The organism is Methylomonas sp. BW4-1 (genome assembly GCF_052474385.1).
Map to the genome: position 1 here is coordinate 806186 of NZ_CP184125.1, position 230686 is coordinate 1036871.

198 protein-coding genes, 4 tRNA genes and 4 pseudogenes (2 of these 206 cut by a window edge) are annotated in these 230686 nt (G+C 51.2%); 138 read left to right on the forward strand and 68 right to left on the reverse strand.

Annotated features, from left to right (window positions below; genetic code table 11):
• Positions 1-766, forward strand: partial view of an AmmeMemoRadiSam system radical SAM enzyme gene (amrS, locus tag ACH5Y9_RS03605; RefSeq protein WP_445368550.1) — the 3' portion only. 317 nt of this gene lie to the left of the window's left edge; only the last 766 of its 1083 coding nucleotides appear in the window; its start codon lies off the left edge, out of view; the stop codon is at positions 764-766.
• 16 nt (positions 767-782) lie between these two features.
• Here the strand turns inward: amrS and ACH5Y9_RS03610 are convergent, their stop codons facing one another.
• Positions 783-1577, reverse strand: a complete 795-nt coding sequence (locus ACH5Y9_RS03610; protein WP_101055199.1) for an EAL domain-containing protein — start codon at positions 1575-1577, stop codon at positions 783-785.
• Positions 1578-1907: 330 nt separating this feature from the next.
• Here ACH5Y9_RS03610 and ACH5Y9_RS03615 point away from each other — a divergent pair, with 330 nt between their 5' ends.
• The 9 genes from ACH5Y9_RS03615 to ACH5Y9_RS03655 all read left to right on the forward strand — a co-directional run bounded on the left by ACH5Y9_RS03615 (position 1908) and on the right by ACH5Y9_RS03655 (position 14617).
• Positions 1908-2738: an OmpA family protein gene (locus ACH5Y9_RS03615; protein WP_445368551.1), complete on the forward strand. Its 831-nt coding sequence runs from the start codon at positions 1908-1910 to the stop codon at positions 2736-2738.
• A gap of 23 nt (positions 2739-2761) precedes the next feature.
• The gene (locus ACH5Y9_RS03620; RefSeq protein WP_051669630.1) at positions 2762-3310 is read left to right on the forward strand and encodes a V4R domain-containing protein; all 549 of its coding nucleotides are present in this window, start codon (positions 2762-2764) and stop codon (positions 3308-3310) included.
• Between the two features lie 33 nt (positions 3311-3343).
• Positions 3344-3757, forward strand: coding sequence for a roadblock/LC7 domain-containing protein (locus ACH5Y9_RS03625; protein WP_033155353.1), 414 nt, complete (start codon positions 3344-3346; stop codon positions 3755-3757).
• Positions 3758-3777: 20 nt separating this feature from the next.
• On the forward strand, positions 3778-4221 hold the full coding sequence (locus tag ACH5Y9_RS03630; protein WP_445368552.1) for a roadblock/LC7 domain-containing protein: 444 nt from the start codon (positions 3778-3780) through the stop codon (positions 4219-4221).
• 285 nt (positions 4222-4506) lie between these two features.
• A complete protein-coding gene (locus tag ACH5Y9_RS03635) occupies positions 4507-6969 on the forward strand; it encodes a TonB-dependent siderophore receptor (RefSeq protein ID WP_445368553.1) in 2463 nt (820 codons plus the stop codon).
• Positions 6970-7092: 123 nt separating this feature from the next.
• Entirely contained in the window at positions 7093-7713 is a 621-nt protein-coding gene (locus ACH5Y9_RS03640) for a YfiR family protein (protein WP_445368554.1), read from the forward strand.
• 3 nt (positions 7714-7716) lie between these two features.
• A complete protein-coding gene (locus tag ACH5Y9_RS03645; RefSeq protein WP_445368555.1) occupies positions 7717-11016 on the forward strand; it encodes a PAS domain S-box protein in 3300 nt (1099 codons plus the stop codon).
• Between the two features lie 6 nt (positions 11017-11022).
• Positions 11023-13725: an EAL domain-containing protein gene (locus ACH5Y9_RS03650; RefSeq protein WP_445368556.1), complete on the forward strand. Its 2703-nt coding sequence runs from the start codon at positions 11023-11025 to the stop codon at positions 13723-13725.
• A gap of 52 nt (positions 13726-13777) precedes the next feature.
• Positions 13778-14617, forward strand: coding sequence for a class I SAM-dependent methyltransferase (locus tag ACH5Y9_RS03655; protein ID WP_445368557.1), 840 nt, complete (start codon positions 13778-13780; stop codon positions 14615-14617).
• Positions 14618-14640: 23 nt separating this feature from the next.
• Here ACH5Y9_RS03655 and ACH5Y9_RS03660 read toward each other — a convergent pair whose 3' ends face one another.
• The 4 genes from ACH5Y9_RS03660 to ACH5Y9_RS03675 all read right to left on the reverse strand — a co-directional run bounded on the left by ACH5Y9_RS03660 (position 14641) and on the right by ACH5Y9_RS03675 (position 20884).
• Positions 14641-16650, reverse strand: coding sequence for a TonB-dependent receptor plug domain-containing protein (locus ACH5Y9_RS03660; protein ID WP_445368558.1), 2010 nt, complete (start codon positions 16648-16650; stop codon positions 14641-14643).
• Between the two features lie 524 nt (positions 16651-17174).
• Entirely contained in the window at positions 17175-17858 is a 684-nt protein-coding gene (locus ACH5Y9_RS03665; RefSeq protein ID WP_101055217.1) for a Fe2+-dependent dioxygenase, read from the reverse strand.
• Between the two features lie 3 nt (positions 17859-17861).
• On the reverse strand, positions 17862-18572 hold the full coding sequence (locus ACH5Y9_RS03670) for a PepSY-associated TM helix domain-containing protein (protein WP_445368559.1): 711 nt from the start codon (positions 18570-18572) through the stop codon (positions 17862-17864).
• A 119-nt stretch (positions 18573-18691) separates the two neighbouring features.
• A complete protein-coding gene (locus ACH5Y9_RS03675) occupies positions 18692-20884 on the reverse strand; it encodes a TonB-dependent receptor (RefSeq protein WP_445368560.1) in 2193 nt (730 codons plus the stop codon).
• Between the two features lie 435 nt (positions 20885-21319).
• Between ACH5Y9_RS03675 and ACH5Y9_RS03680 the strand changes: the two genes are divergently transcribed.
• Both ACH5Y9_RS03680 and ACH5Y9_RS03685 read left to right on the forward strand, forming a co-directional pair.
• Positions 21320-21529: a hypothetical protein gene (locus tag ACH5Y9_RS03680; protein ID WP_445368561.1), complete on the forward strand. Its 210-nt coding sequence runs from the start codon at positions 21320-21322 to the stop codon at positions 21527-21529.
• A 42-nt stretch (positions 21530-21571) separates the two neighbouring features.
• Positions 21572-21817 (forward strand): hypothetical protein, encoded by a 246-nt coding sequence (locus ACH5Y9_RS03685; RefSeq protein WP_033155341.1) that lies wholly within the window; start codon positions 21572-21574, stop codon positions 21815-21817.
• Between the two features lie 66 nt (positions 21818-21883).
• Here the strand turns inward: ACH5Y9_RS03685 and ACH5Y9_RS03690 are convergent, their stop codons facing one another.
• The 23 genes from ACH5Y9_RS03690 to ACH5Y9_RS03800 form a co-directional block, all read right to left on the reverse strand.
• Positions 21884-23992 (reverse strand): peptidase domain-containing ABC transporter, encoded by a 2109-nt coding sequence (locus ACH5Y9_RS03690; protein ID WP_445368562.1) that lies wholly within the window; start codon positions 23990-23992, stop codon positions 21884-21886.
• A complete protein-coding gene (locus ACH5Y9_RS03695) occupies positions 23979-26744 on the reverse strand; it encodes a M16 family metallopeptidase (protein WP_445368563.1) in 2766 nt (921 codons plus the stop codon). Before ACH5Y9_RS03695 ends, ACH5Y9_RS03690 begins: the two co-directional genes overlap by 14 nt.
• A gap of 970 nt (positions 26745-27714) precedes the next feature.
• A complete protein-coding gene (locus ACH5Y9_RS03700) occupies positions 27715-28008 on the reverse strand; it encodes a hypothetical protein (RefSeq protein ID WP_033155337.1) in 294 nt (97 codons plus the stop codon).
• A 449-nt stretch (positions 28009-28457) separates the two neighbouring features.
• Positions 28458-28739, reverse strand: a complete 282-nt coding sequence (locus ACH5Y9_RS03705) for a hypothetical protein (protein WP_445368564.1) — start codon at positions 28737-28739, stop codon at positions 28458-28460.
• A gap of 366 nt (positions 28740-29105) precedes the next feature.
• Complete coding sequence (locus ACH5Y9_RS03710) at positions 29106-30254, reverse strand: cupin domain-containing protein (protein ID WP_445368565.1); 1149 nt, start codon at positions 30252-30254, stop codon at positions 29106-29108.
• Positions 30255-30262: 8 nt separating this feature from the next.
• The gene (locus ACH5Y9_RS03715; RefSeq protein ID WP_445368566.1) at positions 30263-31540 is read right to left on the reverse strand and encodes an HlyD family secretion protein; all 1278 of its coding nucleotides are present in this window, start codon (positions 31538-31540) and stop codon (positions 30263-30265) included.
• 864 nt (positions 31541-32404) lie between these two features.
• Entirely contained in the window at positions 32405-32689 is a 285-nt protein-coding gene (locus tag ACH5Y9_RS03720) for a hypothetical protein (RefSeq protein WP_445368567.1), read from the reverse strand.
• A gap of 149 nt (positions 32690-32838) precedes the next feature.
• Positions 32839-33330, reverse strand: coding sequence for a hypothetical protein (locus tag ACH5Y9_RS03725; protein WP_445368568.1), 492 nt, complete (start codon positions 33328-33330; stop codon positions 32839-32841).
• A gap of 73 nt (positions 33331-33403) precedes the next feature.
• A complete protein-coding gene (locus ACH5Y9_RS03730) occupies positions 33404-34321 on the reverse strand; it encodes a DUF5677 domain-containing protein (protein WP_445368569.1) in 918 nt (305 codons plus the stop codon).
• A 480-nt stretch (positions 34322-34801) separates the two neighbouring features.
• The gene (locus ACH5Y9_RS03735) at positions 34802-35617 is read right to left on the reverse strand and encodes a heme ABC transporter ATP-binding protein (protein ID WP_445368570.1); all 816 of its coding nucleotides are present in this window, start codon (positions 35615-35617) and stop codon (positions 34802-34804) included.
• 1 nt (position 35618) lies between these two features.
• On the reverse strand, positions 35619-36713 hold the full coding sequence (locus tag ACH5Y9_RS03740) for a FecCD family ABC transporter permease (protein WP_445368571.1): 1095 nt from the start codon (positions 36711-36713) through the stop codon (positions 35619-35621).
• Entirely contained in the window at positions 36710-37612 is a 903-nt protein-coding gene (locus ACH5Y9_RS03745; protein WP_445368572.1) for a heme/hemin ABC transporter substrate-binding protein, read from the reverse strand. The genes ACH5Y9_RS03740 and ACH5Y9_RS03745 overlap by 4 nt, the downstream gene beginning before the upstream one ends.
• A gap of 102 nt (positions 37613-37714) precedes the next feature.
• Positions 37715-38260: a HugZ family pyridoxamine 5'-phosphate oxidase gene (locus tag ACH5Y9_RS03750; protein WP_445368573.1), complete on the reverse strand. Its 546-nt coding sequence runs from the start codon at positions 38258-38260 to the stop codon at positions 37715-37717.
• A gap of 69 nt (positions 38261-38329) precedes the next feature.
• A complete protein-coding gene (locus ACH5Y9_RS03755; protein WP_445368574.1) occupies positions 38330-39331 on the reverse strand; it encodes a ChuX/HutX family heme-like substrate-binding protein in 1002 nt (333 codons plus the stop codon).
• Between the two features lie 122 nt (positions 39332-39453).
• Positions 39454-40185 carry a VPLPA-CTERM sorting domain-containing protein gene (locus tag ACH5Y9_RS03760; RefSeq protein WP_445368575.1) on the reverse strand — a complete coding sequence of 244 codons (732 nt, stop codon included), beginning with the start codon at positions 40183-40185 and terminating at the stop codon, positions 39454-39456.
• A gap of 149 nt (positions 40186-40334) precedes the next feature.
• Complete coding sequence (locus tag ACH5Y9_RS03765) at positions 40335-40577, reverse strand: hypothetical protein (RefSeq protein WP_445368576.1); 243 nt, start codon at positions 40575-40577, stop codon at positions 40335-40337.
• 14 nt (positions 40578-40591) lie between these two features.
• Positions 40592-42919, reverse strand: a complete 2328-nt coding sequence (locus tag ACH5Y9_RS03770) for a TonB-dependent hemoglobin/transferrin/lactoferrin family receptor (RefSeq protein WP_445368577.1) — start codon at positions 42917-42919, stop codon at positions 40592-40594.
• 474 nt (positions 42920-43393) lie between these two features.
• Positions 43394-43816 carry an ExbD/TolR family protein gene (locus ACH5Y9_RS03775; RefSeq protein ID WP_445368578.1) on the reverse strand — a complete coding sequence of 141 codons (423 nt, stop codon included), beginning with the start codon at positions 43814-43816 and terminating at the stop codon, positions 43394-43396.
• Positions 43816-44556, reverse strand: a complete 741-nt coding sequence (locus ACH5Y9_RS03780; RefSeq protein ID WP_445368579.1) for a MotA/TolQ/ExbB proton channel family protein — start codon at positions 44554-44556, stop codon at positions 43816-43818. Before ACH5Y9_RS03780 ends, ACH5Y9_RS03775 begins: the two co-directional genes overlap by 1 nt.
• A gap of 3 nt (positions 44557-44559) precedes the next feature.
• Entirely contained in the window at positions 44560-45345 is a 786-nt protein-coding gene (locus tag ACH5Y9_RS03785; RefSeq protein ID WP_445368580.1) for an energy transducer TonB, read from the reverse strand.
• Positions 45346-45427: 82 nt separating this feature from the next.
• Entirely contained in the window at positions 45428-45619 is a 192-nt protein-coding gene (gene hemP / locus ACH5Y9_RS03790) for a hemin uptake protein HemP (protein WP_101055259.1), read from the reverse strand.
• A gap of 37 nt (positions 45620-45656) precedes the next feature.
• Positions 45657-45938, reverse strand: coding sequence for a hypothetical protein (locus tag ACH5Y9_RS03795; protein WP_240618122.1), 282 nt, complete (start codon positions 45936-45938; stop codon positions 45657-45659).
• 320 nt (positions 45939-46258) lie between these two features.
• Positions 46259-47134: a LysR substrate-binding domain-containing protein gene (locus ACH5Y9_RS03800; protein ID WP_445368581.1), complete on the reverse strand. Its 876-nt coding sequence runs from the start codon at positions 47132-47134 to the stop codon at positions 46259-46261.
• A gap of 283 nt (positions 47135-47417) precedes the next feature.
• Between ACH5Y9_RS03800 and katG the strand changes: the two genes are divergently transcribed.
• Positions 47418-49640: a catalase/peroxidase HPI gene (gene katG, locus ACH5Y9_RS03805; protein ID WP_445368582.1), complete on the forward strand. Its 2223-nt coding sequence runs from the start codon at positions 47418-47420 to the stop codon at positions 49638-49640.
• Positions 49641-49953: 313 nt separating this feature from the next.
• Here the strand turns inward: katG and ACH5Y9_RS03810 are convergent, their stop codons facing one another.
• A complete protein-coding gene (locus ACH5Y9_RS03810; RefSeq protein ID WP_445368583.1) occupies positions 49954-50604 on the reverse strand; it encodes a DUF2076 domain-containing protein in 651 nt (216 codons plus the stop codon).
• Between the two features lie 548 nt (positions 50605-51152).
• On the opposite strand from ACH5Y9_RS03810, the gene ACH5Y9_RS03815 reads away from it, so the two are divergent.
• From ACH5Y9_RS03815 to ACH5Y9_RS03835, 5 genes are all read left to right on the forward strand, one after another.
• Positions 51153-53738 (forward strand): EAL domain-containing protein, encoded by a 2586-nt coding sequence (locus ACH5Y9_RS03815; RefSeq protein ID WP_445368584.1) that lies wholly within the window; start codon positions 51153-51155, stop codon positions 53736-53738.
• A 118-nt stretch (positions 53739-53856) separates the two neighbouring features.
• The gene (locus ACH5Y9_RS03820) at positions 53857-54486 is read left to right on the forward strand and encodes a biliverdin-producing heme oxygenase (RefSeq protein WP_445368585.1); all 630 of its coding nucleotides are present in this window, start codon (positions 53857-53859) and stop codon (positions 54484-54486) included.
• A 24-nt stretch (positions 54487-54510) separates the two neighbouring features.
• Positions 54511-57768 (forward strand): EAL domain-containing protein, encoded by a 3258-nt coding sequence (locus tag ACH5Y9_RS03825; protein ID WP_445368586.1) that lies wholly within the window; start codon positions 54511-54513, stop codon positions 57766-57768.
• Positions 57769-57960: 192 nt separating this feature from the next.
• The gene (locus tag ACH5Y9_RS03830; protein WP_205450703.1) at positions 57961-58677 is read left to right on the forward strand and encodes a YebC/PmpR family DNA-binding transcriptional regulator; all 717 of its coding nucleotides are present in this window, start codon (positions 57961-57963) and stop codon (positions 58675-58677) included.
• A 204-nt stretch (positions 58678-58881) separates the two neighbouring features.
• Positions 58882-59037 (forward strand): hypothetical protein, encoded by a 156-nt coding sequence (locus ACH5Y9_RS03835; protein ID WP_165385973.1) that lies wholly within the window; start codon positions 58882-58884, stop codon positions 59035-59037.
• 151 nt (positions 59038-59188) lie between these two features.
• Here ACH5Y9_RS03835 and ACH5Y9_RS03840 read toward each other — a convergent pair whose 3' ends face one another.
• The gene (locus tag ACH5Y9_RS03840) at positions 59189-60970 is read right to left on the reverse strand and encodes a GspE/PulE family protein (RefSeq protein WP_415880442.1); all 1782 of its coding nucleotides are present in this window, start codon (positions 60968-60970) and stop codon (positions 59189-59191) included.
• A 413-nt stretch (positions 60971-61383) separates the two neighbouring features.
• Here ACH5Y9_RS03840 and ACH5Y9_RS03845 point away from each other — a divergent pair.
• Positions 61384-62170: pseudogene (locus ACH5Y9_RS03845) on the forward strand (MlaA family lipoprotein).
• 151 nt (positions 62171-62321) lie between these two features.
• On the opposite strand, the gene ACH5Y9_RS03850 reads toward ACH5Y9_RS03845, so the two are convergent.
• Positions 62322-62612 carry a hypothetical protein gene (locus ACH5Y9_RS03850; RefSeq protein WP_445368587.1) on the reverse strand — a complete coding sequence of 97 codons (291 nt, stop codon included), beginning with the start codon at positions 62610-62612 and terminating at the stop codon, positions 62322-62324.
• Between the two features lie 316 nt (positions 62613-62928).
• Between ACH5Y9_RS03850 and ACH5Y9_RS03855 the strand changes: the two genes are divergently transcribed.
• Positions 62929-63318 (forward strand): hypothetical protein, encoded by a 390-nt coding sequence (locus ACH5Y9_RS03855; RefSeq protein WP_033155315.1) that lies wholly within the window; start codon positions 62929-62931, stop codon positions 63316-63318.
• Between the two features lie 62 nt (positions 63319-63380).
• Positions 63381-64178, forward strand: a complete 798-nt coding sequence (locus ACH5Y9_RS03860) for a flagellin (RefSeq protein WP_445368588.1) — start codon at positions 63381-63383, stop codon at positions 64176-64178.
• Between the two features lie 128 nt (positions 64179-64306).
• On the opposite strand, the gene ACH5Y9_RS03865 is transcribed toward ACH5Y9_RS03860, so the two are convergent.
• Positions 64307-67018, reverse strand: a complete 2712-nt coding sequence (locus tag ACH5Y9_RS03865) for a cation-translocating P-type ATPase (RefSeq protein ID WP_445368589.1) — start codon at positions 67016-67018, stop codon at positions 64307-64309.
• 147 nt (positions 67019-67165) lie between these two features.
• On the opposite strand from ACH5Y9_RS03865, the gene ACH5Y9_RS03870 reads away from it, so the two are divergent.
• Positions 67166-68371: a hypothetical protein gene (locus tag ACH5Y9_RS03870; protein WP_445368590.1), complete on the forward strand. Its 1206-nt coding sequence runs from the start codon at positions 67166-67168 to the stop codon at positions 68369-68371.
• A 36-nt stretch (positions 68372-68407) separates the two neighbouring features.
• A complete protein-coding gene (gene corA, locus ACH5Y9_RS03875; protein WP_171697772.1) occupies positions 68408-69373 on the forward strand; it encodes a magnesium/cobalt transporter CorA in 966 nt (321 codons plus the stop codon).
• A gap of 58 nt (positions 69374-69431) precedes the next feature.
• On the opposite strand, the gene ACH5Y9_RS03880 is transcribed toward corA, so the two are convergent.
• A complete protein-coding gene (locus ACH5Y9_RS03880; protein ID WP_445368591.1) occupies positions 69432-69977 on the reverse strand; it encodes a peroxiredoxin in 546 nt (181 codons plus the stop codon).
• A 314-nt stretch (positions 69978-70291) separates the two neighbouring features.
• On the opposite strand from ACH5Y9_RS03880, the gene ACH5Y9_RS03885 reads away from it, so the two are divergent.
• The 4 genes from ACH5Y9_RS03885 (at position 70292) to ACH5Y9_RS03900 (ending at position 76076) form a co-directional block, all read left to right on the forward strand.
• Positions 70292-73555 carry a bifunctional diguanylate cyclase/phosphodiesterase gene (locus ACH5Y9_RS03885; protein ID WP_445368592.1) on the forward strand — a complete coding sequence of 1088 codons (3264 nt, stop codon included), beginning with the start codon at positions 70292-70294 and terminating at the stop codon, positions 73553-73555.
• Between the two features lie 119 nt (positions 73556-73674).
• Positions 73675-74652 (forward strand): FtsH protease activity modulator HflK, encoded by a 978-nt coding sequence (hflK, locus tag ACH5Y9_RS03890; protein WP_445368593.1) that lies wholly within the window; start codon positions 73675-73677, stop codon positions 74650-74652.
• On the forward strand, positions 74649-75614 hold the full coding sequence (gene hflC, locus ACH5Y9_RS03895) for a protease modulator HflC (RefSeq protein WP_445368594.1): 966 nt from the start codon (positions 74649-74651) through the stop codon (positions 75612-75614). The genes hflK and hflC overlap by 4 nt, the downstream gene beginning before the upstream one ends.
• A 105-nt stretch (positions 75615-75719) precedes the next feature.
• Positions 75720-76076, forward strand: coding sequence for a hypothetical protein (locus ACH5Y9_RS03900; RefSeq protein ID WP_445368595.1), 357 nt, complete (start codon positions 75720-75722; stop codon positions 76074-76076).
• A 19-nt stretch (positions 76077-76095) separates the two neighbouring features.
• Here ACH5Y9_RS03900 and ACH5Y9_RS03905 read toward each other — a convergent pair whose 3' ends face one another.
• The 4 genes from ACH5Y9_RS03905 to ACH5Y9_RS03920 are packed head-to-tail and all read right to left on the reverse strand — an operon-like array spanning position 76096 to position 78335.
• Positions 76096-76269 carry a rubredoxin gene (locus ACH5Y9_RS03905; RefSeq protein WP_445368596.1) on the reverse strand — a complete coding sequence of 58 codons (174 nt, stop codon included), beginning with the start codon at positions 76267-76269 and terminating at the stop codon, positions 76096-76098.
• 17 nt (positions 76270-76286) lie between these two features.
• The gene (locus ACH5Y9_RS03910) at positions 76287-76790 is read right to left on the reverse strand and encodes a YqiA/YcfP family alpha/beta fold hydrolase (RefSeq protein ID WP_445368597.1); all 504 of its coding nucleotides are present in this window, start codon (positions 76788-76790) and stop codon (positions 76287-76289) included.
• A 24-nt stretch (positions 76791-76814) separates the two neighbouring features.
• The gene (locus ACH5Y9_RS03915; RefSeq protein WP_445368598.1) at positions 76815-77030 is read right to left on the reverse strand and encodes a DUF2905 domain-containing protein; all 216 of its coding nucleotides are present in this window, start codon (positions 77028-77030) and stop codon (positions 76815-76817) included.
• Positions 77031-77045: 15 nt separating this feature from the next.
• The gene (locus tag ACH5Y9_RS03920) at positions 77046-78335 is read right to left on the reverse strand and encodes a hypothetical protein (RefSeq protein ID WP_445368599.1); all 1290 of its coding nucleotides are present in this window, start codon (positions 78333-78335) and stop codon (positions 77046-77048) included.
• Positions 78336-78718: 383 nt separating this feature from the next.
• Between ACH5Y9_RS03920 and ACH5Y9_RS03925 the strand changes: the two genes are divergently transcribed.
• From ACH5Y9_RS03925 to ACH5Y9_RS03960, 8 genes are all read left to right on the forward strand, one after another.
• On the forward strand, positions 78719-80476 hold the full coding sequence (locus tag ACH5Y9_RS03925; protein WP_445368600.1) for a L,D-transpeptidase family protein: 1758 nt from the start codon (positions 78719-78721) through the stop codon (positions 80474-80476).
• Positions 80477-80544: 68 nt separating this feature from the next.
• Positions 80545-80916, forward strand: coding sequence for a hypothetical protein (locus ACH5Y9_RS03930; protein ID WP_445368601.1), 372 nt, complete (start codon positions 80545-80547; stop codon positions 80914-80916).
• A 168-nt stretch (positions 80917-81084) separates the two neighbouring features.
• Positions 81085-81549 (forward strand): SRPBCC family protein, encoded by a 465-nt coding sequence (locus ACH5Y9_RS03935; protein ID WP_445368602.1) that lies wholly within the window; start codon positions 81085-81087, stop codon positions 81547-81549.
• Between the two features lie 92 nt (positions 81550-81641).
• The gene (locus ACH5Y9_RS03940; protein WP_445368603.1) at positions 81642-82184 is read left to right on the forward strand and encodes a hypothetical protein; all 543 of its coding nucleotides are present in this window, start codon (positions 81642-81644) and stop codon (positions 82182-82184) included.
• 306 nt (positions 82185-82490) lie between these two features.
• Complete coding sequence (nifJ, locus tag ACH5Y9_RS03945) at positions 82491-86123, forward strand: pyruvate:ferredoxin (flavodoxin) oxidoreductase (RefSeq protein WP_445368604.1); 3633 nt, start codon at positions 82491-82493, stop codon at positions 86121-86123.
• Positions 86116-87129: a dihydroorotate dehydrogenase-like protein gene (locus tag ACH5Y9_RS03950; RefSeq protein ID WP_445368605.1), complete on the forward strand. Its 1014-nt coding sequence runs from the start codon at positions 86116-86118 to the stop codon at positions 87127-87129. The genes nifJ and ACH5Y9_RS03950 overlap by 8 nt, the downstream gene beginning before the upstream one ends.
• Positions 87130-87138: 9 nt before the next feature.
• On the forward strand, positions 87139-87498 hold the full coding sequence (locus tag ACH5Y9_RS03955; RefSeq protein ID WP_445368606.1) for a DUF4186 domain-containing protein: 360 nt from the start codon (positions 87139-87141) through the stop codon (positions 87496-87498).
• Between the two features lie 111 nt (positions 87499-87609).
• Entirely contained in the window at positions 87610-89040 is a 1431-nt protein-coding gene (locus ACH5Y9_RS03960; protein ID WP_445368607.1) for a glutamate-cysteine ligase family protein, read from the forward strand.
• A 120-nt stretch (positions 89041-89160) separates the two neighbouring features.
• Here the strand turns inward: ACH5Y9_RS03960 and ACH5Y9_RS03965 are convergent, their stop codons facing one another.
• Complete coding sequence (locus tag ACH5Y9_RS03965; RefSeq protein WP_445368608.1) at positions 89161-89517, reverse strand: Imm51 family immunity protein; 357 nt, start codon at positions 89515-89517, stop codon at positions 89161-89163.
• Positions 89518-89781: 264 nt separating this feature from the next.
• Between ACH5Y9_RS03965 and ACH5Y9_RS03970 the strand changes: the two genes are divergently transcribed.
• The 8 genes from ACH5Y9_RS03970 (at position 89782) to ACH5Y9_RS04005 (ending at position 102710) form a co-directional block, all read left to right on the forward strand.
• On the forward strand, positions 89782-90822 hold the full coding sequence (locus ACH5Y9_RS03970) for a M14 family metallopeptidase (protein ID WP_445368609.1): 1041 nt from the start codon (positions 89782-89784) through the stop codon (positions 90820-90822).
• 102 nt (positions 90823-90924) lie between these two features.
• Positions 90925-92295: a hypothetical protein gene (locus tag ACH5Y9_RS03975; protein ID WP_445368610.1), complete on the forward strand. Its 1371-nt coding sequence runs from the start codon at positions 90925-90927 to the stop codon at positions 92293-92295.
• A gap of 9 nt (positions 92296-92304) precedes the next feature.
• Positions 92305-93786: an N-acetylmuramoyl-L-alanine amidase gene (locus ACH5Y9_RS03980; RefSeq protein ID WP_445368611.1), complete on the forward strand. Its 1482-nt coding sequence runs from the start codon at positions 92305-92307 to the stop codon at positions 93784-93786.
• A 234-nt stretch (positions 93787-94020) separates the two neighbouring features.
• Complete coding sequence (locus tag ACH5Y9_RS03985) at positions 94021-95163, forward strand: response regulator (RefSeq protein WP_445368612.1); 1143 nt, start codon at positions 94021-94023, stop codon at positions 95161-95163.
• Positions 95164-95212: 49 nt separating this feature from the next.
• Positions 95213-99139 (forward strand): PAS domain S-box protein, encoded by a 3927-nt coding sequence (locus ACH5Y9_RS03990; protein ID WP_445368613.1) that lies wholly within the window; start codon positions 95213-95215, stop codon positions 99137-99139.
• Between the two features lie 557 nt (positions 99140-99696).
• Positions 99697-100623, forward strand: coding sequence for a LysR substrate-binding domain-containing protein (locus tag ACH5Y9_RS03995; protein WP_171695860.1), 927 nt, complete (start codon positions 99697-99699; stop codon positions 100621-100623).
• 231 nt (positions 100624-100854) lie between these two features.
• A complete protein-coding gene (locus ACH5Y9_RS04000; protein ID WP_445368614.1) occupies positions 100855-101370 on the forward strand; it encodes an RNA polymerase sigma factor in 516 nt (171 codons plus the stop codon).
• Between the two features lie 68 nt (positions 101371-101438).
• Positions 101439-102710 (forward strand): FecR family protein, encoded by a 1272-nt coding sequence (locus ACH5Y9_RS04005; RefSeq protein ID WP_445368615.1) that lies wholly within the window; start codon positions 101439-101441, stop codon positions 102708-102710.
• A 386-nt stretch (positions 102711-103096) separates the two neighbouring features.
• On the opposite strand, the gene ACH5Y9_RS04010 is transcribed toward ACH5Y9_RS04005, so the two are convergent.
• Positions 103097-103309 carry a hypothetical protein gene (locus tag ACH5Y9_RS04010; RefSeq protein ID WP_445368616.1) on the reverse strand — a complete coding sequence of 71 codons (213 nt, stop codon included), beginning with the start codon at positions 103307-103309 and terminating at the stop codon, positions 103097-103099.
• On the opposite strand from ACH5Y9_RS04010, the gene ACH5Y9_RS04015 reads away from it, so the two are divergent.
• Both ACH5Y9_RS04015 and ACH5Y9_RS04020 read left to right on the forward strand, forming a co-directional pair.
• On the forward strand, positions 103304-104335 hold the full coding sequence (locus ACH5Y9_RS04015) for a TonB-dependent siderophore receptor (protein ID WP_445368617.1): 1032 nt from the start codon (positions 103304-103306) through the stop codon (positions 104333-104335). The two genes, ACH5Y9_RS04010 and ACH5Y9_RS04015, sit on opposite strands and share 6 nt — an antisense overlap.
• The gene (locus tag ACH5Y9_RS04020; protein WP_445368618.1) at positions 104265-105494 is read left to right on the forward strand and encodes a TonB-dependent siderophore receptor; all 1230 of its coding nucleotides are present in this window, start codon (positions 104265-104267) and stop codon (positions 105492-105494) included. Before ACH5Y9_RS04015 ends, ACH5Y9_RS04020 begins: the two co-directional genes overlap by 71 nt.
• 1016 nt (positions 105495-106510) lie before the next feature.
• Here the strand turns inward: ACH5Y9_RS04020 and ACH5Y9_RS04025 are convergent.
• The 6 genes and pseudogenes from ACH5Y9_RS04025 to ACH5Y9_RS04050 all read right to left on the reverse strand — a co-directional run bounded on the left by ACH5Y9_RS04025 (position 106511) and on the right by ACH5Y9_RS04050 (position 110131).
• Entirely contained in the window at positions 106511-106915 is a 405-nt protein-coding gene (locus tag ACH5Y9_RS04025) for a PIN domain-containing protein (RefSeq protein WP_445368619.1), read from the reverse strand.
• Positions 106905-107117: a hypothetical protein gene (locus ACH5Y9_RS04030; RefSeq protein WP_445368620.1), complete on the reverse strand. Its 213-nt coding sequence runs from the start codon at positions 107115-107117 to the stop codon at positions 106905-106907. Before ACH5Y9_RS04030 ends, ACH5Y9_RS04025 begins: the two co-directional genes overlap by 11 nt.
• A 154-nt stretch (positions 107118-107271) precedes the next feature.
• Positions 107272-107493: pseudogene (locus ACH5Y9_RS04035) on the reverse strand (DUF433 domain-containing protein).
• Positions 107494-107624: 131 nt separating this feature from the next.
• Positions 107625-108185 carry a hypothetical protein gene (locus tag ACH5Y9_RS04040; RefSeq protein WP_445369871.1) on the reverse strand — a complete coding sequence of 187 codons (561 nt, stop codon included), beginning with the start codon at positions 108183-108185 and terminating at the stop codon, positions 107625-107627.
• A 55-nt stretch (positions 108186-108240) separates the two neighbouring features.
• Positions 108241-109047 (reverse strand): Nramp family divalent metal transporter, encoded by an 807-nt coding sequence (locus tag ACH5Y9_RS04045; RefSeq protein ID WP_445368621.1) that lies wholly within the window; start codon positions 109045-109047, stop codon positions 108241-108243.
• A 121-nt stretch (positions 109048-109168) separates the two neighbouring features.
• Complete coding sequence (locus ACH5Y9_RS04050) at positions 109169-110131, reverse strand: helix-turn-helix transcriptional regulator (RefSeq protein ID WP_445368622.1); 963 nt, start codon at positions 110129-110131, stop codon at positions 109169-109171.
• Between the two features lie 318 nt (positions 110132-110449).
• On the opposite strand from ACH5Y9_RS04050, the gene ACH5Y9_RS04055 reads away from it, so the two are divergent.
• The gene (locus ACH5Y9_RS04055; RefSeq protein ID WP_101055302.1) at positions 110450-110908 is read left to right on the forward strand and encodes a hypothetical protein; all 459 of its coding nucleotides are present in this window, start codon (positions 110450-110452) and stop codon (positions 110906-110908) included.
• 12 nt (positions 110909-110920) lie between these two features.
• Positions 110921-111481 carry a hypothetical protein gene (locus ACH5Y9_RS04060; RefSeq protein ID WP_101055304.1) on the forward strand — a complete coding sequence of 187 codons (561 nt, stop codon included), beginning with the start codon at positions 110921-110923 and terminating at the stop codon, positions 111479-111481.
• 98 nt (positions 111482-111579) lie between these two features.
• Here ACH5Y9_RS04060 and ACH5Y9_RS04065 read toward each other — a convergent pair whose 3' ends face one another.
• On the reverse strand, positions 111580-111786 hold the full coding sequence (locus tag ACH5Y9_RS04065; RefSeq protein ID WP_101055306.1) for a DUF1289 domain-containing protein: 207 nt from the start codon (positions 111784-111786) through the stop codon (positions 111580-111582).
• A gap of 420 nt (positions 111787-112206) precedes the next feature.
• Here ACH5Y9_RS04065 and ACH5Y9_RS04070 point away from each other — a divergent pair, with 420 nt between their 5' ends.
• Both ACH5Y9_RS04070 and ACH5Y9_RS04075 read left to right on the forward strand, forming a co-directional pair.
• Positions 112207-114606: a TonB-dependent receptor domain-containing protein gene (locus ACH5Y9_RS04070; protein ID WP_445368623.1), complete on the forward strand. Its 2400-nt coding sequence runs from the start codon at positions 112207-112209 to the stop codon at positions 114604-114606.
• Positions 114607-115206: 600 nt separating this feature from the next.
• Positions 115207-116247 carry an IS481 family transposase gene (locus ACH5Y9_RS04075; protein ID WP_445366359.1) on the forward strand — a complete coding sequence of 347 codons (1041 nt, stop codon included), beginning with the start codon at positions 115207-115209 and terminating at the stop codon, positions 116245-116247.
• A gap of 36 nt (positions 116248-116283) precedes the next feature.
• Here the strand turns inward: ACH5Y9_RS04075 and ACH5Y9_RS04080 are convergent, their stop codons facing one another.
• From ACH5Y9_RS04080 to mtnA, 3 genes are all read right to left on the reverse strand, one after another.
• Complete coding sequence (locus tag ACH5Y9_RS04080) at positions 116284-116523, reverse strand: hypothetical protein (RefSeq protein ID WP_445368624.1); 240 nt, start codon at positions 116521-116523, stop codon at positions 116284-116286.
• A 329-nt stretch (positions 116524-116852) separates the two neighbouring features.
• The gene (gene cysZ / locus ACH5Y9_RS04085) at positions 116853-117602 is read right to left on the reverse strand and encodes a sulfate transporter CysZ (RefSeq protein WP_445368625.1); all 750 of its coding nucleotides are present in this window, start codon (positions 117600-117602) and stop codon (positions 116853-116855) included.
• Entirely contained in the window at positions 117596-118633 is a 1038-nt protein-coding gene (gene mtnA / locus ACH5Y9_RS04090) for an S-methyl-5-thioribose-1-phosphate isomerase (protein WP_445368626.1), read from the reverse strand. The genes cysZ and mtnA overlap by 7 nt, the downstream gene beginning before the upstream one ends.
• A gap of 395 nt (positions 118634-119028) precedes the next feature.
• Between mtnA and ACH5Y9_RS04095 the strand changes: the two genes are divergently transcribed.
• From ACH5Y9_RS04095 to ACH5Y9_RS04120, 6 genes are all read left to right on the forward strand, one after another.
• Positions 119029-120351, forward strand: coding sequence for a TRZ/ATZ family hydrolase (locus ACH5Y9_RS04095; RefSeq protein WP_445368627.1), 1323 nt, complete (start codon positions 119029-119031; stop codon positions 120349-120351).
• A gap of 142 nt (positions 120352-120493) precedes the next feature.
• The gene (gene ubiG / locus ACH5Y9_RS04100) at positions 120494-121201 is read left to right on the forward strand and encodes a bifunctional 2-polyprenyl-6-hydroxyphenol methylase/3-demethylubiquinol 3-O-methyltransferase UbiG (RefSeq protein ID WP_171695846.1); all 708 of its coding nucleotides are present in this window, start codon (positions 120494-120496) and stop codon (positions 121199-121201) included.
• A gap of 6 nt (positions 121202-121207) precedes the next feature.
• A complete protein-coding gene (locus ACH5Y9_RS04105; RefSeq protein ID WP_445368628.1) occupies positions 121208-121879 on the forward strand; it encodes an HAD family hydrolase in 672 nt (223 codons plus the stop codon).
• Positions 121870-122598, forward strand: coding sequence for an SDR family NAD(P)-dependent oxidoreductase (locus ACH5Y9_RS04110; protein ID WP_445368629.1), 729 nt, complete (start codon positions 121870-121872; stop codon positions 122596-122598). The genes ACH5Y9_RS04105 and ACH5Y9_RS04110 overlap by 10 nt, the downstream gene beginning before the upstream one ends.
• A 7-nt stretch (positions 122599-122605) precedes the next feature.
• Positions 122606-123154, forward strand: coding sequence for a putative Fe-S cluster assembly protein SufT (gene sufT / locus ACH5Y9_RS04115; RefSeq protein WP_033155276.1), 549 nt, complete (start codon positions 122606-122608; stop codon positions 123152-123154).
• 167 nt (positions 123155-123321) lie between these two features.
• On the forward strand, positions 123322-124209 hold the full coding sequence (locus ACH5Y9_RS04120) for a GGDEF domain-containing protein (protein WP_171695842.1): 888 nt from the start codon (positions 123322-123324) through the stop codon (positions 124207-124209).
• 40 nt (positions 124210-124249) lie between these two features.
• Here the strand turns inward: ACH5Y9_RS04120 and ACH5Y9_RS04125 are convergent, their stop codons facing one another.
• From ACH5Y9_RS04125 to ACH5Y9_RS04165, 9 genes and pseudogenes are all read right to left on the reverse strand, one after another.
• Entirely contained in the window at positions 124250-124585 is a 336-nt protein-coding gene (locus tag ACH5Y9_RS04125) for a winged helix-turn-helix domain-containing protein (RefSeq protein WP_445368630.1), read from the reverse strand.
• 73 nt (positions 124586-124658) lie between these two features.
• A pseudogene (locus ACH5Y9_RS04130) lies at positions 124659-124949 on the reverse strand (response regulator); the annotation flags it as partial.
• 24 nt (positions 124950-124973) lie between these two features.
• Positions 124974-127712: a DUF4118 domain-containing protein gene (locus ACH5Y9_RS04135; RefSeq protein ID WP_445368631.1), complete on the reverse strand. Its 2739-nt coding sequence runs from the start codon at positions 127710-127712 to the stop codon at positions 124974-124976.
• The gene (gene kdpC / locus ACH5Y9_RS04140) at positions 127709-128299 is read right to left on the reverse strand and encodes a potassium-transporting ATPase subunit KdpC (protein WP_445368632.1); all 591 of its coding nucleotides are present in this window, start codon (positions 128297-128299) and stop codon (positions 127709-127711) included. The genes ACH5Y9_RS04135 and kdpC overlap by 4 nt, the downstream gene beginning before the upstream one ends.
• 9 nt (positions 128300-128308) lie before the next feature.
• The gene (gene kdpB / locus ACH5Y9_RS04145; RefSeq protein ID WP_445368633.1) at positions 128309-130420 is read right to left on the reverse strand and encodes a potassium-transporting ATPase subunit KdpB; all 2112 of its coding nucleotides are present in this window, start codon (positions 130418-130420) and stop codon (positions 128309-128311) included.
• Positions 130417-132249 (reverse strand): potassium-transporting ATPase subunit KdpA, encoded by a 1833-nt coding sequence (gene kdpA, locus ACH5Y9_RS04150; RefSeq protein ID WP_445368634.1) that lies wholly within the window; start codon positions 132247-132249, stop codon positions 130417-130419. Before kdpA ends, kdpB begins: the two co-directional genes overlap by 4 nt.
• A complete protein-coding gene (locus ACH5Y9_RS04155) occupies positions 132249-132338 on the reverse strand; it encodes a potassium-transporting ATPase subunit F (protein WP_033155269.1) in 90 nt (29 codons plus the stop codon). The genes kdpA and ACH5Y9_RS04155 overlap by 1 nt, the downstream gene beginning before the upstream one ends.
• A 518-nt stretch (positions 132339-132856) precedes the next feature.
• Entirely contained in the window at positions 132857-133513 is a 657-nt protein-coding gene (locus ACH5Y9_RS04160) for a hypothetical protein (RefSeq protein WP_171695836.1), read from the reverse strand.
• A 610-nt stretch (positions 133514-134123) separates the two neighbouring features.
• Positions 134124-135251 carry an aminotransferase class V-fold PLP-dependent enzyme gene (locus ACH5Y9_RS04165; protein ID WP_445368635.1) on the reverse strand — a complete coding sequence of 376 codons (1128 nt, stop codon included), beginning with the start codon at positions 135249-135251 and terminating at the stop codon, positions 134124-134126.
• A 257-nt stretch (positions 135252-135508) separates the two neighbouring features.
• On the opposite strand from ACH5Y9_RS04165, the gene ACH5Y9_RS04170 reads away from it, so the two are divergent.
• Positions 135509-137056, forward strand: a complete 1548-nt coding sequence (locus ACH5Y9_RS04170) for a cation:proton antiporter domain-containing protein (RefSeq protein ID WP_033155266.1) — start codon at positions 135509-135511, stop codon at positions 137054-137056.
• Between the two features lie 108 nt (positions 137057-137164).
• Here the strand turns inward: ACH5Y9_RS04170 and ACH5Y9_RS04175 are convergent, their stop codons facing one another.
• Positions 137165-137350 (reverse strand): hypothetical protein, encoded by a 186-nt coding sequence (locus tag ACH5Y9_RS04175; RefSeq protein ID WP_033155258.1) that lies wholly within the window; start codon positions 137348-137350, stop codon positions 137165-137167.
• Between the two features lie 180 nt (positions 137351-137530).
• Between ACH5Y9_RS04175 and ACH5Y9_RS04180 the strand changes: the two genes are divergently transcribed.
• The 4 genes from ACH5Y9_RS04180 (at position 137531) to ACH5Y9_RS04195 (ending at position 141683) form a co-directional block, all read left to right on the forward strand.
• Positions 137531-137980, forward strand: coding sequence for a tellurite resistance TerB family protein (locus tag ACH5Y9_RS04180; RefSeq protein WP_445368636.1), 450 nt, complete (start codon positions 137531-137533; stop codon positions 137978-137980).
• Positions 137981-138012: 32 nt separating this feature from the next.
• Complete coding sequence (locus ACH5Y9_RS04185; RefSeq protein WP_445368637.1) at positions 138013-138369, forward strand: hypothetical protein; 357 nt, start codon at positions 138013-138015, stop codon at positions 138367-138369.
• A 154-nt stretch (positions 138370-138523) separates the two neighbouring features.
• Positions 138524-138745, forward strand: coding sequence for a hypothetical protein (locus tag ACH5Y9_RS04190; RefSeq protein ID WP_445368638.1), 222 nt, complete (start codon positions 138524-138526; stop codon positions 138743-138745).
• 52 nt (positions 138746-138797) lie between these two features.
• Positions 138798-141683 (forward strand): hypothetical protein, encoded by a 2886-nt coding sequence (locus ACH5Y9_RS04195; protein ID WP_445368639.1) that lies wholly within the window; start codon positions 138798-138800, stop codon positions 141681-141683.
• A gap of 124 nt (positions 141684-141807) precedes the next feature.
• Here the strand turns inward: ACH5Y9_RS04195 and ACH5Y9_RS04200 are convergent, their stop codons facing one another.
• Together ACH5Y9_RS04200 and ACH5Y9_RS04205 are read right to left on the reverse strand one after the other, a co-directional pair.
• The gene (locus tag ACH5Y9_RS04200; protein ID WP_445368640.1) at positions 141808-143190 is read right to left on the reverse strand and encodes a hypothetical protein; all 1383 of its coding nucleotides are present in this window, start codon (positions 143188-143190) and stop codon (positions 141808-141810) included.
• 2 nt (positions 143191-143192) lie between these two features.
• Complete coding sequence (locus ACH5Y9_RS04205; RefSeq protein ID WP_445368641.1) at positions 143193-145706, reverse strand: DUF2339 domain-containing protein; 2514 nt, start codon at positions 145704-145706, stop codon at positions 143193-143195.
• A gap of 323 nt (positions 145707-146029) precedes the next feature.
• On the opposite strand from ACH5Y9_RS04205, the gene ACH5Y9_RS04210 reads away from it, so the two are divergent.
• The 3 genes from ACH5Y9_RS04210 (at position 146030) to ACH5Y9_RS04220 (ending at position 150363) form a co-directional block, all read left to right on the forward strand.
• Positions 146030-147637 carry a methyl-accepting chemotaxis protein gene (locus ACH5Y9_RS04210; RefSeq protein ID WP_020485657.1) on the forward strand — a complete coding sequence of 536 codons (1608 nt, stop codon included), beginning with the start codon at positions 146030-146032 and terminating at the stop codon, positions 147635-147637.
• Positions 147638-147812: 175 nt separating this feature from the next.
• Positions 147813-149216, forward strand: coding sequence for an esterase-like activity of phytase family protein (locus tag ACH5Y9_RS04215; protein WP_445368642.1), 1404 nt, complete (start codon positions 147813-147815; stop codon positions 149214-149216).
• 235 nt (positions 149217-149451) lie between these two features.
• Entirely contained in the window at positions 149452-150363 is a 912-nt protein-coding gene (locus ACH5Y9_RS04220) for a DMT family transporter (RefSeq protein ID WP_445368643.1), read from the forward strand.
• 7 nt (positions 150364-150370) lie between these two features.
• Here ACH5Y9_RS04220 and recN read toward each other — a convergent pair whose 3' ends face one another.
• From recN to ACH5Y9_RS04235, 3 genes are all read right to left on the reverse strand, one after another.
• Positions 150371-152053, reverse strand: a complete 1683-nt coding sequence (gene recN, locus ACH5Y9_RS04225) for a DNA repair protein RecN (protein ID WP_445368644.1) — start codon at positions 152051-152053, stop codon at positions 150371-150373.
• A 4-nt stretch (positions 152054-152057) separates the two neighbouring features.
• Entirely contained in the window at positions 152058-152939 is an 882-nt protein-coding gene (locus tag ACH5Y9_RS04230) for an NAD(+) kinase (protein ID WP_445368645.1), read from the reverse strand.
• 482 nt (positions 152940-153421) lie between these two features.
• Complete coding sequence (locus tag ACH5Y9_RS04235; RefSeq protein WP_445368646.1) at positions 153422-154477, reverse strand: GIY-YIG nuclease family protein; 1056 nt, start codon at positions 154475-154477, stop codon at positions 153422-153424.
• Between the two features lie 586 nt (positions 154478-155063).
• Here ACH5Y9_RS04235 and ACH5Y9_RS04240 point away from each other — a divergent pair.
• Positions 155064-155606 carry a DUF924 family protein gene (locus ACH5Y9_RS04240; RefSeq protein ID WP_445368647.1) on the forward strand — a complete coding sequence of 181 codons (543 nt, stop codon included), beginning with the start codon at positions 155064-155066 and terminating at the stop codon, positions 155604-155606.
• Between the two features lie 79 nt (positions 155607-155685).
• On the opposite strand, the gene htpG is transcribed toward ACH5Y9_RS04240, so the two are convergent.
• Entirely contained in the window at positions 155686-157620 is a 1935-nt protein-coding gene (gene htpG, locus ACH5Y9_RS04245) for a molecular chaperone HtpG (RefSeq protein ID WP_445368648.1), read from the reverse strand.
• A 126-nt stretch (positions 157621-157746) separates the two neighbouring features.
• Between htpG and ACH5Y9_RS04250 the strand changes: the two genes are divergently transcribed.
• The 54 genes and pseudogenes from ACH5Y9_RS04250 to dnaE all read left to right on the forward strand — a co-directional run bounded on the left by ACH5Y9_RS04250 (position 157747) and on the right by dnaE (position 214610).
• Complete coding sequence (locus tag ACH5Y9_RS04250) at positions 157747-159375, forward strand: tetratricopeptide repeat protein (RefSeq protein ID WP_445368649.1); 1629 nt, start codon at positions 157747-157749, stop codon at positions 159373-159375.
• A gap of 4 nt (positions 159376-159379) precedes the next feature.
• Complete coding sequence (locus ACH5Y9_RS04255; protein ID WP_101055358.1) at positions 159380-160063, forward strand: sensor histidine kinase; 684 nt, start codon at positions 159380-159382, stop codon at positions 160061-160063.
• Positions 160064-160173: 110 nt separating this feature from the next.
• Positions 160174-161244 (forward strand): dTDP-glucose 4,6-dehydratase, encoded by a 1071-nt coding sequence (gene rfbB, locus ACH5Y9_RS04260; RefSeq protein ID WP_171695824.1) that lies wholly within the window; start codon positions 160174-160176, stop codon positions 161242-161244.
• A 24-nt stretch (positions 161245-161268) separates the two neighbouring features.
• Entirely contained in the window at positions 161269-162165 is an 897-nt protein-coding gene (rfbD, locus tag ACH5Y9_RS04265) for a dTDP-4-dehydrorhamnose reductase (RefSeq protein ID WP_445368650.1), read from the forward strand.
• 2 nt (positions 162166-162167) lie between these two features.
• Entirely contained in the window at positions 162168-163052 is an 885-nt protein-coding gene (gene rfbA / locus ACH5Y9_RS04270) for a glucose-1-phosphate thymidylyltransferase RfbA (RefSeq protein WP_445368651.1), read from the forward strand.
• Positions 163052-163591: a dTDP-4-dehydrorhamnose 3,5-epimerase gene (rfbC, locus tag ACH5Y9_RS04275; RefSeq protein WP_445368652.1), complete on the forward strand. Its 540-nt coding sequence runs from the start codon at positions 163052-163054 to the stop codon at positions 163589-163591. The genes rfbA and rfbC overlap by 1 nt, the downstream gene beginning before the upstream one ends.
• A 44-nt stretch (positions 163592-163635) precedes the next feature.
• A complete protein-coding gene (locus ACH5Y9_RS04280) occupies positions 163636-164490 on the forward strand; it encodes an aldolase/citrate lyase family protein (RefSeq protein ID WP_225892867.1) in 855 nt (284 codons plus the stop codon).
• A gap of 13 nt (positions 164491-164503) precedes the next feature.
• Positions 164504-165196: an SDR family oxidoreductase gene (locus ACH5Y9_RS04285; RefSeq protein ID WP_033155243.1), complete on the forward strand. Its 693-nt coding sequence runs from the start codon at positions 164504-164506 to the stop codon at positions 165194-165196.
• On the forward strand, positions 165180-166256 hold the full coding sequence (locus ACH5Y9_RS04290; RefSeq protein WP_445368653.1) for a 3-dehydroquinate synthase: 1077 nt from the start codon (positions 165180-165182) through the stop codon (positions 166254-166256). Before ACH5Y9_RS04285 ends, ACH5Y9_RS04290 begins: the two co-directional genes overlap by 17 nt.
• On the forward strand, positions 166256-167257 hold the full coding sequence (locus ACH5Y9_RS04295) for an NAD-dependent epimerase/dehydratase family protein (RefSeq protein ID WP_445368654.1): 1002 nt from the start codon (positions 166256-166258) through the stop codon (positions 167255-167257). The genes ACH5Y9_RS04290 and ACH5Y9_RS04295 overlap by 1 nt, the downstream gene beginning before the upstream one ends.
• Before the next feature lie 32 nt (positions 167258-167289).
• Entirely contained in the window at positions 167290-168057 is a 768-nt protein-coding gene (gene rfbF, locus ACH5Y9_RS04300; protein WP_033155240.1) for a glucose-1-phosphate cytidylyltransferase, read from the forward strand.
• Positions 168051-169133, forward strand: coding sequence for a CDP-glucose 4,6-dehydratase (gene rfbG, locus ACH5Y9_RS04305; RefSeq protein ID WP_101055372.1), 1083 nt, complete (start codon positions 168051-168053; stop codon positions 169131-169133). The genes rfbF and rfbG overlap by 7 nt, the downstream gene beginning before the upstream one ends.
• Positions 169134-169158: 25 nt before the next feature.
• Positions 169159-170472, forward strand: a complete 1314-nt coding sequence (rfbH, locus tag ACH5Y9_RS04310; protein ID WP_033155238.1) for a lipopolysaccharide biosynthesis protein RfbH — start codon at positions 169159-169161, stop codon at positions 170470-170472.
• A 15-nt stretch (positions 170473-170487) separates the two neighbouring features.
• Complete coding sequence (locus ACH5Y9_RS04315; protein WP_445368655.1) at positions 170488-172269, forward strand: thiamine pyrophosphate-binding protein; 1782 nt, start codon at positions 170488-170490, stop codon at positions 172267-172269.
• Between the two features lie 11 nt (positions 172270-172280).
• Positions 172281-173222, forward strand: a complete 942-nt coding sequence (locus ACH5Y9_RS04320) for a glycosyltransferase family 2 protein (protein WP_445368656.1) — start codon at positions 172281-172283, stop codon at positions 173220-173222.
• Positions 173206-173631: a GtrA family protein gene (locus ACH5Y9_RS04325; protein WP_445368657.1), complete on the forward strand. Its 426-nt coding sequence runs from the start codon at positions 173206-173208 to the stop codon at positions 173629-173631. Before ACH5Y9_RS04320 ends, ACH5Y9_RS04325 begins: the two co-directional genes overlap by 17 nt.
• 30 nt (positions 173632-173661) lie before the next feature.
• Complete coding sequence (locus ACH5Y9_RS04330) at positions 173662-174933, forward strand: hypothetical protein (protein ID WP_445368658.1); 1272 nt, start codon at positions 173662-173664, stop codon at positions 174931-174933.
• On the forward strand, positions 174930-175583 hold the full coding sequence (locus ACH5Y9_RS04335) for a hypothetical protein (RefSeq protein WP_445368659.1): 654 nt from the start codon (positions 174930-174932) through the stop codon (positions 175581-175583). Before ACH5Y9_RS04330 ends, ACH5Y9_RS04335 begins: the two co-directional genes overlap by 4 nt.
• Positions 175584-175625: 42 nt before the next feature.
• Positions 175626-175856: a hypothetical protein gene (locus tag ACH5Y9_RS04340; protein ID WP_445368660.1), complete on the forward strand. Its 231-nt coding sequence runs from the start codon at positions 175626-175628 to the stop codon at positions 175854-175856.
• A complete protein-coding gene (locus ACH5Y9_RS04345; protein ID WP_445368661.1) occupies positions 175822-177246 on the forward strand; it encodes a hypothetical protein in 1425 nt (474 codons plus the stop codon). Before ACH5Y9_RS04340 ends, ACH5Y9_RS04345 begins: the two co-directional genes overlap by 35 nt.
• A 129-nt stretch (positions 177247-177375) precedes the next feature.
• Complete coding sequence (locus ACH5Y9_RS04350) at positions 177376-178071, forward strand: WbqC family protein (protein WP_033155233.1); 696 nt, start codon at positions 177376-177378, stop codon at positions 178069-178071.
• A complete protein-coding gene (locus tag ACH5Y9_RS04355; protein ID WP_101055381.1) occupies positions 178068-179012 on the forward strand; it encodes a glycosyltransferase family 2 protein in 945 nt (314 codons plus the stop codon). Before ACH5Y9_RS04350 ends, ACH5Y9_RS04355 begins: the two co-directional genes overlap by 4 nt.
• Positions 179009-179839 carry a phytanoyl-CoA dioxygenase family protein gene (locus ACH5Y9_RS04360; protein ID WP_445368662.1) on the forward strand — a complete coding sequence of 277 codons (831 nt, stop codon included), beginning with the start codon at positions 179009-179011 and terminating at the stop codon, positions 179837-179839. The genes ACH5Y9_RS04355 and ACH5Y9_RS04360 overlap by 4 nt, the downstream gene beginning before the upstream one ends.
• Before the next feature lie 30 nt (positions 179840-179869).
• Positions 179870-180862, forward strand: a complete 993-nt coding sequence (locus ACH5Y9_RS04365; RefSeq protein WP_445368663.1) for a class I SAM-dependent methyltransferase — start codon at positions 179870-179872, stop codon at positions 180860-180862.
• Positions 180863-180957: 95 nt separating this feature from the next.
• Positions 180958-181587 (forward strand): methyltransferase domain-containing protein, encoded by a 630-nt coding sequence (locus ACH5Y9_RS04370; protein ID WP_171695815.1) that lies wholly within the window; start codon positions 180958-180960, stop codon positions 181585-181587.
• Between the two features lie 2 nt (positions 181588-181589).
• Entirely contained in the window at positions 181590-182255 is a 666-nt protein-coding gene (locus ACH5Y9_RS04375; protein ID WP_033155229.1) for an acetyltransferase, read from the forward strand.
• A complete protein-coding gene (locus tag ACH5Y9_RS04380) occupies positions 182252-183172 on the forward strand; it encodes a hypothetical protein (RefSeq protein WP_445368664.1) in 921 nt (306 codons plus the stop codon). Before ACH5Y9_RS04375 ends, ACH5Y9_RS04380 begins: the two co-directional genes overlap by 4 nt.
• Position 183173: 1 nt before the next feature.
• The gene (locus ACH5Y9_RS04385; protein ID WP_445368665.1) at positions 183174-183599 is read left to right on the forward strand and encodes a GtrA family protein; all 426 of its coding nucleotides are present in this window, start codon (positions 183174-183176) and stop codon (positions 183597-183599) included.
• Positions 183596-184465 (forward strand): class I SAM-dependent methyltransferase, encoded by an 870-nt coding sequence (locus tag ACH5Y9_RS04390; protein ID WP_445368666.1) that lies wholly within the window; start codon positions 183596-183598, stop codon positions 184463-184465. Before ACH5Y9_RS04385 ends, ACH5Y9_RS04390 begins: the two co-directional genes overlap by 4 nt.
• A gap of 3 nt (positions 184466-184468) precedes the next feature.
• Positions 184469-185506, forward strand: coding sequence for a dTDP-4-amino-4,6-dideoxygalactose transaminase (gene rffA / locus ACH5Y9_RS04395; RefSeq protein ID WP_445368667.1), 1038 nt, complete (start codon positions 184469-184471; stop codon positions 185504-185506).
• A 166-nt stretch (positions 185507-185672) separates the two neighbouring features.
• The gene (locus ACH5Y9_RS04400) at positions 185673-186686 is read left to right on the forward strand and encodes a glycosyltransferase family 2 protein (RefSeq protein WP_445368668.1); all 1014 of its coding nucleotides are present in this window, start codon (positions 185673-185675) and stop codon (positions 186684-186686) included.
• A 71-nt stretch (positions 186687-186757) separates the two neighbouring features.
• Entirely contained in the window at positions 186758-188059 is a 1302-nt protein-coding gene (locus ACH5Y9_RS04405) for a lipopolysaccharide biosynthesis protein (protein ID WP_445368669.1), read from the forward strand.
• 7 nt (positions 188060-188066) lie between these two features.
• A complete protein-coding gene (locus ACH5Y9_RS04410) occupies positions 188067-189098 on the forward strand; it encodes a glycosyltransferase family 2 protein (RefSeq protein ID WP_445368670.1) in 1032 nt (343 codons plus the stop codon).
• Positions 189099-189234: 136 nt separating this feature from the next.
• A complete protein-coding gene (locus tag ACH5Y9_RS04415) occupies positions 189235-190005 on the forward strand; it encodes a glycosyltransferase family 2 protein (protein WP_445368671.1) in 771 nt (256 codons plus the stop codon).
• 111 nt (positions 190006-190116) lie between these two features.
• Positions 190117-191472, forward strand: coding sequence for a prephenate-dependent tRNA uridine(34) hydroxylase TrhP (trhP, locus tag ACH5Y9_RS04420; protein WP_445368672.1), 1356 nt, complete (start codon positions 190117-190119; stop codon positions 191470-191472).
• Positions 191473-191486: 14 nt separating this feature from the next.
• Positions 191487-191972 (forward strand): ribonuclease E activity regulator RraA, encoded by a 486-nt coding sequence (gene rraA, locus ACH5Y9_RS04425; RefSeq protein ID WP_445368673.1) that lies wholly within the window; start codon positions 191487-191489, stop codon positions 191970-191972.
• 37 nt (positions 191973-192009) lie between these two features.
• The gene (gene ispH / locus ACH5Y9_RS04430; RefSeq protein WP_033155221.1) at positions 192010-192966 is read left to right on the forward strand and encodes a 4-hydroxy-3-methylbut-2-enyl diphosphate reductase; all 957 of its coding nucleotides are present in this window, start codon (positions 192010-192012) and stop codon (positions 192964-192966) included.
• A gap of 24 nt (positions 192967-192990) precedes the next feature.
• Entirely contained in the window at positions 192991-193347 is a 357-nt protein-coding gene (locus ACH5Y9_RS04435) for a rhodanese-like domain-containing protein (RefSeq protein WP_313734021.1), read from the forward strand.
• Positions 193340-193738, forward strand: coding sequence for an RNA-binding S4 domain-containing protein (locus ACH5Y9_RS04440; RefSeq protein WP_445368674.1), 399 nt, complete (start codon positions 193340-193342; stop codon positions 193736-193738). Before ACH5Y9_RS04435 ends, ACH5Y9_RS04440 begins: the two co-directional genes overlap by 8 nt.
• Positions 193739-193972: 234 nt before the next feature.
• On the forward strand, positions 193973-195763 hold the full coding sequence (locus tag ACH5Y9_RS04445) for a hypothetical protein (protein ID WP_445368675.1): 1791 nt from the start codon (positions 193973-193975) through the stop codon (positions 195761-195763).
• Positions 195764-195785: 22 nt separating this feature from the next.
• Positions 195786-198728: a DUF748 domain-containing protein gene (locus tag ACH5Y9_RS04450; protein WP_445368676.1), complete on the forward strand. Its 2943-nt coding sequence runs from the start codon at positions 195786-195788 to the stop codon at positions 198726-198728.
• A 374-nt stretch (positions 198729-199102) separates the two neighbouring features.
• Entirely contained in the window at positions 199103-199270 is a 168-nt protein-coding gene (locus ACH5Y9_RS04455) for a hypothetical protein (protein ID WP_445368677.1), read from the forward strand.
• A 109-nt stretch (positions 199271-199379) separates the two neighbouring features.
• Entirely contained in the window at positions 199380-199667 is a 288-nt protein-coding gene (locus tag ACH5Y9_RS04460; protein WP_445368678.1) for a hypothetical protein, read from the forward strand.
• Positions 199668-199777: 110 nt separating this feature from the next.
• Entirely contained in the window at positions 199778-201370 is a 1593-nt protein-coding gene (locus ACH5Y9_RS04465; RefSeq protein WP_101055405.1) for a hypothetical protein, read from the forward strand.
• A gap of 62 nt (positions 201371-201432) precedes the next feature.
• Positions 201433-203757, forward strand: a complete 2325-nt coding sequence (gene rnr / locus ACH5Y9_RS04470; RefSeq protein WP_445368679.1) for a ribonuclease R — start codon at positions 201433-201435, stop codon at positions 203755-203757.
• On the forward strand, positions 203754-204497 hold the full coding sequence (gene rlmB / locus ACH5Y9_RS04475) for a 23S rRNA (guanosine(2251)-2'-O)-methyltransferase RlmB (protein ID WP_445368680.1): 744 nt from the start codon (positions 203754-203756) through the stop codon (positions 204495-204497). The genes rnr and rlmB overlap by 4 nt, the downstream gene beginning before the upstream one ends.
• 5 nt (positions 204498-204502) lie before the next feature.
• Positions 204503-204799, forward strand: a complete 297-nt coding sequence (locus ACH5Y9_RS04480) for a c-type cytochrome (RefSeq protein WP_445368681.1) — start codon at positions 204503-204505, stop codon at positions 204797-204799.
• Positions 204799-206097, forward strand: a complete 1299-nt coding sequence (locus ACH5Y9_RS04485; protein ID WP_445368682.1) for an FCSD flavin-binding domain-containing protein — start codon at positions 204799-204801, stop codon at positions 206095-206097. The genes ACH5Y9_RS04480 and ACH5Y9_RS04485 overlap by 1 nt, the downstream gene beginning before the upstream one ends.
• Before the next feature lie 203 nt (positions 206098-206300).
• Positions 206301-208637 (forward strand): outer membrane protein assembly factor BamA, encoded by a 2337-nt coding sequence (bamA, locus tag ACH5Y9_RS04490; RefSeq protein WP_445368683.1) that lies wholly within the window; start codon positions 206301-206303, stop codon positions 208635-208637.
• An 83-nt stretch (positions 208638-208720) separates the two neighbouring features.
• On the forward strand, positions 208721-209221 hold the full coding sequence (locus ACH5Y9_RS04495) for an OmpH family outer membrane protein (protein WP_020485707.1): 501 nt from the start codon (positions 208721-208723) through the stop codon (positions 209219-209221).
• 107 nt (positions 209222-209328) lie between these two features.
• Positions 209329-209778, forward strand: a complete 450-nt coding sequence (fabZ, locus tag ACH5Y9_RS04500) for a 3-hydroxyacyl-ACP dehydratase FabZ (RefSeq protein WP_033155210.1) — start codon at positions 209329-209331, stop codon at positions 209776-209778.
• Entirely contained in the window at positions 209779-210549 is a 771-nt protein-coding gene (gene lpxA, locus ACH5Y9_RS04505) for an acyl-ACP--UDP-N-acetylglucosamine O-acyltransferase (RefSeq protein ID WP_020485709.1), read from the forward strand.
• A complete protein-coding gene (gene rnhB, locus ACH5Y9_RS04510; protein ID WP_445368684.1) occupies positions 210524-211114 on the forward strand; it encodes a ribonuclease HII in 591 nt (196 codons plus the stop codon). Before lpxA ends, rnhB begins: the two co-directional genes overlap by 26 nt.
• A gap of 6 nt (positions 211115-211120) precedes the next feature.
• A pseudogene (dnaE, locus tag ACH5Y9_RS04515) lies at positions 211121-214610 on the forward strand (DNA polymerase III subunit alpha).
• Positions 214611-214798: 188 nt separating this feature from the next.
• On the opposite strand, the gene ACH5Y9_RS04520 reads toward dnaE, so the two are convergent.
• A complete protein-coding gene (locus tag ACH5Y9_RS04520) occupies positions 214799-215983 on the reverse strand; it encodes an OmpA family protein (RefSeq protein ID WP_319961955.1) in 1185 nt (394 codons plus the stop codon).
• 168 nt (positions 215984-216151) lie between these two features.
• Between ACH5Y9_RS04520 and ACH5Y9_RS04525 the strand changes: the two genes are divergently transcribed.
• The 6 genes from ACH5Y9_RS04525 to ACH5Y9_RS04550 all read left to right on the forward strand — a co-directional run bounded on the left by ACH5Y9_RS04525 (position 216152) and on the right by ACH5Y9_RS04550 (position 218505).
• Positions 216152-216595, forward strand: a complete 444-nt coding sequence (locus ACH5Y9_RS04525; protein WP_319961954.1) for a tetratricopeptide repeat protein — start codon at positions 216152-216154, stop codon at positions 216593-216595.
• A 7-nt stretch (positions 216596-216602) separates the two neighbouring features.
• Entirely contained in the window at positions 216603-218009 is a 1407-nt protein-coding gene (gltX, locus tag ACH5Y9_RS04530; protein ID WP_319961953.1) for a glutamate--tRNA ligase, read from the forward strand.
• Positions 218010-218050: 41 nt separating this feature from the next.
• Positions 218051-218126, forward strand: a tRNA-Ala gene (locus tag ACH5Y9_RS04535).
• Between the two features lie 21 nt (positions 218127-218147).
• Positions 218148-218223: transfer RNA gene (locus tag ACH5Y9_RS04540), tRNA-Glu, on the forward strand.
• A gap of 65 nt (positions 218224-218288) precedes the next feature.
• Positions 218289-218364, forward strand: a tRNA-Glu gene (locus ACH5Y9_RS04545).
• A gap of 65 nt (positions 218365-218429) precedes the next feature.
• Positions 218430-218505, forward strand: a tRNA-Glu gene (locus tag ACH5Y9_RS04550).
• A 274-nt stretch (positions 218506-218779) separates the two neighbouring features.
• Here ACH5Y9_RS04550 and ACH5Y9_RS04555 read toward each other — a convergent pair.
• A complete protein-coding gene (locus ACH5Y9_RS04555; protein WP_319961952.1) occupies positions 218780-220378 on the reverse strand; it encodes a LysM peptidoglycan-binding domain-containing protein in 1599 nt (532 codons plus the stop codon).
• An 85-nt stretch (positions 220379-220463) separates the two neighbouring features.
• On the opposite strand from ACH5Y9_RS04555, the gene ACH5Y9_RS04560 reads away from it, so the two are divergent.
• The 13 genes from ACH5Y9_RS04560 (at position 220464) to ACH5Y9_RS04620 (ending at position 228795) form a co-directional block, all read left to right on the forward strand.
• Complete coding sequence (locus tag ACH5Y9_RS04560) at positions 220464-221186, forward strand: class I SAM-dependent methyltransferase (RefSeq protein WP_319961951.1); 723 nt, start codon at positions 220464-220466, stop codon at positions 221184-221186.
• Positions 221179-221619 (forward strand): ribonuclease HI, encoded by a 441-nt coding sequence (gene rnhA, locus ACH5Y9_RS04565; RefSeq protein WP_101055429.1) that lies wholly within the window; start codon positions 221179-221181, stop codon positions 221617-221619. Before ACH5Y9_RS04560 ends, rnhA begins: the two co-directional genes overlap by 8 nt.
• Before the next feature lie 23 nt (positions 221620-221642).
• Positions 221643-221924: a hypothetical protein gene (locus tag ACH5Y9_RS04570; RefSeq protein ID WP_319961950.1), complete on the forward strand. Its 282-nt coding sequence runs from the start codon at positions 221643-221645 to the stop codon at positions 221922-221924.
• A gap of 22 nt (positions 221925-221946) precedes the next feature.
• Complete coding sequence (locus ACH5Y9_RS04575; RefSeq protein ID WP_230410249.1) at positions 221947-222189, forward strand: GIY-YIG nuclease family protein; 243 nt, start codon at positions 221947-221949, stop codon at positions 222187-222189.
• A gap of 128 nt (positions 222190-222317) precedes the next feature.
• Positions 222318-223751: a hypothetical protein gene (locus ACH5Y9_RS04580; RefSeq protein ID WP_205450605.1), complete on the forward strand. Its 1434-nt coding sequence runs from the start codon at positions 222318-222320 to the stop codon at positions 223749-223751.
• Positions 223752-223915: 164 nt separating this feature from the next.
• The gene (locus tag ACH5Y9_RS04585) at positions 223916-224467 is read left to right on the forward strand and encodes an FMN-binding protein (RefSeq protein WP_319961948.1); all 552 of its coding nucleotides are present in this window, start codon (positions 223916-223918) and stop codon (positions 224465-224467) included.
• Complete coding sequence (locus ACH5Y9_RS04590; RefSeq protein ID WP_205450603.1) at positions 224467-224955, forward strand: hypothetical protein; 489 nt, start codon at positions 224467-224469, stop codon at positions 224953-224955. Before ACH5Y9_RS04585 ends, ACH5Y9_RS04590 begins: the two co-directional genes overlap by 1 nt.
• Before the next feature lie 184 nt (positions 224956-225139).
• On the forward strand, positions 225140-225634 hold the full coding sequence (locus ACH5Y9_RS04595; RefSeq protein ID WP_445368685.1) for a nucleoside triphosphate pyrophosphohydrolase family protein: 495 nt from the start codon (positions 225140-225142) through the stop codon (positions 225632-225634).
• Positions 225635-225648: 14 nt separating this feature from the next.
• On the forward strand, positions 225649-226527 hold the full coding sequence (locus ACH5Y9_RS04600; protein ID WP_319961946.1) for an NAD(P)-dependent oxidoreductase: 879 nt from the start codon (positions 225649-225651) through the stop codon (positions 226525-226527).
• Positions 226527-227309 carry a hydroxypyruvate isomerase family protein gene (locus tag ACH5Y9_RS04605; protein ID WP_319961945.1) on the forward strand — a complete coding sequence of 261 codons (783 nt, stop codon included), beginning with the start codon at positions 226527-226529 and terminating at the stop codon, positions 227307-227309. The genes ACH5Y9_RS04600 and ACH5Y9_RS04605 overlap by 1 nt, the downstream gene beginning before the upstream one ends.
• A 43-nt stretch (positions 227310-227352) precedes the next feature.
• Complete coding sequence (locus ACH5Y9_RS04610) at positions 227353-227727, forward strand: VOC family protein (protein WP_319961944.1); 375 nt, start codon at positions 227353-227355, stop codon at positions 227725-227727.
• A 5-nt stretch (positions 227728-227732) separates the two neighbouring features.
• On the forward strand, positions 227733-228266 hold the full coding sequence (locus ACH5Y9_RS04615; protein ID WP_319961943.1) for a hypothetical protein: 534 nt from the start codon (positions 227733-227735) through the stop codon (positions 228264-228266).
• Positions 228253-228795, forward strand: a complete 543-nt coding sequence (locus ACH5Y9_RS04620) for a hypothetical protein (RefSeq protein WP_319961942.1) — start codon at positions 228253-228255, stop codon at positions 228793-228795. The genes ACH5Y9_RS04615 and ACH5Y9_RS04620 overlap by 14 nt, the downstream gene beginning before the upstream one ends.
• Here the strand turns inward: ACH5Y9_RS04620 and trkA are convergent.
• On the reverse strand, positions 228792-230147 hold the full coding sequence (gene trkA, locus ACH5Y9_RS04625; RefSeq protein WP_033155191.1) for a Trk system potassium transporter TrkA: 1356 nt from the start codon (positions 230145-230147) through the stop codon (positions 228792-228794). The genes ACH5Y9_RS04620 and trkA overlap by 4 nt on opposite strands.
• Before the next feature lie 297 nt (positions 230148-230444).
• Between trkA and secA the strand changes: the two genes are divergently transcribed.
• Positions 230445-230686, forward strand: the start of a protein-coding gene (secA, locus tag ACH5Y9_RS04630) for a preprotein translocase subunit SecA (protein WP_445368686.1). It continues 2506 nt past the right edge of the window; the window shows 242 of its 2748 coding nt (coding positions 1-242); its start codon is at positions 230445-230447; its stop codon lies beyond the right edge, outside the window.

Genomic DNA, 230686 nt, shown 5'->3' on the forward strand with positions numbered 1-230686 from the left:
GGAGATGGATACGCTGATGAGCCGGGCCGAGCCGGAAGCAATAGCCCGAGCCGCACTGGAGCACGCTTGCAGCAGCGTCGCCTATACCTACAACGATCCGGTGATTTTCCACGAATACGCCATCGATACGGCGCAAGCCTGCCGGGAGCTGGGTTTGAAGTCCGTGGCTGTGACCGCCGGCTATGTCTGCGCCGAGCCGCGCGCCGAGTTTTACCGCTACATGGACGCGGTCAATGTCGATTTAAAAGCCTTCTCCGAGGATTTTTACCACAAGATCACCGGTGGCCATCTGCAGGCGGTGCTGGAAACGCTGCAATATTTAAAACACGAGACCCCGGTCTGGTTGGAGTTGACCACGTTGCTGATTCCCGGCGCCAACGATTCCGAGACCGAATTGGAAGCCATGACCCAATGGGTGGTCGAGCATCTTGGTCCGGATGTGCCCATGCATTTCACCGCGTTTCATCCGGATTGGAAAATGACGGATACCCCGCACACGCCGCGGTCCACATTGTTGCTGGCGCGTAGCATTGCCTTGAAAAATGGCGTGCGTTACGCCTATGTTGGCAATGTTCACGACAAATCGGCGGAGAGCACCTATTGCCACGGCTGCGGGAAAATTTTGATCGGTCGCGATTGGTACGAGCTGTCGGATTGGAATTTGGATGCCGCCGGCAACTGCCGGTTTTGCGGACGTTCTTGTGCCGGGGTGTTTAATCCTTTACCCGGCGATTGGGGCGCCAAGCGCCAGGCAGTCAAGTTTTAAGGTAGTGGGTCTGCTCTTAAGACCAGGCATCCGGATTGATTTGGCCGATAGCCTGAAATGTGGGTTTGCAGAATAGATAGCCTTGAAACAGCGTGACGCCGCAGCCCAGCAGAAAATCCCGTTCGGCCTTGGTTTCGATGCCTTCCGCCAGCACTTCGATGCCGAGTTCGCGGCAGATTTGCACAACCCCTCCCACTATCGCCTGCTTGGGCTTGCTGAGATTGATGTCGCGCACCAAATCCATATCCAGTTTCAGCACATCCGGCTGGAATTCGGCGAGTAGGTTCAGGCCGGCGTAGCCCGCGCCGAAGTCGTCGATAGCGGTTTTAAAACCAAAGCGCCGGTATTCGGTGAATATATTGATTAAATGCGGACGGTCGGACACATCCTCGCCTTCAATCACTTCGAAAATGATGCGGTCTTTGGAAAAGTTGTAGCGTTGCGCGGCTTCAAAAGTCGAGCGGATACAGGCTTCGGGTTGGTAAACCGCATTCGGCATGAAGTTAATCGATACAAACTCCTGGATACCCAACCTCGCTGCGCCCTCCACGGCTTTAATCCGGCAGTTTTGGTCGAAGCGATAGCGGTTGGCATCGGTGACTTTGGCGAGTATCGATGCGGCCGATTCGCCGTTAACACCGCGCACCAGCGCTTCGTGGGCAAAAACGGTGCGGGCAAAAAAATTGACGATGGGCTGATAGGCAAAACTAAAATCGAAATCCAGTTCTTCCAGGTCTCGGCAACGGTTACAGCTGGGCAGGTCGGTATTGGTGTTGGTCTGTGGCGAATTTGGCGTGGTTTTTTCTGGCATAACGGATTCTCGAAATCGATGTCAGGATGTTGATCAACCTTGCTTGAGCAGGCTTGCGTCCCTGGTAATCGTTATTATCAAGTGTAGCGAAGTTGATGCGAATCATCATTTGCTTCGCAAGTATTCGATGGTGCGGGAACAAATTGGTTTCGGGGTTCACCCAAATAGTTCAGTGTCAAATCCTAAGATTTAATTATTTGAACCAGCATCAATTTTGATTCTGCAGGGAAACTTGCATATGATAGCCCAACAAATTTAAGTCGGTGCTTGCTCACACTGTCCCTGCAAATATTCAGCAGGCTTCTGGCAAACGGAACTTAAGGGAATTCCATGAAAAAACCTCGATCACTCGATCACGACGGCCTGGATGGCATTATTCCGTCTACGGACAAAGCGCGGCTGAGTTCTGCCAATCCGCAAGGCAAATCAGACAAAACCTTTAAAAAACCCTTGCGCAGCAATGTGCCGTGGTGGTTGCTTGGTGTGATTGGTTTGCTGGCCGTGGTGGCGGTTTTAGTGCCTGATTTAGCGCAAAAGCCGGCAGCTATTACCCAGACCTCAGCCTTGAATAAACCGGCAACACCAGACACCGGTCCTGAGCCGGCAACCCCCGATACCCAAGCGCCGCAGCCCTCAACAGAAGCCGCTCCAACCTTGCTTGCCGACGCTAAACCGGATCAAGCGATTGCTGCTAAGCAAGAGGCGCAACAGTCGGCATCCGCCAACGACAATCCGCAAACATCGGATCCGATGCCTGAGTTACCTACTGAGCCGACCGCGGCGGGTATTCCTAAAGTCTCGCCGGATACTGCGGCGCAAATCTCTGGCACGCCGTCTTTTACCGTGTATTTCAAATTCGATTCCAGCAAATTAACGCCGGAATCTGCGAACAGCAGCAACGAACTTTTGAGCGCGGCCAGAAGCTGCCAAAGCCGGATCAAACTAACCGGGCATACCTGCAATTTGGGTAGTGATGCCGCCAACGTGCAGTTGGGCTTGACGCGGGCTAATGCCGTTAAAAGACTGTTGGTCGGCAAAGGTATCGGCTCAACAGCCATCTTCACCGCATCGGAAGGTATGAGAAATCCGGCGGCGCCGAACGATACCAAAGAGGGCCAGGCCTTAAATCGTCGGGTCGAATTGCAGTGTGTGGATAATTAACCGAATTGAAGAGGGTAGACGCTATGATACAAAACAGTAAATCAGACTATCAGATAGCCCAGCAGCAAATTCTCGACGGTATTATTTCCGGCGAGTTCGATATCGAAAATCGCAACGATCTGGGCCCGCTGATTCCCATTCGCTTGTTTCAAGCCTTGCGCATGGTGGCTTTGGGTTCAAACGTAGAAGACATATTAGGCCAGGGTGCTCCTTCGCTGGTTTATCATTCCGGCCAGAGTTTGGGTTTGGCGATGGGCCAAATTGCCGCCGCCAATATCGATAAAGACCTGGAAACCTATGTCGGCAAAATCAAATTGCTGTGCCGGCAGCTGAGTATCGGCTTGGTGGTGCCGGATAAAGTGGACTTGTCGGCGGGCGTGCTGGAGTTAAGGGTGGACGAATGCGTGTCCTGCGCCGGTATTCATCATGTGTCGGCGCCTATTTGCCATTTCGAAGCCGGCATGGTCGGCGGCATCGTCAAAACTTTTTTCAATCGTAATGTAAAGGCCACCGAAACCAAGTGCAACGCGCTGGGCGACAAGACGTGTTTAATCCGCGTCGATTTACTGTAGGTTGATAATTATTAAAAGCATCAGGAGAGCAACATGAGTAGTAATGTCCAATTTCTCGATCCGCGCAAATCTCAGAACAACGAAATCGATTCCATCTTGCGCAATCTGATGAACATCCAGGGCGTGTCGGCGGCGGCCATTGTCGATAGCGACGGCTTTGTCACGCATATTCACCGCGATTTTGAAATCAACACCGACGCCATCGGCGCTTCGGTGCAGGTGGTGTTCGGCGCGGCGGCCAAAGCGGCGCAACATGTCGGCCATCATTTAACCAATATGGTGATCTGCGAAAACAACGACGGCTACATTTTATCGACACCGATAGATGCGGGCTTTATTCTGGCTCTGGTCACCCAGCGGGAAGCTTTGTTAGGGCGGGTGCGGTTTGAATTAAAAGAAACCATTCCGGTATTGAAAAAACTGTTCACCAGTTATCTGGCCAATTAACCGCCGCTTAGAGTCTAACTATGCATTGGTTTGAATCGCAGTTGGCGCAGTTGGATACGCTCGCCGACGATTATCTCGCCGCGCGCCGGCAACCTGCGGCCGACATCGTCAATGTCAGTGAAGCCACCCGCTTAAAGCGCGCGGCATTCATCGACGCCGTGCAGTCTGTGGTGGATAAAGTGGTCAAGATCAATGGCGTAAGCGCTTGCGCAGCCTACCACGACGGCCTGATTCTGGCCCAATCCGCGGAAGCGCCCAATATGGATGCGTTCGGGGCGATTATTCAGGAAACCATTCGTGCTGCACAGCACGGTGAAACCTCGCTGGGTTTGGGCGAGATCGAACAGATCGTCATTGTCGGTGCCGTCAACAAGCTGGCAATGCTCAGCGTCGGCCCCATTATTTTGTGTATTTCTAGTCCCAAGGGCGTCAACCTGGCCTCTGTGTTGAGTCAGGCTAAATAGACGGCGGCAAGTCTATCCAGCCGTCGTTTCTTCCTTCTCGCCGGGTGCTGGCGAGAAACCCCATCCCCACGTTCGTAGAAATTGCCCTCCGTTACCAACTGAACTAAGCTGTTTAGTGAACGGCGGGTGTTGTCCCGCGGTTTCATAAAAATAACTAGATCTTCGCGTTATTAACCCGGCCCTGTTGGTCGCGGGTATGCCGTCCGGGCTGAGCTCGTCGAAGTCCAGGCTGGTGTGGGCGATGTTTAAGGGCCGGGTTAATAAATCTCACTGGGGGGATGCAAAATGAAAGACTGTGGGTCTCAATTTGGCGTCGGCTGGTCTATCGGACTGGTTTTTGTGTTTAGTGTGCTGCGCCAGCCATTAACGCTGGCGGCGGAACCCGGCGGCGACTTCGAAGCCGATTCCCAGGCTGGCCGGACGTTTTCGACTGATTTGAAAGCGGCTGACGATGCTGTTATCGACACCCGTCTTTCCGAACAGGCCGATGAGGCGGGCAGGGATGTGGCGGATATGGATCTGCTGGAGCTGGTGAATGTCAAGGTGTCGCCGTTCGATGTGTCTTCCCAGCTTGATAGCGGATACCTTGCTTCGAATTCGGTGTCCGGCTCCCGTTTCGATGCACCGATCAGCGAATTGCCGTTTGCGCTCCAAGCCTTTACCGAGTCGTTCATCAAGGATCAAAAACCCCGCGATATTTTCGACATAGCCCGGTATTCGCCGGGAGTCACTTACCGCAGCAACGACTTCAACGAAGGCAACGCCAACTTGGCCATTCGCGGCTTTGCAGTGGGTTCTCTGGCCGGCGGCAATATTCACACGTTGCGCGACGGCGTCCACGGTCCGTCCATTTTGGATTTCACCAATATCTCGCGGCTTGAAGTGGTCAAGGGGCCGGCATCGTTTCTGTACGGTCAGGTCGCGCCCGGCGGTATCGTCAATGTCATCACCAAAAACCCGCAGCGCCGGTTTGCCGCTGCTGCGGATGCGCGTTACGGTTCCTACGGTGAGTACCGTTTTGATGTTGACGTAACGGGACCGGCTACAAAAAGCCTGTTCTACCGGCTGGCGGCTTCTTATGATCAGGATATGCATTACTGGGAGCCTTATGATGCGCATTCCTGGAACATCTCGCCTTCTTTGCTTTGGCAACCCAGCGACCGCCTGAGTGTCTCGGTAAAATACGAAAACTTCGAAAAAATAGAAGAGCCCCAACTCATGCAAAAGCCCGGCTACAACACGCAGGCCGGCGTGTTGCCCACTGCCGCGGACCCCAACCTTTCCGGCGTCGATGTACCGGGTTTGCCCGACAATTGGAACAGCATGGCTTACAGCGACTATCGGCGTAGCCACACCCACAATCTCAGTACCTGGATAGACTTTAAGGCCGACGAACATTGGAATCTGCGCACCGGCTATTCGCATCTGGAATACGATGTCGATGCCCTGTTTACCGGTAACTTGGGCATGAGTAATAACACGACGTTGATGCAGGGTCGTCGAGTCAGGCAGCAAGCCTACAGCAACCGTGACGACACGATAGAACTGCAAGGCGTGGGTAAGTATGACCTGGGCTTCGCCAGTCTGCGCTTGCTGCTGGGCGGTCAATACATTGACCGCAACTTCCATCGCACCGCCGGCCAGGCACCCAACGATCCGGCCTTGGGCAGCAATCCTACCGCTTCGCCCTTGCCTTTGTGGGATCTCGGCAATCCCAACACCTGGAACCGCCATACGGCGATACCCTTATCCCGGCTGACGACCAGCCTCACCGACGAGAACGTGAACGCTGTCGACAAATCGGTCTACGGCAGCTCTACCTTCGGTTTTTTCGATGACCGTTTGCTGCTGTTGGCCGGTTGGCGCTGGACATCAACAGAAAGCCAATACACAAACCGCCTGACCGGCCAAGCACAGGGCGCCACCGCAAGTGCGGTCACGCCCCAATACGGGCTGCTCTTCAAGCTGGCACCCGAATGGTCGTTGTTCGCCAGCTACGCGGAATCGTTCGTGCCGGGTACTTTTCCGGCCAACAATCTGGACGGTAGCACGTCGATTCCCAAGCCGACTGAGGGCTGGGGTTACGATGTCGGCATTAAAGCGGACTGGTTTGACGGTCGTTTGTCCAGCACGCTGACTTACTTCGAGATCTTAAATAAAAACATCGTCAACGATATGGCGTTGACCAATTCCGCCGGCGGCATCACCATTTACGGTCTGCAAAGCGGTGAACAGCGTTCCCGGGGTATTGAATGGGACGCCACCGCTAAACTGACAGACGACTGGCAACTGTATCTGTCCTACAGCTACATGGATGCCAGGATCACCGAATTCAGCGGTCAGGACCATGCCATCCTCGCCCAAGACCCCGGCACGCTCGATGCAGCGGGGCTGGCTAACTACAAGAACGTCAATCGCTTCCACAACGCCCCGCTGCAAATGAGCGCGCCGCATCTGGCCAACCTTTGGACACGTTACGACTTTAGCATTGAGGCGTTGCGCGGCCTGCATTTGGGCGGCGGTGTCAATCTGGTCTTCGATCAGACTTTGTTACCCGATAGCCCGGCTAATTCGCGGCAGACTTATGCTTTGTTGAACGCCCTCATCGGTTATACCTGGGAAGTGGGAGGGCATAGTATGAGCGTGGATCTGATGGGCAAAAACCTGCTGGACGAACAATACCGGCCTTCGCAAAGCAGCCGTAGCAGGCCCCGCGAGTTGATGATCAACTTTTCGGTGAAGTTTTGATACCGGGGCTAGGACTATGACACTAGCCGACTATCGGTACTGTTTCGCAGCGGCAAGCCGGTTAGCATTGGGCATTGCCGATGTTGGGCGCTATGCCGGATGTGTTACGCAAGGAGTGCGGTTTTGAGTGCTAATTCATCAGGGGCTTGCGGTCAATGTGCAGGCAATAAGCTATGTCCGAGGCGCCATGCCAGGGCGGCCCTTTGGCTTGCTGCGCTGTTGTTGCTGCCGGGTTTGGCAGTCGGCCAGGAGGTGATAGTCGATAACCCCTATAAAGTAAAAGCGGCCTTTCTGCGTAATTTTGCCCATTACGTGGTCTGGCCGAAACAGGCGCTTCCCGCCGGAAATGCGCCTTGGTGTATCGGTGTTTTGGGGCCCGATCCGTTTGGCGATATTTTAGAAACCACCTTGCGCGGACGAACGGAGCAGGGCCGCAGCTTTGTCATTGTTCGCGCCGCCACGGTGGCAGAATTGCCGCCGTGTCAGATTGTTTTCATGGCTTATGCGGATGCCGCAAAGCGGCGCACGGCGCTGGCGGTGTTGAAACAGCAACCGGTTCTGACGGTCAGTGACGAGCCGGAATTCTTGCCGGATGGTGGAGTCATAGGATTTGAAGTGACGGATAGGGTGCGGATGAGCGTCAACCTCGATCAAGCCCGAGCGGTTTCCTTGACGATTCAGACCAAAATGTTGGAAGTGTCCAGTGAGATTTTGGAAAACGGCGAGCTGCGCCGAATGAGATAAGTCATGTCCATCCAAGCCACTATTTACAACAGACTTGCGGCAGTGCTCTGGGGGGCGGCGCTGTTGGCGTTTGTGTTGGCTGTGGCTGGGCTGGCGCTGTTTCACAGTATGACCCTGGAACAGCGCGTGCGGCAGATCATGGAGCCTTACGCGCAGTTGGTCGCTGTGGGCACAGAGGCGGCGGTGGCTTTCGAAGATCCCTCGCGGGCTCAGGAAGTGCTGGATACCTTGCGCGCCAATCCGCAAATTCAAGAGGCGGATATTTTTTTAGATGACGGGCGGATGCTGGCCAGCCTCAACCACACTGCCTCCGAGCCGCCGCGGAGTATGCCAACCTTAGCCGATGGCATTTATCTAAACCACGATACCGCGGAGTTACTGCAGGGTTTAGGCAAAGGCGGGCGCTTGCGCATCGTGATGGGTTTGGAGCAATTGAGTCAGCAAACTCACCAGCTGCTCTGGTTATTCGGTGCCGGTATGCTGGTGCTGTTGGCCGCTACCTTAGGGCAACTGGCGGTGCTGCGGCGGACTATCATTCAGCCGATTGCTTCCTTAACCGTCGCTGCGGAGCGGGTTCGGCTGTCCGCCGACTACCGGCACCGGGTTCCTGTTGTCGGCGCCGATGAATTGGCGCGCTTGGGGGAAAGCTTCAACGCCATGTTGGAAGCGGTTGAAGAACGTGAAATGGCATTGTCTCGGCTTAACGCCTTTCATCGTACGATTTTGGACAACGCGGCCTATGCCATCGTCTCTACATCCGCCGACGGCACGGTTACCAGCTTCAATTTAGCCGCGGAGCGCTTGTTGGGGTATACGGCCGACGAGTTGATAGGCCAACACACCCCCGCACTTTGGCACGATGCAGCCGAGATTCAACAGCGTGCTCAGACATTGTCTGCAGAACTGGGTGTCTTGATTAACCCGGGATTTGAAGTGTTTACCGCGCATTCTCAACGGGGTCTACGCGAAGAAAACGAGTGGACTTTTATCTGCAAGGACGGGACGCGCGTGCCGGTCAATCTGTCTATAACGGCCTTACAGGGAGAGGGCGGCGCCGTTAGCGGGTTCGTTGGCTTGGTTTACGATCTGACCGAGCGGAAACAGGCGCAGCACCAACTGCAATTGCTGACTTATGCCCTGGATCAAGTGAAGGAATCCATATTCCTGATGCCCGAGAACGATCCGAAATTTCTTTATGCGAATCAGGGGGCCGCCAACCGATTAGGCTACAGTCGAGATGAGCTTACCCGCGGTATGGGGGTGTTTGATATTGATCCCAGCTGGTCGCCGGACGTGTGGGAGAAATTTTGGCCGGTGCTGTCTGTGAGTCGCCAAATGCAATTCGAAACCAGTCACCGGACACGTGATGGGCGGGTTTTCCCTGTGGAAGTGACCGGTAACTGTTTTGAGTTTGATGGCAAGACATACAATCTGGCAATTTGCCGGGATATTAGCGAACGCAAGAACGCCGAGAAATTGTTGTCGGAATACGCCGCGATCATTGAATCCACTGAAGATGCCATTATCGGTAAAACTCTTGATAGCGTCATTACCAGCTGGAACAAGGGTGCGGAACGCATGTTTGGCTATAGGGCCGACGAGATCGTCGGTCATTCGATTGCTATTTTGATACCCGGAGAATGCCAAAATGAGGAGCGGGAAATTCAGGATAGAGTCAGGCGGGGAGAATCGATTAGGCATTACGAGACGATCCGCCGCCGTAAGGATGGGCAATTGATTGACGTTTCGGTAACGGTGTCGCCGCTACGAAATTCAAAAGGCGAAATTGTCGGGGCTTCCAAAATTGCGCGCGACATCACTGATCGCAAACGCGCAGAAAACGAACTGATGCGCTACCGAAACGAGTTGGAAAACACTGTGCAGCAACGGACGGCGGAATTGCTGTTGGCTCGCGACGCCGCCGAAGCGGCTAATAAAGCCAAGAGCGTATTCCTGGCTAACATGAGCCACGAATTGCGCACGCCGATGAACGCGATTCTCGGTTTTTCCGCCATTCTGCTGAAAAATGCCCGGCTACAAGACGGTGATCGCGCCAACGTCGAAATTATCAATCGTAGCGGCGAGCACTTGTTGAACTTGATTAATGACGTGCTGGAAATGGCCAAGATAGAAGCGGGCCGGGTCCAGTTGGAAGACGCACCATTCGATTTGGGGGAAATGGTGCTGGATGTGATGAAAATGATGCAGGTACGCGCGGCCGAGAAAAACCTGCAAATAGTCGTCGATCAGTCTTCCTCATTTCCGCGCTATATCATCGGTGACCAGGCCCGCTTGCGCCAGATATTGATCAATCTGGTGGGCAACGCATTGAAATTTACCCAGCAAGGCGGGGTGGTCATACGCTTGTCCACCAAGAACAACGCCATCGCCCATCTGTTGATTGAAGTGGAGGACTCCGGTCCTGGGATTGCCGCTGAAGACCAAAAGCATATTTTCGAACCGTTTGTGCAGATAGGACAGCTGGCCGACAACAAAGGTACCGGGCTGGGCTTAAGCATCACCCGCCAATTTGTACAATTAATGAAGGGCTCCATCAGTCTGGAGAGTGCACCGGGGCAAGGTTCGCTGTTTCGCATCGATGTGCCGCTAAAACAGGCGCAGGCCGCCGATATTACCGATTTGTACCGATTGGAAGAACGCATGGTGCTGGGCGTGATGCCGGGGCAGGATAATTATCGGATTCTGATAATCGAAGATCAGCTGGAGAATCGATTATTGCTGGTGAATCTGATGGAGGCCGTGGGCTTTCAGGTTAAGGTAGCCGAGAACGGCGAGTTGGGCGTGGCATGTTTCCAAAGTTGGCAGCCACACTTAATCTGGATGGATATACAGATGCCGGTCATGGATGGTTTGGAGGCGACCAGAATCATTCGAAGCTTGCCGGGTGGCAAGCAGGTGAAGATCGTCGCGGTCACGGCGTCGGCTTTCACCGAGCAACGGGCGGATATTATGGCGGCCGGCATGGACGACTTAATCTGTAAGCCTTTCCGGGCCAACGAAATTTACGACTGTCTAACCCGTCTATTGGGCGTGCGCTATGTTTATGCAGACTCACCGGCAATGATGCCGGAGGACGTGATTTTGACGCCGGAGATGCTGTCGGTCGTGCCGCAGAATTTACGCGAGGATTTGCAGTTGGCAGTGAATAATCTGGACAGTGAGCGTATAGGCGGGATTATTCAACAGATTGCAGCGTACGATCTGCGGGTGGCCGCGGCATTGACTCGGCTTGCCGAAGCTTATGAGTATCCGACTATTCTTAATCTATTGGGAACTAACTAAAACATCATGGTAAATGCAGGCAAAATTCTGGTCGTTGACGACACTTCGGCGTCTTTGAAGTTGCTGTCGGACCTGCTTAAGGCTGAAGGATATGAGGTGCGCTCGGCGATAAACGGTGAGCTGGCTGTTAATTTTGCTACTGCCAATCCGCCTGATTTGGTGTTGCTGGATATTCTGATGCCGGGTATGGGCGGCTTTGAGGTTTGCCGTCTGCTCAAAGCGCATCCGGATACCCGCCATGTGCCGATTATTTTCATCAGTGCGCTGTCGGACCCGGAAGAAAAAGTCCAAGGCTTTGAGCTGGGCGCGGTGGACTTTGTCACCAAGCCGTATCAACGTGAGGAGCTGCTGGCGCGCGTGCGCACACATTTGGAAATCGACCGGCTGCGCAATCATCTGGAAGAGTTGGTGGAAGAGCGTAGCCACCAGCTCCTGGAGAGCGAGAAAAAGCTCAGAGCGAGTCTGAACGATCTGGTTGCAGCCCATAGCCTCATGCACACCTTGCTGCGGACTATTCCCGATCTGGTCTGGTTAAAGGATCTGCAGGGTGTGTATATCAGCTGCAATCTGCAATTCGAACGCTTATACGGCGCCAAGGAAGCCGACATCGTCGGCAAGACCGATTACGAATTTACTTCCAGGGAACTGGCCGATTTTTTCCGGGACCATGATCGCAAAGCGCTGGCCGCCGGCAAGGTTTGCGCCAACGAAGAATGGCTGACTTTCGCTGATAACGGTTACTACGGCTTGTTCGAAACTCTGAAGACACCGGTATTGAATCAGGACGGCAAACCGATAGGCGTGCTCGGCATTGCCCGCGACGTGACCGAGCGTAAAGCGGCAGAAGCGAAAGTCCAGCGCCACATGCAGCTCTATGCGGCCTTGAGTCATTGCAATAAAGCCATCGTCCACAGTGCCGACGAAACCGAACTGTTCCTGGAAATTTGCCGTGCTGCCGTGGAGTTTGGCGGTATGAAAATGGCTTGGGTTGGCTTGTTTGCGGCCGATCAGTGCTCGATACGCCCGGTCGCCAGTTTTGGGGAAGGCGCGGAAGAGTTGGCTACCATCGATATGTCCTTGGATGCCGCCAGTGCTTTCGGCCGCGGTCCTGCCAGCGTGGCAATCCGCGAACAACGCCCTTGCTGGTGCCAGGATTTTATTAACGATCCGATGACCGTGCCGTGGCGCGAACAAGGTTTGCGCGCCGGCTGGGCGGCGTCGGCTGCGTTGCCTTTACTCAAAAACGACCAGGCGGTCGGCGCATTCGTACTGTACGCTGACGAAGCGAACGCCTTCGACGATGCGGCGCGCGACCTGTTGGTCGAAATGTCCATGGATATTAACTTTGCCTTGGAAAATTTCAGCCGCGCGTTGGCTCAAAAACAGGCGGAAGCCGAGATCGAGCGCCTAGCGTTTTACGATCCGTTAACCAATCTGCCGAATCGCCGTCTGCTTTACGACCGCCTGCAACAAGCCATAGTCACCAATGCCCGGCATGATAAGCATGGCGCGGCCTTGTTTATTGACCTGGATAACTTCAAAGCGCTCAACGACACCAAAGGCCATACGATTGGCGACTTGCTGCTGATCGAGGTTGCCCAACGTCTGCGAGAATGCGTGCGTGAAGGCGATACCGTCGCCAGGCTGGGCGGCGACGAATTTGTGATGATATTGAACAGCCTAAGTGCGGACGAAACCCGTGCGTCTGCCCATACCAAAATGCTGGCCGGTAAAATTCTTTCTGCCATTAATCAGCCTTATTCGTTGCAGGGATACGATCACCATTGCTCGGCCAGCATGGGTATCTGCATGTTTCGCAACCAACATATTACGGCAGAGGAATTGCTGAAATACACCGATACCGCGCTTTACCAAGCCAAACGCGGCGGCCGTAATAAGCTGCTGTTTTACGATCCGGTGATGCAGGCCGCTTTGGAAACTCGCGCGGTATTGGAAAGCAATTTGCGTGTGGCACTAAGCGAGCAGCAATTGGTGCTGTATTACCAGATGCAGGTCAACCGCGCCGGTCAGATTCTTGGCGCAGAAGTCTTGATACGTTGGCTCCATCCCGAGCGCGGCTTGGTTTCGCCTGCGGAATTTATTCCATTGGCCGAGGACACTGGCTTGATCTTGCCGATTGGTAAATGGGTGATGGACTCGGCTTGTGCGCAGCTCAAAGCTTGGGAAAACGATCCGCTTAAGTCTGAGTTACAGCTTGCTGTGAATGTCAGCGCCCTGCAGTTTCATCAGGATGATTTCGTGGAGCAAGTCCGGCTTGCCCTGGCGCGCTGCGATTTGAGCCCCAATCGGCTGAAACTTGAGCTCACCGAGAGTTTGGTGCTGGATGACATTGACGACGCGATTGTGAAGATGCAGCAACTGCGTGATTTTGGCGTGCGTTTTTCGATGGACGATTTTGGCACCGGCTATTCGTCGCTGAACTATCTGACCAAGTTACCGATAGACCAATTGAAGATCGACCAGTCCTTCGTGCGCAATATTACGGTATCCCAAAGTGATGCGGTGATTGTGCAAACCATCATCGGCATGGCCGATAACTTGGGTATCGAAAGTATCGCCGAAGGCGTTGAAACCGAAGAGCAGTTGACATTCTTGGAACGGCAAGGCTGTCAGTTATATCAGGGCTACTTGTTCAGTAAGCCGATACCGTTGGCTGATTTTGAAGCACTGTGCATTAAAAAGCCGTAGTCTTTTGGATTGCCTTGAATATAAGCCGAATGCAAAGAGGGCTGAAGCGACTGTGATTCGAATATTGCTTGCCACCGCAGTTATCGCCGCGCTGGTTGCCTGTCCTGCGTCGGAGGACGCACATTCCACAGCGACGGGGGCGGGGCCGGTGCTGACACTGGAAGCAGCGGTTGCCGGCAAGTGGCGCGACCCGGCTAATGTTGCCCGCGACAACTGGCGGCATCCGTTGCAAACGCTGACGTTCTTCGGCGTGAATCCTCAGCAAACTGTGATCGAAATTACGCCGGGTTATGGTTGGTACGCGGAGATTCTTGCACCTTTGCTTCGGGAAAACGGCCATTACATTGCCGCGGTGATAAACCCTGAGAGTGCCGTCAAGAACAGCGCCAAAAACTATTATGCAAAGCAACTCAACGCGCTTGAGCGCAAATTGCGTGCTGCACCAAGCCTATACGGCAGTCCGGAGATTCGGCTGTATGACGAAGCCAAGCCGACGTTTGGCGCACCCGCTTCAGCGGATGTGGTGCTGACGTTCCGCAATGTCCATAACTGGCGGGAAGCGGATAGCGTGGCATTGATGTTCAAAGGTTTTTTCGACGTGCTTAAACCTGGCGGTACGCTGGGGCTGGTCGAACATCGGGCAAATGGCGATGTGGCGAACGACGATTTTTCGGGGTATATCGGCCAAAATCAGCTGATTGCCTGGGCCGGTGCGGCCGGCTTTGTATTGCAGGCTGCCAGCGAGATCAATGCCAACCCGTTGGACAGCAAAGACCGCGAGGGCGGTGTGTGGCGCTTGCCGCCGGCATTCAGTCGAGGCAGCAAGGATAGGGATAAATACACCGCGATGGGGGAAAGTGATCGAATGACGCTGCGATTTTTAAAGCCTTAAGCCTGTGGTTCGAGACCGGAGGCTTAAAACTCCCAAACCACTTTGCCGTAAACGCCGCGTTGCACTTCGGCAGCCTGGGTGAAAGTTTCCTGAATGTATTCCAGATGTTGGTTGTCCAATAAGTTTTGGCCGACCAGCGATAATTCGACGGCTTGATTGAGCTTCCAGGCCAGACGCAAATCCAGGGTGGTGTAGGCTTTAATGTATGCCGGCCCGCTTAAGGTAAAGGCGCTGGCGTTGTCCACATATCGCAGCCAGGCATCCAGTGTAACGTCCGGTGTCGGATTGAGCATCGCGCGCAACGAGGTTTTGTGCTGCGGCGATACTGCTTCCTGGTAATAGGGATTGCTGGTCAGCTCGGTTTTCAACACGCTATAACTTAGGTCCCAGCGCCACCAATCCAGCATTTTCCAAACTACCGAGGTTTCTACGCCATAGGTTTTGCCCTTGCCGGTATTGTCGATAATCAAAGGCTGTTTGATAAAAAACGGCATATTTGCCGGGTCTATCGATCCAGGATGATAGGAGCGCAGATTTTGATAATCGTTATAAAACAACGATACATCCAAGGAGAAGCTGTTGCTGGGGGTGTATCGATAGCCGGTTTCATAGGCTAGCACCTCCTCGGCTTGGTAAGCGTTGGAGCCGGTTACCGCGAGGGCCAGGGGTAAGGGCGTGCTGTTGGGGCTGGTCAGCGGCGGTACGACTTGGCCGATTAACTCCATATGCGCATCCACCCGCGACGGAATGCGGACGCCTCGGGAAATGGCTGCCCACAGCCGGTGGTTGGGGTCCGGTCCCCAGAGTAGGCGGGCGGTGGGTTGCACTTCGATGCCGGTGTAATCGTTGTGCTCCAGTTTGGAACCCAGCGTCAGCCATAGTTGCTCGTCCACCAAGGTTAATTGGTCTTGGAGAAAGGTATTGAAATAACTCTCGCCGCGTTGAGGTGGCGTGAAATTAACTAAGGTCTGCTTCACTTGGTTTTCTTTGGTATAGGTATACCGATAACCCGCTCCCCAGATGATGTCGTTCCAGTCGTTTAGCGCAAAGCGGTGTTGAAAATCGACGTCGCCGGTATAACGCTCTTCTTCAATAAAACTTTCTCTGCGGTCGTAGCTGTCAAAGTACAGTTGTAGGGCGTAATTTGACGTATCGGAAATGCGATGTTGTAGACGGCCCAGCAAGTTGCCGCCGGTCGCTTGTACCTGGTCGGCAATCGTTTCTCGATAAGGCGCGGTGAACGTAGCTAATCCGATTTGCTGGTTTAAATTGCTATGATAAACATCGCCTTGCACGGTGGCGGAGTCGGCGGCCGACCAGTCGGAGTCTATGCGAAAGCCGCCTTGCATTTTGCTCCAGGCATCGCCGGCGGGCTGGCCGTCGGCTCTGCTGAGCGTGTCACGATCAAAACCTTTGAGATAGGCGCGGCCGCTGGTGTTTTCGTTGAGCTTGCCGCCATAGCGGAATGCACCGAATCCGCGTTCCTCGCTACCGCCGCCAGCGCTGAGTAAGCCGCCTTGGGTATCGGCGGCATGTTTGGTGATGATGTTGATGACGCCATTCACGGCGTTGGCTCCCCACAGTGCCGCGCCGGAGCCGCGAATCACCTCGATGCGCTCCACATCCTCCAGCATGACATCCTGCATTTCCCAATACACACCCGAGAAAGCCGGTGTGTAGATATTTCTACCGTCGATCAGCACCAGTAATTTATTGGAAAACCGGCCATTAAAACCGCGCGAGCTGACGGCCCATTTGTTGGCGTCGATGCGGCCCACGTCAATACCGGGCGCCAGACGCAGCGCATCGGGAATGTTAGTGGCGCCGGCGCGTTTGATGTCGTCGTTGCTAATCACAAATACCGCCGCCGCCGCATCGCCTAGCGCTTGGGTTTTTTTGGAAACGGATGTGATTTTTACCGATAGCAGTTCTTCTAAATTCAACTCGGTTAAATCGGTATCGGCCGAAGCAATCTCCGTATGAATAGCCAAGCACAGCGCGCCTATCCAAACGGGGTAAAAGGTATTTTTCATTCTGTAGCAAATGGGGCATGGCAAGAGACAGCGTGTCTCTCGGGTTAATTCTTCAGTTGCAAATGTAGCGCAGCATCGATTTATCACAAAGTTTTTGTAGCATTTATGCATTCTACTTTGTCAGGCGCATAAAGGTGCTGGCCATTCCGGACCGCAAGTATCATGCTGCCCGCCTTAATGGAAATGGTGAACGCAAGAAAAGGCCGGTCAATAGGTCAATCTGTTGACGGACAGCGTTCTGCGCTCACAGGTGCGATGGAATGTGCTGTGCGTGAGGGCCAAGCAAATAGGGGAGGAGGGGATATGCCCTTGGTCGTTGGCGGGCGGGATGAAGATAAAGTTTTCAGCGGTATGCCAACGGCAGTTGCACGAGGACTTAAGCTGACGCAGTTTGCTTTTACCCGGCCCTGATATATCAGCGGCCCCGCGCCGCCCAGGGCCAAAAGGGCTGCGCTAAGGTTGCCGCTTTCTAGGGATGACGATACTGGGTCTACATAGGAGCCGGAATAACTATCAGGCGGGTTTCACACCTCCGCCCACATCCTCAGCAGGTTGTGGTAACAGCCGGTCAGGTTGACGGTCGGCGCGGTGTCGCCTTGGGTGTTGCGCAATTCCAGGATAGCCATGTCCATTTCAAATAACAGGCGGCGGCGTTCGGTTTCCCGCACCATGCTTTCCAGCCAGAAGAACGAAGCCAGCCGCGCGCCGCGCGTCACCGGTTCCACCCGATGCAGGCTGGAACCGGGATACAACACCATATCCCCAGCCGCGAGCTTCACGGCGTGTTCGCCGTAGGTGTCTTCGATGACCAGTTCGCCGCCGTCGTAGCTGTCAGGCTCCGCCAGAAAAACCGTCGCCGATAAATCGGTACGCACCCGTTCGCCGCTGATCGGGCAGTGGCGGATAGCGTTATCGATGTGGTTGCCGAAGGTGTTGTGTTCTCCGGCATAGCGATTGAACAAGGGCGGGAAAATTTTTTTCGGCAGAGCAGCCGACAGAAACAGGGGATTGCGATTCAAGGCGTTCAGCAGGATGGCACGGGCCGCCTGACTTTGCTCGGTTTGCTCCGGCAGTTGCCAATTGTTTTTGACCTGTGCCGACTGACTGCCGGCGGTGATGCGGCCATCCGCCCAAGGCGCGTCGGCCAGCATATCGCCAAGCTGTTGTAGTTCGGCAGGGGATAGGACTTCTGGAATTTGGATCAACATGGTCTAACCCGAGATGGCTTGCAAGGCAAAAAACACCGCCAAACTCATGGAGCCCAGCCCTAAGCCGGCGGCGGCCAACCGGTTGCCGTGCAGCCTGGTCCACAATAAAGTACCGGTTAAGGCTAGCAGGATCAAACCGCCCGCCAAGGTATCCACCAACAGCACCCAGCCCACGCCCATGCCAGTACCTTTGTGCAGGTTGTTCAAAGTGGTCAACAGGTTGGCGTCGCCTTGCTTGACCGTGACAAAGGCGTTGCCTTCCCAATAGTCGGCAGACAACAGTTTTTGCGGATTGCGCACGTTGATCTGCCAGGAGGCCGGCTGCTGAACCGGTTGATTGTTCCAGGTTACGGTTTTACCGGGTTCCTTGCGAATTTTGGCGTGGGAGGTATCGACGCCCAGCGTTTCACCCAGCCAGGCCGCCATTGCTTTCGGGTCCGCGGGATGCGGTTCCGGCAAGGCCAGCTGGATTTCTTTTTGTTCCATGCGACCAATCGGAATTTTCAAGATGTCACGATGATTCATTAAAATCCCGGTAAAGCCGAACAGCAAGCCCAAGGCCGCGCCCCACAGCCCGAACCAGGCATGGGTGCGGCGCAGCCATTTCAGAAAGGCGCCGCGCGACAGGCTTTTCGGTAAAAACAAGTAGCCGCCGTTGGTTTTCTTGGGCGGGCGGCTGGCTGGCGTCAATAATGAGTCGGTTGCGGTGTTCATGGGTCGGGTTCCAAAAGCGGGCTATGGCAATTGCAAATAAGGGGTTTTGCGGATTGGGCGGAACGGTTAAACCATCTCACCAATGGCGGATGTTGTTTAACCGTTCGCACACGTCGAGTTTAGTATTTAAAGCTCACCGTCAACTGCCCGGACACCGGCGTGCCCGGCAAGGCAGAGTTGGTTTGTCCGGATTCGTAGTAGACGGTATCGGTCAGGTTGAACACGTTGAGTTGCACGTCGTAATGTTTTTGGTGATAAGCCACCACCGCATCCAGGCGGGCGTAACCCGGTAATACCGCTTCGTTGACGCTGTCGGCATAACGGTGGCTGGCGTAGTAGACGCCGCCGCCGATCTCCCAGTTGTCGGTTAGATGATAGGTGCTCCAGGCTACGCCGCTGTGCTCCGGCACGTTGACGGCTGTCATCCCCTCGAACGATTTCACTAAGCCGCTGACCGAGCCGGTGGCTGTTGATGTGGATTTGCTGATTTTCGAGTCAAGATACGCATAGGTCAGCGACACATCCCATTTCGGCAACACTTCGCCGGCCAGACCGGCTTCGAAGCCGTCCGTACTTTGTTCGCCTGCGAGGATTTGCAGATTGGCATCCAGCGGTGAGGTAGTGCGGGCGTTGGTTTTTTCCAGGCGGAACAGGGCGGCGGTGGCCGATAATTTGCCGTCGAACAGCTCCCATTTGCCGCCGATCTCATAGTTATGATTCTGCTCCGGTGGCAGGTTGGCGTTGTTGGCCGACAAACTCAGGCTTTCCGCAGACGGATTAAACGACTTGCCGTAGCTGAAATAGTAAGACTGAGCTTTGCTGGGCTGCCAGACGATGCCGCCGCGCGGGCTCCATTGATCGACGCTGCTATTGAAGTCGGCGCTGCCTATCCGATCAGTCTGTTGCGCCTCGAACACATCGTAGCGGGTGCCGGCCAGTAATTTCCATTCCGGATTGATCTCGAATTGATCCAACACATAACCCGCGTAGGTTTGGGCTTGGGTCAGACGGCTGGTGTCCAGGGTGCCGCTGAAGTCGTAGGCCAAGCCGGTAACGCTGGCGGTAAGGCGCGGATTGAATATCGACACCCGGCTGACGCCGGTCGAGTTTTTCGATTTGTAATCGTACTCTTCCCAACCGAATTCGCTACCGAACATCAAGGTATTGTTAAAGCCGAACAAGGGCTTTTTGTAGACAAAGTCGGTTTGGTTGTAGATGTTTTCCTGAGTATTCAAGCGCAAGGCTTGCGAACGGGCGATGGTACCGGCATTGGCGCCGGTATAGGCCGCTGCGCCGGAATACAGATGGGTCAGGTATTTACGCTCGTAGTCGCCGTAGCGGATCGAGTTTTTAACCGAGAAATCCTGGTTGAAACGGTGGGTTAACGCCACCGTAGCCACATTGACATCGGTGTCCATCATCCGGTTATCGGTGAAGCCATAAAAGGTGTTGATAGGCACGCCGGCCGGCCGGCCTCGATACATGGGTACGCCGTAATCGAACACACCTTCATCCTGTTGGTGCAACAGATTTAGCGTCAAATCGGTATCGGCGCTGATGTCCCATTTGAACGAAGGCGCGATACCCCAGCGATTGCTGTAGTTGTAGTCGCGATAGGAATCGGCATCCTGGTACATCACATTCAGCCGGGCCGATAAATCTTGATATTTGGTTTCGGCGTCGATGGCGGTGCGTTTGAAGTCGTACAAGCCATAAGTAAAGCTGCCGTTAATTCCGGTTTTGCCGGTCGGCTTCTTGAAAACCTGATTGATGACACCGCCGGTGGCGCCGCGACCGAATAAAATTGACGATGCGCCTTTCAGTACTTCGGCTCTTTCGATGAAAAAGGTGTCGCGAGTGTACTGGCCGTTGTCTTTGACCCCGTCCAGATATTGGTCGGAGCTGGCCGCGAAGCCGCGCAAGGTAATGGAATCGCCGGTACGGCCGCCTTCGCCGGCGGCAATGGTCAGGCCGCTGACATTGCGTAAGGCATCGCGCAGGTTGAAGGCGTTTTGCGACTCGATCAGTTCTTTTTTTACCACGCTGACCGATTGCGGAATGTCGCGCAGCGCCATCTCGGTTTTGCTGCCGGTGGTCGAGGTGTCGGCTTTGAAGCGAATGGCTTGTTTTTCGCGGTTGGCTTTGACCTTGACGTCTTCCAAAACCACTTCTTGATCATTGTTGGCCGCTACGTCGGCGGCCGGGTCAGCGGCGAATGCCGCTCCGCTCAGAGCCGCGCCCAGCGGCAATAAAGCCCCCAAGCGCCACTTGGCAGGGGTGTTTTTTTTCGTGGTCGAATGGTTTGCAGACATAGTATTCCCGTAACTGAATAAATAGTGCTGGCTGCCTGGCTGGGAATGCTGGGTGGCTAAGATTTTACGAACCGACAGTTATTGTCCGTCGGTTATTGATCGCTATTCGAGATATGCGGCTCCAAAAAGCCAAGAAATAAGATCATTCTCAAATAATAACGATTCTCATTTTATTTTTTTTGAGGCTAATGTCAACTTCGGAATTTGCGTGCAGACTGTTTCCCAATTCGAAATCAAAGCTTGGATAGGCTTAAGTTTTTGAGCGCATTCCAGCCGTTTCGGGCGCTCGACAGCCTAAAGGCTTGCGGAAATTATCCTTTAGGCTGCAAAACCAACGGCGAGTTAATAGCTGAAATTTCAAGGAGGAAGAAATACTTTACTTTTCAAATGAGAATAATTATCATTTAAGGCAGATTAAAAATCAGCTGCCGTGACGTGAAAAGATTATTCCCCTTATTTAGAGAACCAGAGGCTGTGCGCTTGGCAATCGCTCCGGAAGTTTTGGCGGCGTTGGTCGAAAAAGGCGAAATCCATGCTACGGATTTCCGATGTCTTGATTTAGGGTCGAAACAAATCGTTTGGAAAATGTTCTTGTCTCAGGCCAAAGCCAAGCTCAGTCGTGGTTTAACGAATCCCGAGCTTTAAGTTTTTTACCCAATCCCTAACGATTTTTGAAGGAGTAAACGTATGAGCAACAAACCCTGTACCCACGAATGCTTGGCGGCGACGGCGTTAAGCAAGGTATTGATTTGCCGCGAATGCGGCGTAGTCCACCTGCATTTGCAGAACATGTCATTGCGCCTGGAAGTGGCCGATTTTCTGAGCTTTGCCGACACCATGGCCGAAGCCGCGCACCAGGCCAGAGCCGGTCAAAAAGACAAAAGCAAACGCGCCGGCTTTACGGTGGTCAAATCCAGCACCAGACTCAATTAGCGAAACCGCACTTGCCGGAAAATCCCCCGGAGGTTTGCCTAAAATACTGGGATGGCGGAATAGCCTTCAGAAACTACCCATTCTGCTTTCGCTGTATATGCCGGCATCCAGAGACACGACTCTGTCCGCCATGCCTATGGTTTCCGGCCGATGGGCGATAGTTAAGCGGGTGATGCTTAACGAATTGATTGCCAAATTCACTTTCCGCTCTGTTTCGACGTCCAAGTGGCTGGTCGCTTCGTCCAGGACCAGTACTGACGGCACTTTGTAGAGGGCCCGCGCGATGATGAGCCGTTGCTTTTGCCCGCCGGAAAAACTGCTGCCCATGTCGCCAACCTGGGATAGATAACGCATAGGCAGAGCCTCGATTTCATGGTCGATGCCGGCGAGTTGAGCGCTTTGTTTAAGTAGCTCGAAATTGGTTTGTAAGTCGAATCCGGAAATATTTTCCTGAAGGCTCCCGGAGAATAACTGGTCTTCCTGCAACACCGCCCCCACCAGCCGGCGCCAGTTTGCCAATCCGAATTGGCTTAAAGGCATGCCGTCGATTTCAATGACACCCTCGGTCGGTTCCAGCAAGCCCAAGCAGAGTTTGACCAGGGTACTCTTTCCGCAACCGGAAGGGCCGACGATGGCGATGTGTTCGCCGGGTTGGATGGACAGATGCAAATTGCGAAATACCCACGGCATATTCGCGCCGTAGCGAAAGCCCAGGTTTTTAAACTCGATGCTGGGGCTGAAATCCTTTCGATTGATGACTTTGTCCGCCGCGAAGCCGTCGGTATGTTCCTTTTCCGCCAAGACAATATCCGCTAAACGCTCCACATGCAGACTGATCATGCGCATGGACATCAGGTTGTCGATCAGCCGTTGCATTCTCGACGTAAAGTCGTCCTTGTAGGAAATAAACGCCATCAACATGCCGACGGTCAGGGCGTTGTCCATGACCATGGTCGCGCCGACCGCCAGCACGGCGATGGCTTCGGCGGCAAACACCGCGCTATAACCCAGCGAAAATCCCAGCGACATTTTTTGCGCGCCGATGCGTTTATTCACGCCGGCGACGAACAAATTCAGCCAGCGTGCCCGGCGCTGCTCTTCCAGACCCGCCAACTTTGTGGTGTGAACGGCGCGAATGCTTTCCAGAAAATGGCTTTGCGCCTTGGCCTCGTGTGCCAGTGCTTCATCGGTTAAGCGATGATAGATTCCATGGGGCAAAACGCGGATTAGCAAATAGGCCAATACGGCGGCGACGGCGAAAGCGCTCAGCGTGGGGCTGTACAGCAACATCACCGCCAGGACAATTAAACCGAATCCGCCGTCCAAGACCACTTCCACTAATTTGCCGGTCAGCGTCTGTTGAATGGCTTGCATCGATTGAAACCGGGATACGATATCGCCGGTATGCCGTAGTTCGAACCAATGCACGGGCAGCCTTAACAAGTGGCCGATAATGCGGCCGGCCCATTGCAGATTGAATTGTGTGGCCAGCACGATGGCCAGCCAGCTTCTAACGGCTTCCAACACGATTTTAATCACGGCAATCAAGGCATAGGCCAAGGCTAATACCAACAGGAAATCCCGGTCGCCGGACACAATCGCACCGTCTACTATCCATTGGGCAACTATCGGTGTCAGCAAGGCGAATAATTGCATGGCAACGGCCAATACCGTGATTTGCGTCAAGCTCCGGATCAGGCCGTCCACCTTGCCGACCAGTTTAGCTAGGGGAATACGCGACCTCGGCGTAATACGTTCGAACGCCGGCGCAGGCGTCAGTTCCAAGGCCACGCCGGTAAACAGGGTGTTGACTTCGGCTATAGCCAGCTCCCTTTCGCCCTTGGCCGGGTCGTGGACCAGCACCCGGCCGCGCCCCACTTTTTTTAGCACGACAAAATGGCTCATTTGCCAATGCAAAATACAGGGGAGACTGAGTTGGTCGAGTTCCGCCAATTCCAGGCGTAGCGGTCTGCACGAGAACCCGAGCGCCGCGCCGATACCGACCAAATCCATCAACGTGGAGCCGCGTAGCGACACCGCATACTTGGCGCGTAAGTCGCTCATGCTGTGTGCGGCACCGTGGCAGGCGGCGACATAGCCTACACAGGCCAGGCCGCATTCGGCCGCGGTGGTTTGCAAGTACGACGAATGGTGCGCGTGCTTAAGGTGCTTCATTGTTGGTATCGACAAACACTTCCAGCAACTGATCGGGATTGATGTGGCGGGCAATCGCCGTATTCACCTGGGCCAGCGTCAAGGCTTCAACGCGGGCATTGATGTCGGCGTAGTAGTGCATGTCGCGCCGTAAGCGTAATAGCAGATTCAGCTTGCCGAATAGCTTGTCGCGATCCAGTTTGCTCAGATCGTTGCGATGGCGCCAGTTCTCTTTTGCACTGTCGAATTCCGCAGCGCTGAGGCCGTCTTTAACCAGCAGCGCCAGTTCCTCGTGTACGGCTTTGGAGAGTTGTTGCCGCAGGGCCGGCGCATAGGTCGCGCTTATGGTCAGGGTGGCGCGCGGTTCGAAGGCGGAAGCGCTCATCTTGCTGGCCACACCGTAGGAAATCCCCTCTTGTTGACGCAGGCGGCGACCGAGGCGGGATTGAATCGCATCCTCGCCCAACGCGACATTCGCCAGCATTAAGGTCAGGGTGTCAGTCTCGTCCGCTTGCAACGGTTGTCTAAGCTGTGCTGTGTAAATGCCGTGCGCGCCATCGGCTACGGTCATGACATGCCGGCCGGGTGCCAAAGTGGTGTAAGGCAGGGGCGGCCGCTGGTAGGCCTGCTTGCTGCGCCAGGGACCTAACAGGCTTTCCAACTGCCGGCGCGTTGCGTTGGCATCAAACTCCCCGGACAGCAGCAACTCTCCATTCGCGCCGTAGTAATCGGCATGGAAGGCTTTTACATCGTTCAATTCGATGCGCTCCAACGCGGCGAGCGCTTCCGCCATGCCGGGCTCGCGGCGGATGTCGCCGATAGGGTATGGGCTGGTGAGTGCGGTCACGGCTTGTTCCGCGACGACTTGCGGTTTTGCGCCCAGGCTTTGGTAGGCGACGCGCAACTGATTGCCGATTTCCTTGAATCCCTGCTCCGGCAGTGCCGGATGACGAAGAACATCGATTAGAACGTCCAGAAATTCCGGCAACGACTTCGCGGGCAGATCGAAGCGAATCGCCAAACGGTCCTCCATCGGCGTCATCGACAAGTGGGCATCCAAACCCACCAAGCGATCAAACAGTTGTTGCCGATCTAAACTGGCCGAACCGTGCGCCAACAGGCTGCCGGTAAGGTCCGCCAACATACGTTTGCCAAGCATGCTGTCCGCCGTGCCCATGCGCAGATTCCACTGGCCCTGCACCCGGCCGGTCGGTATGGGCTTGGGCCAGAGCGCAACCGCCAGCGACTCGTTAATGCTAAAGCGCTCGATTTGTGCATCAATAGCCGCCGCCGTCACATCGTTAGCCACTGGGCTGGCGGTTTCCGGCAGGCGCGCAGGCGCGGACGCGGGGGATGGTTCGGCGGTTGTCGCTTGCGGTACGAGGGCTTCTTTCCGCGCCGCGACACTTGCCGCATGCCGACTGCTCATCAACTGGGCAACCGGGAGACCTTGCTGGAAAAGCGTTTTAGCGGTTTGTTGAATCTCCGGCAATGACATTTCTTGGGCCGCGTCAATGCTCTCGAACCACAGCCGCCAGTCGCCGAGGGAGGCAAATTCAGCCAAACGGTAGCCAAAAGCGGCGGCTCGGGATTGCACGTGTAAAGCCTCGTTGCGGATCAAGTTTTTGGCGCGCTCCAGTTCTGTTTCCGTGAACGCGGTATCGCCCAGCGAATGCACTTGTTCTGCTAAGGTGTGTTGAAGTTGTTCCAACGCTTCGTTATCGGCTGACAGCGGCAGCGCGGTTACTTCGAATGCACCCCCATTGCGCAATAGCAACGGCATGGCCGAGACAGAGGCTGCCTGTCCGGCACTAACCAGCGATTCATGTAAGCGACTGGCGGGTGAACCGGCCAGCAAGCCGCTCAGCAGGCCCATTGCCGCTACATGCTTGGCATCGAACGAATGGGGTAACGGATAAAATAACGAGACGGAAGCAACATCGCCGTCACCGCGAAAACTCGTTTGCGGGTCGCCGCTCTCCCGCCTGGACACCGCCTGGAATACGGGTGGTGGCCCGATTTTGGGCGATTTAAGCTCACCAAAATGAGTTGCCAATTGCTTCCAGGTTTCGGTAAGGTCAAATCGACCGGTAATGATCAACAGCGCATTGCCGGGACGATAGTGTGTCCGATAAAAAGCTCGGGCGTCTTCGATGGCGATACCGCGTAATTCAGCTTCGTTACCTATCGGCGGGCGTACATAGGGGGCAAAGCGAGTAACAACCGGCAGTATTTGTTGCGCTAATTTTTGCTGATGATTGCTATCGCCAAGCTCTTTTTCCCGCAATACCACGGGTAATTCTCTGGCAATATCCGTTTCCGTAATCGTCAGTTTATGCATGCGCAAGGCTTCTTGTTGCAGCAGCCAGTTCAGCGTGGGCTGGTCGCTGGAAAAGGCCGTGTGGTAGATAGTGCGGTCGAAATGGGTATTGCCGTTATAGGCAATGTTGCGGCGCGCCAGCTCGCTCACCAGCGAATGATTGTCCGGCGTCGTCGGCGCGTTAAACAACAGATGCTCCAGCAAATGCGCAAGGCCCGACTTGCCCACAGGATCGGCGAGCGAACCGCTGAAATAAACCAGCGTCACCGCCGTCTGCTCGGCCTTGGTATCGGGAACCAACACGGCCCGGAAACCGTTCTCGAATCGCCGTTCGATCGCGCCGTACTTCTCGGCGGCGGCGCCGTTTGTATTATTTTCCGTGGCGTGCCCGCTACCAACGTTGACGAGAGTTAGTATTAAACATGCTATTAAGGTCGAGCGGGTAGGGTTCATGGGTAAGATTCCTTTCTAGGGTTGGATAAATGGATTAAGCGCTCATCAGTTTTGGAAAGTGCGCTGGCATGAGAACTAAAAATTCGTCAGATTTTGTTTCTATAATCGGACGGAAATAAAAAACTCAATTTTTGAAATAAGACCATGCAACTAAGAGAATTGCCGTGGAATTAAGCGCATGAAGCAAAAACTGCATTCTGTTAATTTTGTCTTCGGACTTGCCCAAGGTATTTTTAACTAACATCTCTAAAGAAATACAGAGTGCCATCACAGCAAAATATAAGCTAACAATTAGGTAAATCATTTTATTAGCCCTAAAACGATAAATCGTATATTCCTGGTCGTTTCGAATGGAGAAGCGATTCCGAGGAATGTAGATCTCAATTTCGTCCGATTAAGTTTTACTAATCCGGTCTACGGTTTTTTCCGAGATGTTCAATTGATATTTCGTCGAAACGGTTTATTTGATGGCCAAAATCGCCGATAAATAACAGAGATAATGCTCAGTAATAAAAATATCCCCGAGATCAGAACAATATTGTCATGCAGTGCTTTATCTTGTGTCACTAACTCTGAAGCCGCGCCGGCACAAATAAATCCCGTCACTAAGTAAGTGGTTATATCGCGTCTATACACGAATTCGGCTGCTTGTCTTCCCGAGAATAGTTTTTCGATGTGATTTTGGTTTTTTTTAAAATAAAAAAAACCTGACAGAAATATTGAACATAAAGCGATGTACAACACAATCGATTCCTCGCCATCGAGATGAGAGGCGATATCCGAAGTTGCCTTTGGAAACACGAATATTAATACCGCAAGCGTCGATAATAGGGCGAAAACCGACGCGATGATAATCAGAAACGGGTTATATCTCATGAGTAGTACCGATAGATTAATTTAATACTGCACCGGTAAGAAAGACTCAAAATGGCGAGAGAGCCTTTCTTTTGGTATCCCTTTGTCGAATACATTAACTACCGTCCCCATCCTCTCCACCTAGCAAATTACTCAATACGCTTTGGATCGGCGTGTGTTGGTTCAGATATTCACCAATAGTCCAGCCCGCTAGTCCGGCAGCGGTTACTGCCGAAGCGGCCACGCCAAAATATCCGGCGGCGGCTATTTGCTGTGCTGTTGTCAACCCGGCCCATTGCGCCATGCCCATACCCACACCAGCACCTAAAGCGCCGGCAATTGCTAGAGTATCTGCTTCCGATAAGCCGCCACCAACGAGTACCATTTCAGTAATTGTCAATTCACGCATATTGCTCTCCTTAGATATATTTGGACTGCATTGAAATATAAGTTTAAAAATAGGTTTTTCTACGTAGCTATGAATGGTGAAGTATATTTTTCAAATTACGTTTTCATAATTTGATACACGCTTCATGTAAAAATGCAGATTTCTATATCAGTAGTCTACCTACCGTTCCTAATATAAAAATATAAATAAATATCCATTCAATGCGATTTAAAGTCTTCATCGTCTTGCGTTTCCTGTATAAGTCGGTAACATCATTGATTGGCTGTGTTAATTCATAGGAATGAAAAATTGAAAACCAAAGAATTAAGCCTGAACTCGCTAATTGTAAAAACTCAAAAAATTCCCCCCTAGAAACAGCTTGTATGGCCATAATGACACTGAATATAGCGAGAAGCCTGATGGTCGTAACAGCAAAAAAAAATTTTTTACAGGTAAATCGGCTCGAATTGTCATTCACCATCGCCATCTTCTCCAAGCTGTGTGTTTGTGATATTGCTTGTGTGAAGTGCATTTACGACCTTGTCTAAATTTTGTGCAATGAACTTTTGAATATCGGTGTTCTCGTTCAATATTTCACCTAAGGTATATCCTATCTTAAAAGCAACTCCTAAATATCCCAATCCCTTAAACGTTGTAAGCGCTATTCTGGCATCCATAAATGGATGAATTTCAGATGGGGGAATAAAACCACCGCCGACAACAGACATTTCAGTAATAGTCAATTCGCGCATATTGCTCTCCATTTTTATGATATATAGATTACAGGTTTTATTTTTAGTGAAAAAAATATGAAAAAATCGGTAACCCCCTAAAATTAATTTTTATAATATAGTCTGGAACCAAAGTAAATAAACTCATAAGTTATACAAGCGGTTAGAATAATTGCTAAAGCAGTTCTTTTCCCTTTTGTTAAATGTGGTGTTGGCTTTGCAAATATGTGTATTGACAAAATTGCGCAAATCACCGCCAATGAGAGGCCAAAAATGGGTAAATAGATTTGATTCATTGGTGTCATAATAAAATCCAGTTTAAGGTTGACTATTATTCTTCTTGTGATCTTTGGTATGGAGATTTTAAAATGTCATTTATTTAGCGCTCTAAAACCGCTCAATAAGGTCGAGTGTCGATAATTGTTTCAACAGTTGATTCTCCTTGTCGGATAATTGCTTAGCATTTTTATTGGCTTGCAAGTTCTCGGCTGAACTGATGCCGGCAAGGAAGTCGGCGCTTTCGGTGTCGAGATTTATCTTGAAGCCGTTGGCTAATAAGGTCTTCTGATCGTTGGATATTGGTAGGAACGAGTTTATTCGAATGTTATTGCGCAGAAGGGCGGTGTTGTCCGATATGCCGGTTGGAGACAAACTGCCAATATTAAATCGCGATTTAACTCTTTGTTGTTCCGTAAAAGCGATGTAAAAATTATCGAGATTTTCCGGTTCGGCTAGCGTGCTTTGTAATAGCGGAGTAAAACTTTCAATAAGGTCCGTCGTATTGAGATAAGGGTTGATAGACCCCCGGCTTTCAATGCGGTCCGGCAGTTGATTGCCGCATAGCCAAAGCAGATAGTCCAATAATTTAGGCGGGAAGGTGCCTATGGCGATATGAAACGTCTCGTCGCCGGCGATAGGCAGGGCCTCGTGCCACCAGCCTCTTGGGATATACAACAAATCCCCGGCCACCAATACGGTATCCAGCACCGGTTCCGCCGGGCATTCCGCTTTATGGTTTAGGCTGGTTTGATGGTTTAAAGGCAATTCGAATGTGGGTTGATAGAGGCGCCATCTTTTGCGTCCGATCAGTTGCAAGGCGAACACATCGTGAGTATCCCAATGTTTGCCAAACGAACCGTCGCCGCCGAATGCCGCATAGGCATTGGCGTTGGTTTTTTCGCCGACGAATTGCGCCACGTCCATGCAATAGTCGTTAATTTCCGGGAGGTAGAGCTGTAGTTTGTTTAATACCAAGGTCGCACCGTCCGTTAAATAGCGGTACAAAACGTCTTTGACGATACGTGTGCGTTGTTCGCCCAGTTCCCAATAGGGCTCGGTATAGCGGCCTGGCTCGACCGGTCCGTCTTTAAATAATTTAATCTGCGTATTGGCGTTTTCCATGGCGTAAAGCGCCTGGTCGATATGCTTCCAGTTTAAATTGTTCTCGGACAGTACTTGGCGCTTCAGCCACCACCGGCTTTGGTAATGCGCGTCGAAAAATTGTGTTCTATCGATGCCGAAATGAATCAGTGACATAGCGTTCCCTAGTTATATTTGGTTAATCCGTAAAGCGGTTCGATCATCCACTCGATTAAGCGCCGCGTATCTTGTTCGATATCCGCCTCCACGATCATGCCGGATACCAGCCGTTTCGGTTCGCCGTACACCGACGCAAACTGCGAATCGAGTTTTACTGTGACGCGGTAATAATCGTCCGGTGGGGAATTGGCGAATAAATTCGGTAAGGTCTTCGATGAAACCGGATTTTTCGAGACGGTTGCGACCGTTCCGGAATACTGGCCGAACTTTTGATAGGGGTAGGCTTGGTAACGCAAACGTACTTTCTGGCCGGATTCGACAAAGCCGATGCCGCGCGTGGTCACGTACAATTGCGCTGTCAGTTCCGCGCCATCGCCAAGCAAGGTTGCCAAAGCATCCTTATCCGAAATTTGGCCGGGGTGCACGCTAATACCGGTGACCATGCCGTTAATCGGGGCGACGATAGCCAATTGGCTTTGAATATGGGTTTCCTGGATTTTTTGGCGGAGTATGCTTAAGTCTTGGTCGATATTGGCGATGCTGATTTGGGTTTTTTCCGGGGCGATGCGTTTTTCGTCCTCCAGCTCCAATTTTTTTCGCTCGAGTTCGTCGTAATCCCGCTTTAAATCCGATGCTTGGGCACGCAATAGCGTCAGGTTGTCCAGCTCCTCGTCCAATTTGTCTTTCGCAATAAAGCCGGATGTCGCCAGGCCGCGATGCTTATTCAGGCGCTGCTCCGCCAGGAGCAATCTTTCCTGATGCTGATTTATCTGTTGTTTGGCGTCGGCAATCGATACTTGTATTGCCGCCAACTGTCTGGATAGTGCCGAATTATTTTTGTCCTGCAGGGTGCTTAATTGGCGTTTTTCCCGGAGATTGGCTTCTTCTTCCGCGAGCAGTGCCGCTTCAAGCTGATCGGCGAATCGGGCTCCGCTGGCGTCCGACCGGTTTGTGAATGAAGAAAGATGGCGTTCGTCTCTTAACGTAAACAAGGTGTCTCCGGCATGAACCGTTTGACCTTCCTCAACATGAACGGCCGAAATAAGCCCTGGCGCCGGTGTGGCAATAATAATCGCGCCGCCATTTGGGACCAACATGCCGATAGCGTTGGTTCGTTTGGTGTAGGACGCAAAGCTGATAAATAAAACGGTTGCGGCGACCAGCGTCAACACAATCGCGAATACCAGCCACGACGACCAAGACCTCGCCAGCAGGATGTCGCCTTCCAAGCGTCCGGTCTGCGCTGCCATGGCTTCCGCGCGATAAAGATTCGTCGAGAACATGCGTCCTGCCTATCGGATTTCGATGTTTGACAGCGAAGCGTTTCGTTGGGCCGCTTAAGCTATTAACCCGGTCCTATTTATCCCAGGTGCCCGGCTCGGGCTGAGCGCGTCGAAGCCTGAGCGGGTTGGCCCTTCGGTACCAAGGGCATGGAGGCTAACGGTGTTTAAGGGCTGGGTTAATAACGTCGAGCTAAAAATCAGCTGTTGGATGGACTTTGCGGCTTTAGTAAGAAAGCCGGAAACGAAATGGCGGCTAGCGAAAAATGGTTTGGTCATAAGGTCCCCTGGATGAATTGATTAGCACCGTGAGGGCTGGCTAGTCAGGAGACATGGCTGGCAATACGCCTTCTGCGCGAAGGCTGAGTGGACTTTAAGGAAGTTCTTGCTCGCTGTCAACTCATATTGTGCGGTAGGTCTTGTTTGCTTAGTTTTGCAGCAGCCAAGGCTTCGACTGAATAACCAATCTTGTATTTGCCCGTCTCGAACGGTCTATCGAAGCCGAGCAGATTTAAACATTCGTCCCAGGCACTTAATCGACAATGTCGGCTAGCAAGCCTGGGATTACGCGGCCACCCGATTAACGTTCTGCGCGGGTGGGCCGTGAATTAGGCATGGTCGATCGCGCTGATCGCCTGCGGCTTGCGCTTTAACTTCGACGGTTGGCAGCGTCGTGTCGCTGCCGGTTTCGGCGGGTATGCGCCGGGCCTGCTGTGAAAAGATAGGAGGTTCGCGGCTAGCGGTGAGGTAACGAACCGCAAGGAGTAAATTCTACCGTTTCGCGAACGGTGCGGTTCGCAAGCTCACCGGCAGCCGAAGCCAGCGCATGTTGCGAGCAGAGGGTGGGTGGGCAAAATTGCCCACCATTCAAATCCGCGATTGTGTTTTCCATTTTGAATCCACAATCCTGTGGATTGCTGCTTTCGTTTCCCCATTTGCTAGTATTGAGCCATGCACTTCCTCACCAGCCATCGAGAAAACTTCAACTTTCTCAAGAATAATATTTTTTATATTGCTCTCTTCATATACATCTTCGGGGTTGTAATACTCGAACCCCTTGAGGATTTTTCCTTCATAAGCCCATACCACCCGCTGTAGTTCCGGGCCTCTACCATCGTGGTGAAACTCATTTTCTAATATTGGTTCAATCATTTTTCTTTAAGGCCTATTATGGAAGTGAGGAACTATCGGGGCGCGTAGTAAAGTGCGCCGTTTCGCCAGCGGTGCGTTTCGCAAGCTCACCGGCAGCATACGCCAGCGCATGTTGCGAGCAGAGGTAGGGTGGGCAAATTGCCCACCGTTCAAAGCCGCGTGGGCACAAAAAGCCGTGCCCACCCTACGGGACTGCCTAGCTTAGCGAAACACGGATTGTGCGGATTCCACCATTGTTCGTCATGTTGCGCTCGCGCTTCCTTATCCGTAACCACCAGATCAAGCGGTATTTCAATTTGGTTTTCGGAGAATCGAAGGACCAAGTTCCAATGATGGCCGGCATCATTGAAGCCACGAACGGTTTCGTAGATTTCAAAGTACTTTGGAGAAAAGCCCTTCTTTGCCTTTAGCACATTGCTTTGACTTGGTGTTAACGCAAAGACGTAGGGAGTGTAAACGTTCATAGTTTTGAAGTTCTTGAGCTGGCAAGTTCGATAACGATCAATGACGCTTTTCTGTGCTTCCGTGAGATCGAATACTAGAACTGCACCAGGGTAGCGCCCGTCACGCAAAGGCAAGCCGTCGGCCCATGCAACCGTAGTAATGAGCAATGTAGCAAGCAACAGATACGCGATTTTCATGATGCCCAATGCCGCAAATAACCGGAGCCAAAAGGAGCGCAGCGACTGTAGGCGTCCGAGTTAATTTGCATTGTTATATTCCATCGACGACAACATTGACCCATCCTTTTGGCAATATGCATTTTTTTAATGACTCTGTAATCTCAGCATGATGCTTGTCAATTATCTCTCTGGCCAGCTTTGACTGTTGCTGTACAGTCGCAAAGCCGTAGAAATTGCCAAGTGATTCAATTGCGCCAAGGAAATACTGCACACCCCATAAGACTATAAAAACACTAAAAGCATGCTTTAAATGTTTTGATTTAATTTCCAGACTTTCATCTTCGCTCAAAGAGTATAGAAGGCTATTAACTAAATCTTCTTGGTTCTGGTGCGATTGTCCGCACATTGCGCGATACACAGTCCGATATTCGACTTCTCTACCCAACTCTTTAAACATTTTATCCACAGACGCAGATTGCGGCTTTTCCGGCCATCTTCCTCCGGCTTCTTCTATAAAATATTTACAGACTTGCTTTGATTTTTCTTCGATTTCATTTTTTTCTTGGATTAAGCGATTGTGCGGATGTATTTCAAAGTCGCTGACGGCAGATTGCCACTTATCATTCTTCCATTTTTGTCCAAAGTAATAGCTGGCTAAATAATGCGCTAGTTTTTCCTCTGAATCCCCTTTGAGCAGAAATTGTATTGTCAGAGACGATTCGGTAAGAGTTCGCGATAAAACTTCTGAATCTTGCAAATGACCGGTAGTAAGCAATGTAACCATGCCACCGAAAGTGTTTGATGCTCTATTGAGCATATTAATAAAAAAACCATCAAACGGGTTGTTCCGTTCAGCAAATTGCTTTGAGCTTAAGCATTCAATAAAGAGCAGAAAAGGTGCGTATACCTCAGTTACAACAATTTCCAAGTTCTCCGGTAACGCTTCAGCATCAATATTGTTGTTCTTGCAAAATATCTTAGCTATTGTATCCTTGGCTTCGTTTTTCATGCACTTAACTCTACTTTTGGAATATAACTAATTATTAAGCGGTTTCCGTATATCACCAAGCTAATACTCATTCTTGCAATAACTGATTGGTTAGCATCAAATTTTCCTGTCTGTATACCCTTCGACAATCAAAACTAGCAACAGGTAACGGAGCAATCGGCGTCATTGAATCACTTGATCGACCGATTGCAACTGGGCTTGTGTTTGCTGCCAGTTTATTCGATTTTACTCCCAACAACGCCATCGCCAAGCAGGAAAAACTGTGGCATTGAATCGTAAGGTGCCGCCTTCCCTGGCGGCTTTTGTTAACGCATTCCTCCGAACACGCTAAACCGCGTATTCCGGGTAATCGAGTGCCTGCCACGTGGCTCCGGCCCTATTGATCAAGGGTATTCCGTTTAAGCTGAGCTCGGCTAAGCCCAGGCGGTGTGCCCTTCGACAGGCTCAGGGCGAACGGTATTTGAAGGCCCGGTTAATAACTCATTGCTCCTGAACGCCCGGTGCCACCTGCCGCCGCGGAATCACCAACGGCGCATCCTGGATTTGCGGATGACTACCGATACTGACCGGGTAAGCGAACACTTGCCGGATCAGCTCGCTGTTCAGGGTTTGCGCCGGCGTGCCGATGGCGGCCAGCCGGCCTTGGTGCAGCAGGGCGATGCGGTCGGCGTACAGCGCGGCCAGGTTAAGATCGTGCAAGACCGCCAGGACGCCGGCCTGTTGTTCGTCGGCAAAGCGGCGGGCGATGGCCAGCACCGCGTGCTGGTGGGCCAGATCCAGCGCCGAGGTGGGTTCGTCCAGCAACAAATAGCGGTGCAACGGGTCTTGGGGTTCCCAAATTTGCGCCAGCACCCGCGCCAGTTGCACCCGTTGGCGTTCGCCGCCGGACAGCGTGGTGTAGATGCGTTCGGCCAGATGGCCGGTATCGGTCATCGCCAGCGCGTGTTCGGCGATGGCCCGGTTTCGCGCGGCGCTGTGGGTTTTGCGTTGCGGGCTGCGGCCCATCAAGGCCACGTCGCGCACCGTGAAGCGGAATGCCAGCCCGGAACTTTGCGGCAACACGCCGCGCAGCAACGCGGCCTGTTGCGGCGGCCATTCCACCAGCGGCCGGCCGTTCATCGTCACCTGGCCGGCGAAAGGCGCCAGCTCGCCGCTGATGGCCCGCAACAGACTGGATTTGCCGGCGCCGTTCGGGCCGGCCACGGCCAGTACTTCGCCAGGCCGCAGCTCCAGCGTCACGCCGTCCAGCAAGGTTTTCGCGCCGGCGCGCAGGCTTAGATCGATGGCTTGCAGCATGTCAATGGCCCATCAATTTTTGCCGGAACAGCAGCCACAGAAAAAACGGACTGCCCAGCAGGCCGGTGACGATGCCGATCGGGATTTCGGCCGGTTCCGCCAAACTGCGGGCCAGGTAATCGGCGTAGATCAACAATAAGGCGCCGAGCAGCGCCGACGCTGGCAATAGCCAGCGGTGGTCCGGCCCTAGGGCCAGCCGCAATAGATGCGGCACCACCAGACCGATGAAGCCGATCACGCCGGACAAGGCCACCGCCGCGCCGACGCCGAGCGCAACCAAGGCCACCACGCCGGTTTTGATGCGTTCGACCGAAAAGCCCAGATGGCCGGCTTCGGCTTCGCCGAGCAACAAGGCGTTCAAGGCATCGGCCAGCCACGGCAACAGCAACAGATTGGCCAGTAAAAACGGCGCGCAGATGGCGACGCCGTCCCAGCCGGCACCGTTCAGGCTGCCCAGACTCCAGAAGGTCAAGCTGCGCAACTGGTCGTCGTCGGCCAGATACACTAGCAAGCCGGTGGCCGAGCCGGCCAGCGCGTTGATGGCGATGCCGGACAACAATAGCGAGGCCACGTCCAGGCGCTCGCCGCTGTCGGCCAGCCGGTACACCAGCCAACTGACCACAAAACCGCCGGCGATGGCCGCGACCGGCAATAAATAGGCGCCGAATGCGTCGGCCACGGCGCCGAACAGGCTGTCGCGCAAGACGATGACCGCCACCGCGGCCAGCGCCGCGCCGCTGGAAACGCCGATCAAGGCTGGATCGGCCAGCGGATTGCGGAACAAGCCCTGCATCGCCGCGCCGGATGCGGCCAAGGCGCCGCCGACCAATAAACCCAACACCAGGCGCGGCGCGCGAATCGCCAGCAGCACCGCTTGCTGGTCGGCGCCGAATGGCCAGGGCAGGGCGATACCGAAGCGGTCGGCGATGATGGCGGCGGCCTGACCGGCCGAGATGGCGACCGCACCGCTGCCCAGCGAGGCCAAGGCGGCGACGGCCAGCAGCAATGCCAGCAGCCAGCACAGGCCGGCGCGGCTCAAGCTCGGTTTTAGCCGAAGACGCGGTCCGGCCGTCGCCATCGCGGCATGGACGGTCATCGGCCTGCCCCTGAGTCGGCGGCAACTGCCGGTTCGCCGTGCAGCCGTTTGGCCAGTTCCAGCACCGCCTGACCGCTGTGTAAGCCAAAGCCGAGCAAGGCCAGGGTATCGACGATAAAGACTTTACGTTGCCGGCCGGCTGCGGTGTGGGCGATGCCGGGTTGCCGGTAGAACGCCTCCAGACCGCCGATGGCGTTGGCGGCGACGTCGGTCAACAAAATCACGTCCGGCGCGGCGGCGACCATCGCTTCGGTACTGATGGGTTTGTTGCCTTGCAGTTCGCCGGCGGCGTTGGCGGCGCCGGCCAGCGTTAACACCGCGTCGGCGGCGGTGCCGCGGCCGGACGCCAGCGGCGCGCCGTGGGCCACCGCCATCAAAAACAGCACCTTGGGCTGTTCACGGCTTTGCGCGCGCCATTGCGCCAACCGCTCGAAGTCGGCTTGCACCTGGCCGGCCAGTGCCCGGCCTTGCTCAGGCTTATCCAGCAAGGCGGCGATAGTGCCGATTTTGGCGGCAATGCCGGCGGCGGAATAGTCTTCGGCCAGCGTTTGAATTTGCACGCCGGCCGCGCGCAATTGCTCCAGCACCGCCGGCGGGCCGGCGTGGGCGCTGGCCAGCACCAGATCCGGGTTTAGCGACAACACGCCTTCGGCCGACAGCGTGCGCATGTAGCCGACTTGCGGCAGCGCCTGGGCGGAGGCCGGCGTCAGGCTGGTGCTGTCGACGCCGACCAGACGCTCGGCGCCGCCCAGGGCGTAGATGATTTCGGTCAGCGCGCCGCCGACCGAGACGATGCGGCTCGGACCGGCGGCATGGGCCGGCGCGGTCACCGAAAGCCAGAGGAGCGCAACGGATGCGGCTCTGACAAGTTTACGGATTAGGGATGTGGTCTGTTTCATGTTCGGGTTTTAGATGATCTCTACAAATCAAAAGTCGGCGCGAGTCGCGACCAAGCGCTTCCTACCGAATGCCTAGCCTCTGCGCATTCCCTGGTTTTGCAATTAAGCCGGGGCATCGGCTTCCGCTTCGGCTTTCCGCTGTTTATGCCCGACGTCATTGACGTGACGGATTTGCCCCAAATCGTTGCCTTCTATCGAAAATGCCTTGGCAAAGCCTTGCACGAAGCTGCCGCGTTGCGGCCGTATCCGGAACAGATGAAAGTCCTGCATGTTTTGTAACTGTTTCATGAACGCGCCGAATTTTTCCTCGAATAAGCCCATGATGTAGGCGAAAGCTTCGGACTCGCGGTCGATTTCGCCGGCCGAGCAGTGATAGGTAACCCGTTGCCGGGCGAACAAATGCGCGGCTTTGTCTTCGTCCTCGACGAATAACAGGCAAACCCGGCCGTTGTGCAATAGGTTTTGGGTGTGCGCCGACAGTTCGCTGACATACACGTAATAATGACCGTCGTGCCTCACGTAGGCGGCGTAACTGGCTTCGGGCTCCCCGGAAGCGCTGACCGTGGCCATTAGCGCGGAGGAAAATGTTTGCGGCAGCGCGGTATAGGCTGCTCTTACTTGTTCGAGATCAATGGTTTTCTGGTTCATGCGGGTTTCCTGATGTGGCGTTATCGATAAAACGTATCGGTTTATGGGGTTGGGTAGCGATGCAATAGGCTAGGAACCTCCAGCAAGCGCCGAGGCTAGGAGCAAGTCGCGCCAAAAACCGTTTTCGCCGTTGGTGTCGTCGTAACCGCCGAAGACGGAGGCGATGGTCTGCTGGTTTTGGCCGCGTACCAACAGGCCGGTTAAAGCGTGTTGCCGGTACCTCAGTTGGACGATGTCCGCGCCGGCCACGGCCATTTCGTTGAGGTGCAGATTAAAACGCTGATCCAGGATATTGAACCAGGGTCCGGTAATCTTCAGGTTTTGAATAGGGCCGTCGTGCAGTTGCATGGCGCCGGGATTGCCGACCAGCACTTGTATCGGCAACATCAGTTCCGCCAGTTGCTGCATGAGCGCGCGTAGCGCCGGCATGCTGATCCGGCCGGTGACGGCAGCCTCGGAAGTGTCGGCCAGTAGCAGGCGTCGCCAGGATTCCGGCAACTCCGCGCATTGTTTAAGGTCGCCAAGCGGCGGATTAGGGCCATGCGCGGGCAATACCGGATTGGGCGACTGATCGTCGGCCCGAAAGATGTCGACCAAGCGCCGGTAAAGGCCGGCATCGGCATGTTCGGTCAGATAGATTTTGTGCACGGCCTCGCCGCTTGTGTCGAAAAATTGAAGGCTGTGGCGCGTACCGCGATGCGATTCCTCGGTCACGGCGAAACCCGAATGCCAAATACTGATGGATAGACATAATGCGATATGGTGTCCGTCTATCAGAATGGCGTCGCCGCAAGGGCGTATATCCTCGTAGAGCCCGGTGCTTTCATGTACCGCGAAAGCGTTGCGGGTCAAGGCCATCACCGGCCCCAGTGTGCCGACCGCGCTCAGCAGCGCGGGCCAGTGTGCCCGCAATCGGATGACGCGGTTGCCGCAGTCGGTTGCCAGCAGTTCGGCTTCGCTGACGCCCAACGTCGCCGCGGCATCGCGAATCCGCATATGCGGGTGATCGGCGAGCAGGTCTTGCCACGCTTGTTTCAAAGTGTCCGCAATCGATAAGGGTTGTTTAGTCATGGAATTTGCCATTACGCTGAGCTCCGTTAAGCGAATGCGCTGTTTGTTTCCAAGGCAGCGCACGTTAGGGACTTTGCAGCCGGGCCGCACGGCCCGGCTGCAAAGCGTTTACAGGTAAGTGCTTATGCCGCCAGGCCTTTTTTACGATTTAAACCCAGCAAGCCCATGAAGCCGGCGCCGAACAGCCATACTGCCGCGGGCAGCGGCACGCTGGTTACGGGAGCGGCGGCGGGACCGATGTCGATAGCGACTTGACCCAAACTCAAGCTATGTTCGGCGCTGCCAAACGAGAACAAATAATTGCTAGCCGGTCCGGATAAATCCCAATAAGCCAGGTATTGCACCAGCTCGACCGGGCCGAATGAGCTTTCGTAGTTGCCATCGTAGAAAGTTTGCGTCGTAAAGGTAGGCGCTACGCCATTCAGTAACAGGCTGGTGTAGTCCATTTGCACGCCCCAGGTTTCGAATTGCAAAGCTGCTCTTAAGGGTTGGTTATTGGTAGTCCCGCTCAGCGAGGCCGTGAAATTTTCGACGACGCTGAAGCTGTACAAATTGCCAGATCCGGCCGCGAATGTGCCGGCGTTCCAGCCGATATTGGCGTCGGTGGTGCCGGCGCTGCCCACATCCGGCGCTGCGGTGCGGATGCCGGGATAAGAGTCATCCACAAAGCTGTCCCATTCCGCATACAGCGTACCGGCATCGCCCCGGTTCCAGTTGCCCCAACTGGCTTCGCTTGGGGTGTCGAAGCCGTAGCCGGTGGCGTAAGGGTCGGGGCCATTGGTCAAGTCAGCCGAAGCGCTGCCGGAAACGGCTAACAGGCCGGCGATTAAGGTCAGTTTTTGTGCAGTTTTCATGGTTGATTTCCTATGTAAATAAATTGACGCATCTCTTCACCGCGAAGACGATCCGTTGCTTTGATCTAAAATAGCGTCCGCCGCTTCGGCCCCATGCCGGCTATCCGCGCTGACCCATGGCCTTTGCGGTGGCGGAGATTTAAAACTCATTACGGCTCGCGGCATTCCGGAAGTGCGTTGCCATCGCGATTGCCGTTCGGCGTGCCTTGCACCTGAAAGTCCAGCACGTAGCGGTACTGTTTGCCGCAATGGATGATCACTTCCTTTTGCCCGCGTTTTAACAAGCGCATTTCCATCCGCAATTCCCCGAAACCCTCGTGTTCCAGCAATTCGTCGAACAGCGTTTCCAGTTTTTTCCGGGCCTCTTTCTTGGCCCTGTAGCCCTTGGTCATCAGATTGTTCTCCGTCAAAAAGCCAGTTTTACCGTGACGCCGAGATTGCGTCCGGGACGCGAATAGCGGTCGGCCCAGTAGCGGGCGTCGGCGAAATTGCCCAGCGTGGTATGCGGATCGCCGGCGCGGGTGTTGATGTCTTCCCAGTCGATGTATTTCTTATCCAGCAAGTTGAATACCCCGACATTGAACGAGAGATGCTTGCTGGCGTTGTAGTAGGCATTGAAATCGATGACGCCGTAGCCGCTGGGCAGAAATAGGGCGTCAGCTGGCGCGGGATTGGCTTGTTTGGCGCCGACCAAGGTCAGGTTCAATTCCGTGCCCCAGTCGCCGCTGGGTTGGTCGTAGCGCAGGCCGACGACGGCTTTCATCGGGCTGATTTGTCTTAGGGCGTCGTCGTCATTGCGTTGGGTTTTAAGATTCATGCCTTCAGTAAAGGCACCGCTGAACAGCAGGCTGGCGCCCTGTAAATAGGGATTTAGCCAGTCCAGATAAAACCGGCTTTTGATTTCGATACCCTGAATGCGGATCGGGTCAGGGCTATTGATGTTTTGATAGGTGGTAAAACCCAACGGCGGACAGGCCGCGGTCGCCGGGTTGCAAATCACCGCGTTGTAGATGAAGTGGTCGTAATCGTTACGAAACAGGCTTATGCCGAAACTCCCAGCCGAACCCTGGCCGCGCAAACCCACTTCGGCACCGACGCTGGTTTCCGGCTGAATGTTGTAATTGGGCAGGTTGGTGTATCCGCCGGTGATATTGGTAAAACCGAGATTGCTCTCGCTGAAGTTCGGGCCGCGAAAGCCATGCGCATACTGGCCGTGCACCGTGAATATCTCGTTGAGATGCAGTAAGGCGCCAAATCTGGGTAAAAAGGCGTTGGCGTCGATGATGATCGGTATTACCGGATTGGCGCCTTCCGCAACCGCTGCCGCAGAGGCTTTATCGAACAAATAATCGGGTTTGGGCAGCAAGCGGAAATATTCCCAACGGCCGCCGGGGATCAGCTCGATGCGTTTATCAAACAGGCCAATACTATCCTCAAGATAAGCGCCTGCCTTGGTTACCGTTGATAAGGGAAAATCCCGTACCGGAAACTCGTCCGGCGTCACGGTCTTGCTGATCCGGCCTTTGGGACAAATGTTATTGGGCCGTCCGGTGCGCGGGTTAACCGAGCCGCTGACGCAGGTGTAGCTGCCGTCGCGTTGTTGGGCTATGCTGTTTTTACTGATCTGGCCGCCGTATTTCAGCGCGTGCGCGGTCTCGCCTAAAACAAAGTCCTTTCCCAGTTGCAGTTCGCCGCCGAAATCGTCGTTGGCAAAATCGAAAATCCGCTCGGTGAGTGTGTTGCCGTCCACGTTGGCGGTGCGATCTTGCAAAGTGACTTGCCCGGTAGCGGATTTTTGCGTGTAAAACTTCCAGAGCACAGCGTCGAATAGCGGTGTATCCAGATGCTTCAGGGTGTGATCCAGTGTCAGTCGCCAGCGCGATTGGGTATCGGTGGTGAGCATGCTGTTGACGTTGCGTAGGCTGATGTCGGCACCGCGCAGATACAAAGCGTCGATATCGGCTCGACTGTCCAGCCATTCGCCGGTCAGGCGCAACACATTGTCGTCGTTAAAGCGATACAGCAGTTTGGCCAGCAGATTGTAGCTGCCGTTTTCTTGCGGACTGGGCGTGGTGCGGCGGCCGTCGGCGAAATCCGCCGTGCCCTTGTTATCGGTCTCGTTACTTTGATTGTGGGTGAATAGCGCCATGCTTTCCCAGCCGCCCCAGGCACCCGCCAAGATTGCGGTTTGCACGAAACCGTTGTCGGTAGTGTTGTAATTCAGTTTCAGTCCGGTGTAGTAATCCTTGCCGAATACGTTCAAGTAATCGCGCGGGTCCTTGGTGACGAAGTTGACGGTACCGCCCATGGCGTCGCCGCCGTAATAAGCCGAGCCCGAGCCGCGGACGATTTCCACGGCTTTTAAAGCGTCCATGTCCACCGCATTGCGGTTGGCGCTCGCAAACGAACCGATGCGAAAGGCTTCCGGCAGGCGCACGCCGTCGATCTGCATCAACACCCGGTTGCCGCCCAGTCCGCGAATGGTAAAGCCGCTGGCCCCGAAGCGTTGCGGGTCGTTGCCGACATTGACGCCGGGTTCGTAGCGGATCAAATCCTTGATGTTGCGCACCATGCGCTGTTCGATGGTTGCGGCGTCTATGGTCGATTCGGTGCCGGGAACGGTTTTTGCAGGCGGATGGGCGATTTTGGCTTTTACCGTGACGGGGGCTAGTTCCACATCCTCGGTTTCATCGATATTGTCTGATGCAGCAGCGTCGGCGGCCTTGGCGGTCATCGCGCTCAGCAGCAATAGGGTGCAAATTGTCCGGCCGGCTAACGGACAGAAACGGCTGAATTTCGAAGCGTTAACACCGGGGCGTCGGCCGGTCTGATCACGCCGCGCGCAAACACAGTAGTCCGCGCGGGGCATGGTCAACCAAGGTCGAGCGCTTAAAGATAAAGGCATAGCGATTCCAACAGGCAGTGCAGTCTCAAATGCTGGCTGCCTGGCGCGAATGGCTAGGTGGCTGTTTTGTTTGGTTTTGTAATCGCGGTTGAAGCCGCTTTTACGGATAGGGTTCTTAAATTTAACGGGCTATTTACGGCCGGATTCGGGGTGTCTGACGGCTAGGTCTCCCGCGCTTTGTTCGTCATTACAAATCGGCAATCCTTGCCTTGCCTACGTCAGACACCCCGAAACCGGCCGATATTTTTCCCGAGTTTGGTTTTGGCTTGCCGCTGTCGGCGGCAACACCAAGACTTGCTTACATCATTTTTTTTCAGGCTCGGAAACGAAACCGATTTTACTTACTCCGGCCTTGGCGGCGTCGGCCAGGGTTTCGGCGACGAAGTGGTAAGGCACGTTTTGATCGGCGCGGATATGCAGTTCCGGCTGCTGCGGTGATTGGGCTATGTCCGCCAGGCGTTGATTCAAGACTGCGCGGTCGATTTGTTCCTGGTTCCAGAACAATTTCCCCTCGCCATCTACCGACAGCGCCACCGGGTCGTCGCTAGGTTGTTGCGGCACGCTGCTGGCCTTGGGCAGATCGATTTTCACCGCATGCGTCATCAGCGGGGCGGTGATCATGAAGATCACCAGCAGTACCAGCATTACGTCGATTAACGGGATCATGTTGATTTCGGCGACGGTGTGGCCGCCGGCCTTGTTTTGATCGAAGCCGCCGAATGCCATTAGTGTTCTCCAGTGACGTAGGCCATTTCAACGCCGGCAATAGCGGCGGCTGGCGCGCTGGCGATGGTGGCGCCGGTGGTCAGGAACGCAAACAAATCGTGGGCGAAGCCGTCCAAGCGGGCCAGCAACAAGCGATTGCTGCGCACGCAATCGTTATAAGCCAGTACCGCCGGTATCGCCACCGCCAAGCCTAAGCCGGTCATGATCAACGCTTCGCCGACCGGGCCGGCGATTTGATCCAAACCGCCCAGTCCGCCTTGGCCGATGTTGACCAGGGCGTGGTAAACCCCCCAGACAGTGCCGAACAAGCCGATGAAGGGTGCGGTGCTGGCGATGGAGGCCAGCGCGGTCAAACCCCATTCCAATTGCGCGGTTTCCTCGTCGATGACGCGGCGCATTGAGCGGGTCAGGAACTCGGCGGTCGAGCCGGACTGTTGTAAACCATGGCTGCCGTGGCGGGCATGATGTTGCGAGGCGGCCAGCGCGTGCCGGGTCAGGTTCGAAAATGGGTCTGCCTGGGCGCCGCCCGCCAGATGTCCGGCGACATCGGCGAGCGTGTCGCTGGCCCAGAACTTCTGTAAAAACAGCTCGGCACGGCGGCGGACTTGAATGCCATTCCAGGCTTTGACCACAATGAAATACCAGCTGGCGACCGACATGATCAGCAGCAAACTAAACAGGAAGGCGCCGACACTGTCGGTTTGCGCCAGGAAATGGTCGAGACTTTGATTGAGTGCCATGATTTATCCTTCGAGAGAGAATGAAACGGGAACCACGACCCAGGCGGAAACCACCTGTTCGCCGCGGCGGGCGGGGACGAAACGCCATTTTTGGACGGTTTCCTGGGCGGCTTGGTCGAGGCGTTCGTAGCCGCTGGATTTACGTAGCGTGACTTGTTCGACCGCACCGTCGGTATTGACCAGTACCCGCAGCAATACCTTGCCTTGTTCGCCGAGTTGCCGCGATGCGCTAGGATAGGCCGGGGCCGGGTTGTTCAAATAATCGGCGTTCAGGTTGGGCAAGGTCATCGGCGCCGAGGCGGCCTCGCTGGTGCTGGTAGAACTGGGTGCCGGAGCAGGCGCCGCCGCAGCGGCCGTTGGTGTAGGTTCGGCGCGCGGTGGTTCCGGCGTTGGCTCTGGCGCGGCGATTGCCGTCGGCGCACTGCCGGCGGTCGACAATAGGTTCGGCTTTTTAACCGGTTTGGGCGGCGTTTTCGGTTTGCTGACGGCTTTTTCAACCGGTTGCTGGGCTTGCTGCACCGGCGGTTTGGCGGGGGCTTGCTGAGTTTGTGCGTCGCCGATCCACTGCACCATGATGGGTTGCGGCGGGGTGACGGGCTGCGGTTTCTCGCTGTTCGGCATCAGGCCAAACCAGGCTAAATGCAGGCCGAGCGCGATGAACAAGCCCAGGCCGCGTTCGTTATATTCGGCTTTTTGGATTGTGGCTATCGATTTATATGGCCCTTCGCTGGCTACGAGGCGCATGGGGGCCAGGCAGGCAAGCTGGCGGAAACTGGCGGTCGGTAACATACAGGCCTCTCGATTAACTGAGCTGAAAACGATTGGCTGGCTACCCTGGGGTTGGCTGGCTGGTGTTGTCGGGTGTTACGGTTTATTTGGTCAAAATTAATTTGCCGTTACTGGTAATACGCAGGCGGTACTCGTCGCCTTGATGTTCGATGACAATTTCGTTTTGGGTGCCGAACAATAAACGGCTATTCACCCGCTGCCTGGCTGGCGGTATTTCCGGCGGCGTGTCGGCGGTTGACGGGCTAAGTCGCACTGGGTTAGACGGATTTTTCATAGGACTAAAAATGATGACGAATAAATGCCAAACCCGCTCAATGCGCCGTTGCCGGCTGCTGGCGAGCCGCTTTTCGCTCTAATAACAGGTTGGTAACGGTTTGCCAGTGTTCCAGCAATTGCAGGTACATATCGCGGCTGGAAGCACTATGTGCCAGTTCCGGGTGGCTTAGCAGGCGCCCCAATTGCTGCACGATGAGATGTGCCAGCTTGGGGTTGTGATGGCCGTTGATGAATTGGGTCATTAACACGCAGGTCGCGGCATGAATTTGCGCCACATCGCGGCTTCTCGGCGCGCCGATAGAGTTGTCTTCAAACATGATGACCTCGGGTTGCATAAGTTATAAGTTAAATTGCCGCACACTGGATAACTTAGGAGGCTGTGCAGGTGCGGCAATGACAGCACGAGAGATGACTGTCGGATACAAATGATAATGATTATCATCTATATGTCAAGCAAAAGTATTTTGCTGTGGGTGGTTTGGGAATTTGTCGGGAAGCAATTGGCAGGGCCAACGGGGTGGGGAAGACGATAGAGGTGTTTTGTTTGTGGTAAATGATTTGAGAATATGACTGCAAATGGCAGCGGAAGTCGCCATCCTTGGTCAGGCTGATAGCGTGGCTTCGGCTTTTTGCAGCTTTAGGGCAGCGGTTTGTAAGCCAGTAGTCCGGCCAGCGTTTCCAGGAGTTCGCTACGGGGATGATTTTTGATCCAGACCAGCGCGATTTGCCGGCTGGGCCGCTGGCGTATGGTGATATAACGAATGTCATGATCGTCCGGCTGCACAGCGACCGAAGGCATCAACGTCACGCCGACGCCGTTTTTGACCATGAAACGCAAGGTTTCCAGGCTGGATGCCCGGAAGTCGTGCTCCACAAAGCGCGACGGATGGCATAATTTTAGTGCCTGATCCCGCAAACAATGGCCCTCGTCCAGCAACAGCAGATTTTCTTTGGCCACCGTGTTCAGGTCAATTTCTGCCTGCTCGGCAAGAGGATGATCGGCGCACACCGCCAGGGTGAAAGGGTCTTCGAACAAGGTCCGCGATTCCAAACTCGCCTGTTCGACAGGTAAGGCCAGCAAGGCAGCATCCAGCTTTTTGTCGAGCAGTAAGGCGACGAGTGCGTTGGTTTTTTCCTCGACCAGTTGGAGTTTCAGCTCGGGGTAATGCTGCTTGATGCGAAAGACGTATTCCGGTAACACGTAGCTTGCCAGTGAAGGAAAAGCCCCCAACGACAACATGTTGCGGTGCCGATCGCTGGCGTGGGCGGCGATTTGGCGAATGGAGCGGGCATCGTCAAGTATACGGAGGGCGAGCGGTAAAATTTCCCGGCAAGTGTCGGTGGTTTCCACCGCATTTTTTTCGCGCAGGAATAAATCCACGCCTAAATAATCCTCAAGTTTCTTGATCTGCGTGCTCAACGTCGGCTGGCTAATCGAACAATGCTCAGCCGCTTGGCTGAAGTTTTTCAATTCCGCTACGGCCACCAGGTAGCTTAAATCCCGCAAGTTCATAGACTGTTATCCGCTGTTGAGTTAAGTATTCCGAAAGCGCACCCGGACCGGAATCATACCAGCTCGGAAGCCCCTATTATTGACTTGGCCTATCGGTCCATCGAAGAAATCAATTTCAGTTTGCGGGCAATCTCTATTTGAATATGTCCACCGAACCCGTTTTCTGAAGGGATAGGGTGCCGTTACAACTAAATGCCGCTACAGTTAATCCCGTGCGGTCTTTAAAACGAAAAAACAACGGCTGGTTTTTATCTTAAATCACAACAAGGAACAGAGGTGCACCATGACAAGCAAACAAATTTTCCTGGCATCCACATTGGCGCTAGCCATATCAGCAGCGTTGACCGCCACACCGGTGCAGGCCGAGCCGGAACCGACCATGAACAGCTTCTGGTGGCCGGAGCAACTGAATCTGCAACCGTTGCGCCAGAACGCCGCCGAATCCAACCCCTTGGGCAAAGCCTTCAATTATGCCGAGCAATTCAAAACCCTGGACTTGAAAGCCGGGAAAGCAGACATCGCCGGCGTGCTACATACCTCACAACCCTGGTGGCCGGCGGATTACGGCAACTACGGGCCGTTTTTCATTCGCATGGCCTGGCATAGTGCCGGCGTATATCGCATCTTCGACGGTCGCGGCGGCGCGTCCGGCGGTCAACAACGCTTTGAGCCGCTAAACAGCTGGCCGGACAACGTCAATCTGGACAAAGCCCGCCGCCTATTGTGGCCGGTCAAACAAAAGTACGGCGCCAAACTATCCTGGGCTGACCTGATGGTGCTGGCAGGTAATGTGGCCTTGGAAGATATGGGCTTCAAAACCCTGGGTTTTGCCGGTGGCCGCGCCGATGATTGGGAGGCCGAAGTGGTCAATTGGGGCACGGAAAAGAAATTTCTGGCCGACGAGCGTCACGACGGCAAAGGTGAGCTGGCGAAACCCTTGGCAGCGGTGCAAATGGGTCTGATCTATGTCAACCCGGAAGGACCTGGCGGCAATCCGGACCCCTTGGCCGCCGCCAAACATATCCGCGAAGCCTTCGGCCGGATGGCGATGAACGACGAGGAAACCGTGGCGCTGATCGCCGGCGGCCATACCTTCGGCAAGGCGCACGGTGCGCATAAACCCGACGAATGCGTGGGCAAAGAGCCGGCCGCTGCTGGCATCGAGGAGCAAGGTTTGGGCTGGGCGAATAAATGCGGTGCCGGCAACGGCGTCGATACCGTCAGTAGCGGCCTGGAAGGCGCTTGGTCGACCAACCCTACGCGGTGGACTCACGACTATTTGACCTGGCTATACACTTTCGATTGGCAGCAAACCAAGAGCCCGGCCGGTGCGACGCAATGGATACCTAAAGATGGCAAGGGCGATAATTTTGTGCCGGATGCGCACGACCAGAGCAAACGCCATCCGCCGATCATGTTTACTACCGATATTGCTTTGAAAATGGACCCGGATTACCAAAAAATTTCCAAACGCTTTTTGGATAATCCAAAAGAATTCGAGGCGGCCTTCGCCAAGGCCTGGTTCAAGCTGACCCACCGCGACATGGGGCCCAAAGCCCGCTATATCGGTTCGGAAGTACCGGCCGAAGACTTCGTCTGGCAGGACCCTATTCCCAAAGTTGATCACAAATTGATTGACGCCAAGGATGCCGGCAAATTGAAATCAGCCATCTTGGCCGCAGATCTGACGATTCCCGAGTTGGTCAAAACCGCCTGGGCGTCCGCAGTCACGTTCCGTGGCACCGATATGCGCGGCGGCGCCAATGGCGCGCGGATTCGGTTAGCACCGCAAAAAGACTGGGAGGTCAATGATCCCGCAGAGCTGGCCAAAGTGCTGGCAAAACTGGAAGCGGTGCAAACCGAATTCAACCGTTCCTTGAAAGGCGGTAAAAAAGTGTCGCTGGCCGATGTGATCGTGCTGGGCGGTTCGGCAGCGGTGGAGGAGGCGGCCAAAAAAGCCGGTTATAAGGTGCAAGTGCCGTTCAAACCGGGGCGGATGGATGCGGCGCAAGAGCAAACCGACGTCAATTCCGTCGCGGTGCTGGAGCCCAAAGCTGACGGTTTCCGAAATTACTTTGGCAAAGATAATGCGCATTCTCCGGCGGAAATGCTGGTCGAGCGCGCGAATTTTCTGACCTTGAGCGTGCCGGAAATGACGGTGCTGGTGGGCGGCATGCGGGCTTTGGATGCGAACGCCGGCCAGGCCAAACACGGGGTGTTCACCAGTCGTCCGGGCACGCTCAGTAACGATTTCTTCGTTAATCTGCTCGATATGTCCACGAAATGGACCAAGTCAGCTAGCGAAGGCATTTACGAAGGACGGGACCGGGCCAGCGATCAAGTTAAATGGACTGCTACACCAGTGGATTTGATCTTCGGTTCCCACTCCGAGCTACGGGCTGTGGCGGAAGTCTATGCCTCGGCAGACGGCAAGGAAAAGGTCGTGCAGGATTTTGCCAATGCCTGGGCCAAAGTGATGGATTTGGATCGATTCGATAAACGCTGAGCTTGGCTTGCAAGGTACCCAATTTGGCCGAAACTGGGTCAAGTTGGCTGCCTTGCGCAAAAAATGCCTTTCATCGTCAACTTATTAACTCGGTCCTAGTTGTCACGGGTATGCTGTTTGGGCTGAGCCCGTCAAAGCAGTGGCTGCTGTGTTCTTCGATGGGGGGAACGGTTTTCTGCGCCGGGTTATTACCAGGCTGGTGGCAAGCCGCAAACACCTCAACTTGTGCCAAGTAGTGTCAGGATTCCTCACAGGGAAAAGTCAAAAAAAGGGCAGTGCAAAGACTGCCCAAAGAGGGAGAACTCAAGGTGAATCAAATCCAGTCGGAATCGTCGCTGTCGTCCGGCACGCTGTAGTCTGCGTCGCTAAGTGAAAAATCGTCACTATTATCCAAGTTGGCTTGCTGGATGGCATCGTCGCCGTAATAGTTGTTAACTACTGTTTGTTCCTGCAAGCCGCTGTGTTCGCCCATTGCTTGCTGGCCCCAGGCGCTGGAGCCGTGATGACCCATTAGACTTTCGATGCCTTGGAACAAAAACGAACCGGCGACGACGCCCGCTGCCGTGGTTGCGACATTACCTAAAAAACTACCGCCACCACCACCACCGAAGAAGCCGGGCGCTTGCGCGGGAGCGGCGCCGCGCGGCATTTGATAATTACCGGCACCGGGCACCGCTCCGCTATTGTTGGCAGGTTGAGCCCACGGATCGTTGCCCAGGAACCCTCCACGTTGTGGGCTTGCACCGGCTTGCAATTGATTTTGCAACTCGGCGATTTGTGCTTTAGCCGCAGTCAAAGCTTGATCCTGCAACAAGGCGCGTTGCACCAGCAGATAAGCGGCATCGGGTCGTTTGGCCACCGCATCTCTAATCAACGATTCGGCCTCGGCGTCTTTTTGGGCGAGCTTTACTTCGTTCAGTTGATTCAGAAACTGGCTGAGCTGGTTGCGTTCCTGTGAATTCATTCAATAACTCCTATCGTGAAGATATAACCCGGCTAAACGCCGGCATGGGCAAAGACTGCAAAATCGCTGCAAAGTTTCTTTAACAGTTGGGTGTGGTTTAGGAAGTTTCAATAGTCCGGGTGAAATAGTTGATGGCGTAAATTGCTTCTTTCTAGCAGCAAAGGGCAACGTATTCAATCACTGCCGGTCCTGTTCCAACGGCGCGATAGACTATGCTTCGGCGCCTGGTGCTGCAATTGCTGCTTTATCTTTGGCATTGCAAATTTCGGAATATGGGTTCTCGCACTTTCCGGGAAAGGGTCGGGGGTAGGGCATCATAAAACCAAAATTGTAAGGGCAGTGGCTAGGTCGCGGTTAAAGCAGCCAGCCAAAAACAGCATTGCCTGTTAGTCCGGTTAGCGTACAATCCAGAGTGCTTCGCTAGTCGTTTCAAACCCATTTCAGTCGTTAGTTAGTAGCCGGCCGCTAAATCATACGTGATCAGTAACCCGAACAAACAAGCAGCAATTCAAGCGGCACAGCTTCGGCAACTGTTTGCAGCAAGCAATGTGTCATTGATCAGCAGTACGCTACTGGCGGCTATTCTGGCTTATATGCAGCGTGACATGATTGCGGCTCATGTGGTGCTCAGTTGGTTGACGCTGATCGTGTTGGTGGCGGTTTCCCGCACTTTGCTGGTCAAGGCTTATCGGTCCGCCGCGCCGGAAGTGGGCGAAAGCACTCGGTTCTGGATGAAAAGGTTTCGGATTGGGGTGCTGGCCGTGGGCTTGGTGTGGGGAGCGGCCGGTTTTCTGATGTTCCCGGCCAACAGTTCGCAACATCAGCTCTTTTTGGTTTTCATGCTGGCAGGCTTGTCTGCCGGCGGCGTGGTGGCTTTTTCCGCCGATCTGCTTAGTGCGGTGCTATTTTCTTTGAGCTCGCTACTGCCCATCATTGTCCGCTTGTTCATGTCCGGCAATGGGTTGTTTGTGGCGATGAGCGTGGCAGGGTTTTTATACCTGTGCTTCATGGTGATCAGCTTGCGTCGTATCAATCGAAGCATCACCGAGAATATTGTCTTGCATCTCGACGCCGCGGAAAGAGAAGAGGCCATGCGTATCAGCGAGCAGCGCTATCGCTTGTTGCTGAAACATTCGCCCATCGGAATTTTTCATTACGACACCGACCTGATCGTCACTTATTGCAACGAACCGTTTGCCGCTATTTTGCAGAATACCGTCGATAACGTGGTCGGATTGGATATTAAGGGTTTTAACGACGGTTTACTACTTGCCGCTTTGCATCAGGCGTTGAACGGTGAAAAGGTAAGTTATGAAGGCAATTTCAGGCCGGCGCCGGATGCCGCCGGCATAGTGATAGACATGAGCTGCGCACCGTCCCGCGACGGCGCCGGCAAGATTGTTGGCGGTATTGCGATTATTCGGGACATCAGCGAGCGTAAACAGGCGGAAGAAATGCTGCGTATCAGCGCCATCGCCTTCGAATCGCAGGCGGCGATGATCGTCACCTCCCCGGACGCGATAATCCTGCGGGTGAATCGAGCTTTTACCGCGCTGACCGGCTACGAAGCCCAAGAAGTAATGGGGCAAACGCCGCAGATGCTCAACTCAGGTCGGCACGACAAGGGGTTTTTTACCGCCATGTGGACTTCATTACAGGAAACCGGCCACTGGCAAGGTGAAATCTGGAATCGGCATAAGAATGGCCTGATTGTTGCGCAATGGCTGACCATTGCCGCCGTAGTCGCGCCCGATGGCCGCATTACCCATTACGTCGGTACATTTTCGGATATTACCGAGAATAAGGACGCGGTGGCGGAAATCCACCGATTGGCCTATTACGACCCTTTAACCCATTTGCCTAACCGGCGTTTGCTGCAAGACCGCTTGGGCCAGGAGTTGGTTGCCGGCGCCCGCAACGGCTTGTATGGCGCCATCCTGTTCTTGGACCTGGATAACTTCAAGATGCTTAACGACACGCGCGGCCATGAGGCCGGTGACCAATTATTGATAGAGGTGGCGCGGCGTTTACGTACTAGCGTGCGCGAATGCGACATCGTCGGCCGTCTGGGTGGGGATGAGTTTTTGGTGTTGCTCTCAGATTTGAGCGCCGATGTCGAGCTTGCCGCCATGCAAACCAAGCAAGTCGGCGAAAAATTGCTGGATGCGTTGGCTCATCCTTATGACATAAACGGCTATGAGTTCCATTGTTCGGCCAGTATCGGCATTCGCTTGTACCGTGATCACGAGCTTGCGGAGGAGCTACTCCGGCACGCCGATCTTGCTATGTATCAAGCCAAAATGGCCGGGCGTAATACTGTGCGTTTCTTCGACCCGAGCATGCAGGCATTGGCCACGGCTCGCGCCGATTTGGAAAAAGATTTGCGCCTTGCGCTGTCTCAAAATCAGTTCAAGCTGTATTTTCAAGCGCAGATCTACCGAAACCACCAAGTAGTGGGCGCCGAGGCGCTGTTGCGTTGGCAGCATCCGCAACGCGGCTTGGTGTCGCCGTTGGAGTTTATTGCCTTGGCGGAAAAAACCAGTTTGATTTTGCCGATTGGCCAATGCGTGTTGGAAGCCGCTTGCACGCAACTGAAGCAGTGGGAGCAGAATGCGCGTTCGCGGCAGTTTCGGCTAGCCGTTAATGTCAGTGCGCGCCAGTTTAGAGCGGCAGATTTTGTCGAGCAGGTGCGGCGGACGCTGGATAGCCATGGCGTTAACCCGGACTTGCTGGAACTGGAACTGACCGAAAGTCTGGTCCTTGAGAATATCAACGACACCATCTCTAAAATGCACGCGCTCCGAGAGATGGGCGTGCGCTTTTCGTTGGACGACTTTGGGACCGGATACTCGTCGTTTTCCTATCTGACGCAGTTGCCGTTCGACCAGTTAAAAATAGACCGCTCCTTTGTGCATAACATCGGTATCAAAACCAGCGATGCGGTGATCGTACAAACCATCATCGGCATGGCCCACAATCTGGGGATAGAAGTCATTGCCGAAGGCGTCGAAACCGAAGCGCAGCGCTTGTTTCTGGAACAGCACGGCTGTCACGCCTGTCAGGGATTTTTGTTCAGCAAGCCGGTGCCGATAGACGAGTTTATGGCCTGGAGTCGGCGTTTGCCCAAGTGCTAACCCAGCCTGTCAATGTAGCCGCGCCGGCTATCAGGCATGCACCTGGCCTTTCGCGGAATTGTTGGTATATTCTTGTTTACTGCCGTTTTTTTCTAAATTGGGTTTGCCGGGGCTCCGAATGAAATCGTCCGATACACATCCGCACAATTCCCGGCAGGCAGTCCGCGAGGCGTTAAAAGGCGCAAGCAATGACTATCACAACCGCTTAAATCAGCACAGTTTGCTGCTTGGAATCACCCAACCAGACTATTCGCTGGCTAAATACCGAAAGCTACTGTCCGCTTACTACCATCTCTATCAGGCTTTGGAACAGCGGTTAATTGCCTTTCAGTCTTCTCAAGACTGTCAATTCGACTATTCTCAACGCCTTAAGCTGCCTTGGATTTGCCGCGATTTGGCGTTTTTGGGGATAGACCCGCTTAAGGAATGCAACATGGCGCAAAACCTGTCGGCACCGCAGGTAGCCAGCATGGGTGAATATACCGGGGTTTTATACGTGATAGAGGGATCGATGTTGGGTGGACAGCTTATTTCGCGTAGCCTTGAGGCCTACCACGGTTTAAATGGCGAAGCCGGCGCTTGCTTTTTCTGCGGTTATGGTCAGAACACCGGGCCTATGTGGCAAGATTTTCTGCGGTTTGCGGAAAACCTAGCCGGTGACGATGACCAGCGTTCGGCTGCCGAGCACGCAGCCTGCCAAACTTTTCAATTTTTTATTCAAGTACTGGATGATTATGCCTATTCGTAAATTACACGTTCTCCGCCCGGTCTAATGGATGATATTGATCAACAGGCGTTGCAACAAGCCCTGGAAAAGTGCGCGGCAGAACCCATTCACCAAATCGGGCAGATTCAGCCGCATGGCGCCTTGTTGGTTTTGAGCGCTGATCGACCTTACACGGTATTGCAGGCCAGTGTCAACGTTAGCGAATTTTTCAGCGAATTGACCGGCGAGGTGTGCCGCAAACCGCTTCAGGAACTGGTAGGCGAAAAAATTACCGGGCAAATCGAGCAAATGTTTCAATCGGCGCAGCGTAAAAATACGGCCGCCGGGAAACTCAGCATTCCTCAACGCCGCGGCTCTCTTGAGCTACAGGCCCACGCTTATGTCAGTGACGGGCTATTTGTGTTGGAGCTTGTGCCTGATCACGACGCCGACCAGGAAGGGCGATTGTCCGAACTGCTGATGGAAATGCAGGAGTCATTACTGCGATACGACGCGAATAGCGATTTCTCGCGCTATTTCGATGATGTCGCGCTGTTGGTGCGGCGGATGAGTGGCTACGATAGCGTGATGATCTATCGGTTTGACTCTAATTGGAACGGTCAAGTGATTAGCCAAAATAGCGTGGATCATGCGCCGTCCTACCTTGGGTTGCACTTTCCGGCCAGTGACATTCCGCCACAAGCGCGGCGGCTTTATACGAGTAATCTGGTACGCTTGGTTGCCGATATTGATGCAGAGCCGGTGCCCATTTTACCTGGCCTCAATCCCGTAACCGAGCGGCCGTTGGATATGAGTTACTCGGCGTTGCGTTGCCTGTCGCCGATACATATCCAGTATTTGCGCAATATCGGTGTGCAGGGGTCGATGGTGATTTCTTTGCTGCAAAACGGCCGATTGTGGGGATTGATAGCTTGTCATCACTTCACGGCAAAACGTGTGTCGATTGCCCAACGCGAAGCGGTGACGTTTATAAGCCGGATGGTGTCATCGAAATTATCCTCGATTGAGGCCTTGGAGCAGTACGACTGCGTTGCCAGCGCTAACCATGTGATCGGTGAGTTGCTGAATTATATTTTTACCGATCACGAGCAACAGGTCCTGCAAAGGTTACTACCGCCATTGATGGCGTTGCTGGATGCAACCGGGATATTAGCTGTGGTGGAAGGTAAGCGGCATGTTTACGGCGAGGTGTTGAAGCCTGCAGATCTAGGGGCATTATTGCTCTGGCTGGGCCAACAAGCCTGCGGCCAGATATTTAGTTCTGATCATCTTGCCAATGATTTTGTACCGGCAGAAAAATACCAGGAAATAGCCTCAGGGATATTGACCACACCGCTGCCCGGCGATATGCGCAATGTCATAGTTTGGTTCAGACAGGAAAAGCCGCGCACCGTAAGCTGGGCGGGCAAGGCCGAGAAAGGCTTGGTGATGGACAAAAGCGGAAACTATCAACTGACACCGCGTAAGTCATTTGAAATGTGGACGGAATTATGGCGGGGTCGCAGCGAACCTTGGTCGCCTGTACAAATTGATATTGCCCGGATGTTGGCGATGACCTTACCCGAGGGCTTGGCACAAAAAAGCCGGTTGGAGCACGCGCTGAGACAGCAACAGCTATTGGACGCCGAGCTGCGGATTGCCGCTACCGCTTTCGAGTCGCAGGAAGGCATCGTGGTTTTGGACGAGAATCGGTTGATACTGCGGGTAAACCAGGCGTTTACCCGTATTACCGGTTACCTCAGCGAGGAAGTAGTAGGCAAGAATCCGCGGGTATTGGAATTGGATTTGCAGGGTCTGGTCTATTACGAGGAGATGTGGGAAAGAGTCAATAACTCAGGGGTCTGGGAAGGTGAGATTTCTAGTAAACGCAAGGACGGTGCGGTGTTTCCCATGCATTTGGCCGTCAGTACGGTGAAAGACCCGACGGGTTGCATTAAAAATTATGTGGCCACGTTTGTAGATATTACCTCGATTAAAGCCGCTGCCGAGGAAATTGAGCGCTTGGCGTTTTATGACCCGTTGACCGGTTTGCCGAATCGCCGATTACTGCAAGATCGTTTGAAACGAGCGCTGATTGCCAGTGCGCGCAGCGGGCGGGAGGGGGCCATCCTGTTTATCGATTTGGACAATTTCAAAACCTTAAACGACACCCTCGGTCACGACATGGGTGATTTATTGTTGCAATTGGTGGCACAACGTTTGGTGGCGTGCGTGCGCGAAGGCGACACGGTTTCGCGACTGGGCGGGGACGAATTTGTGGTGATGTTGACCGATCTGAGCGATGAAGTGCTGGATGCCGGCGCGCAGACCGAAGTGATAGCGAATAAAATCCTTACTGCCTTGACGCAAACCTACCGACTGGCCGACCACGAATATCGCAATTCGCCCAGTATCGGCGCCGTGTTATTCAACAACCAGGATTCGGACATCGAGAGCTTGCTGAAACAAGCCGATATTGCTATGTACCAGGCCAAAAAAGCCGGGCGGAATACCATACGTTTCTTCGACCCGGCCATGCAGGCCAGTATCAATGCGCGGGTCAAATTGGAGGCGGATTTACACGGTGCTTTAGCGGATAAGCAATTCCAACTGTATTATCAGCCGCAAGTCTCGCAAGGTTTGGATATTATCGGTGCTGAAGTCTTAATCCGTTTTCAACATCCCGAACGCGGCTTGATTTCACCGGCTGAGTTTATACCTTTGGCCGAGGATATCGGTTTGATTGTGCCGATAGGGCGTTGGGTACTGGAAACCGTTTGCCGACAACTGAAGATTTGGGAAAGCAGCGCACATACTCAACATTTGCAGTTGGCTGCAAATGTCAGTGCGCGGCAGTTTAGGCAAACTGATTTCGTCGACGTGGTGCGGCAAATCATTCGAGAGAGCGATATCAATCCCAATCGCTTGAAGTTGGAGTTGACTGAAAGTCTGGTGCTGGACGATATTGATGAGACCATCCGCAAAATGCATGCGTTAAGGGAAATTGGCGTGCGTTTTTCAATGGATGATTTCGGCACCGGGAATTCCTCGTTATCTAATCTTAGAAAACTGCCTATCGATCAATTGAAGATTGATCAAAGCTTTGTAAGAGATATTTCTGTCGATCCGGACGATACCGTGATCGTCCAAACGATTATTGCCATGGCCAATAATCTGGGTTTGGACGTGATAGCCGAAGGGGTGGAAACCGAAGAGCAACGTAGTTTTCTGGAAAACCATGGCTGCCATAGATTTCAAGGCTATCTCTACAGTAAACCCTTACCGTTAGATAGCTTTGAACGCTTGTTACCCTCAGCGGGGTGAACAAGTTTAGCCCGCCGGCGGATGTGATTAGAGCTTCCGTAATGCTGGCTTCTTTGATTTTGGTTTTGCGGCGAGTCTAACCATCATTCCTAGAGTCGGACCTGGCTTATACCGGTCAAAAAATTCCCACAGCAAATACTTATCTGTAGAATCGCGGTTTTTTTGCCAAGCGATCCGGGGAGCAAAAGTCGAATGGGTAGAGCGTATCAAAACCGTAAAGTGTCCATGGCCAAGACGGCTGATGCCAAGGCCAAGGTTTACAGCAAATATGGTCGGGAAATCTATATGGCCGCCAAATCCGGCGGTATCGATCCATCCGGCAACTTGACTTTGCGGGGGTTGATCGATAGAGCCAAAAAAGACCAAGTGCCTACGCATGTCATCGAAAAAGCCATCGATAAAGCCAAGGGCGGCGGCGGGGAAGATTTTGCGCCTGCCCGCTATGAAGGCTTTGGACCTGGTGGCTGCATGGTGATCGTCGATTGCTTGACCGACAATCCGAATCGCACGTTTGGCGATGTACGGCTGTGTTTTACCAAAACCAAATGCAAGATCGGTACGCAAGGTGCTGTCAGCCATATGTTCGATCATTCGGCAATTCTGGCGTTTAAACACAACGACGAGGATGCCGTGTTGGAAGCCCTGCTCAGTGCGGATGTGGATGTGTCCGACATCGAAAACGAGGACGGCAAGTTGACAGTGTTTACCCCTCATGCCGACTACGCGAAAGCCAAGCAGGCCTTAACAGATTTGTTGGGCGAGATCGATTTTGAAGTGGATGAAATTCAGTTTATACCAAGAAGCGTGTCCCCTATCAGCGGCGACGATGTGGTGATGTTCGAAAAGTTTTTGGATATGTTGAACGACCTGGATGACGTGCAAAACGTTTTCCATGATGCCGAGTATTAAGGGCAAAACCGTTCAGTAATTTGAGATATTGCATTCAGGAACCTCAGCGTTCCTGATCCACTAAAGTGCGTTGTCATTGCTTGTTTTAGCAAGATAACCTGGCTATTGTTTCTTTTTGTAAAACAAACAATATGTATTCGAGGGTATTGTTGATAAATTATATCTATCTTATAGTGTAAGCGTGTTTATTACGGAGTAACAAAAATGAATGACTTACAAAAAGATATTTTGAACGGTTTGGCTTTTATCACCGGCGTGATCGGTTTTATGTCAGGCGAATTTATTCTTTCATCGGCACTATTTGCTTCAACGACTGTTGCGAGCAACATCAACGTAAATCGGAAAAAACGCCAGGATTAAGCTGGCTTACTATAGGGCGGTTTCATTGGCCTATATCGTTTTAGCAGGGAAATAAGGCATCGGCTTAGGCCGGGTTTTTCCGGAGTCTGCTGTCTCTTCTCGGTTTTATCCTAATCTAGGCGATCAATAAATTTGTATTTGGTCGACAGATTTAAAAATCTATCCGCTCCGGCGCCACCCGCAACACTTCCTCAATGGTGGTAATGCCGGCGGCAACTTTTTCCGCGCCACTTAGCCGCAACGGGCGCATACCTTCTCTGATCGCTTGGCGTTGCAGCAACAGTGTGTCGCAGCCTTCCACGATCAATTTTTGCAGGGTCGGCTGGTTTTCGAAAATTTCGTAGATGCCGATACGGCCGGCAAAGCCGGTATTGCGGCAGGTCTTGCAACCAACAGCTTTATAAATGTGTTTAGGGGTAGCGACTTTAAACGGCGCCACCAATGCCTGCCACTGTGCTTGGTCTACGGTTGTCGCGGTTTTGCATTGCCCACATAGCACCCTTATCAAGCGTTGCGCCATTACCCCCAAAATGGTTTGCTGAATCAGATAGCCTGGCAAGCCAAGATTTAACAAACGTGTCACCGCAGCCGGCGCACTATTGGTATGGAGGGTGGAAATCACTAAATGTCCGGTCAGCGAAGCTTGCACGGCCATTTCCGCCGTCTCCAAATCGCGAATCTCCCCGACCATAATAATGTCTGGATCTTGCCGAAGTAGGGTGCGAATCCCACTGGCGAAATCCAAGCCGATATTGGCCTGAGTCTGCATTTGATTGAAAGCCGGCTCTATTTGCTCGATGGGGTCTTCCACGGTGCATAGATTGATTTCCGAGGTGGCCAAGCGCTTCAGCGTGGAATATAAGGTAGTGGTTTTGCCGGAGCCAGTCGGGCCTGTTACCAGAATAATGCCGTGGGTCTGGCTGGTCATCCGGTTCCAAATCCCCAGCTCCTGTTTATTAAAACCGAGCTGCTCGTAATCGCGCAGCAGCACTTCCGGGTCGAAAATTCGCATCACCAGCTTCTCGCCAAACGCAGTCGGCATGGTGGAAAGCCTTAGTTCTATCTCTTTGCCGTTGCTATTTTGGGTCTTGATCCGGCCGTCTTGCGGCAGGCGTTTCTCGGCGATATTCATCCGGCCTAGAATCTTCAAGCGGCTTAAGACCGCATTCATAATCGGCATCGGTAGTTGATAAACCTTGTGCAGAATGCCGTCGATCCTGAATCGCACATTGCCTTGCTGACGGCGCGGCTCGATGTGAATATCGCTGGCGCGCTGGTCGAAGGCATATTGCAGCAACCAGTTGACCAAATTCACCACATGCTGATTGTTCACGTCCAAATCGGCGCTTTTACTCAGCTCGACCAACTGTTCGAAGTTCTGGCCTTCCGCAGTGCGGCCGTCATTGTGGGTTTGCGCACCTTTCAGCGATTTGGAAAAGTTATAAAACTCGTCCAGATAGCGTTTGATCTCGTCCGGATTGGCAAACACGCAGCGAATCTTGCCGTGGTGCATCTTCGCCAGGTCGAGTTGCCAGGCACGGATGAAGGGTTCGGCGGTGGCTACCACAATTTCATCGGCGTCGATCTTGATCGGCAAAATATTATAATTGCCGGCGTAAGCCTTGCTGAACAAGGCAGTGACCGTAGGTACGTCGATTTTCAGTGGGTCGAAATAGTAGTAAGGCATAGCCAGCTTTTTCGCCAGCCATTGGGTCAAGTCTTCTTGCGTCAACGGTGTGCCGAGCTGGCTTTGGTCGGCGAGTTCGCACTCGGCTAAGACCTTTAACGGGTGCTTGTTGAGATTGATTTTGGCGGCTGCGTACTGCCGGCATTTTTCGACATCCTTGGCGGATAACATGCCGTCTTCTTCCAGCCACTTTACGATCTGGTTGATGTCCAGCTTTCTGTCTTCGGATTTGTGTTCTTCCCGCATACGCCTGGTTTGCTATGATATAAAGGTTTAGTCTAGCCAAATATGCAGGACGCTGTGTAGATTTAAAGCTTGGCGGTGGAATTTTCAGGCAGAGCATGGAACACTGCAAAAAGGCAATGTGAGACGACGACAAAAGCTATAATAGCGAATCGATTCTTTAATATGGAGTGGTTTAAGTCTTAACCCTACAATTAAAGCTTCCAGAAACAAACTACTTTCAGGATTTTTAAGCGATGTTTACCCAATTGCATCCAGGCAAGAACCGGGCACTTTTGATAGAAGTGTGTTTATTGACCAGTGCACTGCTGCTGCCCGGATGCGCGAGTACGGAAAAGCGTGACGAGCTTTCCTTTAGTGAAGCGGGCCATGCTGATCCGTACGAGGGATTTAACCGGTCCATGTACGGTTTTAATATGACACTGGACAAATATTTTTTTAAACCGGTTTCCGATGGTTATAAATTTATTACACCTGATTTCATGGAAACTGGCGTCAATAATTTCTTCACCAACTTGAAGGGTATTAACGTGGTGCTCAACGACGTCCTTCAGGGTAAATTCCAACAGAGCGCTTCGGACGCAGGACGCTTTTTAACCAATACCACTATTGGCGTGGGTGGATTAATAGACGTCGCCAGCGAGGTCGGTTTAAAAAACAATGTTGAAGATTTTGGGCAAACTTTGGCTGTGTGGGGAGTCGGGCAAGGTGCGTATTTGGTGTTGCCGGTTTTTGGGCCCACCACTATTCGCGATGGCGGCGCGGGCATCCTCGATAGAGACCGCCAACCCAGGTACCTACGTGCCGGGTACCGGTATTCTCGAGGGGATTAATGATCGGGCAAATGCCGAAGGGGCGTTGAACTTTATCAATGAGGCTGCTTTAGACCCGTATGTGTTTACTCGGGAATCCTTCCTGCAATATCGGCGCAATTTGGTCAACGACGGAAAAAGCGACAGCGCGAACTATGATCTCGATATTGATCCCACCGTTGACGCTGCGTCTGAACCCAAGCCCAGCAGCTCGGAAGTTCTCAAGCCATCGCTAGACACCACCGACAAGACTGAACAGAGTGGGTCACCCTCCACTCAGCCTGCCGTCGGCGCTACTGCTGATACCAAGGCCTTTGACAACATGCTGCAATCGTTTGAGGAAGCTTCAAACAAGCTCGATAAACTAAGTAAGCACAGACGTAGAAGGTGAGATAAAGACCTGGATAAGGCCCGCTACGCGGTCTTATCCAGGTAAGCTCTTTTGACTGTTTAGTTAACGTATTGGAGAGGGCCTTTTTTCCAGGATGTACTAAGCAACGCCTCGGGGCAATCCAGAGGTTTGGTGTTTGAGCGAATTTGATCTAATCGGATGGTGCGGAATGATCGGATACAGATTGCTTAGCGGTTTGCCGCTTTTTCCTGACAGCATAAAAGTAGGTCATGCCGGAAATGGTGCCGCATACCGTGGCTAATTTATCCAGAATAGGCGCGACGGTTACTATCAAAGGTTCATCGACCAGCCCCAACCAGAAGCCAAAAGCGCTTAGGCCGGTCGGCGTGGCTATTGTCGCCGCGACAGCCGATAGCCCGGCAATGATGCCTGTCGCCATGGCGATATGTTCTACCCTAGTGGCAATAACTTCGTGGTTCATGTGGATTGCGGGCGTAGTTGGTGGACTAATCGCAACCGGGTTTCCCGGCGGCTCAGCAGAAAAATCGCCTGCATTTTAGTCAGTTTCGAGCTGCTTGTCAGCGGGAGTGGGCAGCGAATGCTGGCGAAGATTGTCGGCAATCGTTGGCGTTATCGGGCTGAGGTTTCTTTGCTGCGCTTAGTGCCGGCAATATCCGAAATTGGTGTTTGACATTCCTCTGAACCTGGAGTAATACGGTGTCGTATTGGAGTGAAACTGCATGTTCATTCCGAAACCTGCCGCCAGCCTGCGGTGTATTCAGGGAGTTTAGAACGCTATGTCTTCCCTAACTGTTTCCAGTGTTAATCAATCCGGCTTTCAACAGTTGAGCGCGCTGACGGCCAAAAGAAATGCCGACCAAGCCGAGCAAATGGCGCAAGCCTTGAGAAAACAGGCGGATGCCGTTCAAGCCCAAGCCGACCAATATGCAGCCAAAGCCCAGGCGCTCGATTCCCAAGCCAGTAAGGCCAAGGTGGACTCTGACGCCGCGCACTTAAGACTGAATCTGTCCAACGCTTTTCAAGATGCAGGCGCGCAGTTAACTAAGACTATTCAGAACGCCGAGGTAAGACCGTCTACCTATTCGCAAACCGTGGCGGGTATAACCACAACTTCTGCTGCTGATGACAATAAAGCGGTGGGGAGCTCAATAGACATCGTTGCTTAGCCTGATTACCGTTCAGTTAGATAAGCAAGAGGCCGTCAAAAAACAGTAAGCGAGGTGACATCATGTTGTCGTCAATCAATACTAACAACCTGGACAAATCCCAAAGTCTGATCCAAACCAGCATCCAGCGCCTTAGCTCCGCGAAGCGGATCAATTCGGCCGCCGACAACCCTGCCGGGGTGGCAATTGCCGATGCCATAAGCAGTCGCTTGGGAGGGCAAAACCAAGCAATCGGCAATATCGGCAAGGGTCTGTCGCTCACGGATACAGCCGGTAGCGCATTAACTCAGGTAACCGACAACCTACAACGCATTCGTGAACTGACGGTGCAAGCCGGAAACGGCTCTCTGTCGGCCGCTGATCGGCAAAGCCTTCAGGACGAGATCAACGGCTTGGGTAAAAGCATTGATGGTATCGCCGGCAACACCCAGTTCAACGATCAAAAACTGTTGGACGGCAGTTTTTCCGGTCAATTGCAAATCGGCCCCAATCCCGGCGATACCCTTGGCTTAAGCCTCAGTAATGTATCCAGCACAGCCCTGGGTGTGTCGGGATTGGATGTATCGAGCGCTGCAAATGCGTCCAATGCGCTGGATAGCATAGACAGTGCGATTAAACATGTCGGGAATCAGCAGGGTAACTTGGCAAGTACTGCTGCAGGCTTGAATTCAAATCTGGCGAATCTGAGCAGCAGCTATCAGAATCTGGCCGAAACCCGCAGCCGTATTCAAGACACTGACTATGCGCAAACGGCTGCTGACTTGAACAAGGGAAAGTTGCAAAACCAGGTGGCTAGCTACGCGCTCAAGCTATATCAAGACAATCAAAAAGCCGCATCGGCGTTGTTAACCGGAATCTGAACGCCGTGTGACCTGCATCTACACGTCAGGTTTTGATTGTCCGTAATCGCCTATCGCTTTTCCGATGTTTTATCGGCGTGCTGCCGCTGCTTAGGCGGAAGGATGGGTAGCCTAGTGGGCGTGATTGCTTAGTGACGACTCAGTAAGCGCTTACGCAGTTTCAGCGGTTTTACCAGGACAGGAAAAAGCGCGAAGCGCCGCACCAACCATTTTCTGAATTCTTCCAGCAGCAGCATGCCGAGCGCAAACGGCAAGGTAAACAGCCAAACTTTGATGTCTATCGGCGCGGTGCCGAACAGCGCGTTGCCCCAGGGCGTGTAGACAATCGTCAGAATCAACGCAATTTCTAGAGCGATGCCGGACAGGATCAGCTTATTGTCCGAAAATGATGTGGCCAACAGGCCGCGTTGTCGCTGTTTGCAAATAAACACATTCGCGATCTGCATCATGATGATAGCGGTCAGGCAGGCGGTAGTGGCTTGCAGGTAGAGCGGGTGATGGTTGGACAATATCTCGCCATAATCCCAGCCGCCGCGATGCAACACAAAAAAGAATGCAGCCATTGCCGCGAGTGCTTCCAGCAGACCCAGGAAGCCGTAAGCCCTGGCCAGCAAGCGCCAGTCGATCAGCGTTTCCTTGTAAGAGCGCGGCGGTTTGTTCATGGCGGATGCATCCGGCTTTTCCACGCCCAAGCCCAAAGCCGGCAGCATGTCGGTGCCCAAGTCAACCGCCAAAATCTGGATGATGGTCAATGGCAGCGGAATTTTGCACAACACAAAGGCCAGATAAGGAATCAATTCCGGGATGTTGGAGCTGAGGATATAAGTGAGGAATTTGCGGATGTTGTCGAACACCGCGCGGCCTTCCTCAATGGCGGCCACGATGCTGGCAAAGTTGTCGTCCAGCAAAATCATATCGGCCGCTTCCTTGGCGACATCGGTACCGGCCTTGCCCATCGCAATGCCGATGTCGGCTTTCTTCAAGGCCGGTGCGTCGTTGACGCCGTCACCTGTCACCGCGACCACATGTTTCTTGCGCTGCAAGGCATCCACGATCAGCATTTTCTGGTCGGCGCCGACCCTGGCGAAAATAATCTCCGGCGCATCCAAGGCCACCTGCAACTGGCTGGACGTGAGTTTTTTCAGTTTATCGCCGGTAATCACCTTGGGATTATCCGATTTGATCAGTTTGATCTGCCGGGCAATCGCCACCGCGGTATGCGGATGGTCGCCGGTGATCATGATGACTTTAATGCCGGCGATATGGCATTGCGAGATGGCATCCGCGACTTCCGGCCGCGGCGGATCTTCCAGACCGACCAGGCCGCTGAAAATCAAGGCTTGTTCCGGCTCGGCTTCGACAGGGTCCGATAGGGGCCGATAGGCAAACGCCAGCACTCGCAATCCCTGGTCGGCCAGGGTTTTTAGAGCGTTTACCAGCTGTTGACGACCAGCGTCACCGAGAGGTTCTACGTTACCGTGCATCAAAATGTGCTGGCACAGCGGCAGTACCATTTCCAGCGCACCTTTGCAAAACAACATTTTGCCTTGTGGTGTATTGTGAATAGTCGACAGGCGTTTGCGGTCGGTATCGAAGGGCACTTCGCCGATTTTCGGGTAATCGATGCGCATGCCTTGTTCATGTGCCATCGACACCAGTGCCACTTCCATCGGGTCGCCCAGCAAACCTTTGCCTTCCACATGTTTCAGGCTATGGCACAAAGCCGCGTTGGCTAAAAAGGCGGTGTGATGTTGCAGGCTATCGCTGCCCAATTGCTCGGGTTGCCAATATTGATTGTCCAGAAACAGCTGCTTAACCGCCATGCGGTTTTGAGTCAGCGTACCGGTTTTGTCGGTACAGATTACCGTGGTTGAGCCCAGGGTTTCCACCGAGGGCAGATTGCGGATCAAGGCATTACGCTTGGCCATGCGCTGCGTAGCCATCGCTAGCGACAGCGTGACGGTGGGGAGCAGGCCTTCCGGCACGTTGGCGACGATGATGCCGATCGCGAACATGAAGTTTTCCCAAAAGGTCAGGCCGATGATTTGCCCAATAAAGAAAAACACCACGCCCAACAGCAGGGCCAACAAAGCCACGAAACGGCTGAGGCGGCGGATTTGCAATTGCAGCGGCGATTGGCCTTTGACCGTGGTTTTTAGGGTATGCGCGATCTTGCCAAACTCGGTATGCATGCCGGTAGCAAACACCAGTGCCTTACCTTCGCCGGCCACCACCGAGGTACCGGCCAGCAGGATGTTGCGGCTTTGGCTGATGTCCTCGACATCCGACACTTGCGCATCGCGGCCCTTAGGGAGTGACTCGCCGGTGATGGTGGCGTTGTTTACCCGCAAATTAAATGCTTCCAGCAGCCGGCAATCAGCTGGCACGTTATCGCCTTCCTGTAATACCAGCAGGTCGCCCGGCACCAACTCGTCGGCGAACACCAAGCTTAGCTCGCCGTCGCGGATCACTTTAACTTGATGCGGCAACAGCTTTTGTAATGCGGCAATCGCCTGCTCGGCTTGATGCCGTTGCCAGAATGAGAAACAGCCGTTGATCGCGATGACGCCCAGCACCGCATAGCCCAAAGTGGCCATGCCCTCTCCGGGTTGCCGGGATTCCGCGAAAAACGCCAAGCCGGCTGCCAGCCATAAAATTAAGGCAAAAAAGTGCAGAAACTCTTGGGCAAACAGTAGCAACGCCGAGGTTTTTTTCGATTCCTCGATACGGTTGAAGCCAAATTCATGTAAACGGCCTTCAATGGCGGCATCGGCGAGGCCGTTCATGCTGGAGCCTAAACTGTCCAGAGCTTCTTCGGGGCTTAGATGGTGAATTTTCATGCTCGTAATCCGATTAGCAGAATTAGGTTCGGCAGTTTAAAACGACTCGGAGTATTTCCGGTATGCGTCTCGGTGTGTCCATCAGCTTACTTGCGTTTTGGATGGCGTAGCAGGCACACTCTCTCATTTTTGGTTTGGACAGAAAAGATGAGCTTGAATTGCTGCTATTCTCTCGTGCCTTTCGCCGTCAGGTACACGACTGTGTTGGCTTTATGTGCTTTGCAAGGCTGCTTTTCGCCGCTGGCGCTGGACAGGGCAGTTGTCGAATACGACAAGGTTGCCACCGATATTTTGTCGAAACAGTTGTTGCTGAATATCGGCCGGGCCCATCAGCACCAACCCATGCATTTCACCGGTGTTTCGAACATCGCCGCTACGTTTAATTTTCAATTCAATGCCGGCGCCACGCCGGCTTTTACCGGTGAAGTCGGTTCGGTGATGACACCGGTATTTGGCGGGACGATGTCGGAAAATCCGACTATCAGTATCGTACCCATCGAAGGCGAAGAGTTTACCCGGCGCTTGTTGACACCGTTTCAGGAAAGCAAGCTGACCATGTTGTTGCGGCAAGGCGTGGACGTGGATTTGGTAATGCGTCTGCTTGCTGGCGAGCTGCGGCTAAACGGCGGCGAGCAGGCTGGCGTGTACTTGAACAAACCCATGGATGGTGACGGTTATAGGCTGTTCCGCCAAGCCGTGCTGCATTTGTCGTCCATTCAGGATAGCCATAAGTTGTTTGTGGAACCGTTGATATTCAATCGCAGCTGGAGTTTGCCTGCCGAATCGCTAAACGCCGAGCAATTGGCGGCTTTACAAAAAGACTATAAAGTGGAGTTTAACGCCGAGCAAAAACAAGTAACCTTAACTAAGCGGGTGACGGGGCGGATATTATTGACTAATTACGATCCCGTAACATTGAGCAACGAAGAGCGTTTGCGTTTGCATGAAGAAGCCGATCAAGGCGCCGAGAACGATGTCAGCGTCGATATTCGAGCAGGCTATCCTGGCGGCGAGTGGCCGCTGCATGGCGTGTTTCGTTTGCGCAGTTTTCACAATGTATTGAATTTTATCGGTCAAACGATAAGCGACGATCCGGAGTATCCTGTCGATAAACATCCGCAAACGCCTTCGGTTAGAGAGAATCCTGCGCAAACCATGGCCTTGCTGGTTAGCGAAGACGAGCCGTCGTCAACCGATATTAGCGTGCGTTTCGGCGACAATTATTATGCCTTAGAGCCGGAAACCGGCTATCAATGGAATCGGGAAGGTTTTAGATTGTTATGCCAGATTTTTCAAATGACCATGACCGATTTGGCGCGCAAAGGTGCGCCGGAAATCACCATTTCCAAATAAACAGGAGACATTTTGAGCGAAACTATCGATAAAAACATGGTGATGCGCTGCGTGGCCTATCAAAAAGGCCTGGGCATCGGTGACGTTACCATCGAAGACATCAGCGAAGTGTTGCTGAAAGACGATACCTTTATCTGGTTGGGTCTACGCGAGGCGAATGCCGAGATATTGAGAAAAATTCAGCAGGAGTTTGGTTTGCACGATCTGGCGATTGAAGACGCTTGTGCTGCGCACCAGCGGCCGAAGATCGAGGAATACGGCGATTCCTTGTTTATCGTGTTGCACACGGCGGAATTGATCGAGAAAAAAGTGGAATTCGGCGAGACGCATATTTTTATGGGGCCGCGCTTTGTAGTCACCGTGCGCCATGGCGCGTCGCAAAGTTTGAGCAAGGTGCGCGAGCGTTGTCAGGCCATGCCGCACCAACTCAGCAAGGGGCCGGGTTTTGCCTTGTATTCGATCATGGATTTCATCGTCGATAATTACATGGTGGCGATAGCCGGCTTGCAAGACCGTTTCGATGTACTGGAATCCGCGATATTTCAATACCGGCCCAGCCGGCAAACCATGGAAGACTTATACGAGCTAAAGCGCGAATTATTGCTTTTGGAAGGGGCGATTAATCCGGTTATCGACATTTGCAACGAGTTGATGCGCTTTCATGTTGGCCTGATACATAAGGATGTCAGAGTATATTTCCGCGACATCGCCGATCACATCAAGCGTGTTGATCAGGCTATCCACGGCATGCGCGAGATGTTGCTGGCGGCGATGCAGGTGCATCTGACTTTCGAGACCGTGCGGCAAAACGAGGTGGTCAAACGCTTGGCCGGTTGGGGGGCGATTTTAGCGATACCGACTATGGTATTCAGTTGGTACGGCATGAACTTCCGACATATGCCGGAACTGGATTGGCCCTATAGCTATCCCTTGGTAGTGGGCAGCGTGGCAGTGTGCAGCTTGGCCTTGTATTGGCGTTTGAAGCGGGCAGGATGGTTGTGAGCTACAAACCCGCTAAGAGTTGCCCGGTTGGGTGAATATTTATACGCTTGGCTTTGTATCAGTTCCCGCTCGCCTGCAATTGCTTCAGCGTTTCCGCGACCCGTTTGGCATCCAGGGCCGGGTCTACATCGTCATCGATACGGCGTATGGTTAAGTCGGGATCTACGATAAAGGTCCAGCGTTTGGCCATGTTCAATATGGGCATTTTTACGCCGTAGGCTTCGCTGACTTTGGCGTCCGCGTCAGACAATAAGGTGAAGGTCAGTTTGTGCTGCTGATGAAATGCCAGCAGATCTTGGACGTCATCCGTACTGATCCCGTATACCTCGGCATTTTGTTTGCGGATAAGTTCGATGGCGTCGCGGAAAGCGCAAGCTTGCGCAGTGCATCCGGGCGTACCGGCTTTGGGATAAAAATATAAGACCGTCCAACCTTTCCCGCGCCGAGCAGCTAAACTTACTGGGTCGCCAGCATGCGCTTGCAGTTGAAATATCGGTGCCGATTGGCCAACTTGCAGCGGAACCGCGTTTGCTGTCATCGAAAACGTTGGTAAGGCGAACAGCATGAAGACCAAGAGCCTGAATGTAAGAGTGGATTTTTGCATGCATGATCTCCCCTAAGGGGCTTACGATGGTGAAGTACCGAATGTTTTTGTGTTTAATTATAGTCGCCAGTATGCCGCAAAAAGCCGCTTACACAATGGTGAATAGGTAATCGCAGTGATTCGTTTGGATAGGCCCGACATCCATTTTCAACAGATAAGCCCCATGGTTCGGGCGTCCGCACCGAAAGCCGGAAAACTTTAGCGTTATGGTTCACCTTATATTTCACTTATATTACTCGTGGTTTTCGGCCGGTTGGTTTTAAGTTTTTGGCAGGCTGGTGTCAATTTTGGAGTTGAATAACGGAATAAGCAAAATGACGCGACCGTATTACTTTTCCCGGTTTTCCCGAATTTTGTGGCTGAATCTGGCCATGTTTGTGATTTTCGTGATTGCATTCGCGGTTTACGTGCGCGCCGAGAAGCAAATTGATCGCGCCAACGAAATCCGCTTTGCATCACACTTGCTGGCCGATGAATTTAGGCAATCGTCCAACGATCTCTCGCATGTGGCGCGCAGTTATGTCGCGACCGGCGATCCGGTTTATAAACACTATTTTCAAGAGATTATCGACATTCGCGACGGCAAACTGCCGAGGCCCGAAAATTATCATGACATGTATTGGGACTTGGTGATCGCGAATGCTCATCCGGCGCCGCAATCAAGCACTCAGTCAGTGGCCTTGCTGGAGTTGATGCGGCAAGCCGGGTTTTCCGAGCAGGAACTGGCGAAAATGGCCGAAGCCACGACCGATTCCGCTGCACTTATCCAAATAGAGCGCACGGCGATGGACATGGTTGATTCGAATCAGGGAATGCCCGACGGCAAATGGCATCAAGCCAATCTAATGCTGCACGATGCGACTTACCATCGAGCAAAAGCGAAAGTCATGCAATCGATCATCGACGCCTTCGAATTGATAGACCTGCGCACGCAACAGAGTGTGGTTGCCAGAGCGCGTATTGCCTTTTGGTTGCGGGTGGTGTTTGTGGTGTTCGGGGTAATGTTGCTATTGACGCTTTGGCGGGCGTATCGGACTTTACACGCAATATTGGGAGCCTCGGTCGACGAATTGCACGATCAGATCGTGCGGCTGGGTAGCGGCGATTTTTCCGCCGATATTCCGGTAAGCAAGGGCATGCGCAACAGCGTGTTGGGCTGGTTGGCGGAAACGCGGGCAAGTTTGGCAAGCGTTGAAGCCGCGCGCCGCACTGCCGAGGCAAGAAATCTGCGATTGACGCAATTGTATGCCGCGCTAAGTCAATGTAACCAAGCCATCGTGCGCTGTACCAGCGAAGCCGAATTATTCCCGCAAATCTGCCGCGACGCCGTGATATTTGGCGGCATGAAAATGGCCTGGATCGGCATGCTTGACCAAAACAGCCAAACTATTAAACCGGTTGCCTGTTATGGCATCGGCATCGAGTATCTGGATGGCATTGAAATATCAATAGACGAGAACCTGCCGACCGGGTGCGGACCAACCGGTACCGCAGTCAGAGAGGACAAACCATATTGGTGTCAGGATTTTCAACACGACCCCGCCACCGTAGCCTGGCATGCGCGTGGGGCAAAATTCGATTGGCAGGCTTCCGCGGCCTTACCCTTGCATCGAAACGGCAAGCCGGCTGGGGCGTTTATGCTGTACGGCGATCAAATCAATGTGTTTGACGATGCCGCGCGCAATCTGCTGTTGGAAATGGCCATGGACATCGATCATGCCATCGGTGGCTTCGAGCGTGAGGCCGAGCGCCAGCAAGCGCAGCAGATGGAAAGTTTGCGGGTGTTTATGCTGGAACGGCTCAACGGTAACCTGCAGTTGACGGATATTTTGCATGATGCGGTTACCGAACTGGAAATTATGTTGGCTGGTAGCGTTTGTTCGATTTTGCTCGTGGATGATGACGAACGTCTACGGCTAGGCGCGGCGCCTAGTCTTCCGGATTTCTACAATCAGGCGATCGATGGGCTAAAAATTGGTGCCGGGGCGGGGTCGTGCGGCAATACCGCGTACACCGGGCAAAGAACGATTGCGGAAAATCTGGCCGAGCATCCCTTTTGGCAGCCTTTTTTGCCACTGGCAGAACGGGCGGGTTTGGCGGCATGCTGGTCGGAGCCGGTACTCTCCGCCGGTAAAAAAGTGCTGGGTACCTTTGCGATTTATCATCGCCACCCTGCTGTTCCCAGCAAACATGAATTGCGCTTGCTGGAAATGGTGGCGCATTTCGTCGCCTTGGCTATCGAACGTAAGCAGGCGGAGGAGCACATTTATTACTTGGCCAATTACGATTCGCTCACCGGCTTGCCGAATCGCAGTCAATTGGACGATCATTTGAAATATGCATTGAGTTTGGCCAAACGGAGTAACGGCCACTTAGCTCTGATGTTTCTTGATCTCGATCATTTCAAAAATATTAACGATACCTTGGGGCATAGCGTCGGCGATGCGCTATTGGTGGAGTTAGCCAATCGGCTTTGTGCCGTGTTACGCGAAGAAGATACCGTGACCCGTTTGGGCGGCGACGAATTTATTTTCTTGTTGCCGGGCACAGATGCCGGCGGGGCCGCGAATGTCGCGCAGAAGCTTCTTGATGCGATAGCCGAACCTTACCGGATTGAGGAATTCGATTTGACGATGAGCGCATCGATTGGCATAGCCTTGTATCCTAACGACGGCGAGGACCTGGAAAGTCTGTCCAAAAGCGCTGATGTGGCCATGTACCGAGTCAAAACCGATGGCCGGCACGGTTACCGCTTTTTTACACCGGAAATGCAAGCCCGCGCCCAGCGCAATTTACAACTGGTTAATGCCTTATCCCATGCCTTGGACCGTCAACAACTGCATGTTTATTATCAACCGCAGGCGGACATTCATAGCGGGCGCGTGATCGGTGCGGAAGCTTTGTTGCGCTGGCGGCATCCCGAGTTTGGCATGGTTTCGCCGGCCGAATTCATCCCGGTGGCAGAAGACAGCGGGCTGATTTTGCCTATCGGTGAGTGGGTATTGCAAACGGCGGTGCGACAAGCGAAAACCTGCTTTGATCAGGGATTGGGGCCTTTGATCATGGCGGTCAATCTCTCGGCTGCTCAATTTAGCCATCCGGCCTTGCCGGAGATGGTGTCGTGTATTTTGGAAGAGGAGGGCTTGCCGCCCGAATATTTAGAATTGGAATTGACCGAAGGCGTGTCGATGCAGAATCCAGAAGCGGCTATAGCGGTGATGAATAAATTGCACGAGCGCGGAGTACGCATGTCTATCGACGACTTTGGTACCGGTTATTCGTCGTTGAGTTATCTGAAGAAATTTAAAGTATACAAATTAAAGATTGACCAATCTTTTGTCCGCGACATCAGTACTGATTCGGAAGATAAAGCCATTGTCAATGCGGTGATTAGTTTGGCCGCCAGCCTGGGTTTGCGGACCATAGCCGAAGGTGTGGAAACGGTTGAACAGCGGGAGTTTTTGCGCGAACAGGGCTGTCAGGAAATTCAAGGCTATTTATTCGCTAAGCCGATGCCCAGTGACCAGTTTGAGTTGTTTTTGCGGCAAACCGTCATTGATGCCACTCATGCGTTTTGAGCAGCGCATAAATTGACGAAAGGGTGGAGCGGGTCCATGCTTGTTTACTAAATTCGGCGGTGCTGGTGACTGGCAATGCCTTGCATCTTGATTTTTCGCCGACTTAACGGAGTCAGCCCTTGAACGACGTCAATCCCCTTTTTAAAAATCTGCCCGATTCGCTGCCGATTTCGCCCTTGGCGATTCTGATTCTCATCACGGCGCTGGTCGGCGCGAGCATGTCGTTTTATACCATTCCCGCCGAATCAGAGGGGATTGTGTTGCGCTTTGGCGAATACATCGAAAAAGTCCCGTCCGGTTTGCATGCCAAACTGCCATTTGGCGTGGATAGCGTCATCACAGTGCCGACTCAGCGTCAGCAGAAGCTGGAGTTTGGCTTCGCCACGGCAGGCTTCACCAACCCGGACCAAACCGGCGACGAGCCCGCGTTGGAAAAATCTATGGTAACCGGCGATCTGAACTCGGCGCTGGTCGAGTGGATCGTGCAATATCGGATCACCGATCCGGAAAAATATCTATTTGTGGTCCGCGACCCCGGTGTGACTTTGCGGGATATTTCCGAAGCCGTGATGCGGGAAGTGGTCGGTGATCGCACTGTCGATGAAATCATCACCATCGGCCGGCAGGAAATTGAAGAAACCGTGCTGGCGCGAGCACGCTTGTTGGCCGAGCGCTATCAATTGGGGGTGTCAATTAACCAGGTACAGCTCAAAAATGTGAATCCACCCGAGCCGGTACAACCCTCGTTCAATGAGGTGAATCGTGCTCAACAAGACCGAGAAAATGTCATCAATCTGGCGAATGGCGAATATAACAAAGCAGTGCCGCGCGCCCGTGGTGAAGCGGACCAGAAAGTTCGCGCGGCGGAAGGTTATCGTTTTAAACGAATTAACGAAGCGGAAGGGGATGTCACCGCTTTCAATCAGGTGTTGGAACAATATCTAAAAGCGCCGGACGTGACCCGTGCGCGGATTTATCTGGAAACGATGGGCGAGGTGTTACCGCAAGCCAGCCAGCAAATTATTGTCGATGACACGGTGCAGCAAATATTGCCGATGTTGCCGTTTCCCGGTCAGGCAGCGGGAGTAGTGAAATGAATTTATCGATAAGAACCTGGCTGTTAATCGTAGTTTCGGGGTTTTTGCTGTGGCAATCGGTGTTTACTGTCGATCAAACCGAGCAAGTCATCATCACCCAGTTTGGTAAACCGGTCGGCGAGCCGATCACCGATCCTGGCTTGCATTTCAAAATTCCGTTTACCCAGCAAATTAACAGCTTTGATAAGCGTTATCTGGCCTGGGATGGGCCGATGGTGGAGATGTCTACCAAAGATAAGACCTATGTACAGGTCGATACCTTCGCCCGCTGGCGCATCACTCAGCCCATGCAATATTACTTGCGCTTGCGCGACGAACGCAGCGCGCAATCGCGTTTGGAAGATATTTTAGGTAGCGAGACCCGCACCGCGATTGCCCGCCATGAATTGATCGAAGTGGTGCGTTCGGATAAGGATCGCAAACCCTTGCAAGACGAAAGTTTGGGGCCGTTGACCGGCGAAGGCACCATAGGGGTGCTGCGGCCGATTCGGGTGGGCCGGGCGGCAATCGAAAAAGATGTGTTCGATGCCGCAGCGCCGAAATTGGCGGAATTTGGTATCGAACTGCTGGATGTGCGCTTTAAACGCATCAATTACAACCATCAAGTGTTGGAGCGCATCCACCAACGGATGATCAGCGAACGCTTGCAAATTGCCCAGCGTTTCCGTTCGGAAGGCGAGGGCGAGGCAGCCAGAATTAACGGTAATCGGGACCGGGATCTCAATGAAATCGAATCTACCGCTTACAAACGTGTGCAAGAAATTCAAGGCGAAGCGGATGCCAAGGCCACCGAAATTTACGCCAAAGCCTATGGGCAAAAGTCCGAGTCCGCCGAGTTTTACAAGTTCTTGAAGAGCATGGAAACCTATCGCAAAGTGATAGACGGCGACGCCACTATAGTGCTGTCTACCAACAGTGATTTATTTGGCCTGTTGAAGCGGGTGGAGCAAAAGAATCGTTGATAGCCGCCAAAACAGCGCTGCTGTTTGTATCGCCAATAAGCAAAAATTAAGCTAGGGACGGCAAACTTTATCGCAAGCAAATAATTGTTTAACAGGAGGTTTGCGATGTTAAAAACAACAACAGTCATCGTTTTGGGTTTATTGGTGTCGTCGGCTGCGTTGGCCGACCATCAGCATTGGGGGCATCATCATGGCCACCATCATCACGGGCATTATCGGCCGATGTACCGGGAAGAAGTGGTTTATTATCAATCCGCCCCGGTCGTTGAATATGTGCCGGCTCCCCGGTATTACGCGCCACCACCGCCACCGGCTTATTACGGCTACGACCAGCGTTCGCCGCAAGGTTTGTTGGGTGGGATGGTCGGTAGTGCGATGGGCTATCAGCTCGGAAATGGCGACCCGATTGCCGCCGGCATTGGTGCCGCCGCCGGGGCTTTGCTCGGTAACGGTATGTACTGAGATTGCCTGATCGGAGCGGTCAATATGCCAGTAACTTGAAAAAGCTTTTCGGCGCGCCGCAAATCGGACAATCCCAGTCGTCGGGGATGTCCTCCCAGCGGGTGCCGGGCGCAATGCCGCTATCCTGGTCGCCCTTGGCTTCGTCGTAAATGTGTTCGCATTCCTGGCAATGGTATTTTTTGTAATTGCTCATTGGATTTTCCCTGGATATTAAGCGGCGCAATCGCCGAGAAATCGCGAGAAAGCAGTCGCCATTGTCGGCAATATGCTTAATAAGCGGTGGTCGGCATCCAATATATGCAGACGCGCGTGATGCTCTCGGCAGAAGCGCCAGGCGTTCTCCGGTGGTACCACATCATCTTGCCAGCCGTGAAAGACCTCAATGTTGGCGGTGCTAGGCTTAAACTCGGTACGCTCATAGCCTGGCAAATAAAATGCCGGCGCAATCAAAAACAAACCCTTCGGCTTAATGATTTCCGCCGCGACGGTCGAAACATAAGCGCCCATGCTGGAGCCCACCAACACTATCGTTTCATATCCCGATACATCCAGCGCCAATAGCTGTTGTACCCGCCAGTCCGGATCGTTGCTGGCTTGATAATCCGGGCTGATAAATTCAAACCCTTGGCGTTTGGCGACCTCCGCCAGTGCCAAGGGTTTTTCGCCCCAGGGAATACTGTCCTTGCCGTGGTTGTATATGACCAGTTTGCTCATGATTTTTTCTCGCTGTGCGAAAGCTTACTTTCTGAAAAATGAATTGATCAGTAACGTGATCAGCACGCTGACCACAATCATCGATGTAATCGGTATAAACACGAAGCTGTTTTTATTCTGAATCCGAATATCCCCTGGCAGTTTGCCGAACCAATTCACCAACCATGGGGCATAATTAAGAATCAAGCCGAGCACCAGGATGGCCGAGCCGATAATAATTAACGCTTTGCCGGGTTCCATCTCTTTTCCTGTGCGTTACGGAATGACTACCACTTGCGCGAAACCGCCGCCTGGCGTGCGAAAGTTGGTAGTTTGGCCTTGGTAGAGGCGGGCGCAGAGCAATTGGGTTTGGCCTTGATAGACATAGTGGCGCAAATCCAGTTTTAACTCGCCGGCATCCAGATGCCGTTCGCTGGGTTTTACCAGCGTCTGCGCTACATAATCGTGTTGCAAAATATCCTCGAAAACGCGCCGGGTCAATTTATCGCCGCGATACGCCGCTTTACTGCCATAGCCTCTGGCGGGTTTGAAAAACAGCTGCTTACGTTCCGCCCAGAACTGATCGGCATTCTGCGCATCAACCAGCATCGTGTGGGCGATACCTTCTCGCAAGAGTGTTCGGGTGCGCTCATCTACGCCGATTGTGCGCAGAAAGTCGTCGTTGCTTAGCCAGACCAGATTCCTTTTGTCGGCATACAGCGCATGATTTCTGGGGTGCGGTGTCAGCACGGCCGCACCAGCCAGATAGGCTTCCTGTAAAGTCCGGCATTCCAGCGATTCCAAGCCAAAGTCGGTCAAGCGGTTATAAACCAGATCGATTTGCAGATCACCGTGCCAAAGTGCGCCGTCGTCATAGCGCAAGGCCTTGGGGTCGCAGACTACGGTTTTGATTTTATGTTGTTCGAACAACTGTTTAAACAACAGAAACTCCGGCCACAGGTATTGATTTTCTGGGTCTTCATCGACAATGGCAATGCTGCGCAGCGGCGCCAAGCCACGCTCCGCGCGCCACTCCCGGTAAAACATGTCGATAAATAAGGTTTCGGCTGGCTGAGTATCCTGCCCAGGCAATTTAAGTGTGCCAGGCTGCTGGTTGCCGGCGATTTCGCAACAGCTGTTTTGCGCGCGAATCAATAACGCATTAATCATCGCGCCCCCGGCATTGGAATTGATTTCAATCAGTTTTGGGCCGTCAGCGCTCAAATGAAAGTCGTAGCCTAGAAATACGCCATGAGCTTTAGTTAAAAATCGTGCCGCGTCCGGTGCGTATGTAAGTACCTGTTGTTGATACGCCGGCAAGGCAATTACTCGTTCCAGTGCAGCGATGATTGCCAATTGTTGATCCAGGCAAGCTTGATCGATAAACACCGCAGACTCGGCAAACAAATTCGGCCGTTCGTCCGCAATCATCCGATACAAATCGCCGTTTCCGTCCAGCCTGTTCAGTTCGTGACGTAGCGCTGTGCGATTTAGCGACGAGCAGCGGCAATCGCTATTCAGCTGTCTGGCGTTAGGGGTTTGCTCAGGTTCTGGATGGGGATGCATGAAAACGATAGGCGTGGATGGGTGCTGAAACAGAATTTACGCGGCTATTCTAGCGCGATACGCCTGTCCGTTAATCGGTAAATTCTTATACAGATACCTGCTAGATCGGCAAAAATCATTTACAAACAGGCGGTTGAGCTTATTTTGTTAGCTAGACGCCATGCTGTCGATATGGTTCTGAACAGCTTGATCCAAACTTGTGAAACTTGAGCCTGCACGGTATTTTGCCGACAGCAGCATCACTTTAGCCGTAACTTTTTAGGGTGCGGCAATGATCGGTGAACTGTATGGCATTAAGCCCTTTATTATCGGGCATAACTAGAAACTCAGCGCTTATTTTGTCAATATGACACCCTTTGTCCGAATTTGAACTTGCAAAAATCATGACCCAGCAAGCCGTATCACGCACCAATCAAACAACCAGGCGCAACTTTCCACCGTATCTGCTGACGGTACTGATGCTGTTGTATGTTTTTTCGCAATCCGCCAGCAGCCAGAGCCCGGAGCCTTCCGTAGGGCAAGCCATACAATCGTTACTTGCCGGCAAACAGCAGCCTTTACTGGCGCAAGCCGATTTTTCGCAGTATAGCGACGCGCTGAAACAGCTGTATCAGATGAATGCCAACCAGCTGATTTGGCTGGGGGAAGGTCGAGCCGCGAAAAATCGCGAAGACGCTTTGAGCTTGCTGAGCAATGCCAAAGTCGATGGTTTAAATCCAGACGTTTACGAAGTCGAGCGTTTGCGCGGCTACATACAACAAGCCGCTGCGCTGCCACACACTGCAACGACGCAGTTGGTCTCTTACGACGTGGCTTTGTCGATAGCATTGGTGCATTACGCGCATGATCTACATATTGGCCGGGTTGATCCGCGCGACTTCAATTATCCCCCACAGTTTGCCGCCAAATCGGCAAGCGAGGTGGCGGTATCGCTGAATCAACATATCCAACAACAATCCCTTGCCGAACTGCCGGCGGCGCTGGCGCCAAAATTCAAGCAATATCAGCAGTTAAAGACTTTGTTGGCTGCTTATCGTCAGCAAAATACTGGGGCGCAGAAGCCAAAACTGCTTTTTGCCAAATCGCTGCGCCCTGGTGAGCAAGACGCGCAATTGCCCGAGTTACGCCGGCGTCTGCTGGACTTGGGTGAGCTGAAAGCGGAAGACGTCATTGGTGCCGGCAGCACGGAGACGCTGTACGATGCGGCGGCGACGGAAGCGGTGAAACGTTTGCAGCAACAGCAAGGCTTAAAAGCCGACGGGGTGATTGGCAAACAAACCCTGGCCTTATTGAATCAAACGCCGGCCGATAAAATTGCCATGCTCGAATTAGCCATGGAGCGTCTGCGTTGGATGCCGGAGTTGCCGGAAGGACCGAGGATATTTGTGAATATTCCGGCGTTTCAGTTATGGGCTTTCAATTCTCGCGACGATCAACAGCCTTTGACGATGAAAGTCATCGTCGGCAAAGCCGAGCAAAATCAGACGCCGGTACTCTGGGAAGAGATGAAATATCTGGAGTTCATGCCGTATTGGAATATCCCGAAAAGTATCATGGACAAGGAAATGTTGCCGAAGCTAGTGAGCGATGAAGAGTTTCTGGCGAATCAGGATATAGAATTGGTGGGACGTGACGCCGACGACGATGAAGAGGAAAATCAGGACAGCATCGTCGACGAAATCAAGAGCGGGCGGGTCCGCGCCAGGCAGCGACCCGGCAGCAGCAACCCCTTGGGGCGGGTGAAATTTATTTTTCCGAACAAAGCCGATGTGTATTTGCACGATACGCCGGGCAAAGCCGCGTTTAATCGTGATCGCCGCGATCTCAGTCATGGCTGCGTCCGAGTGGCGGAGGCTGAAAAGCTGGCGGAATTTGTGCTGGGCGACCAAGCCGAATGGGACCAACAAACGATACAGCAGGCCATGGCCGGGCCTAAAACCCAGCGGGTCACGCTGAAAAAGTCGATACCTGTATTGTTTTTTTATACCACTGTGTTTGTGGGCCTTGACGATAAACCGCGCTTTTACCCGGATATTTACGGTCAAGATCAATTGTTGCAAACCGCTTTGAGCAAAGCCGCCAATCCGGGCGCTAAACAACAATTAGTCAGTAAATCAGTAAATAATGCCGGCGGCGGTTAATAGGGTTCAGTTTTAACGGTTTTGGATTATGCTGTTATCCGGAGTGTGGTTTTTTGGGAGACAGGGACATGACGCAAGCAAAAATAGTAAACCAGGCGGTTACCGAGAAAGTTAAGAAATCGCCGGCGCGCAAAGGCAAGAAAGGCAGAATGGCACCGCCGACCAATGGCGAGATTTTGGTCAAAGGTGTGGTGATGGGTATCGTGATTTCCGGGTTGACGCACGCCAGCAAAAGTATCACCCGCGTGCTGATCCGCCACCCGCTTGCCTTATTCTCCGGTGGTTTGCTGGCCGGGTATTTGGCGCATAAACATCGCAAGGACATCATCGTGCTGGGTAGTCGCACCGCCGTGGAAAGCCGAAATTTCGTGCTGAGACAACGCGAAAACCTCGGCGATTTAATTGCTGAAATCAAAGCAGAAAGCGGCAAGACGCTATAATCTTCGGTTTGTTTGGGTTTACCCGGATCTTGCCTCACCTCCGAGTGTTCTGATGTCCGGACTCTCGTATCCGCGTGACTGCGGTGCATAAGCAGCACTACCGCAAAAATTTTTTTACGGTAGATTGCTGGCTATCGCAGTAACTCAGCATCGTCGTCCGCCAGTATCATGAAAATTTACCACATCCACCGCCAGCAACGCTTGGCGCTCAGTCAGCAGCAGGCTTGGGCCTTCTTCTCGTCTCCGCACTATTTAAATCAAATTACGCCGGAGTTTTTTCATGTCGATATTACTTCGCCGGTGCCCGAGGATATTTACCCCGGCTTATTGATCCGTTATCGGATGAAAGCGGTTTTGGGTGTGCCCATGTCCTGGTTGTCGGAAGTCAGCCACTGCGATAAGCCGAATAGGTTTGTCTATCAACAAACCGTCGGTCCATTTGGATTCTGGAGCCATGAAGTCTGCCTAAGACCTTGCGAGGAGGGCATCGTATTGGAAGACATCGTGTTTTATACGATGCCCTTCGGCTGGTTGGGTCAGTGGTTGCATGGCTTTATCGGCGATAAGTTGCAGCGTATTTTCGATACGCGCCGCGATTATCTGCAAGCAAAGTGGGGCGTTGGCGGGCCGTAGCGCATGCAATTTGGTATCGGTTTGGCAGTTGACTTTTTTTAACCGCAGGCATCTAATCAAGGCCCTGCACATTCAACCTGAAGGAGACGAATATGGCTCAAGACAAAGGTTATTTGGATCAGTCCGGCAATCAAGTGGTTGCTATCGTTAAAAATCTGGACCGCGATGTCGAACGCGGGGAAGATACCGTCATGTTGGGATATGGCTTGGTATTGCTGGCGCCGGCTTTCGCTCCCTTGTTGCCGCCCAGTATTCTGTTGCCGCTGATGGCGATTGCCTTCGCGGTATCGGCGACTGCGGCGCGTCTGCATTTTTACAAAATGGCCCGCAAGCTTTCGGTTGCCTTGGATGAACTGGAAAGTCGGGATAAACAGACTTTTAAGCCGATCACCGACGTATTTGCCGAGCATCCCCAGCAAACGCTGGCTGTCGCTTTTAACCCGTTAAAAAATTTGAAACGCAGCGCGAAAAGCATACTCGGCGGCTTGATGATCAACCCGTTTTGGGGGCCGATCTTTTATATGTTGGGTGTGCAGTTTGTCGAGGATAAACAATTGGTGGTGCTGAACAAGGCCGTGCTTGCAGTCGAAGATAAAGTGATGCCTATCGTACTGCGCGACGACTGGGCTGAATAAACGCAGGATTTGCAAATGTTAGGCGGCGGATAAGCCGTTGGGGGAGGAATAATCAGCTTGAGTCTATGGGTTTTAGGCTATTGTTTTCGGTGGCAGCCATTGTCCAAAAGTACAGTTATACACAGAAGTTGTGGATAAACTTGTGATCAAATCGTGAGCAAACCAGCCAATCGCCCGTCCTGTTTGGGACATCTTTAAATTGACTAAAAATTAGTCAGGCAATTTTTGACTATGCTTAGAGCATCATAAAAAAGCCGTCGGCTTTGCCCGACGGCCCCCCGTTTTGTTTCCTGAAAAGGTTATCCCATGCAAAAGCAAACCCTCACCATAGACGGCAATCAGGCTGCGGCCAGCATTGCTTATAAACTCAATGAAGTGATCGCAATTTACCCCATTACCCCGTCCTCGGCGATGGGCGAATGGGCCGACGAATGGGCCTCCCGCGATCAACCCAATCTTTGGGGTACCGTACCTCGCGTAGTCGAACTGCAAAGCGAAGCCGGCGCGGCCGGCACCATTCATGGCGCGCTGCAAGCCGGTACCTTGGCCACCACCTTCACTGCCTCGCAAGGCCTGTTGTTGATGCTGCCGAACATGTACAAAATCGCCGGCGAACTGAGCCCGACCGTGTTTCATATCGCCGCCCGTTCACTGGCTTGCCAGGGCTTGTCGATCTTTGGCGACCACAGCGATGTGATGGCGGCGCGGATGACGGGCTACGCGATGTTGTGTTCCAACTCGCCGCAAGAAGTGCAGGATTTAGCGCTGGTGGCGCATGCCGTGGCTTTGCAAAGCCGCATCCCGTTCATGCATTTTTTCGACGGCTTCCGCACCTCACACGAGGTCGCCAAAATTGTCGAGATCGACGACAGCGTCATCCGGGCGATGATAGACGACAGCTGGGTTAGCGAGCATCGCGGCCGGGGCCTAACGCCGGATAAGCCGGTGCTGCGTGGTACCGCGCAAAACCCGGATGTGTATTTTCAGGGCCGCGAGTCGGTTAATCCTTACTACGCTGCACTCCCGGAGATTGCCCAAAAAACCATGGACCGGCTAGCCGGCTTGACCGGCCGTCAATACCGCTTGTTCGAATACGTCGGTTCGCCGCAAGCGGAGCGGGTGATCGTGATTATGGGGTCCGGCGCCGAAGCGGTGGAAGAAACCCTGGAATATCTGAATCGCCAGGGCGAAGCGGTGGGCTTGTTGAAAGTGCGCTTGTTCCGGCCGTTTTCCCCGCAGCATTTGGTCGACGCCTTGCCGGCGAGTTGCCAAAAAATCGCAGTATTGGATCGCACCAAGGAACCGGGTGCCGATGGCGAGCCTTTATATAAAGATGTATTGGCTGCCGTGGCGCAAGCCTTCAGCGACGGCGAAAAATTTACCAGCCTGCCCAAAGTGGTGGGTGGCCGTTATGGCTTGTCGTCCAAGGAGTTCACACCGGGCATGATCAAGGCGGTTTACGACGAACTTAAACACGCTAAACCCAAGAACAACTTCACGGTGGGCATTCACGACGATGTCAGCCACAGCAGTTTGGATTGGAATGCGGCTTACCGCACCGATACCCACGATCAAACTTTCCAGGCCATGTTTTACGGTTTGGGCAGCGACGGCACGGTGGGTGCCAATAAAAACACCATCAAAATCATCGGCGAAGAAACTGATTTATACGCCCAGGGCTATTTTGTTTACGACTCGAAAAAGTCCGGTGCGATTACCGTCTCGCATCTGCGCTTTGGTCCAAAACCGATACGCTCCACGTATTTGATCGGCGAAAACGACGCGCAATTCATCGGCTGTCATCAAACTGTGTTTCTGGAACGCTACGACATGCTGGCTAATGCTGCCGACAAAGCGGTGTTTCTATTGAATAGTCCGGCGTCGCCTGATGAAGTTTGGGAAACCTTGCCGCGCAAGATGCAGCAGCAAATGCTGGATAAGAAAATCCGTTTTTATCTGATCGACGGCAACGCGGTCGCCGAGAAATCCGGCATGGGCAAGCGCATCAACACCATTATGCAGACTTGTTTTTTCGCAATTTCTGGCGTGTTGCCGCAAGAGCAAGCCATTGAGGCAATTAAACACGCCGTGCAAAAAACCTATGGCAAAAAAGGCCAACGTATCGTCGATTTAAACTTCAAAGCCATAGACGAAACACTGGCCGGTTTGCGCCATGTGCCTTTACCGAAACAGGCAGACAGCGGTTTTGATATTGCCGCCTTGATTGCGGATAGTGCGCCGGAATTTATTCGTCGCGTCACTGGCGAAATCATCGCCGGCCGGGGCGATGCCTTGCCGGTCAGCGCGATGCCCGCCGATGGCACCTTTCCGACCGGCACGGCGGCCTACGAAAAACGCAATCTGGCGTTGGAGATTCCGGTTTGGGAAACCGATCTGTGTACCCAGTGCGGCAAATGCCCGATGGTTTGCCCGCATGCGGCGATCCGCAGCAAAATCGTACCTAACGAAGCCTTGAGCAATGCGCCGGAGACCTTTAAACATGCTGCCATGTTGGGTAAAGATTTTCCGGCCGGCCTGTCGATCAGCTATCAGGTGGCGCCGGAAGACTGTACCGGCTGCGGACTTTGCGTGGATATTTGCCCGATCCGCGATAAATCCAACGCCAGCCGCAAGGCCTTGAACATGCGCCCGCAAGCGCCGCTACGCGAGCCGGAGAGCCAAAACTGGGATTACTTCTTGTCCTTGCCGGAATACGACCGTAGGCTGTTGAAAACCAACACCATCAAAGGCTCCATGGTGCTGCAGCCCTTATTCGAATTCTCTGGCGCTTGTGTTGGCTGTGGCGAAACCCCATATGTAAAACTGGCTTCGCAGCTCTTCGGTGACCGCATGGTCGTAGCCAACGCCACGGGTTGCTCGTCCATTTACGGCGGCAACTTGCCGACCACGCCCTGGACTAAAAACTCCGAGGGTAGGGGGCCGGCCTGGAACAATTCATTGTTCGAAGACAATGCCGAGTTCGGTTTAGGCATGCGAGTGGCTATAGATAAGCAAGCCGAGCATGCGGCCGAATTGCTGGTGTCGTTACGAGAAACCTTGGGCGGCGAACTGGTTGATGCAATTTTGCAAGCCGACCAATCCGATGAAGCCGGTCTTTACGAACAACGCCAACGTGTCGCGGAATTGAAACAGCATTTACCCTCGCTAAAGCAACCTGCAGCGCAAGCCTTGTTGCCGCTGGCGGATTATCTGTGCAAGAAAAGCGTCTGGATTATCGGTGGCGATGGTTGGGCCTATGACATCGGTTACGGCGGTCTGGATCATGTGCTGGCCAGCGGTCGCAACGTCAATATCCTGGTTTTGGATACAGAAGTGTATTCCAACACTGGCGGCCAGACCTCCAAGTCTACGCCGCTGGGCGCAGTGGCCAAGTTCGCCGCAGGCGGCAAGGCTACCGCGAAAAAAGACTTGGCGCTGCTGGCGATGGATTACGGCAATGTTTACGTCGCCCATGTCGCCTATGCCGGTAAGGACACGCAAACCCTGAACGCTTTTCTGGAAGCGGAAGCGCATGATGGGCCGTCCATCATCATCGCTTATGCGCCTTGTATCGCGCACGGCGTTGATTTGTCCAACAACCATAGGCAGCAAAATCTGGCGGTAAAAAGCGGACACTGGCCCTTATTCAGATTCAATCCCGGCCGCATCCAACAAGGCAAGAATCCGATGCAACTGGATTCGCCGGAGCCGTCGGTGCCGTTGCGCGAATTTGTGATGAGCGAAACCCGCTTTAGCATGCTCTGGCAAAGTCATCCCGACCACGCCGAGGCGTTCTTGAAACAGGCGCAACAAGATGTGAAAAACCGCTATCGTTACTACCAACAACTGGCCGCGCTGGAATGGAGCGATGCCACCAGCGTCGCCGCTGCCAAAGCGGCACTGAAAGCCGATCTTGCCCAGGAGAGCCAACATGGTTGATTTAACAACAAATTATTTGGGCCTGAAACTGGCGCATCCTCTAGTACCGTCGGCATCACCGCTGAGCAAGGACTTGGACAGTGCGCGTCGGCTGGAAGATGCCGGCGCAGCGGCCATCGTGATGTCATCCTTGTTTGAAGAAAAGATCGAAGCCGAACAGCAACAGATGGAGCGGTTTTTTTTCGGCCAAGGCATCGGCTATGGTGAGGCCGATTCCTTTCATCCTGTACCCGAGCAGATTTTGACTTACCAGGAACAATATCTGGAACATCTGCAACGCTTGAAAAGCAGTTTGCATATTCCGGTGATCGCCAGCCTGAACGGTATTTCCCAGGGTGGGTGGATCGAATACGGCCAAGCCTTGCAACAAGCCGGGGCCGATGCGCTGGAACTGAATATCTACCATCTGGCGGCTAATGCTGATGAAAGCAGCGAAACGGTGGAAAACCGCTATCTGGATATTCTGCGCGAGTTAAAAAGCCGGGTGAGCGTGCCGCTGACCCTGAAACTTGGTCCGCAATTCAGTTCGCCGATACATTTTGCACAACGCCTGGAAGCGGCCGGCGCCGATGGTATTGTGATATTCAACCGGTTCTATCAACCGGATATTGATTTGGAAACGCTGGAAGTGGTGCCGAAACTGCAATTGTCTACTCATGCCGAAGCCTTGCTGCGTATCCGATGGACGGCCTTGCTATATGGTCGCGTGAAATTGTCCTTGGCGGTCACCGGTGGTTTTCACCACAGCGCGGATGTGATCAAAGCCTTGCTGGCGGGCGCGGACGTGGTGCATCTGTGCAGTGTATTGTTGGCGCAAGGCGTGGGCAAACTCAGCGAAATCCGCGCGGAACTGGAACAATGGCTGATCGAACACGAATACGATTCCATCAATCAGCTGAAAGGCAGCGTCAGCCAGCAACACGCTATCGATCCCAGTGCGTATGAACGTGCCAATTACATCCATGTGTTGGACAGTTACACGCCCTCTGCGGGCGTGTTGAGATAGCCTGAAGCCGTGCGGGATTTGGATGAACTATTCGCCGGCTTGGCTAAATCCAGGTTCCGCGGCCAGTTTCGTTTGAATGCCAAAGACCGGGATTATTTACGCAACAAGGGTCTGGAAACGGTATTAAGCCACGCCCAAGACTTTGTCGAAAAACGCTTGGCTGCTGCAGAGCCGCGCAATGACGGCAAACAAACCCCGTTTCGCGGCCATCCGGTATTCGTCGCGCAACACGCTACCGCCTGCTGCTGTCGGGACTGCCTGGAAAAATGGCATAAAATTCCGCAGGGCAGGGAGTTGAGTGACGCCGAACAAACCTATGTTTGTAAGGTGTTGGAGCGGTGGTTGAGGATTGCTGTTACCGATATTTAATCAGCCAGATAACGGCAGATATGTAATTCGCATAAATGGATTAAATTCGTGCTTTAGCTGCAATGGTCTTACTATTCCCCGCTATTCCGCCGGACTACGAGCGCAAATGTCATGGGTCAAGAAATTCATGCCGCAATCTATCAAGATGCCGACTTTCAGAGTTTCCGCGAGCGTCTATCCGCAGAAACCGAACTGCTCGGCAGGCTAATTAACAGCCGCGCTTGTTCGGAAGCCGAGCCGGTGGCTGGTTTTGAAATCGAAGCTTGGCTGCTGGACGACAACATGCGGCCGGCACCGATGAATCAGGACTATCTGCACTCTTTTGCCCACCCTATGGCCGGTCCGGAACTGGCCAAATTCAATATCGAACTGAACACGCTACCGCTGGCGTTGACCGGCGACGTATTCAGCCGCATGCATCAGGATTTGCAAAACACCTGGCAGCAAGCCGAACAGCACGCCCGGCAACTGGATTTGCATTTGTTGGCGATAGGCACCTTGCCAACCTTGCAGCAAAGCGATCTGCATTTGGGCAATATGTCGGACATGAATCGCTACCGGGCCTTGAATCAACAGATTTTGCGCTGCCGAGGCCGGCCGATTCTGCTGGATATATGCGGGCATGACCATCTGAAAATAGAGCATCACGATGTGATGCTGGAAGCTGCTACCACCTCGTTTCAATTGCATATCCAATGTCCTTTGAACATTGCCCATCACGTTTACAACGCGGCTATCATTGCTTCGGCGGCGATGGTGGGGTTGGCTGCCAACGCGCCGTTTTTGTTTGGTAAGGATTTGTGGGCGGAAACCCGTATTCCCTTGTTTGAGCAGGCTATTGCCACCGGCGGTTATGCCGGTGCGGCGGAAGGGCCCTTGCACCGGGTCAGTTTCGGTTCCGATTTTGCCCGGCACTCTATCCTGGAATGCTTTGTCGAGAACCAGCAGCATTTTCCGGTTCTGCTACCGGAGTATTTCGACGATGCGCCGGAAGCGTTTCAGCACCTACGCCTGCATAACGGCACGATCTGGCGCTGGAACCGGCCGCTGGTGGGTTTTGATGCCGACGGCACCCCGCATATCCGCATTGAACACCGTACTCCGGCTGCCGGGCCGACCGTGTTGGACATGATCGCCAATGCCGCGTTTTATTACGGGTTGGTTAAAAATCTAGCCGACAAACGCCAGGTGGGCGGGGTGGAGTTATCCTTCGCCCAAGCCAAGGATAATTTTTATCAAGCCGCGCGGCACGGTTTGGATAGCCATGTCGTCTGGTTTGGTGAACATAAACTACGGTTGGCGGTGCTGATCGAGCAGGAGCTATTGCCGCGTGCCGTTCAGGGCTTGCAGGCGTTGGGCATCTGTACTGCTGATTGTGAGAATTATCTGGATGTGATTCGCCAGCGCCTAGCCAATCAACAGACCGGCAGCCACTGGCAGCGGCGGTTTATCAAGGAAAATCCGGGCGAATTTGCGGAGCTGACGCGGGTTTATTTGCAGCGGCAGCGGAGCGAGGAAGCGGTTGCCGGGTGGGGGATATGAATAAGCACAACATCATTGTTCCCACGCTCCGGCGTGGGAACGGGGTTGCACGACGCTCCAGCGTCCCGATGTGCACCGCTGGAGCGTGGGAATGATAAACAACTGTTCTACGCCAACCGATCAATCAAGTTCAGCCCGTGACAGCAGATCTCGAAGTACCTCTTCGTTGTTAAAGGCCAATGACATTGCTTTTCCGAGACGTTCCAGCGCGGACCGTGATCCTTGTGCCGAAAACATTCCCGCCTCCGGATCGAAATCGAGCTCATCTTGTAAATCGGGCAGTTGTTCGAATAGTACGACTTGAGCAATTGAGTTCCAGTCGTAGCCGTTGCCATTCCAGCCTTCGTCAGCCCGCTCTTCGAATACATGCAATTTCTCAACCATATGCTGGTCGGAAAGAATTAGTGATTGGTATTCTCCCGAGTCCAGAAGAACGAACGGCGCATAGGTAGTCTTGTCTGTATTGTCTTTATCCATAAGGACCTCGGGATGTAAATTTAGTGAAATGTAGCGGGTGCGTAGATCGGAAATGCCATTCGCCTTTGCCCTGAGGGTACTGAGTTTAACGAAGGGCCAGCCACCTCAGGCTTCGGCGAGCTCAGCCTTAACGGGGCACCAGGGATAAATAGGGCCGGGTTAATAAGGCTGTGGCCCGGTAAGCATAGGTGGTTTTCCCGGTTTCATTTATGTCAGCCTGAAAATAACGATAGAATTGCTCCAAGCAAATCAGTTACATTCGTTATGCCACAGATTTCACGCGCCAATTGCATCCCCAAACAATTCGACAGCCTGCCAAACGGTTTGCTGGATATTTCGGTTAATAACCTACACACCCTAATCCCCGAGCCCACGCTTTTCCACCTCCCCGGCAAACGCCCGGAAACCCTGTTTGTCTCGGTCTTGCTGCACGGCAACGAATCCACCGGCTTTCTGGCCGTGCAAAAGCTATTGCAAAAATATCACGGCCAAAGCTTGCCGCGCGGCTTGACGCTGTTTTTCGGCAATACCCAGGCGGCGCGTTTCAATTTAAGACGACTGGACGGCCAGCCGGATTTCAACCGCATCTGGCCCGGCAATGCGTTACCCGAGTCGCCGGAGACGGTTTGGGCGGCGCAGATCTGCCAGATTATGCGTGAACGCAAGGTGTTTGCCAGTGTGGATGTGCATAACAATACCGGCCTGAATCCGCATTACGCCTGCATCAACAAATTGGATAAGGATTTTCTGCATCTGGGTGCGCTGTTCGGCCGTTTGCTGGTGTATTTCACCCATCCCAAGGGTACCCAATCCAGCGCCTTTGCCGAGTTTTGCCCGGCGGTGACCTTGGAATGCGGCCGTCCCGGCCAGCCGCACGGTACCGAACATGCTTTTCAATTTCTGGACAGTTGCCTGCACTTGCATGAATTTCCGGCCCAACCAGTCGCGAAGCAGGATGTGGATATTTATCACACGGTGGCGCAAGTGACTGTTGCCGAAAATGTCCGTTATAGCTTTAGCGATGCCACTGCCGATCTGCTTCTTGATCCGGAATTGGAAAGTCTGAATTTCACGGAGATTCCGGCCGGTACGGTGTTGGGCACAACCGACTGCGCCAGGATGCCCTTGATTGCCAAAGACAACGACGGTAAGCCGGTTACGGAGCAATTCCTGACTGTTACGGATGGCCAAGTGCAAATCACTCGGCAAACAATGCCGTCCATGCTAACGCTGGACGAACGAGTCATCCGCCAGGACTGTTTGTGTTATTTGATGGAGCGTTTGGCTGTGGAGACTGGCATTTGAGTTTGTGCTGCTGCTGGATCGGCAGAGCCAAAATCCTGGACGCCGCCTTTGCGGGAATGTTAGATTCATTCGGCCGCAACGGCCTTCCAAAGGAGAAGAATAATGTTGAAGTCACTCGACGTGTTACTGGGTTTATCGGTGGTGATGTTGATCGTCAGCATGGCGGTGACCTTAATCAGTCAGGGCATTTTGAATTTACTGGCCAGCCGCGGCCGCAATCTGCGCACCGGTTTGGCCGACTTGCTGGAATTGTTGGATGCCCGCTTTTCCCGAACCGAGGCCGAGGCCATCGCCGCCTTAACCCTGACGCAACGGACTATCGGCGGCCGCTGTCGCTGCCGACTGCCAGCGTGGTTGCAATTTTTTCAGTTCGGCGAAGTGATCCATCGCGAAGAATTTATCAAGATTTTGCTGGATTTAGCGGCTGGCTACGATGTGTCGATCAAAACGGAATTTGAACAGATCAAAGCCAGGCTAGCCAATAAAACCATCAATGTTGGCCAGGCCACGGAAGCGTTGGAAAGCAAACTCCTGGAATATCCGCTGTTTTTTAAGCGCCTGGATATTGAAGCTTTGCTTGCCAAGATCAAAAAAGAAAAGGCCGAAACCAAAAAACAACAGTTTCAGCAGTTGGAGAAAATCGTCGCCGGACAAATCGATCTGCTGGACAAGTTGAAATCGGTATTGCACGACAATGGTATCGAAGATCCGGCCGCTACCTTAAAAAATGCGCGGATGCTGGCGCTGGAATTTGAAAAATCCAACCCGGAACTGGCGCACGACGTGCGCGAGGCCAATGCCTTGCTACAAGAAGCATCCAGCGATTTTCTGGCGAACATTTGTTTGAATTTCGACCATTTGCTTGACCGGGTCAGCGTCAGATTTACCGCCACTACCCGCGTTGTCAGCGTGATCAGTGCCGCCCTGGTAGCGATTGCGTTGCAGTTGGACACGGTGTATTTGATCAATCGGCTGTCCATGGACGAGCAAATGCGCGCGACTTTTGTGGCATTGGCGCCTTCGCTAACCGAAGATCCGCAAGTAAACGGTGCGGTTGAACCAGCCGCTGCCAAAGCTAGCGGAGAGCAGGATAGCGAGACCTCGGCTGACGAGACTGTTAAAGCCAAAGAAGGCCTCGATCAGGAAAAGCAAAAGTATTATCTGAATTTTCTAGCTCAACAGGGCTTAATCAGTTTGCCTGTTGACCGGGATGCTTGGTGCAAACATTGGAAATTGGTGAGTATTCCCGGTTTGATTTTGTCGATTTTTCTACTGAGTCTGGGCGGGCCGTTTTGGTATAACGCATTGAGTAAGCTGGTGCAATTGCGCTCCGGCCTTGCCCGCAAGGACGATGAGCAGAAAACTATCCGCCAAACCACGCAGACTGCGGGCGGCGAACCTCAAACACTCGGCACTTCGCCAGCACCTAATCCGTTACAGGGCGAACGTGGCGATCTGAAGGCGCAGGGCTAAGGAGGCCGTATGGATAAGCAATGGATAGGCTGCGCGCCGGGTAATTTTCGGGTTGGTCGCCCGGCTGGCTTCAAACCGGAAGTCATTGTTCTGCATTCTGCGGATGGCAGTCTGGCAGATGCCAGTATGCGCTACAACAAGCCGGGGGCTTTACAGTCCATGCATTACGCCATCGGCAACAACGGTGAGATTCATCAATATGTCCAGGAAGCCGACACAGCCTTTCACGCCGGCCTGGTAGTCAATCCGGCTGCCGAATTTATCAAGCAGCGACCCAACACCAATCCCAATTTTTTCTCGATTGGTGTTGCCTTAGAAGTGTCGGTGCTTGGCCCGCCTACGGCCACGCAATTAGCGGCATGCTCGAAATTAATCAGGGAAATTGCCGACCGCTGGCATATCACCGTCGATGCGGATCATGTGTTGTCGCATAGCGCGATTCGCGCCTCGGTAAATTGTCCCGGTTCCAGCGTCGATATTTCAGGTCTGATTGCGGCTGCGTTACCCGATCCGGCAGTCAATTTAGTGGCCGGCAACCAGGTGGGTTTGCTGAGTAAAGTAAATCTCCGCAGTAGCGCGTCTGTCAGCGCACCGGTGCTGCGCGTCTTGGATGCCGGCAGTAAAGTCGAGGTTGTCAGCTTTACGGCGGGTGATGTGGTGTCCGGCAACGGCTATTGGTATCAGGATAAAGACAATTGTTTTTTCTGGGCGGGGGCCACAGATCGGCCCAATCCGCGGATATTGCTAACGCCGAACGAAGGCGAGGCGAGCACCGATACTATGCTGCTCATTGACCAAGCTGCCGCTACGGCTGCAGGTTTGCAGATCAATCGCTCCCGATTCCGTTTGCCGGCTGGGCAGTTTTTTCCCGAGCGGCCGAAAAAAGATCTGATTGTTTTGCACTTCACGGCGGGTTCGTCTGCCAAGTCGGCGTTCGATACCTGGATCGGCGATGCCCAACATATCGCCGCAGCTTATCTGGTGGATGTCGACGGCACGGTCTATGAAGTGTTCGACCCGACGCAGTGGGCTTATCATCTGGGGGTGAAGGGATTTAATGGCCGGCTGGATCAGCGCTCGATAGCGATAGAAATTGCCAATGTCGGGCCATTGCGGCCGGCGCCGGATAATCCGGAAGTCTTGAATTGGTGGCCGCCGCGTCGGGGCCAAACCCAGTTATTCGGTACTCGATACTGCGACAAAACCCAAGCCGATAAATATAGGCAAACCAGCTATCGGGGCGAGCAGTATTTCGCTACTTTTCCAGCGCAGCAGGTAGAAGCGATTCGCTTGTTGCTGAACGATTTATGCGGGCGATTTTCCATACCGAAAACCTTGCCTCCTAAAGCCAAGCAATTTGAACGCGATCTGGATTTTTTCCAAAGTTATTCCGGCATCGCCAGTCATGTGAATTTTCGTAGCGATAAATGGGATATAGGCCCGGCCTTCGATTGGGCGGCGTTGGCTATTGCCAATGCGCACGGCGCCTGATTCGCGCTTGTATACGCCAATCCCGCTGGTGATCAGGTATTTTTGGCGCCTTATCACAAGCTTATTCTCACAACCGATGCGGCCGTCACAGTTCTGCCCGGCCGCCGGCATGAATGTTCGCTGCGGCTGTTAAGATGGTTTAAGTAAGCGGTCGGGCAATTTTGGCTCGGACCGCTATGCTTATTTGGCACACGCTATCGCCTCACCCGCAAATCCAGCAACCCAGGAAATATCATGCCCGAAAAACCGTTCTGTATTTTTGTAGTGGATGACGATGCTCTGTTGCGTTTGGTCATAACCGACCAATTGCAGGGGCATGGCTATCAACTCCACGAGTTTGCCAATGGCGAGGAATGTTTGGCCGCCATGGATTTGGCCCCCAATCTGATTTTGTTGGATATTGAAATGCCGGGCCTTAGCGGTATCGAGGTATGTCGGCAGATTCGCGCTGACGGCAATGACGATGTGCAGGTCATGTTTGTGTCTGCCCACGACGATCTGGAGATTTTACTGACCGCGTTCGATGCCGGCGGTAACGATTTTATTCCGAAAAATGCCAAAAAAGACGTGCTGCTGCGCAAGGTCGATTTGGCCATCGAAGCCGAGCAGCAAAAACGGCAACTGCAATCGCAACTGTCTTACGCACAAAAAACCGCATTTACCGCTATGTCCAGTTTGGGCGAAACCGGCACGGTATTGCAGTTCTTGCGCTCATCGTTTCAATGTGTGTCGTTTCAGCAATTGGGCAGTTTGTTAATCGAGACTTTGCAGCAATACGATCTAAACGGTTTGGTGAAATTGACCGATACCGTGAACGAATACGACTTTAGTCCGGAAACAATCTGTACGCCGCTCGAAGCCTCCATCCTTACCTACGTGGCTAAGTTGGGCCGGATTTATCAGGCCGGTGATCGCTTGGTGTTTAATTTTCCGCACGTGACGCTCTTGGTGACCGGCCTGGATACCGACGATCCGGATGCGATTGGCCGCTTGCGCGATCATCTGGCGATACTTGCCGAAGGTGCCGGTGCCCGTATCGAAGCCATGATCAGCGAACAACAACGTCTACAGGAAGCGAATGCCCGCCTGGAAGGCGTGAGAGAGTTGACCGATTTATTGATCGAGATCGAGGCTAATCAACAAAGTAATCACTCGCAGATGGTGAATTTGGCCGAACAGCACAAAATGAACATGGAAAGCGCCTTTATTCATTTGGGGTTGACCGATAGCCAGGAATTTTTGCTGAACGGTTACGTGGACGAACTCACTTCGCAAATGGACAACTTGTTCGAGAACGATAACAAGCTGGCCTTGCGGCTGAACCAAATTGTCGAAAAACAAAAAGCCTTGCTGTTATCGGCCCAAGATAGCCGCTAAATACCCGTCCGAATCGCTACCGACCTAATATTCGCACCGAGGATTGCCTATGCAAGCTTTGTTTTCGCCCGCTGTGGCGCTGATGAATCGATTGAGTTTCAGCAAGAAGTTTGTGGTGATAGGTTTTTTGTCGTTGCTGGCGGTTGCCGTGGTGTTTTACGCTCTTTATCAAAGTCTGAACCGGGTGATATTGGATTCAGAGCGCGAGCTGCAGGGACTGTTACAAATCAAGCATATTACGCAGACCATGCAATCTGTGCAGCAGCATCGCGGCATTACCGTGGCGGTGCTCGGCGGCATAGAGAGTTTGCGCGATAAACTTGACGTATCGGAGGCCAAAGTCGCTGCGGCCTTATCGGCTTTGGGGCCAACGCTGGCGGCGGATTCGTTGACCGCTGCGGCATACGCGGATATAAAAAACGATTGGGAGCAACTCCGGCAAAACGCCGCCAAGCAAAGCATTGAAGAAAGCTACCGCTTACACAGCCGTTTGGTCGAGAAGTTATTGGATTTAGAGGAACTGATTGGCGAGGAATCCTTGTTGTTCACCGACTCGAATCTGGATTCCTACCATCTGATCATGCTGGTAACCGAGCAAATGCCAAAGGCCCTGGAAGGCGTTGCGCAATTGCGTGCGTATGGCATTGGGATACTGGCCAAAAAGCAGATTAGCGCTCAGGAAAAAATCGAAATTTACCTGATTAAGGACAGAATCGAATCCGGCATCAGGGTCATTGAAGAAACGACTCATGACTTTAAACGCTATAAACCGGAATTGCACCCAATACTCGCCACCACCAGGGAAAATATTGTCAACGCAGCCAGGCTGATTACTCAGCATGTCATTGCCGATATTGTGGAGGAAAAATTCTCCATCAATCCGGAATACTTTCATTCCACCGTTACCTTAGCGCTGGATACAGCGTATGCGGAAATTTACGACAGTTTTATCCCTGCCGCCGAACAACTGATCGAGGCCAGAATTGGCGTGGCGAAAACCACGCTAGCGCTGAGTATCGGCATCCCCGGCTTTATATTTATGCTGATCATTTACTTTGCGATTGGCGCGCATCTTGCAGTGAGCCGATACGTGGAGAGGCTGGCGAAAACGGCAAAAGCGTTTGCCGGCGGCGATTTTCAGCAAAGAATGCCGTTAACCCTGCGTGATGAAATCGGGCAGGTTGCGGAGAGCTTTAACGAGATGGCTGATGGCTTTGCGGCGCTGTTGGCTGCGAGGCGCGAGGACGAGATCCGCATCCGCAGTATTGTCGATACCGCGTTGGATGCTTTGGTGCAGATGGATGCCGATGGTTTTATCAATGGCTGGAATCGCCAGGCCGAACAGATATTCGGTTGGCCGGCCACCGAAGTCTTGGGCCGCTTGTTGCATGATGTGATTATTCCGGAGCGTTACCAACAAGCTCATCAGCAAGGCATACGGCGCTATTTGGATACCGGGCGCGGAACGGTGTTAAATCAGCGAATTGAAGTGGTGGCGCTGCACCGTGACGGGCATGAGTTTCCGATTGAATTGGCCATCACCCCTAATAAATTGGCAAATGCTGTCGAGTTCAGCGCCTTTATCAGAGACATTTCCGCGCAAAAACAGGCGATACAAACTTTGCAAGCCAGCGAACAGCGGCATCGGGCGCTGTTCGAATCGTCGCGGGATGCGCTGATGACCCTCAGTGCCAGCCGTGGCTTTATCTCGGTTAACCCAGCGGCACTCAATCTGTTTGCTTGCCGGGATGAACAAGCGTTTTTAGCGCAAACCCCGGCCTCATTGTCGCCGGAATTTCAACCAAACGGCCTATCATCCGCCGAGCTGGCCAATGAAAAGCTCGAGCAGGCCATCGCCGAAGGCTCGGTGATCTTCGAATGGTTGCACCAACGCTTAACCGGCGAAACCTTTTACGCCGAAGTGCAACTCAGCCGGGTGGAGATCGACAACGAAATTGTGCTGCAAGCCACGGTGCGCGACATCAGCGAAAAAAAACGTGCCAAAGCGGCACTGATGACCAGCGAAGCCAGGACTAGGGCGGTACTGCGGACCATGTCCGATGCCGTGGTGTTGATTGATAACAAAGGCATCATGCTGCTGGTTAACGACGCCATTAGCGATTTGTTTGGCTATGAGGAAGACGAGTTATTGGGGCAAAATGTGAAGATGTTGATGCCGGAGCCTTACTATTCCGAGCATGACGGTTATTTGCGCCGGCATCTGGACAATACCAAGGAACGGGTGATGATCGGCCGGCGAATCGAAGTGGAAGGCAAGCGTAAGGATGGGCTGCTGGTGCCGATAGAGTTGAGCGTCAACGAATTGATGGACGATTTTGGTAGCACTTACATTGGGGTTATGCGTGACATTAGCCATCGCAAAGCAGTAGAGCAAGCGCACGAAGCCGCGCGTTTGGAAGCAGAGCATTTGGTGCATATGAAAAGCGAGTTTCTGGCCAATATGAGTCATGAAATTCGTACACCGTTAAATGCCATTATCGGCCTGGCCAAAATGAACCTACGCGATAATGCCGGGCGGAATATGCAGGAAAACAGCGCCCGTATTTACGATGCCGGCATGCATTTGCTCAGTGTGGTCAACGACATCTTGGATTTCTCCAAAATTGAGGCGGGCAAGATGACTTTAGACGAGCATCCGTTTCGCCTGGATGCGTTGATAGAAGATGCCATCAGTCTGGTGGATATGCGTGCCAAGGAAAAGCAACTTGATTTAATAGTGCATCGTCCCCAAGATTTGCCGGAATGGGTGATTGGCGACCCCTTGCGCTTAAGACAGATTTTGGTGAATTTATTGTCAAATGCCGTGAAGTTTACCAATCATGGCTATGTCAGTCTGGAAATTTATCGGCAGAAAGACATGACGGACATCAGCGTGACGGACAGCGGTATCGGCATGACTGCCGAGCAGATTGGTCGTCTGTTTACCGCTTTTCAGCAAGCGGATAACTCTACCACCCGTAAATTCGGCGGCAGCGGCTTAGGTTTGGCAATTAGCCGGGATCTGGCCAACTTGATGGGCGGCGATATTGTCGTCAAAAGTACGTTGGGGACAGGCAGCAAATTCACTTTGACTGTGCCGCTACCGGCGACGGATGCCGGTGTTGAGCATTCGGCCAATTATCATCAGGACAATGGCGGACGCTTGCGCGGCTTTAGAATATTGGCCGCGGAAGACGTGGCTTTAAATCGCTTGGTATTGGAGGATTTGTTGAGCCACGAAGGCGCGCAGGTGACTTTTGCGGAAAACGGCCAACAGGCGCTGGATCGCTTGGAGGAAGCCGGCTATGCTGGTTTCGACGCGGTGCTGATGGACATTCAGATGCCGGTGATGGACGGCTATCAGGCTGCGCGGCGTATTCTGGAAATCGCGCCGGATTTACCTATCATCGGTTTGACCGCCCACGCCATGCCCGAAGAGCGGCAGCGCTGCCTGGAAACGGGCATGCGGGATCGCGTTACCAAACCCATCGATGCCAACGCCCTGGTTGGTGCGTTGCGGCAGCATGTGTCCATCAGCAAGGTGTCTGATCACGCCAGCGGAAAAGCTGGTGCCTCCGCGGTAATTGAAATTCCGGAAACGGCAAATGAGGCTATGGTGGCGGTAGCGACTGAAGGCTTGATCGATTGGGAGGCCTTACAGCAGCGTTTTGACGGTCGTCAGGCCTTTATAGACAAGTTGATCGAGAATGCGCTGGATGGCGCGCAGCAGGCGAATGTCGATAAACTAAGACTGGCCGCTGAGCAGCGCGACTATGCCGCCATTAAATTTGTCGCACATAATTTGAAAGGTTTTGCCGGCATTTTCGAGATTCAGCAAATACAGAACTTGGCGCAGCAAGCCGAGGTGGCCGCCAAGGATCAGGCCGAAGAAGCGATGGTACTGGCCGAAGGTTTGGCCAATGCGCTGGAAACGACTCTGGCGGAGTTGCAGCGTAAACGGACTGTCGCTGGTTAGGGTAACTCCGAAACTATTTTGCCATCAGCCAATTCGTCCGCAGCCTCTGAGCGGCCGCTTTCACGGTAGCGGCGAAATTTAAGGGGCGACCGCTCGTCATCATCACAGGAAAGAATTTCCCGGTCCTATATTGCACACCGTTATCCCTTTCGTATCCTCAGGGGCATAAAGGCTGAGCTCGTTGAAGCCCCGGCTGGTTTGCATTCCGCAGGTTCTGTGCCCGCAAGGGCATTAAGGCGAACGGTAGTTAGTGGCGGGGTTAATAATCATCGCTTGATTGCCCCGATGTGCTCAGACTGGTGGCGAAAAAAATGGCGGGTCTATGCAACCCGCCATCAAAACATCCCTGTCGCTAGGAGGAGGTTTGCCTCTCACTAACAAAAGCCGACAAAATCACCTGGTCGATTTGTCATGTTAATGAACGGAACCTCTAAATTAAAACGATATAATGTGATTTTTATATCGAAAGAATAGATTGTCATTGCAACGTCGAATTACAGTATAGGTTAGTAATAAAATTTTGCTTTGAATCCCGGAATTTTTTTAGGAGCACGCCTATGAATCTTAATCAATTGGAATTGCTGCGAGTTTTGCAGGAAACCGATTGCAACTTGAGCAAAGCCGCAGAAAAAATGCACGTGGTGCAGTCGGCGGTCAGTCGGCAACTCCAGTTGTTTGAAATAGAAGTGGGCTCGCCGCTGTTCGTCAGACAGGGAAAAAAGCTGACGGGTCTGACGCCCTTGGGCGAAAAGATCATGGAAGAAGTGGATTTAATCAATCAGGCTAAAAAAAATATCCAACTGATTGCCGACGACTTTCTGGAAAATAGTAACGGCACCTTACGGATAGCGACTACTCATACGCAGGCTAAATATTTACTGCCGGAACCGATAGGCCGGTTTAGGCGCAAATATCCGGGCATTAAAATCTATATGGTGCAATCGTCGCCGGATAATCTGATTAATTTGTTACATAGGCATCAAGCCGACATCGCCATCTGCACCGAAAAACTGGACGAAGACGACAAATTAGTGGTCAAGCCCTGTTATCACTGGCATCACGTTGCCGTGGTGCCACTCGGTCACCGGCTGGCGGAAGGCGAAATAAGCCTGCAACGGCTATCAGCTGAGCCGATTTTGACTTACACCCCTGGTTTTACCGGTCGCTCGACGATAGAAAAAGCCTTTCATAACGCCCATTTACCACTGGATATTACCTTGGCGGCGGCCGATTCCGACGTGATAAAAACCTATGTGCGTTTGGGAATGGGCGTGGGGATAATTGCCGGTACGGCTTACGAAGCCAGCAAGGATGCCGATTTGGTTGCCCTAGACCTGTCGGGCTTGATACCCAGTTCCACAACTAAGATTGCTTACCTGAAACAACTGTACGTACCCAATTACTGTCGATATTTTATCGATGAATTGCTGGCGGAAGCCGCGCGGAAAAGCAGGGAAAGAGGCGAGGGATTTGACGAATGTTAAGCTGCCGGACCATGGCTGCGGGCAACTCGTCTCTGTCGGCTGGGTGTAGTAAATGTGTGTGAAAAGGAGTGCTAGACCAGCTTTATTTAACATAGTTTAATAAAAAGCTATCGGATTTGGCGTCTTGCCAATTTTCTAGCTGTTTGATTGCGCAAAATATTTCTAGTCCGGCTTTAAATTTGCTGGTTACTTTCGGTTTAAGCCCTGATACCGAAACCCTTAAGCCGGCAAATGTCTTTTCCAGTCCATCAATCTCTCCAAGAGCTATACGTCAGTTGCCACGGCGAGTTGGAGACTGTGCTGTATTCGCGTGTACGCTGCCGGGAAACCGCCGCCGACATTTGCCAGGAAGCGTTCGTGCGCTTATGCCGCAGCGAGGACTTGGGTAGTGTCGGCAATCTAAAAGCCTATCTGTTCCGTACCGCGCAAAACCTTGTGATTGATTACTATCGCAGTCAAACCGTGCGCCATGCTACGCTGGTGTCATGGCCGGACGATACGCCGCTGGAAGTGGAAGACCTGCGCTGCGCGGAAACGGTGGCACTGGGCGAGGAGGATTTGGACCGCCTGATCGAGGGCATGAGCAGCCTGTCCCCGTTGTGCCAACGCATTTTTTACCTGAACCGCTTCGAAGGCTTGAAGCAGCGCGAAATCGCCGAAACCCTGAATATCTCGGTTCGCACCGTTGAAGAGAACATCAAAAGGGCATTGCTGCAATGTGCTAAAACCCTGGATGGATTCGAATAGCGTCTGTGGTTTAGGCCGCCGGCCTCGTCTATGATATATCTCCCCCACCGTTTAACCAGGAATTAACCATGTCCACCGAACCGATGCCGGATGATGCCGAGCGTTTGCTGGAACAGGCTTGCGCTTGGTTGAGCCAGTTGCATTCCGGTGATTTTTCCGCGTCCGCGCGGCAAGAGCTGAATGCCTGGCGTGCCGCCGACAGCGCCCACGAACAAGCGTGGCAACGCGCCCAAGCGCTGTGGGCCGGTTTGGGACAACTGCGTGGCCGCCGCATTATTCCCGGTGCGCAACCCTTGCCCGGGGAGGGAAGCTTAACAGCCAAAATACAACCCTCTCCCTCTGGGAGAGGGCAGGGTGAGGGGATGCAAACTAACGCTTTGACGCATTTTGATTCCCTCGCTCCAACCCTCTCGGTAATCGATCCCGACATTACCCTATCTTCTGTATCGATGCAGTCGTCCCGAGAAGAAAGCGAGCTTTTACGACAGTCTCCAGGGCAAGGTGGCAGGCAAGCGCAGGCAGCGGATGTGCTGGCTGCAAGTTCGATTGCCATGCTGGATTCCCGTCGGCGCGGAAATGACAGCCCCAGGGATTTTAAAGTCCGGGTCAATACCAGAACCCGCCACCCTAACCGATCCTTCCGTTTGGCTGTAGCCTGTTGTGTAATGCTGGCAGTCACGCTCACCGCGCTGTATCCGCCGGCATTCTGGCGGGCAGACTATCTCACCGGTAAGGGCGAGCAACGCACCGTGACCTTGGCCGACGGCTCGCGGGTGATGCTTAACACCGCCACGGCCCTGGCCATCCACTTCAATGCCGGCACGCGCCGGGTGGAGTTATTAGCCGGCGAAGCGTTTTTTGACGTGGCTAAAAATCCGCAACGGCCGTTCGTGGTCGCTGCTGCCGGCAGCGAAGTGCGGGCAGTGGGCACCGCCTTCGCCGTAAAGCGACAATCCGAGCATACCGAGGTGGAACTGGTCGAAGGGATAGTTGAAATACAAGACGCGGGGCAGCAACACCAAGAACGCCTGACGGCGGGACAGTCCGCGTCGATAGGCGCCAACAGCATCGCCCTAAAAAGCGCCGGTCATCCGGACAGCATGGCGCTGTGGCGGGCCGGCTATCTGCAATTCGACGGCTTGCCGCTAAGCGACGCCATTGCCCAAATCAACCAATATCGTCCCGGCCGCGTCGTGTTGCTGAATACCGCGCTGGCCGACAAGCGCATTAGCGGCCTGTTTCGCTTGGACGCGCTGGATCAAGCCATCGCCAGTTTAAAAGCCGCAGTACCGGAGCTGCAGATTGTAAGTATTTCGCCCTATTTGGTGCTGCTGCGCTAGACGTTCTTACTTCCCCCTTTGAAAAAGTACCCTCGGGGGCATAAAGGGGATTGAGGGGGGGTTATCTAAAAAATCTCCCCTGGCCCCTCTTTTTCAAAGAGGGGAAATAAAACCATCGAATCCGAGCCAGCGGCGTCCACTTCCCCCTTTGAAAAAGGGGGACCGAGGGGGATTTAGTCTCAACTACTTAGGTAAACACTGCCCCGCTTTGCCATCGCCAATTCAATTTTCCATTGCCTATTTCCCCCAATGTAAAAAATTCAATGGCCGACTGATGTGGGTTTTTAAAAAGTTTCCGTCTTAACTAACACCAGCCCGAATGCTGCCGTGTAACCAGACCGAAACCAGGAGAATCCATGTTCAACGCAAAGTATTGCAAACCTTTCTCAGCCGGCAAGGGCCGGCGCCATGCCTCCAAAGCAGCCTTGCTCGCGGCGCTGATCTCGCAAACCGCCCTCGGCGATGCCGCCGGCAAACGCCATTTCGACATTCCCGCCCAATCGCTGAATCAGGCATTGTTGATGTTCGGCAGACAAAGCCAGCAACAACTGATGTACGGCACCGATATTGCCGATAATCTGCGCAGCCGAGGCTTGCAAGGCGACTACACCGCCGACGAGGCGATCAAGATTTTATTGGGCGATGCGCCGCTGCAAGCGGTGACGACCGGCGAAGGGTCTATCACCTTGCAACCACGGTCGGGGGAAATGCACAACAATCTAGGGCCGCAGACCATGCCGGCGGTGCAGGTGGTAGGGAAGGCGGCTTATGATGCCACTGATCCTTATAATCCGGATTACCGTTTGCCCAACGCAATGACGGCGACTAAGAGGGATACTCCGATTATGGAAACACCGTTTTCGGTGCAGGTCGTGACCAAACAAGTGCTGCAAGACCAACAAGTGACACGTATCGACAAAGCGGTGCAAAACGTTAGCGGGGTGTCTCAGGGGGCAATTGGTCAAGGCTCGATAGATGGATACCAAATTCGCGGATTTCAAAACAACATTACCTATCGCGACGGTGTGTTGATTCCGAGCATTATCGGTGGAAGCGCAGCTACTAAGCGCGATACTACCAATCTTGAACGTATAGAGGTGCTGAAGGGGCCAGGGTCTATTTTGTTTGGGCGGGCCGAACCTGGCGGGATTGTCAATCTAGTTACGAAACAACCGTTGGCAACCCCTTACTATGCTCTCCAGCAGCAATTTGGGTCTTATGATTTTTATCGGACTACGTTAGATGCGACAGCACCAATTACCAAGGATGATACGCTCCTTTATAGACTTAACATGTCCTATGAAAACGCTGGCTCTTTCCGAGATTTTATAGAAGGGGAACGGGTTTTTGTCGCCCCGGTTCTCAAGTGGAATATTAGCCCGAGAACCCAAGCAACCTTTGAAGTCGAATATCAACACTTCAACGATAAGCCAGACCCGGGTGTTGCTCCGATGGGTAATCGTCCGGCACCTATACCGATAGATCGAGCCTTACATGAGCCATTAAACAACAAAAACGCCGGCGACAGAGTGTTGGCTGGCGTGAATTGGTCTCATGAGTTTAATGATAATTGGAAACTTAGCCATAAATTTTCCTCTGAGTTTATGGATAAAGAAAGTAAGTAAGACATTAAACTTTGGTGCCGCAGAGGTCGATGGTTCAATAACTCGGCGATACAACAACGGTAGAGCACAGTCACAACGTTACTTTACATCGCTTAATTTGTTAGGGAATATTGAAACCGGCCTTATTAAGCATAAGCTGTTGTTTGGCTATGATTATTTTGCTATTGACGATCAAGTGACAGACAAATTCGGTGGAACAGCCCCCGCGTTTAATATTTACAATCCGGTCTATCTAACAGCTCAACCAATATTATCGCCAAGGGACGGAAGCAATTTCTCACAATCCTGGCATGGAATGTATTTTCAAGATCAAATGGAACTTCCATACCATTTTCATGCGTTAGGAGGATTTCGTTATGACAACGTCGAAGGACTAAATAACCTTTTGGGCAAGATCACGGAATCCGTTGACCATATTAGTCCGCGCGGTGGCTTGTTATGGAAGCCGGCAAAATGGCTATCACTCTACGGAAGTTATACCGAAAACTTTGGTGGAACCAACAGTTTATTCAATACGGATGGGACAACTTTGCCCCCGGAATCAGCTCAACAATGGGAGACTGGCTTAAAGTCAGAGTTTTGGGATGGAAAACTTACAACAACATTATCTTATTTTGAATTAACTAAGCAAAATCTCTGGGCTGCAATTCCAAATGACCCTAATGGAAATGGTCGTGCAATTGGTGAAGCAAAAAGTAAGGGTATTGAATTTGATGCCACTGGTCAAATCGTGCCAGGTTGGAACGTTATTGCGACCTATGCTTACACGCCATTTGCAAAAGTTACCAAAGATGTAGGTTATGACGGAGGTTTAGGAAGCCAAGGAAATCGACTGTTTTTAGCTCCAACTCATTCCGGAAGCTTTTGGAGTACTTACGAATTTCAAGAAAGCGTGTTACGCGGATTTAAAATTGGAGCTGGGGCACTCGCGCAAGGCCAAAAAGAGGGGAACGCCGAAAATACTTATCAGTTGCCTGGTTTTGTTACAGCAAACCTCATGGCAAGTTACCAAATAAAAGTCGGCGCAACAAAAGTAACCACGCAATTCAATATTGATAATTTGCTGGATAAAAACTATTACGCAGGTACTAACAGTGCAAACTTTATCACCATCGGAACCCCCCGAACTTTTATGGGATCGGTTCGAGTAGAGTTTTAAGCAACCAATTGCCAATACAATCATGCCTTAAATAGAAGGGATATTTTCACCGCGTACGTTGGGCTTGCGTAGGTTGGGGTGAGGCACGAACCCCAACATTGATGGCCTTCAAATTATCAATGACTTTATTGTATCGTTGCTAATGGTGTGCTGGTGGTTTTATGGCTGTCGTTTTGGGGTTCCTGTCGTCTCGGCAATCGCTCCCTGCATTGCCCTGCCTGCTGCATGACTCACAGGGATATGAAGAATGCAGATATTGCAGGAGCAAATGTCTGTCCATGCACCCAAGCCCAACCCTGTTTATAGCAATCCATGGCGTCCAATTTCGGGACGGTTAGGCTGTGTCGGGCCTGATTTTCGCTGGGAGACATGGACTTCATGCCTTGTAGCCTGGAGTGAATGGTGTTTTGCGATTCACGAAAGCTTCGTTAGCTTGGGTGTATACCAAAATGCCTTGGCTGCAAGGCTTTTAGCCTGATTCGCAAGGCTATGGTGGCTCGGTCTCAAGCCTAAAAGCCAGGCGAGGATAGCAAAACACCACGTGCGCAAGCTTAATTGCCTTGCGCGCGAGCCTTTGAACTCAATTCGCAACGCTATGCAGGTTCACTCGCGAGCCTTAAAGCCTGGCGAGGATAGCGAAAAACTTCGTGCGCCAGTCTAAATGCCTTGCGCACGAGGCTAAAAGCCGAAGCGGAATACCAATGTGCATTGGCGATTAGATCACGTTGGGTAAATCCCTGGCGCCATGAATGACGCGAACTATCTGCACGCCATCGGTTAGGGTTCTGTAAAGGATAAGGTATTTGCCCGATATAAATACTGTAGCGCTGGTGCAGTATCAGGACGGTAACTATCGCTCTGGGGATTGTCTGCCAGGATCATGAAACCTTGTTCCAAGTCATCAGCCTACGCTCATGCCGTCATGGTGTTTTGATCGGCGTAGATAACATTGTTGGGCGGAAGGTGATCCTGTTGTCAATCGCGCAAAGGCTGGGGGAATGCAACGAATCCCAGACTTAAAAAGGGTTAACGATTCGCAACTGGTTGTCGATCAACTGATTGTCTTGCATGTCTTCGCTGTAAAGAATCGGGCAGTGGTTTTCCAGCGCGGTGCTGGCAATTAACGCATCGTAATAGGAAAAACAATGTACTTCGCATAACTGTAGGGCTCTTAGCTGAGTGGCTAAAGAGAAACCAACTACATGGGTGACGCTGGTAATTTCATGGATAGCGCCAATAACAGCATTTTCCTTTAGCTTGAGTTTTTTTAGGCAAATGTTGGAAAATTCATTGATCACTTGCAAGGAAATGATAGATTCGCCTTCAAACAGCATTGAATTGGCGATGTCTGCCTTGTGCGGTTCGCTGTTTGAGTAGGCGTAGATCAAGATGTTGGTATCAAGAAAATACCTATCGGGCATTTGCGTCTTCGCGATCAAATTGAAACGAGCGTGTATCGATGGATAGTGCGGAAAGTCGTTTGGCGGGTTTTATTGAGGTTGAATCCGCTGCTTCCTCTATCGATAACTTGATTTTAAGGTGCTTGGAGGCAAAGGCAGCAAACTCTATGGGAATTTCAATCATCCGGCCTTTTGCATCTGCTTCAAATTCTACGACTTGCATAACTAAAGTCCTCCCGAAGACTATTTGGCGTTAAACTCGATTCTACCGAGGCTGCTTGATGTTACAAACCTCGACGTTGTTGGTAAAGTGACTTTGTCGGGTAACCGAAGTAATGTTGTCATGACGGGTGGCAACTGCGCATCAATCCAATAAATCACGCCGCCAGCCGTTCAAAATTGACACGCTTGGCGGCGTACAATAAACAAGCCTGAATATCTTGATGCTCTAGGTCAGGAAAATCCTGCAAAATCTATTCATTGCTCACACCCTCGCCTAACATCTGCAAAATATCGCTGACGCGGATACGCATACCCCGGATACACGGTTTACCACCGCACTGTAACGGGTTGAACGTAATTCTATTGGCTAGATCCATACGCTGATTCCTCGTAATTTCGGATGGTGCGAATATTCCCAAACCATCGTTAGATCGCGTTTTAGCAAATTCCCTTTGGGCTTCTTACGAATTTACTCTGCTACGGATGTTAGACCCTAACCGAATTGCCGTCAAAGTTTAAGACTGGCTTTTAAATACAACACAGCCAACAGCAAATACACCACAAAACTCAAACCCAACAGCCAAGGCTTGCCTTTCGGTCTGGCCCATGCCGGTAAGTGCGGCGGCAGCATTTTGTGGTTGATCAGATACAACGCCACCGGAAACATGATGGTGCCGCCGAAGCCGATGATCGCGCTGGTTAAAATCAGCGGGCCGGGGGCGTCGAGTTGCATGGTCAGCGAGGTGATGAGCGTCAGCAAGCCCAAAAAAATGTAATACCAGCGTCGGGCGGGCAGACGGCGGCTTTTCGGAAACAAGGTCAAAATAATATCGGTCTGAATCCGGCTGACGGCGTCGGCGGTGGCCAGCCAGGTGTCGGTTAAAAACGCGGCCGCCACCACCAAAAACAGTAAGCGGCCGATCTCGCCCCAACTCACTGCAAAAAACTGGCTTTGCACCACTGCCAGTTCGTATTCCTGCGGCAGCAAACCTTTGGGAAACAACAACGCATAAGCCAGCAGGCAGGTCATCAGCGTGGTGAGTAGATTGCCGACAATGCCGACCAATATGTCAGCGCTTAAAAACCGCCGCCAGGTCGACCAGTTTTTTGCGCTTTCCGCTTCGTCAGACCGGCAGAAAACCGTCGCTCAATACCGCTTCTTCCGCGCCACCCAAGCCGGTGATACGGCCCACCAGGCCAGCCATGCCGGCGCCTTTGTCACGTAACCAGTAGGAATAAAACAAAATCCAGAAGCCACCGAGGCCGGCGAAGGTAATGGCCGTAAGTAATTTGCTGGCATCGCCGCTATCCCAAGCGCGCGGCATTTCGCCAACCGGGCCGAGCAGGCCCATGCTGAATTCCGGCAACGCCTTTAACACATCGCTTTGCAAGCATGCGGATAACAGCCCGACCACGGTGACCACCGCGACCAGTTTCATGAAGCGTTCTATCAGCGTATAAACCACGCCGCTGGCGAGAATAGCGGAAACGAACACCGCAATCGAGGCGTAACCCCAAAACAGGCTTTGGCCGCGTTGCGTCCAGCCTTCCGGCCAGTGCGTCAGTTCCGCCATTGCGGTGCCGCCGGCCGAAGCAAACGCACCGAACCACAAGAACGACACGGTCATCAGCAGCCACAGAAAGATCCCAAAGCCGCGATGCAAGCGAATAAATCCGTGGAAAATGCTTTCGCCGGTCAGCATGGTGTAACGGCCAATTTCCAGGTTCAACGGATATTGCAGCAAACAGGCCGGGACCAGCAGCCATAAAAAAGTCAGGCCATATTTGGCAATCATGTAAGGCCACCAGATCAACTCGCCGCTGCCTTGCGCTAGCGCCATCCACACCACGCCGGGCCCAAGCGCCGCCCACCAACCGGGGAAGGCTGGGACACTGTGGCGAGGTAGAGATTGCAAGTCGGTGTTGTTCATGGTTTGCAAAAATGAAAGCTTTGTTGGAAAAGCCGCCATTTCCGCAAATTTGCTTGGATTTGGCAAATTCGTTTAAAAATAGGGTGGATGTTACTGGTGGAAATGGGAAAACCAGGGGTTTTCAGCGTTTCTTGGAAATTTGTTTGGGTGAGACGCCAAAATGTTTACTAAAAGCCAGGCTGAAGTTGCTGGTGTGCCTGTAACCCACCATCTCTGCCACCAAGCTGACGGGTTGCCGAGTCGACGCCAATGCGCGATAAGCATGCTGCATTCTGATCTCGGTCACTACGCCATAAGGAGAATTATTAAAATAATGTTGGAACAGATTTTTTAACTTGAATGGAGTGATGCCCAGGGTTTTTGCCAGGTTTTCCAGTGAGGGTGGATCTTGGTAATGTAGTTCGAGGATCTCGCGGGCTTGGTCAGCCATGTGTCGGCTGGCTCGGTCGAATCTGGAATAAGCGTATTTTTCAGGTCGGCATAGTCCGTTAAGTTCGTTAGCCAGTATCGTCATGACATGGCCGTTTAATGTTAGCGGTGCTAAAGGGGAGCTGAGGTTGCATCCCAGCAATTGCCGGCCAGAAATCGTGCTTTGAGTATGGCTTGGCCGGCTGCTTAACAGTTGCAAGGCATTGTTCCGGAAGAAAAATGCCGATTCATTTTCGCCCAAATAACGGTCCATCCAGCGCTTGCCGATTGAAAAACGCAATTGCTTTATAGGCTGATTTGCTTGGTACCGGCGTTCGCCGTGACTTCTGTCGAAACTGGTAATCGTGGTATGGCCTGCGCTGAATGTCAGCTCCTGCTTGTCGCTGCCGATGAAGCGGGTGTGACCGGTTATCCCAAGCGTTACTACCAGGCGTGGTTCGCCGAAATCGATTTTGCTGGTGATCGCCAGATCGTGCAGGGGGTGATAGGTCGTTTCTATGTAACTCAGGGACGGATCGAGCTGAAAAATTAGCGATCTGCCCTCGCCAAGCTGAGAAGGTAAGGATTGACGCCAGCAATGTTGTTGCTGACCGGGTTGCATAGATAACTCGTCACTGTGCAGCCTTTTGTATCCTGCCTTTTTTCTGTCGGTCATGTCGTGAAATGTCCTTGGCCTGGAAAATTTGCCCACCTCTTTTGGGCATACGACTTACTTTTACAATAATTTGTGACATAACACTAATTTTTAGCATAAATCGGTTTGAATCGGTCTGTTTTACCGGACGAATTGGATGCGTGTTTTCTCTTATCTTGTTGTTTTATATGTTTTACTAAATCGGTGGCATAGGGATTGATAGGTAGTTTTGGGTTGCTCCTACTTAAGCCGCAGATTGCGCGGAATCGCAATCAGCAGGAATGATTAGGGGTAATTCGCCAATTACAAAATAACTACCAAGATTTTCGAGAGGACACGATGAAAAACTATAAATACCTGCTGTTAGCCGCAACGCTGGGGCTATCTACACAAGTTCAAGCCGCGCCAGGTTGTAGCGCCGCTAATTTGAACGGCAGCTATGTGCTGTATCAAAACAGTGTAGCGCTGGCTAATCTGCATACCGGACGTTGTGAAATTACGGTTCTTAACGGCGTCGTCGGCGGTTCATGCGCATTCACTACCACGCAAAGCGGGGTGATCACTCCGGGTTTCGCCGGCCCGGTCAGCGGTACCGCGACGATGAACACCGATTGCTCGGCTGTGGCGCAATTAGATTTTTCGCCGGCGCCGAATGTCACCGTGCAATCATTCTTTGATTTGCAATTTACCCCGGACAAACAATCGTTTATCGGGCAATGGACCAATAATTTCGGCTTGTTGGGCACCTCCTCCGGCACCCGTTTCTCGCCGTTCCTGCCCTCCACACCCGCGCAATAAGGCCTGCTGATTATGACAACTAAATCTATAAAGCTGGCCTTGGCGGTTGCGGCCGCGTTATTGGCGCCCGGCGCTAACGCGGCGGTTTACAATTTTGTGCAAACAGGTTTTGACGACGGGGCGACCATTTCCGGTAGTTTTACCGTGAATGACGCCAATCACTCCGGGCAGATTAACGTGGGAAGCGCCAATTTCGGGATGAATTTCAATGAAATCTCGGCGTTTTCTTTGTCGTTCTCGGGTAACTCTATCGTCGCTGCGTTTACTCATAACCTGGCTGATTTGTCGGCGATGGTCTACAACCTCAACAGCCCGTATCTCGGCGACGAGATTAACGGCGCGCAACAAGAACTGATTGCCACCAATTACTTTGGCACCACTGGCTTTGATTATTACAGCGGCATGGGCTTTGGCGGTTTCGGCGGCGCGGTATTCGATAAAGCCAACAATGCAACATCTTACAGCTACGAATTGGTGTCGGTAACGCCAGCCGCCGTGCCGGTTCCTGGCGCAGTTTGGTTGTTTGGATCGGTGCTGACCGGGTTTATCGGTATGAAGCAGCGCAAAGCTTGATAGCCGGTTGCAAGGCTTGGTTAGCAAAAACGCCCGTTAAGGGCGTTTTTTTTACTGATCGCTCCTTGTTGAAGTGGGGCGCAATCAATTCGTAACGGTCAGGCAGTTTTTTGCAGCTTTTTCAAAATGCTTTTACTGATCCGTTCCACAAAGTCTTCGGGATTTTCGTAGTCATGCTCCCGGATAAACTCCACGACCGATGACACCAATTTTTTGGTGTCGGTGATTTCCTGGTGCGATCTGCCGCAACCGCCGCAGTGGGTGCCTTCGGATGTGCATTGGTCGATACAAGGTTGGTATTTCATAGAGTGTTCTCAAAGGTTAATGGCTAAATGAAGATTATTGTAAGTGGCGGCAGTGAGTTACCGCAAAACTTAACGCTAACATCGGGTCTTTCGATTCTGATGTTTGGCAAATTGCTGCTTACGTTATTTTGATAACTGTTGTCATGGCAGTATAAGTTATTGAAATTTATCAAATATTAAGTTAAATAACATAGTTCAATAACTTGAATTAAATAATTCTAATATTACAATATAGTTCGCTTTAATTTGTTATAGCTAATTGACCGCTTCAGGCTTCCGGCTGTAGTCAATCATAAAAACTGTTTCGACATTTCACAGAATTCCAGCTTTTTTGATGGTTTCAAGGGCGGAAAGGTCTTGATGATCCTGGTAGGGAGCAATAGCAAATTGACGTTATTTTTGACTTTCGAAAGGCGAATTATGAAAAAAATCTGCACAGACAATCAACAAACGGTCCGGCACGTCCCCTCGTCAGTAACAACAGGTCTCGGCTTATTGGGTTTGTTGGCGACTGGCATGCTGCCTCTCGGCTTTAGCTCGGCGGTTAGCGCCGATGACACAATCGAAAACTCCCTGGCTGATGAAGTGGTACTGGAAAAAGTCATCGTCACCGACAAGTTTCCCGGGGTAAAAGCGTTAAATGCTTCAGATATGGAAGCGGATATTCTCACCAGCAAGCGCGCGGCGGTTAGCGATACCGCCAAATTGCTGGAAGACACGCCGGGGGTGAGTTTATACGGCGCCGGCGGCGTCTCCAGTTTGCCGGTGATCCACGGTCTGAACGACGACCGGGTGAAAATCGACATCAATGGCATGACGCTGACTTCTGCTTGCGCCAACCACATGAATCCGCCGTTGTCGTATATTGATCGCAGCAATATTGGCAAGATCACCATCTTGACCGGTGTTACCCCGGTGAGCCTAGGCGGCGACAGCATTGGCGGCACGATTTCCGTGCAAACCCCCGATCCGGTCTTTGCCGAGCCGGGCAAGGATATTTTGCTGGACGGCAGCGTATCCTCGTTTTACCGCAGCAACGGCGACGCCTTTGGCGGTAGCATCGCTGCCGGCGTGGCGACGCAAAACGTGCGACTGGACTATACCGGCTCGCACACCGAGAGCATGAATTACAACGACGGCAACGGCCAGATCGTCAAATCCACCGCTTACGAAAATCAAAACCACTCGGCGGCTTTATCCTTCAAAACCGATAAACATTTGGTCGTGATTCGCGGCGGTCAGCAGCATATACCGTTCCAGGGTTTTCCAAATCAACGGATGGATTTGACCAATAACGACAGCATCTTCGGCAATATCATGCACAAAGGCAGTTTCGATTGGGGTTCGCTGGAGAGCAAATTCTATTTCGAAAGCACCCAGCACAGCATGGACATTGGCGAGGACAAACACAGCCAGTTTCTGGATGGAACCGCCAGCGGCGGCACCTTTGCGCCGCCCAACGATCAAATGCCGATGGAAACCCGTGGCCGCAACCTGGGGTATAAAATCCAAGCGGAAATTCCCTTCAACAAACGCGACACTTTCCGCATCGGCAACGAATATCACAGCAACAAAATCAACGATTATTGGCCGGCGGTACACACCAACACCAGTATTGCCGCCAATAACACCGACGCCCGCAGCGCGTATTGGATGATGGCGCCGGAAGCCTATCTGAACATCAACAACGGTGAACGCGACCGGGTGGGCTTTTTTGGCGAGTGGGAAGCCAATTGGGATGCCAAATGGCGTAGCTTGTTGGGTCTACGTTACGATCACACCACCACCAATACCGGCGATGTTCAACCCTACAACCCCGATTTGATCAACACCGGTCCGACTCGTACGGTGGATAGAGCCGGGGCAATCACTGCATTAAACGCCGCCAATGCCTTCAATGCCCGCGACCGAGAACGCAGTAACGATACTTTTGATGTCACAGCTCTGGTGCAATTCACCCCCAACGACATGAGCCAATACGAATTGGGCTACGCCCGGAAAAACCGCGCGCCTAATTTATACGAACGCTACGTCTGGGGGGCGCGCAACATGGACATGGCGATGATAGGCTGGCATGGCGATGGCAACGGCTACGTCGGCAATATGGATTTAACCGAGGAAACCGCGCACACCGTCAGCTTGACCGCCGCATTCCACGAACCGAAAAATAATCTGTGGGAACTGAATGTCACGCCGTATTTCACCTACGTGAACAACTTCATCGATGCGGACCGCTGCGTCAGTGCTTCCAATGCGGCGGCCAGCGGGTGCAAAGCCACACCGCAAACCGCCACCAACAGCTTCGTCTATCTGCAATATGCCAATCACGACGCCCGGCTGTGGGGGATGGATGTATCCGGCCGGACACGGATTTATAAAGACCAAACCATCGGTGAATTTGCCGCCCACACCACGATGAGTTATGTGCGCGGTGAGCGCATGGATGGTGGCAATCTGTATCACATGATGCCGTTCAACATGAAGCTGAGCTTGGATCACCGTTTGAGCAGCTGGCAAAGCGCAATAGAAATGCAGTTCGTCGACGGCAAGGACGACGTGCAGGCCATCCGCAACGAAACCGAGACAGCGGCGTATATTTTGTTAAACGCCAGAACCGGCTACGAATGGGGCAAAGTGCGTTTTGATGTGGGTTTGGATAATGTGCTGGATAAGCAGTATTACCATCCGTTGGCAGGTGCCTATCTGGGCGACCGCTACGGCATGAACCCAACCGCTGCCGCTAATGTCACCGTGCCCTGGGGCAGAAACATCGCCGGCATGGGCCGCTCGGCGTTTGTGGGCTTGACGATCAAGTTCTGATGTCGGGTGTGAGAATCAGTGGAAATTGATTAAAGGAAGCTATTTCATCGTTGTGTCATGACTCTGGCGGGTTTTGACACAATGATTGGAAAATCGCGGGCTTTTAGCCTTAATCGGTATTCATCTTTGCGGCATGGTGCTGTTGTGACTTTGGGGCAAGTCTAGGCCAAAAGCAGGCGGATGGTTTTTCTGACGAAGGTCTGCTGATAGACCTAGAGCCGCCAGCCGTAATCTCCATAAGGTGCGATCACTTATAGGTTGCGCCGAGCTATGCGAGGCGCAACAATCGTGAATGGTGCGCCTGACGGCAGCACCCTATAATTTGCGCACCTTATGGTCTTAAGTCGTCCGCTTGACCGATTTGTTACGAGATTGCTCGTTGTGTATTTATAATGTTCTTTTTTTATATTTATCAATACAAATAAACCAGAACCAAAAAGCCAGGCTGACGTAGGTAAAGGAACAACAGCTGCATCGAAGGTAATATTATCTATATTGTATTAGTCACGACTTGATCTGACACGTCGACTTGAAAAGATGAGAGTTACCGGTTTTGATAGGGGTGTCGAATCCTTACACAAAACACAAAAGGTAACTCTCATGATCCATACAAACAATCCGATCATTAAACACAAAGCGGGGCTGTTAAATTTAGCCCAAGAACTGAATAACGTCTCCAGAGCCTGCAAGGTGATGGGTGTCTCGCGCGATACGTTTTATCGTTATCAAGAGCTGGTAGCTGAAGGTGGTATCGATGCCTTAATCGACAAAAACCGCCGGTCTCCGAATCTGAAGAATCGCGTCGATGAAAGCATTGAGCTGGCAGTGAAAGCCTATGCGGTTGAGTGGCCAGCGCATGGACAGCATCGAACCAGTAATGAACTGCGTAAACAAGGAGTATTCGTATCCGGCAGCGGCGTTCGCTCCATCTGGTTACGGCATGACCTGGAGAACTTTAAAAAGAGGCTTAAAGCACTGGAAGCCAAGGTAGCCGCCGAAGGGTTAATGCTGAGCGATGCGCAGATTGCGGCGTTGGAGAAAAAGCAGCAGGATGATCAAGCCTGCGGCGAAATCGAAACAGCCCATCCCGGTTACCTGGGTTCGCAGGATACTTTTTACGTCGGCAACCTCAAAGGGGTTGGGCGGATATACCAGCAGACTTACGTGGACACTTATAGCAAAGTCGCACACTGCAAACTGTACACCACCAAAACGCCGATTACTGCCGCGGATATCCTGAATGACAAAGTATTGCCGTTCTACGAAGCCAACGCATTACCCGTTCTACGCATTCTGACGGATCGCGGCACAGAATATTGTGGCAAGGTCGAACAGCATGATTATCAGCTATACCTGGCGATCAACGACATCGACCATACCAAAACCAAGGCCATGTCACCGCAAACCAATGGGATTTGCGAACGCTTCCATAAGACCATCTTGCAGGAGTTCTATCAGGTCACGTTCCGCAAAAAGCTCTATAGCGACCTGGATCAACTCCAAAAAGATCTGGACGAATGGCTGGTTTATTACAACAATGACCGAACTCATCAGGGCAAAATGTGCAACGGCAGAACGCCGATGGATACCTTGCTGGATGGAAAACAGATTTGGGCTCAAAAAAATCTGAACCAAATCTAATCTGACAGACACCCCGCAAAAACGGTAACTGTCAGATCAGGTCTGAGCTAATACAGCTCCATTAACTACAATATTTTCAGACGTTGCAGTGGGAGTAAAAATTAGACCTCCACTAACAAGGTAATCATTAGCCCTTGACTGGAATGCTAGTTGTCCTTGTGAACCTATGCCCGGCAGAGCTAGTTCCTCAAAGGTAACTGTAGCGGCATATGCAGAAAAATTCAAAAGAGAAAAATAGCTTGCTAGAGAAACAAGATAAAAAGATCTTATAAGCATGGTTACTCCTTATTAGTGGTCAGTTGATTTTTTAAAGTGATCGTAAAGTATTGTTTTCTATTGTTGGTATTAAAAATACGATATTCCGCCGAAAAACCCACCAAAGCGGCTATATATTCGATTGAAACCGGAATCTAAGCAATAATGTCAGGAGTTTTGTTAGGTCTCTATCAGGCTATCTTGTATGGGTCTGCAATGTGATACTGAGTTGCCAATCAAAACCCCACCCAATCAGGCGGATTTGGGGCGTTTGCGTCGAAAAAGCCCCGAGTCTAAAAACGCGCATCACGCCGGCTACCCCGGTCGGGCCGGAGTAGCTAACATGGTGCTTAAGTATTCGGTTGCTCGGCCGCCAGCGTTTCGGTTTCCCCTAACCGGTACACGTAAATCGTCGCACCTATCACCGCTGCCTGGCCCATCACTAAATTGACAATAGGCAAGGTCAAACCCAAGCCGGTCAAGCCGCCGAAGCTCAATACGCCCCAGCGGGTCTGCTGCATGAATTGCTTCTGTTCGGGAAACGGTAGGCCGCGTTCCTCCAGCGGGTAAGCCAGAAATTCCATCGCGATGCCCCAGGCCGCAAACGCCGCCCATACAAAGGGCGCGATCAGATTGACGACCGGAATCAAAAATAGCAGCAGCAGCGGCAAGACGCGCAGCAACAAATAGCCGACTCGGCGTAATTCGCCGAAAAACACCTTGTCCCAAGGCAGATCGGCTTTGACGACGCTGCCGCCGCTGATCAATTGCAGCGTCTTCGCCGCTAACTGGCTGTAATACGGCGCGGCGATCAAATTGGCGAACAGCGTAAAGGTGAAGAAGCCGATCACTAAAAAGCTGACAAAAAACAGCGGCCATAAAATCCAATTCAGCCAGGACAGCCAGTCCGGGATAAAGGAGTGAATCAAGGCCGACACCGAATGGTAGCCCAGCACGAAGGCGCCGGTATACAACACCATATTGATGAACAAGGGTATCAACAGGTATTTGCGCAGTTCGGGGTGGGTGAGCATTTTCACGCCCTGCCACAAGCAGGTCAGCGCAAAGACAGGGTTATTGCCGCGCGGTAAATTTAACATGGTGCCAAACTCCTTACCCCGTGCAGACCGGGGTCGATAACCACGCCGCGTTCGGTGACGATGGCGCTAATCAGGGCGGCTGGGGTGACGTCGAACACCGGGTTCCAGGCGTTCACCAGCGAGCCTTCCGTTAAGTAACAATCCGCCAACAATTCTTTAGGATTGCGTTGTTCAATTTCGATGCTGTCGCCGTTTTCCATGCTGAAGTCGAAGGTGGAAGAGGGCGCAGCGACCATCATTTTTACCCCGTGTTGTTTGGCCAACACCGCCAGCGAATAGGTGCCGATCTTGTTAGCCACGTCGCCGTTGGCGGCGATGCGGTCGGCGCCCACGATGATCCAATCGATTTTGCCGGATTTCATCAGCCAGGCTGCCGCCGAATCGGCGATCAGCGTAGCCGGAATGCCGTCTTGCGCCAACTCCCACACCGTCAAACGCGCGCCTTGCAGCCAGGGCCGGGTTTCGTCAGCGTAAACGTTTTGCAATTGACCGCGCTGGTGCAAACTGCGAATTACGCCCAACGCGGTGCCGTAACCGCCGGTAGCCAGCGCGCCGGCGTTGCAATGCGTCAATACCGCTTTGGCATCGCCGATGACATCCGCGCCGCGCTCGCCCATGGCGTGGTTGGCGGCGATGTCTTCGGCGTGGATTTGCTCGGCCAATTGAGTCAATGCGACGACAGGTTCCGGCGGATTTTGCGCCAGCAGGCCGCGCATTTTATCCAGCGCCCAGAACAGGTTTACCGCCGTCGGCCGGGATGCGGCGAGTTGCTGAATATCTTCGGCAACGGCAGCTTGCCAATCGGCCTGCGGATAATGCCGCAGCGCCGATAGCACGACGCCGTAGGCAGCGGCGATGCCTATGGCCGGGGCGCCGCGCACCCGCATTGAGGCAATGGCTTCGGTGACGCCGGCGGCGTCGCTGTATTCGTCGTAGGCGATGGTTTCCGGCAGCAAGCGCTGGTCCAGCACTTTCAGGCTGTGTCCGCTCCATTGCAAGGCTTGTACGGAAAGTTTTTGCGTTGTAGTCATGATGAATTCGTCTAAATCTATATTTGAGGAGGTTATGAAATGCCCGGCAACTGCTCTTTTTCCTATGCGCTTGAGGTAAAAGCGCGGCCAATTTGCGTTGAAAAGGCAAATCAGATGCGGCGGTAGTCCGTTGTACGAGTGTTATTTTAAGGTGTTTTTGCACTCCGGGGGATATTGACTTCCCGTTGGCTGCGATCCGTGTCGATACAATGGCGGGGCGCTGGGTTTTCGTGCAGGCGAGACGGTACAGTGCCCCCGTCCCATTCCGGCATCATGACGTTCAGCAAAATTAAATTGGGGTGTGAGTCGGAGTGGGTGGCGGCCTGCACTGTTCTCCGCAGGCGAGCAAGCCGGCTAACGAGGTATAATCGCCGCTTTGCATATCGGGAGAACCCATGCTGGTCGACCTTCTCATTCAAGCCCGTTGGATAATACCGGTAGAGCCGGCGTCCGCAATCCATGAGCACGCCAGTCTTGTGATAGATGACGGCAGAATTGTCGATTTGCTGCCGACCGAGCAGGCCATGTCAAAGTACCAAGCCCGACAGCTCGAAGTGCTGGATCAGCATGCGCTGATTCCGGGTTTGATTAACTGCCATACTCACGCCGCGATGTCCTTGCTGCGCGGAATTGCCGACGATCTGCATCTGATGGATTGGCTGCAAAACCATATCTGGCCGGCCGAACAAAAATGGGTCAGCGAAGCGTTTGTCAGAGATGGCACCGATCTGGCGATTGCCGAGATGCTGCGTTGCGGCACGACCTGCTTTAATGACATGTATTTCTTTCCGGAAATCGTCGCGCAACAAGCCATGCAACACGGCATACGCGCCAATATCGGTTTGATCGTGTTCGATTTTCCGACCGTCTGGGCGGAAAACGCGGACGCCTATCTGACCAAGGGTTTGGCGCTGCACGAGCAACTCCGGCACGAAACTTTGATCAGCACCTCGTTTGCGCCGCACGCGCCATACACCGTGTCGGACGGACCTTTGCGTAATGTCATCACCTACGCCGACGAGATGAACTTGACCGTGCACATGCACCTACACGAAACCGCGCACGAAGTCGACGAGCAAAAAAGTAAAAACGGCCAAACGCCGCTACAGCGTTTGCATGAACTGGGTTTGTTGACGCCATCGTTTATCGCAGTGCATATGACGCAATTGTCCAGCGAGGACATCCAACTTTACGCGGAAACCGGCGGCCACATCGTGCATTGCCCGGAATCCAATTTGAAATTGGCTAGTGGCTTTTGTCCGGTGGCCGCGTGTCTGGCTGCGGGTATCAATGTGGCCTTGGGTACCGACGGCGCGGCCAGCAATAACGATCTGGATATGCTGTCGGAAATGCGTACTGCAGCCTTGCTGGGTAAGGGGGTAGCAGGCGATGCCAGCGCGGTGTCGGCGACGACAGCGTTGGAAATGGCGACTATTAACGGCGCCAAGGCCTTGGGTTTGGACGCTGAAATCGGTTCACTGGTTATCGGCAAAGCGGCCGACGTGGTAGCGATAGATCTGAGTGAGCTGGAAACTCAACCCTTGTTTAATCCGCTGGCGCAAATCGTCTATGCCGCCGGTCGGCATCAGGTGACTGATGTTTGGATTAACGGCAAGCAGTTACTGCGCAAGCGCGAATTGACCTCGTTTGATGTTCCGGCTCTGCGACAAAAAGTCACGCTTTGGCAAGAACGCTTGCAAGAACATCCAGCGAATTAATCGTTTTTTTATAAGTCGCCAAGAAGCCTTGTGACAGGCCATTTAAGCCGTGGTACTGAATTCAACATCAGGGCCGGAAGTTGGCGCATGACGAATAACCTAGTAATACAGTAAACTATAGCCCCATGAACAGGTTGGCATTATGACAGCGACAGAAAACGTACATCCTCACGAAATTCATAAGTTCGGCTCGCAAGCCGAGCGTTGGTGGGATCCGAACGGCGAATTTAAAACCTTGCATGACGTCAATCCTTTGCGCTTGCAGTTCATTCAGCAGTACGCTGATTTGTCAGGCAAGCGGGTGGTGGATGTCGGTTGCGGCGGTGGGATTCTTACCGAAGGTTTGGCGAAAGCCGGCGCGGATGCCTTGGGTGTGGATTTAAGCGAAGACTTGCTGGATATTGCCGATTTGCATGGCCTGGAAACCGGCGTCAACGCCAGTTACCGCAAAATCAGCGCCGAACAGCTGGCCGAAGAGCAGCCGGCCGGCTTCGACCATGTCACCTGCATGGAAATGTTGGAGCACGTACCGGATCCCGCATCCATCATCGCCGCTTGCGCAACGCTGGTTAAGCCAGGCGGCATGGTGTTTTTCTCGACATTAAATCGGGTGCCGAAAGCCTGGTTGCTGGCTATCGTCGCCGCCGAGCATGTGCTGAAAATGGTACCCAAAGGTACGCACGACTATAAAACCTTTATCAAACCTTCCGAGCTTGGGCAAATGGCTAGAAACGCCGGACTGGAACTGCAAGGGATGGTCGGTATCGAATACAGCCCCTTCAGCAAGCGCTTTAGTTTGGGTAAAGATATAGACGTCAACTATATAGCGGCGTTTCAGCGCCCCGAGTAACCCAGCATGACTGGATTTAAACTGGATTGCGTGCTGTTTGATCTGGACGGGACCTTGGTCGATACCGCACCCGATCTGATCGCCTGTTTGAACAAGACGCTGCTGGCCCACGGTTTTCCAGAAGCGCCGACAGAGTCAGTGCGGCCCTTTATTTCCCATGGCGCCATGCCGATGATCAGGCATTGCGTGAGTGTGGACGACAGCTTGGCTCAGCAGATGTTGGCCTTTATGCTGGACACCTACGAACAGAATATCGCCGAACACAGCCGCTTCTTCCAGGGGATTGCCGACAGTTTGGAAGCGATAGAACTACTGGGCCTGAAATGGGGTGTAGTCACCAATAAAAAGTCCCGATTTACCGTGCCCTTGATGGAGGCGATGCAACTCAGCGGCCGGGCCGCCTGCATTATCAGTGGCGATACCACCGCCAATAGCAAGCCGCATCCGGAACCGATGTTGGCCGCCTGCCGCCAAGCCGGGGTAGCGCCGGAGAATTGCGTGTACATCGGCGACGCGATACACGACATTACCGCCGGCAAACGCGCGAATATGAAAACCTTGGCGGCACTATACGGTTATTTGCAAAGCGACGATCAGCCCGACACCTGGGGTGCCGACGCCTTGATCGAACAGCCGCCACAATTGATGGAATGGATACACGCTAATTTATGTCATTAAGCAATAAAGTTTTACTTATCACCGGAGCCGGCGGCGGTCTGGGCGGCACGGCGGCGCTGGCTTTAGCCGGGCAGGGCGCGCAAATCATTCTGCTGGATAAAAGCATTCCCAAGCTAGAAAAAATCTACGATGCGATTGTCGCTGCCGGCGGTCCTGAACCGGTGATGTATCCCTTCGATTTGGCAGGTGCCAGTGAAGCGCAATACGAAGAAATGGCCGAAGCGATAGCGCAACGCTACGGCGCTTTGCATGGCGTATTGCATGCGGCCGTGGAATTTAGCGCCTATAGCCCCATCGCCAATTACAAAACCAAGGATTGGGGACATGCCTTAAACGTGAATCTCAGTGCGCCTTTCCTGTTGTGCCGGGTGTTGTTGCCTTTGCTGCAACGCAGCGAGCATGCTTCCATCGTGTTTATTTCCGATTCCTCGGCGCGTAAAGTCCAGGCTTATTCCGGTGCTTACGGCGTAGCGAAAATTGCGCTGGAAGGCTTAGCCGGCATTCTGGCTGCAGAACTGGAAGCAGCAGGAAAAATCCGTGTTAATACTTTGGTACCGGGACCGGTGGATTCACCTTTGCGGAAGAAAGCTTTCCCGGCCGAAGATAAAACCAGGCTGCCAAGTATGAACAGCCTGGACCCGCTGTATGTTTACTTATTCAGCGACGCCAGTATCGGCAAGACCGGTCAAATTATTGACGCCCAAACTTTCAAACCTTAAGAAACTTATGGCAGACAGAGAAGTTGTATTTTTAACCCGCGACGTCAACATCGTGACCATTCCGGACGGCAATCACGGCACCTTGAGTAAAGGTCAGGAAGTGACCATCCATCAGGCTTTGGGCAGCAATTACACCGTGGTGACCGATTACGGCCATATGGTGCGGATCGCCGGTATCGATGCCGACGCCCTCGGCAAGGAAACCCAGCATTTGCATACCCTAGTGTCGGAAACCGACAGCAAGGCGGTGGAAAAGAACTGTTGGGAAGTGATGAAAACCGTCTACGACCCGGAAATCCCTGTCAACATCGTCGATTTGGGTTTGGTTTACCATTGCAGCGCCAAGCCCAACGCCGATGGCGGCAACGATGTGCATATCCAGATGACCTTGACCGCGCCCGGTTGCGGCATGGGCCCGGTGATCCAAAGCGACGTGGAAAAATGCATCCGCGCCTTACCCGGCGTTAGTTCGGTTGATGTCGAAGTGGTGTTAGATCCGCCTTGGTCGCGGGAAATGATGTCGGAAGTCGCGCAAGTACAGTTGGGTTTGTTTTAAAAGTCGGCAAAGGTAGGCGGCGGCAGCTAAGCGGCGGAAAATTGCCGCTTGCTGAAGAAACCTGCGGTTGTTTGTGTTTAAGTTATTGTATTTTATAGCTATAAAATAATTGGCACGCTCTTGGCTTTATTCTCCTTGAAGTTTGATTCAAGACTCGGGGAACCGTCATGAGAGATAAAGCAGCCGATTTAGCGATAGTCAGTAATAAAACCTTTGAAGCGTCAACCGCTGTCAATTTGCATCACTACGATATCAGTAGTGCTTTGCAGACTTCATTGGAATTCAACGAGTTGATCGCCATTTTCTGCGACAAAATTCAAAATACCATTCCGCATAACGGCTTTGAATACATCAACGAAGATTTCGATTTGGAATTCAAACGCGGCGTGATGGCCCGCCACTCTTGCAGCTATGCCCTAAAAGTCGAAGAGCAGCAGCTGGGCGAGTTGAAGCTAACCCGCAGCAATCGCTTCAGCAAAGACGAATTAAAAATGCTGGAAAGCCTGTTGTGTTGCCTGATTTACCCACTAAGAAATGCCACCTTGTTTCAACAAGCATTGAAAATGGCGTTTACCGATCCATTAACCAAAACCAACAACCGCACGGCGTTTAACGACTGTTTGCTGCGCGAAATCAAACGTGCGCATCGTAATTCGCAGCATTTGTCGGTGATTTTTGTGGACGTCGATCACTTCAAGCATATCAACGACGATTACGGGCATGCCTGCGGCGATTTGGCTTTGTCGTCATTGGCCGGCTGGTTGAAAGACAGTGTGCGCGGCAGCGACGCGGTGTTTCGTTACGGCGGCGAAGAGTTTGTGATTTTGCTAAGCGATACCGACATCGACGGTGCGATGGTGATAGGCGAGCGCATCCGCGCAGATATTGAATCGCACACTTTGGCTTATGGCATGGACGTGTTGAATCTGACCGCCAGTTTGGGCGTTGCAGCCTTAAAGGGTAGCGATAGCCCGGAATCCTTGCTCAAACGGGCCGATGCCGCGATGTATCAAGCCAAACAACGCGGTAGAAACCGGGTAGAAGTGGGATATTGATTCGGTTTTCGCACTGCGGCCATCAGACGGCGATAGTCGCTTAAACCACTTTAAAGCGATAGCCCACACCCGACTCGGTCAGCAAATATTTCGGCTGAGTCGGATCGCTTTCCAGCTTTTGCCGCAATTGGCTCATGTAAATCCGTAAATAATGCGGATTTTCCTGATACGACGGCCCCCAAACTTCCTTCAAAATTTGCTGATGCGTCAAAACTTTGCCGGCATGCTTGATCAGCACGCAGAGCAAGCGGTATTGAATCGGTGTCAGATGAATGTCGTTGCCATCGACGCTGACTAACCGGTTGCGTAAATCCACTTTCAGCGCATCGACGATAAACACCTCGTCTTGTGTATGTTCGGCAGGCCGGTCTGGCATGCCGCAAAGCCACTCTTATGCGCGCCAACAGCTCGCCAAATCCAAACGGTTTGGTTAGGTAATCGTCCGCGCCAGCGTCCAAGGCGTCGATTTTTTGCTGTTCGTTACTGCGCGCCGACAGCACGATGATAGGCACGGCCGACCAGCCGCGCACACTCTTGATCACCTCGACGCCATCCATATCCGGCAAGCCCAAATCCAGAATCAGCAAATCCGGTTTACGCACGCCGGCTTCAATCAGGCCTTGTTTGCCGGTCTCGGCTTCGAATACCGCAAAGTCGTGCGTCGCCAGACTGGTACGCAAAAAGCGCCGGATCGGTGGATCGTCTTCGATCACGATAATGACGGGATGCGTTTTAGCCATGGCCAAAATCCAGTGGGATTAGGTTCATTCCTCCGGCTCCATAAGCGGAGGGGATTCGTCGTTGGGTAGCGCGAAGGTAAAGATCGCACCGCCCCCCGGTTTGTTGTTAGCGCGAATCCGGCCGCCATGCACTTCGACAATGGCTCGGCAAATCGCCAGCCCCAAGCCGACGCCGCTTTGCGCCGATTCATGACGGGCTTGGTAAAATTTCTCGAACAATTTATCCTCCAGACCTTTGGGAATTCCGGGGCCGTGATCGGCGACCGAAATTTCCATCGTATTGCCGACGTATTGGGCAAACACTTCAAGTTCGGAACCCGCAGCGGTATAGCGCACGGCGTTTTCCAATAGATTAATCAACACCTGCTCTATCATCACCGCATCGACAAACACCAATGGAATCCCCGGCGGCAGACTGACGCTGACTTTTCGGCCGGCCAGGTGTTTTTGCAAGCGCGTTAGGACGGTGCCGATAATTTCTTCGACAGGATGCCACTGTTTGTTTAATTCCACCACGCCGGCGTCGAGTCTGGCCATGTCCAGAATATTATTCACCAAATTGGCCATCCGTTCAGCTTCGTCATAGATGGCACGGCCGAGTTCCAGCCGGTGCTGGGCCTGTAAATGGCCTTCGTCTTCGACCAGGGCGCTGGCCGAGCCGATGATCGTCGACAACGGGGTCCGCAAGTCGTGAGAAATTGCGCTGAGTAAGGAGTTGCGCAGTCGTTCGGCTTCGATTTGCAATTGTGTCGATTTGGCCTGTTCGGCAAAGCGTAAACGAGCGACGGCCTGGCCGATTTGCCGCAAAAAGGTTTCCAGTAATTTTTGCTGCTCCGGCAAAAACACCCGGCGTAAATTGACCGGTAACAGCGCCAATACGCCGATGGCTTTGTCTTCGTCTTGAATCGGAAAATAAATCGCCGCGCTGCCGGGTAAGGTATGGGTGCCGTGCCCGGCCATTTCGTTGTGATCGTACACCCACTGCGCCACGCTCAAATCCGTGCCGCGCAAAGACTGAGGCAGGCTGTGTTGTTTCGGATAGACCAAACGTCCGGCCGGATTGGCAAATAAAATGACATTGCGGCTGCTAAATTCGGCGTATAGATGTTTAACAGCGGTCGCGACGATTTGCTGTTCGCTTTGCGCCACCGCCAGCTCCTTGCTCATAGCGTATAAGGCCGCGGCGCGGCGTTCGCGATGCGCGGCAACCTTGGCCTGCGCGCGGACGTTGACCATCAGATTGCTGATGACAAATGCCACCACCAGCATGGCCAACAACGTGATCAGATATTGGCTATCGGCTACCGACAGACTGTAGAAAGGCTGCACAAACAGCACGTCGAATACGCCGACGCTGAGCAAGGACGCCAACACCGACGGCCCGCGCCCGAAGTGGGTAGCGACAAATACCACGCCGAGTAAATACACCATTACCACATTGGCCAGTTCGACCTTGCCGAACAACATTTTACCTACTGCCGTGCAGAGCAAGGTAACCGCCAATGCCCAAAGATAGCCGCGATAGCGTCGGCGAGTTTTACTGGGGATGCGTTGCCGCAGGCCGGGCAGGGGTGATTTCTTGAATAAAGACAGCTCGGCTTCCAGTTCCTCGCGTTCGCCCAGCTGCGGGCTGCCCAGCAGGTAAATATTGATATTGTGGGCGTGGCTGATCAGCACATCCACCACCGAACCCAGCAGCCAGCGCCGCCAGCCGCGCCGGCTGGGCTTACCGACCACGATTTTGTTGATATTGCGCTCGCGGGCAAAGCGGATCAGCGCTTCGCTCATCTCCGGGGCGCTCAGTGTCACCGTCTCGGCGCCAAGCTGTTCCGCCAACCGTAATACCCGCAAAATGCCGTCGCGCTTTTCGGCGGGCAAGCGCGCCAATTCCGGGGTTTCCACATACACCACAATCCAGGCCGAACGCAGACTGGTGGCCAAGCGCTTGCCGGCTCTGACCAGGCGCTCGGCCAGCACATTCGGGCCTATGCACACCATCAGCCGTTCGTTGACCTGCCAGACTTCGCGAATGGCGTTGTCTTCACGATAATCCAGCATCTGCGCGTCGACGCGATTGGTGGTTTGCCGCAAGGCCAGTTCGCGCAGGGCAATCAGATTGCCTTTGCGGAAAAAATTCTGAATCGCGTGTTGGGCTTGCTGCGGCAAATAGACTTTGCCTTCTCGTAGGCGCAGCAACAATTCGTCTGGAGGTAAATCCACCAGCTCGACTTCGTCGGCATCCTCGAATACTGTGTCCGGTACGGTTTCCCAGATACGAATGCCGGCAATCTGCCCTACATCGTCGTTCAGGCTTTCCAGATGTTGCACGTTCAGCGCGGTATACACATCAATCCCGGCTTCCAGCAATTCGCGAATATCTTGCCAGCGTTTCGGATGGCGCGAGCTGGGGGCGTTGGTGTGCGCCAACTCGTCGACCAAGATGATGGCCGGCCGGCGTTTTAAGGCCGCATCAATATCAAACTCCTGCAACACGGCGCCTTTGTAGTCGATCTTGCGGGTTGGGAGGATTTCCAAGCCCGCCAACAGCGCTTCGGTGTCCGCGCGACCATGGGTTTCCACCAGGCCGACAATCACATCAAGATTTTCCGCGCGGCGTTCGCGTGCCGCCAGTAGCATCGCATAGCTTTTCCCGACCCCGGCGGCCGCGCCGAAAAAAATCTTCAGGCGGCCGCGTTTGGCCTTGGCTTTGTCGCGTTCGACGCGGGCCAGCAGTTGATCGGGGTCCAGGCGTGCTTCGTTCATGGTTGAGCAGTTTGCGCAGCGACGTCCAAAGCCAGATTTAAGCCTAAGACATTCACCCTGGGTTCGCCGAATACTCGCCATTGCCTTGGCTCGCTATGCGATTCGACCAAATCCCGAACGACACTTTCCGGCAACTTGCGCGCTTTGGCTACGCGCTTGATTTGGTAATGGGCCGCCGCAATACTGATGTGCGGGTCCAAGCCGCTGGCGGATGCGGTAACCAAATCCACAGGCACCAGAGCACTATTGTCCGGGTCGAGTTGCTGTAGTGCTTGAATGCGCAGTTTTACCGCGTCGCTCAAGGCCGGATTGGTCGGGCCGAGGTTGGAACCACCGGAGGCGGCGGCATTGTAAGGGTAGGGCGCGGTCGCCGACGGCCGGCCCCAAAAATAGCGGGCCTGGCTGAAGCTTTGACCGATTAATGTAGAGCCGACAGCTTGCCCTTGCGCATCTTGTATCAGGCTACCGTTGGCCTGAGTCGGATAGACGCTTTGCGCCAATAATGTTATTAGCGCCGGATAGATGACGCCGGTGAGGATGGTTAGCAACAGTAGCAGTGTTGCGGCAGGTCTGAAGTAGCTAATCATGTTTTTCTCCTACACCAGATTCATTGTTACCAGTATCAAATCAATCGCTTTGATGCCGATGAACGGCACGATTAAGCCGCCGACACCGTAGACCAGCAAATTGTTTTGCAACAGTTTTTCGGCGCCGAGCGGCTGATATTTGATGCCTTTTAAAGCCAGCGGGATCAAGGCGATGATGATCAGCGCATTGAATATCACCGCCGACAGTATAGCGCTGGCCGGGGTGGCCAAACCCATGACGTTCAAAACGTTCAAAGCCGGATAGGTGGTGGCAAATGCCGCCGGGATGATGGCGAAGTATTTGGCCACGTCGTTGGCCACGCTAAAGGTGGTCAACGCCCCGCGCGTCATCAGCATTTGCTTGCCGGTTTCGACGATCTCGATCAATTTGGTCGGATTGGAATCCAGATCGACCATATTCCCGGCTTCTTTGGCGGCCTGGGTGCCGCTATTCATGGCCACCGCCACGTCGGCTTGTGCCAGCGCCGGTGCGTCATTGGTGCCGTCGCCGGTCATCGCCACTAATCTGCCGTCAGCCTGATGTTGCCGAATCAAAGCCAGCTTGGCCTCCGGCGTGGCTTCGGCCAGAAAGTCATCGACGCCGGCCTCGGCGGCAATCGCCGCAGCGGTTAGGCGATTGTCGCCGGTGATCATGATGGTTTTGATGCCCATCTGCCGCAGTTCGATAAAGCGTTCCTTAATGCCGCCTTTGACGATGTCTTTTAATTCGATGACGCCCAGGGCCTGTTTGCCGTCGGCTACCACCAGCGGCGTACTGCCGCGCCGGGCCACGTCGACAACCATTTTCTGGATTTCGTCGGGAAAGCGGCCGCCTTGCTCGGTCACATACTGCTTAATCGCATCTTCGGCACCCTTGCGGATTTGCCGCATGTTTTCGCTCCCTCGCCCTTCGGGAGAGGGCTGGGGTGAGGGGAAATTGACCCCACTCATCCGGGTCTGGGCGCTGAAGTGGATAAAGGTCGCGCCCAGGGATTGCACGTCGCGCTCACGCAAGCCAAACTTTTGTTTTGCCAGCACCACGATGCTGCGGCCTTCCGGGGTTTCGTCGGTCAACGAAGCCAGTTGCGCGGCATCGGCCAGCTGTTTTTCGCTGATACCCTTGGCTGGTATGAAAGCCGCAGCCTGCCGATTGCCTAAAGTAATGGTGCCGGTTTTATCCAATAACAGTACATCCACATCGCCGGCCGCTTCCACGGCGCGGCCGGAGGTGGCAATGACATTTTTCTGCATCATTCGGCCGATCCCGGCTACACCAATAGCCGATAGCAAGCCGCCGATGGTGGTGGGAATCAAACACACCAATAAGGCCACGAGCACGGTGATCGAAATAGGGTGGCCCGCACCAGACGTTTCCACGCTGTACAGCGAGAAAGGCAGTAAGGTTACAGTAGCCATCAAAAACACCAGCGTCAGCGCTACCAGCAGGATGGTCAAGGCAATTTCGTTCGGGGTTTTCTGCCGCTTGGCGCCTTCCACCATCGAAATCATCCGGTCCAGAAAGGTTTCGCCGGGGTTAGCGGAAATCCGCACCACCAGCCAATCCGATAATACCCGGGTGCCGCCGGTCACCGAACTGAAATCGCCGCCGGATTCGCGGATCACCGGTGCGCTTTCGCCGGTGATGGCGCTTTCGTCCACCGAGGCCACGCCTTCGATGACATCGCCATCGCCGGGTACAAAATCCCCCGCTTCGATCAACACCACATCGCCTTTCACCAGGCTGGAGCCGGCGATTTTGGCGTAGTTACTGCCGTAACGCGGTTCATCCAGCTTTTTGGCGGCAATATCGCGCTTGGCGGTGCGCAAGAAAGCCGCCTGCGCTTTGCTGCGGCCCTCCGCGGCCGCTTCGGCGAAGTTGGCGAACAGCACGGTAAACCACAACCAGACCGTGATAGTTAAGATAAAACTTGCGGATTCCTCGCTATCACCGGCCAAAGCTTGCAGCCATAACAGCGTAGTGAGCAGGCTGCCCAGATACACGACAAACATCACCGGATTTTTCCATTGTTGCTGCGGCGTCAGTTTTTTAAAGGCTTCCCAAACCGCTTGCTTGAGCAGGTCCGAGTCGAATAAGGAAGAAGAGAGCGCTTTGTGAGTCATATGCTTACCTGCCTGGAAATCAAGAATGAGCGAGCATGTGCAACTGCTCGACGATAGGGCCTAAGGCCAGCGCCGGCACAAAGGTCAACGCGCCGACCATTAACACCGTGATAATCAGCAATACCGCGAACAAGGGCGTATGGGTGGGTAAGGTGCCGGGACCGACGGGTACATGTTTTTTCGCGGCCAGCGAGACCGGCGATGGCTAATACCGGAATCATCAGACCGTAACGCGATACCAGCATGGCCAAGCCGAGTAAGTAGTTATAAAACGGCACATTGGCCGACAGGCCGGCGAAGGCGCTGCCGTTGTTATTACCTGCCGAGGACAACGCATACAACACTTCGCTAAAGCCATGCGCACCGGGATTGAGGATGGATGCCTTGCCGGCTTCGGTCATCAAGGCTAACGCCGTGCCGCCCAACACTAAGAGCGGGGGAATTAAAATAATCACCGCCGCCATCTGCATTTCAAAGGCTTCGATTTTTTTGCCTAAATATTCCGGCGTGCGGCCTATCATCAAACCGGCGATAAACACCGCCACCAGCGCGAACACAATCATGCCGTACAAGCCCGAACCGACACCACCAAAGATCACTTCGCCCAGCTGGATCAACCACATTGGGATCATGCCTCCAATCGGCGTAAACGAGTCGTGCATGGCGTTCACGGAGCCGTTGGAGGCGGCGGTGGTCGCTACCGCCCACAGTGCGGAATTGACGATGCCGAAGCGGGCTTCCTTGCCTTCCATATTGCCGCCGGCTTGTTGATTGGACGCGGCTTGATCAACGCCCAAACTCGCCAGCGCCGGATTGCCGTGTTGTTCGGCTGGGACGGTGACGAAAACTAGCGCGACAAACACCAGTGCCATCGCCGCCAACAGTGCCCAGCCTTGCCGGCTATCGCCGACCAAAAAACCAAAGGTATGACACAGCGCGGCGGGGATTAACAAGATGGCGAGCATTTCCAAAAAATTGCTCAGCGGGGTAGGGTTTTCGTAAGGATGCGCCGAGTTGGCATTAAAAAAACCGCCGCCGTTGGTGCCAAGCTGCTTGATGGCAATTTGCGATGCCGCGGGGCCCAAGGCCAGGGTTTGTTCCTGGCTTTGTTTGATTTGAGTGACGGGTTGACCTTGTGCATCCAGAACAGCGTGTCCATCCGCATCAAGCGCTGGTGCCGAGTAAGTCAGCGGTTCTTGCAGCTTGACGGTGGCATAACGATCAAAAGTTTGCACCACGCCTTGCCCCACCAGGACGACGGCCAGCAGCAACGAAAGCGGCAGCAGGATATACAAGGTCGAGCGGGTCATATCCACCCAAAAATTGCCGATGCTGTTGGTGTTACGCCGGCTGAAACCGCGTATCAAGGCCACCAGCACTGCCATGCCGCTGGCTGCCGACAAAAAGTTCTGCACCGTTAAACCCAGCATTTGCGTGAGATAACTCATACTGGCTTCACCGGCATAACCTTGCCAATTGGTGTTGGTGGCAAAACTGATGGCTGTATTTAAAGCTGAGTCGGAGCTGATGGCCGGTAAGGCTTGCGGATTGAGCGGCAACAGGTCTTGGCAGGTTTGCAAGCCATAAACCACCAGTAAACCCAGCACGTTAAAGACCAGCAATGCACCTGCGTATTGCTGCCAGCGCATATCTTGCTGGGTTTGGATGCCGCACAGCCGATACAGCCCGCGCTCAAGCCCGGCAAACCAGGTATTGGCGACGATGGATTCGTCTTGATACACCCGTGCCATGTACGTACCCAGCGGCTTACTCAGCAGCAGTAAGGCCAGCAGATAGATAAAAATTTGTAGGAAGCCGGTTTCGTTCATCAGAATTTCTCCGGATAAAACAGCGCGACGACCAGATAAATAAACACCAGCAGCGCCAAGCCGCCGCTTAATAGATAAATCCCGCTCATATAGACCTCCTGCAAAGATGCTTAAGCATTTTTTAGACGGGCGAATACGTCAAACAGTCCAAAATTTTGGCGGTTTTGCCGCTGATCGCCTGAGTCACAATCTACCGATTGACGGGTAAAAATGTCGTAAAAATTCTTGGGATATTCGTTAAGAAAACATAAAACTCAATCGAATTTGTTGATCAAGAAGGCTTTTCTGTTGGGAAACTTGCTCTTGCTTTGGTGGGATTAATTCGGGATTGATGGCTGAATTGTTTTGCCGATTGATGGTGGTTCGTGGCCAAGGGCGCAATAGCCTGCGGGTATTGCGCCGTATGTAATTAACCCGGCCCTATTCATCGCTGATACGCCATTCGGGCTGAGCCCGGCGGAGCCCGAGGTGGTTGGCCCTGCGTTGGGGCGAACGGTAAAGGACCGGATTAATCAGCGCCGCCACAGGGCGAAATATGCCTTTGTCTATTGCCGCCCTGTGGATTTAGCCTTACTGTCTTGAAACGCGACGAATTAACCAGTGGCGTTTAACGGGACCAGCGTAATGCCTTGGCGATATTACGTCGACTGATGAAGCCTAAGCCGCTCAGCAGCAGCCATGCCGCGCCGGGAACTGGTACGGCCGAAATCGGCGAAGGAAGGCCCAGTTTGATGTTGTCAACCTGCGCATAGGTCGAGCTGAAGATAATTTTATTCAGGTTTTTGAAGGAATCGTTGAAATAAAGGGTTTCCAACGTATTTGTGGTCGCGTCAAGCAGGAATGACTGGCTGACGAAGCCGCCGGCTTGCGGGTAGCCATAAACAGAGAACTGCCGGCCGCTGGCAATGGTCCAAAACGACGCCGCGTCCATACTGAGTAAGTCAAACGAACCGCCATCCTGTTTTTCCAGTAAAAAGACGCTACCTTGATTGGTGACTACCCCGGAATACAAACCGACGCTGCCGGTCCAATAAGGGCTGGCAGGCATGATCGCGTAGAGGGTGCCACCGCTTAACTGGAATGACACCCCGGCCAGCGTGCTCAACTTGAAGCCGTCTTCCAGATAGGGTTTGGGCACTGAAATTTCGTGATTGGTGGGATGTAAAGCAATGCTGTTGAAATCGATGGTGGTGACGGCAGCATGGCCGGAGCTTGCCAAACCGGCAAGCAACATTCCGATCGCCGGAAACAGTGTCTTTTTCATTCAATTCTCCTAATTGTTTGGGGTGGTGACTGTATTGAGGGTTGAGTCTAACGAAGCCGATAGCTTGCGAAAACTGCACAAAGGGGTAGGGGAAAGGTAGAACTGATGATGCCGGTCAAACAGAATTTGTCCATTGACCAAGCGCATCTGCGATTTTTATATAAAAAATTAGGTGCTGGTCCTGCTCCGTAACAAGACGTTTGTTCTGGTAGCCGTGATCAATTATTGGGATCAATCGACGGTAATGTGTTCATCAAATGATTGAGACCACACTTCCCGTGGCTGCAACCGCATTTTATAGCGCGCCGTTGGCATGTAAAAACATCCGGAAGGCTATCACGAGATGTCCAGTGGTGCCGCAGGTTCTTGTGGCGGCACCGCTAAACTGCTTGGCGGCGCCTTCCTGCCCGCCGGATGTGCATTCGGGATATTGGGGGACGCAGACGCGGGAATTTTATATGCCGCCGGGACTTTTTAGGACGCCCTCGCAGCGGCCGGAAACCCGCACGGGTGCTATGGAAGTCTGGCCAAAGCGGCTGTCTATGCCTTCGGCCCGTTTAATCAGGCAAAAGTTAGCGATAATATTCGTACCAATACAGTTCGGCGAACGTCATTCCGAAACCGCTGTGGCCAGTATTAGCGCCCGATCCAATTCCGCCAATGTATTGTAAAAATGCGCCGAAAAGCGAATCCCGCCGCCGCGTAGGGCACAAACCACACCATTTTTTTGCAAATGCTTATAAAGCACTTCATTGTCAATGGATCGGTGTTTGAAGTTGACGATGCCGGACTGCAAACGGCTGTGCCGCTGCGACAGTAAAATCAGCTCGGCGTTGGCGCTGATGGCTTCGCGCAGGTAGTTGCTGCGTTCCAGAACCAGGGCCTCGACTGTCGGCATGCCGGTTTCCAGTAATAAAGACAAACTGGCGGACAAGGCGTGAATGCCCAACATGTTCGGGCTGCCACATTCGAAACGGCGGGCGCCGGGATGGATCTCCCATGGCAGGTTTTCGTAATTATGCGTGTCTTTCATCATGTGCCAGCCATATTGGCTGAGCTTGAGCCGGTCGCGTGCGGCCGGGTTGGTATAAAACACCCCCAGGCCTTCTGGGCCGAACAGCCATTTATGCCCATCAGCCATCACAAAGTCGGCCTGATAGGCTTGCACGTCAAATTGCACCGCGCCCAGGCTTTGAATCGCGTCGATGCAAAACAAAATGCCGCGTTGTCGGCAATATTCGCCGATGCGTTCCAAATCCATGCGTAAGCCGGAGGCGAATTGAATGGAACTGATGGTCAACAAACGGGTATTGCCATCCACCAGCGCAAACAGGGCATCTTCCGGGGTTGCGGCACTGTGCAAATCGGCTTCTCTAAACTCGACGCCGCGCTCGGCCAAGGCTTGCCAGGGCAGGCGGTTGGACGGAAATTCCTCATTGCTGGAGACGATGTTGTCGCCGGCTTGCCAGGGTAAGCCAAAGGCCACGAAAGACAAGGCTTCCGAGGTGTTTTTCACCAGTGCAATATCGTTAGCCGAGGGTGCATTCAGTAAGGCCTGTAATTGGCGGCGGATTTCGTTTTCCTTTTTCAACCAATCCAGATAGTAATGCGAGCCGAACTGGCAGTTTTGTTCGGCAAATTGAATCACCGCTGCGCGGGTGCGTTTGGGCCAGGGGGCTACGGCGGCGTGGTTGAGATAAATCAGCTCGTCGGTTAACGAAAATTCGGGGTGTTTCATGGTGCGTACCGGTAAAAATGGGGAGGGTTAATCTATCAGGGATGATGCGGTAAAACACTCGGCCTATCAACCTTCTGTACAGATGATAGGCTTGCTCGGACGGCTAAAATTTGGGATTTTCGCGAAAATAGTTGGGCCTAGATCGTCCGGAAAATCCAGGCGCAAGTGGCCTAGCTGTTTAAAAATTAGCCAGTAACCTTTTAAAACAGGTTACGATCCCGATATATTAAACGGCGTTTTTATTTTGGTTGAAAGATATGATGGAATTAACTTGGATTAGTACGGCATATATCGCTGGTTTGGTAGCCAGCCGCCTGTCTTTTCCGCCGCTGGTTGGTTATTTGGTTGCTGGTTACGTATTGCATGCCCTGGGCATTGCGGTATTGCCGGATCTTCACCATTTGGCGGAGATCGGTATTGAATTATTGTTGTTTTCGGTTGGTTTAAAACTCAAGCCCAGTTCGCTGATTCGTCGCGAAGTGCTTAGCGTCGGTGGCTTGCATTTAATGTTGATGGCGTTGATTTCCGCGCTGGTGTTTCTGTGGCTAGAGCAGCGAGTGACCGGCGGCTTGGTGCTGGGGCTCAGTTTGGCGTTTTCCAGCACCGTGTTGGCGATCAAGGTGCTGGAAGATAACGGCGAATTGTCGTCGCTGCATGGCCGGGATGTCATGAGTATCCTGATTTTGCAGGACATCGTGGCAATCGGTTTGTTGGCGCTGGCGGAAGGCAGGCAGCCTACGCCTTGGGCATTGGCTTTGTTACTGGTGCCGCTGTTACGGCCGATAGCGCATCGGGTATTGTCGGTCAGCCGATCTTCGGAACTGAAATTGCTGTTGGGGGTAACGCTAGCTTTGGCTGGCGGCGTCGCCGCGGAAAGTGTCGGTATTGCCGCGGATATTGGCGCTTTGTTGACCGGCGTGATGTTGGCTAATCATCCCAGGATCAAGGAGTTAAGCGATAGACTCTGGGGTTTGAAAGAGCTGTTTTTGGTGGCGTTTTTCTTGCAGATTGGTGTCAGTGACTTACCGAACCGGGCGCAGATTATGGACGCCTTGCAATTGCTGGCGTTGTTGCCGTTGCAATGTGCGCTGTTCTTTGGTCTATTTGTGGTCGCCGGACTCCGGGCGCGTACTGCTTTCGTATCGTCCTTGGCCTTGACGACGTACAGCGAATTTTCGCTGATTACCACCAGCGCGGTGGTCAAAGCTCAACTGTTGCCAGCGGAATGGAACGCTATCATCAGTTTGGCGGTGGCCGGTTCGCTGGCCATTGCCGCACCGTTAAACCGTTATTCCCATCGCTTGTTTTCCTGGGTAGAACCACTGCTGGTGAGGTTTGAAAGAAAGTCCGACCACCCGGACCGCCTGCCGGATTCGTTCGGCGCCGCCGAATGGCTGGTGATAGGCATGGGCCGAACCGGTGGCGTGGTCTATAAAACCCTGTGCCAGCAAGAGCAAAGGGTGGTTGGCTTGGATGCCGACCCTACCGTGTTGGAATATCACCTTGCCGCCGGCCGCCGCGTGCTCTACGGCGACGCCGAGGACACCGAGTTATGGAGCGGTTTACCCTTGCATAAGGTTAAAGGCATTATCCTGACGGTGCCGGCATTCGAGGTGCGTTTGACTGCTGTGGCTCAGCTTAGGAAACGCGGTTTCACGGGGCAGATCAGCAGTATTTGTTACCACGGTGTGGAGGAGCAGCAATTATCAAAAGCGGGCGCCAATTTTGTGATCCATCCCTTGATTGAAGCTGGTAATCGTCTTGCCCACCTGATGCTGAATCGCCGGGAGCAATCAAGCCAGTGAAGAGCTGCTGATCTTGGATGGGCAGCGAATCCAGGTGTTTGCTGCTTTAAGGCCCGCTTTCAGCGTAACCAAGGGCAAACCGCTAAAATACCCGGGTTTGTAGCGAGACTAAGCGGCTTTGCTGACAAACAAAACGATGTTGCTGGTGTCCATTGGCGGCCACGCCTGAAAATCGATAGGCAGCTCCAGCAATGGCCCGGTAACGCATGACTTCAACGAGCCATCGGTTGCGATATAAAGCTTTTTCGGCAACTTGGCTTTGTGATTGTCGATTTTGGCGGTTTGAGTGTTCATTACGCTTAGGCTGGTTAGCTTGGGAGATTTCACTTTATTGCCGGTTTCTTATTGCTGCCTTAACCACGCGATGGCATTTGGATTACGGCGATCCTGGGCGGAATGACAATCTTCGGAAATAGGGCCGTGTAATAGGATTAACGGGTTATTTAATTATCTGCAACGTATGCCACACCCAATATGCTTGAGCAAATTAAACTGTTTTTTGAAAAACACCTGTCCTTACCGCCACCGGAGGCTGCGGAAGCACAGCTTCAAGAGGCTTTGACTGCCTTAATGACCGAAATGATGACCATGGACGATGTCTGTCAAGATGTCGAACGGACCAAAATCCTGTCCTTGGTGCAAAAGTGCTTTTCGCTCTCCACCGAACAGGCTGAGGCCTTGATGGCCAAGGCGGAACACAAGCGTCGGCAGGCGGTTGATTATTACGAATTTACCTCAACGATCAACCAATGCCTTGGTCCTGAGGAAAAGATAAAGTTTGTTAAATCCTTCTGGCAAATCGCCTACGCCGACGGCACTATCGATCCGCAAGAGGAGTATCTGGTGCGGAAGATTGCCGACCTGCTTGGTGTCGCGCATAGCGATTTTATTCTGGCTAAACTGCGCGCTAATCCCGATACTTGAAAATCCCTAGACCTGTTTAAATGAATCACCCCATGAAAAAGACTAAGAAAAACAAAAATCTGTGGCTAAAAGAAGCTGAAATTGAGGTAGGTGATTTGTACTTCACTACCGCCCAGCAATACCGTGCGGTGTTGGCGATGAACGGCGATTTTTTGATTTACGCACCTAGCTCGGAAGGCATGGAACCCTTGCCGGCCGATAGCCCAATGCCGTTTGCCAACTCGCCCGCTAAAAAATGCCAGATCGCCACATTTGCACAAAAGGAATATCAAGCATTCGATTGGCAAGGCACGCTTGCCGTTAAACATAAACTCACGCCGTCTCAGATAGCCGAGGCCATCGGCCAATGTAACGCCAAAGCCCAAATCGCCGGGTTGATGGCTGAATAAGGTGCGTTGGAAAAGATTTTTAACAGTCTGAAATCCTGCTTTTTCTGGTTTGCAAACGGGAGTTTGGAAACCACGTCTCGCCAACGCCAGCAGTGGTGTAAGCACCACTTACCATTCAAACACGAGTATGTTGACCAAAGCGAAAAGCTAGGCCTTGCGTACCGGGCTGATCGGCCCGGCAATCAACGATATTTCGTCACTCGAACGACATATCGTCGCCGCTTGCGCCCGCCGGCTCATCGCCGCCAACCTGGAATGCCTTAAACAACAAGACCAAAACAACCTTAAAACAATCGCTTACCGGGCAATAGCCGAAAACTCGCGGCAATTGGCACAAGAAATGACCAGTAAACGCCAACCATCGGACATCGGTTAGCGACTAACCGCCTCCGAGACCATACTTTTTACGTTTACTCAGGAGCAGCACCATGTCCCGCCCTTATTTCAAAGCCCACCCATTAGCGCTGGCGTTGGCCGGCATCCTAGCCAACGGCCTTTTGACCTCGCCCGTCCTTGCCTACGAACTGGTCTGGGACGGCAGCGGCGACAACGACAGTTGGTTTTACTCGAACAACGATTTCCTTCATCCCAGTACCAACTGGCTAAACAACGACCCATTATTACTGCCGAATACCGGCGATAGCTTGGTCTTCAAAGGCAATACCCGGTTGACACCGCTTAACGACGGCCCGGAAGATCTGGCCATCAACGGCATTACCTTTGCGGCCGACGCCAGGGCGTTTACCCTAAACGGCAATCGCATCGTCAGCATCGGCAATATCGTCAACGCCAACCGCAATCTGCAAACCATCAATATGCCGATCATTATCGGCGCCGATCAGATCTGGGATGGCGGCAATATCCCAGGTGGCTTTTTGCAAGTGAATCAATTCGCCGGTTTGCGCGACCATTCCCTGACCTTGCTACGCTACGCCAGGGTTTCCGCCGGCAATAACCCATTGATTCTCGGCGAAACCGGACAAGCACAATTGCTGGTGAAAGGCAGGAGTACGCTGGACAGTGTCTCGGCTGTCATCGGCGCCGGCCAGGGAAGTACGGCGGAAATGACCGTCCAAGGCTGGGGATCGAAATGGACCAATAGCGGGAACATGAATATAGGCACGCACGGCAAAGCCATCCTGAATATCCTCGATTCCGGCTCGGTGATCAGTAAGACGGCGTCTCTCGGCAACGGTGCCCAAGTGGCTATTGATGGCCTGGGATCGAGTTGGACCAATAGTAACGATCTGCACATTGGCTATCTTGGTGAAGGCACGCTGAGCGTGACCAATGGCGGTGTGTTGAACTCCGGGAAAAGCACCATAGGTGGCGGTAACTCCATGCATCCCAGCTTAGTCACCATCGACGGCGCCGGATCGCGGTGGACGAATCAGAGCCTGTTTATTGGTTCGCCTGGCCAAGGTAGTTTGAAAATCGCTAACGGCGGCATGGTCGTAAGCGGCCAAAGCGTTATCGGCGATCAAGGTGCGGGCGAATTGAATATCGTCAAGGGCGGGAGCATGGAAAGCCAATCTACCATTATCGGCAATCAGGGCAAGGGCAAAGTTTTAATCGAGGACTCGGGCTCCAGTATGCTGAGCATCGGCAATTTGTCGGTTGGATACGAGCGCGGCGGCAGAGGCGAACTACTCGTCGGTCCTGGCGGCACCGTCAGTAACCAGTTCGGTTACGTCGGCGCAAAATCGCAAAGTATCGGCCGGGTAAACGTGCAGGGTTTGGGCGCCCAATGGCTTAACAAAAGCGAGCTGTTTGTCGGCGATCAGGGTGATGGCAGCTTAGTCGTCGATAGCGGCGGCAGCGTGAAAAGCGACAGAGGCACTATCGGCAATGCCAGTGGCGGTGTGGGGGTGGCAAGCATCAAAGGCCAAGGGTCGACATGGACTGTCCGGGATAGACTAATGGTAGGCAATCAAGGCACCGGCACGCTGAATGTGGAAAATGGCGGAAAAGTGGAAAGCGCAAGCTCGGTCATCGGCAATGCCATCGGCGGTTTGGGCAAGGTGATGGTCAACGGCGACGGCTCGCAATGGCGCAACCAAGGCGATCTGTTGATCGGTCGGGGTGGAAAGGGGCTGCTTAATATCGAAAACCAGGGCCTGGTTTCGGTTGGCGGACGCTTACGCATTTTAAGCACCGGCGTCGTGAATCTGAACGGCGGCACGCTCGAAGTCGTCAATCAAGACGACGTTCGCCCTGGGCCTGGAGGGCAGTTTAACTGGCTCGCCGGCATCTTGAGCGTCACCGGTGCCGACGGCGTGACCTTGGGCCGCAGTGACATTTCTAGCCCGTTCACCACCTTGACCAGCGGCAAAACCTTGGCGGTGACCAACAGCCTGAACGTCAACAGCGGCAGTCTATTATGGTTAAACGGCGGCTCGCTAAAGGCCGGCACGCTGGCAGTGAACGGCGGACTAATCGTCTTCCATAACGGTAGCCGTCTGGATATGAACGACATCGGCACCTTGTCCGGTTACGGCACGCTGACAACGACAGTGAGCGGCGGCACGGCGGCCAACACCATCCGCGCCAATAGCGGCAAACTGGTGCTGGGCAACGTCAATTCCACTCAAGGTTTCGAATTTGGCGGCAAGCTCGATGTCGGCTCAAATCAAGTGACGTTGCTGGATAAAGATAAAGCCCAGTTGGGCGTTTCCACCAGTTTGGGCAAGGGCGGCGAACTGGGCAGCATCAACGGCATCGATTTGGGCGACGGCGAAACGCTGAGCTACACCGGTAGCGCCAGCATTCTGGGCGACTTCACCAACAACGGTCTGGTGACTGGATCGAGGGGCACGTTGACTTTCCTGAACGATGTCAACGGCGCCGGTGGGTTTGGCGGTAACGTTATTTTTCGCGGCGGCTACAATCCCGGCAACAGCCCGGCCGCCATCGACTTCCACGGCGGCAGCCTCCGCTTTGGTGCCAGTTCGGTGCTGACGATGGAAATCTTCGGAAATCAGCCGGGCAGCCAATACGATCAATTATTGAATATCGGCCATTTTGATTTTAACGGCACGCTGTCCTTGGTGTTCGGCGGTAACTTCACACCGGTCGCCGGCGATGTTTTCAAGTTATTCGACTTCGCCGGCTTCAGCGGCAGTTTAAACCCGGACCGCATTAGTGTCGCCGGCATAGACCGCAGGCTACTCGACTTTTCCAACTTGGCAACCAACGGCAGTCTGCGGGTCGCCGCCGTGCCGCTGCCGACTACGGCTTGGCTGTTCCTGGGCGGTTTGCTGGGCATACTGGCCAAGTCGCGCCGCAACATACTCCATCGTGCGAAGCTAGCGTAACAGGGGAGTAGGGAGAAGCAATGCCAAGTGTCGACACTGTGGCATTGCTTTAATTTATATTGATTGGCGGATGGCGCTAGGCTTATCCGCCCATTTTTGTATTTGCTGGGGTATCCAGCGTACTTTATTCCCGCTCATTCGAATCAGACAGATTGGCAACGCGCTTGCCGACCCGAAACAAACTCCACGCCAGCACGACCACCATCAAGGTGATGACCAGGCCCAGAAACCAAGAGCTGTTCAGCAGTTTAGCGGCGTTGAAGTGCTGTTCGCCGATTCTGGCCTCGGCTTCCGGCCCCAATCCGGTTCGATTGCTCTGGTAACCGCGGCGTAATAACTCCTGGATCGGTGCGGTGTCATAGTGCGGCGCCTCAGCTGCTTCGGCGCCGTATTTGATTTGGTAGCCCAGGCCGGTTTGCGGCAGGAACAGCAATTGGTAGCCGGGACCGGTGCCGGCGACGGTGTTGATATGCAGTTCCGGGTTGTCCTGGTCACGAATCACAATGCGGTAGCGCGTTTGCCGTTGTTCCGGAAAGCCGATGGTGGTTTGTTCGCGGTTGATGTCTTGATAATGTAGGGCTTCCAAAGAGCCGGTGCCGATGGTGCGCATTTGGGTTTCCAAGCCTTTCGTCAGCGGGATTTGCACTTCGGCTTGGCGGCTGAAGTTTGGAGTGATGATTTGCAGCTTCAAACCGTTCAGCGGTTGCCGCAGCGTGTCGACGTCGATGATAGTGGCTTTTTGCTCGGTATCGAGTTTGATTTTAAAACTGGCCGGGTAATCAAATTGCTGATCGGTGTCGGCCACGGTTTCGCCCACGTTGCGCCAGAGCTCGATGCGCTCGACATGTAGCGGTTCTTTGATTTGTTGCGTGGTTTCCTGGCGTTGCAATTCTTCGCCGCCGCGCACGGTGCGGGTCAGTTCCAACAGCTCGGCTACCCGGGTTTGGCTGGCTTTGGCGACGACGATTTTAAATTGTCGGAAGCTATTCGCCGGCAACTCGACGTCGCGGTTACCAACAGACATATAACGTGAATAATCGTAAATCTGCGCTCTCTCGACCAGCAATTGCCAGTTTTGGCCGTCGTTGGAACCGTGAATCTGCAAGGCGTATTCGAAATCATGCTGGTTGGTGACTAGGCTTAGGCCGTCGGCGTTGGCGGCGTTTTTGTCCAGTTGCACGGTAACGACGAAGCCCTCGTCCTCGTCGCCGAATTTTTGCAAATCGACGGTCTTGCTGGTGCTGGCCACGCGCTTATTGACCGTCTTCCGGCTGGCGATTTTTTGCAGCAAATAAGGCGTTTCGACGCCGTTTTGATCGATCAGGCGCAAGTCGCGAAAGTCGGCGGCCGTGTTGGCATACACCGCGCTGTCCAGCGGAACGGCCAGCAGGCTTTGTTGCCCGTTATCTTGGGCCAGTACTGGTCGGCTGTACCGGAAGGCCGGCGCTTCGTTGGCCCAAGCCTGGGTCAAAAACAGGCAGCATAACACTGCAAATTTGGCGATCATGATCATGTTTTGTTTTCGGCATTGCCGATAAAAGTTTGTTGATAACGCATGTAAAAAAACGCGCCGCCCAGCGCCAGCATGCCCAGCACGATAAAGGCGACGATTCGGTAAATTTGTTCCAGCCGCGCCAGGTCGATGAAAAACACCTTCCAGGCCACCAAGGCAAACAGCGCCAGACCGACCAGGCGCAGACTGGAGATTTGCCGCTTGATGCCGTTGAACACCAGCGTCAACGCAAATATCGACCATAAGATTGATACACCGCCGGAACGCAAACCCGGCACATATTGATACAAGAGTGAGTTAATTTCCAGACTTAAAAAGGTAAATAACAAGACCAGCGCCGCGCCACCCAGCCATTGGCGGATATTGCCGGTATCGGTTCCGCTGTTCGACAGACGGCGTAAGGCGAACAGCAAAAAGGCTATGGTCGCCGCGAAGTCCAACAAACGCATCAATGCCAATTCGAAGGAATAGCCGCCGCCGTAGCGCAAGGTCCAGACGCTGTCGCCGACGCCGATATGCCCCAGCGTCAAGTCCCAGGACGGCAGATCGAACAACAGCATCTTCAGGAACACGCCGATCAGGAACAGCCGAAGCGCTTGTAGCAGCCAATCGCCCGTACCGGCCACGTAACGGGTCAACAATAGCCAGCACATGGCCAGCCAGACCAACGTCAATACCGGCAATTGCAAGGGTGGATACAGATAGGCAAAACTGCGGAACAACTCCAGTTGCAGTACCACAAACAACAATCCGCCGCCGACCAGCAGGATGATTTGCAACAGCAGATTGTCTTTCAGCCACAGCGGCACATCGTTGCCGGCATCGCAGGCTAGTGGTGAAGCCGGTGCCGGTTTTTCGATCAGCGTGTAGGCCAAGGCCAGCGACAGGATGGGTATGCCGAAGCTGATTACCCGTTCCAACAAGCCCAGCAAGAAGGCGCCGAATGATTGCTGGCTATCCATTTGCATGCCGTATTGGCCGGGCAAGTCGATGAAACAAAAACGCACCAGCACCAACGCATACAGTAGATATGCCACTTGTTGTAAAAACGCGCTGCGCAATTTGCCCGCCATCCAGAGCATTACCAAGGCTTGCAACGACCAGCTGACGGTAATCCATTGATTGGACAGCAGCAAGGGCAGGGTGATGGTCACAAAAAATGCCGCCAAGCCAATGAAGCTGATCAATAGTTCCTTATCCACCACCTTCCGCGCGAGGCAATAATAGACATGGCCGACATAAAACGCCGCCAATGCCACGGTCAGCAAGGCGGTCCATATTTGCCCGTAGGCGTCGTCGATCAGATGGTAGGCGGTGCCGAAGAAGATGGCGGCATTGACGATCAGGCCAATTAAATCCAGTAGGGTCGATTTGGTTTGATTGACCAGGCAGAACAAAAACACCGTTGTAGAATACAGCACAAAAAAGCCGGTCAAGAACGGCAAGACCTGCCAGAAATACTCGACCTGATAGTTTTGCATCGAGCCGAAGAACAACAGGTAATTAAAGAAAAAGCTCAGGAAATTTAATAAATGCCATTGCTTGTACCAGTTGATCGCCAGGATGCCGGAGCCCAACAGCAACATGTAACTAAACAGCCCCGGAAAATTGACCTGGCCGGTGGACAGCATAATCGGCGTGCAATAGCCGCCGATGATGGCGAAGATGGCGACCAACATTGAGTCCAGCTTGATCGCTAAAAATGCGGCGCAAGCGGTGACCAGAATCATCAAGGCAAAGGTCGGGTAGACGTCTAGCAGATGATAAAAACTGTGCGCGGCAAACACGCTGAAATACAACACCGCAATGCCGCCGCCTAGCAGGCCCTGGCTGAAAAGGTGGTAGGTGCCGCCGACCAGGCGCACGCCGCCGACGATCATGCCGACGCCCGCCAGCACAGATAGCGCTACCCGCGCTTGTTCTCCCAGCATGCCGTTGTCTATCGAATATTTCAGGAAAAAGCCGATACCGGTCACTAAAATCAATACGCCGATACGTAGCAACCAATTGCTCGCGACCGCGTATTCCATCGCCACACCCTCCGGCCGATGGCCTTCGCCGACGATGATCCAGTTCCAGATTTCTTTGAGGATTTTCTGTGCCGCCAGTTCGAAACGGCTGGGTTCGGTGGGTTGCCAGGTGTTTTGACTCCAGGGGTTTTCCTGGGGTGGCTCTGCAACTGGGCTTGGCGTTATTTCGGGCGTTTGCGGAACCGGTTCGGCAGGGAGCTGGCTGGCGGTGCTTTCGAATAGCACCTGTTCCGTTGCCGGCGTTTGCACTTCGAATATAGCGGGTTGCGGCGGTGTTTCGTGAGTGGGCACTACTTGCGCCTTTGCCAGCTCACGCAGCAGTTTGCGGTCTTCGCGTAGCGCCGCTTCTATCTTCCGCAGGGTTTGATTAATGTCATCCTGGTTACGTCTTTGGCGGCCCATTAAAACGGTCAACATCGCGATAATTACGATGGGCACCAAAATCAAGACAAAAGCGATAAAACCGAAAAAATCGTCCACGGCTACTCTCCAAGGCTGGGCAAACGGCGGGTTATTTGGGTTATCAAGCAAGCTTTTCAGGTCACGGCCAGATCTTCTGCGTGAAGCGGGCAACGCGCTGGGTTACGCGCCAATTTGCAAAAGTAGTCGTATTCGTGAGCGGCGTCACTATTCAGGATAACCGCTTGTTACTCTGATTGCTATATATGGCCCGTGTGGCAAGGATTTGTTCTATGCTTGATGCATGGATTACAAGGGTAAGCTTAGGATTACATATAGATTTTCCAGGAGCTGCCGACAACCCAAGGTGTATAACCACACATTCCAATACATTGGCTGATCTCATGAACAAGAACTCCACAATCCAATCCAAAATATTGCTAAGCATAGCCAGTGTATTTTTGTTGCTGATGTTTGTCAGCACGCTATTTATGGCGGAACGGCAAAAAGACATGATACAAACGCTGGCGACCGATAAAGCTCGGGATATTGCCAACAGTTATTTCGATGGCGTGAATACGCTAATGCTGACCGGCGCGATGGCGCAGGGTGAAGTATTGCGCGATAAAGCCCTTTCGCATACCAATGTCACGGAAGTGCGGTTAATTCGTGGCAAGCAAATTACCGATTTTTACGGTCCCGGTAAATCCGAGCAAAGACCCGTTGATAATTTGGATGATCGCGCGCTGGCCGGTGAAAGCATCATTCAACCGGGTAACGACAAAAACGGACGCCTGATCACCGTGCTGGAGCCGGTTAAGGCTAGCGCCAATTTTCGCGGCACCAACTGTCTCACTTGTCACGCCGTGAGCGAGGGGACAGTGTTGGGAGCGGTGCGGGTGAGTTTTTCACTGGCAAATCTCGATGCGCAGATTAATCGCGATTTGGTGATTGCTTCGGCTATCTCCTTGGTGATGTTTGCCGGCGGCCTCTTGCTGGTCAACATGCTGATGCGCAAGATTGTGGTTAATCCATTAGTAGCGATGCGCGACACAGTTAACGCCATCGCCGGACAGTCGGATTTACGGCAACGGTTGCAAGTCGATTCCGGCGACGAAATCGGCCAGGTCAGCGAGTCGTTTAATACCATGTTGGCAAATTTTGCCGGTAGTTTGGGGCAGGTGTCTTCGGTCAGTCAGCAATTGGCGTCTGCAACCAACCAAATATCCGGTGTGGCCCGACAAACCTCGCAAGCGGCCACGCAACAACGCAGCGAAACCGAGACGGTGATTCAAGCGATACACGAACTGGAGAACTCTGTGCAAGACGTGCGTGGCGGGGCGACCGGTGCGGCGCAAGCTTCCGTGGAAGCCGATCAGGAGGCCGCGCAAGGCGCGGCAACGACTAAAAATGCCATCAACGGTATCAACGAACTGGTGAATGAAATCGACCGCGCCGCCGAAGTGATCAAACGTCTGGATCAAAAAAGTAACGGTGTCGGGGCGGTGTTGGATGTGATCAAAGGCCTGGCCGAGCAAACCAATCTGTTGGCCTTGAACGCCGCCATCGAAGCCGCCAGGGCCGGCGAGCAGGGGCGCGGGTTTGCGGTGGTAGCAGACGAAGTCCGTACCTTGGCGACGCGTTCGCATAAGGCCACCGAAGAAATTCAAAGCATCATCGATCAATTACAACGCGAAGCCAAAGATGCGGTGACGGTGATGAACAACGCCAAAAACAGTGCCGAGCAGCGCCGCGAACAAGTGCAAAGCGCCGACCAGGGTTTAAGCGCGATTGCCGAGCGGGTGACGCAGATTCGCCAATTGAACTCGCGCATGTCGCAAGCAGCTGACAATCAAAGCCGCGTCGCCCAGCATGTCGGGCAAAGTATCACCAATATTGGCCAACTCACCGAGCGCACCGCCCAGGATGCCGCGCAAACTAATGCGGCGAGTAACGAATTAGTGAAATTGGCCGCGCAGTTGAATCAATTGGTTGGGCAATTCAAACGCTGAGTTGAAAGCAGAGGCTTTTCGGTTGTTGCCGGGAAGCTTCTGCAAACTCGTCATTCCTTTCAGTAGATCATTTCCTTTAGGCTTTTGCCGCTCGGTGGTTGTCATGTCTATGTAATGAATGCCGGATAAAGTTTGAGACTCTTGTCACAAAACTCCGTCAAATCAGGTATTCGATATGCGTTTAAAACCAACATTTTTACTGGCCGGCTTGCTATTGGCCGATACTGCCTTGGCTACTCCAACTTTCGTCAACGGCCTGGCTATTTCCGGTGATACACTGGATTTATCCAGCACACTTGCCAATTCCTTTGATCGCCGCGTCGGCTTCTTCTCGGATATTTATTACGACACCAACCGTAACGAGTGGTGGGGCTTGTCGGATAGAGGCCCAGGTGGCGGTTTGTTGAATTATGAAACACGGGTACAGCGCTTTACCCTGGACATTAATAGCGTTACCGGCGCGATTTCTAATTTTCAAATCGCCCAAACCCTGAAATTTAGTAAAGGCGGTTCCGCACTGAACGGTATTGCGCCAAACCCTACCAGTAACTTGGGTAATGCCTTTGACCCTGAAGGCGTTGTGATCCACCCCAAAAACGGTAATTTGCTGGTTTCCGACGAATACGGTCCTTCGCTGTACGAGATCGATCGCAATACTGGCGCGGTAGTGAAAACCTATACGACTCCAACCAATCTGGTGCCGCGCAACGGTACAACTAATGTTCCAAACTATGCCGGCGGCGATCCAGAACCGAATACTGCCGGCAAACGCACTAATCGCGGCTTCGAAGGCCTGGCGATCAGTCCTGACGGCAAATTTGCGTTTGCAATGTTGCAAAGTGCAATGTTGGACGAAGGTGCAGGCAACGGTTCGGTGAGTCGGATTGTAAAATTCGATACGGCTACTGGCGAAGCGGTGGCTCAATATGCCTACCAAATGAAGCGTTCCGGTCAAGGACAGGGCACATCGGCCTTAGTGGCGATCAACGACCATGAGTTCTTCGTACTAGAGCGTAACAACCGTGGTGTCGGTGTCGGTGCCACGTTTGCCACTGCCGACAAGGAAGTTTATAAAATTGATTTGAACGGCGCGACCGATGTTAGTGGCATCGATTTGGACGCAGTTGGTGCTGTTTACAGCAAAGTTAGCAAATCCGCGCAATTTCTGGATCTCGATGCCGACACCTTGGCAGCGCTCGGCAATAAATCTCCTGAGAAGTGGGAAGGCTTGGCCATCGGACCGAAACTGGCTGACGGCAGCTATTTGATGCTGGCCGGCACCGATAACGACTACAGTGTCACCCAAAACGGCACCGGCACACAGTTCGATGTGTACTTCCGTTTCAGCGACGCCGATCCATATGCAACATCGATTCAATGTCCGCTTGGTCAAACCAGTGGCTGTTCGGCAACGTTGACCAGTGAGTATCAGCTGCTGCCTGGTGTATTGCATGCTTATAAAGTCTCCGCAGCCGATTTGTCCGGTTATGTAGTCCCGGTGCCAGTGCCGGCCGCGGCCTGGTTGTTCGGTACCGGTCTGATTGGCGCGTTGGGTTTGGGTAGAAAACGCAAAGCCTAAGTAGCCGTCATCCTTCTTGCCGGTTTGGCAAGGAGGATTTTGCCTGCCCGCGACGATGCCGCTATAATCCAGCCATCATGCATTATTTAAACCGCAATCATTTCTTTAAGCACCTATGGCAATGGGCTTTGTCTATCGCCGTGGTGTTTGCGTTTTTCTAAACAATCAAGCAACCGCGGGTCTTGCCGCAGTTGCTTCGACATTTGCCTAAGGCCCGCATCACTCAGGAGGCCTAATGGCAACGACTACATCTACTGCATTATCCAACCGCAACCGCTTGTTGGGCTTTGGCCTGGCGACTTTGGCCGCTATCGGTTTTTCCGGCAAAGCCATCTTGGTAAAACTGGCGTATTACCAGCCTGTGGATGCGGTGACTTTATTGGCCTTGCGCATGTTGTTTTCCGCGCCGTTTTTTCTAATCGTTGCCTGGCGGCATGCCGGCCGGAAGGATCTGACGCCGTTAAGGGGTAGAGACTATCTGGCGCTGCTGATTTTGGGCTTGCTGGGTTATTACCTGTCCAGCTTGTTCGATTTTATCGGTCTGCAATACATCTCCGCAGGGCTGGAGCGGCTGATTCTGTTCCTGTATCCGACCATGGTCGTGGTGCTGTCGGCATTGCTGTTGGGCAAACCGTTTGGCCGCAAGGAAGTCGTCGCGCTAGTGCTCAGTTACGCCGGCATCGGTGTGGTGTTTTTGGATGAGATCAATATCCAATCGGAACATTTGTTGTTGGGAGCCGGTTTTGTGTTTGCCAGCACCTTGACCTACGCTGCCTATCTAATCGGCACAGGTGAAACGGTAGTCCGCATCGGCGCCTCGCGCTTTACCGCTTACGCGATGCTGGTGGCTTGCGCGGCGACGCTGATGCAATTTTTACTCACACATCCGCCGCAGGCCTTGCTGTTGCCGATGCGGGTGTATCAATTGAGCTTGCTGATGGCGATCTTTTCGACGGTGCTGCCGGTATTCATGCTCTCGGCAGCGATCAAGATAATAGGTTCCAGTCATACCTCGCTGATCGGCTCGCTGGGGCCGGTAGCGACCTTGTTCATGGCCAGTTATGTGTTGGGTGAAGAATTGACGCTCGCTCAGATTGGCGGGGCGGCGTTGGTGATGGTCGGAGTATTGGGTCTGTCGTTAAGGTGAGGGACTGTTAATCGCGCGCCAAGCCACCCGATACCAACATCTCCCGCGCATGCGCCAAAGTGTTTTCGGTAATGGTGACGCCGCCCAGCATGCGCGCGACTTCATTCACGCGTTCGTCGTCACTCAAACGGCGAACCGTGGACGATGTCACCGCTGCTTTCTGATTCTTGGCGACAAATAAATGCTGATGCGCTTGCGACGCGACTTGCGGCAAATGGGTGACGCACAACACTTGGCGGTTCACACTCAAACGCCGCAGTTTCTGGCCGACGATTTCGGCAATGCCGCCGCCAATGCCGGAATCGACCTCGTCGAAAATCATCGTCGGCGTGGTCTTGTCAGTGCTGGTGGTGACTTGAATCGCCAAGCTGATTCGCGACAACTCGCCGCCTGATGCCACTTTGGCTAGCGGCTTGGCCGGCAAGCCGGGGTTGGTGCTGACCAGAAATTCGATACTGTCTACACCGTTGCGCTGCGCTTCGGCATCCTCCGGGGTGCGGAGGTTGACGAGGAACTCGCCGTGCGGCATGCCCAGTTCCTTGATGGCGTCGGAAATGCGTTGCTGCAACTCTGCGCCGGCTTGGCGGCGGCTGGCGGACAACTCGCCGGCCAGTTTGCGGTATTGGCTTAACAGCCGCTCGCAATCGGCATTCAAGCTTTCGATGCGTTCGCTGCTGTGGCTCAGGTTATCCAATTCGGTAGCCAAGCGCGCGGCCAGTTCAGGCAGTTCTTCCGGTTGGATTTTATGCTTGCGGCTTAGCGACTGAATCACGCCTATCTGGTTTTCCAGCCAGACAAGTTGTTGCGGATCGGCTTCCTGGTTTTCCAGGAAGCGGCGCAATTGCTGGGTGGCTTCACCGATCTGGATTTCCGCGTCGCTCAATAATTCGGAAACGCCGTTCAACTCGCCGGCATACTGCGCCAATTCGTTGATGGCATGAATCACATGCCCCAGCATGTCGGCGACCGACTGCTGATCGTTGTCGTACAAAATATCCAGTTGCTGCTGACCGACGCTGAGAATCTTACCCAAGTTGGCTAGCTTGTGATGCTCGTCTGCCAAGGCCTGATAATCGAAGTTTTCCAAGTCTAGCTGCTGCAACTCGTCGAGTTGGTAAGTTAGCAATTCCTCGCGTTCGACCTGATCGCTACCGGCTTTTAATAATTGCTGCAGTTGTTTATGCGCTTGTTTCCAGTCTTGGTAACAGCTGTTCAGCTTATCCAGCAAGGCCTGGTTGCCGGCGAAACCGTCCAGTAGTCGGCGCTGTTCCTCACTGTCCAGCAAGGTTAAATGTGCGTGTTGACCGTGGATTTCCACCAATTGCCGGCTTAAACCTTGCAGGGTTTGCAGGTTGACAGGGCGGTTGTTGATATAAGCCTTGGAACGGCCGTCGTCACTGATGGTGCGGCGGATCATGCACTGGCCGTCGTCGTCCAGCTCGTTATCGATCAACCATTGCTTGACTAGCGGCGCTTTGGCTAAATCGAATTCGATATTCACTTCGGCGCGTTTGCTGCCGGGCCGCACATAGCCGGAATCGGAGCGGTCGCCCAAGGCCAGGCCCAGCGCGGTCAGCAAAATCGATTTGCCGGCGCCGGTTTCGCCGGTCAGCACCGACATGCCGGGGTCCAAATCAAGGTCCAGCGCGTCGACGACGGCTAGGTCGATAATGTTCAGGTTTAACAGCATGGCCTTAGGCGGGGTAGCCGCTCCAGTTAAGTTTGCTTCTTAGAGTATGGAAAAAATCGTGATCAGCGGGGTGCAAAATTTTAATCGGTTTGGCGGATTTTTTAATGACGATTTTGTCGTTGATCCGCACGTCCGGAATCTCCATGTGGTCGCAAGTCACCAACGCATTGATCTGTTTGGTCTGGCTGAAACGGATTTCGATGACCACGTTGTCGTCGATGACGATGGGCCGATTCGACAACGTATGCGGGTTCAGCGGCACCAACACCAGCGCGTTCAAGGCCGGATGCAGGATCGGGCCGCCGGCCGACAAGGAATAAGCGGTAGAGCCGGTCGGGGTGGCGACGATTAAACCATCCGAACGTTGAGTATTCAGATACACGCCGTCGATGCTGGTGACGATTTCTATCATGCTCGGCGTCACCCAACGGTGCACCACCACTTCGTTGACGGCAGTTTGTTGATGAATGATCTCGTGGTCGCGGATGATATGAGTGCTGAGCAATTGGCGCTGCTCGGATTTGAACTCGCCGGCCAGAATTTTATTCAGGCGGCTGGACAACTGTTCCGGCGAAATGTCCACCAAAAAGCCCAGCCTGCCCAGGTTTACGCCCAGCAGCGGCGTTTCGAAATCCGCCGCGGCGCGGGCCGCCGCCAGAAAGGTACCGTCGCCGCCGACGGCGATAATCAAGTCGCACAGTTCCGGCAGGCGCTCGATATAAGCGCCCTTTATCTCGGCGTCGTCGATCAATTCCGCGCTTTGGCTATCTACGACGATGTCGTGACCACGGGCTTTTAGGTAACGGAACAGTTCGTTCAGCGTCGCGGCAATACCGGAATCGCCGCACTTGCCGATGATACCGATACGCTGGAAGGGGGTTGGCATGGTAGGGGTGGTGGTTTTTGAGTAAGTTCGATTATAGGGGATTGTGTTTTTATTCGGTAGCGTTGTGTGATTTGTGTCGCTGGCGCGACGGCTGGATTTGAAGTCGGGTCTCGGCCCGACAGCCGAGATACTTTCTTTTGCTCCGCCAAAAGAAAGTACCCAAAGAAAAGGCGGCCCGGATGCCGCTTATATCCTGCGCTCCGAAGCTTTTATCGAGGGTCGGCGGAAGGGGCTTCCCAGCCCCTCCGCCGACGCAGCGCATCCATGCGCTGCCCCTTCGGGCTGATCTCGATAAAAGCTCCGGTGCTCGGCGCGGCATGCGGGGAGCAACCCCGTCATGGGATTGAAAGACTTTGGATGTTGTTTGAACTTAGACTTACAGCTCCGAATAACGAAGCGAATTAAGGCTAAACTCTTACGTATTAACAACAACGTAATAAGGTCGAAAGATTTAACGCCAACATGCGTCATATTGCTCTACGCTAATTGAGTCTACTCGAACTTGCCAGCTTAACCCAATCATATATAGGTTGTAATTCTGAAATCTTCTTGTTGATGTTTTCCTGAATATCTATGCTGGGGTACAAACGAGACCAGATTGTCAAATGTGGGGAAACTTCCATTGTCCTAACTTGCTCTCCTTGTTTTGGTTTAATCTCTAACGTTACTTGTTGCTTTGCTCGGCCACAGTAATTATTTTCTTCATTTAGACAGGACAAGGCTTCTTTTAAAGTACTTTCCCATTGTTTTGGAGTAATTTCTGTAAATGTAAATTCATTGCCACCGAGATATTTCTCGACAATGGATGGCCTAGCTGTAACTTGCCAAGCATCTCTAGAAAAACGAACATATACTTCATTCGGGTTTTTTAGCTTTTCAATAACGCCCCAAATTTTTGGGTCATTTATTTCAGAGAGTATGAATTTTGAAATCGGCCAATCTTTATATTTCATACCCTCTAAATTGACACCTAGACGGATAATTTTTGTATCTGTATCAACAGAGAGATTCCATTGAACTCCTTCTTTACCATCGCTGATGCCAAAAGATGGCTGATTCAGTTGGCCGAATGGCCTTGCATTGATCAACTTGAGCGACTCTATAAAAGAATTGAGTAGTTCTGGGTATACTGAGTCGTTTTTTTTGAAATTGTATGTTTTTTTAGCTTTTATCATCGGTGTTTCTTCCTGCAAAGCTACAATTTTTTCACTATCGATTTTCTTTATTACTGCCTGGTTATCGAAAATAGAGACTAACGCCATATAGGCATCGTCAGCATTGATATTGAAAAATTCTCGCCCTTTTTGCCGCAAGGGGCCTAGTTTTGAATGGACCATCGCTTCCAAGTCTTTGCAGTTATCAACGGCAATGTAATGTGCCACTGACCAAATAAAATCTCCCGTGGAACTTTTATTAATTTCATCGCATCTTTCGGACGGGGTACGAGTAGTCATCCCAATTTTACATACTGGGAGGTAAATATCTTTCACCTCCAAAATATAAACATAGCCGATATTAATTTTCTCTGATTCTTTCATTTAGTTTACGTTACCTAACAAGGAGTTACTTGGGTTTCGTATATCTTGCCATATCAAAAACCCAATTGGGTAGGGTGATTTGGGGTTTGTGTTCACGCATAATTAAGCGTTGGGCAAGAAAGGATTGCCGGCTCTTGACTATTGTATATAAATAAGGTTTCCTTCAAATTTCGGTAGGGTTAACTTCCCCGCGCCGAGCCAGGTAGGGTGGGTAAAGTTTTTGTGCCCACGCGGAATCAAACGATGGACAGAAAAAAAAGCATTGCCTGCCCTACGCCTGTGCCACCAAAAATAAACAAGGTTTCCTTCAAATTCCGGCGGGGTGTTCTCCCGTATGCCGCGCCGAGCACCGGAGCTTTTGAACGGATCAGCCCGTAGGGGCGCCGCAGGGATGCGGCGCGTTGACGAAGGGGCAGGAGCCCCTTTCGGCAACCCCGTTCAAATGCGAGGAGCGCAGGAAACAAGCGGCGTTCGGGTGGCTTTTTCTTTGGATACTTTCTTTTGGCCAAACAAAAGAAAGTATCGCGGCCGTCGGTCCGCGAACCGACATTAAAACAGCCCGTCGCGTCAGCGACACAACAAACCAATGACCAACTACCAAGAAATCCTAAAATTCTGGTTCGAAGAAACACCCCCCAAACTCTGGTGGTCCGCCAACCCAGATTTCGATAAAACCATCACCCACCGATTCGAAGCCACACTGCAACAAGCCATAACAGGCGAATTGTTCTCCTGGCGGCAAGAACCCAAAGGCCGGCTCGCCGAAGTCATCGTTATCGATCAGTTCTCCAGAAACATCCACCGCAACACCCCTTTGGCATTTGCCCACGATCCGCTGGCGTTGGTTTTGGCGCAGGAAGCGATAGCGGTGGGTGCTGACCGGAGCTTGTCGCCAATCGAGCGCAGTTTCCTATATTTGCCATTCATGCACAGCGAGTCAAAAGCCATCCATGCCTGGGCGGAAAAGCTCTACCGCGAAAATGGCTTACCGGATAATTACCAGTTCGAGTTAAAGCACAAGGCCATTGTCGATCGCTTCGGCCGTTACCCGCATCGCAACCAAATTCTCGGTCGTGCCTCAACTATTGAAGAGCTGGAATTTCTTAGACAGCCGGGTTCCAGTTTCTGAAAACAATCAGGCAGAGTGGTTTATCGAAAGGCAATAAAAAAGGCCGGTTGCCCGGCCTTTTGTTTAGCGCATTTAGGGATTAACCCAGTAGCCCTTGTAACAAACCATTCAGTTTATGCACAAACGCCGACGGATCATCTAACTGACCGCCTTCGCTAAGAATGGCCTGGTCGAACAAGATGTGGCTGATGTCGGCAAAGCGGGTGTCGTCCTGCTCGTTTTTTAAAGCCTTGACGATGGCGTGGTCGGGGTTGATCTCAAAGATCGGCTTGCTGCCGCCCATGCCCATCATGTTCATGGATTGGCCGGCTTCTTTCATGATGCGTTCCATGTTCAAGCTCATGTCGTAAGCGCCGGTCACCAGGCAGGCCGGGGAGTCGGTCAGACGGTGGCTGACTTTCACTTCGCTGACTTTGTCTTTCAACACCTCTTTGATTTGATTCAGCACGGATTCGAAATCCTTGTTGATTTCTTCCTGGTGTTGTTTTTCCTCTTCGCTGTCGAATTTATCCAGATCCAGCTCGCCTTTGGCGATGGATTGCAGATGCTTGTCTTCGAAGTCGGTCAGGCTGGATACCAGCCATTCGTCGATGCGGTCGGACAGCAGCAACACTTCGATGCCTTTTTTACGGAAGATTTCCAGGTGCGGGCTGTTTTTGGCGGCGGCGAAGCTGTCGGCGGTGATGAAGTAGATTTTTTCCTGGCCTTCCTTCATCCGGCTGACGTAGTCGGCCAGCGACACGTTCTGGGTTTTGTCGTCGGTATGGGTCGATGAGAAGCGCAACAGGCCGGCAACGCGGTCCTTGTTTTTGTGGTCTTCAATCGGGCCTTCTTTGATGACGTTACCGAATTGCTCCCAGAATTTTTGGTATTTCTCCGCGTCGTTTTCGGCCAGGTCTTCCAACAATCCCAAGACCTTTTTAACGGCGCCGCCTTTGATGGTGCTGATCTGCTTGCTTTGTTGCAGGATTTCGCGCGAGACGTTCAGCGGCAAGCTGTCGGTGTCGATCACGCCGCGAATGAAGCGCAGATAGCGCGGCATCAATTGCTCGGCGTCGTCGGTGATAAACACTTTTTTGATGTACAGCTTGACGCCGTGTTTGGCGTCGCGATCCCACAAATCAAATGGCGCGCGGCCCGGTACGTAAAGCAGCAATGTGTATTCGTTGGTGCCTTCCACTTTGCTATGGACGTGGGCCAATGGGTCTTGGAAGTCGTGGCCGACGTGTTTGTAGAACTCGTTGTACTGTTCTTCGGTGATGTCGTCTTTAGACTTGGTCCACAACGCCGAGGCGCTGTTGACGGTTTCGTCTTCGACGCGGGCTGGTGCGGTTTCGTTACCTTCCTCGTCTTTCTCTGCCGGGATTTCCTTGCTCATGATGATGGGCAGGGAAATGTGGTCGGAGTATTTTTTGATGATCGAACGCAGTTTCCAGGCGCTTAAAAATTCGTCTTCGCCTTCTTTTAAGTGCAAGACGATTTCGGTGCCGCGGCCGGCTTTGTCGACCGATTCGATGCTGTATTCGCCCAGACCGTCGGATTCCCAGCGTACGCCGTCGCTGGCTGGCGCGCCGGCTTTGCGGGTGGTCAAGGTGACTTTGTCGGCGACGATGAACGATGAATAAAAGCCCACGCCGAATTGGCCGATCAGTTCGCTATCTTTGGCTTGGTCGCCGGTCAGCCTTTCGAAGAAGGCTTTGGTGCCGGATTTGGCAATGGTGCCGATGTGGTCCTGCACTTCTTCGCGCGTCATACCGATGCCGTTATCGGTAATGGTGATGGTCTTTTTGGCTTCGTCGAAATCGACGCGGATTTTCAGTTCGCTATCGCCTTCGTACAAGCTGTCATTGGCCAGGGCTTCGAAGCGCAATTTGTCGGCGGCGTCGGAACCGTTGGAGATCAGCTCGCGCAAAAAGATTTCCTTGTTGCTATACAAGGAGTGAATCATCAAGTGCAGCAAATGTTTTACTTCGGTTTGAAAACCAAGGGTTTGTTTGTTTGCTTCAACAGTCATGTCTATACTCATTTGGTTGTAAAGTGGACTCGGGCGAGTTGGGGATGATAATTTTATTTTTCAAGTCCGCCCGCTACGTGGATTTTATGGAGCCGATTTCTTGAGCGTTTTATTAGCCTTTCTGCCATGAGTTTTAGTTTAGCCGGCAAAAGTATCCTGATTGTCGAGGACAATCCCGTGTTTCGGAAAGCGATGCGCGACATGCTTTATAGCTTGCAAGCCGTCACTGTTGTCGAAGCGGATAATGGCATAGCCGCGATCAATGCCATGAACAAAAGCAGTTTCGATATTGTGTTGTGCGATTACAACCTGGGTGTGGGTAAGAACGGGCAGCAGGTGCTGGAGGAAGCCAGACACCGGAATTTAATCGATTATCGCTGCGTGTTTGTATTGATCAGCGCCGAGCAGACTACCAGTGCGGTGTTGGGGGTTATGGACAGCAAGCCCGATGAGTATCTGACCAAGCCCTTCAACGCGCAGCAACTAATGAGTCGGCTGACACGGAATTTTGCCCGCAAGGAATTTATGGCCAGTGTCGACAAGGCGTTAGCCGCTGGCGATTTGTCTAAAGCCATTCAGTTATGCGATGCACTATTGCTGTCCGGGGACAAGAAAATGCATTTGCATTTGCTGAAAATGCGTGCCGAGCTGGCGATTTCCGCGGGTGATTTCGATAAGGCCAGGCAGATATATCATGAAGTTCTGGAGCATAGAGAACTGCCCTGGGCGCGCTTAGGTTTGGGCGTGATCGATTTTCAAAACAATAACATCGAACAAGCGATTGCCGGTTTTCAGAGTCTGGTGGCTGACAATCCGATGTTGATGGAGTGTTACGACTGGCTGGGCAAGGCCTACGAAGCATTGGATCAGTACAGCGACGTCGAAAGTGTGTTGCAGCAGGCTTTGCAATTGTCGCCGCAATCGATACTCAGGCAAAAAAAACTGGCCGAAGCGGCGGACCGGAACGGCAATCTGGAAACCGCCGAGAAGGCCTATAAGTCGGTGGTGAAGCTGGGCAAGCATTCCGTGCATCGTTCCTGCAGTGATTTTGCCGGATTGGCCAAACTTTATGCCAAAACCAATGCCGCGGACGAGGCATTAAAAACGCTGGAGGAAATGCGCAAAGAATATGCCAATCATCCCGAGGCAGAATTACGCGCCTCGACTGTGGAGGCGGATGTGTATAAAACGCTGGGTAACGACGAGTTGTCGCAGAAAGCGTTGCTAAAAGCGGTGGATATATGCAGCCGCTTGGGTAATAAAGCGCCCAGGGACTTACAGTTGGAGGTGGTGAAAACCTGTTTCCTGAGCGACGAGCACGATAAAGCCGAAGAAATACTTTACGATCTGATTCATGCGCATATCGACGACGAACAGTTCTTAAACGACCTACGCCGCATGCAAAGCGGCATTGGCATGGACAATCATTCGGAAATCCTGATTCAAAAAACCAAGCAGGCTTTGATTGCGACTAACAACAAAGGGGTGGCGCTTTATAAACAGGGTAAGTTTTCCGAAGCATTGGATTTGTTCGAACAGGCCATTCTGACTATGCCGGATAATAAAACCATCATCGTGAATATGTTGAAGATCATGATTCATGATTTGAAGGTCAATGAGTTTTGCGAAGAAAAAAATCAGCGCATCAGAGCTTTATTTATTAAAGCCAAGCAAATTGGCGTTGATCCACATAAGCTGGGGATATTACAAATGGAGTATGCAAAATTGCGGCAGTCTCAAGCGGTCAAGGCTTAAAACCATGCAAACTCATCCTAAAAACAACGATTTGTTTCCGACTATTCTCGCGTCAACCGTTCACGACATAAAAAACTCATTGGGTACCTTGCTGGAGCTGGTTAGGCAAACTGCTGCCAAACAAGACGGACCATCCGCTGAGTTAAATCAGTTGGAATTCGAGGCGGCTCGGATTAATCACAGTCTGATGCAATTGTTGGTGATGTATAAGGTCGATTCGCAAAAATTTAGTTTGCATATTGAAGAATGCCCGGTAACCGATATTCTCGATGAAGCGATTCATCAACAGGCGCGCTTGGCTGGATTGCACAACATTGATCTACAAGTGGATTGTGGCGATGACGAGATGTGCTACTGCGATAACGCCATCATCAGCAATGCGCTGGCAGCTGTCTTGAATAATGCTTTGCGCTATACCCACAAAACCGTTTTGATTGCCGTGACTGAGGAGGACGGCTATCTAACCATCGCCATCGAAGACGACGGTGCGGGTTATCCGCCTCATTTTTTAACCGCGGACTTAAACGATACGGCCGAATTGGACTGGGTGTCGGGAAATACCGGCCTGGGTTTGTATTTTGTGTCGGTAATGGCCGGCCTGCACAAAAATGCCGGGAAAAACGGATTTGTGCGGATCGACAACGAAAGTCGTTTGGGTGGGGCGAGGTTTAAACTTTTTTTGCCTTAAGGATTGCAGAATCATTAGACACTGAAGGATGGTACTAAGGTACAATGGCCCCGATAATAATAGCGTTTTTCGTCGGGCAGACGGTTAGAAAAAATAAGAAAACTTTAAAAATGAGTATTTTAGTCACCGGTGGGGCCGGGTTTATCGGCAGCAATTTTGTATTGGATTGGTTGGCGCAAAGCGACGAATTGCTCGTCAATTTGGATAAATTGACCTATGCGGGTAACTTACAGAATTTGGCTTCTCTACATGACGATGACAGGCATGTATTTGTTCAAGGTGACATTGCGGATTACGATTTGCTGCTGAGTTTACTGCAAAAGTACCGGATTCGGGCCGTGATCAATTTTGCTGCCGAATCCCATGTTGATCGTTCCATCCACGGACCGGAAGATTTTATTCAAACCAATATCGTCGGCAGTTTCCGTTTGTTGGAAGCGGTACGGCAATACTGGAACAACTTGGAACAGCCGGCCAAGCAGGCTTTTCGTTTACTGCACGTGTCTACCGACGAGGTGTACGGTTCTTTGGAAAAGACCGATGCGCCGTTCGCTGAAACCCACCAGTATCAACCCAATAGTCCTTATTCAGCCAGTAAAGCCGCCAGCGACCATTTGGTGCGTGCTTATCACCATACTTACGGTTTGCCTGTATTGACTACCAATTGCTCCAACAATTACGGTCCTTATCATTTCCCGGAAAAACTCATCCCGTTGTGCATTCAGAACGCCTTGTCCGGCAAAGCGTTGCCGATTTATGGCGACGGTCAACAGATTCGCGATTGGCTGTTCGTAAAGGATCATTGCAGCGCGATTCGCCGGGTGCTGGAAGCCGGCAAGCTTGGCGAGGTTTATAACGTCGGTGGTTGGAACGAGAAAGCTAATCTGGATGTGGTCAACACGCTGTGCGGTATTCTTGATGAACTGCAACCGCGTAGCGATGGCAAATCCTATGCCGAACAGATTACCTATGTCACCGACCGGCCTGGGCACGACAGACGTTATGCCATCGATGCCGGCAAGTTGGAACGGGAGCTAGGCTGGAAACCGGCGGAAACCTTTGAGACCGGCATTCGCAAAACCGTGCAGTGGTATTTGGATAACCAAGCCTGGGTTAGCAATGTGTTGTCCGGTGATTACCAGTCCTGGCTTGATAAAAACTATGCAGGGCGCACTGCGTGATCAATGCTTTGCATGGTTGAGTGAATGAAAGTTTTATTGTTCGGTAAAAATGGCCAGCTGGGTTGGGAGTTGCAACGCAGCTTGGCGCCTTTGGGCGAATTGCTTGCGCTTGACAGATTCGACCAACATTATTGCGGCGATTTAAGTAATCCAAGCGGGATTGCCGAAACGGTTCGCGCGTTGCGCCCCGATGTTATCGTCAATGCTGCTGCCTATACCGCAGTGGATAAGGCCGAGTCGGAAAGCGACTTGGCGAATACGATCAATGCGGTGGTGCCGGGAGTTTTGGCGGCAGAAGCCAAACGTATCGGTGCTTGGTTGCTGCACTATTCGACGGATTACGTATTCGACGGCAGCGGTGATAAACCCTGGCGGGAAGATGATCAGGTTGGGCCTTTGAATGTCTATGGGCAAAGCAAATTGGCTGGGGAACGTGCCATTCAAGCCAGCGATTGCCGGCATTTGATTTTTCGGACCAGTTGGGTTTACGCAGCCAGAGGTAATAACTTTGCCAAAACTATGTTGCGCTTGGCACAAGAACGGCAACAGCTGTCGGTGATTAACGATCAAATCGGTACGCCAACCGGCGCCGAATTGCTGGCGGATGTGAGTGCCCACGCTATTCGTCATGCCTTGAAAACACCTGTAGTGGCTGGTGTTTATCATCTAACCGCTAGCGGCGAAACCAGTTGGTACGATTACGCACATTTGGTGCTTGATTATGCCCGTCAAGCCGGACTGGCGCTGAAAACCGACAAACAATCGGTTACGGCAATTCCCACCAGCGTTTACCAAACGCCGGCGCAGCGGCCATTAAACTCACGTATGAATACTGAAAAGTTGCAAAGCGTGTTTGATTTACAACTGCCGGCTTGGCAAAAGGGTGTCGAGCGAATGTTGTCTGAACTCTACGGGAAGTGACTATGAACCAGCGCAAAGGCATCATCCTGGCCGGAGGATCCGGCACCCGGCTGTATCCGGTAACCAAAGCGGTTTCCAAACAATTGCTGCCGATTTACGACAAGCCGATGATTTATTACCCGCTCAGCACGCTAATGTTGGCCGGAATTCGCGATATTTTGATCATTTCCACGCCGCAAGACACCCCTTTGTTTCAGCATTTATTGGGTGACGGCAGCGATTGGGGGATTAATCTGCAATATGCCGTACAACCCAGTCCCGACGGGTTGGCGCAAGCTTTTATCATCGGCAGGGATTTTGTCGGCTCGCAACCCAGTGCATTGGTATTGGGTGACAACATTTTTTACGGCCACGATTTACACGTTCAATTGAAACGCGCGACCGATCAATCCTCAGGGGCAACGGTTTTTGCCTACCATGTCAATGACCCGGAGCGCTACGGTGTCGTCAGCTTTGATGCTCAGGGTAGGGCAACTTCGCTAGAGGAAAAACCCGCACAACCTAGAAGTAATTATGCAGTGACCGGTTTGTATTTTTACGATAATCAAGTCGTCGATATAGCGGCCAATCTTCAGCCGTCGCCGCGCGGCGAGCTGGAGATTACCGATGTCAATAAAATATATCTGGACCGGCACCAACTTAGCGTCGAAATAATGGGGCGCGGCTATGCCTGGTTGGACACGGGTACACACGCTAGCTTAATCGAAGCCAGCAATTTCATAGAAACCATCGAAACCCGCCAGGGTTTGAAAATCGCCTGCCCGGAAGAAATCGCTTGGCGTAGCGGATGGATAAACGACGAGCAAATCGAGAAACTGGCCAAGCCGTTAGCGAAAAATGGTTATGGGCAGTATTTACTCAACCTACTGAATAATCAGGTGTTTTAATGCAAGCAACTAGACTTGCTATACCCGATGTCGTTTTATTTTCACCAAAAGTATTCGGTGACGAACGTGGTTTTTTCTTTGAAAGCTTCAACCAAAAAGTTTTTCAGGAGCTGACAGGATTAAGTGTCAATTTTGTGCAGGACAACCACTCCAAATCTCAAAAAGGAGTGTTGCGCGGATTACATTACCAATTGCCGCCTAAGGCGCAAGGCAAGTTGGTGAGGGTGATCCAGGGAGAGGTGTTCGATGTGGCGGTGGACATTCGTAAGAATTCCCCTACATTTGGAAAGTGGGTCGGCGAGATACTTTCTGTGGAAAATCGACAGCAAATGTGGATACCGGAGGGATTTGCGCATGGCTTTTTAACGCTGTCCGAAACAGCCGAGTTTTTATATAAAACCACTGATTATTATGCGCCCGAATATGAGCGTTGCATTACCTGGAATGATGCAGATTTGAAAATCGCCTGGCCATTTGAGGGCGTGCCGCAACTTTCGAGCAAGGATTTGCTGGGCGCAACGTTCAAGGATGCCTGTTAGCCTAACATTTAACATGTTTATATCCGCCGGGCTGGCACTGCAGCATGCAGTTTATCGCTGCCGCTTGGTTTGATTTCAATAAAAGAGGAAGTTATATGAATAAAAGAGAACGCTCAATGCTCGACCTTTTAAAGAAGGGAAAGCAGGAGTATGGATACGAAGGCATTAAAGCCGAGTTTGAAGCGGAAGGTACTAGAACAGACGAGCTGTTGAGGCTGATTGAGATAGTGCGCAGAGCTGACCTGAAAGTGGGTTTGAAGATTGGCGGTTGCGAAGCAATGCGGGATTTATTAGAGAGTAAGTTAATTGGTGTGGATCATATCATCGCGCCGATGATTGAAAGCACTTACGCGCTGTCTAAGTATATAGACGCGAAGAACAAAGTATTCACGGAAGACGAGCAGCAAGATACTGATTTTTTATTCAATATTGAAACCGAACAAGCGTTTCAAGTCGTGCAAAGCTTGGCCGATCAAGCCAGGCAAGATAACGGTGTCGATGGCATGGTGTTTGGCCGTGTAGATTTTTCCTTGTCACGAGGTTATTCGAGAGATGCCATTAATCAGCCGCAAGTAACGGAATGTTGCATTGCCACTGCCAAAGAGTGTAAAGAAAAAGGTTTGGATTTTGTGGTGGGAGGCGGTGTTTCCATTGATGCATTACCCGCATTAAAAGAAATTAATCAGGTTCACCTTACCCGATTTGAGACTCGAAAAGTCATATTTTCCGGCCATTCACTAGACAAGCCGGATATTGAAAAGGGCTTGTTAAACGCTGTGCATTTTGAGTTACTTTGGTTACAGAATAAACGCGATTATTACGACATTATTGCCAAGGAAGATCTGTCTCGAATAGCCATGCTTGAGGGACGTTGGAACGTATTAAGAGATAGCAATTAATTCGGTCGAAGCAATGCAAAAAATTCTGGTCTTCGGCGGTACCGGTACAATAGGTGCACATGTTTGCCAATTATTCGATACCAAGGGATGGCAGGTCGTTATAGCGTCCAGAAAGCAAAGCGCGCTTCCTGAGCATATTTTATTTGACCCATTCGATGACAATTTGAATTTATCCGCGCTTAAAGCAGCAGGCCAATTCAATGCCGTGTGTTGGGCGCAAGGGATGAATTGTAACGATAGTGTTTATAATGTTGATACAGATAAAAATATTGAACTATATAAAGCTAATTGCTTGTTTATTGTCAAAGCATTAAATATTTTATTAAATGAAAATATATTAGCCGAAAATGCGCGTTTAGCCGTGATTAGTTCAATATGGCAAAATATCGCCAGACAGGACAAGTTATCGTATTGCATGACTAAATCCGCGTTGCATGGATTAGTGCTTTCCGCTGCAACCGATCTTGCCCGTGACGGCTATTTAATTAATGCGGTTTTGCCGGGGGCATTGGATACGCCAATGACTCATCAAAATCTTGCGCCGGAACAGCTGAAAAAGATAATCGATGCGACGAAGTTTAACCGACTAGCCACATTGGAGGATGTGACCAATATGGTTTATTTTCTGTGTTCTCCGGAAAATACCGGTATAACAGGTCAATTTATTAGTGCAGACTTAGGGTTTAGTCATGTCCGTATCGTTTGATATTCAATCCAGTATTGCAAATTATCGCGTGGTAATAGAAAACGGTGCTTTTGCCGAAGTACAACGGCAAGATGAGAATAGCGCCGTGTTATGCGATAACTTTTTTGAAACGGCTTTTTCCGGGAATGCCAAGGTTATTGCGGTGCCGGCGAATGAAGAAACCAAGAGTTTGACATCCGTACCCGAGATAATCGTAAAAATGCGAGATTTAGCCTTAACAAGGCAAGCTAAATTGACGGCTGTCGGTGGCGGTAGCCTGCAGGATATAGCCACCTTTTGTGCATCGATTTATATGCGCGGTATCAAATGGGATTATATTCCCACCACTCTATTGGGCATGGTGGATTCTTGTATTGGGGGTAAATCATCTATCAATGTTGGACGTTATAAAAATCTGGTTGGAAACTTCCATCCCCCGGAAACCATTATAATTGATCCGAATTTAGTAAAAACCCTCAACTCAGAACAGAAAATCGCCGGATTGTGCGAGGCCGTGAAGATTTGCTATGCCAAAGGAAGTTCGTGTTTTTCTGAGTATATGCGGTTAAATCCGCAAATGGATATGAATGTAGAAGGGTATGCGGACGTCATTGAATTAAGTTTAAAAGCAAAAAAATGGTTTATCGAAATTGATGAATTTGATAAGGCCGAGCGTTTATTACTGAATTTTGGTCATACCTTCGGGCACGCTTTGGAAGGTGCTTCCAATTTTGAAGTGAGCCATGGCATAGCGGTTGGGTTAGGTATGCTGATTGCTGTTAACTATGCCCAAGTGAGCGGTGGCCTGGAGCACATTCCGGCGGATACTCAACAGTTGAAAGATTATGTCATTGGCTTATTGGATGAAATTCCGATGCTGAAGGAAATTATCCAGCGAATTGATGTGGAAAAAGTCTTTGAGTGTTTTATATCCGATAAAAAGCATTCCACCAGTCATTTTATTATTATCAGTGTGAATGATTCCGGAGCGTTAGAGCGGTTATTTATCGATAAAACCGAGGCAAATATAATCAATTTGAAGTCTGCGATTAGCTCAGTCATTAGTCAGAGCTACAAATAATGGCTTTTGATTTCGAAAAAGCGTTTGGCGCTGATTATTCATTTATATTAGATCACCTATTTAGTAAACAAAGCCATATTGCTGTTACCGGTGCCAGCGGCTGGTTAGGCCGGGCAACTCTGGAATTGTTTTCCGCTTTGTACGGCGATGAATTTAACCAGCGGGTATCAGGCTATGGATCACGCGAACAGCAGATAGTATTGGCTGATGGCCGTACGGTATCTGTTAGACCTTTGGCGGAAATCACCCATCGGCATACGCAACATACTCTCTATTTGTTTCACTTTGCGTTTTTAACCAAGGATAAGGTTGGCGGATATTCAGACGATGAATATATTCGCTTGAATAAAGTTATTCAGGGCTTGGTGACACAAGTATTGGAACAATCACAGGTAAAAGCTGTGCTATTGTCGTCGTCCGGAGCAGTCTACGATTATTTAAACGATAGTAATAGAGATGAATCTGCAAATCTGTACGGTAGATTAAAATATGAAGATGAGTTGCGCTTTCAAGAGATATGCCGTAAAGCTGATATAAAACTTCTTATCCCGAGAATATTTAATCTAAGCGGGCCATATATCAATAAGCTAAGCGCTTATGCCTTGTCCTCGATTATTGCGAATGTCATAGCCCGAGAAAATGTGTTAATTCGGGCAAATAAGCCCGTGTTTCGGTCTTATATTTACATACTGGATTTACTGCTGATCTGTATTCGCCTGATGTTTTCGAAACGTTTCGAAAACATCGTCTGTTTCGACACCGTGGGTGATGAAACGGTGGAAGTGGGTGAGTTAGCTGAAAAAGTATGCAAGCTCCTTAATGCTGCTGACTTAACAGTTGAACGTCCGAATATGATAAATGGGGAACCCGATAGCTATTTGGGAAACGAGCAGCCTATTAAAGACATTATAAAGGGGTTCGAATTTCCCGTAACAGGTCTGGATCGACAGATTTTAGAAACTGCCGAGTATATTCGTAATTTGAATACATGTAGTGGGTAGATGATTATGTCTATAACCAAGAGGAAATATTAATGAAGTTGGTTATTCTTGCGGGTGGATTGGGCACTCGTATTAATGAAGAAACCTCGGTGAAGCCTAAGCCGATGATTGAAATAGGCGGCAGGCCTATTTTATGGCATATAATGAAGTTATATTCTCATTATGGAATTAACGAATTTATAATATGTTTGGGTTATAAAGGCTATATTATTAAGGAGTATTTTGCGAATTACTTTTTACATATGTCGGATGTGACCTTCGATATGGAGCATAACGAGATGCAGGTGCATCAAAAATATGCAGAGCCATGGAAGGTGACCTTGGTTGACACCGGCGAGTTAACCATGACGGGCGGTCGCTTAAAAAGAGTTCGCGATTATGTCGGCGATGAAACATTCTGTTTTACTTACGGAGATGGGGTCGGCGATGTCGACATTCATGCGTTGATCGATTTTCATCATTCTCACAATGACGCCGCAACAGTGACCGCCGTGCAACCGCCCGGCCGGTTTGGTGCCTTGGAATTGGTGGGTAGCCGCATCAAAAGTTTTCAGGAGAAACCGCAGGGCGACGGCGCCTGGATCAACGGCGGTTTTTTTGTGTTGTCACCGGCAGTGTTCGATTTAATCGATAGCGACGAAACGCTATGGGAAAAAGAACCGATGGAGCGCCTGGCGAACAGCAATCAGCTACACGCTTATTTCCACAAAGGCTTCTGGCAACCCATGGACACATTAAGAGATAAACAGCATTTGGAACAGCTTTGGCAACAGCAAAAAGCACCGTGGAAAATATGGTAGAGCATAGCGATTTTTGGCGAGGCAAAAGGGTTTTTATAACCGGGCACACCGGATTTAAAGGCGGTTGGTTGGCGTTATATCTACACCGGTTAGGTGCGGAGATCAAAGGGTATGCGTTACCGGCGCCTACTGCGCCCAGTTTATTCCAAGTGGCTGATGTGGCTTCGGTACTGCAGCACGTTGAAGGCGATATTCGCGATTTAGCCAGCGTGATGGCGGAAATGCAAAGTTTTCAACCTGAGATTGTGTTTCATTTGGCCGCGCAACCGCTTGTTCGTTATTCCTATCAACAGCCGGTGGAAACCTATGCCACCAATGTGATGGGTACGGTTAATTTACTGGAGGCGGTCAGGCACACTGCGTCGGTAAAGTCAGTTGTTATAGTCACCAGCGACAAATGCTATGAAAACAAGGAATGGTTGTGGGGCTACCGTGAAAACGAGCCGATGGGCGGCTTCGATCCTTACAGCAACAGCAAAGGCTGCTCAGAGTTGGTGACTGCCAGCTATCGTAATTCCTTTTTTCCCAGCGAACGCTACGCTGAGCACGGTGTGGCGGTGGCGTCGGTGCGTGCCGGTAATGTGATCGGGGGCGGGGATTGGGCTCAAGATCGTTTAATCCCCGATATTATGAGGGCGTTCATGGCTGGGGAGGCAGTGACGATTCGTAACCCTACGGCCATCAGGCCTTGGCAGCATGTACTGGAGCCGGTGACCGGCTATGTCCTGCTGGCAGAACAACTGTATAAACAAGGTGGCCGATATGCGGAGGGCTGGAATTTCGGGCCTGGCGAAGCAGATGCGCAACCCGTATCGTGGATATTGGAAAAACTGGCGGATTTATGGGGCAATGGCGCAAGTTGGCAAATCGATGGTAGTGAGCAGCCGCATGAAGCGCACTATTTGAAGCTTGATTGCTCCAAAGCCAAGACCCTTCTGGGTTGGGTGCCGCGTTGGACTCTGGCCCAAGCGTTGGCGATGATTGTCGACTGGAACCTGGCCTATCAACAAGGCAAGGATATGCGGCAAGTCTGCGCGGAGCAGTTAGAGCAGTTTTTGACGGCTGATCAACATTAATTTTATTGAACACAAAGATAAGACAGTGACAGAAAATACATTAAAAGCGCAGATTTTGGATTTGGTTGAACAATACGCCGCCGAACGTTATGCCGAAAAAGCTTTCGTTCCGGAACAGTCCGTAGTGCCGCCTTCGGGTAAAATTCTCGGCGCTAAAGAACTTAGTTATATGGTCGAAGCCTCGCTGGACGGTTGGTTGACTACCGGACGATTTAACGACCAGTTTGAAAAGCAATTGGCAGAGTTTATCGGGGTTAGCAGCGCGTTGACGGTCAATTCCGGTTCCTCTGCGAATTTGCTGGCTTTTGCCTGTTTGACATCCGAAAAACTGGGTGATCGTGCCTTACAGAAAGGCGATGAAGTCATTTCCGTAGCGGCCGGTTTTCCCACAACGGTTAATCCCATTCTGCTTTACGATCTGGTCCCGGTATTTGTCGATGTGGAAATACCAACCTACAACATCGATCCCAGTAAAATCGAGGCAGCCATCACGCCTAAAACCAAGGCAATTATGATTGCCCACACGCTGGGCAATCCGTTTGACCTGGATAAAGTCGTCGAAATCGCAAAAAAATACAATCTCTGGTTGATAGAAGATTGCTGTGATGCCTTGGGCACAACCTACAAGGGCCGTAATGTCGGTACCTTCGGCGATATTGGTACGCTCAGTTTTTACCCTGCTCACCACATCACCATGGGCGAGGGTGGCGCGGTATTTACCAGCAGTCGCCGTCTGAAAACTATCATCGAGTCGTTTCGGGATTGGGGAAGGGATTGTTACTGCGCCCCCGGTGTTGATAATACCTGTAAAAAGCGCTTCGGTTGGCAGTTAGGCGATTTGCCGGCTGGCTACGACCACAAATACACCTATTCGCACTTGGGTTATAACTTAAAAATTACCGATATGCAGGCGGCCTGTGGCTTAGCGCAGTTAGAGCGTGCGCCGGAATTGATTGAAATCAGAAAACGTAATTTTAAATTCCTGAAGCAACGCTTGGCTACTTGCGAGCAATATTTAATTCTGCCGGAAGCGACACCGGGATCGGATCCCTCATGGTTTGGGTTTCCTATCACGTTGAAGGAAGACTCAGGTCACGAGCGCGTGGAATTGTTGAAATATCTGGATAAATACAAAATCGGCTCCCGCTTGCTGTTTGCCGGAAACTTGACCCGTCAGCCCTATATGAAAGGCAGACAATACCGAATATCCGGCTCATTGGATGTAACCGATAGAATTATGCGGCAAACTTTTTGGATCGGTATTTATCCGGCCTTGACCACAGAGATGCTGGAATTCGTTGCCGAAAAAATAGAAATCTTTTTTGGTATCCGTCAATAAGCTGGCAAACAAGCAATGCAAAACAAGACCATAAAATATAGCGATCTATTGGCCGATTGGTTAAAAGAAAGAGGATATACCCACTGCTTTTACGTGGCGGGCGGCAATATCATGCATATTCTCGCGAGCGTAAATCGTCATTTCAAATGCGTTAGCGTGGTGCATGAGGTGGCGGCCGGAATCGCAGCGGAATATTTCAATGAAATAAGCACCGATGGTAAAGCCTTTGCTTTGGTAACCGCCGGTCCCGGCTTAACCAATATTGTCACCGCAGTGGCGGGTGCCTATTTGGAGAGCCGGGAATTATTGGTGATAGGTGGGCAAGTAAAGACCGCCGATCTTTGCCGGCAACAAGTACGCCAGCGCGGCATTCAAGAGATTGATGGTGTCGATATAGTCAAGCCGATCACCTCAAAATCAGTGCTGATGGATAGCTTGATTTCCTGTGAGGCATTTAATCGGATTATCGACGCCGGGGTTACAGGCCGCAAAGGTCCGGTGTTTCTTGAAATTCCGTTGGATATTCAAGGTGCGCCAGTTGATGTAAACGATCCGCTATGCGAATTTGTTCCAGCCGCTAAACAAGCAATTCCACCTATACATTCAGCCGAAATCCAACGCCTAATCGACGATGTTCGCACGGCAAAACGGCCGTTTTTATTGATTGGAGCGGGTGTTGCCAGACAGACGGTAGAAAAGATATACGAGGCTTTGGAGCCCATGGGTATTCCATTGGCAACCACATGGAATGGCGCGGATAGGGTGGCAGCGGATCATCCCTTGTATTTTGGCCGCCCGAATACCTGGGGGCAACGTTACAGCAATTTATTGATGCAACAGGCCGATTTGCTTATAGCGCTGGGAACCCGTTTGGGTCTGCAACAAACCGGGTTTAACTGGCAGGAGTTCGTACCTAACGGCAAAGTGGTGCAAGTGGAATGCGACCCTACCGAGCTTAACAAAGGCCATCCCCGCGTCGATAGCGGTTTGCAAGGCGATGCCAATCAAGTGTTACAAGCATTGGCGGCAGCTAGCCTTGGCGATCATGCCGAATGGGTGGCTTTTTGCCGAAAAGTGAAAGCCCAATTGCCGTTGATCGAGCCGATCAATAACACGGCAGAGCATTATTTATCGCCGTACGATTTTGTCAGCCGTTTGTCGGTACACTGCCGAGACACGGATAATGTCATTCCTTGCAGTAGCGGTGGAGCCTTTACCGTGATGATGCAAACCTTCGCCCAACAGCGCGGCCAACACATTGTGACAAACAAGGGCTTGGCATCGATGGGGTACGGTTTGAGCGGAGCAATAGGCGCGGCTTTCGCCTATCCGCAGCGCAGGACAGTTCTAGTGGAAGGCGATGGTGGATTTGCCCAAAATTTACAGGAGTTGGGCACGGTTGCTGTCAATAAGTTAAATCTGAAAATTTTCATTTTTAACGATAATGGCTATGCATCCATTCGCATGACGCAAAGAAATTATTTTAATGGTGCCTATATTGGTTGCGACCAGTCTTCGGGATTGGGTTTACCGGATTGGCTAACCTTATTTAAAGCCTTTAATCTGCCTTGTATCAAACTCGATGCTAATTTCGAGCAAGACCCGGAATTCCAACGCCTATTCGCAAGCGATGAACCGGCTGGGTTTGTTGTGCCGATAGATCCGGAACAAACCTATTTTCCCAAAATTACCAGTAGGGTAACGGAAACAGGTTCGATGCAATCAAATCCCTTGCACCAAATGACTCCGGACTTGGATGAGAATCTATATTCTGTAGTAGCGCAATATTTGCAATAAACATATCCAGTATGAATAGAAAACTAATCTCAGTGGTAATTCCTGCTTATAACGAGCAGGACAATGTTGATGAATTGGCTAAACAATTAACAGCAGTATTTGCGGAAAATAGCGCTTACGATTTTGAAGCTATTATCGTAGAGAACGGTTCTCAAGATAATACCTACGAAAAGCTCTGCGCGGTACATGAGAAAGACCCGCGGTTTAAAATTGTGCAACTGGCGCGTAATTTTAGAATGGATGGCGGCATTACCGCTGGACTGAATTATGCGTCTGGTGATGCTGCCGTGATCATGACTGCGGATTTGCAAGATCCACCACATTTAATAACTCAGTTCATCAAAAAATGGGAAGAGGGATATGAAAACGTTTACGGTATTGTTACCAAACGTAATGGCACGGGCTTAATTCGCCGTTTTAACTCGCAATTGTTTTATTGGGTGGCCAACGGTTTGACCAACGGCATGGTTCCCAGAAATGTTAGCGATTTCAGGCTGATCGATAGAAAAGTATACGAAACCATCAATTCCATACACGAACGTAACCGTTTTATTCGTGGACTATTTGCCTGGGTTGGTTACAAATCCATAGGTATTGAGCATGAGCGGGCTGAACGCTTTGCCGGCGTATCGGGAGCTCACACTTTCAAGGTTATCGAACTGGCGTTAAAAGGCATATTGGCCCATTCTTATGTGCCTTTAAAGCTTATTACTATATTGGGAATAACCATATCTGCGGCGTCTTTTATCCTATTAGTATGGACAATAGTAAAAGCAATATTCTGGGGTGTGCCGTTTGCTGGATATGGGAGCATTATGACCGTTATGTTTTTGATGTTCGGAATATTATTTACTATGTTGGGTATTGTTGCAGAATATATTGGTTTGATATACGAGGAAGTGAAGAATCGACCTAATTTTATCGTGAGAAAGGAAGTTGGGTTCAATAACTAAACGTTTTTGGGGTAACGAAAAAATTCGTTATTTATTTGTAGGTTTGTACAATACCGCTTTTGGGTATGGTTTTTTTGCGGTTATTTGGTTTTTCCTACACCATGATTTACATTATGTGTGGCTTTTAATCATAAGTCATTTTATATCGGTGATTAATGCATATTTAGGTTATAGGATTTATGTGTTTCGCGTGAAAGGGCGGTGGTTGAAAGAATTTTTTAGGTTTAATATGGTTTACCTTGGTGCTTTTGGTTTTAATTTAATAGCATTACCTCTTTTGGTCGAGAGACTTAATCTACATACATTGATTGCCCAAGCAATTATAGTATCTATTACTGTGATAAGCAGTTATATCTTGCATCGCCGATTTTCTTTTAAAAAGAATGGTGCGCAAAGTAAGTTATCTTAAATTTACTATCTAGTATGGATGGCATATTGAATGACTTCAGCTGATAGTGTTTGTGTAAAAAATAAAAATATTCATTGGTGGTTTGTCTGGATAATCTTTTCAGAGTTGGTTTTTCTGATCTTTTTTGTCAAGTATTTTGAATTCAGCGGTTATGCAATGCCGCCATTTTTCTTTGCGCCTTTAGATACATTTATGGACTTCTATAATACAAATTATTGGAGTCTAAATGATGGGCGTTATGACATATGGCAATCAATTTATCCGATAAGCGTATTTGCATTGGCGCAAATGTTAGTGCCGGATTATTGTGCCTCCGTTGTTTTACCCGCAGAGTTACGAGATTGCACGCCGTATTCTATCGCTTGGCTATTTTTGTTTTATTTTTGTGGAATTTTTGTATGTACAAAATTAATCGTAAAACAGGTGGGTATAAAATATATTTCGGTTGAGATTGTTATATTTCTTGCGTTGCTGATGCAATTTCCCGGGCTTTATGCGTTAGAAAGAGGCAACTATATTATAGTTGCTTTTATGTTGTTGGCTTTTTCTCAGGCTTTTGGCGCCAATTGGAAAGGCGCAGTATTTCTTGCGTTGGCTATAAATATTAAGCAGTATTTAATAGTGCTCTGGTTCGTGCCGTTTTTTAAAAGAGAATATACATACTTTCTGATAAGTTTTTTTGCATCATTATTGATTAATCAAATAAGTATGATTGTCTTGGAAGATGGAAACTATAGGCAAATTTTCGAAAATATGTTTTCTTTTTCCGGCGCTGTTAATTCGGATTTTTTTCAGAAAGTTTGGTACACAACTTCGCTTAGTTCATGGTCGAAAGCTGTCTTTTACTATCAGGACAGGATTCCGGTAATCCTCTATTTGACTGCACACTTTTTAAGGTGGTTTGTTCTTTTTGTTGCGGCGTCTATTTTATTTTTATCGGCGCGAAAAGCTCATTTTTTTACTTGGGAGCAATTAAGCGTAGTTGTTTTGCTTTCTATGATGGTCGCTACTGATTCCCCTGGTGGGTATGCAGTTATTTTGTTACTGCCATATTTAAGTGCAATTTTAATTGGAAGTTATGCTAATAAATATAGAAGGATAATCATGTTTGTGCTGTTGATTCCTCTGGATTTTGTGGTTGGTCCGATAATTGAGTTCAATCAATTTAGTTTTCTTTCGCAGCATTACGTGGATGTATCAACCGGATTGACATTTGGTGCATATATTCGTCCATTTTGTCTGCTTTTCATGTTGATAATCATGAGTTACCCGGTTTTAGTATCTTTAAGGAAATTTTCATGACATTTAAAAGCCTAGTTGATGCGCTTATACAAAATAAAGGATATATAGGTTTAAATCTCCTATTGTGGGTTTTGATGGCCATTATTTTACTGGAAGTAATGCCTGTTAAATATGAGGCGCAAGTTATAATTAAATTAGGTCAATTTGATAACAATACGCCCATTGCTGGCGCGGCGGAATCCATCGAATATTTACGTAACTCAGAAACCTTAATTTCGGTGGCGACTGCTAATAACGTATCTCCTACGGGCCTTTCAAAGAGAATTAGGACGCATCCTATCGATAATAATAAAGCAATAAAGATACTAGTCCATTGGGATTCTGTTGACGATGCTGAACGCTTAGTTTCTGCTTTAGCTCAGAAAATTGTCGATCATCATCAGCAAAAATTAAACAAAGAACTCAATAGTGTCAAAAGTGAAATACTTTATTGGGAGAAAATTTTAGACAAGAAAGAATGCAATAGTCAGGTCGTTGAAACAATTTCCCAGCTAAAATTGATTATTTTGAGCATGAGGCCAACAGAAATCGTGGCTCCCGCGTCAAAGTCATTTGATATTGTATCTATCGATTATATAACGGTATATTTGGTGGCGTTATTTATGTGGATGTTTTCAAGTTTGCTAATTGTTGAATATCATAGGTCGTGAGTCTATAGGTTGTATTTTATAGTCGGATAATCTATTCAAATCATGGTGATTTCTCAAAAAAACTATTTGGCAATCGCTGTCAGTGGTTTGTGTATTCTGTCTTTAATTGTTTGGCGTGACATGCCTTATTATCCTGATGAAGTTGCATTGCAATTCTATGCAGGAAGGTTTATTCAGGATAAGGGCGTTTCTCACGGGTTGTTTGCACTTTGCTCGGCTTGGGGGTCTGAAAGTCCCGATGCTGCTTGTATTACCTGCGTGGTTATTGTCTAAAGCTATGCTTTTGGTAAATCCCGTGCAGTTTCGTATTTTTCCATTACTGGTTACTTTGACGATAGCATTATATGTGGCTAAGAAGGCTGTCAAGGGTGTAAATCCACTTGCTGTACTAATTATTTCAACAGGATTTATTGGGGTTGCTGGCTCCGGGCTAACGATGGCTCGTCCTGAATTTATTCATTTGCTTAATTTGCTTTTCTGCTTACTCTCATTTGTTTATTGGGATAATTCTGAAGTTCGTAAGCTTTATATCGGTATTTTTGTATTGCTTGGTTTGCTGGCTAGTGCATCATTGTCGGTTTATGTGCATATTCAAGGGGTGTTATTTGTTCCACTGTCTATAGTTCTTGCAATATTACTATGTCGATCATTTACATATAAAATTATTCCCACGATATTATCTGTTGCATATTTGTTCGGTATGTCAATTGCAGCTATTATTGGGTTTAGTCGGGGCATGTCATGCGACAATTACCCTGGTATACAGAGTTATTTGTCTTCTATGACAGTTGATATACATGCAGTTGTATTACAGGGATTCTTTAGCTGGGTTAATAATAACTTTGTCGGTTATTCTCAGTCGTTTCTTTATAATAGTGAATATGCGATTGGTTACTTGCCCTCCGTCGAACCTGAGTCTATAGTTTATTTTATTAAACTAAGGTTTTTAAATTGGTTTATACGGATTATTCTGTTTTTTAATCTTTTTATATTTTTTGGAGTTTTATTTTTTAGCGTTTTTAAGGTGATTAATGGGTTATTTTGTTATTTTAAGGCGAAATACACCTGTAAAAAATATTTTGATATAAGATATTTGCTTCTGTGTTTGATTGTTTTTCCGATTGTTTTTTTGTATGCTTATGACGCGGCTCATAATTTTTATAGGACTTTTTTTCTAAATTATGTAATTGTTGTTGTTGTTTGTCTATCTCTTGCTGGTTTTAGATCTGGATACTTTAAGCATCTTATAAATATATATGCGTTAGTCTGTGTTTGTGTAGTTGCTTCATCCCTACTTGTGAATTTTGTATTATTCAACAAATATTTAAAGGAAGGCTTTGTGGGTCCATCAATTGCGTTGAATAGTCTCGGCGCAGTTAATGACGATATTTTGGAGTTGGCTAGTGCATGTAAACTGAATATGGATAAAGGCAGAATTATTGTCGACGATTTAACCTATGAAAGCATGAAGCGTTTTTCTATACTATTTCCAATTACCTATCTCGACTTGCAGGGGCAGTTGACTGGCTTGGGCACTAAAAGAGTGCTTGATGTTGCTAAGCCTAGAGGGGTTATTGCTAGGTGTAGTTATGTTGAGCACGCAGGGCTAGTATATGAACATAAAAATAACGGGTTGTGTTGTGCAAACTATAACTATCTATAAAAATAAATTATTTGGTAACTTAGTTGTGTAGGTGTTTATTTCGTGTTTTATATCTTGCGCTCATAAGGATTTAAAATAGTTTGATTTATAACATGCAGGCTTATCTGGCTTATAAGGAATTTTGTTAATATGAAAAAGGTGGCCATCCTTCAATCAAATTATATTCCTTGGAAAGGCTATTTTGACATTATTGCTGCAGTAGATGAGTTTATTCTATATGACGATATGCAATATACTCGTCGAGATTGGCGGAATCGCAATCAAATTAAGACGCCTCAAGGTCTTCAATGGTTAACAATTCCCGTGCAAGTGAAAGGTAAGTATCTTCAGAAGATTCGAGAAACCCAAATTGATGGCAATGACTGGTCGGGAATGCATTGGAAAGCACTTGAGCAAAACTATCGTCGAACTCCTTATTTTGATGAGATTGCCTCACTTATTGAACCTATCTATAAAGGCGAATCTTTCATATATATCTCCCAGTTGAACCGGAGGTTTATTGAGGTTGTTTGTAAATATTTAGGTATACAAACTGTAATATCTAATTCATGGGATTACCATCTTATTGATGGTAAAACAGAACGCCTTGCAAATCTTTGTGTTCAAGCTGGTGGTTCAGAATATATTTCAGGTCCATCCGCTAAAGGCTATATTGACGAACACGTATTTGGAGAAATAGGTATCAAGCTTACGTGGTTCGATTATGCTGGATATCCTGAGTACCCGCAACTTTGGGGTGATTTCACGCATGGTGTTACCATACTGGATCTTTTGTTCAATTGCGGTAAAGATTCGCGTAGTTATATGAGGTATGTTAGCCCATGAAGCTTTCAATTGTTGCCACTCTTTATCAATCGGCACTATATATTAATGAGTTCCATGCTAGGGCAACCGCTGCCGCGATTGAATTAACAGGTGGTGAATACGAAATAATACTAGTTAACGACGGTTCTCCGGATAACAGTCTCGATCTTGCTGTAAAGCTTAGTGAGCGAGACCCCCATGTGATTGTTGTCGATCTGTCGCGTAATTTCGGCCATCACAAAGCGATGATGACCGGTTTATCGATAGCGCAAGGTGAGCGAGTGTTTTTGATTGATAGCGATCTTGAGGAAGAACCAGAATGGTTGCTACCTTTCATAAGGCAAATGGAATCGGAGGCATGCGATGTTGTATACGGCATTCAATCCAAACGCAAAGGAGGTTTTTTTGAAAGAATCACTGGTGTTTTGTTTTATGGTTTATTTCGAGTTTTTACTGGAATAGCTCAGCCAAATAATATAGTCACTGCCCGGCTAATGTCACGAAGGTACGTTGAAGCCTTGCTGTTACATCAGGAACGGGAAATTAATATTGGCGGACTTTGGATTATCACTGGGTTTAAACAATGCCAATCAATTGTCAAAAAACACTCAAGTAGCCCCTCGACATACTCTATCTCTCGAAGATTTAGTCATTTCGTCAACGCGGTAACATCTTTTAGTAGTCTTCCATTAGTATTCACATTCTACTCAGGATTCGTTATCTCGATTTCCGCATTGATCTACATTGCCTATCTTTCTTTCAGGTTTTTTTTCATCGCTTCGCCGCCTAGTGGATACACTTCAATTATTGCATCAATATGGTTGTTTTCTGGATTGATTATTTTTTTTATTGGCGTGCAAGGTATTTATATATCAAAGGTATTTTCCGAGGTCAAACAACGGCCATATACCATAATTCGGCATGTTTATAGACATGTTCAACAATCGCGAGGTGCAAAATGACAGTTAATAGTATACCTAGTGGTTCATATGGTGTTTGGCAGCAGTGTCAAGTAGAGTCAGTGATTGATGAGGTTGTTGAGCAAGTTACAAGAGTTGGTTATGCAGTTGTTGACGGGGGCTATTCGTCATCTGAACTGAAGGATATTTCGGATGAATTTAATCGTATTCGAAAGAGATATATTTCGATGTACGGAGAACAATTGCTTAGAGATATAAATGAATATCACACTATTCGGTCGCCTTTAACTCATAATGGAGGCGTTGATGTTTTTATTGGTCTTGCGTTGAATGAAAATCTTCTGTTAGTGCTACGGCGCTTGATTTCAGGAAAGTTTGTGCTTAATCAGCAAAATGGAGTTATCAATCCTCCGCTAGAGACTTATAATCAAGGAGCTTGGCATCGGGATTTGCCTTATCAGCACTTTGTGTCTACAAAACCTCTCGCTATCAATGCCTTATTCTGTGTTGACGATTTTACATTTGAAAATGGGGCAACATTTGTACTTCCTGCATCGCATTTATCAGAACCATTTCCTTCGTTAAATTATATTCAACGTAATGCTATACAAGTAGAGGCAAAAGCTGGTTCATTTATTGTGCTCGATTGTATGCTGTTTCATTCCGGTGGGTTTAATAAAACAAATTATGAGCGTCGCGCGGTTAATCATCTCTATAATATCCCGTTTTTTAAACAACAGATCAGTATACCAAACAATATAAATGATAATACATTATCTCAAGAGGCAAAAGAAATTCTTGGATATGATTGTATGGAAGCGAGTTCCGTTGGTCAGTATTTCGCAATGCGTAAAAATAAATATTACTGATTATTGGCTCGCTATTTTAGGAAAAACTAAATGGTTAACAAAAATATTTCCTTATATAAGGCATTTTCTGATCCTGTTGTGCAAAGTGAGCTTAAGCTTGATGGCTTCAACGGATTAGTTAATAGTAACGGTGTATTGTATAAATTTGTAAACTCCAACCCGTTGGTTATCGATTTTATTGAGCCGTATTCTTTAACAGAAACTGATGATATTAATCTGAAAATGTATAATTCAGAGGGATCTGCCGAAATTTATCGTAATTTTTTAAACTGGCTTTTCGAAACATTTGATGAGCAAGAGTCCTTTTTCAGAGTTAAAACTATAAATCGTTTAAACCTTGCTAAAGGTATGAAGGTTTTAGTTACTGGGTGTGGTCTGGGTGAGGATATTCCGCTGATTTTGAATATTATTGGCGAAGAAGGTGAATTACATGCTCAGGATTTTAGTTTGGCAATGGTTAAAAAAAGCAGTGACATAAATAAATTTAATAATTTATGTTTTTCTGTTTCAAATGCCAAATCTCTTCCTTATGCATCTAGGTATTTTGATGCGGTTTATCATTTTGGTGGTATTAATTTATTTGGAGATATTGGGAAGGCTATTTCTGAGATGGAGCGTGTATGTAAGATTGGCGGTAAAGTGATGTTTGGTGATGAAGGGATTGCATCACATTTAAGAGGTACTCCGTATGCAGAAATAGCAATTAATAATAATAGGTTGTGGGCCTCTAATGCTCCCTTGGACGCGCTTCCATACAATGCAGATAATATTGAGATAACCTATGTTTTAGGAAATTGCTTTTATCTTATTTCTTTTTCTCCGTATATTGGTTTTCCAAAAATGAATATAGATGTTATTCATAAAGGATTGCGTGGAGGTACGGCGAGGACCAGGTATTTTGGAATGCTTGAAGGTGTTACTGAATTGTCAAAAAACAGATTAATAAGTGAAGCAAAAAAAAGAGGTATATCAATTCATGATTTAATGGAAGAAATTATTAATGATAAACTGTCTAGCATATAACATAATGTTTAATAGCTACGGCGTGACTCCTGCTCGCAACGATGCGGTTATTTTTGATTCATACATTTGTTTAATAGTTTAGATTGCCCGATATCATGACTGCTGAAAAACTAATTAAAGACATAGGGAATTACTACGGTAGAAAGATCGTCGAGCATGGGGTAAGTCCTAAGGGTGTGGACTGGAATGGAGAGGCTAGCCAAGTTTTGCGGTTCAGTCAATTATGTAAATTGCTTGACGCGGGTGCCTGCGATGAGTTTTCTATAACCGATTATGGTTGTGGTTATGCCGCATTGGCGGACTATTTGGCAGCTCGTTTCGAAAAATTTGAGTACCTCGGATACGATGTTTCCGCTGAAATGATCGATGCTGCGAGGATAGAGCATTGCGATCAGTCAAATGTTAGGTTTAATGTTGGAAGTCAAATACTAGAAGTCACAGATTATTGTTTGGCAAGCGGCGTTTTTAACGTCAAGCTTGAGTATTCAGACGATACTTGGATTGATTATATTCATACGACTTTGGATGCTATGTCCCAATATGCCAGTCGAGGATTTGCGTTTAATTGTCTTACCGCTTATTCGGACGCAGATAAGATGCGCGATTACCTCTATTATGCGGACCCGTGTGCCTTGTTTGATTTGTGTAAGCGCCGCTATTCGCGAAATGTGGCATTGCTGCATGATTATGGGCTGTATGAGTTCACGATATTGGTAAGGAAATAATTATGAAGAATCGGCTTGTAATTTTCGGTTGCGGTGAAATAGCACAGCTTGCCTATTTTTATTTCAGTAATGACTCAGATTATGAAGTCGTGGCTTTTACGGTTGACAGGGCATATATAACGGACTCATTTTTTTGCGGTCTTCCAGTCGTGGCATTTGAAGATATTATTCTGCAGTATAGCCCAGAAGAGTATGAATGTTTTATCGCACTTAGTTACTCGAAACTAAATGCAGTTCGTAAGGAAAAGTATTCGTCGGCCAAAGCAAAAGGATACCAGTTAGCAAGTTATGTTAGTAGCAGGGCTACAATTTTAAACGAGGGGCGAATTGGCGATAACTGTTTTATTTTTGAAGATAACACAATTCAGCCTTACGTTACGATTGGTAATAACGTAACACTTTGGAGCGGCAATCACATCGGTCATCACTCTACTATTAAAGATCATTGTTTCATCGCCTCCCATGTCGTTATTTCTGGAGGGGTCGAAATTGGGGAGCAATGTTTCGTTGGTGTTAACGCGACTATCAGAGATCACATTAAAATTGGAGAAAAATGCGTTATTGGAGCTGGAGCATTGTTGCTCGTGAATGCTGAACCCGAAGGTGTTTACATGGGAATGGCAACAGATCGATCAAAAATTCCAAGTACCAGATTAAGGGGAATATGAATAGCAAATGGCAAAAGCTAGGACTGCTCTACAGTACCCCTAGCAACGGACTTCATCCCAAACTCATGACCCATGCTTCAAATCCTCTGCCCGTGTTACTGAAAGATGATGTATACCGTATTTTTTTTAGCGGCAGAGATGCGAATAATCGATCTTCGGTTGGTGCAGTTGATATCGATATCCTAACACGCGAACTTGTTTGTGAGCATAGTGAACCCTTTTTTGTACATGGACCTGAGGGTTGTTTTTATGCTGACGGCGTTAGCATCGGTAATTGCTATGAGGTTAATGGGATAACCTATATGCTTTTTATGGGATGGCAGACGCCTAAACAGGGGCATTGGCGGGGCGATATTGGTAGATTGATTTTAAAGCCGGATTGGAGTTTAGAGTTAGACTCTGATATTCCTCTTATGGGATCTGATGATGTTGATCCCATAAGTCTTTCTTATCCTTGGGTCCAAAAGGATGAGGACGGTTATAGCATGTGGTATAGCTCAGTTACAACTTGGGATATTGGCAATGGAGAAATGTTAGCTCCGATCAAATACGCTTCTTCTCATGACGGACACAAATGGAATCGTAAAGGGTTAGCAATACCTTACGAAATTGGAAGAGCGCAAGCCTTTTCTAGGCCCACAGTTATAGGTGATTTAGAAAACGGATTTAAGATGTGGTTCTCTTATCGAAGCGATATTGGAGGTAAATACCGAATTGGATATTCTTATAGTAATGATGGAAAGCAGTGGGAGTTATCCTTGGCAGACGCGGGCATTGATGTTTCTATTTATGGATGGGATTCTGAAATGATTGAGTATCCATTTGTTTTTGAGCACAAAGGCCATCGATACATGCTCTATAACGGCAATGGCTTTGGCAAGACAGGGTTTGGATTGGCTGTTTTAACTTATGGGTAATATGTCTTTGCCACAAAAGAGAAGTCGAAGTTCAGTAAAACAATTATTTCGCTACGGAGTTGTTGGAGTTTTCAGTAACTCGGTGGGTTATATGGTTTATTTACTGATTACTTATTTTGGAGGGGCTCCTAAAGTAACCATGACTTGTCTATATGCTGTCGGGGCTGTTATTGGCTTTATTGGCAACCGTAAACTGACATTCGCGCACTCGGGAAGTTTGCTTGGAGCTGGAGTCCGTTACGCAATTGTACATTGCGTAGGATATTTTATTAACCTTGGGATACTTATCGTAATGGTTGATAAGCTTGGATACCCGCATGAGTTAGTTCAAGCGGCGGCGATTTTTATCGTGGCTTTGTTCCTTTTTTTAACATTCAAGTTTTTCGTTTTTACGGCTTCTGGAAGTGTTAATGCGGGTAAGGTATGAGACATTGCTTAGCTTGTAACTCGCAATATGATACTAAAAACTCTAACTGTTTATGTTGTGGATTTAGCCCCTGCAATATAGACGGTTTTGATTCTTACGCGCCTGATTATGCTCGTGGTGGCGGAGGCTTTAAGGCAAGTTATTTTTCGGAGTTAGCTTGTCTTGAATCATCTAATTTCTGGTTCCAATCGAGAAATAAAATAATTTTGTGGGCTTTGAAAAAATACTCTCCAAGCCTAAGAGATTTTCTTGAAATAGGTTGTGGTACTGGTTTTGTGTTGAGCGCAATTCAAAATTCTTTTCCAGATGTAGCAGTTAATGGAAGCGAAATTTTCGTCGAAGGGCTGGGATTTGCTGCGAAGCGAGTTCCTTCAGCTAATCTCATGCAAATGGATGCTCGGCAAATTCCCTTTATGGATGAATTTGACGCTATTGGAGCTTTCGATGTACTCGAACACATCAAAGAAGATGAGCTTGTTCTTAGTCAGATTCGTAAGGCATTGAAGTCCAAAGGAGTGCTATTGCTCACTGTGCCTCAGCATGCGTGGTTATGGAGCGTTGCTGACGAATATGCACTTCATGAACGTCGTTATTCTGCTATAGAGATTTATAAAAAGGTAGAGATGGCGGGGTTTAGAATCGTCAGAAGTACGTCTTTTGTGTCTTTGATTTTGCCTGCGATGATATTTTCTAGGTTTTTTAAAAAGAATAAGGACGAGAAATTTGATCCCACATCTGAGCTTAAAATTGATCCTTGGTTGAATATATTATTCGCTAGCTTGTTAAGGATTGAGCTTGCAGGGATAAAGTTTGGAATGAATTATCCCTTAGGTGGATCCCGACTTATAGTTGCTACGAAGATTTAAAGTATGAAAAATATGCAAAATACTATTCCTTTTAATTGGCCTTATATGACAGGCAAGGAGTTGTACTATATAGCCGAAGCTCATTTCAATGGAAGCTTGGCTGGTGATGGGCCTTTTACCAAGAGATGTCATGGCTGGATAGAGGAGCGTACCCATTGTAGTAAAGCTTTATTAACTCACTCATGCACGGCTGCGCTGGAGATGGCTGCATTACTATTGGATATTCAGCCTGGTGACGAGATCATTATGCCGTCTTATACCTTTGTTTCAACGGCCAATGCCTTTGTGTTACGTGGTGGCGTGCCAGTTTTTGTGGATATCCGAGAGGATACCTTGAATCTGGACGAGCGATTGATCGAATCAGCTATTACGCCGCGAACGAAGGCGATTGTACCAGTTCATTACGCTGGGGTTGGGTGCGAAATGGACACAATTATGGCTATTTCTAAGCGCCATGATCTTAAGGTTGTAGAGGATGCCGCGCAAGGTGTCATGGCTAGTTATAAAGGGAGCATGTTAGGAAGCATCGGTGATCTTGGGACATATAGCTTTCATGAAACCAAGAATGTTATATCTGGAGAGGGTGGAGCTATATTAGTGAACGATCCTGACCTAGCATTGTGTGCCGAAATTGTTCGAGAAAAGGGTACTGATCGCAGTCGTTTTTTCCGTGGTGAAGTTGATAAATATACCTGGCAAGAAGTTGGCTCATCATTTTTGCCTGGTGAATTGATCGCTGCTTTTCTCTGGGCTCAGCTTGAAGATTCTGAGCGCATAACACACGAGCGGCTGGTAAGCTGGCAGCGTTACCATGAGATATTAGAGCCTCTCGAATCGAAAGGTGTTCTACGCCGACCTATAGTCCCTGATAGTTGTCAACATAATGCCCATATGTACTACGTGCTATTGGCTTCTGATATTGATCGGCAACAAGTATTGAATGAGTTCAAACGTAATGACATCACGTCAGTGTTTCACTATGTTCCGTTGCATTCTTCGCCGGTCTGGGGAACGATATGGAAGAGTTCACGGCGAACTTGATGTTACCAATTCGCGCTCAGAAAAATTGATACGTTTGCCGCTTTGGGTTGGACTTACTTCGGACCAGCAAAGACGAGTTGTGGATGTGCTGGAATATGTTACGAGCAAAGGGTAGATTTTGCCTGCTATGTGTTTACTTCATTGAAAATTAATTGATGAGTCAAACATGACAAACTTTGGGCAATGGAATAATCAACTACTGGAGCCAGTATTGATTACCTATAATAGGGCCTCGTGCTTAAAAGAAACATTGCAAACTTTTCTCGATGCCGGTCTGACCGAGATGCGTCTGCATGTTCTGGATAATGCATCGACAGATGAGACAGGTGAGGTTGTGGCTGCATATCAGGAACAATGGCCTAATCTGCAATATCATCGTAACAAATATAATATTGGCGGTAACGGTAATATTTTGCGAGCGGTGGAAATAACTGATTCAAAATATTGCTGGATTATCGGCGATGATGATGACTGGCATCTAGAATTTATTTTAGAGTTAATTTTTGCACTGAAAAATAGCGATGCCGATATTATTCGTTTGGGTTGGCTGGTAGAGGATAAGCATAGAGGTCAACTTATCAGTGCACTGGATTTGGCTCAAAATGAATCGTTGTTTTTTGCTAGTATTAGCATGATTTCCGCAACAATAACTCGGCGTTCTATTTTGGCGGCTTATTTGCCAAATTCTTACATGAACATTGGCGATGCTTACCCTCAATTAGTACCAGCCATCCTTGCCGTGCAACAAACACCTCTCCTTGTTTATAGTACCAAAAATAACTTAATGACACATACTCCAAATGCCGGCCCAGGATATTATTTCGGTGATTTGGAATGGTATGCTGCTTGGTTCAGAACCAGTAGGTTTCTAACGGACAGAAAACTCCGTATAAAATTTATTGGGGAAATCACTCGGTATATGACAAGGGACAGGAATAGTAAGAACGGCTGCTTATGGTTGGTTAAAGTCGCTTTAAACTATAAAGCCCAAGGTATAAATCAATTCAATTATTTGTTGTCTATGCTGGCATATGGTGATGGTTGGCGCGGTCGCATCCTAATCGTATTGCTGGTCTATTGCTTAATGCCCGGCCGTTTGGCAGGAGGCTTGCGGCGATTTTATCGTAAGCTTTTTAATTTACCCGAGAGAGCTTTAACTATTGATCGATCCAGGCTTTGATTTTTTTGCCGAATTGAATTTATAACTAGCCAATCCATTCATTGGATACAGGGAACCCGAGGCAAAACTATATGCAGGTCGATAAGAAAACGTTAGCAGTTTTAGCGCAACGCGGCTGGCAGGCTGGTGCTGGCCTGATTACGCTGTTTTGCATTGCACGGTATTTATCGCCTGCTGAACAGGGCTACTACTACACCTTTGCCAGCCTCGCCGGCTTGCAGGCGTTATTGGATATGGGTCTATCCACCATACTGGTACAGCAGGCGGCTCATGAATTTGCCGAATTGACTTGGTTGCCGCACGGGGCGGTCGTTGGTAAAAATGTCGGCCGCTATCTGGCTCTGACTAAAAAAGCGTTGTATTGGTATGGTGCTTCAGGACTGCTGTTTTTGTTGGTTTATCCGGGCGGTTTGTATTTCTTTAGTCATCGGCCCCAGGAGTCGGATTTAGCCTGGCAGCAACCTTGGTTGGTTCTAGTTGTCAGTACCGCAGTAGGTTTGGCCTTATTACCGGTTTTGGCTATAGTGGAAGGCAGCGGTAAAGTTGTGGAGGTCTATTCGCTGCGCTTGGTGCAAGGTATTGTTGGCGCTATCGCCATTTGGTTTACCCTAATGCAGGGGGGCGGTCTTTATGCGGTCGCTATGATGCCCGCATCGGCTGCCTTGATTGCTTTGGTATGGGCACTATTTCGCTATCCGAAACTATGGGTATCAGCGTTGTTTGGAATTTCCGGAGACTTCGGTTGGTGGCGAGAGCTTTGGCCGATGCAATGGCGTTTGGGAATCAGTTGGCTCTGCGGATATTTTTTAACGCAGATGCATACTCCGCTATTGTTTCAAACTCAGAATGCTGTGGTTGCAGGGCAAATGGGTGTCACCATGACCGTTTGCAACATGTTGGGTTTGTTAAGTTTAGCTTGGATGACGAGCCGAATCCCCGTATTAGCGAAAGCTGCCGGTCAACAGGATTGGGATTTACTGGACAAGGAATTCAAAAAGGGTTTTAAACGTTCACTTGCGGTATTTGTCCTGGGGGCGGTGTTTTTTGTTTTGATTCGCTATGCGGCCGATTACACGGCGTATGGCGTAAGATTTTTACCGTTTTGGGAAACTTTTGTTCTCATCGGTGCAATCTTGTTTGCCCATATTTCCGGATTGTTAGCTATCTATCTCAGGGCGCACCGTAAGGAGCCCTTTCTTTGGTTGTCCTTGTCGGGAGCGTTGTTGACCGTTGGTGGCTCGGTTTGGCTGGCGCCAAGTTGGGGTTCGGCGGGTATTGTGCTGGTTTTGTTTTTAGTGAATGTTGGGTTCGGTTTTCCAACATCGCTGGTGATGTGGGTAATGCTTCGTAAAAAGTGGCACGCGATAATATAATAAAAATATGAATAAAGAGAATAGGCCCTTACTAACTATTGCCATTCCAACTTGGAATAGGGCAAATTATTTAGTTAAGAATATCGAACAAATTGTATCTCAGCTTGGTGAATTAACGTATCCAACAGAGATTTTAGTATCCGACAACTGTTCCAGCGATAATACTAAAGACTGCGTCGACGAGTTCTTAAACAAAGGACTTCCGATACGATATATAAGAAACTCGGAGAACATAGGTCCTGATCTAAATATTGCACAATGCTTTAATCAGGCGGCTGGGCAATACGTTTTAATTTTTGGCGATGATGACTTACTGATAGATGGCTCGTTAAAACATCTGGAAAGTTTATTGGCGCGTAAAAATTATGGTGTGGTGTCAGTCCGAGCATATGGTTACGACTTCGACTTTAGGGCTGAATACCCTGGCGGTAGCGAGAAGTTGTACGAATTTGCAAACTCAAACGAGTTTATTATCAAGTTAGGTAAGTTTTCGACGTTGATTTCCGTGAATATAATATCCAAGGATTATTTGCAAGGTGTCGATGCTAACGATTACTGCGGAACCAATCTGGTACACATTGATTTAATTTACAGTGCTGCTTTAAAGGCGCCTGTTAATCTATATGTAGACAGCTATTTGGTGGCTTATAAGCGTAATAATAGCGGCGGCTACTCCTTTTCCGACGTGTTCGTTGATAAGTTTGGCGCTATTGTTGATAAATATATTGATAGTGGATTATCCGTCGATACCAAATATAAACTCGAGTCGGATATGCTGATAGGCTATTATCCATACTACGTGTTAAGGTTACGGTTGCAGGGAACTGAAGATTTGAGCATTGCCTATTCACGATTTAATGCCAGATTTTCTCGGCATTGGACTTTTCATTGTTTTGTCGCGCCAATTTTTAAGTTGCCAAAAGGATTGGCAATAATTTACGGTGCCATATCGGTTTTTATCGGAAGAGTGTTGACTGGCGACTTCAGACGTGGTTGCGCTTTTGTTTGGGTACGGTTAGGCAAATTTATTAGGCATTAGTGTTCTGGCTTATGAGCAATTGTTTTTATTAAAGATTGATAAAGTTCACCTTATTAACATACCGATGATTTCTTTTTGCTAAAGGTGGAGACGGCTATTAATTGTTTCAAGATTCTTAAGTATTTATCTCAAGTCAATGAAAATATCAATTGTCACCGTATCTTATAATGCGGCTGAGTTTATTCACGATAATTTGCAGTCAGTATCGAGGCAGAATTTTAATAACATCGAGCATATCGTCATTGATGGTGGCTCAACCGATGGCACCGTCGATATGGTGTGTAAATTCGGTCAGCATCTGGCCAAGTTTATTTCCGAACCTGATCACGGTATTTACGATGCGATGAATAAAGGTATTTTTCTGGCGTCCGGTGATGTCATAGGTACACTGAACGCCGACGATGTGTATGCGGATGACACGATATTATCCCAAGTCGCCGACATTTTTTCTGACCCTACTGTAGACGTCTGCTACGCAGATTTGTTGTATGTCGATAGGTATGATGCTTCAAAAATTGTTCGATATTGGACTTCTTGTAACTATCGTAGCGGTTTATTCGAAAAAGGTTGGATGCCGGCGCATCCCACTTTTTTTGTGCGTCGCCGGTTCTATGAGCAGTTTGGCGGATTCGATTTACAGTTTTCCAGACAAGCAGACTTTGAGTTGACTATGCGTTTTCTAGCCGTGAATAAGGTTAAGGCTGTTTATATTCCCAAAATCTGGATAAAAATGCGGATCGGCGGTATTTCCAATAATAGTCTGATCGGCATTATCAAAGGAAACATAGAAGCTTATTACGCTTGCCGAAAGAATAACCTGCCCGTGCGAATGCCGATGTTTATTTTACGTAAGGTTCTTTCCCGGATGCCGCAGTTTTTTAATAGACCGACTGTCCCCGTTAAGTAATTCCGCGTTCGTTCCGGTCAAGATTTACCGGTTCTTTGGTCAATGCTTCCGATACCCTGGAGCCGTTGATAATTTGCTAGAATGCCTGTTAGCTCATTTTTTAGTACAGACATGAAACACATCGAACTTCTCTCCCCCGCCGGCACCATTCGTAATATGCGGTACGCCTTTGCGTTTGGCGCTGATGCGGTTTATGCCGGGCAGCCGCGTTATAGCCTGCGTGTGCGCAACAACGATTTTATGGCCGACAACCTAGCCAAAGGCATAGCCGAAGCGCATCAGTTGGGTAAGAAATTCTTTCTGGCCGCCAATGTCATTCCGCATAATGCCAAGATTAAAACGTTCTTGAAAGACATGGCGCCGATCATTGCGATGCAGCCGGATGCGTTGATCATGGCCGATCCTGGCTTGATCATGATGACGCGGGAACAATGGCCGGAGATGCCGATTCATTTGTCGGTGCAAGCCAATACCGTCAATTATGCCAGCGTCAGATTTTGGAAGAGTATGGGCGTGGAGCGGGTGATTCTGTCACGCGAGTTGTCGCTGGACGAGATCGCCGAGATTCGCCAGCAGTGCCCTGATATGGAGCTGGAAGTGTTCGTGCATGGCGCCTTGTGCATCGCCTATTCCGGTCGCTGCTTGCTGTCCGGTTACTTCAATCATCGCGATCCGAATCAAGGTACCTGCACCAATTCTTGCCGCTGGAAATACGATACTAAGCCGGCTGTGGAAAATGCGGAAGGCGATTATTTGCTGGCTGATAGTGCGGTCATTTCGATGAATGATTTGAATGCCGGGCTCAATACCGCCAGTTGCGGTGGCGCCGACCGGCATCCTTTGGCCGACAATATCTATTTCCTTGAAGAAGAAGGCCGCCCAGGCGAATTGTTGCCGGTTATGGAAGACGAAAACGGTACGTACATCATGAATTCCAAAGACTTGCGGGCGATAGAGCACGTGCAGCGCTTGGTGGAAATCGGTATCGACAGCCTGAAGATCGAAGGCCGTACCAAATCGCATTTTTACGTAGCGCGCACTGCGCAGACTTATCGGCAAGCGATAGACGACGCATTGGCGGGCCGGCCGTTTCAGCCCGAGTTGTTGGGGATTTTGGATAACTTGGCGAATCGCGGCTACACAGACGGTTTTTATCAGCGTCACCATACCCACGAACACCAAAATTACTTGTCCGGTTATTCCAAAAGCCATCAGCAGCAATTTTGCGGGGAGATTACCCATTACGACGCCGAGACGGGTTGGGCGGACATTAGCGTCAAAAACAAGTTTTCGCTGGGCGACAAGCTGGAATTGATCCTGCCGCACGGCAATCGAGATATAACCGTGGAGAATATGGTCGATAAATACGGTCAGCCCATGCAGGAAGCCTCTGGGGGCGGTTATGAAGTGAAAATTCCACTGCCTGATGCTGATTGCCAGTACGGACTGCTGGCGCGTTATTACTAGCATTTGGAGGCTGTATGTCATTTCTTACCGGCGCTTTATGTGACCGCTTTTCTGCCCAAGAAAACTTTCAAATTGCCGAGCCTTTGTTCCGGTATTTCGGCGGTAAAAGCCGGTTCAGTGGGCAAATCACGACTTTAAAAGTGTTCGAAGACAATACTTTGGTGCGCACCGTGCTGGAAGAAAAGGTTACTGATCGGGTGCTGGTGATCGACGGCGGCGGCTCAAAGCGTTGCGCTTTGTTGGGGGATACCTTGACTGCTTTGGCGGTCGAAAATGGCTGGCAGGGTATCGTCGTTTACGGCAGTATTCGCGGTTCGGAAGCGATCAACAAAATGCCGATTGGTGTGGTGGCTCTGAACACTCACCCGCTTTGCAGCAGTAAGCACGGACATGGACATCGGGATTCGATGATCACTTTTGCCGGCGTCAATTTCAAAAAAGATCACTATCTTTACGCCGATAGCGACGGAATTATCGTCTCGGAAACAAAATTGGATTAAAATCGTTTTGTCTTAACCAAGTAAAATACTCAAGAATATGCAAATCGTACTCGCAAACCCTCGTGGATTCTGTGCCGGCGTAGACCGGGCTATTGAAATTGTCGATCAAGCGATCGATACCTTCGGTGCACCGATTTATGTGCGGCACGAAGTGGTGCATAACCGTACGGTAGTTGACGGCTTGAAGGAAAAAGGCGCGATTTTTATCGAAGAACTCAGTGACGTGCCGGTGGGGTCCTACCTGATTTTTAGTGCCCACGGTGTGTCCAAGCAGGTCCAAAAAGAAGCGGAAGAGCGCAAGTTAACGGTATTCGACGCGACTTGTCCGTTGGTTACCAAAGTGCACATGCAAGTAGCCAAACATGCCAAACAGGATAGGGAAGTGATTCTGATTGGCCATGCCGGCCATCCTGAAGTTGAAGGCACTATGGGGCAGTACGATAAGTGCACCGAGCATGGCGATATCTATCTGGTTGAAACCCCGGATGATGTGAAAAACCTGAGGGTCAACAACCCGGATAACCTGGCCTATGTGACGCAAACCACGTTGTCTATGACCGACACCAAAATAATGGTCGACGCCTTGCGAGAGCAATTTCCGTCCATCAAGGAACAGAAAAAAGACGATATTTGCTACGCCACCCAAAACCGCCAAGACGCGGTCCACGATCTGGCAAAGATTTCGGATCTGATTTTGGTGGTGGGTTCGCCGAATAGCTCCAACTCCAACCGCTTGCGGGAAATCGCCGAACAGCTGGGTAAGCAGGCGTTTTTGATCGATACCTACAAGGATTTGAAACAAGAGTGGCTGGAGGGCATCAACGTAGTCGGCGTGACTGCTGGGGCGTCCGCGCCTGAAGTGTTGGTGCAGGAAGTCATTAATCAACTCAAAGAGTGGGGCGGCGAAACCACCCAGGTTCGTGAAAACAAAGGTATCGAAGAAAAAGTAGTCTTCTCGATTCCGAAAGAATTGAAAAAACACATGGAAGCTTGATTCCGTTTACGACTGGAGAATTTTATGAGCCTTACTGCGCAAGAACTGGTAGCTGCCGCCAAACAACAGATTACCGAAATCGACGTGGCGACTGCGCAAACGCGCTTGAGCAGTTTATTGCTCGATGTGCGCGAGCCAGCGGAATACGCCGCCGGGCATTTGCCGGGGGCTGTCAATATTCCTCGTGGCTTGCTGGAATTTAAGATCGATAGCCATCCGGATTTTCAAGGTCGGCAACAGGCGGACATAGTGGTTTATTGCCAGACCGGCGGACGTTCGGCACTGGCTACTCAGGTCTTGAATCAACTGGGTTATAGCGGTGCGGTTAGCATGGCGGGCGGGTTTAAAGCCTGGACGGAGAGCGGTTTAAGCGTTGAGTGAGTTAAATCAAGTCCGCATCGATAAGTGGCTGTGGGCCGCGCGTTTTTTCAAAACGCGCGGTCTGGCCTCCGATGCGGTCAATGGCGGCAAGGTGCACGTCAACGGCCAGCGCTGCAAGCCGGGCAAGGAAGTGAAAGTCGGCGATTTGATTAGCGTCACCAAAGACCAATACACTTGGGAGCTTAAGGTGACTGATCTGAATAATCAACGCCGTCCGGCTAAAGAGGCTGTGGCGCTTTACAGCGAAGACCAAGCCAGTATCGATAAGCGAATTAAGCAAATCGAGTTACACAAGCAGCAGCAAGCCTTGCTGCATCCGTCAGAGCGCGAGCATAAACCCAACAAAAAACAACGCCGGCAAATCCATCGCTTCAAACAGGACGCGCTCTAAGCACTATTGGCGCGTCGAACAAAACAATAGCCACAAAACACACTTCAATTTATCATTCCCGGCTAACTTGCATGGAATTAGTGCTTGAATAGCGTCTATCCGCGGCATCAAGATGCCTTAGGATAAATTTTATCGCGTCACGATTAAGCGGCGCCTAAGAACTCGATTCTACATTTAAACGATACTGCATCGGGCACATGCCTGCCTGGGTTTCGCGACACCATAGGATATTTAATGTCGATACGTTGTTTTTCAGTCCTGACTACTGCATTGCTAACCAGCGGTTTCCTAGCCGGTTGCGCCACAACCCGGCAAATTGCCGTCGATTATCCCAAAACCGAGTCTTTACCGATTAAGCCGCTACGTGGTCAATCCATGGTGAGCGGTGACGACTACTATGTACAATTGGTCTCCGACTTTGATTTCAAAGGTGATAACGCCCTGAAAGGCGGTTGCAGCGATGTCGGTGGTCATTACGAAAACGGTGACCTGTCCGCGGCGCTAGTATTCAGTGTGCATAACGATGCCTTAAAACTGAAGCGCGAAGCCAGCGGCTTTTTGTACCAAGCCACGACCGGCAAATGCAATTTCAAGCTGGAAACCAAAAAATCTTATCTGACCCCTTGGTTACGGCTCGATTCCAGCAAAGACACCCTGATCGAATACAACTTTCTGACCAGTAACAGCCACGAAGCCAATCTTTCTCAGTTAATCAGCGACGTGAATGCCGCCAGCAGTTTGTTCGCATTCACCGGTGTCGGCGCGGGTATGGCGGTGATGGGCAAGCTGGCCGGCAACTGGGTGGAGAGCAATCCGCAAGTGGTGGCCAAAACTCCCGCAGCCGGCGGTTCCGGTAATGGTAAATACAGTTCCGAGACGCATTCATTGCCTGCCAGTGTGGTGCTTGCCGGCGACAGCAGTAGTTTCAATCAAATCCGTTTGGGTGTTTATGAAGTGGTTGAAGGCGGTTTGAGTGCCTGGTCTTCCGAAAGCAAATTGCTGGGCGAATTGCGGGTTTACCCGGAAATTGTCTCCTCATTACTGTTGAAAACCTCGGGGGACCTGCCGCCCGACGCGCATGATTTGTCACTTGATGAGTTGTGGCGGATACCGATTCAAACGGCCAATGGCGAAGTCAGTTTGCGGCAGTTGATCGATCAAGTCGACCCGGCCGCGAAACCCAATCTGCAACCGGATTGGCAAAACTACCCGGATGTGGAAAGCCAATGCCGGCGCTTGAAGCTGGCGATGAAGGATTTGGGCTTCAATAAATTTGATCGCAATGCGGTGTTGTACTATTTCCTGAGCAAAACCTCGCCGGATTGGAAAAACTTTAATATCTCCGCGCAGCGGGCCATGACCGACGAAATCCGCCCCAAGTTGCTGGAACAATATCGGGCTAAGGACTTCGCCGGCTGTCTGGCGAGCGAAGACTACGCCGTCATGAAGAGCATGAAGCTAGCGGTTAACACCGAGCAGGATTGGGAGGCGCTGACCAACTCCCGGCAGAAAAAAGAAGGCGTCATCAACCCAATTCAATCGGCGGCGCGGCAATTTTTGTCGGCTTTGCAAAACCCCAACAAAGACGAAGCCGCTCGGCAGCTATACCCTTTATTAAATACCGAAAAAGGCGGGAACGGCACGGTGCTACTGCAAAACCATTTGGGCAACTTTGGTTTGGAAGCGCTACTGCAAGTGCCGACGGTTGCTGACGAAGGCGTGCTGATCAACGCCGCTCAGCTGGCGGGTGTGTTTAGCGGACTCAATGTCGAGACTTACACTTGTGCGCGTCCGGCTCAAGATCAAGGCCAGCCTTTGGCGAATATCGGCATCATGCTGTTTGTCACCAAACCCGGCAGCCCGCGTGAAAAAGGCGGGGCTTTGGAGTTTGAGTTAGTGCAAGGCAAGATTGCCCGCCTGGCTTTTCAACATCCGTCCTTTCGAGATTTCGAACAAAACCTGGCCGATTATCCGGATCTCGGCGGATGCCGGATAGATGCCGATTTGTTGAATAAGCTGCACTAATTTCCAGCGTGTGGTGGTGACAATGAATCGAAAAAAAGGCTTGATCGCAGGATTGGGGCTTATTGCGCTTTTGGCGATCTACGCCTTATTGGGGTTTTACCTGGTGCCGGCACTGGCCTTAAAAAAACTGCCGGCTTTAGTTCAGGAAGAAACCGGACAGCAAGCCCGGCTTTCGGCAATTCGCTTTAACCCCTTCAAATTCACACTGACCTTGGAAGGCTTTGCCCTGGCGGCGAAAGACGGCAAAGATCTAGCGGGTTTCGAGCGTTTATTTGTCGATTTGGACACCGTCGAGTCGGCAAAGCTGGGCGGTGTGGTTTTAGATGTCATTGAGTTGCATAATCCGCAAGTCAATATCGAACGTCGCGCCGACGGCGCATTCAATTTTGCGGATATAAAAACCAAGCAATCAGAGTCGCAGCCTGACACAAAAGACAGTGACGGCGAAAGCTTGGCGCTGTTGGTTCATCAAATCGCGATCACAGAAGGACGAATAGGCTGGCAGGATGCTACCAGCGGTCAAGTGCTATCGGAAAACCTGTTACCGCTTAATCTATCACTCAACGAATTCAGCACTCAGGCGGCAAGCAGTGCGCCGGGCGAATTGAGTGTGGGTTTGGAATCGGGCGGCACTATCCAATGGCATGGCGATTTCTCGATTGCACCGCTGGCTTCTAAGGGTCAGTTGCAGTTGGAAAAAATAGGTCTGGCCAGAAGTTGGCAATTATTTTTGCAACAAATCCTGCCGGTGGAAATCGTCAACGGCGTGCTGGGTTTGCAAGTTGATTACACGCTTGCCCAAGCAGCGGATGGGATGCTCACAAAACTAAGCAACGGCAATGTCGAGATCAAACAGCTGGAGATCACCGAGAACAATCACGGTAAGCCCTTAGTTAGTCTGCCGGCCTTGGCGGTCAACGGCATTAATGTCGATGTAAATCAGCAGCAAGTTGAGATCGGTGCCGTATCCAGCAGCGATGCGACGATTAGCGCATGGTTGCAGGCTGACGGTGTTGTCAATTATCAGGCTTTGTTTGCCGGAGATGCCGCGGCTCAAGACGTTAATCAACCACCTGCAACGCCGGCGGTTGCCGAGGAAAGCAACCCTTGGCTGGTTAAAGTGGATGAGTTGGCATTCAACAACTACAACATTCATTTTACCGATTACAGTTTGCCGAAGCCGCTGGAACTGCAACTGAGCGAGTTGAGTGGCAAGGTGCAAAAATTTAGCACGCAGGACAGTGGTAAATTGCCGGTGCAATTGAGCTGCAAGTTCAATAATACCGGCGGGTTGAAAGTGGACGGCGAGATGAGTTTGCAGCCTTTTGCGGGGACTTGGGCGCTGGATATTCACGATATTAATCTGAAAGTGTTCCAATCTTATCTGGACCCCTTTTTAAAACTGGAATTGGTGGATGGCGATTTCAGCGGGAAGGGTAATCTGCAATTAGCGGTGGCCGAGCAACTGCAACTCACGTTTCAAGGCGATGCCAATTTAGAAGGTTTGGTGACTCGGGATCAGCTCAAAAACGTGGATTTCTTGAAATGGTCCAATCTGGAGGTGTCGGGAATAGACATCGATTTGGCGAAACAGGATTTCAAATTCGCCAAGGTAATGTTTGACCGTCCTTACCTGCGGTTTAATATCAAAAAGGATGGTAAAACCAATATCGACGATCTAATGCTGCCGCAAACACCCGCAAAACCAGCTCCGGCAGCTAAACCTCCTGCAAAAACGGCGGCCGGCAAATCCACCGAGCCGCGGGTCAGTATCGGTAAAATCGAACTGAAAGAGGGTAAGTCGGATTTCTCCGACTACTCCTTGATATTACCGTTCGTAGCGGCGATGAACAGTCTCAACGGCGAAGTCAGCGGGTTTTCCTCGGACAAAGATGCCGAGGCCAAGTTGGCTTTAAAAGGCAAGGTTTACGAGATGGCCTCGGTCGGTATCAAAGGCAAATATCAATTCGATACGGGGGATTCAGACATTGCCCTAAATTTTACTAACATGCCTTTGCCGTTGATTACGCCTTATATGGCTGAGTTTGCCGGCTACCGGATTGAGAAAGGCCAAATGGCCCTGGATTTGCGCTACACCATCAAGCAGGCGCAGTTGGCAGTCCAGAATAAATTGCTCATCGATCAGTTGACCTTGGGTGAGCATGTGGAAAATCCGAATGCGGTGTCCTTGCCTTTGCATTTGGCGATTGCCTTGCTGAAAGATGCGGACGGCAAAATTAATCTGGATTTTCCCATCACCGGCAGTCTGGAAGATCCGAAATTCAGTATTGGTTCCTTGCTGGCCGATGTGTTGGTTAATCTGATTTCTAAAGTGGCGATGTCGCCGTTCAAAGCGCTGGGTTCCTTACTGGATGATGACAAGGACTTTAGCGCGGTGGCTTTCGCACCGGGTAGTGCTGAATTGGCTGTCGAAGAATCCGCCAAACTGGATCAGCTTAATAAAGCCTTGCTCAGCAAACCCGAGTTGACCCTGGAAATCAAAGGTATTGCCTACCAAAACATGGATTGGCCGGCGATGCGCTTTGAAGCAGTAAAGGATGTATTGAAAAAAATGAAGTCCGGCGAGTTGCGCGACAAGGGTGAGAAAGTTCGGCACGAATACATTGAATTGTCCGACGATGACTACAAGCGCTTGCTGGCCAAGTTTTTTGGCGAAGTCTTCCCGCTGGAGATGGATAGATCCTTATTGGGCAAGCCACGGATCAAGAGTAATCCGGACGCCGACTTTTACCCGTTGGCGCAACAGAAGCTGGAAGGTATTTTCCCCCCCGATCCGCAGCGCCTTAACGATCTGGCGATTGCCAGAGCCAACCATATCGCGCAGTATCTGGCCGAACCCGGTGGGATCAGCAAAGATAGGCTGTATCTAATGGCGACCGAGTTGAATCAGGCCGAAACAGCCGATGGGATTAAGTCAGTGCTATCGTTGAGCGCTTCACAGTAAACGGAAGCTTACACTGTTTGTAATATAATGGCGTTTACGCAGCGATAGTGGCGCATCGATTTGTATTTAAGGTTTTATAAAAATGGAGATTCTAATGTCAACCCAGTTTTTTCGATTTATTCCGCTGTTGGCGCTAAGCCTAAGCGGACTGTTTTTCGTGTCTCCGGCAGCCGCGCAATCGCTAACATCCTGCACGATGACTTACAAGTTAAGTGGTTGGTCACTCGTTTATAAGCAATATGATGGCCTTGGTAATATCAGTTGTAGTAACGGACAGCGGGCACAAGTTGCACTGGCTTCCAAGAGCATAGGTTTTACCATCGGTAAATCGGAAATAGAGGGCACCGGGGTGTTTTCCGAGGTTAGAAATTTGAATGAAATCTATGGCAGTCTTTGTCGCCTTCGAAGGCCATGCCGGTGCCACCAAGTCGATAGACGGGCAATTGTTAACCCGAGGCGAAATTTCTTTAGCACTGTCCGGCAAGGGTCGCGGTATAGACATTGGCGTGACCTTGGGCGCTTTGACTATCTCACCTAGATGATCGGTTTTTGCGTTGCCGGTGCTTACCGATAAGGTTTTTGGATTTTGCTGATTATGTCGATAGTAGGTGACCTGTGCCGTTTGTAGTCCGAGATCAGACGGGGGCAATTGTGCAACTGTGCGACAGCGGCGATGAGTGGCTGGACGTCGACCACCCGGAAGTAGCGGTATTCTTGCGGCAGGTCCCAAGTGATAAGGCAAGGGAAGCCTTGTCAGCTACCGATAACGATATGGTCAGGGTCATAGACGACTTGGTGGATTTACTGGTAGCCAATCAGGTGTTGATTTTTACCGAGCTTCCTGAGCGCGTGCAAACCAAGTTATTGGCAAGGAAGCAACTCAGAAAGGATGTGAATGCCTTGCAAAATTTGATGGTAGACGACGAAGGGTTGTTCTAGGCAATGGTTGAGGGCTTAGCAACACAGCGCGCTGTTGGTTTTGTCGCCTATTGGGATGTCATCCTGAATAGTGAGCGATTCGCAGCACGTTCATCAATAATGGATGCTCTGTGAAAAACTCGTTTTTTCTGGTCATACCCCAGCAAAAAAATGATCCCCAATTGTCGGCGTCGTTTACCGACGATGCGCTGCGGCAATGGATTGCCGAACTGCCGACTGCCAATCCCGGGCTGGCTGCCCGTTTGTTTTACGAGTTGTTAGGTGAATTAATTTCGGTGGAAATGCCGGCGGCAAAGCGCTTGCATGCATTGGAGTTACTCAGAGACAGCTTCTACTTGATCGACGATTATTTGCGCTCGCGGTTAATCAAGTTCGGTTTCCCAAAGGGCGAAAGCGAAAAAAAAATCTTCGGCTTGGCCTGCGCAATCGAAAGACAATTTACCATCGGCTATTGGAGCGTGGTCAAGGATTTGACCCGCCGCGAAATCGGTTGGTTGCAGGGTAAATCCACGGCCTTGGCGATACAGCGGACTATCCGGGGCTTGAGCCGCATCGTGATAAGTCACTACATGATGAGCTATCCGGTACCGGATTGGATCTGGATCGATTTGCACTCGTTGTATAAACTCGCCGTGAAGTTGGATAAGGCGGGCTCCAAGGTGGCCGACCAGGGCGGTATATTCAGTAAACTGTCGTCAGTCGAAGACAGCTATAAACAAATATTGCTGTTAAGTTTGGCTTATCCATCCGGCTTGATGCAGAAAGAGTTTCAACTGGTTTATGAGTTTCTCGAGAAAATCAGCGATTTTCTGCAAATCGAAACCAAACCGGTAGCCGAACAAGCCGTGCAATGCGCGATTTTAATGGACGAAGACCTGCCGCCGGCTTTTTTGCTCGGTGGCACACAGACAGATCGCCGGTCGGACTCGGCCATGCTTTACCTGAATCTGACCAAGTTGGGCAAAGTAATCAAGCAGGCGGACAAGTTGTGCAGCAAGGAGGAAGCGCGCTTTAGTTCGCTGGAGATCGATAAGAATAATCATCAAAAGTTATCCGCGGAACTGTTCGACTATCTGATGCAGCGCTGGCAAGGGAAGGAGCCGCAAGGGACGGTCTATTTTGCCGATAGGCTGGATAGATATGTGGCTATTGGTTTGGAAACGACCTATGATCTATTGGAAACCGGTAGACCCGGTCTGGAAACCGGTCTGGAAATACGGGCCGAGACTGACTCCGAACGCGCCTTGTCCTGTAATTTCCACAAGGAAGGCGTGTTGTCTATCGGCAGCTTGGTGAGTTTTCGTAAGATAGACGCGATGCCGCAACAACGTTCGCTCGGCGTGGTTTGCAAAATACTGCTCCCCAAGCAGGATTCCAAGCTGATATTTGAGGTGATGGTCATCGCCGCGCAAGCTTTTCCGGTGGCTTATCAGGCGCTGGAGGCGGATACCGATGCGGAGCGCAAGAAAGCCTTGATCTATGGCATAAGAGATAATGAAGGCGAAAAGAGCTTTATCATCATGGATTCTTTTCGCTTGAAAGACGGCGATTTATTGCGAATGTTCATGGGGCATGAGAATTTTCCCATTATTTTGAACGGCCGTAGAAATATCGGCTTGGGCTATTGGCAGTTCGAATGCCGGCGTATTCTGGACGACGTCGTTCCCACGCAGAACAAGAAGAAAGGCTATGATTTTATATAACAAAGACGATTACCGGCCGGTTCCGACAGGGAACAGGCGGCAGAACCCAGCAAACAGACTCAATGACAGCAAATACCGATCAGACATCTGATTTTAACGCCCTCGTCGATCCGCACGCCCAGCGTGAGGCCGAAAAATACGAGAATCCCATCCCCAGTCGCGAGCTGATCCTCCAGCTTATTCAAGAAGCCGGCAAGCCGCTACGCCGCCAACAAATCGCCCAACAATTTGCCTTAGAAACGCCCGATGCCCTGGAGGCGCTGCGCCGCAGGCTGCGAGCCATGGAGCGCGACGGTCAGCTTAGTTTTAACAGTCGGCAAAAATATTGCCTGGGCTCCGGGGGTAACACAATCGCCGGACGGGTTTTGGGACATCCGGAAGGTTTCGGTTTCTTGAAACCCGACGACGGTAGCGAAGACCTGTTTTTGTCGCCACGGGAAATGAAGCCGCTGATGCCCAACGACCGAGTCATCGCGCGCGTGGCCGGCATTGATAGACGCGGCCGTCGCGAAGCGGCGGTGATTGAAATCAGCGAACGCAATACGCATCAAGTGGTCGGTCGGTTTTTTACCGAGGGCCGCGTGGCTTATGTGGTGCCGGATAACAAAAAGATTGCCCACGAAGTGCTGATTGCCAAGGAAGACGTCGGCCATGCCAAACAAGGCCAGATCGTGGTCGCAGAGATAATTCAGCAACCTAGCCAGCATTGCCAGCCCTTGGGCCGCATCATCGAAGTACTGGGCGCGCATATGGCGCCGGGCATGGAAATCGAAATGGCGATTCGCTCGCACGATTTACCCAATCAGTGGCCGGACCAGTTACTAGAAGAAATTAAGGAGCTCACGCCGCAAGTCCCGGAGTCCGCCAAGCAGGGCAGGGAAGATATTCGTAAATTGCCCTTGGTCACCATAGATGGCGAAGATGCCCGCGATTTCGACGATGCTGTCTACGCGCAAAAAACCCCGAAAGGCTGGAAGTTGTTGGTGGCGATTGCCGACGTCTCACATTATGTAAAAGTCGATACCGCTTTGGATGCCGAAGCCAAAAATCGCAGTACTTCTGTATATTTTCCGGAAAAAGTCATTCCGATGCTGCCGGAGATACTGTCTAACGGATTGTGTTCGTTGAACCCGGAAGTGGATCGTTTATGCATGGTCTGCGAATTACTGATCAACGAAGAAGGTAATGTCCTGCGTTCGCGGTTTTTTGAAGCGGTGATGCGCTCCCATGCGCGTTTGACCTATACCGACGTAGCAAAAATGCTGGTGGATGGCGATCAGAAGCTGGCAAAAAAATACGCCGCTTTGCTGCCATATTTACAGACTCTGTACGACTTGTACAAGGTGATGCGTAAGCAGCGCGAGTTGCGCGGGGCGATGGATTTCGACACCCAGGAGACCAAAATCGTCTTTGGGCCGGAGCGCAAAATCGCTGAAATCGTGCCTTTGCAGCGCAACGATGCCCATAAGCTGATCGAAGAATTTATGATTACCGCCAACACGGCAGCGGCGAAGTTTCTGAACAAGAAAAAAATGCCGCGCCTGCTGCGGATCCACGATGGTCCCGGCCCGGAAAAATTACTGGCGCTGAAAACCTTTCTGGGCGAATTGGGTTTATTTCTGGGGGGTAAGGCGCAACCCACGCCATTGGATTACATGCATCTGCTGGAGTCGGTAAAGGAACGTCCCGACGCGCATTTGATTCAGACGATTTTGCTGCGCTCCATGTCGCAAGCCGTTTACAGCCCGGAAACCAAAGGCCATTTTGGCTTGGCGCTGGATGCCTATGCGCACTTTACTTCGCCGATCCGGCGCTATCCTGATTTGCTGGTGCATAGGGCGATCAGGCATTGTCTGGCCGGTAAGTCGGTTGATAGTTTTTATTACACGCATCCTGACATGGTGTTGTTGGGTGAGCATTGTTCGGCGAACGAGCGCCGAGCCGACGACGCCACCCGCGATGTGGTGAGCTGGCTGAAATGCGAGTATATGATGGACAAGATCGGCGAAGAGTTCGACGGCGTGATTTCCGCCGTGACCGGTTTTGGCTTTTTCGTTGAATTGCAATCGATTTACGTGGAAGGCTTGGTGCATATCGCCTCTCTGGTACAGGATTATTTTGCCTTCGACGCCAGTAAACATCAGTTGTACGGCGAGCGCACCGGCGTACGTTACCGCTTGGGCGATATGGTGAAAATTCGCGTGGTGCGGGTTAATCTGGACGACAAGAAAATCGATTTTGAGTTGCTACAGACGGGTAAAAAAATCGCTAAAACCAAATCCTCTTCTGGCCGCAAAAAAGCCGAAGCCGGCGCTAAAGCGACGAAGTCGAATAAAGATAAAAAATCCTCAAGTAAGCCAAAAGCCAAAAAACGCCGTCGCTCATGAATTTAACCCAATTGTTTGGTATTCACGCGGTGCAAGCCGCGCTGGATTATTCACCGCAGAAAATTCGCCGAGCCTGGGTGGATAGTCAACGCCAGGATGTGCGCCTGAAGCAAGTGATAGACGATCTCGTCAAGCTGGGTATCAATCCGGAAAAAACCGAGCGTAAAAAGCTGGAAAAGATGGCCGACGGCAAGAATCACCAAGGCATCGTCGTCTCGGTCGAGTTACCGGCGACGCGCAGCGAAGACCAGCTCAAACAAGACGTTGAAGCGCTAACCCAGACGCCGTTTTATTTGGTGCTGGATCAAGTGCAAGATCCGCACAATCTCGGTGCTTGTTTGCGCACCGCGGATGCCGTGGGTGCGCATGGCGTGATCGTCACTAAAGACAATGCCGCCGGTATCACGCCGACGGTTTGTAAAGTAGCCAGCGGTGCAGCGGAAACGGTGCCGGTGTATCAGGTCACCAATCTGGCCAGAGTTCTGCGCTGGTTGAAAGAGCAGAATATCTGGATCATGGGCGCGGCCGGCGAAGCTGAGCAAACCGTGTTTCAGATGAAACTGGATATGCCCCTGGCGCTGGTGATGGGCACGGAGGGTACTGGCATGCGCCATCTGACCCGTCAGCATTGCGATTTTCTGGTGAAAATTCCTATGGCTGGACAGGTGGAAAGCCTGAACGTATCGGTGGCTGCTGGCGTATTGTTGTACGAAGTGTTTCGGCAGAAACTGCTTGCTTAAGCGGCATGAAGCGCATGGGCTATGTTTCGGCGGCGTTGCTTGCCAGCGCATTGAGCTCGATGGCTTATGCTGAAATCGATGCGAGAGCAATGGCCTTTAATTGCTGGAATTGTCACACCGATTCAAACTTAGATGCCCAAAGCTCAAGCCCTTCGCTAAAAAGTTTATCCGCTCAGCAGATCCAGCAGGCCTTGCTGGATTTTAAATACGACAAAAGGCCCGCCACATTGATGCCGCGTTTGGCTAAAGGTTACAGCGACACCGAGCTGGCGGCGGTTGCCGAGTATTTGAGTCGCCATTAATGACCGGATTATCCCGCAGACGTTTTTTACAAGGTCTTGCCGGAGTTGGGGCTGGTGTTCTTAGCGGTTGTGGCGGATTGCCGTTCTTTTGGGGTGCCAAAGCGCATGTCGTAGTGGTCGGTGGCGGCTTCGGTGGCGCGACTGCAGCGAAATATTTGCGTTTATTGAATGCGAATATTCAAGTCACGCTGATCGAACCCAAAGCCAAATATATCACTTGTCCCGGCAGTAATTGGTTGTTTGCCGGTTTGACGGGCCTCGACCAGTTGACGGTCGATTACCAGGCTTTGCAAGACAAATATGGAATCAAACTGTTAATTGATCGCGTCAGCAGTTTAGATGCTGGGCAACGGCGATTGCGATTGGCCGGCGGGCAGAGTGTGAGCTATGACAGGTTAATCATGTCGCCCGGCATCGATTTTCGTTGGGATACGATGGCTGGTTACGATCAGGCCGCCGCGGAGCAATTTCCGCATGCCTGGCAGGCCGGTCCGCAGACCTTAATGCTGGCGCGGCAACTGCAAGCGATGCCGGACGGTGGGGTAGTGTTACTAGCGGTGCCTGTCGATCCTTATCGATGTCCGCCTGGCCCTTACGAGCGAGCCAGTATGATGGCGTATTGGCTGAAAAAGCATAAACCGCGTTCGAAAATACTCATCCTCGATGCCAAACGCAGCTTTTCCAAGCAGGCTCTATTCGAAGCCGGCTGGACTAAGCATTACGGTTACGGCACCGCCAATAGTCTGATCGAGTGGCATAGTTTGGCGGATAACCCTTTACTTGAACTGGATAAGCCGAATAGGGTGTTAACTAGCGAATTCGGCGACCGATTCCGAGGCGACGTGTTGAACATCATTCCGCCGCAAACGGCTGCGCACATCGCTTTGCAGCAGGGCTTGGCCGATAGCACCGGTTGGTGTCCGGTTCGGCCGCTGACCGGCCAATCGTTATTTGACGACTTTATCCATGTCATTGGCGACGCTGCGCATTATGCGCCTATCCCTAAATCTGCTTTTGCCGCTAATTCCGAAGCTAAAGCGTGTGCGTTGGCGGTGACGAGCTTGCTTAATCAGACCCCCGTCCCCGAAGCGCATTGGCTGAATACCTGCTATAGCCTAATCGCGCCTGACCACGGTATCTCCGTGGCCGGTGTTTACAAACTGGATGCAGCCGATGCGATTGCGCCGGTGAAAGGCGCCGGTGGAGTAAGTGCGCGAGCCGATGCCCAAGTTGCCGCTGCGGAAGCGGATTACACGCGAGCCGTTTATCGGAACTTGATTGCCGATACGTTTGGTTGACTTGATGTTTTGATCAAAAATATTTTATTTCAATAGCTTGCATTGGATTTTTGTAATTTTTTTTGAATTGTTTTTCCTTGCAATTGAAACTGAATAAGAAAGCAATTTTTCGGCCAGTATTTACGAGTATTTACCATTGAAGGCGCGGGAATCCGAAAACAGCGTGTTACAATCGCGCCTGTTCATTTTCCATGGTTGACTGCGTGAAGAAAAACCCACTATTACAAATACTGTTGCTGAGTATGCTGTCCGGCAAGGCCGCTCATGCAAGCAGCTTTGTAGTTGAGGATATTCAGGTCAAGGGCTTACAAAGAATTTCCGCCGGTACCGTCTACAACTATTTGCCGGTTAATGTTGGCGAAACCTTTTCCGAAGACAAGCAAGCCGCGGCGATCAGGGCTTTATTCAATACCGGATTTTTCAAGGATATATCGCTGGAACGCGATGGCGGCACGCTGGTGGTGAATGTAGTCGAGCGGCCTTCGGTAGCGAAAGTGGTTATCGAAGGCAACAAAGACATTAAAAAGGAAGATTTGACCGAAGCCTTGAAAAAAATCGGCTTGGCGGAAGGCAAGGTTTACAACAAGCAAATCCTGGACAAGGTCGAACAAGAGCTACGCCGGCAATATTTCAGCCACGGTAAATACGGCCTGAAAATTAAAACCGAAGTGTCCGAGTTGACGCGCAACCGGGTCGGGATTCATATCGATATTTCCGAGGGCCGGGTTGCCAAGATCAAGCAAATCAATATCGTCGGCAGCAAATCCTTTGCTAACGATGTGTTGCGGAAAGAGTTCGAATTAAGCACCACCAACTTCCTGTCTTTTTATTCCAAAGACGACCAATATTCCAAACAAAAGCTGTCTGCTGATTTGGAAAAGCTGCGTTCATTTTATCTTGATCGCGGTTATATCAATTTCTCCATTGAATCCACTCAGGTTGATATTACGGCCGATAAGAAGGAAATTTACATCACCATCAACGTCAAGGAAGGCGATGTGTACACCTTGGAAAAGGTCAAATTGTCCGGTGAATTGATCGTGCCGCCTGAAGAGTTGATCAAGTTGGTTAAGGTGGGTCCCGGAGAGATTTTCTCCCGGAAGAACGCTACGGAAACGTCCAAATCCATTTCGGATCGCCTGGGTGACGAAGGCTATACCTTTGCCAACGTCAATATGGTGCCGGAGATTAACGAACAGCAAAAAACCGTCGCGATGACCTTTTTTGTTGATCCGGGCAAGCGTGTGTATGTGCGGCGCATCAACGTCAAAGGTAACACCAAGACCCGTGACGAAGTGATTCGCCGGGAAGCCAGACAAATGGAGTCCAGTTGGGCGGCCAGCAGCAAGATTGAACGGACCAAGACCCGTCTGGATAGATTGGGTTATTTTGAGGAAGTGGGCGTGGAAACGCCGCCTGTGGTCGGTTCGGCCGATCAGATCGACGTCAATTACACGATCAAGGAAAAAGCCTCCGGTAACTTGCAGGCCGGTGTCGGTTACTCCCAGGTGCAAGGGATTATCTTTAACGCCAACGTCTCGCAAGACAACATCTTTGGTACCGGTAAACGGGTGGATTTCGCGTTCAACAACAGTAGTATTTTGACGCGCTACAACCTGGGCTTTTCAGATCCTTATTACACGCTGGATGGCGTGGCGATGGGCTACAACCTGGGTTACACCTCCCGAAATGCCTACGCAGCTAACTTGGCGGCTTACAATACAACCATTACAAACGCCGGTATCAACTTTGGTATCCCGTTGAACGAGTTCGACAGAATCGGTTTTGATATTGATCTAAAGCGCACCGAGATCGAAAATACCACCTTGTCTTCGGACACGATTCTAAAATTCCTAGGGTTTAAAAAGGGCGACGACATTTCTGCAATCCGGTCGAAAAGCTTCGATACGCTCTCAACTTCTGCGGGCTGGACTCACGATACTTTAGACAGAGCCACATTCGCACATAGCGGTGGTCAGCAAAGGCTTTCCGGATTGATTACCGTACCCGGTAGTGATTTGGAATATTTCAAAGTCGGCTATAAGCATCAGCATTATTTTCCCTTGTCCAACGACTTTACCTTCCGCTTGTTAGGTGAGGTGGCGCATGGCGGTAGCTACGGTGGTAGTTCCGGCTTGCCGTTTTTTGAAAACTATTTTGCCGGTGGTACCGGTGACGTTCGCGGTTTTATGCAAAATACCTTGGGTGTCATTGACCAAAACGAAATCAATACCGCCAATACCTACAATCGACCCATCGGGGGCTCCACCAAGCTGATTGGCAAGGCCGAGCTGTTTTTCCCTGTGCCGTTCTTAAGCGATATGAAATCGGTGAGAATTGGCTCGTTTGTTGACGCCGGCACGCTGGCACCCGGACTTAGTACCGGCGATTTGCGCAAGTATTTCCGTTATTCGGTGGGCTTGTCTGGGGAATGGTTGTCGCCGTTTGGGGCCTTGGCAGTGAGTGTTGCCCAGCCCCTGAATTCGGAGAGTACCGACAGAACTCAAGCCTTCCAGTTCACCTTCGGCTCGGGATTTTAGTTTAGTTTGAGCCTGTTTTGCCCTATAATCGCTTTTGCGTTCTGTCTTAAACTCAAAAAAATTAACCGGAGATGGTTTTGACCATGAAAAATAGAATTTCTTTGTTTCTGATGCTGATGATTTTTGCTGGCGTGAGTCACGCAGAGCTGAAAATCGGTTTTGTCAATGTGGCCAAGGTTTTGGAAAAAGCACCACAAGCCGCCAAAGCAAAAACTCGCTTGGAAACTGAATTTTCACCAAGAGACAAAGCGCTGGTTTCTCAGCAAAAAGAGATTAAATCGCTGGAAGAAAAATTGGGCCGTGACACTGCGGTGATGGGCGAAGAAGAGCGTCATAGAATCGAAAAAGACATTCTGGACAAAAAACGCGACGCGGCTCGTGCACAACAAGAGTTCAGTGAAGATTTCAACATGCGTAGAAACGAAGAGTTGGGCAACCTGCAAAAACGCATCGTGGAAGCAGTAAGAGCGTTAGCCAAAGAAGAGTCTTTTGATTTGTTGCTGACCGACGGTGTTATTTACGCCAACGATCAAATTGATGTTACCAGCCGCGTTCAGCAAAAACTGGAAAACTTGTCGCAGTAAGATTTTCCCCGATGCTTCCCTGATTGCGGAAGCATGCAGCACCTTAAGTGGGGGAGTTCCTGGTATAAGCGAACTTCCCGCTTCTCCTCATTTCGCACAGATAACTCATGGCCGGCACACTCGATATTTTACAAATTCAGGAACTCTTGCCACATCGCTATCCTTTCTTGCTGGTAGACAGGGTACTTGACTGCGAGCCGGGCGTGCGTTTGCTGGCTGTGAAAAACGTGACCTTTAACGAGCCGTTTTTTCAAGGCCATTTTCCGAGTCAACCTATTATGCCTGGTGTGTTGATCATGGAAGCCCTGGCGCAAGCTACTGCGCTACTGACGTCGCAAAGCAACGATCAATTGGGCAAAGGCACGATTTATTACTTGGCGGGCATCGATAACGCCCGCTTCAAAAAGCAAGTTGTTCCCGGTGACCAATTGCGCCTGGAAGTGACTTACATCAAACACAAGCGTCACCTCTGGTCCTTCGATTGCCGTGCGGAAGTAGATGGTGAACTGGCCGCCAGTGCGCAAATCATGTGTGCGGCTGTGGCAGCAGAGGCATAAATGATAGATCCCAGAGCGGTTGTGCATATCAATGCCGAATTGGCCGACGATGTTAAAGTCGGTCCGTTCTCGGTTATTGGTCCGGATGTGCAGATAGATTCAGGTACAGAGATCGGCCCGCATGTGGTGATTAAAGGTCCTACCGCCATCGGCAAGGATAATACGATCTACCAATTCACCTCGATAGGCGAAGACCCGCAAGATAAAAAGTACGCCGATGAAATCACCCGTCTGGAAATCGGCGACCGCAATGTAATACGCGAATTTTGTACGATGCACCGTGGCACGCAGCAAGATCGAGGATTGACGTTGATCGGCAGCGATAATTTGTTCATGGCTTACACCCACGTGGCGCACGATTGCGAAATTGGTGATCATGTGATCATGGCGAATGGCGCCTCGATTGCCGGGCATGTGCATCTGGGTGATCATGCTATTTTGGGTGGTTTTACCTTGGTGCATCAATTTACTCAAATCGGCGAATACAGTTTTTCGGCGATGGGCAGTGCGATCACTCAGGATATTCCGCCGTATGTGATGGTGGGTGGCAGACCTACTCGCCCGCACGGCATCAATTCGGTGGGTATGGAGCGCAACGGCGTACCGCCGGAAGTGATTCGGCAGATTCGCAAAGCCTATAAGATCCTCTATAAAAACAATCTGCGTCTGGAAGACGCCATCGAAGAAATGGAAGATATGGCCGGCGAAAGTAACGAACTTTCCAATATGGTCAGCTTTCTACGTAATGTCACACGCGGTATCCTCCGATAACCCTCCACGCATAGCCGGTATCGACGAAGTTGGCCGCGGCTGCATAGTCGGGCCGGTGGTCGCCGCTGCGGTGATTCTCGATCCACTCAGACCCATCGCGGGTTTAACAGATTCCAAAAAACTTACCGAAAAGAAACGCAAACTGCTGGCCGAGCAAATCACGGCCAATGCCTTGTGCTGGGCCGTTGCCCGCGCCGAAGCTAGCGAAATCGACACTATCAATATTCTGCAAGCGACGATGGTGGCGATGCAGCGGGCGGTGTCGCAATTGGACTATCGCCCCGATGGGGTCAAGGTGGACGGCAATCGGCTACCGGTATTGGATATACCGGGAGAAGCTATCGTACAAGGCGATTTGCTGGTTGCGGAAATTTCCGCCGCCTCGATCCTAGCCAAAGTCGCCCGCGATGAGGAAATGCAGACGCTGGATAGGCTGTATCCCGGCTATTCTTTTGCTGTCCACAAAGGCTATCCAACCCAGCAGCATTTAGCGGCTTTACAACAGCTTGGGATTAGCCCGCAGCATCGAAAATCGTTTGCTCCTGTTAAAAAGTATCTTGTTTAAACAGCCATGACGCCGAGTTTTGTTCATCTTCGTATTCATACTGAGTTCTCCCTGGTTGACGGTATCGTCAGAATCAAGCCCTTGGTAAAGAAACTGGCTGAGTATCAAATGCCGGCCGCGGCGATTACCGAACAAAGCAATTTGTTCTCGCTGGTTAAATTCTATAAAGCCGCACAAGGCGCCGGCATCAAACCCTTGATCGGCGCCGATGCGCTGATTTTCAATCCTGACGAGCCGGCCTCGCCGTTTCGCCTGACCATGTTGGCGCGCAATCAGAAAGGCTATGTGACGTTGACCGAGCTGATTTCCCGAGGCTACCAGGAAGGGCAGCACCAAGGGATACCGATGCTGCACAAAGACTGGATTGCCGAGAATCATGAGGGTTTGATTGTGTTATCGGGAGCGATGGATGGTGACGTCGGTCAGGCTTTGTTGGCGGAAAATGCCGAGCAAGCCAAACGTTGTGCCGAATATTGGCGGGATTTGTTTCCAAACAGTTTTTACCTGGAATTGCAGCGGCTCGGTAAAACCGACGAAGAGCGTTACATCAAATTAGCGGCGGATTTGGCTGCCGAATTGGATTTGCCGGTTGTTGCCACCAACGACGTGCGTTTTATCAGTAAAAACGATTTCGACGCGCATGAAGTACGGGTCTGTATCCATCAGGGGCGGGTGCTGGACGACAACCGCCGGCCAAAAAACTATACCGCTCAGCAATATTTACGTACTGCCGAGGAAATGGCCGAATTGTTTGCCGATATTCCGGAGGCTTTGGTCAATAGTGTGGAAATCGCCAAACGCTGTAATGTCGAGCTGACATTGGGCGAAAACTATTTGCCCGATTTTCCGGTCCCCGAAGGTATGACGCTGGACGACTATTTCAAGCATGCTTCGCGCCAGGGCCTGGAAGAACGACTCGTTCAATACCCGCCGGTAGGCAAGGGCAGCTTCGCGGAAAATCGCAAAGTCTATGACGAGCGTTTGGAAGTTGAACTGAACGTGATCACCCAGATGGGTTTTCCCGGCTATTTCATGATTGTTGCCGACTTTATTCAGTGGGCCAAGAACAATGCGATACCGGTCGGGCCGGGGCGAGGATCGGGTGCCGGCTCTTTGGTGGCGTATGCATTGAAGATTACCGACCTTGATCCGATCGAATTCGATTTGCTGTTCGAACGGTTTTTGAATCCTGAGCGGGTGTCGATGCCGGATTTCGATATCGACTTTTGCATGGAACGCCGCGACGAGGTGATCGATTACGTCGCTCGTCATTATGGCCGCGATCATGTATCGCAGATTATTACTTACGGTTCGATGGCCGCTAAGGCCGTGATTCGCGACGTGGGCAGGGTGATGGGTCACGCCTATGGTTTTGTGGACAGGCTGGCAAAATTGATTCCCTTTGAGATCGGCATGACACTGGATAAGGCCTTGCAAGACAGCGCCGAATTAAAGGCCTTGTACGACACCGAGGAAGAGGTCAAAGCGCTGATCGATATGGCGCGTTCGTTGGAGGGCATTTCCCGAAATGCTGGTAAACACGCCGGCGGCGTGGTGATTTCGCCGACCAAGCTTACCGATTTCAGCCCTTTGTATTGCGAGCAGGGCGGCGGCAATCTGGTCACGCAGTTCGACAAAGACGACGTTGAAGCGGTTGGCTTGGTGAAATTCGACTTCCTGGGTTTGCGGACCTTGACGATCATTGATTGGGCGCTGCAAACCATCAATCGCCAGCGAGCGCAATGCGGTGAAGAGCCGGTGGATATAAGCCAGATTCCGCGCGACGACCTGCCCAGCTATGAATTATTAAAAAATGCCCAGACTACCGCAGTGTTTCAGCTGGAGTCGCGCGGTATGAAGGAGCTGATCAAAAAGTTGAAGCCGGATTGCTTCGACGACATCATCGCGCTGGTGGCATTATTCCGTCCGGGCCCCTTGGAATCGGGCATGGTTGACGATTATATCAACGTCAAACACGGTGCCAAGGCCGAATACGCGCATCCATTACTGGAACCGATTTTAAAGCCCACCAACGGCGTTATTCTGTACCAGGAGCAGGTAATGCAGATTGCCCGAGAATTGGCTAGCTATACCCTGGGCGGCGCCGATATGTTGCGGCGGGCGATGGGTAAGAAAAAGCCGGAGGAAATGGCCAAGGAGCGGGAAAAATTCATGTCGGGCGCGGTAGCGAACCAGATCGATGCCGCGATCGCGACTTATGTTTTCGACCTGATGGAGAAGTTTGCCGGCTACGGTTTCAACAAATCGCATTCAGCGGCTTACGCTTTGGTTGCGTATCAGACCGCCTGGTTGAAGGCGCATTATCCGGCCGCGTTCATGGCGGCGGTGATGTCGTCGGATATGGATAACACCGACAAAGTGGTGGTGTTGATCGACGAATGCCGTGAAATGAAGCTGGAGATCTGCCCGCCGGACATTAATGTTTCCGACTTTCGTTTTACGGTAAACGACCAGGGTCAGATTGTTTATGGTATCGGCGCGATCAAGGGTGTCGGCGAAAATGCGATTGAAGATTTATTAAAAGAACGGGCTGCCAACGGCGCGTTTGCGGGCTTGTACGATCTGTGCAAGCGTGTCGATTTGCGCAAGGTCAATCGCCGGGTGTTGGAAGCATTGATCAGAGCCGGAGCGCTGGATACCATCGATCCTAATCGTGCGGCGCATCTCGCTGAATTGACTACCGCCTTGCGAGTGGCCGAACAACACGGAAAAATGGCGTTGGCCGGTCAAAACGATCTATTCGGTTTGGCGGTACAAGTGGAAGTCAGCGACGGTGAAGCGGAAGCTTATTCCACCGTGGTCGAGCCGTGGACCGAAAAAGAAAAGCTGGAAGCGGAAAAGCAGACTTTGGGTCTGTTTCTGACCGGCCATCCCATCGCCGAATATCTGCCGGAATTAAAACATATCACCCACGGTCTCGCTCGCCAGTCTGGAAGTCGATGCCGGCCGTTCCAGAGGCAAAATGGAAGCGCGTGTCGCCGGCCTGATCGTGGAAATGCGTACCCGGCAAACCAAGCAGGGCAAGATGATGGGCTTTGCAACGCTGGACGACCGTACCGGCCGGCTGGAAGTGGCGGCCTTCAGCAATATATACGACAAATACCGTAACCTGCTCAGCAAAGACACGATTCTGATTGCCGAAGGTTCATTGGCAATGGACGACTTTACCAACAGTCTTAGGATGACTGCCGAGAAGCTCTACAGTATGGAAGAAGCGCGTGAGTTATATGCCCGCGGCATTACGTTGACGATAGATCTGGCCAATAGCGGCCTGCCGTCCGGTTGGCTGGCAAGCCTACAGGCCACGCTGACGCCATTCTGCGGCGGTCAATGTCCAATCCAAATCGAGTACCGCACTGGCACCGACAAAGCGACCCTGCAATTGGGCGACGACTGGCGCGTGCGCCCGAGCGATGAACTCCTGATCCGCCTGCGGCGCTTGCTGTCTAGCGAAACGGTGCTGGTCAGATATTGAACTGGCGTTTGACGCATTGTATTTCTGGGAGCGGGGATAGGCGGGGTTCGGCTAAATGCACACATCGAGTGTGTATTGAGTTTACGGACCGCAACAAGCGCGAACGATGCTGAGCCCATTTGATTGATCTGGACATAAAAAAGGGAGGCCTGGGCCTCCCTGGTTTCGTTAAGCTGGAAGCTTATCGTTTAGCGGTCGGTACGTTTGTATTCGACACGGCGGTTGTAGGCACGGCCCTCGTCAGTTTCATTGGTATCGACGGGTTTGGACTCGCCGAAGCCAACCGCTGTCAGGCGTTTGCCTTCCACGCCTTGTTTGATCAGCTCGGCTTTAACTGCATTGGCTCTGCGCTCGGAAAGCTTTTGGTTGTAAGCATCTTTACCGTAACTATCAGTGTGGCCCTGAATCTCTATGGTCAAACCAGGGTTCATTTTCATGACTTCCACGGCGTTTTGGATCAGCGGGCCGTATTTGGCTTTGACGTCGGATTTGTCGAAATCGAACAGTAGGCCGCGGAACGCCCAGCAACCGTCTTTATCGACGATAGCGCCTTTAGGAGTGTCAGGGCATTTATCGGCACAGTTGCTTACGCCGTCTGTGTCGTCGTCTTGGGTTGAGCAATCGGCCACTTTGGGTGTGCCTGCTTTCAAGAAGACGTTTTTAACGAAATCGCTCATGCCTTTGGCGCTGGTGATCGCTTCGGCAGTAGTGGAGAATCCGCAACCCGATGCATTGGCGAGGTCTTGCAGCACCGCTTGCCCGGCCACATCTTGGTCATTACCGACCCAGACTGTGTAAATGCATAGCTTGTCTCCGTATTGGGATTTAAGCGCTTCGGCAGTAGGTAGCGGCGAGACTTCCTCGATACCGTCGCTTAAAACGATTAAGGCAATATTGCCGGGAGCAGAGGTGATGTCTTTGCCGGACTCGCTTAGCGCCGTGGCCAGTGGGGTGCCGCCGCTAGAGCATTGTAGAGAGGTAATTGCAGTTTCGAAACCGGCCTGAGTGTAATTTTGCACGGCTTGGTTGAGATAAGTTGAGCCCCAAGACAGGCATGGGCCAAAACCGAAGCTGCGCAAACCGGATGTCAGCGGCATAACCGGAATGGATTTGTTAAACTTATTGAGCAGATTTTTTTCGACATCCAGCTTGGTGCCGCTGTAATCCGCAGAATTTACATAGGTACGGCTCATGGATGAAGACGAATCATTAATCACGAAAAAGCTGTTGGTTTTTTGTACCAGTTTTCCGGATTTAACCAGCGCGTTAAGGTCTTCAGGCTGGAAAGCCTGGAAATTATTGCTCGACTGCGTCGCGCAACCGGAAAGCAGCGCTCCGGCCAGAGTGGCCGTGAATAAAAGGTTTCTTTTCATGTATTGATTCTCCAGGTTATTGTTCTGCATCGACAAGGCCTAGCGTACCGCCTTGGTGTCTTAAGTCTAACATCAATCCCTTATTTTTAAATAGTGCGTTCATCTTAGCCGGGCGCCGTGAAATAATGCCGGTTTGTTTTTAATCCTTAGGCTTCCTTGGAGAATGTAATGGGCAAGATTTTAATTTTCTGTGCGATGTTTTTACTTGCCAGTGCGGTAAAGGCTGACAGTGTGAAAGAAATGGCTGAGCAGGGGAATGCGCAGGCTCAAGCCAAGTTGGCATCGCTGTATTTACTGGGCCGAGAAGGTTTCGAGAAGGACGAGCACAAGGCCGCGGAGTGGATGGAAAAGGCAGCGAATCAAGGTTTGCTTGATGCTCAGGTGGTCATGGGTGCGATGTATGATCGAGGCATGGGTGTGAATAGCGACAGAGATAAGGCTACCGATTGGTACGAAAAAGCCGCTAAACAAGGACATGCCACCTCGCTGGCGATTCTGGGCAGAAACGATGCAGCGAAAGGCAGCGTGCAATTTAATTATCAGGCGATGCGTTTAAACGCCTCTCGCTCCATTCCCGGCGAATATGCCAAGAAATTTTTAACAACTAAATAAATTGACGATGAGTATTAGAACCCGCTTTGCCCCCAGTCCCACCGGTTATTTACATGTTGGCGGTGCCAGGACCGCTCTGTTTTCGTGGTTGTATGCGCGCAAACACGGTGGCAAATTTATTTTGCGAATCGAGGACACCGATCTTGAACGTTCCAGCCAGGAGTCGGTGAATGCCATTCTGGAAGGCATGACTTGGTTAGGCTTGGAATATGACGAGGGTCCGTTCTATCAGACGCATCGTTTTGATCGATACAAAGAAGTCATTCAGCAATTGTTGGCGCAGGGCGATGCCTATTATTGCTACTGCAGTCGCGAAGAGTTGGAAGCTTTGCGCGAGCAGCAAATGGCCAACAAGGAAAAGCCGCGTTACAACGGCAAGTGCCGGCATGGCGTTGAAAATCCGCAAGGCGAGCGGGTGGTGCGCTTTAAGAATCCGGAGCAGGGTGAGGTTATCATCGATGACTTGGTGAAAGGCCGCATCGTCGTTGCCAACAAGGAGCTGGATGATCTGATTATTGCCCGTTCCGATGGTACGCCGACCTATAACCTGACGGTAGTAGTCGACGATATGGATATGGGAGTTACTCATGTAATACGCGGTGACGATCATGTTAACAATACGCCCAGGCAGATTAATATTCTGAAAGCCTTGGGTGCGCAATTGCCTGTGTATGCGCATGTGCCGATGATTTTAGGTTCCGACGGTGCAAGATTGTCCAAACGCCATGGCGCGGTCAGCGTGATGCAATATCGCAATGACGGGTATTTACCCGAGGCTTTGTTGAACTATCTGGTGCGCTTGGGTTGGTCGCACGGTGATCAGGAATTGTTTTCCTTGCAAGAAATGGTGGCGCTGTTCGAGTTGGAAAAAGTCAATGTTTCCGCGTCCACGTTCAATACCGAGAAGTTGGTGTGGTTGAATCACCAGTACATTATGAATGGTGATCCGGCACATGTTGCTAGGCACTTGGCTTGGCATATGGGGGAGCGTGGTATCGATCCGACCAGCGGCCCGGCGCTGGCGGATGTGGTTAAAGCGCAGCGCGAGCGATGCAAAACTCTGGTGGATATGGCCGCCGAGAGCGAATACTTTTACAAGGAATTCGACGCTTACGAAGAAAAAGCCGCGAAAAAGAATTTCAAAGCGGGCGTGGACGATGTATTGCAACATTTACTGGTGCAGTTTAGCGCTATCGGCGAATGGGAAGCATCAGGTCTTCATCAAGTAGTATTGGATAGCGCGGAGCAGTTGCAACTTAATCTGGGTAAGGTTGCGCAGCCCTTGCGTGTAGCGGTTTGCGGCAGCGGCGTATCGCCGGCTATTGACCTGACTTTAGCGCTATTGGGCAGAGAGAAAACCTTGCACAGAATAGAGCGAGCGATCAGATACATAAAGAATGTAGAAAATTCCTAGACAAAGCTCTGAAAACCCGTATAATACGAGGACTCAACTACGGGGCCATAGCTCAGCTGGGAGAGCGCTTGCATGGCATGCAAGAGGTCAGGAGTTCGATCCTCCTTGGCTCCACCAAAGTAGTTGATTTAGTCCTGAGTCCCCATCGTCTAGTGGCCTAGGACACCGCCCTTTCACGGCGGTAACCGGGGTTCGAACCCCCGTGGGGACGCCAACTTGGCTAAAGTCGGTTAAACCGGCACTTCTTGTTGAAGAAGTCATTCTGAAAAAATAGTCTTAGTCCCCATCGTCTAGTGGCCTAGGACACCGCCCTTTCACGGCGGTAACCGGGGTTCGAACCCCCGTGGGGACGCCAACTTGGCTAAAGTCGGTTAAACCGGCACTTCTTGTTGAAGAAGTCATTCTGAAAAAATAGTCTTAGTCCCCATCGTCTAGTGGCCTAGGACACCGCCCTTTCACGGCGGTAACCGGGGTTCGAACCCCCGTGGGGACGCCATCAATTCTTAAAGTTATAGCTCTTGCGCAGCGGAAATAATGCCGTGCAAAGTTTTCTATATCGTCTGTTTTAATTCAATATTTTAAGTCCAATCAGTATTTCTGTGGTGATGTGGCGACTAGCGTCTCCTATGCTGATCGCTTTACTGGGGCGGTTTGATCTCGCGAAGCATAAGAGTAAACCTAAATCGCTTATTTAAGTTTACTCTTGCGGCGATGAGAAAGATCTAGTGTCTTAGATCCATATTGAACTTACGTATTTGTTGTCTGAAGCTTTAGGTAGACGGATGGCCGGCTTCAATCATCACTTTTAGCTTAGAGCCCGGTTTGATGTCCGCCTTGTTTTTGGGAACGTTATTCCATTTGCGGAGCTCGGTGACGTTAACGTTAAATTTTTTGGAGATCTGCGCCAAGGTATCGCCGGGTTTGACTGTGTAGCTGATTTGCTTGACGGAAGGCGCGGTAGATGCCACGGTTATACTGCTGCTGGTTTTCTTGATAGTCAGTTTTTGACCGGGTTTCAGAGTCGCTTTCTTGGGTAATTTATTCCAACTCACGATATCGTCTTTATCAACAGAAAAACGTTGAGAGACATCCCATAAGGTATCGCCTTTCTTAACCGTATATTGCTGTTTGCTTGATTGGGCGGGGGTTGGTGTGGATTGTTGTGACACTGCGGCAACAGCCGATGTGGTTGGTTCGCCTTTCTGTGAATGATAAGACACTGGAATTAGCAGGATTGTGCCTTGGGCAACCGTATCGTCGTCAAGATGATTGACATTAATAATCTCTTCGACACTGGTACTGTGTTTGCTGGCTATGCTTTTTAGCGTCTCTTTCTTGCCAACTGTATGGTGTTCCCACTTGATTCTTTCTTCGTGTGGCAGTTCAGCGAGTCTCTCTTTAAAGGAATCGGCTTTGCTTACAGGAATTAGCAGGTGCTGCGCACCGTTCGGGTCGGTGCTCCAGCGGTTGTAGCCGGGATTGAGCTTTAAGAAGTCGTCCAGCGGTGTTTGCGCCATTTCCGCCGCTTTACCCAGGTCAAGCTGCGATTTTACGTCGACCAATTCAAAGTAAGGCTGGTTGGCGAATTGATGCAGATTGACGTTATATTTTTCCGGGTTTGCAAAGATTTTGGCGATTGCCAGCAGCCTGGGTACGTAAGCTGAGGTCTCGTTGTTTAAATCCAGTGACCAGAAGTCGGTAGGCTGTCCTCGTTCGATGTTTCTATCTACGGCGTTTTTGATATTGCCTTTGCCGGCGTTGTATGAAGCGAGCGCCAGTAACCAATCGTTATTGAAAGTCTCGCTCAGTTCTTTCAGAAAGGTAGTGGCTGCCTGAGTCGATTGCACCACATCGCGTCGCGCGTCATACCAGCTATTCTGCTTCAACCCGTAAAGACGCCCGGTCGGCGGAATGAACTGCCAAAGACCGGATGCTTGAGCTGGCGACATTGCATCAGGTCTGAAAGCGCTCTCAACCGCAGGTAACAGCGCCAGTTCTCCGGGGATGTTTTTCGCTTCGATTTCATTGAGGATGAAGTATAAATAAGGCTCGGCGCGTTGTTGTACTCTGGTCAGATATTCAGGGTTTCTAAGATACCAGTTTACTTCGCGGTCGATTCTGGCATTATCGATTTCCGGTAAGGCGTAAAGAGACAGCATCCGGTCCCAGATGGTGGCGTGCTCTTTTGCTTCTACCTGCTTGTTATGGATTTTTCCGGCATTGCCATTCCGGGTAAATACGGAAAACTTGCTAGTCGATGATTGGCTTAGATGGTCTTTTTGCGCATGTTGACTACAACCGGTTGCCAGCAAAATAGGTAGTAGATAAGACAGATGACGGCCTGATTTTTTGGAAATTGAGCGGGGCATTGTCTGAACTCGCTAAAATAAAAAAATTAGATCCTAGCATGGCTTTCTAAAATAGCCAAAAAAACATACCCTTAGCGGCGGTTAAATGAAGAGACAATTTCTGTTTGCGTTGTACCAAACCCCAAGGGGTAAGCTACTGCAAACCATGGAGGCCAACTATCTGCGAAGATCAATAACGGTGAGTTGTAAACAACAACAACTCCAGATCGGTGGCTTAGGTTGGGAAAATGAGTTCGTCGATTTTTCCTTGTATAAGAATTATCTAATTCTGGACGGCAAGGCCTTGGGTGATGCTGGCGCGTTGAAGGTGACTGCTAAGGCATTTAACTTGCCTATTCAAACTGAATCGATGGATTTAGTCATACTTCCGCACATTTTGGAGTTCGATGCGCGTCGATTTCAAACCCTACGCGAAGTCAATCGCGTGTTAAAACCGGGTGGCGAATTGGTCATGTTGAATTTCAATCCGTTCAGTATGTCGGTACGTTTTCAGTTTTTATGGGACTGGAAGCTCGCGGAATCCTGGCGGGCGCATTTGATTACCAAAGCTCGGGTTTTGGATTGGTTGAAACTGATGAATTTCGAATTGCTAACCACTGCCGAGTTTGGATTAGACAGTTACACCATTGCTCACGGTAAATTCGAGTTCAGCTTTGCGTCTTTGTTTGCGATGGCTTACGGCATTAAGGCGGTGAAAAGGCAATACACATTGATTCCTTTGACTGCGGCTCAGCAACGCCGCAGCAATTTAGCTGCGGTTGGATTGGGATTGAAATCGAACTTACATAGAAATGTGGGCCATGACTGAAGTCATTATTTATACGGATGGTGCATGCAAGGGCAACCCTGGGCCAGGAGGTTGGGGCGTGCGCTTGGAATACCGAAATAAAGAAAAGGAGCTATGCGGCGGTGAACCTGAAACGACGAATAACCGGATGGAATTAGTGGCCGCAATACAGGCTCTGGAAACACTAACAAAACCGTGTAGCGTCAAATTGCACACTGACTCTAAATATGTTTTGCAAGGTATTACCGAATGGATGGCTAATTGGAAAAAGCGGGCATGGAAAACCGCGGCAAATAAACCAGTGAAAAACGAAGATTTATGGCGGCGTTTGGATGCTGCTATCCAGCGTCACAACATCGATTGGATATGGGTGAAGGGACATGCCGGGGATGTCGGTAACGAGCGTGCCGATCAGTTGGCCAATCTGGGAATCGAGCGCTTGTCTCGCCGATAAATCACTTAAAATCAGGAAAATACATGTTAGGTTCGATAGCTGCTGCGTTAGTCGGCATTTGGTTTTACAACACGGCGGCACGCTCGGGTCGTCCGGCTGTGTCATGGGCGGTGTCGGGTGTGGTGGTCTATTTTTTGGCGGCGCTGCTCTGGACTTTGGCTATCACGCCAAGTGTCAAAGATGCTGCAAGTCACAGCCAAAGTGCCGCGCTGATCTTCATCGTTCGCTATGCCTATATCGGGTTTGGCGTATTGGTAGCGGTTTTGTTGAATGGTTGGTTGAATAAATCCGCCGACTCTGAATAGTGCGCCAGTGTCGAATTGGTCGGTGTATATCATTCAGTGTGATGACGGTAGTCTGTATACCGGAATCAGTACCGATGTTGAAAGACGTTTCCGCCAGCATCTGATGCAAAAAGGAGCCAAATACTTTAGAAGCCGTCAACCTCGGCAATTGGTGTTTGTCGAAGCGGGACATGATCGTGTTTCTGCCTCAAGAAGGGAAGTGTTCATCAAAAAAATGAAACGTACTGAAAAACTTCATCTTATCGCAATGTGTAGCTGCTTATAGCGGCCGAATTGGATGGGAGTCAATATTTTAGGGATAGTTATTTTTCGTAATGCGGATAGATTTGAGAATGATTTGCATTAGTTGTTGTAGGGGTTTTATACTCGAGTCTCAAATTCTTGGAGACCGATATGAAGCCATTAAACTCAAAACTTAGCGCCGCGATTTCGGCGATTGTCGTCAGTGCCGGGGTAAACGCTGCAGGTATTCCCGCCGAAAAGCCGCAGACCATGGATGAAATGTGGAAGATCATTCAGGCTCAGCAGCAGCAGATTGACAGCATGACCAAAAAGCTGGAAGCGGTCGCGCAAAAGGCGCCCACCGGTGAAGTCAGCAATTTGGAGCGTAAAACCAATGTATTGACGGAAGAAGTGGAAAAGCTGCGTACCGAGTTGGTGGTGCCGGAAAAAGTTGAATACAAAAGTGCATACGGTTTAGGTCCTGCCGCCTCGAAGGTGTATCAAGTAGGCAAGGGTCTGTCCTTAGGTGGCTATGGTGAGGCCAATTATCAGGCGCGAGTTGATGATCAGGGTGGGCGTAATGCGGCAACCGGCACCGTCAATAATCCGGACAATACAGATTTCGAACGACTAGTCATTTACGCTGGTTATAAGTTCACTGACAGCATACTGTTCAACAGTGAAATAGAGTTCGAACATTCCTCGACCGGTAATAACGGATCGGGTAGCACGGGCACTGTCTCCGTTGAAATGGCCTCCTTGGATTTCTTCATCGACCCGCTGGTCAACGTCCGGGCCGGGATGGTGTTAATGCCGATGGGCTTTATCAACCAGATACATGAGCCGCCGTTTTTCTTCGGTAACAATCGCCCGGAAGTCGAAAGACGCATTATTCCCAGCACTTGGCGTGAAAACGGTGTGGGGTTATTCGGTGAATTGTTGCCGGGTCTGACCTACACAACCTATGTGGTTAACGGTATGAACGCTAAGAATTTTGGCGCTGACGGCATTCGTAGCGGCCGGCAATCAGGAGGACAGGCGTTGGCGGAAGATTTGGCTTATGTCGGTCGCGTGGACTATGCGCCGCCGATGTTGCCTGGCGTCATGGTGGGCGGCTCGGCGTATGTCGGTAATTCCGGGCAGAATCAGCTGTATAACGGGCGGCAACTCGAAGTAGCAACGCAACTTTACGAAGCCCATCTGCAATGGAAATACCGTGGCCTGGAATTTCGTACCTTGGGTTCCTGGGGGCATATCGGCGATGCAGCCTTGCTGAGTGTCGCCAATGCTAAAAGTATCGGTGAAGAAAACTATGGTTGGTACAGTGAGGTTGGTTACGACATATTGCCGCACTTTGCGCACGATACAACCCAATATTTGGCTCCTTTCGTACGTTACGAGCGTATGGATACTGTTGCTACTGCTTCGACATGCGCAAACGCCATTTGTCGAGACGATTTGACCAGGGATGTCGAAATCTACCAAGTCGGCCTCAACTACAAACCCATTCCCAATGTCGTGATAAAGGCCGATTACCGTAATTTCACCCAAAAATCGGGCACGTCTCCGGACGATTTCAACTTGGGTGTGGGCTTTATTTTCTAAAGCGGCTGTCAAGTTGCGTGTTAAGCCCCGCCGTTTCATACGGCGGGGTACATCGTTATATAATGCAGCCGCATAAATTGCTTATGCGCGTATCGGCTTGGCAAATTGTTTGCCGGTCTCTATCATAGCCGCCGTATTGTTCACTCCCTGGATTTTTCCCACTCATGCTGATTTCAAAAACTCGTCGGCTTATGCTGACGCTGCTGGTTTTTTGTTTAACGAGCGCAAACCTTGCCGCCGCTGTGTTTTACAGTAAGGACGAAGCGATGAAGCTGGCCTTCGGCGACGACGCTACTGTGGAAATGCAATCGTTGTTTCCGACGCCGGAGGAAGTAGCGCAGATCGAACAGCTTGCGAAGGTCAAGCTGGAATCCAATCTGTTTAGTTTTTATGTGGGTAAGAAGCAAGGTGCAGTGATCGGCTATGCCGCGATTGAGGCCCACACTGTTAGAACCAAACCGGAAACCTTGTTGGTGGTGCTTACGCCGGATGGCAAATTGCGTAACGTTCATACGCTGGCGTTTCATGAGCCGCCGGAATATCAACCGCCGGAACGCTGGATGGCCTTGCTGGCTAATCATTCCATCGAAGAGTTGAGCCTGAATCAGGATATACAGGGTGTGGCGGGGGCAACGCTCAGCACCCGAGCCGCAATTAACAGCGCGCGCAAGGTATTGGCGATTTATCAAGTTCTCATCCAAAACAAGACCAAATAATGCGTTTCTTTGTAACCGGTGAGCAAAATCGCCAGCTGTTGATCAATACTTTGATCTTGATGTTCTTGGCCTATGTGGCCTTATTGTGGATCAGCAATGGTCTGATGTACTTCCATAAAATGAATCTCACCCCGGAGTCGGTCGTTTCTTACTATTTGGGTAACGAGCAAGAGTTTAACGAGCCGAAAAGCTATCAAAGCCTACTGGAAGTCAGTCATTTTCATTTGTTTGCTATGGGTATGTTGGTATTGACGCTGACGCATCTGATGCTGATGACCTCGTTGCCGACGCTGATGAAAGTCTGGATCAGCGCAATCGTTTATGCCGCAGCAATTGCCGATGAAGCGGCGGGTTGGTTGGTGCGTTATGTCGATCCGGCTTTTGCTTATTTCAAAATAGCCGCGTTTTTATTACTTGAAACATCCTTGTTCCTGCTGATTGTAATAGTCAGTTTGTCGTTGATTGAATCGCGCCGGCAACTGCGTTAAAACCGATTTCCCTATTGCCCTAGTTGGTTCATTGGCGCATTCTCCGACTGCGCTGATGTCCAAAAATGGCTAGGTCGTTGACTGCAGATGTTGTCCAAAAATGGCTAGGTCGTTGACTGCAGATGTTGTCCCGCGCCGCGCCATTATTCCCCGAATTCTTTGAATCCAAGCCCGGAGTAGAATCATGAACAAACATTTACAACAAGTTAGAGATTTTCACCGGAAATTCGCTATCAAGCAGCCTGATGATGGCGAGATTGGGCACTTGTCCGATATGGATATTGTGCTGCGCCAAGCGCTATTATTGGATTGCGGTAGCGAGACCTTTAAAGCCATTGCCAGCGGCGACCTCATCAAAATTTTGGCCGGTTTGGTGGATTTATCCTTTAATGCGCTGGCGGCTATCGCTAGCCGGGGCGATGAGGTGGTCAGTGTGTCTGCTAATTGGCGGCAAGATGGTTCAGTGCTGTCAGTGATGCGGGTGCTGTCCGAGAAAATCAATTTATGTACTTCCGGCGAGACCGTGCATTATTCGGGCTTATATGCGATTTGTGCGCATTTATCCCAGCGTTTCGTGAATGCCGATTTCGACGAAGCTTTTCAAATCGTCTATCAACATCTGATGAGCGGGCGCGGCGATGCCGAGCGTTTGGATTTAAGCCCGGCGCTATTCGAATAACAGCGAGCGTCACTATGGCAGAACAACCCTACACGCTGGGTTTCGTGGGCATAGGCCTGATGGGGCAACCTTTAACCATGCGGCTTCTGGCGGCGGGTTTTCAGGTGAATGTCTGGAATCGCACCACTGCAAAATTAGCTGTGGTGGCGGGTGCCGGTGCTAAGGTCTGTGGCAGTGTCGGCGAATTGGTAAAAGCCTCCGATGTGGTGATTTTGTGTCTGTCCGACACGATGGCCGTTGAAGAGGCGGTGACGGAACACATTATCGCCAACGGCGCTGCCGACAAACTGTTGATTGATTTATCCAGCATTCATCCGGAAGCTACCCGGCGCATGGCATTTCAATTGCAGACAGCTTGCGGCATGCGCTGGGTCGATGCGCCGGTATCCGGTGGCACGGCCGGGGCAGAGCAGGGTAGTCTGGCGATTATGGCCGGCGGTACGGAACAAGACATTCAAATTGCCCGTGAAGTATTGCGGCCGCTGTATAGCCGGTTAACGCATATGGGTGCGGTCGGCAGTGGTCAAACCACTAAAATTTGCAACCAGATGATCGTTAGTTGCAATGTGCTGGTAATCGCGGAAATGATGGCCTTGGCAAAGTCGGCCGGCGTGGATGCTGCAAAAATTCCGGAAGCGCTGGCCGGTGGCTTTGCCGATTCCAAGCCACTGCAAATCGTCGGCCCGGAAATGGCCGATCAGCGTTTCGAACCGGTGAAGTGGCGCGTGAAAACCTTATTGAAAGATTTAAATATGGCTGTCGATTTAGCGGGCAAACAGGGGAGTGCGATACCGATGTCCGGCTTGGCGGCGCAACTAATGCAATTGCACGGTAGCGGCGGCTTTTTGGAGCAAGATCCCTCCACGCTTATCAAGCTTTATAGCCAAGACTAATGCTGCGCTTTACCGCCAATCTGAGTTTATTGTTTACCGAACGGCCGTTGCCGGAACGGTTTCAGGCTGCTAAACAGTGCGGTTTCGACGCAGTGGAAATCCAGTTTCCCTACTCGCTGCGAGTCGAACAAATCGGTGACCTATTAGCTCAACAGGACTTAAAGCTCGTGTTGTTCAATGTCGATGCCGATACCTTGCTGCAGGGCGGCGAGGGTTTGGCGGCGGTTCCGGAAAGACGCGATGACTTTAAAGCTGCGGTTGAGCAGGCCTTGGCTTACGCCGAACGCTTGAAGCCAAGCGTCATTAATGTGTTGCCCGGCCGTTGTTTTAATCCACGTCGCTTGGCTGAATATCACGCTACTTTGCTGGAAAATCTGGTTTACGCCGCCGCAGCGTTTGCCGAGTTGGGTATCAAAACCGTATTCGAGGCGGTCAATAGCCACGACATGCCAGGTTTTATCGTCGACACCGGCGACAAGATGCTGGATGTGCTAAAGCAAATCGGCCATCCGAACTTATTCATGCAATACGACATTTATCACATGAGCCGGATGGGCGAAGATTGTGCCGGATTTTTACGCCAACATTTAGATAGAATCGGGCATATTCAATTTGCCGACTCTCCAGGCCGCGGCCAGCCGGGTACGGGCGCCGTAGATTTCAAAATTTTGTTCGATGTTATCGCAAACTCGGATTACCAAGGTTGGGTGGGTGCCGAGTACCGGCCGACGATTGAGACCGCTGTCAGTTTGGAATGGTTGAAAACCTACGCGGTGAAATAATCGGGCGGTATAATCTCTGGGCCTTTATCACCTGTTGCTAGTCATGTCGAAACATAATTTCACGATACATCACGCCAGTTTGATCGTCTCCGATACCGAGCAATCGCTGTTTTTTTACCGCGATGTGTTAGGAATGGAGCAGACCGAACGGCCGAATCTACCGTTCCCAGGCGCCTGGCTGCAAATTGGTGCGCAGCAAATTCATTTGCTGGAATTGGAAAATCCCGATCCCACTACCGGCAGACCGGCGCATGGCGGCCGTGATCGGCATGTGGCGATGCATATTGATTCCGTTGATGCTCTACGCGAAGATCTGGAGCGGGCCGGTACGGCTTACACGCTGAGTATCTCCGGCCGCAAGGCGCTGTTTTGCCGGGATAGAGACGGCAATGCGCTGGAGTTTATCGAGCGGCCTTGAGAACCATGTTCGGACGGCTTTTTTTCGGCGGACTACTGATAGGCAGCCTGGCCATGCTGCTGTTTGTGCTCGGGTTTGTGTGTTTGCAGTTTGGCTTGGTTTTGTTGATGGGGCTGTTTTATCTGTTAGCCAGTAAAGTGATGTTGTTGGCTTTGGGTCTGCTGGCTTTGCTGAGCGTGCTGACCTTATTTAAAGCGGTTTACCGTGAGCTGCGCGGGTATTTCAGTCGCGAATCGGCGGCGTTACGGCAGCTAGTGTCTTTGCAGATTCGTCGGCAAAATATTGAGCGGCGCCAGACTGCGGAATGCCGGCAGTTGAGCTATCTGAGCAGATTCAAGCGGCAACGCCTGCTGGTAGCCGATAACCGCAAACAGGCTAGGGCCTTGTTCGCGGCAATTAGCGATGAATTGCAAGCGGTGCGGGCGCAACTGCCAGCCACTCGATATAAAAATCTGCGCAAAGCCTTGCGTACCTATCGTAAACAAGCCGATGCTGCGGCCATGCTGGCTTTACGCCAACAATTGCATGTCGTCGATTAGCCGTTGGCTGGGCGAAGCGCTGGCGTTTTTGCGGCGCAGTCGCGACGACAATTTGCAATGGCATTTATCCAGGCACGAAGATGTCGCCGAACTGCGGCAAACCAAGGCGCTGGCGGAGCAGGCCTTGGTGGCACAGCTGAAAAAACAGTCGCAGCAATTGGCGCACGAGCTGGCCGTCAACAAAGCCCGCAACAGCAATGAGCTGGCGATGGTGAAAACCCAATGTCAGCAGGATTTAAAAGACTATCAGCAATATCTGCAATCGCTGGATAAACTGAAGGAGTCTTTGCGCACCAGTTACGCGCATCTGCCGGAAGCTGTGGCCTTCACTATTCACCATCACGCCAAGCAGTTATTGAATCGAATGTGGGATGCCCAAGAACCGCAGGAAAAAATGAAAATTGAAATGCAGTTGTTGCAGTTCATGACGGCGGTGCATGAAGATAGCCAGGCGTCTTTGCAAGGCGAGGGCAACGACGGTTTGCCGCAGCGGGCACTGGCTTTTATCGATGCGGATTTGGCGGACTAGATCGGCTGGAAATAGCCTTCAATATCTCTAACCATTTTCTTGTTCAACGCAAACATCACCACGTGATCGCCTTCCGCGAATACGGTGTCGTGATGCACCGGAATCACTTCTTTTTCGCGAATTAGCGCGCCTAATATGACGCCGTCCGGTAAATTGACCTGATCTACACGCAAGCCAACCACTGAGCTGGAGTTCTTGCTGCGGTGAGCAATCGCTTCGATCGCTTCCGCACTGCCGCCGCATACCGAGCTGACGCCGACCACGTCGCCTTTACGCACGTGTTTGAGGATGCCGCCCAAGGTTTCCAGTTTTGGTTGAATCGCCAGATCGATTTCGGTGCCGTCCAATAATTTTAGGTAGGAATTATTGTTAATCAGGCAGATAGCCTTTTTGGCGCCGAGTTTTTTCGCCAGACCGGCGGCAATCAGGTTGATGCCGTCGTTATTGGTAATCGCGCAGAACAGATCGATGTCTTCGATCATTTCTTCCTGCAGTAGCGATTCGTCGGTACAGTCGCCGTGTAGAATTAAGGTGTTACGCAAATCGTTAGATATCTCCCGCGCGCGCTCGATGTCTTGCTCGATGACTTTGACGTGGTAGTTTTTTTCCAAGGCAATGGCCAGCCGCTTGCCGACGTGGCCGCCGCCGGCCAGCATAATGGTTTTGATCGGCGATTCCAGTTTATGCAGATCCACCAGGGTTTTACGGACCTTATCGCGGGGGCAGACAAAAAATACTTCATCGCCGGTGGCAATTACCGCCTCGCCGTTTACCGCGATGGCTTTGCCGTCGCGGAAAATCGCCGCGACCCGGATCATGCTGTCGGCCAGTTTTTCTTTGACGGCGTGGATGCGTTTGCCGGTCAGAAAGCCGGTCGGTACCACGCGAATCGAAAACAGCCTGACCAAGCCGTCGGCAAACTCGGACACATGCAGCGCACCGGGGTATTTGATCAGGTTGTGGATGGATTCGGTGACAACCTGCTCAGGGCTGATGACAATATCTATACCGCCCGGCGCAAATAATTCCGGATGGTTGAGAAAGTCGATGGCGCGCACTCGGGCGATGGTTTTGGGTTTGCTGTACAGGGTGTTGATCACCTGACAGGCCAGCATATTGGTCTCGTCGCGGTCGGTAACGGCAATCACCATGTCCGCGTCCTGAATCCCGGCTTGTTCCAGCACGCTGGGATGGGCAGCGTTACCTTCGACGGTGGCTATATCCAGGCGACCTTTTAATGCGGTGAGCAAGTGGGCATTTTTATCGATAACGACAATATCGTTTTCTTCACTGGCCAATGCGCCGGCAACCGAAGAGCCGGTCACACCGGCACCGAGAATCACTATTTTCATAAATTGTTAAAGCCAGTAATGATGTCGAATGCTTGCCGCCACAAGGGCCGAAGCCGGCGAATTATACGCTGATCGATAGGCTTGTCCATGTTCCAGCGAGTGCTAACTTTGCCGCGATGGAAATCGCCGGATGATGCAGTTGGGCTGCGGCTGCCAAGCAAAAATCCTGTTTTAAATAGCCGATTTACAAAAACAGGCTGGTGAATAGTCTCAGCTTGTCGGGCTTGTTTTCTGGTCACAGCCGCCCCATACCGTTTATAATCGCAAACTTTGGTTCACTCTCACTCTGGAAATATCATGCTGGGTAAGCTGGTTAAATTGGTAGTTGGCAGCCGCAACGACAGGCTGGTCAAGAAGAAACGCAAGCTAGTCAAGAAAGTCAATGCTCTGGCCGCCGAATACGAAAAATTATCCGATGCGGCGTTACAAGCCAAGACGCAGGAATTTCGCGACCGCCTGGCCCAAGGCGAAAACTTAGACAATTTACTCCCAGAAGCCTTTGCCGCCGTGCGGGAGGCCTCGACCCGTGTATTTGGCAT

Bases quoted from the DNA above. Each gene is read 5' to 3' on its own strand.
- ACH5Y9_RS03610 (WP_101055199.1), bottom strand. From the start codon at position 1,577: ATGCCAGAAAAAACCACGCCAAATTCGCCACAGACCAACACCAATACC.
- ACH5Y9_RS03615 (WP_445368551.1), top strand. From the start codon at position 1,908: ATGAAAAAACCTCGATCACTCGATCACGACGGCCTGGATGGCATTATT.
- ACH5Y9_RS03620 (WP_051669630.1), top strand. From the start codon at position 2,762: ATGATACAAAACAGTAAATCAGACTATCAGATAGCCCAGCAGCAAATT.
- ACH5Y9_RS03625 (WP_033155353.1), top strand. From the start codon at position 3,344: ATGAGTAGTAATGTCCAATTTCTCGATCCGCGCAAATCTCAGAACAAC.
- ACH5Y9_RS03630 (WP_445368552.1), top strand. From the start codon at position 3,778: ATGCATTGGTTTGAATCGCAGTTGGCGCAGTTGGATACGCTCGCCGAC.
- ACH5Y9_RS03635 (WP_445368553.1), top strand. From the start codon at position 4,507: ATGAAAGACTGTGGGTCTCAATTTGGCGTCGGCTGGTCTATCGGACTG.
- ACH5Y9_RS03645 (WP_445368555.1), top strand. From the start codon at position 7,717: ATGTCCATCCAAGCCACTATTTACAACAGACTTGCGGCAGTGCTCTGG.
- ACH5Y9_RS03650 (WP_445368556.1), top strand. From the start codon at position 11,023: ATGGTAAATGCAGGCAAAATTCTGGTCGTTGACGACACTTCGGCGTCT.
- ACH5Y9_RS03660 (WP_445368558.1), bottom strand. From the start codon at position 16,650: ATGAAAAATACCTTTTACCCCGTTTGGATAGGCGCGCTGTGCTTGGCT.
- ACH5Y9_RS03665 (WP_101055217.1), bottom strand. From the start codon at position 17,858: ATGTTGATCCAAATTCCAGAAGTCCTATCCCCTGCCGAACTACAACAG.
- ACH5Y9_RS03670 (WP_445368559.1), bottom strand. From the start codon at position 18,572: ATGAACACCGCAACCGACTCATTATTGACGCCAGCCAGCCGCCCGCCC.
- ACH5Y9_RS03675 (WP_445368560.1), bottom strand. From the start codon at position 20,884: ATGTCTGCAAACCATTCGACCACGAAAAAAAACACCCCTGCCAAGTGG.
- ACH5Y9_RS03685 (WP_033155341.1), top strand. From the start codon at position 21,572: ATGAGCAACAAACCCTGTACCCACGAATGCTTGGCGGCGACGGCGTTA.
- ACH5Y9_RS03690 (WP_445368562.1), bottom strand. From the start codon at position 23,992: ATGAAGCACCTTAAGCACGCGCACCATTCGTCGTACTTGCAAACCACC.
- ACH5Y9_RS03695 (WP_445368563.1), bottom strand. From the start codon at position 26,744: ATGAACCCTACCCGCTCGACCTTAATAGCATGTTTAATACTAACTCTC.
- ACH5Y9_RS03700 (WP_033155337.1), bottom strand. From the start codon at position 28,008: ATGCGTGAATTGACAATTACTGAAATGGTACTCGTTGGTGGCGGCTTA.
- ACH5Y9_RS03705 (WP_445368564.1), bottom strand. From the start codon at position 28,739: ATGCGCGAATTGACTATTACTGAAATGTCTGTTGTCGGCGGTGGTTTT.
- ACH5Y9_RS03710 (WP_445368565.1), bottom strand. From the start codon at position 30,254: ATGTCACTGATTCATTTCGGCATCGATAGAACACAATTTTTCGACGCG.
- ACH5Y9_RS03715 (WP_445368566.1), bottom strand. From the start codon at position 31,540: ATGTTCTCGACGAATCTTTATCGCGCGGAAGCCATGGCAGCGCAGACC.
- ACH5Y9_RS03720 (WP_445368567.1), bottom strand. From the start codon at position 32,689: ATGATTGAACCAATATTAGAAAATGAGTTTCACCACGATGGTAGAGGC.
- ACH5Y9_RS03725 (WP_445368568.1), bottom strand. From the start codon at position 33,330: ATGAAAATCGCGTATCTGTTGCTTGCTACATTGCTCATTACTACGGTT.
- ACH5Y9_RS03730 (WP_445368569.1), bottom strand. From the start codon at position 34,321: ATGAAAAACGAAGCCAAGGATACAATAGCTAAGATATTTTGCAAGAAC.
- ACH5Y9_RS03735 (WP_445368570.1), bottom strand. From the start codon at position 35,617: ATGCTGCAAGCCATCGATCTAAGCCTGCGCGCCGGCGCGAAAACCTTG.
- ACH5Y9_RS03740 (WP_445368571.1), bottom strand. From the start codon at position 36,713: ATGACCGTCCATGCCGCGATGGCGACGGCCGGACCGCGTCTTCGGCTA.
- ACH5Y9_RS03745 (WP_445368572.1), bottom strand. From the start codon at position 37,612: ATGAAACAGACCACATCCCTAATCCGTAAACTTGTCAGAGCCGCATCC.
- ACH5Y9_RS03750 (WP_445368573.1), bottom strand. From the start codon at position 38,260: ATGAACCAGAAAACCATTGATCTCGAACAAGTAAGAGCAGCCTATACC.
- ACH5Y9_RS03755 (WP_445368574.1), bottom strand. From the start codon at position 39,331: ATGACTAAACAACCCTTATCGATTGCGGACACTTTGAAACAAGCGTGG.
- ACH5Y9_RS03760 (WP_445368575.1), bottom strand. From the start codon at position 40,185: ATGAAAACTGCACAAAAACTGACCTTAATCGCCGGCCTGTTAGCCGTT.
- ACH5Y9_RS03765 (WP_445368576.1), bottom strand. From the start codon at position 40,577: ATGACCAAGGGCTACAGGGCCAAGAAAGAGGCCCGGAAAAAACTGGAA.
- ACH5Y9_RS03770 (WP_445368577.1), bottom strand. From the start codon at position 42,919: ATGACCGCCAAGGCCGCCGACGCTGCTGCATCAGACAATATCGATGAA.
- ACH5Y9_RS03775 (WP_445368578.1), bottom strand. From the start codon at position 43,816: ATGGCATTCGGCGGCTTCGATCAAAACAAGGCCGGCGGCCACACCGTC.
- ACH5Y9_RS03780 (WP_445368579.1), bottom strand. From the start codon at position 44,556: ATGGCACTCAATCAAAGTCTCGACCATTTCCTGGCGCAAACCGACAGT.
- ACH5Y9_RS03785 (WP_445368580.1), bottom strand. From the start codon at position 45,345: ATGTTACCGACCGCCAGTTTCCGCCAGCTTGCCTGCCTGGCCCCCATG.
- hemP (WP_101055259.1), bottom strand. From the start codon at position 45,619: ATGAAAAATCCGTCTAACCCAGTGCGACTTAGCCCGTCAACCGCCGAC.
- ACH5Y9_RS03795 (WP_240618122.1), bottom strand. From the start codon at position 45,938: ATGTTTGAAGACAACTCTATCGGCGCGCCGAGAAGCCGCGATGTGGCG.
- ACH5Y9_RS03800 (WP_445368581.1), bottom strand. From the start codon at position 47,134: ATGAACTTGCGGGATTTAAGCTACCTGGTGGCCGTAGCGGAATTGAAA.
- katG (WP_445368582.1), top strand. From the start codon at position 47,418: ATGACAAGCAAACAAATTTTCCTGGCATCCACATTGGCGCTAGCCATA.
- ACH5Y9_RS03810 (WP_445368583.1), bottom strand. From the start codon at position 50,604: ATGAATTCACAGGAACGCAACCAGCTCAGCCAGTTTCTGAATCAACTG.
- ACH5Y9_RS03820 (WP_445368585.1), top strand. From the start codon at position 53,857: ATGAAATCGTCCGATACACATCCGCACAATTCCCGGCAGGCAGTCCGC.
- ACH5Y9_RS03825 (WP_445368586.1), top strand. From the start codon at position 54,511: ATGGATGATATTGATCAACAGGCGTTGCAACAAGCCCTGGAAAAGTGC.
- ACH5Y9_RS03830 (WP_205450703.1), top strand. From the start codon at position 57,961: ATGGGTAGAGCGTATCAAAACCGTAAAGTGTCCATGGCCAAGACGGCT.
- ACH5Y9_RS03835 (WP_165385973.1), top strand. From the start codon at position 58,882: ATGAATGACTTACAAAAAGATATTTTGAACGGTTTGGCTTTTATCACC.
- ACH5Y9_RS03840 (WP_415880442.1), bottom strand. From the start codon at position 60,970: ATGCGGGAAGAACACAAATCCGAAGACAGAAAGCTGGACATCAACCAG.
- ACH5Y9_RS03850 (WP_445368587.1), bottom strand. From the start codon at position 62,612: ATGAACCACGAAGTTATTGCCACTAGGGTAGAACATATCGCCATGGCG.
- ACH5Y9_RS03855 (WP_033155315.1), top strand. From the start codon at position 62,929: ATGTCTTCCCTAACTGTTTCCAGTGTTAATCAATCCGGCTTTCAACAG.
- ACH5Y9_RS03860 (WP_445368588.1), top strand. From the start codon at position 63,381: ATGTTGTCGTCAATCAATACTAACAACCTGGACAAATCCCAAAGTCTG.
- ACH5Y9_RS03865 (WP_445368589.1), bottom strand. From the start codon at position 67,018: ATGAAAATTCACCATCTAAGCCCCGAAGAAGCTCTGGACAGTTTAGGC.
- ACH5Y9_RS03870 (WP_445368590.1), top strand. From the start codon at position 67,166: ATGAGCTTGAATTGCTGCTATTCTCTCGTGCCTTTCGCCGTCAGGTAC.
- corA (WP_171697772.1), top strand. From the start codon at position 68,408: ATGGTGATGCGCTGCGTGGCCTATCAAAAAGGCCTGGGCATCGGTGAC.
- ACH5Y9_RS03880 (WP_445368591.1), bottom strand. From the start codon at position 69,977: ATGCAAAAATCCACTCTTACATTCAGGCTCTTGGTCTTCATGCTGTTC.
- ACH5Y9_RS03885 (WP_445368592.1), top strand. From the start codon at position 70,292: ATGACGCGACCGTATTACTTTTCCCGGTTTTCCCGAATTTTGTGGCTG.
- hflC (WP_445368594.1), top strand. From the start codon at position 74,649: ATGAATTTATCGATAAGAACCTGGCTGTTAATCGTAGTTTCGGGGTTT.
- ACH5Y9_RS03900 (WP_445368595.1), top strand. From the start codon at position 75,720: ATGTTAAAAACAACAACAGTCATCGTTTTGGGTTTATTGGTGTCGTCG.
- ACH5Y9_RS03905 (WP_445368596.1), bottom strand. From the start codon at position 76,269: ATGAGCAATTACAAAAAATACCATTGCCAGGAATGCGAACACATTTAC.
- ACH5Y9_RS03910 (WP_445368597.1), bottom strand. From the start codon at position 76,790: ATGAGCAAACTGGTCATATACAACCACGGCAAGGACAGTATTCCCTGG.
- ACH5Y9_RS03915 (WP_445368598.1), bottom strand. From the start codon at position 77,030: ATGGAACCCGGCAAAGCGTTAATTATTATCGGCTCGGCCATCCTGGTG.
- ACH5Y9_RS03920 (WP_445368599.1), bottom strand. From the start codon at position 78,335: ATGCATCCCCATCCAGAACCTGAGCAAACCCCTAACGCCAGACAGCTG.
- ACH5Y9_RS03925 (WP_445368600.1), top strand. From the start codon at position 78,719: ATGACCCAGCAAGCCGTATCACGCACCAATCAAACAACCAGGCGCAAC.
- ACH5Y9_RS03930 (WP_445368601.1), top strand. From the start codon at position 80,545: ATGACGCAAGCAAAAATAGTAAACCAGGCGGTTACCGAGAAAGTTAAG.
- ACH5Y9_RS03935 (WP_445368602.1), top strand. From the start codon at position 81,085: ATGAAAATTTACCACATCCACCGCCAGCAACGCTTGGCGCTCAGTCAG.
- ACH5Y9_RS03940 (WP_445368603.1), top strand. From the start codon at position 81,642: ATGGCTCAAGACAAAGGTTATTTGGATCAGTCCGGCAATCAAGTGGTT.
- nifJ (WP_445368604.1), top strand. From the start codon at position 82,491: ATGCAAAAGCAAACCCTCACCATAGACGGCAATCAGGCTGCGGCCAGC.
- ACH5Y9_RS03950 (WP_445368605.1), top strand. From the start codon at position 86,116: ATGGTTGATTTAACAACAAATTATTTGGGCCTGAAACTGGCGCATCCT.
- ACH5Y9_RS03960 (WP_445368607.1), top strand. From the start codon at position 87,610: ATGGGTCAAGAAATTCATGCCGCAATCTATCAAGATGCCGACTTTCAG.
- ACH5Y9_RS03965 (WP_445368608.1), bottom strand. From the start codon at position 89,517: ATGGATAAAGACAATACAGACAAGACTACCTATGCGCCGTTCGTTCTT.
- ACH5Y9_RS03970 (WP_445368609.1), top strand. From the start codon at position 89,782: ATGCCACAGATTTCACGCGCCAATTGCATCCCCAAACAATTCGACAGC.
- ACH5Y9_RS03975 (WP_445368610.1), top strand. From the start codon at position 90,925: ATGTTGAAGTCACTCGACGTGTTACTGGGTTTATCGGTGGTGATGTTG.
- ACH5Y9_RS03980 (WP_445368611.1), top strand. From the start codon at position 92,305: ATGGATAAGCAATGGATAGGCTGCGCGCCGGGTAATTTTCGGGTTGGT.
- ACH5Y9_RS03985 (WP_445368612.1), top strand. From the start codon at position 94,021: ATGCCCGAAAAACCGTTCTGTATTTTTGTAGTGGATGACGATGCTCTG.
- ACH5Y9_RS03990 (WP_445368613.1), top strand. From the start codon at position 95,213: ATGCAAGCTTTGTTTTCGCCCGCTGTGGCGCTGATGAATCGATTGAGT.
- ACH5Y9_RS03995 (WP_171695860.1), top strand. From the start codon at position 99,697: ATGAATCTTAATCAATTGGAATTGCTGCGAGTTTTGCAGGAAACCGAT.
- ACH5Y9_RS04000 (WP_445368614.1), top strand. From the start codon at position 100,855: ATGTCTTTTCCAGTCCATCAATCTCTCCAAGAGCTATACGTCAGTTGC.
- ACH5Y9_RS04005 (WP_445368615.1), top strand. From the start codon at position 101,439: ATGTCCACCGAACCGATGCCGGATGATGCCGAGCGTTTGCTGGAACAG.
- ACH5Y9_RS04020 (WP_445368618.1), top strand. From the start codon at position 104,265: ATGAGTTTAATGATAATTGGAAACTTAGCCATAAATTTTCCTCTGAGT.
- ACH5Y9_RS04025 (WP_445368619.1), bottom strand. From the start codon at position 106,915: ATGCCCGATAGGTATTTTCTTGATACCAACATCTTGATCTACGCCTAC.
- ACH5Y9_RS04030 (WP_445368620.1), bottom strand. From the start codon at position 107,117: ATGCAAGTCGTAGAATTTGAAGCAGATGCAAAAGGCCGGATGATTGAA.
- ACH5Y9_RS04045 (WP_445368621.1), bottom strand. From the start codon at position 109,047: ATGAACAACACCGACTTGCAATCTCTACCTCGCCACAGTGTCCCAGCC.
- ACH5Y9_RS04050 (WP_445368622.1), bottom strand. From the start codon at position 110,131: ATGACCGACAGAAAAAAGGCAGGATACAAAAGGCTGCACAGTGACGAG.
- ACH5Y9_RS04055 (WP_101055302.1), top strand. From the start codon at position 110,450: ATGAAAAACTATAAATACCTGCTGTTAGCCGCAACGCTGGGGCTATCT.
- ACH5Y9_RS04060 (WP_101055304.1), top strand. From the start codon at position 110,921: ATGACAACTAAATCTATAAAGCTGGCCTTGGCGGTTGCGGCCGCGTTA.
- ACH5Y9_RS04065 (WP_101055306.1), bottom strand. From the start codon at position 111,786: ATGAAATACCAACCTTGTATCGACCAATGCACATCCGAAGGCACCCAC.
- ACH5Y9_RS04070 (WP_445368623.1), top strand. From the start codon at position 112,207: ATGAAAAAAATCTGCACAGACAATCAACAAACGGTCCGGCACGTCCCC.
- ACH5Y9_RS04075 (WP_445366359.1), top strand. From the start codon at position 115,207: ATGATCCATACAAACAATCCGATCATTAAACACAAAGCGGGGCTGTTA.
- ACH5Y9_RS04080 (WP_445368624.1), bottom strand. From the start codon at position 116,523: ATGCTTATAAGATCTTTTTATCTTGTTTCTCTAGCAAGCTATTTTTCT.
- cysZ (WP_445368625.1), bottom strand. From the start codon at position 117,602: ATGTTAAATTTACCGCGCGGCAATAACCCTGTCTTTGCGCTGACCTGC.
- mtnA (WP_445368626.1), bottom strand. From the start codon at position 118,633: ATGACTACAACGCAAAAACTTTCCGTACAAGCCTTGCAATGGAGCGGA.
- ACH5Y9_RS04095 (WP_445368627.1), top strand. From the start codon at position 119,029: ATGCTGGTCGACCTTCTCATTCAAGCCCGTTGGATAATACCGGTAGAG.
- ubiG (WP_171695846.1), top strand. From the start codon at position 120,494: ATGACAGCGACAGAAAACGTACATCCTCACGAAATTCATAAGTTCGGC.
- ACH5Y9_RS04105 (WP_445368628.1), top strand. From the start codon at position 121,208: ATGACTGGATTTAAACTGGATTGCGTGCTGTTTGATCTGGACGGGACC.
- ACH5Y9_RS04110 (WP_445368629.1), top strand. From the start codon at position 121,870: ATGTCATTAAGCAATAAAGTTTTACTTATCACCGGAGCCGGCGGCGGT.
- sufT (WP_033155276.1), top strand. From the start codon at position 122,606: ATGGCAGACAGAGAAGTTGTATTTTTAACCCGCGACGTCAACATCGTG.
- ACH5Y9_RS04120 (WP_171695842.1), top strand. From the start codon at position 123,322: ATGAGAGATAAAGCAGCCGATTTAGCGATAGTCAGTAATAAAACCTTT.
- ACH5Y9_RS04125 (WP_445368630.1), bottom strand. From the start codon at position 124,585: ATGCCAGACCGGCCTGCCGAACATACACAAGACGAGGTGTTTATCGTC.
- ACH5Y9_RS04135 (WP_445368631.1), bottom strand. From the start codon at position 127,712: ATGAACGAAGCACGCCTGGACCCCGATCAACTGCTGGCCCGCGTCGAA.
- kdpC (WP_445368632.1), bottom strand. From the start codon at position 128,299: ATGATTAGCTACTTCAGACCTGCCGCAACACTGCTACTGTTGCTAACC.
- kdpB (WP_445368633.1), bottom strand. From the start codon at position 130,420: ATGACTCACAAAGCGCTCTCTTCTTCCTTATTCGACTCGGACCTGCTC.
- kdpA (WP_445368634.1), bottom strand. From the start codon at position 132,249: ATGAACGAAACCGGCTTCCTACAAATTTTTATCTATCTGCTGGCCTTA.
- ACH5Y9_RS04155 (WP_033155269.1), bottom strand. From the start codon at position 132,338: ATGAGCGGGATTTATCTATTAAGCGGCGGCTTGGCGCTGCTGGTGTTT.
- ACH5Y9_RS04160 (WP_171695836.1), bottom strand. From the start codon at position 133,513: ATGAAAAAGACACTGTTTCCGGCGATCGGAATGTTGCTTGCCGGTTTG.
- ACH5Y9_RS04165 (WP_445368635.1), bottom strand. From the start codon at position 135,251: ATGAAACACCCCGAATTTTCGTTAACCGACGAGCTGATTTATCTCAAC.
- ACH5Y9_RS04170 (WP_033155266.1), top strand. From the start codon at position 135,509: ATGATGGAATTAACTTGGATTAGTACGGCATATATCGCTGGTTTGGTA.
- ACH5Y9_RS04175 (WP_033155258.1), bottom strand. From the start codon at position 137,350: ATGAACACTCAAACCGCCAAAATCGACAATCACAAAGCCAAGTTGCCG.
- ACH5Y9_RS04180 (WP_445368636.1), top strand. From the start codon at position 137,531: ATGCTTGAGCAAATTAAACTGTTTTTTGAAAAACACCTGTCCTTACCG.
- ACH5Y9_RS04185 (WP_445368637.1), top strand. From the start codon at position 138,013: ATGAAAAAGACTAAGAAAAACAAAAATCTGTGGCTAAAAGAAGCTGAA.
- ACH5Y9_RS04195 (WP_445368639.1), top strand. From the start codon at position 138,798: ATGTCCCGCCCTTATTTCAAAGCCCACCCATTAGCGCTGGCGTTGGCC.
- ACH5Y9_RS04200 (WP_445368640.1), bottom strand. From the start codon at position 143,190: ATGATCGCCAAATTTGCAGTGTTATGCTGCCTGTTTTTGACCCAGGCT.
- ACH5Y9_RS04210 (WP_020485657.1), top strand. From the start codon at position 146,030: ATGAACAAGAACTCCACAATCCAATCCAAAATATTGCTAAGCATAGCC.
- ACH5Y9_RS04215 (WP_445368642.1), top strand. From the start codon at position 147,813: ATGCGTTTAAAACCAACATTTTTACTGGCCGGCTTGCTATTGGCCGAT.
- ACH5Y9_RS04220 (WP_445368643.1), top strand. From the start codon at position 149,452: ATGGCAACGACTACATCTACTGCATTATCCAACCGCAACCGCTTGTTG.
- recN (WP_445368644.1), bottom strand. From the start codon at position 152,053: ATGCTGTTAAACCTGAACATTATCGACCTAGCCGTCGTCGACGCGCTG.
- ACH5Y9_RS04230 (WP_445368645.1), bottom strand. From the start codon at position 152,939: ATGCCAACCCCCTTCCAGCGTATCGGTATCATCGGCAAGTGCGGCGAT.
- ACH5Y9_RS04235 (WP_445368646.1), bottom strand. From the start codon at position 154,477: ATGAAAGAATCAGAGAAAATTAATATCGGCTATGTTTATATTTTGGAG.
- ACH5Y9_RS04240 (WP_445368647.1), top strand. From the start codon at position 155,064: ATGACCAACTACCAAGAAATCCTAAAATTCTGGTTCGAAGAAACACCC.
- htpG (WP_445368648.1), bottom strand. From the start codon at position 157,620: ATGACTGTTGAAGCAAACAAACAAACCCTTGGTTTTCAAACCGAAGTA.
- ACH5Y9_RS04250 (WP_445368649.1), top strand. From the start codon at position 157,747: ATGAGTTTTAGTTTAGCCGGCAAAAGTATCCTGATTGTCGAGGACAAT.
- ACH5Y9_RS04255 (WP_101055358.1), top strand. From the start codon at position 159,380: ATGCAAACTCATCCTAAAAACAACGATTTGTTTCCGACTATTCTCGCG.
- rfbB (WP_171695824.1), top strand. From the start codon at position 160,174: ATGAGTATTTTAGTCACCGGTGGGGCCGGGTTTATCGGCAGCAATTTT.
- rfbD (WP_445368650.1), top strand. From the start codon at position 161,269: ATGAAAGTTTTATTGTTCGGTAAAAATGGCCAGCTGGGTTGGGAGTTG.
- rfbA (WP_445368651.1), top strand. From the start codon at position 162,168: ATGAACCAGCGCAAAGGCATCATCCTGGCCGGAGGATCCGGCACCCGG.
- rfbC (WP_445368652.1), top strand. From the start codon at position 163,052: ATGCAAGCAACTAGACTTGCTATACCCGATGTCGTTTTATTTTCACCA.
- ACH5Y9_RS04280 (WP_225892867.1), top strand. From the start codon at position 163,636: ATGCAGTTTATCGCTGCCGCTTGGTTTGATTTCAATAAAAGAGGAAGT.
- ACH5Y9_RS04285 (WP_033155243.1), top strand. From the start codon at position 164,504: ATGCAAAAAATTCTGGTCTTCGGCGGTACCGGTACAATAGGTGCACAT.
- ACH5Y9_RS04290 (WP_445368653.1), top strand. From the start codon at position 165,180: ATGTCCGTATCGTTTGATATTCAATCCAGTATTGCAAATTATCGCGTG.
- ACH5Y9_RS04295 (WP_445368654.1), top strand. From the start codon at position 166,256: ATGGCTTTTGATTTCGAAAAAGCGTTTGGCGCTGATTATTCATTTATA.
- rfbF (WP_033155240.1), top strand. From the start codon at position 167,290: ATGAAGTTGGTTATTCTTGCGGGTGGATTGGGCACTCGTATTAATGAA.
- rfbG (WP_101055372.1), top strand. From the start codon at position 168,051: ATGGTAGAGCATAGCGATTTTTGGCGAGGCAAAAGGGTTTTTATAACC.
- ACH5Y9_RS04315 (WP_445368655.1), top strand. From the start codon at position 170,488: ATGCAAAACAAGACCATAAAATATAGCGATCTATTGGCCGATTGGTTA.
- ACH5Y9_RS04320 (WP_445368656.1), top strand. From the start codon at position 172,281: ATGAATAGAAAACTAATCTCAGTGGTAATTCCTGCTTATAACGAGCAG.
- ACH5Y9_RS04330 (WP_445368658.1), top strand. From the start codon at position 173,662: ATGACTTCAGCTGATAGTGTTTGTGTAAAAAATAAAAATATTCATTGG.
- ACH5Y9_RS04335 (WP_445368659.1), top strand. From the start codon at position 174,930: ATGACATTTAAAAGCCTAGTTGATGCGCTTATACAAAATAAAGGATAT.
- ACH5Y9_RS04340 (WP_445368660.1), top strand. From the start codon at position 175,626: ATGGTGATTTCTCAAAAAAACTATTTGGCAATCGCTGTCAGTGGTTTG.
- ACH5Y9_RS04345 (WP_445368661.1), top strand. From the start codon at position 175,822: ATGCTGCTTGTATTACCTGCGTGGTTATTGTCTAAAGCTATGCTTTTG.
- ACH5Y9_RS04350 (WP_033155233.1), top strand. From the start codon at position 177,376: ATGAAAAAGGTGGCCATCCTTCAATCAAATTATATTCCTTGGAAAGGC.
- ACH5Y9_RS04355 (WP_101055381.1), top strand. From the start codon at position 178,068: ATGAAGCTTTCAATTGTTGCCACTCTTTATCAATCGGCACTATATATT.
- ACH5Y9_RS04360 (WP_445368662.1), top strand. From the start codon at position 179,009: ATGACAGTTAATAGTATACCTAGTGGTTCATATGGTGTTTGGCAGCAG.
- ACH5Y9_RS04365 (WP_445368663.1), top strand. From the start codon at position 179,870: ATGGTTAACAAAAATATTTCCTTATATAAGGCATTTTCTGATCCTGTT.
- ACH5Y9_RS04370 (WP_171695815.1), top strand. From the start codon at position 180,958: ATGACTGCTGAAAAACTAATTAAAGACATAGGGAATTACTACGGTAGA.
- ACH5Y9_RS04375 (WP_033155229.1), top strand. From the start codon at position 181,590: ATGAAGAATCGGCTTGTAATTTTCGGTTGCGGTGAAATAGCACAGCTT.
- ACH5Y9_RS04380 (WP_445368664.1), top strand. From the start codon at position 182,252: ATGAATAGCAAATGGCAAAAGCTAGGACTGCTCTACAGTACCCCTAGC.
- ACH5Y9_RS04385 (WP_445368665.1), top strand. From the start codon at position 183,174: ATGTCTTTGCCACAAAAGAGAAGTCGAAGTTCAGTAAAACAATTATTT.
- ACH5Y9_RS04390 (WP_445368666.1), top strand. From the start codon at position 183,596: ATGAGACATTGCTTAGCTTGTAACTCGCAATATGATACTAAAAACTCT.
- rffA (WP_445368667.1), top strand. From the start codon at position 184,469: ATGAAAAATATGCAAAATACTATTCCTTTTAATTGGCCTTATATGACA.
- ACH5Y9_RS04400 (WP_445368668.1), top strand. From the start codon at position 185,673: ATGACAAACTTTGGGCAATGGAATAATCAACTACTGGAGCCAGTATTG.
- ACH5Y9_RS04405 (WP_445368669.1), top strand. From the start codon at position 186,758: ATGCAGGTCGATAAGAAAACGTTAGCAGTTTTAGCGCAACGCGGCTGG.
- ACH5Y9_RS04410 (WP_445368670.1), top strand. From the start codon at position 188,067: ATGAATAAAGAGAATAGGCCCTTACTAACTATTGCCATTCCAACTTGG.
- ACH5Y9_RS04415 (WP_445368671.1), top strand. From the start codon at position 189,235: ATGAAAATATCAATTGTCACCGTATCTTATAATGCGGCTGAGTTTATT.
- trhP (WP_445368672.1), top strand. From the start codon at position 190,117: ATGAAACACATCGAACTTCTCTCCCCCGCCGGCACCATTCGTAATATG.
- rraA (WP_445368673.1), top strand. From the start codon at position 191,487: ATGTCATTTCTTACCGGCGCTTTATGTGACCGCTTTTCTGCCCAAGAA.
- ispH (WP_033155221.1), top strand. From the start codon at position 192,010: ATGCAAATCGTACTCGCAAACCCTCGTGGATTCTGTGCCGGCGTAGAC.
- ACH5Y9_RS04435 (WP_313734021.1), top strand. From the start codon at position 192,991: ATGAGCCTTACTGCGCAAGAACTGGTAGCTGCCGCCAAACAACAGATT.
- ACH5Y9_RS04445 (WP_445368675.1), top strand. From the start codon at position 193,973: ATGTCGATACGTTGTTTTTCAGTCCTGACTACTGCATTGCTAACCAGC.
- ACH5Y9_RS04450 (WP_445368676.1), top strand. From the start codon at position 195,786: ATGAATCGAAAAAAAGGCTTGATCGCAGGATTGGGGCTTATTGCGCTT.
- ACH5Y9_RS04455 (WP_445368677.1), top strand. From the start codon at position 199,103: ATGAAATCTATGGCAGTCTTTGTCGCCTTCGAAGGCCATGCCGGTGCC.
- rnr (WP_445368679.1), top strand. From the start codon at position 201,433: ATGACAGCAAATACCGATCAGACATCTGATTTTAACGCCCTCGTCGAT.
- rlmB (WP_445368680.1), top strand. From the start codon at position 203,754: ATGAATTTAACCCAATTGTTTGGTATTCACGCGGTGCAAGCCGCGCTG.
- ACH5Y9_RS04480 (WP_445368681.1), top strand. From the start codon at position 204,503: ATGAAGCGCATGGGCTATGTTTCGGCGGCGTTGCTTGCCAGCGCATTG.
- ACH5Y9_RS04485 (WP_445368682.1), top strand. From the start codon at position 204,799: ATGACCGGATTATCCCGCAGACGTTTTTTACAAGGTCTTGCCGGAGTT.
- ACH5Y9_RS04495 (WP_020485707.1), top strand. From the start codon at position 208,721: ATGAAAAATAGAATTTCTTTGTTTCTGATGCTGATGATTTTTGCTGGC.
- fabZ (WP_033155210.1), top strand. From the start codon at position 209,329: ATGGCCGGCACACTCGATATTTTACAAATTCAGGAACTCTTGCCACAT.
- lpxA (WP_020485709.1), top strand. From the start codon at position 209,779: ATGATAGATCCCAGAGCGGTTGTGCATATCAATGCCGAATTGGCCGAC.
- rnhB (WP_445368684.1), top strand. From the start codon at position 210,524: ATGTCACACGCGGTATCCTCCGATAACCCTCCACGCATAGCCGGTATC.
- ACH5Y9_RS04520 (WP_319961955.1), bottom strand. From the start codon at position 215,983: ATGAAAAGAAACCTTTTATTCACGGCCACTCTGGCCGGAGCGCTGCTT.
- ACH5Y9_RS04525 (WP_319961954.1), top strand. From the start codon at position 216,152: ATGGGCAAGATTTTAATTTTCTGTGCGATGTTTTTACTTGCCAGTGCG.
- gltX (WP_319961953.1), top strand. From the start codon at position 216,603: ATGAGTATTAGAACCCGCTTTGCCCCCAGTCCCACCGGTTATTTACAT.
- ACH5Y9_RS04555 (WP_319961952.1), bottom strand. From the start codon at position 220,378: ATGCCCCGCTCAATTTCCAAAAAATCAGGCCGTCATCTGTCTTATCTA.
- ACH5Y9_RS04560 (WP_319961951.1), top strand. From the start codon at position 220,464: ATGAAGAGACAATTTCTGTTTGCGTTGTACCAAACCCCAAGGGGTAAG.
- rnhA (WP_101055429.1), top strand. From the start codon at position 221,179: ATGACTGAAGTCATTATTTATACGGATGGTGCATGCAAGGGCAACCCT.
- ACH5Y9_RS04570 (WP_319961950.1), top strand. From the start codon at position 221,643: ATGTTAGGTTCGATAGCTGCTGCGTTAGTCGGCATTTGGTTTTACAAC.
- ACH5Y9_RS04580 (WP_205450605.1), top strand. From the start codon at position 222,318: ATGAAGCCATTAAACTCAAAACTTAGCGCCGCGATTTCGGCGATTGTC.
- ACH5Y9_RS04585 (WP_319961948.1), top strand. From the start codon at position 223,916: ATGCTGATTTCAAAAACTCGTCGGCTTATGCTGACGCTGCTGGTTTTT.
- ACH5Y9_RS04590 (WP_205450603.1), top strand. From the start codon at position 224,467: ATGCGTTTCTTTGTAACCGGTGAGCAAAATCGCCAGCTGTTGATCAAT.
- ACH5Y9_RS04595 (WP_445368685.1), top strand. From the start codon at position 225,140: ATGAACAAACATTTACAACAAGTTAGAGATTTTCACCGGAAATTCGCT.
- ACH5Y9_RS04600 (WP_319961946.1), top strand. From the start codon at position 225,649: ATGGCAGAACAACCCTACACGCTGGGTTTCGTGGGCATAGGCCTGATG.
- ACH5Y9_RS04605 (WP_319961945.1), top strand. From the start codon at position 226,527: ATGCTGCGCTTTACCGCCAATCTGAGTTTATTGTTTACCGAACGGCCG.
- ACH5Y9_RS04610 (WP_319961944.1), top strand. From the start codon at position 227,353: ATGTCGAAACATAATTTCACGATACATCACGCCAGTTTGATCGTCTCC.
- ACH5Y9_RS04615 (WP_319961943.1), top strand. From the start codon at position 227,733: ATGTTCGGACGGCTTTTTTTCGGCGGACTACTGATAGGCAGCCTGGCC.
- ACH5Y9_RS04620 (WP_319961942.1), top strand. From the start codon at position 228,253: ATGTCGTCGATTAGCCGTTGGCTGGGCGAAGCGCTGGCGTTTTTGCGG.
- trkA (WP_033155191.1), bottom strand. From the start codon at position 230,147: ATGAAAATAGTGATTCTCGGTGCCGGTGTGACCGGCTCTTCGGTTGCC.